Raw genomic sequence first — 230,686 nt, 5'->3', positions numbered from 1 at the left:
TGCAGTACATCTATTATAGATCATGTAATATATTTACTTAATTACATTTTTATTGATTATATTTAAACTTACAATTTGAGTAGAATATTTTCAGCACAAATTGATATGAAGAATCAAATTCAATTAAGTTTAAATTATGTTATATTTTACGTTGAATAGCACAAAAAGTCGGACGTTAATGTGTGACAATGCGAATGACTGTTATTATAATTATTAATTATATAAGATAATTTCTGCATCAGTATTGTAGTTTCTATTTTCATGAATTGATGTAACATAAACTCGGTAAACATATTAATGCTCTTTCTCTAATAGAGATCTTAGAAAAGTTATATATTTAAAAAGTACAAAAATACTAAAAACTCTTTTTTACGGATTATCAGGTAAAAATATTAAAAGAATGCGCGGAATGTAATGATGATTTAGATTTATTAAAAATGTCTAATTTAGGTTATTTATTTTTTAATTGTTAGCAAGAAATTAAAATATTATATTTGTTGAGTTATTTTATATTCCTTTTTGTTAATAGTTAAAAAGACATTCTAAAAAATTCTAAGAATAAACAGTATCTGTATTTTTTGCGGTGAGGAGTAAATCGAGGTTCTTTATTAATAAAATGTAATATCAGATAAAATTCTTTGATAAGAATAATATGTAATTCTCATCTAATCTTACAAAGTTTAAAAATTTTTTAAAAATGATAACAATTTAGCGTAATTTGATTTAAGTTTTTTTGGATTTATTGTTTTTTATCTAATTTTTATTGATTTTTTATTGAAATATTTTTATAAAAAGTTGAGTATATTCATTTTAATTTTAATATCTTCTTTTTCTTATATTTACTAAGATGTACTTTTGTATACTCTACTAATTTATATATCAGTGTTGTACTTTAATGTAGTTCTTATACTATTATAGTATTGATTTTATGTTCCACTGCTAGTGAAAAGTTTTTTATTATCTATTTCTTGATATATAAAATCCTACAAAGACTAAACTACCATAGTTTATTATAAGTAAAATCAAAACGCATTTAACGTGCTGTTTATTTGTTCTGTTTAAAATTGTGACAGTTTAAATTTTTTATAAAATAGCTTTTATTGTGACTTAATTCGTATAATCATTTCTTAGCTAGGTATGTAGTAAGTTAAACGATTTTTCTTTGCATGTTCGCAATGTTGATTATTTTTTTGTCTTTTACATAACAAGCAGGATCGTTATTATAATTGCTACATTTCATTTCTTGATCAATGTGATTATTTTGAAGCACGTGTGTAAAATTATCATTTCGTTTAGATGATTTGTATTGATATATATTATTACATAAATCACATTTTGATATAGTTTTAATTTATTGAATTTATTAGCATTGTAAAGATATTTTTGCTCTTTGAATTATTATGAATCCAAAGTAATTAGTTGTGAGACATTCTATGTTTTATATCACGACTCGTGATGCTCTCTATAAAATACTTTAGTATTAACACTTAGTTATAATAATAGAATAGAGCTTTAAATCTTATTTTTAATAATATAAGATTTTATGTTTTTATTCATTTTATTTGTGGTTGACGCTATCTGATACCATATTATTTTTTTAAATTACTTTACTTGGAATATCATCAATGAGCATTTTGTTTATTTTTATTAGAAATATTAATTAGTTCATTATTCTTATAGTGGGATACGTTCTATTTTTTTTGTTGTTATTTTTAATTAAATTAATAATGAAATAATTTCACTGGATTTATAAAACAAGTTTTAAAGAAACTCACTATTATAAAACTTCAATTATTTTATTTACTTTGTTTTAGTGCATCTGAATATGGTGATGCTAAAACACAAAGAGATTGATAAAGTTCTTGTGTAGTTTTTTTATTTTAGTGTTAGACTATCTAGGTAATCTTATCAGAATTACTGTATTGTAATTAAAATGTACAGAGTTTATTTTAAATCAGTATTCTTTTTTATTTAAAAATAAATACCATAAAACTCATCAATAAAGATATTTTTGAATAAAAAATGATTTTACAATGCAAAATATATATTGTATTACATTTAGGATTGTAAAAACATGCTATACTGTTTCAGTTATATATTTATTAATGTCTAATAATAGAAGAGGTATACCATATTTAGTAATATAAACACCATTTAAGTATTTTGTTAGTTATTAAACAGTTTTAAATAGTAACTATGAAATAAATATGATTGGTGTTTTTAAAAAAATGATATAGTTATGATAATGATGGTAAATAATAACGAAATCTTCGTTGACGTTATTTATTTATAGTAGATGTAAAATCACAAAAAAATCTTAATTAATATATAATATATGTGTATTTTAGTTACTTTTTATTTGAAATCTAGTTTCTAGATGGGATGAATCTATAAATAGATTTACGTCATATCTTAACTTTTAAAACGATAAATTTATAAAATATTCAAAAGACACTTTAGAGGATAAGTGTAGTATTGTAATTTTAATTAACTGTTTAAAATTCAATGTTTTAAAACTATTGAAATTATTCTTGAGGTATTTGAAGTATTATTTAGTTTTATTACTGATCGTATATAAGTCACTCTTTGTAAGATAGTTTTTTCTCAAATAATAAAAACATTATTTATTTGTTGTATTTATATTTTATAATAACACCTTTGAGGTGTAAGTATTGTTATTATCACTTCTTAAAATCTAAATAAATACCTACATAACACCTACCATTGTAATAAAAGTTTATGATCAAGTGGTCTGCATGAAGTACTTATAAATACATTAAGTTAAACAGTATAAAACAAGTTTAGAATCTATTTAGTATTTTTGTGTAAAAAATAATAACGCTAGATCAGTCATTATAAGATAAATATTAAAATTTTTCATTATTCTTTAAAAATTTATTAATTTTTTAATGAAGATAAAGCCTATTTTTAAACTTAATGTATGGGATCAAATTAAAAATTTAAAGTATATTTGTGTATTATGATGGTGATTTTGGTAATATATAATATACAGTATTTATTAATACTTACTTGTATTAGTAATATTTAATAAAAACACCGTTTTAGGATGCAAAGTTTTTATTGAGAATATAAACCATGCAAGTTCTTTTATTATATTATCGTTTGTTATGGTGAATTTTACAAAAGGAGTCTTAATTATTTATAGAAATATATCTTTTATATTAAAAATACTTATTAGTATTACAGTTTTTCATGGTCTTTATTGATATTCTTAATTCTTTCTTTATTAAAATGATAAAAATTATGTGAGTATTTTGATTAGTATTGATATTTAAATTACCAACTAAATATTTTCAATTCCGCTTGAGAAAATTTAGTTTCATTTTGATATTTAAAAAATAAAAAAATATTAATCTGTTAGCGTGTGTGTTTGTGTAAATATTATTGTAACTCAGTTACTAGTAATTAATTATAAGCATATATCAGATAAAAAATCTTATAAAATTAAGTTTTAAGATATTGTAACTTTTTACCAATAAGTATTTTTTTGTAAAAATCTTCTTTGATTTTTTTTACTGCTATATGATTTTTATATTTTATTTAATATATTAAATAATAATATTGCCATCAAGTTTTAAATAGATTTATATATTTTGCGTTGTAGTTATGTCTTGAAAGTTTATTATTGAATTATAAGTAATCACTTTTGAACAAAATCGCTCGTTATGTTGATGAATTTTTAGTGATTATGATTTTATTATAGGTCATTCAATTATTTATAATACTCTGATTATGATCGGAAATCAAAGTATTAGATAATAAAAGATTGAAATCTTATAAAATATAAATTACTAAAAATATAAAATAAAATATGTTATAAAGCAAGATGTGTTAGTGATAAGAAAAATTAGTGAGTTGTTAAATAAAATTCTGGATAAAATAATAAACATTAAAAATGAAGGCGGTAAAGTGTTTTATATTATATAATATATTATACTCACACCGACTCAGAATGAGTGTTGGTATTACTACATAATACTTTTCTTGAAATGATAAAGATTTTCTAGAAGGAGCGATGCAGTTATTAATTTATGGTAGCAATAAGGATTGAATATTAATAACAATATCGTTAAATCGGTATTTTATTTTTTATTTAAGGTAAAATATTTTTTCTTAATTTGATAGTATAGTAAACATGTTTTGATTTTTATAGTTTCTTTATAATTGCTAGTAATATCATATCAATCCTAACTATTCTCATCTGTTTTATTAATTATATTATTATAGTAAAGATCAAGTAATAATTTAAATTATTTTTATTGTATAATAAAAATATAAATTCGATGAAATTAAATGATTAGTTATTGTGTTGTAATTATATATAGAATATGAATAGTTAAATAACTTCATTAATAAATTTCTATATTATATCACTATTTATTAAGTACTCATTAAGTATTTTAAAAAATATAATTTTAAGTTTTGATTTAAGTTTCTGTTGTTAAAGGTATCAATGAAATTATGTATAATTTTTATAAACAATAAAATTTACTATTTTTAAATGAATTTACTACTTAATTATGACTTACATCTCTAAAAAATTTAACATATTTAAAATATTATTATGAAGCATATTATTATATTCAAGGAGAACAATCTTCTCTTGATATAATTGTTATATTAGTGTTATAGATTGTAAGTACTGTAAGAAGTTATGTATTTTATTTGATGATAAATATTTGATTGAATCAGAATTCAATATAATTATTTAGTGCAGTTTTAATATGAAAAATAAAAAAAGCTTTTATATGAAGTGTATAAACAAAATAAATTTTATATCGCCTATTTATTAGATATCAATAAGAAATGTTATTATTTTTATGTTTCTTATTTTTGAGAATAAATATAATTTCTATTTTAGTTTTTACTGAAAAAAGTATATTTTATTGCTGTTTAAGTAGATTTTGTTATTTTTAGTGACTCAAGAACCCTGTTAGTTATTGTGATACAGGATTGTATTGATCATGTATATCCTCTTATCAATGCAATGAAATATTTTTACTTTGATGAATATTGATAGCATATCTTTACGTATTAAATTTTTAAAATATTAAAAATTTTTATATTTATAAATTTATAGAACTGAACCTCCTTATAATATCATGACTTATGATTAAAATTTATATTACACATAATGCTAAAGGTTTTCTTCTCTTTTAAAAATATTCTTTAAAATATGATCATTTTAAAAATTTACACTTTTTACGTAAGATTTAATAGTCAAATGCACTTTCGAGTAACTAAAGTATATTCTTTATGTTATTGTTGTATGTCTTTAAATTAATTTCTATTAAATGTTATTTTAGATTTTTTTCAAAAATTATATATTAATAGTTTATATTTGTATAAAAAGAAACCGTTAGAAATAGAGTTAAAACTATTTTGAGGGTATTAAAATATAGTTTATGAAAAACTACAATAAAAATAAAAATTATTTCACTAAAACATATGATGCTTATAATTAATATTATATTTAATTAAATTATACTCATAAATGGTGACAATACCAATTAAAGCGCATGGATTATTTTTAATGTTTAAAAAAATTTCTTATATTAAATGTTTATCAATAAAATATTTATAATTCAAGAAAAAGATTTTAGATAGTGTTTATCATATACTGAATATATATAAAGTAGTGCACATCAGGCACTCTATGTTTTTTACTATTGTTTATAAGTATATAATATTAAAAGATTTTTATAAAAAAAATAAAAAATAAAATTGTGTTATTCGTTACATTGCTTATTATTACTTTCAGTAATAATTTTATTTTTTCTACAAAAATATTAAAGAATGTAGTTTATTTTTTTAAGAGCATTAATATATTTGTTCAGAACAAAGCGTATAGATTCTGAGATTAAATTTTTAGTTTCGTGAATTTGTTTAGGATTATCTTTAATATCAGTATGAGTAAAATATTAATATTATTTTAATAGAATAAAAGTAGTATAAATAACTTTTGTATAATGTTAATTGTTAATAACATTATTATTAATCATCTTATTATTTTTATTTCGATTATTCTATAGTCTTAAAAATAGCACTATTATTTTTTTACGATATAGGCGAGTAATTTTAAAGAACATTAAAGCATGACATATTACAAATATAAATATCTATTTTATATCAAGACTGTTATTAGATGCTTATATTTTATTAAACTTTATTAGATTAATAATTTTGATCAATATTTAATCTTATAAAAGTGCATTCTCTATAATTCAATTTAAATTTTATTTCTTCGAAATAATTTTTTTTGAACATTAAGATAAGGAATACTTCTATTCTATAATTTGTTTTACTTATTTAACATTCACATTGTCTATCCTATTTTTTTTAAGTTACTTTCTTTTTCATCAACACAGTTAAGTGAAATACTTACTTCTAATTAGATATTTATATTTTACTGGATGATTTATTCATCATCAAAGTTTTTATGTTACTTTTATAATCCCATTTAGGATCTTTAATACCACTATTTTTTTGTAGTACATAATCTTGAAGAACAAAAAGAACATATTTTGAAAGTATTAAAAGCGCTGGTACGTTAAAAACAATTAGCATAGCAGCAGAAAAGTCAACAAGTTCCCAAATCGTTTCGACTGGAATTATTCCACAAATCATAACTAAAGAGCAACAAAGGATACGATAGAAGTAAGTTGCTTTATTATTATTAATAATCCAGTGCAAATTCACTTCGCCATAATAAATATCTGCAATAATAGATTTAAAACCAAAAAGTACCATTGCAACAAAAACGACATGTTTCCCCCAGTCACCTATGCCAAGATTAAATGCAGTCTGAGTAAGTTCAACGCCTGTTTGACCGCTATTTAAAGCTCCTGTAAGAAGAATAGTCAATGCGGTACAGCTACAGATAATCATAGTAGTAAAAAATGTACCAAACATAGCCGAAAAACCTTGTGTGACAGGGTGATTGACTACAGCCGTAGCGTGCATACTTGGTGTTGTGCCGTTTCCAGCATCATTGGAAAATAAGCCACGAGCAACTCCATATCGGAAAGCCATATAAATAGTATAACCAGCAGCGCCTCCTGCTGCAGCATTAAAATTAAAAGCTGATTTTACAATTAGTATTAAAATAATAGGTAGTTCTCTGAAGTTTAGTAATATAATAAACAGTGACAAACTAATATAACTAATAGACAAGAACGGAACGAAAAAAGCAGAAAAATCACTAATACGTTTAACTCCACCAAAAATAATAACTGACACTAAACTTACAAGTATTACACTTATCCATAATGGATTAATGTCTATAACTCCTTTTGTTGCTAATATAACTGAATTACCTTGAACCATAGGATAAAAAAAACCCATACTAATAATCATACTTATTGAAAATGCAATTGCTAATGGTTTGCAGTTAACACCTTTTGATATATAGTAAGCAGGCCCGCCAGAGTATGTGCCATCTTTATTACTTTCTCTAAATAAAATAGCAAGTGTAGCTTCAGCAAAACTAATTCCCATTCCAAGAAGTCCCGTTACCCACATCCAAAAAATAGCACCAGGTCCTCCAGATGCTAAAGCACTTGCAACGCCTACTAAACTACCGGTGCCAACTTGACTACTTAATGCTCCGCAGAGTGCGCCAAAACCAGATATATCTTTTTCATTAACTGATTTTTTTTTATCCGTCAATACGCTAAATAGCTGTCGAAAATAACGTATTTGCGGGAATGACAATCGGACAGCAAAAAAAATACCAGAGCCTAAAAGTAAACCAGCAATAAGCCATCCCCAGAATACATTATTTATTGATTGTAAAAATTCCATGTTTTCCTCTTAGTTTCTTTTATGGAGAGCGGTGCAATCATCTAATTGTTATCTCTATATTTTAAGGGTTATTTTTGAAATCATGCTATGATTTTAAAATTATTAACTTATGTTAGATAAATCCTTTGTTTATAAATATTTAATATAGTTGTTTTTTTAATCTTAATTAATAAAATTTGTAATTTCTATTGATGTCTAGAGTATAGCATAATTTTTTATGTAATTTATTTCCATAAAATTATAAAGAAATCTTAATGTCTTTAGTATTGAATACAGTTGAAACAAATAAGATATTTATTTTGGAATGTGGCACTGGATATTAAGATATACTTATGTTTCAGTAAATTTATTTTCTATAGAAAAAGAAATGTTTGCATAAATAATCACTATAGATTACATAATAATATTTTATATAAATAACTGTTAAATAAAGTACAAAAATATATATAGCACACTAAAACTACATTATGTACTATAATGATTAATCAGATACTATTTATAAGTTTTAATAGTGATAAATATTGAAAAGGTATTTTCTATTTGGTTGTTCAAGTCACTTGTAATTTTCTTAGGAAATAAATAGATTTTAGTTTACAATACAATATTGTGTAAATGTTATTTAGCTGTGAAATAGAATTCATTATTAATGTTATATTTTTATATTGTTTATGAAGCATTGTGTTTCATTTTTCCTCAGTCATCTATTGAAACATGTGTCAATCTTTCTTTTTTATTGATGAATTTTTAATAGATTAAGTATTATCATAATCACAATCCATAAGATTTATAGTGTTAACAATGAGTCAGTGCTAATTTTTTATAAATAGATGTTTGAAGTAAATTTTTTAATATAAAAATAACTTTTATATTTAATAGCTCAAAATATTAAAAAATCATTTTATACTAGAATTAGTGTTAGTGAAAATATAAGATTATTAAATTGTCTAGTTATGTTAAGATAAATTTTTTTTAATTTAAGTAATTTATATTGAAATTAAATTTTTAAATAAAATAAACTATCCACTTTAATAAGTATTAATCTAAAATATTTTAGATAAACTTTTATATTTTTTGAGAAAGTATTAATTTTTTATTTAATAAAGTAAATTTTTTTATTTAAGATAATGAATAATTTTAAAAATTAACATTTAATCCTTAAAATTGATCACTAATGTTTTTATTGAAAATATAAAATTTTTTAATTGTATTTATAAAATGTACTTAATGAATGAATTTAATTTTAAATAATTAATCTTTCGATTTGTTAATAAGTAATAAGTAACAAGTAATAAGCAATAAGTAATAAGTTATAAGCCATACATTGTTATATATTTTATTTGTATTTATATTTATAATTTTCATTATATTTTTATATTTAACTTAATAAAGATAAAAGTATCAATTACATTTTAATAAAAATTTTATTACAAAAGAAATATAAATAACTATATACTATGATATATTCATCATCTTCTAATAATTAAGAATAAATCAACTAATTTATTATAAAATAGTTATTAAAATATTTGAAATGTCAATGATGTTAGTTACTTAATTATTATAATTATTAGTTAAATTTAATAAAATCAACTTGAAATTATTGTAAGTAATTACAATGATTTTAAATCATAAAGTAAGTAAAATATATTTATTATGTAATATAAGATTGTAATGTTATTTATTTTTATAATATAAAAATTTATTATTTTTAATAATTTTATAAACATCAAATATATATAAATATATTACACTAATATTTAGTGAAATTGATATTAGTTAAATTTTATATAACTAATAAGTATATTTTTATGATATATATTCTATATATTTATCGGTTATAATTGAAATGATTTTTTAATTTATACGTAATATAATTGATATTACTTAATTTGTTTACTAATATAAAAATATTAAAAATATTATAATTTTATGTAATTATTTATTTAATATTTTAATATTATATAATCTATATGTTATTCAACTTTACATTTTTATTGATATAATAAATATATTAGTCAGACAATTTTATATTAAAATAAAATTTGTGTAAGTTTCAGATACGGATTTAAATTAACATTTTTGTATAATATGGATAATTTAAAATTTTTATTATAAAAATTTATAAATAGTGAGTAATATATGTTGGAGAGAGAAAATCTAATAAATATTTTAATTATATATTCATAACAATATGAAGAGTTAAATAATGTTCTTAAAACCTTTTTTTATCAAGCTAAAATCTATAATACTAAAAATACATTATAATAGATGTTAAAAATGATATTATATAATTTAAATAATAGAAAAATTATATTATAATAAAATTTTTTCATTATTTTTAGTATACAAGTATGATTTTCTTGACTAAAAATAATCTTAGTAAATAGTTATAAGATGATCAGTTCACTGTTTTTGATAAAACATATTATACACCTTACATAATAGTTAAAAAGTAACATCTTCGTAGGTTTTTAAATTTTACTTCTAAACGTCACGGAATGAAACGTGTATGTAATTATTAAGAAAACATTAAAACATATATACAATTATAAAAAGTATATGAATATATTCTTATAGAATATGTTAATTTTGTAATTTTTTGTATTTCTGTAACACAATACAATATTTAATGCTTGCATAAATCTTTAAATGATTTTTTTTAAATTAATATAATAATTTTAAAATTTGGCGTATTTTATTTTTTGAAAATACGTAAGTTTGTTAATTTTTTTACTAGCACTAATTAAATCTTATGAAATCTAACATTAATAGAAATTCTATTAGATTTTAAAGATCGTAATTTTTATTAAGCAGTTATGTAACGTAATAATAAACCTAGTAATTAAAATAAACTGTAATGAACATCACTTCCTAAAATAAACTTTATTTAAATTAAGAATTTCAGTAACTTACTCAATTCTTAAAAATATTTTTTATTTAGATACATATTTAGGATATAAAGCACTACAGTTCTTTTTGAAAATATTTATTTCTGTAATCCAATGGTAATGATTGCAAATTCTTTCATAATACGTCGATATACTTCTCGTTTGAAAAAAACTACTTGTCTCACAGGATACCAATAACTAACCCACCGCCATCCATCAAATTCTGGAGATGTATTTTGATGAACATTGATATTTGATTCATCGCACTGTAGTTGTAATAAAAACCAACGCTGTTTTTGTCCGATATAAATCGGTTTTTTATCCCAACGTACTAAGCGTTTAGGTAATGTATAATGTACCCAATTACGAGTTGAAGCTAATAACTTGACATCCTGACTTTGTAAACCAACTTCTTCATGTAATTCACGATACATAGCTTGTTCTGGTGACTCCCTCAAGTTGATTCCTCCTTGAGGAAATTGCCATGAATGCTGACCATAGCGGCGGGCCCATAAAATTTGTCCTTGCCGGTTACAAATTACAATTCCTACATTCGGTCGGTAGGCATGATTATCGATCACCAGAGATTACCTCTATATCTAAATTTATAAGATTACTAATTATTTTATACATATATTAATTTGTAAATTTATATAGATAAAATCATTAAATTATCACTAGATCAATTATTCGATGATACAATTAAAATATATACTATGAGTTAGATAGATCAATTATAAATTAATAATCTTATTAAACGAAATAATATGTAGCATTACAGATATATCAATATAGTTTGCATATATTTACAAAAGTACTACAATGAAATGATAATTATTATAATAGATTACTATAATGTATTGCAGGCTAAAATTACTCTCTATTATCTGATTGAGAACATAGTAATATAGTATTTCATTTACTTTTTTACTCTGTTATTTCTTTCATACTCCTCTAAAATTTTTACTATATTAGTCAAGCTGAAAATTATGTAGTCTGTATTATATAATATATTATTTGTTCTGTTATTTAAAATAAAATCATATCTATAATTCTTAGATAGATTTTATTCTTATTTAAATTTACACTTGCATTATTTAAGTGTAATTTTTTTTCTCTTATGTAGGAAAGAATATGCTTAAAAATTCGAGAAATAAAGTGTTTATTATACTTATATATTTTTTATTTACACACTATGTACTTGCAGAAAAAGCTACGTTAACTGTCTACACTTATAATTCGTTTACTTCTGAATGGGGACCTGGCTTGCAAATTAAAAAGAATTTTGAAGCTAAATGTGATTGCAAATTAAAGTTTGTTTCACTTGGTGATGGTGTTGCATTACTTAATCGTCTTCGCATGGAAGGAGAGAAAAGCAAAGCAGATGTTGTTCTAGGACTTGATAATAATTTAATTGATTCAGCTAAAAGCTCAGGGTTATTTGTATCGGCTGATATTAATACTGAAGTCATTAATCTACCTATTGAGTGGAAGGATGTGACCTTTATTCCTTATGATTATGGCTATTTTGCATTTATTTATGATACTAATAAAATTAAAGAACCACCAAAAAGTATGGATGAATTATTAAATAGTAGTGAACCGTGGAAAATTATTTATCAAGACCCTCGCATAAGTAGTCTAGGCTTAGGTTTAATATTATGGGTTGAAAAATTGTATGCTGATAAAGCTTCTGATGCATGGCATAAAATAGCAAGAAAAACACTGACTGTTACCAAAAATTGGAGTGAATCTTATGCTTTACTTTTAAAAGGTGAAGGTGATTTTGTATTGAGCTATACTTCATCGCCAGGTCATCAGATCTTTAATTATCAGAAAAATAATTATGCTGCTGCGTTATTTCATGAAGGGCATTATATGCATATAGAAGTAGCGGCGAGACTTAAAAATAGCTTGCAACCTGAGCTTGCTAAGCAGTTTTTAAAATTTATGTTAACGCCTGAATTTCAAAGCGTATTACCAGTAAGAAACTGGATGTATCCTATTCTTAATATTCCATTACCAGAAGTTTATAATTCGTTGTCATTACCAAAAAAATCTTTGCAATTTAGCTCAACAGAAGTTACCAAAGAACGTAAAAATTGGATTCGTTTATGGCAAAATGTCGTCAGTCGTTAATCAATTGGTCACTCTTACCAGGAGCATTAGCTTCCGGATTATTAATGACAGTAGCATTGCTTGTATTTTTTTCACTTTGGTTTTTTTCGCCAAAATTATCTATTAATGAAATTTTTAGTGATATTTACATTTGGCATGTTATTAATTTTACTTTTTTTCAAGCGTTCTTATCAGCATTTTTTTCTATATTTTCAGCCATCTTTCTTTCAAAAGCGCTTTATCGACGTAGATTTCCTGGAAGAATGTTATTTCTACAAATCTGTGCAATGACCTTTGTGTTACCTGTAATTGTTGTGGTATTTGGGATTTTATCTGTCTATGGACAAACAGGTTGGTTATCGCAATTCTTTCAATTATTTGGTTTGAATTATACTTTTAGTGTTTATGGCCTTCCAGGGATTGTGATGGCTCATGTTTTTTTTAATATGCCGTTTGCAACACGTATATTGCTGCAATCATTAGAAGATATATCAATAAAACAACGTCAAATTTCTTCACAGTTAGGATTAAATGAATGGCAAAAATTTCGCATTTTGGAATGGCCTTATATACGTAAACAGATGTTACCGACTGCTGCTTTGATTTTTATGTTGTGTTTTGTTAGCTTTTCTACAGTACTCGCATTGGGTGGAGGTCCAGCTACAACGACAATTGAATTAGCAATATACCAAGCATTAAATTATGACTTTGACCCTAGTCGCGCCACGCTACTTTCTTTAATTCAATTATTTTTCTGTATTACTTTAATGTTTTTAAGTAAAAAAAATAATACTTCATTTTTGATTAGTTATAGTAAACATAATTATTGGTGCGATCCTGCTGATAATTTATTTACTTGTCTTTACGATTCAACATTAATTATTACAGCCATTTTATTATTAATTCCACCACTTTTAGCTATTGTTATTGATGGGTTAAATAGTCAAGTTATTCAGGTATTCAGTCACGGTAGTTTTTGGCAAGCCACTTTAACATCATTATTTATTGCTATCTGTGCGAGTATTTTGTGCATTTTTCTGACGATGATGTTGTTATGGAGTAGTCGTGAATTATTTTTAAGACGCGCAATCAAACTGAGTCAAGCTATAGAAATAACCGGGTTAGTTATTTTAGCTATGCCTGGAATTGTACTATCAACAGGTTTTTTTATTTTTTTTAATGCAACAATCGGTATACCTCAATCTCCTTATATATTATTAATGCTTACCAATGCCTTACTTGCTATTCCTTATGCGATAAAAGTATTAGAAAATCCAATGAGAGAACTTGCTGAACGTTATAATGTATTGTGTTATTCATTAGCTATTACTGGTTTTAATCGTTTGTTTATGATTGAACTTAAAGTATTAAAAAAACCTATCTCGGAAGCACTCGCGTTTTCTTGTATAATCTCTATTGGTGATTTTGGTGTAGTTTCTTTATTTGGCAATGAAGATTTTTATACTCTACCTTCTTACCTTTATCAACAAATCAACGGTTATCGTATAAATGACGGTGCAGTAACAGCAATGTTTTTGCTTTTATTGTGTTTATGTTTGTTTTATTTTATTCAGAGCATGTTGAGCAAAGATCATGATTAAATTAAATCAACTAAACTACCAGTATGATAATATGAATATGTTTTTTGATTTTTCTATGAACTCTGGGGAGCGTGTGTCTATAATGGGACCTAGTGGCGCAGGAAAAAGCACTTTACTTGACTTAATCAGTGGTTTCAAATTTTCAACAAGTGGCTCGCTTCAACTAAATGGTAAAAATCATACTTGTACTTCTCCAGCTCACCGTCCAATATCTATGCTCTTTCAGGATAATAATTTATTTATGCATTTAACTGTACAGCAAAATATTGGATTAGGATTACACCCTGGTTTACGATTACATCAAGATCAAATAGAACAAGTTAAAAATATAGCTTTACAGTTTGGTCTTTTAAACTTTTGTAATAAATTGCCTAATCAACTATCAGGTGGTCAACGACAGTGCGTGGCACTTGCACGTTGCCTTGTCCGTCAGCAACCGATTTTATTATTAGATGAACCATTTTCTGGACTAGATCCTGCTCTGCGCAGTAAAATATTATTGTTAATTGACAACATTTGTAAATTGAAAGATATTACATTAATCATGGTTTCTCATAATATTAAGGATGCTTTACAAATCTCACCTCGTACATTAGTTATTTCTAATGGTGTTATTGTCTACGATGGTAGCACTCGTGAATTATTCTTAGGAAAAAGTTCAGCCTCTAAATTAATTGGAATTATAAAAAATATTATATAAACTATTAATATCTTAATATAGTAAGTGATTTTCATAATATTTTTATGTATTTCAGTCAGTATTGTTTACTGAAAAAATTATATGTTTAATTATAGCTAGATAGATATTTTAAAAAGCTTCATGCTCTTGGTTAGGCAATGACTAAAATATTTTTCAAAAGGTCTGGATATATTATTAGAATTAGTTAGATGTTATTTTTATGATCGTTAGTTACTGATTAAATATTATTTAGATAAATGAATAATATCACTCTATTCTGTTTTTTAAATTCTTTGAAAATTGATTGGAAATCTTTTCAAGATCATGATTTGGATATATTTTCTCACAATGAAAGACATTAAATACCGCTATGAGTCAAGATATATATTCATAGATTTAGCTTGTATTTCTAAACTGCTAAAATGTACACGCCACCGGGTATATCTTAGTTTATTTTATGTATTTTTTTTGTTTAATCAAAATATTTTTATGCTAAAATTTAATTCGTGCTAATTTTTTAGAAAAATATCGTATATTACTATTTTGAACTTTAAAAGAGGAACATAGTTAAAAAATAAACTTTCAGATCAGTGAGTAAGAACTGTAAATAGGTAACAAGTATTTTGGTTAGTGATAGTTAAAGCATTATGCCTATAAAACTTGTATGTTTATTTAAGGTTCATGAAGTATCTATGACACTTGTATAAGCAATAGATCTATATTTGAATTCTCATGAAATTAATATTAGTATGTGACAACTCTAGAAATAGGATTGTAATTAGAACAATTGTAGCTTGTATAAAAGATTCATTTTATGTTTGATTGCTGTTGTTAAAATACAAAAACGATATAAATTAAATAGTTCAAATAATATTATACTATACGCTATCCGCTAAATAGTTAAAATATAAAAAATTAATTTCTTTCTATTCCTGAAAATCTAATACTTAATTTTTTGTGTGTTATATAGAACTTTATTAATTTTAACAAATATTTTATAATACAATATTACCGTAAGATATGTAATTCGAAAACTAATGTGATTTTGTATACATAAAAATGTCTGCTAGTATTTCATTACTTTTTTTAAAATTATTTATTTGATGAAATGCATTTTTATTTGTAATTATTTTCTACATTTTCATATAGTAATATACGGTATTTTTAATGATGTGTAATGAATTTTCTTAGAAACTCTTATGAAAACTTTTATGAAAATATACAGTAGTGTTATAAAAGATTTTGTATGCATTAATTTTTTAGTGATTGATATACTCTTGATTTTTTAAAAAGATTTAAGTTATTAATTTATTTTTGCAAATAATATGCTTCTTTTAAGATTTGATTATCTTAATAAAATATATATAATAATTACGTTGAAAAATAATTTTTCATAGTATTTAAAATTTACATTAAATTTTTTTCGTTAGTAAGAGATAATTATTAAAAATTAATATTTGTATTAATTTTTATAACTAAGTAAACAAATTAGTTTATTCCTTAATTTTAAAGCCACCTACAATATATTTATGTTTTATGGATTGTTAGTTATATGTCTTTATTATATTAGAAGATATTTTATTTTAAGTAATTCAAAAATATACTCGATTCTATACTACTTCGTTATAGTTGCATCTTTATCAGAATGAATTAAAATATGTATTATTATTGTTAATCAGCTGAGTGAATTGTTGTTATTTTAGCTACAGTATATGAACATCATAACAGCATCTTATAAACTCACTTGTAGTTAAATGTTCTTCATACTACATTAGTTGATTATTGATATACTTTAATTAGTGAAATAATAATGTGAGTTTTATGTAAGAACGTACTTAAGCAGAGATTAAACATCTATTTTATGAAGATTAAATCAAAAATACTATATCTAAATATATTTAGATACATTAAGTTAACAGATAAAGAATTTTTAGAATTGTTATCTAATTTTTATTAAAAAATCAATTAAATAACATATTTTAATATGGAAAATATCTTTAAAAACTGAATATACAACATTGGTATATTAAACTTAGTGTTTTAAATAAAACTATCGATAGTTATAAAATCTGTTTAATTCATTATGAATTTATATTAAAAATATTGATTGTTCTATTTTTGTAGCACTTTATATATATTTGAAAATTTAAAGAGACTATAATATTTTGATAACTTAGTATATAAATTAATGTGTAATAACTGTATATTATTAATTTTCTTAGTTTATAGTATATCAATATAACTTAGGTATACACTAATTTTTATTTTCTACTTATAAAATTACTTTTACAGAAAGATTACTCAGTGTAGTATTTTATATATAAATTGATTAATTCAATATTTCATTACCATATATAACACTAACAGGGTATTTAGAAGTATAAATATTTTAAATTAATAAGTTATTTTTTATCAGTGTTTTTATTTTTAATTATTACAATCATATTTTTAAAATGAGTTAATAATGTGTTTTTCATCAACTGATACCTTTTTCTTAGTTTCTGTTATTTTTAACGTGAATTCTGTTTTCGTATTCAGGTTATCTAGATAATATTGTCTGATTTATGTGCGATGTATTATGTTCATTTTAGTTGATCTATAATCTATAAAATTCTGATTTTTTAAAAATATTCAACAAAGTTTATATTAAATATTATGTAATAACAATATCTTATTTATGTTGTAAATATCCTGAATAAATTACAATTTTACTTGATAATGTTTAGAAACTATTATAATTAAGTATTAACATTCTAAATTACTTAATAATTACAAAGAATGCTTTTTTACATTTTAATGTAAGTTTTTATAAGAAGTTTAGTGACAGTTAAAATAGAAAAGGCTTCAGTGATGTTAAAAATAACTACAGTAATCTAGCTTTATTTTAGTAAAATGTAAAATGGAGAGTAAGGTGATTGACCTTATATGAAGTTTACAATATTAATGTAAGTGTGTTTAATGAAGTATATATATTTGTTGCCCGGTTTAATAAATTAAATATATACATCGGTATTGCTATTCTTTATACTTTTTTAAATTTTTTAAAATTTTATCGTGTGTTAAGAAAAATCTTTGTTCATTTTATTTATTGTTTTTATCAGACAATATGATGTCTAATTGTGTTTTATTCGATGTTAATTAAAGTAAATGAAAAAGATCTTCACACAAACACTTGAGATAACTAAGTTAGTGAGATTAAAAATTATACTCAATCGTGCGCATTCCGTAATTTTTAAAATTCTTAGCAGATAGATTTACATTATTATATTATTATTCTTTTTTTAGTATATAATCAAATGCACATAAGTTTTATATGATGTTGGCGAAATATCATTAAGTAAGTAAAAATTTAGTCATTGACTGGCTTTGCTTAATATTGACGGAACTACATGTTTAATGATGAAAAGAAATTATCCAACAACATTCAATGCTATACTATTGGCGCTTATTTATAGTCAACAAGCATACGCTAATCTCTCAGAACAATGTATGCTTGGTGTTCCTGTTTATACCAAACCAATAATTCAAGGTGAATCTAGACAGTTATCTATAAATATTACAGCTAAAAATGCTCAAGGAGCATATCCTAACATTGTTGAATATAAAGGTGATGTTAATATTCAACAAGGCAATAAAACTTTAACTGCAGATAAAGTCAAACTAACACAAACACATTTAAAACGTGAAAATCCAATCTATAAATTTATTGCTATTGGTAATGTTCATTACGATGATCCACAAATTATTTTACAAGGTCTTTCCGCTTGCTACAATTTACATAATCAGAATATAGATGTAGATAATGGTAGCTACATGATAGTGGGTCGTCAAGGTCGTGGTGATGCTAAAAAAATAAAAATTAGAGAAAAAAATCGTTTTGCTATCATGAAAAATAGTACTTTTACTACTTGTTTACCTGGTAATAAAAACTGGAATATTGTTGGTTCTACAGTTATTGTAGATCGTGAAAAAGAAGTGGTTGAAATTTGGCATGCACGTTTCTATCTTGGTGATATTCCAATGTTCTATAGTCCATATATGCAATTTCCAATCGGAAATACTCGACGTTCAGGTTTTTTAATTCCAACTGTGAACTATTCTAAAAATGATGGATTAGAGATCTCGCTGCCTTATTATTGGGATATAGATTCTAATTATGATCTTACGATTACCCCACAATTTATAACGCACCGTGGTATTAAGTTAAATAATGAGTTTCGATATTTACTGTCTGAATATACAGGAACAATAGCTTTTGATTTTATTAATCGAGATAGAGTATATTTCAAACATAAAGAAAATGGCAGACGTGATTTTCGAAATAGTAATGCTCGATGGTTATTCTCCTGGCGTCACTCGGGTATTTACGATAACCATTGGAATATTAATGTTGATTATACCAAAGTGAGTGATCGCCAATATTTGACTGATTTTAATTCGCAGTACGGTAGCACAACAGCTAGTTATGTGACTCAAAAATTCAGCACTGGCTATACCGCTGAAAATTGGAATGCTACCTTATCGTATAAACAGTTTCAATTTTTTCTAGATGACTTGAACAAACGTGCTTATAAAGCAGCACCACAGTTAGATTTTAATTACTACAAAAATCACTTAGGTTTTTTTGATTTTCGTACTTACGCACAAGCTTCACGCTTTACTAGCATAGGTAAAAATAATCCAGATGCTACTCGTTTACATATTGAATGTGAACTAAGTGCACCATTATCAAATGACTGGGTAAACATCAACAATAGTCTAAAGCTTTTAGCAACTCATTATAATCAAGAGATTCCTAATGAGAAACAAAATGAAAAATTAGCTAAAAATGTAACACGTGTCTTGCCGATGTTTAAAAGTGATCTAAAAGTTGTTTTTGAACGTAATCTTTTTGATAATCGTTATTTTGTTCAGACCTTAGAACCTCGTGTTGAATATCTTTATATTCCGTATAAATGTCAAAATCATATTAATAATTACGATTCTGCTATTTTGCAGTCTGATTACACTGGATTATTTCGTGATAGTATATACAGTGGTCTTGACAGAATTGCTTCTGCAAATCAGTTGACGACCGGTATAACAACACGTATTTATGATAAAACACTCACTGAGCGTTTTAAATTTTCTATTGGGCAAATCTATTATTTAGAGCGATTACGAGCAGGAAATAAAGATTTACACATTGATGATAAAGGTAATACTGGTTTGTTGTTATGTGCAACCGACTCTTCTTGGCGTATTAATGATAACTGGGGTGTTCGTGTAGGTCTGCAATACGATCATCGCTTAGGTAGCGTTACAATGGGTAATGCAGTCACTGAATATCGTGTTGATTCTGATCGTTTATTACAATTAAAATATCGTTTCGTTGACTCTAATTATATTCAAGAAACTTTTTATCAAGACGCAAGTATTGCTTCTTCTAACGTATCACCTGAATATCAACAAGGAATATCACAAATTGGCGCGGTATTAAGTTGGCCCTTGAGTGAACGCTGGGGTTTCATAGGTTCGTATTATTATGATACAAAACAACAGCAATCTTTTAGCCAGATTATTGGATTACAATACAATACTTGTTGTTGGGCGTTCAATATTGGCTATGAACGTAAAATTATTGGTTGGCAAAATAAAAAGTTTAATAGCGAATATGATAATAGATGGACGTTTAATCTTGAACTTAGAGGTTTAAATAATCATCATAGTTTTAGTAGTCAGGAGATGCTTAGTAGAGGTGTGATACCTTATCAGCAAGCGTTTGAACAATAGATATAAGTGAATTTAACTATATTTCAATATTAAAAAAATTATTTCCATAAAAATCCTAGTAAATATAGGTAAGTATATGATTTTGATTAGTTGATTTATGTGATTGATTTACAGTATACATCATAATTTTTGAAATATAAGATATATTGTCTATTTTTGAAATAGACAATAAAACTGCTTTAAGGTAAGAATTTAACTTAATTGATGGGATTATTATGAATTATTGGGAGAATTTTATTCTTGGACTCATATTTGCAAGTATGACTGTATTAGCTGCAGCAGAGCAAGTAGATAAAGTGGTTGCTATAGTTAATAATGAAGTTGTATTGGAAAGTGATATACAGAATATACTAAACAGAGTAAAATTTAATGCACGTCATACTTCTCAAAAAACTTTTAATGATACATTGCTTAGGAAGCAGATCCTTGATCATTTGATTATAGACAGCATAATACTGCAGACAGCCAAGCAAATGCAAATTGATATTCCTGAAAAAATAGTTAATGACACAATTGTTGATATTGCACATCAAAATAATTTAACTCTTGAAAAAATGAAAGCGCACTTAAAAACAGACGGAATTACAATGGAAGAATATCGCCGTGACATTCGTAAAGAAATACTAATTGCAGAGGTACGTAATAACGAAGTGCGTCGTCGAGTATCAATTCTACCTAAAGAAGTTGAACTATTAGCAAAACAGATTAGTGCTCAACCTGCTTATCAAACTAATGTTAATTTAAGTTATATATTAATTCCATTACCAGAATATCCAACTTCAGAAAAATTACAACAATCACATGAAATAGTTAATAAAGTGATGAATGAATTAAAAAAGGGTATTAGTTTAAATCGACTTTCCATTACTTCTTCCGTAGAGTCACAAAGATTAAAAGTGATTAAGATGGGTTGGTCTAACTTACAAGATCTACCTTCTATTCTTTCTAAAGCATTACAAAACTCAAAAAAAAATGACGTTATTGGACCTATTCGATCTAATTTAGGTTATTATGTTCTACATGTTGATGACATTAAAAGTATAAATAATACTACTTCTGTTACTGAAGTTAAAGTTCGTCATATCTTACTTAAGTCATCACCCATACTGAGTGATATCCAAGCGTATCAAAAACTTACACAGATTTGTCAAGATATCTATAGTGGAAGAATTACTTTTGAAAATGCTGCGAAAAAATTTTCTGAAGATCTAGACAGCGCACTAAAAGGTGGTGATTTAGGTTGGAATATGGCTGAGATCTATGATCCAGTATTTCGTGATGCGTTAATTAAACTGAAGAAAGGTGAAATCAGTCGTCCTATTTTATCTAAATTTGGTTGGCATCTAATTCAATTACAAGATACGCGCAATATTGATAAAACTGATTCTGTACAAAAAAATCAAGCTTATCGTTTACTGTTTGATCGTAAATTTAACGAAGAATCAAAAAGTTGGGTTGAAGAACAAAAAGCAGCAGCATACATTAATATTATCGATGCCGATTCATGATCAATCTAATAATGAAAAAAATTAATAAACCCATTGTTATAACTCCAGGTGAACCTGCGGGGATAGGTCCAGAACTTCTAATTCATCTTATTCAAGATTTTTGGCCGGTACAACTTGTTGCTTGCGCTAGTCCTGAATTACTTTTGCAACGAGCTCAGCAACTCAATCTTCCTTTAATACTAAAAACTTACACTTCAAGTTGCATTAACGATGCACATTATCCGGGCGTTCTATCGATTCTTCCTATTCGCTTAAATGCACCAGTTAAGGTGGGTAAATTAAATATTGTTAACAGTAGTTATGTTATCAATACTCTCTCCAGAGCTTGTGATGGTTGCTTGCATGGTGAATTTTCCGCAATTGTAACAGGACCTGTACATAAAGGTATCATTAATGATGCTGGAATTTTATTTAGTGGCCATACTGAGTTTTTTGCTAATAGAAGCCTATGTCGCCGTGTTGTTATGATGTTAGCGACAGTAAAACTGAGAGTAGCATTGGCTACTACTCATATTCCATTAAAAGAAGTTTCTGACGCAATTACACAACAAAGTTTACGAGATGTAATTAGTATATTACATAATGAGTTGCAAACTAAATTTAATATTAAACAACCTAATATTTATATTTGTGGGTTAAATCCTCATGCAGGTGAGGGTGGGCATATTGGAATGGAAGAAATTACAACTATTATACCTGTCATAAAATTTTTACAGGAAAATGGTTTAAATTTAATTGGCCCTTTGCCTGCTGATACTCTATTCCAACCTAAATATTTAAAAAATGCAGATGTAATTCTTGCAATGTATCACGATCAGGCACTTCCTGTGTTAAAATATCAAGGTTACGGTGAAGCAGTAAACATAACGCTAGGTTTACCTTTTATTCGTACCTCTGTCGACCATGGGACAGCGTTAGAACTAGCAGGTACAGGTCATGCTAGTGTAAGTAGTTTTATTGCTGCTTTAAAGTTAGCGATTCAAATGATATCTAATATTCATGAATAATCGAGTGTATCAAAGACACCTTGCCAGAAAACGTTTTGGGCAGCATTTTTTAATTGATCAGTATATTATTAATAGTATTATCAATGCGATACACCCACAACCTGATCAATCTATTATAGAAATCGGTCCAGGACTTGGAGCACTAACTGTACCTGTGATTAGTCGAATAGATAAGATGACAGTTGTTGAGATTGATCATGATCTCGTTTTTCGCTTACAGATGCATCCTAAATTAAAAGAAAAACTAACCATTATACAGCAAGATGCTATGACCGTGGATTTCGATAAATTAGCACAAAAAGCGACTCAGCCTTTACGCATATTTGGTAGCTTACCTTATAATATTGCAACCTCTTTAATTTTTTATTTATTTACTTTTATTAATGTAATTTTTGATATGAATTTTATGTTACAAAAAGAAGTAGTTGATTGTTTAATCTCAGATTCTGATAAAAAAACCTATAGTCGTTTGAGTGTGATCGCACAATATTATTGTCAAATTATTCCTATATTAGACGTTCCACCTACTGCGTTTTCTCCAGTACCAAAAGTTAATTCAACTGTAGTTAAAATGATTCCTTATTCTAAAAAACCATATCCACTTAAAAATATAAAATTTTTAAATATTATTATTAAACATGCTTTTAGCCAGCGTCGTAAAACCATTCGAAATAGTTTGGGTGATTTATTTAGTATTCAACAGTTGGCTGAACTTGGTTTTGATACTAGTATGCGTGCTGAAAATATCTCAGTCAGAGCTTATTGCAAAATGGCAAATTATTTAGAAAATTTATCTAAACGTACTAAAAATATTGAGTTTATATAGATCATGAATTCATTTTTTCTTATTAAGAACAAAAATAGAGTTTGAGTGATTTAGTAACGTTAAAATAATGTAATATTAAACTATAAGGATCTAATTTAATTTAAAAGGAGACGTTATGCTGAACGAACCTAACGTAAGCATTCAAGTTCGAAGTGTCTACATAGAGAGTCAATCGCGAGTAGAAATTAATCGATATCTTTTTGCTTATACTATATCTATTTGTAATTTAGGTCGAGAAGCAATACAACTAATCAGCCGTTATTGGTTAATCACTAATAGTGCCGGACATAAAACAGAGGTACAAGGTGAGGGTGTTGTTGGTGAACAACCGGTTATTCAACCAAATAAAATGTACCGTTATACTAGTGGAGCTATACTTGAAACTCCAATGGGCATAATGGAGGGGTATTATGTTATGTTAAATAGTCAGGGTAAAACTTTTCACATTGATATTCCTGCGTTTCGTCTTGCTATACCTACTTTAATTCATTAATTATGTCGACATATATAATTGGTGATGTGCATGGTTGTTATCGTGAACTACGAGCATTACTAGAACAAGTGAATTTTTCTCCAAAAAAAGATACTTTATGGCTGACTGGGGATTTAGTTTCGCGTGGCCCTGAATCACTTCAAGTACTTCGCTATATTAAAAGTATTCATTCTTCAGTACGATTAGTTTTAGGTAATCATGATCTACATCTTCTTCGTGTTTACTGCAAAATCAGCAAAAATAAACCAAAAGATCATCTTGATGAGTTACTCAATGCCTACGATATAGAAAATTTAATTAATTGGTTGCGGTGTCAACCGCTCTTACAAATTGATGTAAAAAAGAAAATAATTATGGCGCATGCAGGAATTACTCCTCAGTGGGATCTTGATATTGCGTGTGCATGCGCAAGAGAAGTTGAATCTGTTTTATCAAGCGATGCTTACCCGTTTTTTATTAATGCTATACATGGAGATATGCCTAATACTTGGTCAGGAAATTTAACCAGATTATCTCGCTTACTCTTTAGTACTAATGCATTAACTCGTATGCGATATTGCTTTCCTCACGGGGAATTGGATATGGTATGCAAAGAAATCCCTAAAGAAGCTCCGTCACCATTAAAACCATGGTTTTTACTTCCTAATAAATTGCCTGAAGGGTTTTTGATTTTTTTTGGTCATTGGTCTTCATTAGAAAGTGATCAAATCCCAAAATATGTTTATGGATTAGATACAGGTTGCTGTTGGGGTAGGGAATTAACATTGTTTCATTGGGAATGTAAAAAATTTTATCACCAAAAATCACAACAAAAATGTCGAAAACATTAAATTACTGATTACTTTTATAAGGTCTTTATATCTAAAAAATTTAAAATTAAGATAAAAATAAATTGTTCTTGTAAAGGAAATTTAAGATTATATATATTTATATAACATGAGTCACTAAAAAACTGTTTAGAATTTTTTATGAAAATAGTTTTAATGTGCTAATAAATATAGGCTGGTATTTTAATACTTTTACTGTGTTGTTACATTTTTGTATAAGATAACATCCATTAACTATTAAAGAATTTTTATTCTTAATATTTTCTTGATATTATTTTTATCACTATAATTACATGAATAACCCTTTAAGTGTCTACATTCATATATATGATATAATTTTGAAAATTTTACCTGCGTCTTTTGTTGTTTTACTAAATTAAATATTTGATTATTAACGATTTTTTAATTTAAAATTGTAATAATCTTTTTAGTATTTAAACTTATACTAACATAAATGTTGTTACAAGGATTTGTTTATGTTTTTCAGTAAAGCGGGTTTTGATTATACTGGTAAAAGTTGACAATCTTGAAATATGCTATCTTTATTAAAGCATTATTAAATAATTCCGTCTTACTGATAAATATTGTAATTATATTTTAATCAAAATATCTTTCATAAAATTAATTTCCTTAAGTTTGAAAATTGTAGTCGCTAAGTTGTAAAATATAATTTGTTACAATATCTTTTTATTTTTAATGTTATAAATTTTATTTCGATAAAATTTATCAACAATGATTCAATTTAAAAAGGTTGAAATGTTATTATAGACACCATAATACTAAAAATAATATAAATATAAATAGATTATTAAGTTTTTTTAGTTAATATTTTAAAAGAATAACTATAAAAGTGATGTTTATCTTTTTTATGATATTCGTTAAAAATACATTCCCATTCATTAGTGTTATAGATTGGGAAATAAATATTTCCCATTATTTTAGCATTGATATGTGTTAAATAAAGTTTATTTGCTAAAGGCAAAAATTGCTGATAGATTTTTTCACCACCAATAACAATAATTTCTTTCTTATTTTTTCTTGCTTGTGTATTATTTGCTTTTACTAAAGATTCTGCAATCGAAGCAGTCCAAATCACATTTTTATCAGAACTTGTTTTATTGCTTAAAACAATGTTAACCCGCGATGGAAGAGGGTAACCTATTGACTCGTAAGTTAATCGCCCCATGATAATTGGTTTATTTAATGTATTATGTTTGAACCATGCAAGATCTCTAGGTAAATTCCAGGGTATTGTTTTGTTTATACCAATAACCTGATCAGCTGTCATTGCTGCTATTAAACTAATATTCATTAGATTACCAAATATGTTAAATATAAAATAGTACACTCATTATAAATAAAAACATTTTTAATTACTTTAAATTTATTAAAAAATAATAATTGGTTTATACTTAAAAATGTAGTTATTTAATTGAATCTTATAAAAGATTTTGAGTATAGAATAATCACCATATAACTGTCATTCTCATAAAAAGATGATAAATAAATGAAAATGTAATTACTATTAGATTATAGGTGTGTATGATAAAATATCTTATTTTAGTTTATTAAAATGTTGTAAATAATGTTTATGAATATAAATTTAGATAGAATTATTTTCTTTTTAAGAAATAAAAGTGCACTTTAAATTATTTAATATACAGATAAAACATAACAGTTTCATTCTTTTATTTAATTTATTTACTTATTGCAATAATATTAATACATTTTTAACACATGATTATAATTTAATTCTTGTATGCTAATTGTAGATTACTGACCTATACTTTTATTCACTGTTCACAATAATTTTTATCTACATATAAAGTTATTTTTAGTTAGTAATTACCGAATATTTTTATAGTTTCACTTCACTCGATTTCATTTTATATGTTATCTTAGCAAATTATTTAGATTGTTCATTCCTAATTCCTGTAATCTATTAATAAATTAATAAAATTATTAATATGAACAGTAAATATTATTTTTAAAGACGATTAACTATTAAACTATAAATATTGCAGTTAGAAGTGTATTTTTACTGGAAATAAAAAATAACTTTTATTATAAATGATAATATTTATTATGTAAAATTGTTATTGATATTCAGCCAGATATCATTAAAGTATGTCATTAATTTTTCTTATTAGTTAAGTAAATATTAACAGTTTTATTGAATATGAAATAAACGTTGTCTTAATAATTACTAAATATATTTAGATTATATATTTCTCAAAAGTCATCAAGTAAAGGGTGAGATTTTTAGTTTGTGAAAATTAGAAAAGTTTTTGATGTGCATATAATTAAATGATAAACATTCTTTCCACATAGTAACTTATTGTAATAGATTTAACTGTTGTAAAAAAATAATATCTATAACTAACTACGTTTCTTATTCTGTAATCTAAAATTATGATATGATAAAATATAAATTTATTTTCCATAATATCATGACGTATAAAATTGATTGTTATTATTTTACTAAGTTTATTTAGCTAATACATTGTATTTTTTTATGTGTAAATAATAGTTATTGATAATAAATTCTATTTTATGTTTTTTTACAACAATCTTCATTTGACCTAGTTTTATTAATTAACTGCTGTATTCTCTAGCTTAGTTTAACATTTTATAATGTTACGTAATTACTTAATAATAGAGTAATTATATCTTTACAGTTTTTTGATAAGCATCTCTGAACAGAAAATGGTAGGTACAGTAGATTGCAGGGATCAAACATTGATATTACAGGCACTATGAGGTTTTTTGATACCTCCATATTTTATGGTAATGATAAATATATTTCGCATACTTGTGACATATTATATTTCTTAAAGAAATTATTTAACGTCTTATAACATTTCTCTTACATTTATATGGTTGTCTTTAACTTACAAGTTATAAAATAATTTATATTTGAATGTGAATTTACTTGTACATTGAAGAGTGTGAAAAAGAGTTTTAGACTTTGACTGTTTTTAGTTAGAAGTTTTAGATCTGTATGTTATTGAATAAAGCTTTTTACTTTTCTTAGATGCAGTTTTCAGCTAAAGTTATTATTTATTTTTTAATATTATTATATCTGATGTTTAAATATAATTATTTTATTCTACGATTACTATTTTAAGATAAATTTTAAATTACGTATTTTTATTATTCAATATAATCATAAAATATATTATTATTTTATTAATAATTTGACAAGGAATATTATGAAATAATAATTAGTAAATCAATATTACGGATCAGAATTTAATTACCTAATATTGTAATTTTTAAAAATTTATAATGTTTTTAATCAATATACGTTATTATCATATCTGATAGATTTAGTATTTTTTAACAATAAATACTTTGTTTGTAATGAGTCAATGTGCTTTACTCAACTTTTTAGTTTAAGACAGTCGAGCTAGAGGTTATTAGTTTTTTAAAAAATTATATTTTATGATAAAGGCAATTTCAAAAAAATACTCCATACTTCACTGAGTGGCTCTTTACATTAAGAATATTCGAACTAATCACTGAAACGTTATCAAGATATTTTTAATTCTCAGTAAAATATTATTGTGTATATAGAATAACTGTTATTAACTTAAATTATTTTAAGCATTAAAAATATATGTTAAATGTATAGATTTTTAAAATTATATATTTACATTCACAATTATTATAATTTAAATAAGATTAATCATTAAATTAAACATGGTTGGCGTAGCATTAACTAGAAACGATATCACGAAAGACAACATTATTTACTCTACATTAGTTAAAAACTAGAATAATTTCTAATTTATTTTAATATTGCAATGGTTAATTATAATTTTATAGTTTTTAATAATTTTCTATGTGATTAGTATCTTATCTTTACTATTCTTGTAGTATGTTTCCAACGAATCATAAAGCAATAAGAATATGATCGTTTTGAAAGATGTTTAATATCAAAATATATAATGATATTAAATTCACTAACATTGCACTAGGTAATTTGAAAATTATATTTCAACTATATGTAAAAGACTGTCTTTTGTATGATATCCGAATCTTTCGGAATAAAAATATTTAATTAAATTAATTTGTCTTTCTGGAGTGATTAAGAAAGTATGTACAATATTTTGTTAAGATTATAATTATATACATTCTACTTAGAAGTAAAAAGTTTGTAGTGCTAATATTAGATGTTTTATATTTTAATATGTTAAACGACAATGTCTCATGATCCGAAAATATAACTGCTAGAAAAGTAAAATACATAAGATATTTTATGTACTGCTATATATCTGTATAAATCGTTACTGCTATCATAATTTCAATAAAAATTTTTAAGATAAGGCGTAATATAACAATTATTGAAGCTTGAGAGAACAAAGAAAATGACTAAAAAGAAAGCTAAATTTTTATACACAGTATTAAAAATCATTATTAATTCACAAATTTTAAAATATAGGTACAACTTACAAAACTCTGCAATATTTAAAAAATCTTTTTTTGTAGTATATCTTTTAGTAGGTACGTAAATTTTTATGTAATTTAGTAAGCATTAAATAAGATTATGAATCAAAAAAGCATTTTAGTATCCAAGATTATTATGATCTATTGATCATAATAATAAAGATAGAGAGATATCATAACTATAATACTTTTATTGTGTTACTAAGTATTGAGTGAGTCAACTGGGCATTAATTATTTATATTTTACATAAAAGCATTCATATCGGTTCATAAAGTTAGTGAACAATATGAATACTTTAAAAATAGATCTCTAATCTAATTTGGAGATCTATTAAATATCTGAAAATATTATATTATTATATATATCGTTTTATTTATTTTTCATTTTCATCAATTTTTTGTAATTGATAAAATAAATAGTAATTAAATATTAATTAAATAAAATTGTTATCAATATCTTATATTATTATTGGATAATAATTTTAAGAAAGACAATGTGTAGATTATTTATAAACTCAGTGTTGCAATTAGCTAAAATACTATTATAATTCTTTAAAAATAAGAAGACTGTCTAAAATTTTAAATTATAACTCATGTAAAATTTTTTTTAAAAGGTGTTATTAAAAAGATTAGTAGCTCTTAGTTAGAAAATGTTGCTTCTTAGTTATTAGGTATGATTTATGTATTCTAATAATCATAATTGGTTTTTAAAAAAATACTTTCATTTTTCTATATGAGTTAAAAGGAAAATTCTTTTAAAATAGCAATAAAATGAATGTCTTTTGAGTTAGATAAAATTTATTAGGATCATATAATATAGAAAGTTTTTTGTGATTTATTAGATAATAATTTAGATACAAAAAATTTTCATCAAACTGAAATGAATTATAAAAATAATGTAAGAATTTTGTTGAGTTATTTTTATTTTATTAAAATATTTATAGTATAAATATATATAATATAAATAAATTATTTTTATTTAATATTCATTGAATCCATTTTATCCCCTGCAAACAATAAAATTATTGTTATTATTGCCGTTTAGGAAGCATTAATGGAATTAGTTAAAGAACTGTTTTTTGCTCTTTGGTCTCAAGATTACATAACATTGTCGAACCAGTCATTAGTGTGGGCTATTTACTTTATGTTATTTTCGATTTTGTTTCTTGAGAATGGAGTTCTACCTGCTTCATTTTTACCTGGTGACAGTTTATTAATTCTTGTCGGTGTTCTTATTGAAAAAGGAACGCTGAGTTACCCAATCACTATTATTATTTTGACAACTGGAGCTAGCTTAGGTTGCTGGATTAGTTATATACAAGGTCGTTGGCTCGGAAACACTAAGCTTGTTAAAAGTTGGCTCTCCTGTTTACCTGATCATTATTACCAGCGCGCACAGAGCTTGTTTCAACGTCATGGACTTTCTGCATTATTAATAGGTCGATTTTTGGCTTTTATTAGAACATTACTTCCAATTATTGCAGGATTATCTGGATTAACAAATAGTCGTTTTCAGCTATTCAATTGGTTAAGTGGTCTAATTTGGGTTCTAATTCTTACTGCTATTGGTTATGGATTTAGCAAAAGTCTTATATTTCAACAATACGAGCATCGAATCATGAATGTGTTAATGCTAATTCCTGCAGGATTAATTGTTATTAGCCTTGTAGGTAGTGTTGTTGTTGTAATTAAGGAAAAAATTTCACATAAAAAAAACCATTAATTAAATTTTTGAAAAGTTTTTTAGTATCTGTATTAAAATTTTATATATTTTCTTTTAATAATAAAGAGCTGATGTAATAAGATCAGTTGAAAATTACTAGTACTTAATGCATATTAAGATATTACATATATTTTGTATATCTTAAAAATCATTTTAATCGACAACTATTCTTAGTGATTTTTAGTAATGATATATTATATATTAGTATTTTACTATGTGAAAAATACATGAAAATTTATTGAAGTCGGTATGTTAACATGTGTTTTATAATACTTTTCAATCTTAATTGCAATATTCACATTATTTTTATTAAAACTAATCTGATAATCGTTAAAATTATAAATAAAGATTTTAAAAATATAATATAGGTAAAATTTTATTGTGTTAATATATAAATTTATAAGAAATTTCATGTATTTAATTAGTGATAAACTCTGTGCAAGAATGTTATTACTGGATTCGTAGTATTATGTATTTAATAAAACATTAGATGTTAGTATCTTTTTACGTAGTGCTAATAAATCTTATTGATAATGATTTTTATGTAATGATCTTATAGTTAGTAATAGATGTCTAACGTAAAATTTTAATGATATTGAAATATTGTAAATAGAGAATCTAGTTTTTTTATAATCTAGTTTTTTATGAAACAAAATCTTATGTTATATTGTTAAATTATTGCATATTCATTCATACTCTAAAATATTTATGTAGTTTTTTATTGGTTTTTTAGTAGATAAATTGAAAATTAGAGAAATGAGGTGTTATATTAATACACTTTTGATTATTAATTTTATTTTTATATTACTATTTGTATAGTTATTTATATTTTTACTGATTATTTTAAATTTATTAAAAATATATTTTTAGTAGAAATATATTATTTTCTGATATACTATTATTGATATTATACAATTTTGGTTGTATTTTCTATGATTACGACTCAATGTTCAATATAAAAAAACTTTTTAAGTTTCAATAAGTTAAAATATAATTGTTAGAGACGAATTCATGCTTTTCTTTGAAGGATTTTTCTATTATATTATCGTTAATGATATTAATCATAAGGATAATCTAATAGATTTTTTACAACATCAAATAATTAAAAGTAATATTAGATATAATCCTTTCAAGACAATAATTTATTAAATTAATATTTTTATTTTTTCTTACAAAGAAATGATTACATCGACAATAATCAATATTAGTTCTTATATTTTTTATTGAATATCAGTTAATTTAAGCATTTTTCAGAAAATAAAATACTTTAAAAGCACCTTCATAAAATAAAATAAAAAAAGTTTATACAAATGTTCAATTTCAAAAAAAATAAATGCCATACATTTTACTAAAAGTTTTTTAAATTTTTAGTTTAAATATATATTTTAATTTATTTCATTGTAAATATGTATTTTAGATTGTGAATTGAATTAATATAATTAGAAAAATTTAAAAAAATTAATCAACCCAATTAAATATCAAGTAGATATATTATCATGTTTTAAGAATAAAAAAATATTAGAATACAGCATCTCTTTATAAACAAATTTATATTACGGAGTTTAGACATATCAAACTTTTTTGTGTGGTATATTTATTAACGCATGTCAGAAGACGAAGAATAATTTTAAAGTTGTCGCAGAGAAAATAAAATAATGTTTTAGTAAAAGTAAGCATTAAAATTTATAAAACTGAATTGAAATGTTTAATTTATAGAATCAAGTAGTATATAATACGTTTTATATGTGATTATACCATAGCAATGTTCTTCATTATTTATAATTGATAATTAACAACTCAATATAATAAATTTAAGTTGTTGAATTTATTAGTTTTCATATGATTATTATGTTTATTTATTTACTGGTCATCGATATGAAGATTGTGAGATCTGAATATTTATTATGTGAAGTAAAATATTAAAAGTATATCAGTCGATAATGTATTCACCTATGAATGAGGTTCAAGGATAAGGAAGGGTTCGTCGTATACATAAACTAATTTATATTAGAAAACACTAAAATATTAATCAAGAAAACTGAGATTTGAATATCTTAGATTGATTATACTAATAAAAAATTAAATTTAAACTATTGATTTATTATCTAGATAAATCGATATTAAGAAAGTAAAACAATACTTATTATTATAAAATTTCTTTTTAATGTTATATAAAATTGTGTACTTCTGGAGGAATCAATCTATAAATGAGTTGTATATGTATAAGAAATTACTTGATTGAGTATCAATAAATGATACTCCTGAACTTTTTATGTTCACTTTTGGTATGAGATACTGTAATAATAAATAATTTCTTAATTAAATTTAGAATACTCGTATTGTATAATATAGATCTATACGATAAGTTTTGTTATCCATACAGCGAATAAATAACATGAATATTACATAATGATTTACAGAATTTTCTAACTTAAAATAAGGTATAAATTCATCTTTGATGAAGGTTTGATTAGATTACTGAATAATGTTAGATAAGAGTCAAATTTTATTTTTTATTTTGTATCTAATTATACATATAAGCTAATGAATAATCAAATTCCCTATTGCATTTAAATACAATAGGGAATTTTACTTCAGCAGTTAGCCGATAAGCCGGGTTCTGTCGTGGACAACCATTCATCTACACCAGTACTTGCGCACTGGCTTTAGCAACCTACCCGAGTTCAATGCGGGCCACATTATATGAACTTCTATTTGGTCTTGCTCCGGGGTGAAGTTTACCGTGCCGCGAACTGTTGCCAGTCGTGCGGTGCGCTCTTACCGCACCTTTTCACCCTTGCCTGTGCTTGTAACATAAGTCATTGGCGGTTTACTTTCTGTTGCACTCGTCGTAGACTTTCGCCTCCCAGATGTTATCTGGCCCCCTTGCCCTATGGAGCCCGGACTTTCCTCTCCTTACATGATTTTAGTATGAATATAATAAAAGCAGCGGTTGTCTAGCTAACTTCCGTTGGTAATTATAAAGAATGTGCTGAATGTTGTATAGGGTTATAAATCAAATATATTATAAATAAATTATGTACCATTGTAATACATAATAAGTTATGTGAAATATGAAACATTATTATCTGAATGATTTTATTAATTTTTAACTAAAAAATTAATAAAATCAGTACATATCAGCATGCAATAAAAGGATTTTATTTTTAATAAACAATAAAGTAATTTGAAAGATAGTTCTAGTATTATGATTTATACTTTTCTATTTAAGTTTATGTTTATATCATCTATTTTTAAGGTGAAATTTCATTAATTGTCATAAGTACTTCTCAAAAGTAAATTTTGTTATTATAAAACAATGCTCAGGTTTATATTAAGAAGTATTTAATCTTTATTAAGATAGGTCTTATGAATATTGATAATTAATTTATAATATGATTCGTACGTTATTATTTTAACATTTTTTTATAAAAAAAAGAGTTAACTACATTAGTGAAGAAATCTTTTAATAAATTTAATTTTTATTTTTTTAGAAAACAACATGCATATATTCATAAAAATTCATGTATATAAGTTTTTGTATTACTGTATATCTGAAAAGAAGTTGTAAGTAGAAGATGCTTTCTTATGATTCTTTATATTATGAAATCGTGCGATAGTTATAATAGAGCAAGATTACTGAATTAATGTTAAGTAATGTGTAGTGAACAAGCTGTTACTTAAAAATGTCAGTATATTTACACTAGTTATCATGATGATATAATATAAAATGTTAGGTATATGTTTTTATTTGTTAGTATAATAATACTGAATAATAATATTCATACTGATTGTATATCATAATATAAAATAAAAGTGAATGTATGTTAATTATTGTTTAGTTTTATAATTATATGTTAGTTAGTAATTCTTTATTTTTAATGAGATAAAATTATTAACTTTCATTCTAAATCAAGCGCTTGTGTTTTGCTTTAAAAGATAGTTATTTTGTATATGCTCACTTATTTCTTTTGTTTATTATCTTTAATATTTATCTAAACGTGTATGGATGCTGTCTTTAATAACCAGAAGACTAGCATCATGCTTTGTGACATGATGCACCCATTATTGGTGATGATGTATCATGTATTTAATTATAATGATAAGTGCAACTTTATTGATGATCATTCATCTATTGTATTACATATAGCTGTTAGTATATCTCATAGTTGAGCATAGATTGTCTTTTTTGTCGCTTGATAATAGGAAGACGATCCTTTTTTAATACATACTGTATTTAGTTTGATTATTATTCAATTTAAAAAAGAATAGGATTTCATAGCTTAAATTTTTTGAAAATTATGTTAGTGATATATTAGAATAGAATTAAATTAATTACTATGATAATGATAAATGCTTATTTATTATTATCATAGTAATTATAATTAAAAATTATACTATTATCATTTTATTCGGATAATAAAGCTAAAAATCAATATCTACTTTTAGTAAAAAGTTAATTATAATCAATTGAATTATTTTGATCAAAAAACAAAAAATTTTGACAATATTTTAAATTATTTTAAAAAATAAGACATATTATTTAAATTCTTACTCAGAGAAGAAGGTCAACTGAAAAATCTTATTGTAAGGTATTGAAAGTAAATTTTAATGGTATATATTGAATATACTGTACTATGATTGTTTCTATTATTCATTATATTGAATTAATTAGAAAAGATTATGTAACTAAATATTATAAAAACAATAGTATTTTATATCATCATGAGAACAAATATGCTTTTCTTGATTTTAATAGATTAATTTTTATAAGATATTATCACTATACTGAAATTAACAAACACAACACTCTATTATTTTAAATGCCTATGTATCTTTTTAGGTTCATTTATAGACAATACGTGCATTCACTGATTCACTATTTATCAATTAAAATTAATATTCATTAAAGTGTTTTTAATATAAAACTTAGCAGAGGAATACTACTAAATCGATATATACAATAGCAAAATAAAATATTCTTAATTGTGTAAATTATTTTCTATGTAGATCAATAATTACGGGACAAGTGTTAAGCAGAATAGATCAAGCTTTAAAAAATACATCTTATATGTTCAGTGTATTTTAGTGATCATTTTAAAGTGTACATGATGTTTTGTTTACGGTTATAAAAATTTTGAGGTCAGCCATGATATTAATGAATTTTAAAGTAATTATTATAATGATATCATCATGAATTATGATAAGGTAGATGATCATTAACTTAATGTTGATTTTACGGTAATATGATAGTCGTAACATGTACTTTTAAAATTTATTCAAAATAAAGAAGCTCAATTGATGACCAAGAAAACACACAAATAATCTTCGTATTATATAAGAATGCGTATACAGTATTAACTAAACCATTAGATTTTCAATTAAGTTAATTTAGTAAGTATTATGTTAAGAAAAAAATACAGAGTTTCAGTATGTTATTTTAAGTAATAATAACATGATTCAATCTATGTTGATAGATATAATACTGGTATTTAAATAACGTTTATCATTTTCTATATGTAGCACTGTTTTTCGAAAGATGTATGTATATTATATAACTTAATGTTGTGAAGAATAATGATATATAGAATATAAATTTATTCAATTTTCTTAAGACTTGAAAATTAATATATGACACACGCTAACTTTTAATACAGTATTAACATATTTAGGTATTTATATAATTTTTAATCTTGATTAAAATATATTTTTATTTATATAATTATTTATTATTATTATTATACAGATTAAATTTGAATTGTATCTATGATGACGTGTTTTTAATCTTAGCAATCTTTTTTGTTGTTATAATAGAATTTGTTAGGAGCCATCTTTCTAATCTGAAATTCATTTTTTATGATAATAAAAGTCATTCGAGTATTTAAGATTTTTCTGATCAATAGCTTATGAGTTATTTATTATAATTTTAATTGCAGTATACTTAGGTGGATTTATAATAGTTGTTATCTTTTGAATTTTAAAATAATATATCACTGTAAATTCTATTTTAGTTCAGTTATTTTCACTCTATAATAGAGTAATATTGATTTTTTTTAGGTATTTCATTTTGTATAAAAATATTATATAAATCAAATTCTTGATGATTGAATATTTGTTGTTAGAAACAACTTTTTAATTATTGAAATATTTATTAATTCACATATTTACTTTGCTATTATCTTGTTATTATAATATTATATGTGAATAGTCATGACTTTTGTAAAAGAGTTGAAGTAGGTTTTAGTGTATAACATTTAAATGAGTAAAATATTCTCTATAGTATAGAATTCGTATTGGATATAGTTATTGTGAAATAATATGTACTATACTTTATATAAAGTACATGAATAGGAAGAAAGATTGTTGTAAATATAGAAGACTTGTAAAGAATTTTAAAATCGCAACTATAACGCTATATTAGTATAATATTCATTATCTTTTTGTTGAGTAAAAAAATATTAAAGACATTCTCAAATACTTCATATTATCAGTATTGATATTCTATGTATTTGTAGTAATGTTTTTGCATCATTTTAAATCTTTTTATTATCTTTCTGAAAAAGAGAGAATGTATAATATAATAGTGATCTATATAAAATATAATATTTTTTAATCTATATCTTATTTAGTTGTTAGATAAAATAGTACTAAGTTTGTATGTATAAAATAATAATAAGGAAATTATTTTTGATTATGTTAAATATAAAATACAATTCTAAATTCTTAGCAAGTTAACTATCTTATGAACATAATACAGATTTATCATCATAAGTTATTGTGGAGTGAAATACCAAAATAAGCGAAATTAAACAACCTAATAGTATTTAGGAAAATGAATAAGAACTTTGTTAGAGATATACTGTGTTTTAGTTAATATATTTTAGAACTTTCAATATTAATTTTTTACAATGTGTAGCTTAATTGTTTTAATATTCATTAAAATGTTATCAAGTTGCTGTATATAAATCATTATGCACGTGCTAATATGCAATTGACACTACATAAAAATATTTTGATAACTAAAGACACTTTGTGATTTCTAATGTGTTTAGCTGAAAAATATTTCAGGTCTTGTACTGTTAATTAAACAATGAGAGTATGTTATCTCTATTTTTATATTTTATCTGAACGTTGTTATGCAAAGATTATTATATGATTTATGCAAAACTTTTTCTAATCAAAGTCAATGATTAAAATTTTTAATATGTTATAGATTTATTTCTTAACACTATAATTATCAATATACAAAATTAGTATAGACACTTCTTTTTAATTCACATACTATAACATAGTCGATAAAATTTAGTGAGATGATATAATAAGGTATATATTAGCAATATTTTAAAATAATAATTGCTTGAGATGATGATAGTTTTTCAGATCTATCTCAAATAATATTTAACAGATTGATTAGAAGAACGTCATGTTACAACACTATAGAAACTACGTAAAATCTTGGCGCTATTTATCTGAAAACTAATTAAACTGGTAATATTCTCTCCTCTCAGTAATCTAGCGCTGATCATAATTAGATAATGCATCATAAGTAATTATAAAAATCTAAAGAAATAAATATATGAACATATTAAGTGAATAAATATTTATAGAATAAATTATTATCACAAAAATAGATCACAAAACATAACATCAAGAAGCACAACATATAATATTTACAAGCATGGTACAAAGATTGTAGTATTTATCATATATCAATTGTGCACTTCCATAATTATATTTAATAAGTAATCTTTTGAACCAATATTTTGTATAATAATTGATTTATTATACGATATAATTGTAAATTAATAATTAACTTCTTCACAACAGTGCCGAAATATACTCATATACTAAGTATTTATCTACATGATAAATAAGTTAAAATTCATTATTAAGCTATCCACTCTCAACGAAAGTAGAAAAAATCAAAACGTTATATTTTAATGATTTATATGATAAATATTAGAATTAATACGACAATAGACAAAATTCTATAAGATTGAAACACACGATACAAATCTAATCAGAATATCTAAATTAATTTATTTTTTAAGAGCAAAAAAGAACGATAAAATTACTTTTTTAAAAAAAATACAATATGTAATGTTTTGAAAAAATCTTTTTAAAACTTTATTTAATAAAATAGTTAATTTAGTTAAAAATACTACATGTACTTATCATAATATAAATGATAAAGAATTTAATAATATATAGCCAATCGCTATTAATATACATATTTATACTATAATACGAGAAATTTAAAATTTTTATCAGTATTCTCTAATATGACTTATCGAAATATTACTCATATGTTTAGTTGATATGCACGGTATCTCTTTAATAAAATCAAGACCTGTGGTTATGAATAGTTTATTATTCTGAAATAATTATTGTATTTTACGGTTCATTTATTGACAGCCTATGTACTTGCGTGTAAAGCATTAAGAATACAAGATGATCCTGTGTAAGAATTTAGATGAAATAGATTATTCTCACTAAAGTATTTTGTAAGTTTTCTCTCTACGATATGTATATTTTCATGTAAACTTCCATAAACTATGGATAGTGTAAATTAAAATTTTTTTTGAAAAAGGATAGTAAAAACTTTCATTGATTGCGCGTAAAGAATATCTAAACAATTTCATTATGTGATCTTGTATTTTAATGTATTATTCAAACAGTTTAATATTTTTATTTTTATTATTAGTTATAATAACTTCAATATTAAATATTTTCTATATCGATTTTTTAAATAGAATAAAATATTTATTTATATAAATAGTCAGATTTTTAAATTACTTTAAATTTCATAGATGCACTTAACAATTTTAAAATAGTATTATAATTTTTCCACTGATGACAGTGAATCATTTATGTGTGTTGCTTTATTTCTTAGGTTATTATTTTTATAATCAGGAAAAAATTTAATATTAATAAATATTATTAAAGTAAGCTCATTTCTTTTTTAAAATTATGTACAATTTATTTTAAATTAATTTAGAATAACTATTCTTAAGGTTATAATGAACATGTATCACATGATTAAGTTTATATTTTATTTTATTGTATTCTCTCAAAATCTTTTTTGATAATTATGTCGGTTATGATTGTATTCTGAAATATATATAATGTTTATTATTTATTTATATTCAATGCTTGATGATCTAAATCATTAGAGTAATAATATATAAAATATATCAACATTATGTGTTATTTATCAATATATTCATTGAATTCAATTGATATTTTCTTATGAAAATTCTTTATATGAAATGAATAATAGTTATTAATATTATGTTTATAAGTCTATTAGGAATTCTACGAGAAGGTATGATAAATTGATAATTGATTTCTTATTTAAATTTTCATTTTCTTCATATGTATAAATTAAATATCACTTAAAACTATTATTAATAATCTATCTAAGATATTGCCTTAGTAATGTTTAAAGGTATATTCTTGTTTTTTATAATTAGATATTAGAATATAAAATGTATTTAGTGAATATAATTTTTATTTAGTAAGTACTGAGTAATAGCTGTTTTGATTTCCGGTTTTTGATCCGAAAAATATCTTCTCTTGATTTTATAGAACTATCTTTATGTATTTTATCATAGTCATTATAACATTTTAAACATTAATGAACATTCTTCTGAAATATGACATGTTAATTTGAATTTAGGAAATTAATGAAGACATTAATCAGTATATTAATAGATATTATCTGGTGTGTTCTTGATATTTATTATGTATAATACACTAATATTTTTTATATTTTGAAGATTATCTTTTATCTAGTAACATACAGATCATGAATAATGTTAGAGTCAGAAAATAATATAATAAGCGATGGATAGTATAAATAAATAATTAGTACATGAATTTATAATGGAAAAAATCTAGTTTGGATAAATTATGCGTAGATTTTTATTATCTAATTAGTGGCAAGCTAATAAGAAGAAGCGCATTAAAAAGAGTATTATAAAAAATATTTTTATTGTTTTTGAAAGTTCTTTTTGTTTATAATATGATTACAAACTTAGATAAAATGTAATAAATAGTAACTATTTTTATAATAGTATAATCTAGAAAAAAATTGTTTCTGCTAGAATTTTTATATAAATACTGAATAGTAAACGAAATTTTTGCTAAAAAATACAATAAAATACTACAATATAATAAAAATGTTAGTTATTTCTAGATAGAACAATAATCGTTAATTGAATGCTTTTATTATAAAAAGCTTATTTTAAAGCTTTTTATTAATTTTTTATTTAAAAATTGATTGTAGATAACATCAATGATTTATACTACTATCATAGTAAAATTGATAATTTTAATATTCTATTATTACATCATTAAGTGGCTTTTAAAGTTATTAGTGTTATTGTTTTTCGAAATTTACAATAGTTACGTAATTGATTATTATGATTTTATTTATATTCTACTAAATAAAATTTAGATAAACAGTTAATAACCTGCTTAGCTAAAATCTAATGTATTTTATAAAAATATTATTATATAAGATTACGATATTATATAATTATATAAAATATTATGCAATTTTTAATAATTTTATAAATCTCTTTATCTTTTAAAGATATAAGTTTTGTTTGTTCATCAAACTTACAGTAATATTTAGAGTGTAAGTTTGATATGTGAGCTTGTTATAGATTCTTGATAATTGTATGTATAATAATATTTTCTGAATAAATGATGTGAATTCAATATGATATCTAAGAATGTTTTTCAGAGAATGTTTATAAATAATGTATTTATTATCCTTATAGAGATATAAACATAAGTTTCTTTTCTGCTTATTTATTACTTAATTCATTACAATATTATATAACCTTTTCTATTAGTATCTTTATAGTACCATCATTTGTATGTATTTATTTTGATAATTAATCAAAAGTTGTTGTATTTGAGACATGATGCAATTAATTGTTTAAAATTATATATTAGGTGATATAAAAAGTAGTGTAATATTTAGATAAAAATTTTTAAAACTGTACCTTATTGTTAGAGCATTATATAACAAACAATTGTATAATAATTTTAAAACAATTTTATAATTAATACAAGATATGCTATAATTCTTTTTAATACGCATTATAAATATTATATCAGAATATAATATTACCTTAATATTTATCTTGTGAGATATTAAAAAATATTTTATTTGTATTAAATTTTTTAAATTAACTTCTGTTTTTTGAATATTTATATATCAATAATTATAAAATTATATTTTGTCTTAACTGTTTTATACGAATTTCAAAAAAATCTATTTCTTCTATCTTTATATTAAATATACCTAGTAAATTACTAGCGTTTTTATATTAAATATATGAGTATGACGATATTAGTACATAAAATTTTAGAACATGGCTTAAATTGTACATAGATTTTCAGAATACAAAAGCAGTGTATAAAAATATAATAAATATTGATTTTTTTATGGTATATATTTTCTGTCTGAGAAATATACATTTACTTAATGAAACATTATCTTGACTCCTATCGCATTTATTGACTGTTATCATTCCTATAAAATAAATACAATACTTATCTATAAAATTTATTTTAATAGGTTCTCAGACACCAACCATTATAAAATAGTTATAGATTATTCTTATATTAAGGAATATGTTGTTGATATATAAAAATATAATCAACTTTATATTTTGAATATGATTTTAAGCATTGAATATTAAGAGATATATTTTAGTTTTTAAAAAAATTTTAATAATATAGTAAAACTATAAATAAGATATAAGAATATCAACTTGTAGTTTGCAGATTTAAAATTTGATATTTTACTATTTTCTGGAACATACTATATAGAATTTTTAAGCTAATACGTTGGATTGTGTGTTTGATCTTTAATAAAATAATTAATATTTATAATTAGTATGGTTTTTATTAATAAAAGTTATTTAGATGATATATAGTAGTATATTATACTTTTTTAAAATATTAGTATTAAAAATATCATAAATGCATTTTTATAAAGTGACTGAAATTGTTTTATATAATGGCGAATTAAACTTTCAATATTGTTTTTTAGTATTGTAGTTAGTAAATATACAACTCAAAAGATTTTACTTATTCAAGATTACGTTATCACATCTAATACGCTAAAAATATATTTCAATCAGAAAATTATGTAATTGATGAAGTTCGTATATGTTAAATAAATACATTATATTCTTTTCAATATAAAATTCATTGAAGTTATATTATATTAAAACTTACCAGTGAAGTGTCTTTTTTTATACGTAAATTATAATAAGTAAACGTATCTCTTTAATGTTATAGGTAATAATCAATTGTCGTAATAACATTAATAAAAGCTTTATTCTTGAAATGAGTAGATGTGACTTTATTACTTCAGCTAATTATTTTTAATGAAGTTACTCTATATGTTTGTAACTTATTTAGAATGCATTTTTAAATAACTCTGATCATTTTTAATGTGAGGATTATATGTTTCACAGTTTGGGTTCATATGAATACTGTTTTAGTCATATGCGTACTTAAGTAAGTAATATCAATTATTATGCAGTAGTTTTATGTTATTTGATATTTGTTTATAACAAACAGTAAAACACTTATTTTCTAATTTTGTTAAAACAAGCAGTTATAAACCTATAGAAGGTGATAAAAGTGAATGTTATTATCCGACTTATCTAAAAATACTGTAATCAAATACCTAATATATTGGAAATCATTAATACGATTTTATGGTGTTATTATAGATATTTAATGTCATAGTTTACTATTGTAAATAATAAAAAATACGTATTATGATTGGATGATTCAAATCATTTTAAGGCCTACCAACGTATAATCGGTACAGCACTTAATGCATTTTTAGGTGAGCCGTCAATGATTTTATTGGAATAAGTTAAATACACTAATGTATTACGTTTAGAATCATAAAAACGAACGACTTGTAATTTTTTAAATACTAAAGAAGTTCTTTTTTGAAATACAACCTGAGGTTTTTTTTGTGCTCGTTTAATACGATCAGTTAATTTAACAGGACCGGTTTGATGGCAAGAAATTGCTGCTTCTGAAGTCTCTTCAGAGACACCAATACTACTTTTAAGACCCCCTGTTTTTGAACGACTCAAATAACAAATGATATTATCAATTTCAGGATCATTAAACGTTTCAATTATAATTCTATAGTTTGGTCCAAATATTTTAAAAACAGTATCTACGGAGCCAATTTCTTCTGTTAACACTGAAAAAGGTAATAAAGACAGTAGGAATATTAGCAATATTTTTTTCACGCTACATAAACGCATACAGGATTTCCTTTTTAATTAACACGCTATATTCGACCTAGTATAAAATAATATTTTATTTACAATATCAATGACATATACAACCTATTGTTTAGAAATACAAACGATAATGTTGGTATAACATAATAATATTATTTATTGATATTTATTTTTGTAGTTACATTAACTAGCAATACATAATATATTACAAAAAATATTATTTATTGTTTTTACTTTAGATCCGTAATATCTTTTCTTAATTATCGTGATTCGATAATGTCATGCTTAAGGAAGAATTTTCGAAATAACTTTTAAGTAGATATTAATAATATTATAAACCAAGTAATCATAATTTATATTAAAGGAATATGTCTTCATTCTGTCATCTCGCAACTGTTATATTTTTATTTCTAATTTTAATATTGTATTAAAATGTTATGCTCACTAATAAAAATGTAGATACCTATGTAAGAAACGTTTATAATTTTAACACTCTTTATTATTATGATGATAAATTATATGTAACAAGTATTGTGTAATTATTCTAGTTAAACAAAAACATTTAAACTACGAACGCCTCAAAAATGCAAGAAAACGATTAACTCAATTAGAAGTAATTTAGTTGAACACATTATTTACTGTATTATCAAGAAAAATCAATACATGTTTATAAATGAATGAAAGATTCTTTAATTTTTTCTCAGTATTTTAGGCTGTATTTATTTATTTATAACACTTAAGGATAGTAGATTGTGTGTATATAGCAATACTAAAACTTATATATGCATGTTTAATAACATAAATTATATTAATTAGATGAGATTTTTACTTAAGATATATAAAATTTACTTTCTGCAGTAATATTGTATATATTTTCTAAAGATTTTATACTGAGTGGTATGTCGAGGTTCAGATGATGATTTAGAGCATTATAAATGTCAAAATATTAAATAATGCTATACTAACAAAAAATATAATCTTATGTTTTATTAATTATTATTTTTTTCTGTAATATTAATTGTTAACATGCAATGTATCATATGAAAATCTTTAATAGCAACTATATGTTTTAGGTTTTTGTATATTCAAGTAAGTCAAGTAAAGTAACTAATTTCACAAATATTTTAAGAAAGCGTAATAGACAAGAACACTAAAAATACAGTTTTTAGAAACCACTATGTTTACTCTGTTATTTTTTAATAATTAGAGTTCTAGTTGAATATATTAAAGAAATTATTTTATCCATATAATTCTTCTATAATGTTTTTCAAGAAAAATATTTATTTTAGTATTTTTGATAAAATTTTATACTATTTTTTTGATCATATCGTAAGTAAATTAATTTTTTTTGTATTTTCAAGAGTTATTGTATGTGTCGTACTAAGATCAATTTTAATGACTATGTTATCTTTTAATATAAATTAATAATTTATATAGATTTTCATATTCTTATTATCATCATTAATGATGATACGAGAGCAAGATTAAAAGTTAATATTATTTTTTATTATCAACAAAAATACATTACATAATATAGATCTATTTTATTAGTATTTTACCAGTATGTATTTAACAATAACTAAAATATTTAATATATAGACATAAAGATTAATACCGATATAATTAAAATTATGTATTTTATTTTTTTAATGTTCTATTAAATACAAATGAGATTAGATAAAAATACTAACATGAATATCATAAAATAATGTTTAATAGCACTAAAAGTTTTAGTTAATACCGGATACGTAGAAAAATATAAGATTTTATAAAAATACGAGTTATAATGTGGTATTAATGAAACTACATAGACAAAAGTACAAATTAACTTATTTATTCACGAATGATAAGATGTGTAAATATTAACTAATAAAAATTGAAATCATCTTTAGTTTTTATTAAATATAAAAATTATAAAGATCTTGAGAAATAGATGACTTATTAGATACTGACTAAATTGAAGATCGAGCGCTTATTAAATAAATTTATGTTCAAATTATATAATGAGAATTATAAGCAATTTTCATATCAATAACATCATACCTTGCTGAAATAAAATATAAATATTTTAAAATAATCTTTATGGTTTATGTTAATAGATCTAATCATATAGATGTAAGAGTATTTTTTTAATAAAACTTCATTTAATCTTATTTTACATTATCGAAAGGCTTTAACATGACTCGAGAAGAAGATTTTTTTGTTACAATATAAAATAGAGTTCATAATACCTTTCTAAAAGATTAGAAAAGTATGAAGCTGTTAATGTATAGTAATTATTATACCATGATTTAGTGATGTTACTATAAATTTTTGTTAACTATTATTAACATATGTTACAAATTATATTAAGTAGTTAAAAGATGATTCTGATTTTTCAAATATCACTATCTTTATATATCGTTGTACAACAAGAAGAACTTACAGTTGTTATAATATTTTTAATATATTGTAATAAAATGAATTCTTATGTTAGTTAACATTTATAAACTGTAGTTTCTTGCAGTTGATAAGTATAGTATGTATCTGTGTTTTTTATATATTCGAATACTAGTTTCCTGCTAGAACACTTTTTATTTTCTAGTATAATGCTATGTATTGCTATTCTAATATTTGAAAAAACTTATAAATAAAATAAAGTATTATGAGACAGTGTTAAAATATTATTATCTTTATTGATATCTTAATAGTAACTGTAGTAATAAGATATTTGATAATTGTTTTTATGGTAAGTATTTTATAAAAGATAGAACTAATGAAATATACTAGTTATTAAGATTAAAAGATTTCTTCTATTAAATAATAAGAAAAGTTCATGTTAAAAGTTTAGCCATGAAATTTTAATAAAATGATAGATCACATTATAAATAAAAGTAGATTAATAACTTGTAGCCTGAATATACTTAAATGTCAGATAATTGGTGTAAAAGACAATAATGATTCGAGTAAAATATTTTTAAATGGTATGTTTCATGTACTCAGAAAATTATTTACATTAAAAAACATAATAAATTTTATATGTTTAATATAATTTATAAGTGTGATATATTGAATATATATTTTATTAAAGCGAAAATATTTTGAATACAAAAGAACAAAAAGAAATATTTAATATTTTTCTTTAATTCATGAATTTTATATTTTTATTTTTTTGTATAAAAATCATACATAAGATTTTTAGATGTACTAAGATTTAGTTGCTTGACGCAAAGTTATTGCGAATTGTTTATTACTATTATTTTTTTAAAAACTATATGCCTTTTGTTTAAGTCTTTATTTGTTAAAGCAAGTATAATATCATTTGAATAATTGATTTTTATTTATCATAACAATAAATATTACACTTACAATATATAAAAAAGAACTATAATAGTGCGAACTGTTAATTAGTATTAATCTCATAATTTGAGTTTTTAAGGGATAATAAATCTATGTATTCTAAATATTAAATGGTGATAACAATTGATTTGGATGAAATTTAGTTATATAATATAATTAAGTGGGTGTATAAACTATTTAATTATGTGCTTTAGCTTACTAAAGGTAATTTAAAACTTATTTATATAATATTGTTTGTATCATCAGGCTAGTCAGAAAAGATCCATCAGTTTTCATGAAGTATATGAATTGAAAGGCTATCCAAAATAATGAATTCAAGATTATTAATTACTTTTCGAGTTTTCTCTTCAAAACATGAACTATAATTTTACAAAAAATAAGAAACATTCTCTTTAAAGAAGAGACGTATTTATAATATTTATTAATATTAGTAGCAGTTTTTGACTGTAAGATATTTTATATGAAAATTAATTACTCTCTTCTTTTTTAACATGATGCATGATCTATATTCTTATTTTATTATATATAATAATAGTGATAAATGAAAGAAGAATTTTATTTCAAGTTAAAATTAATAATTAACTGGCTGTATTTATTACTTATATAAAATTATATTATGAAAATTTTATTTTAATAATGTTTAATGAATTATTTTATACATAAAAGGAAAAGAAATTTTCATTATGTAAGTAATATGCATGATTAAGATCTTTGTACTAAGTGTATTTTGAATATTTTGTTATTGATTATATATTAATTTTCAACAATGCTTGTATAAATAGCTAGTACGATTTTTTTATCATATTAGCGTTATTAGGTTAAATTTATAGTAAGTTTTTCTAAAATATCAACTATATGAACTACACTATATATTTTAGTAATTATACAATAATTAATAAGTGATTCATAATTTTAAAGATAATCTATTTTAGCATGGAGCGTATATTATTAATATTGTATAACAGAATAATATATCATATTAATAATCATATCCAAATGCACTCATATTTTATTAATGACGAGTGGTAGTTAAATTTAGTTAACCTATGTAATAAAATGAAAATATAAAGTATACAACATAAATTTTATATATATTATAGTTTTTTGCATAAAGCTGTTTTTCATAAAAGTGATTATATTAATATGCTCATATCATTCTTCATGAACTTATAGATCGTACACTATATGCGATACTATTATATATTCAATTTTTTTAAAATACGATGATTAGAAATTGTTACTACATACTATCTATATAAATAGATTATATCTATTTTACTATTTTGACTTAGTTAATGGACTGCTATAAACATGATCGCTATTTTTACTATTATACTATATTTGTAGTAGTAGATATTTATTAAATGAAATTTCTATTTTCTGAAAGAAGGCATTTTGCAATTTTATATGATTTTTTTGTTTGTCGACAGAAGAGCTATTTTCTTAGAAACTCATCAGAGAATTACGGAAATAATCTTCATCAGTAATAAATAAAATATTATTTTATATTTTATGGTAAAATTGTATGTTACGACTCATGCTAACAGTTAAAATAATATTATTAATAGTATTAAGAAAAAAATATTAGAAGTTTTTTGATAAAGGTAAGGTATAATTAAAATCCTATTTATTTTAATGCTATAGAAAATAATAATAAATGATTTTTATCTTTGAAATTGTTTATTTATGTAAACACTATATTAAGAGCGTATTAATAATATAGATTCACACTTTTCGTATATTATTTATTATATATTTATTTGAATTTTTACCATTAGAAATACAATAATTTTATATTTTTATATAATTGTTAAATGATTTTCTTTAATTTATATGAGATTGCTAATAAAATTTTTTTTTGAATGTAAAAAATAAATGTAAAATAGATTGAAATACTTATCTATAGAGAACATTAAAGTAACATTCATTATTTTCTTTATGCGAAAATCAAACCTTCTTTATAAATTTTATTAAAATCTTTTTTTAATAAGATAGTGAAAAACGTTAGCATATTTGAATTAAATTGATTTATATATCTCAAGATTATTAAACAGCATTGAGGGAGTACATGAACAGAATAGAATAACGACAATTAAGAACTTTGAGTACCACTCCAAGACTATTCAAGCTAAAAATATTTTAAAAACTACGACGAGAACTGTAAGTGTTTTATGAAATTAGCATTACGTTTTATTTCAAATATTATGTAATGTATTGATGATGTTTCTAAAGCGGTGTATTTTATTGTTTAAATCATTATAAATTATTTAGTGCTCATTTTGTGATTTTGTTAATAAATACGTTAAAATATACATACTTTCTTAATCAAATTCATTTAATGCTACTTAGGCTAAACATTAGTATCATAGATAATTAATACATGAATTAACATTATTGTGATTATTATCTGGTTGATTCAGGAACAATAGGATAAATAACTTATTAGTCCATGTTTATGAATTATTAATTTTCTGAAAATAAGTTGATTAATAATGATTTTTTATTTTGAATGAATATTATTAACAATTGCGTTAAATAATATTATTTTGTTGATTTAATTATTATATTATGAAAATAAAGTTGTAAGATGATACAAACAATACTAGTAATCAGTTTATATGTGAAATTATTCGTTTATTTCGTTCTTGTATCTTCATGTATTCTTCTAAATAATGCTGATAATTGTGTTTATTAAATAGTTTAAAGACAATACTACTATACAGTAGAAAACCGTCTGATATTATTCTCAATAGAATTGATTATTTTCTTGTGTGTCATAAATAATTTAATTAAAATACGTAACTTAAAAATACTGAAAATAGTATTAAATTAAAATATACAGTTGATGAATCGTCAGTAAATAGTGGAGAGGTAAATTGATGAATACAGTTCTTTTTTAACAATTTCTGAAAGAATCAGTCTGAATTATTGAAGTTATACATTATTTTATGATTAAATGTTCAAGTTAGTTTGGTAATAGTGATCTTTATTAGTATTGAACAAAATTATAACATTATCGAAGATTGTCAGTAAAATTATGATTTTCATATTCGTATTTTAACATAATGATATTAAAGAGTGAAATTTGTATCCTTGTGTTAAATTGAATGAATTCATCTTAAATAAAAAACTGGAGAAAAGTTTTTTAATAATGTATAATATTATGATTTTTTTGCCAAAAAACGTTGTTGAATTAAAAAGAAGTACATTTATTATATTCATGATTTTTTACTATATATTTACATAATTTAGAGACATTATTCAGTTAATATGCTCGATAGAGAAAATTATTTTTTATTTTATCGAATATATTAAAAAATTCATCATGTAATACTATTTACCTGTTAGTATATTCTTTCTAATTTAATTAGAAAATTAATTGTTTTCAAGCTAGCATGTTTATCTTATTTTTGTATATGGTTTTATTATAAAATATTGATAATAATCTATTTTATTTTTCATATTTAATTGATGATTAGATATTTTCTTTTTATTAAAAGTATGTTTTACTTGTGATTTTAAATAGTCAAAGTATTATCTTTTTTATTGAACTATAAGACAGTGTGTTTCCACATTCTTATTGATTCAAAAATATAGAATGATAAAATTTATAGGATACTAGTACTGTTATTAGTGCATTGGTGATATATTTCTAAAGACTTTGTATGAATATTTATTTTATGTTTTTTATTGTTTATTGTCATAAAGTTAAGAACTTAACGTTTAAAAGTTGAAATAAATTATTTATTATCAATAATTTATCTTATAGTTCAAAAAACTGCATCTCTTGAGTTTTTAATGAATTTTCTTTTTGTAAAGTAAATTCTAATATTAGCATTTATCTTTTATAAGTGTTTTAGATGATAAGAATTATAAATTCTTCATTCACTTCTTTAAAAATCGAAATGATATAATGCAATAAACTAAACCAGCTAATGAAAACTCATATTATTATAGTATATAATTATGTTTTTAGCTTTAATTATTAGTGAGTTAAATTTTTATATGACTTTAATTTAATTAATTAATCAATTAATTAACACAAATCATAAAATTTTTTAAAAAAACTTAAAGATATAATCTTATAGAACTTTATTAGAACTTGTTAGTTTTTTTGAAACATTGCGAGTATGTAAAAATGAAATGACGTAAATGTTTTATTATATATCTGTCATTTTTTTAATTATTTACTGGTGTTTTATAGAGGAAAAGTCTTATTATGTAATAGATAATGATTTATATTTTTTAGAATAAATTTTTTAGTTTTTGATATGTCTTGTAATAATGTATATATAAAATATTAATTTACTTATCAGAGTTGATTTTTATATGCGGAAGTTTAACTTATTCTTATCGACTTAGTAAGATTTACAGATAATTCAGGGCGGTTAATATCTTTCAGTAAAAAGTGTAAATGTTTTTAATTATCTTCCTAGTAAAAAGAGTTGTTATTATATTATATAGATATACATTAGATAAAATTACATTAATTATTTTCAACAGTATTTATAAATAGTAATTATTATTGTTTCTTAATGGAGAAAATAACTATCAGATAGTTAATGAGTTTTGGAAATCTTGCACTGCATATTAACTGCATATTAAAATATTATCGGAGAAGTATTTATTCGATATATTGTTTAAAAGAAAGTTTTATGATAATATTTACTAGAGCTATTTCAATAATTGTTGACTCAATAGCTATGAAAATTAAATATGTTAACAAACTTCTAGTTTAGATTATTATAGTAATTTAATTTTTCAAGTGACTAAGAATGTTATTTAAGAAAACTAGATTTCATAGCAAGTTTTAAAGCGTCAGTATATTTATTAAAAGATAAAAATGGTATTTGTTAAAAAACAATGTAGATACTACTATAATATTAGAATTAATATATTGGTATCTAATACTAACTTCTCGTAGTGTTATTGTTTTATAAATGATCTATGTCAACAGCTGAAACTAGTAAAAACTGTTATTAACCAACTTAAAATTAAAAGTGGTAATTTGATAGATTAAATATACAACTAATTATTAATGTAAAATTTAGGACTTCAACATTATTTAACTTAATAAAAAATCTAAAAATTTTTATTAGATTAATTCTAGAAATAACATCACAATCAACATGATATTATGAAATTACATCAAAAAAATTGTAGTGTTAAATCTATAGTTTAATCTCGCACTAATATTTTTTATCTTGTATGCTGTTCTAATAAGATTGAGGTATAATTTAATTATAGCTTCAAAATACGAAGAGCGATAATGCTTTTTTATATTTTATATATGTAATAAAGTATAGAGAGATTCTTTTGGATATGTAATTTATATATTTCTTTATCCTTCTCATAAACATCTTTCTGCCTTAATATAACATAAATTATTTAGAAGAGTAATAATCTAGTGATTCTTGGTCTGATTAAATTATACAAAATAACGCTAACTATCTATAATATCAAGGCAATATAATAATTTTAATATATGTAAGAAGTATTAAAGAAGTAAAGTGCTCTTAAGTTACTTTGTGAATATCATTATTATTTAACAAAATACATAGGAGCTTTAGTCATTTTACCTGAATTAAACTAGATCTTTATGATTATTTTTAAATAATGTCTTTTTGACTATAGGTTTAAAATTTGAGTGAGTTTTTTTGGGGTAAGTTCTATTTAATAATCTTATTCTACTTTATTAAATACTTGATGTAAAATAATAATTTTATTTTTACAATATCTGTTGATTTTATTTAATGCAATTAGATTTTGTGTAGTAGTGAATGATTATTTATATACAGTCGAAAGTTATTTTAATTATCTTACTGATTTTAATAACATTAATTCATACTCTGTCAAAAAATTCTCAAATAAATATATTAAATTATATTACAAGAGCAATGCAAGTTCACGATTATGTATTTTATGTTATGTATATAATTAAATTGAATCTTATTAGTTTAATATAAATTCGTAGTTTTAAAATACTTTGATTCTATTTCGTTAGTTTTCACAATGTTTAAAATTGCGATTACTGTTCTTCTTTACATGGTAAGAGAAAGTATATTATTTATTTTAAGTCCTTTAGGATATGATGATTTAATCATCTATTATATTTCGTAAAGATATAAAATAATTATTAACATTATAATAGTATCAAATATTTTATTTACATAAATTCGTGAAATTTATTTTCAGTAAGAGAAACGATTTTTAAAAAATAAATCATCTATCTAAAATATTATTCACTTTTAATTATATATTTATATTAAATAGATAATTGATGTTAGTTAAGAAAAGAAATTGTCTACTTAAAAATAAAACATTAAAGCTTCTGAAAGTTAATTAAAATATTAAATTTATGTTATTTCTATGTTAGAATCACATAACATAGAATGAGAGTCTTATGCGTATCCATTCACATTAGTGATATCAATTAATATATAGCAATAAATTAAATTCTTATTGTTCCAAAAAAAGAAATAATACATTCTATCAAAATGATTTTTTTATAAATTGTGTTGAATACTGCTTTTTTAATAAAAACAAGTTTTTTAATATTTATACATTTATACAACACTTTTGAAAACAATGCCCATAGATAGCATTTAATCTTGTCAATTCAATGTTAAAATATGCTTAATGAAGGTTATATATAGAATATTTGGAATATTAAGATTACTTTTGATTTATTTAGAAATGCTAACGTATAAATACAACTCGTAAAACTTCTATTATTAAGGGTTGTTAGTTCTATATATTAAGTAATGTATTAAGATAGATCTCACAGCATATTCTGTATAATTTTATAACTGAATAACAATTTTAGGGATCAACAATTCTGTTATAGTTTTTATTCTGCGCAGGAATTATTTGTATGCATAAATGCTAATGTCTGAGTGGGTTATAGTTACATAAATGAAAATATTTAAATAATATGTACGATAAACTCAACTAATTTTTTGAGATCATAAAATTTAATGTATTCTATATTTTTAAAGTTTTTTAGTGTTAATTTTTTAAGGTATATCAAGTGAGATAATGAAATATATTCTAAGAATATAAATATTTTATGCGCTATTTTTATATTTTGAGTGGATAAATATAGCTGTAATAATTTTTTATTTTTTTACAATAATTTTAATCAGTTTTTAAGAATTATATTCGAATTTTTGTATATCTATAGATGATCAAATATCAGATCAACGTATTTTCATTTATATAATGAGTCGTATAAAAATTATAGATATGATTAATCATGCAATATTTGAACTCTTCTAAATATCTCATTCTATTATTATTAATTTTTTTTATTTGATGAAATAAAGCTATAAGAAATTTTTTCTATACTTCATATTTAAAAGATATTGATAAGTTAGAAAAATATTATTTTAGTATGTAATTGTATTACGTGAAAATAAATTTAAATTATCTACTAATATAACAGTTTATGATATTAAGAATTACTCAGATTTGCAAGGTATGATAAATTACATTTGATGCATAAAGGAAATTAAATGGCTGAATTTAGTTATCTTAAAAATCTAATTATACAGGCTGGTTACACATTACAACAAGTCTCTAATGCTTGTAATATAGCTAAAAATTATTGCAGCCAGTTGATTAATAATAAAATTAAAAATCCAAGCGCTCATAGTCTTTCCAGACTGCATCGTTTTTTTAATTTAGAGTGCTTGAATACACCAAGAACAATTGGCATTGTTTTTGGTAAGTTTTATCCATTACATACAGGTCATATTTATTTAATTCAGCGTGCGTGTAGTCAAGTCGATGAGCTACATATTATTCTTTGCTATGATGAATTACGTGATAAAGAAATTTTTATTAACAGCTCTATGTCGCTTCAACCTACAGTTAGTGACCGTTTACGTTGGCTTTTGCAAACTTTTAAGTATCAAAAAAATATTTATATTTATTCTTTTGACGAGAAAGGTATTGAGCCTTATCCACACGGTTGGAAAGTATGGAGTGAAAAAATGAAAGATTTTTTTAAAGAAAACTACATTTATCCAAACTTTATTTATTCTGGTGAAATTAATGATGTGCCTAGGTATAAAAAAAATTTAGGGGTAGAGACGATTCTTATTGATCCTAAACGCACTTTTATGAACATCAGTGGAAGTCAAATTCGTCAAGCACCTTTTCATTATTGGGACTATATTCCAACTGAGGTGAAGCCTTTTTTTGTGCGTAAAGTTGTTCTTATTGGTGGAGAATCTAGTGGAAAATCAACCCTTGTTAATAAGCTTGCTAATATTTTTAATACTACTAGTGCTTGGGAGTTCGGGTGTGATTATGTATTGTCTCATTTAGGTGGTAACGAGATAGCACTACAATATTCTGATTATGATAAAATTGCGTTAGGGCATGCACAATATATTGATTTTGCTGTTAAATATGCAAATAAAGTTACTTTTATTGATACTGATTTTATTACGACTCAAGCTTTTTGTAAGCGATATGAAGGTAAAGAACATCCCTTTGTTCAGGCGTTAATTGATGAGTATCGGTTTGATCTTGTAATTCTTTTAGAAAATAATACACCCTGGGTTGCGGATGGTTTACGTAGATTAGGAAGTGAGAATGATCGTGATGAATTTCAAGCTTTACTAGTTAAAATGTTAAAGAAAAATAATGTTGAATTTGTTCATGTTCACTCTCCAAATTACGAGAGTAGATTTTTAATATGCATTTCCCTTGTTCAAAAATTACTTATGCTTGATGAGCAACCTATAAATACATAAATATATAAATATACATTTTAAATTTTTTCATTATACTTAAAATATTACTTAAGACTATAAAATGATACTTGAGTATAAGTATACTAAGTTTATTAAATATATTTATGATTTCTTAAATATTCTATGACTTTTAAAAAGTCAAAGTAATTATTCTTACTTTTTTAATGAAATAATTTTACTATATTACTTAGTAAGTAATGATAATATTTTACATATTAGGTTGTTTTTATATTTTTGTTGAAATGAGAAAGTCTTTAGCAGTAAACATCAGTTCAGTTAAAAATGTTTTTAAAAAAATTTATTACTAATTTGAAGAAAATAAAAGTATATCATAAACAATTTAAATATAAAATGTTTATGTATTATTTGATTGTCTTTGAAAAAAAAGATTCTAACGTAGAATCTTCTCTTTTAGAGAAGATGTTAAAATATAGTAGTGAAAAATTTTTTATAAGTAGCGCTTGGGGTATTATTACTATAATGTTTATGTTCATTTATAAATAAGTGTGTTAAGCATATAGATACGAATTATTTAAAATTTATAGTATAGAAAAGTTTATTTTTATTAAATAATGTGCAGAATAGATGTTTTAAGATTACTTATTTATAGATAATAATGCTAGATAGCATAATGTGAAAATAATTTGATGAGTTTTAAAATATATAAATTACTTTTATATATGAATAATATGTTTTTTTAGATAATTATTATACAAGTGTAGTAATTAGGGTAGTGTTTTTATTATTCTCTAGGAGAAATGTGTAAGATAGTAAAAGTTATAACCTCTATATTATAAGATTCCATTCTTAAATATTACATCATTTAAGATATGTTAGTTAAAAATATTTTAATATAAAAATTATAAAAATTACTCTATATCTAAATTTAGTTTTTTTAATTTAAAATTTGTTATTTTGTTGTTACACACAGATTTTAAATAGGTTCTAATAACAATTTGCGTAAACAAGATAAATAAAATCTGAAAATAATTACTCGTTATTCCCTTGATATGTATTTAAGAATGCTTTGCCTAATGATGAAGTAATCATTACAATAAATTATTATTAAACTTACCGTTTACTTATAAAATATTTGAGCCTTATTAAAAGTGAAAATTATATTGCTTGTTAATTTTTATACTTATTTATAAGTTACTAAAAAGAATTTTAAAATAGATATGTAATATTTTATAGACATTTAAGTTATAGAAAATTTTCAGTTAATTTAAAATGAATCATAAATAAAATTGCAAAAAAATAGAAATGAATATTAGATTAATTTAAATATATTACTTTTAAGAAAAATACGAAAACGTTACGTTATACATTTTTGTAATAAAAGTAACTTTATTTAATATAAATACAAATTTTTAAATCAGTTTATAATCGATAATGTTTTTCCATTAATCATAGTATTTTATCTTAACAATAATTGATTATAATGAACTTAATAGTTTTTAAGATCATTTACTGTATTTCCGATTATAATAAAAGTGATTATTTATTAAATAAATATTATAATAATACGCGATTATCTATAAATTATTGAAAATGCTAAAGATTTAGTATGAGAAAATATTTGAGACCATTGGACATTATGTTAATATTTATATAATAAATTTAATAAAAATAAACATATTAGTTAATTATATGCTCAAAAATCAGTCTTGAATATAATTAAAGTTCATTGCACTAAAAAGAATAAACACTGAAATATGTTAAAATCTCTAAATTATGCGCTCGATACTTTTCAAGAATAATTATTCATATAATTAATTATTTTATTTAATAAAATCTATACAATATAATCATAAAGACTATATTATAATGTAGCACGATGTTTTTATTTAGTATTATGACATAATCTGAAAAATCTATTTTCTCTTTTTCATCAATAAAACATAAAGACTAATTTCTTAACTGTAATTTATGGAGATTATTAGTCTTCAATAATTCATACGTAAATATAAAGTACCTTTAGTACAGTGATTTCTTAGATAGTAGTATATAACATATGAGAGATATTTCAAAGCTATAGTGAAATATGATATAATAATTATTAGTGAATTTGTTGATAACACAGAAGAGATAGTAAATTTTTAAAACTAAAGATACAGAAAGATGCGCTATATATCAAGATAGTGTTAAGATTTAAATATTTATTTTTTAACCATGTATTTTTTTATAATTTCAGTGATAATATTTTTTTCTGAGATCAACATGATTAATAATACACATTTAATTTTTTTCAATAATTTATATATTATTTATTATCATTTTCTTCAAGGCTATGTCGGTATAGTTGTTATCGGAGATCTGTCTTTATTCTTACTAAGAGTATAATAGATCCACAGTTTATTCGTCGACAAGTTTATGGTAATATATTAGAAGCGCATATTAGTCAAAAGTTTAAGAAAAATATAGATATCAAATATTATAAATAAAGCTTGTGTTATTGGGAACGTGTATAAAGGCAACGTGCTACTCATAGGTTAGACTTATGATTTCTTTAGTTGAATAAGAAAAGAAGTAGCAATAAATATAGAAAAATCTAATACTGTGTATAATGAAGTTCATCAAAAGAACCCTATTAATTTAGGTGCGGTTTTAAAAGATCTTTAGCTAACTACTAAAATTAAGTTACAAACGCTTATGATTAATAGTTTTAAATTCATTAAACTTAAAAATTATTACTGAACATTCTCAAGTATTTTTATTAGGTATTTTAACTTAACAAGAATCTTATATTTTAGAAAAAATGGCTAGGGTAATATCTAGTATTAGTCGTGTCACGACAAATTTTATTTATCTTCATGAATTATAAATAATATAGTAAATAGTTTAGTAATTGATTGGTTTTGATTTTTAAAGTTATTATTTAAGCATGTTGCGTTAAAAATTTTTTATAAATTCAACATGTTTAAATGTATAAAATAATTTTAATTTTATTGATGTAAACTTTATTAGATGCTTGTTGTTATAACAGTGTTTTAAATTATATCTTGTTATGATAACAGAAATAAATATTTAACAATCTATGAAAAAAATCAGTGTAACTATTTTTTATTATCTTTATTTTATTTTAAGTCATAATAACAGTATAATACATGACATTAAGATAAAACTTCAGTAATGAAGAATAATTTTTGTTTTTACTATTACTACAATTAAAAAAATAAGTAAAATCTAACTGAATTTATTTAGCTAAAATATTATATATAAGAAAAACCGAATTGAACTCAGCTATTATTTTATTTTTAGTTATTATAATAAAATATATAACTAGTATGTATATAAAATAACTATCTAAAAAAATTATACATAAATTAATAAAATTAAAATTTTATTGGGGTATCATATGTAAAATATCATTAGACGTTAACTGATTGTGCTTCACGTAATAGTTTATTCAAGTTTTCAAATATAATTATTTGATAGATTTTATTAGCATTAGCAAATCTGTACAGTAGTGAAGTAATCGAGAAATGTTTTAAAATTAAACTTTTCTTTCTTAATACCTGAAAAAGCGTTTTTTGTAAATTTTAGTATATAAAGTACTATATTATTTCTATAGATATGAAATAATTGTATTATTAATGCAATAAGATTCTGAGTGATGTTATAAAAATCTAGATTATATTACTATTTTAATATTTTCACATAGAACAGCTAAGAGAAATATAATCAAAATTTAGTTTATCATATGTTAAAAATATAGTTAGTAATATCTGCATGAACATTAGTCAAAATATATATATAATTTTTGAATCATTTGTGCAGTTAAACGTTAGAAATGTCGTAATATTTTATGAAAATGTATAAATAAATAAAAATTTTTATTATTAACTAAGTATCTTTGTCCATACATTAAAATTACTGTCGTATTATTTTAATAACAACTGATAATATTAGGAATACAAAGTACATTAATTTTAGTATTCACAAAAAAATACTTAGATATCTGAGTGTGTGTGATTAAATTATATTGATACGTATAAAAGATGTTTGGATAACATTTCATGTTAAATTATTAAGCTTAATAAGGGCACCTAAATACATCACTAAATATAAAAGACATTTCAATATGTTCGTACATATTGTAGCATGTTTAGTGTTGAACATTTTTGATGTCATACATTTTCTTTTTTATAAATATCATGATATTCAATAGAATACTAATCTTTTTAAGATATTGAAAATCATGCGAATTCACTTAGTGAAAGTTATATTTTTATCATGATCAATGATTATTTTTTATTTTTTAAATTATAGTGCGCCTTTATATCTTTTAGTTATTAGATTAATTTTATATATCTCAAATGTTTTTTAATTGTCTACAGATTTGTTTTTACATTTACAAATGATTTTAATGTGTTCTTATATTGATCGCCTGCTTTGTTATGCGTCTTATTTTTTTATTTCTATGTAGATAAAAGATTTATTGATAGTTTTTAATTATTGTAGATATACTATAATTAAATTTATTAAATAAGTATAATTTATCTTTTTTATCAGTCTGATGATATCATGCCATCTTCTTTTGAGAGATTAATTATTTTATCTTAATTATTATTGATTAGAAAAATAGTTTAATGCTTCTATAACTATTAAAGATTACGTTATTTATCATTACTCAACTTTATTTTAATAATTATGATTGCGGGTTATTTTTTGAGTATCATAATACTTATTAGTCCTTAAAAATAAAAATATAAAGAGTAATATTTATTTTTTCTGTTATTTATATGATTTTTCTTTTTAATATTAAATTTTATAATGTTAATACTGAAAATAAAAAAATAATAAGTTTTATCAATGAATATTGAACCACTAAAATTCATTTTATTATAGTGTAATTAATATAATTGTATATTAAATCAGGTCGTGCAACTTTACATAAAATAGATAACATTGAGTGCTAAAAATGAATATTATATTTTAGTTCAGTAATTTAAGTATAGTTAAGTGAAAAAGTTTTCTATATAAAGTTAATCAATTCAAAAAATACATTACAATAAGAAGAATCATCAATATTGAGTCTAAAACAATCGCCTGAGTGACACAAGAAATATTGAAAATTTTTTACATTTTTAACACGTTCAGCATAATATTAATGCTATTTTCTTATAATTATTTTAGGTATTAACTAACGAATATTAATTTAGAAATTATCTAAAAAATAAAATTACTTTATAAAAAACGTTATATATTATGAGTATACAGAACTTTAAAAAATCTTATTGTATTTAAATCGTCCAGAATAGTTTTACAAGTGCAAAAGCACATAAAAATTTTAGAATCTTGGTCATTACTGAATATTATTCTATTTTTTTCTTTTTTTAAGTCGAGAGACTACAACGTAGTCAATATTAAAGTAGTCATAGTTTTGAAAACTAAAATAGGTTATTGTGTAGTTAGAGAATTGAATTAGAGTTTATGCAGTGTAAATAAAATATAATTCGATATTAGAGTATCTTTATTCATATAAACAAAATACGGTGCTAGAATTAAATGCACTAGATTAGAATGTAAAAGTTAGTCTTATGTTTTTTTATATTTTCGTGGTTAGTTTGCAACACACTCTGTAGTTATATATAGTGATATATCGCGTTGTGAAAGTGATTTGATCTACTAATTGACAGATTGATTGTCACGATTGTTCATGCATTGATCATCGCTTGGATCGTGATTTTTTTATATTCCTTTTTTAAAGAAAATCGTAGCAATATATTTACATTGGAAATTTATTTAAACTTCATAAATTAGACTAAAAACTAGATCTTTCTGGAAGTTTTTACTAATTACTTCAATGTTAGCAGTGAATCTTACTAATGAATCTTACTAAAAGTGCTTTGGGTATAGTCGATAATTATGTTTTGAACCAATAGTAGAATTAATTACTAATTTCAGTGGTAGTATTTCAGTATCAATAATAATATTACTTTAATATAAATCTTAAGTTGTTTCCTTTACATTTAAACATATAGTATCTAACTTATTTAGATAAGAATTCTGAACACTTATTTTATAATTTTCTAATATATTACTTCAAGAATGATATAAATCTTTATTATTATTGTCTTTATTGAAGCAATTAGTAAATTTAATAAAGAAGCATGGTGTACAGTATTTTATTTCTTGCATAAGTTATTGCATTTGACTAAGTCAGGTATTGAAAAATGATGAAGTATTTGAAATACATTCACATATCTAGATTGTATTTAGAATGATATTTTTATGATTTTATATTCTGTTAAGTTATTTTAAATCTTATCATTGTATGTTTATTTTTTTAGAGTAAGAAAAAGTATAATGGTCATTATAATTGAAAATTTTCAATAAAGCATACGCTTTTTACTCAAAAATAAAGAAATATATGTACTGTAATAAATGTTAATACATTTCTGTTCTGTATCTGCAAAGATGATTACTAATGTAAGATGTTACTTACTAAGATGTATAGTAAGAATACATATTATTGTTCTGATTTTTCTTTAAACAACTATTAAAATAAAGACGTATGTGATACAGTAAAAAGTACATATGTCATCAATAAAATTTACGTTAGCAATATTTAGAATTGTGACACTATTGTTAATTATTTATGTACTGAAATTTTTTAAAAGCTGATAATTCGAATAAAAAGTTTGTGTATATTGATAATGTATTACAGTATAATAAAATCACAGTTTATTCAATATAATTGAAAGAATACTTTAGAAGTCTTACCAACAGAAAAGTATTTTATAGAATTTTAGTTTGAATAATAATTATTTTCATATATGAAAGTGCATATTAAGCAATAGATTACTATACTTTTGAAATGTTTGTAAATAGTATCTATGTTAAATTCTAAATAATTTTTATAAAGAGTACAATATAATATTATGAATATAATATTATTTATTAAGAAATGTAAGTTATTTCATGTATCTTATTCTGGTAAGAAAACTTTTCAAGAATATAAAAGTAATGAGAGATAAATCACGATGTTTTTGTGGTACAACTCTAAAATTTATTACTTTATTTTTTAGAAAAATACTAGATAAGTTTTAAATATTTCATTAAGACAGATTATTTGTCCTGATGTATTTTATAAAATGTATTGAGTGAATATATTTTGGTAAAAGATATTGTATTAAGATTATTGATTAAAGTATTATTTTTGTATAGTTATTATTTTATTTCAATATTTATTAATCTAGGTAATTTTTGTTAGTAATTGTTCATTCAATTTTAAATTTACTATCTTTTGATTTAAGATGAAAGATATTTTATTTACTTTAATATTACTAAAATTATAAAAATATTTATTTAATTTACCTTACTTAAGAACACAAATCTTGCTTTATGTTTGAAATGCATATAGTGTCTTAGTTATGCTTTTATAGTCGTATGATTATTCATAAAAGATTCATGATCTTCAATCGTAAAATTAACTTGAATATTATTTTTATTAAACATATAGTTAATATCAACTTATGGAATTTATGTCTATAAAAATATTGTATTCATTTTAATAAATATCATTGATTTTATATTTGATGTATTTATATAAAAATGGTATTCAATTTTTTTAAGGAAATTTTCAGATTTATTATAAATTTTAATGGAGCCTATAATACAATTGATTATCTTTAATATAAAATTTATATATACTATATTAATAAATATTTATAAAAACCTTAAAACTTTCAACTATAGGTAAATTAGTTAGTTAATAATGTATTTATATTTTAACTAGAGTTAAAATTATTTTACATTACTTTATATTATTTATAGTGTTTATATTTAACTTCTAAATAAATACTTAAGTAAATATATTATAATTATACAAAAGGTGATATTTTATCGACTCTCCTAATTAATATCTATAACTATAAATATGATTTCATTATTTATTTCATAAATACTAATTATTTAATATAAAAAGTAGATTAGGAAATTAATCTACTATGTCATTATTTGTATTTTTAATCTAGAAAATTTATTATGTTTTACATTATATACATTTTTCAATAATATTTTATGATGTTATAGCTATATTAAAATCTAAAATAATTAAATACCAGATAAATTTTTTAGAAATATACAATATTATCATAAAATAATTTAGATACTATTATATCAACATCTTGCATTTTATATCATGTGAAAATTTAATATGAATTCAATCATGTAAGAAATATTGTAACGTATTTATAAAGTTCTTTATAGACATTATAATGAATTATTTATAAATTTTTTTGAATTAAAGTGATTTTTTATTTTTTGAAATATTACTTCTTAGTGTAAATAAACATTACGTTTTCATAACATCACTTATTAAGTTCATAATTAAAATTAATATTAGTAATGCTAGTAAATTTAATATTTAATAATACTTAATGATATGCACTACTCTTAAACATTTCTGAAATTTTTTAAACATCATTACGTCTACATGAATCGTATTATTAAAATTTTAAATATTAAATGTATTATTAGATTGAATTTTTAGACTTGAGAAGTAAAAATGTGAAGATTGGATAATGGATGTTTGTATGTATTTTTTTTGTAAATTATATTGATCTTTAAATAACATATCTTTCAATAAAAAGTGTAAAGATTACTACTTTACACACTTTCATTTTACTTTAAATATTGTTTTTTACACGTTTAACTACACGTAAGAGCTGTTTTTATTGTTTTTTATTAAAATACTGAATTTTACTTAATAATATTTAATAAATTTTAGTTATTATAACTACACTAGAAATTTATTTAATTTTTTTAACTATTGAATAAATTTAGATAATATTATAATCCGATTATTCCACTTTAATTATATAACTTTTAATTTATTAATACGAATAAGTTATGATGAATGATTATTTTCTTAAATATTAGCCCTGGATCTCATGAAACACAATTTAACTTAATAATATTGTTAAGTAATTTATCGAAATTATAGATTATAGTTACTCTAGATAGAGTAAAAATATCTCTTATATTTTATATCTTTTAGAGATTATCTCACATTTCTTTTTTGAAGTTTAATTTCTTTTTTATTTTATCCAAAATTACTAGTTAATGTTGTTTACTTTTTAAGTTATAAAACTTTTGTAAGTTAAAATATACGTTTCGTACGTAAAAGTAACTAAACTATATCTAATATGTTATCGATAAATTATAATAAAACGATTTTTCATTAATTATCATTGTTGTAATATAATTTTAAAATTATGAATCTTTAATAAAGTTAGATGAATAATATATTTTAATTTTTATTGATTAATAATTTTATTTTATGTTTATAATATAAAATTTATTATTTGTATTACAGTGATAAATAAATTTGTCGATGTTTTTACAGGAAATTTTAGAATAGATTTTTTTGAGTTTAATAGGGATTTATTAATGATATTGTATTATTTATTGAAGTAGTTTAATTAATTTATATTCTAAATTTTTACTTTATATATTTTAAGTATTTTTGATCTATTAGTGATCTTTTCTTTTATAAAGATAAGTGTAGGCTTGAGTCAATTTTATCTATTAAATCTATTTTATAAATATATTAGATAAATTATCGAGATCGTTTAATTGAATTAAAATAAGAGATAAAATAAACATGCAATAGTATAATATCTTTACTAAAGAGAGTGCCATTAACTAACGTCAATTTATAAAATAAATATTATCATACTATTATTAATTAATAATTGTATAATAATTATAAATATTTTTAATACAAATACTAGAAAAAAGAAAAACAATTCATCCTAATCAAATTATGAGTTTAACACGATTATTTTTAATATTTTACATAAATTATTGATTTTAATTAATTTCATTTTCGCTGTATTATGCATTAATTAAAATAGATTTAGATAAATCGTATTACACAAAATAATGATATTTATAAATCTCATGGATTTTTAAAAAATCAAATCTGATTTTAACTAAGCATTAATAATATATATTAATTATAATATAATTTTAAATATTATAAATAAAGTTTATATTATCTTTAGAATTCAGATCATTAGTGAAATTAAGATAAATATATAAGAATATAATCTTAGTAAAAATTCTTATTATATTATATTCATATATATGTTATATTTTTTTTAAAAAGAAACAGTGTAAGTATTTATTATATAATATTATTAATTTTTAAAAAAATCAAAATAAAATATAATACGTAATATTTATTATTATTTATGGAATAAATTTAAAATATTAGTTAAGTAATGAAAAATTTATTTTCATAAAAATGAATATTATAGTATCTTAAAATATTAAATTTTATTATAAAGTATTTTTTAATTTTTATTTTTTAATTAAATAAATTATATAACTTATATTATAAAATAATAATTATTATGATTTATCTCATGATAAATAAAACATCTTACTCATTTAAATATGTATTGTATAGGATTTTATCTTTTAATAATTCATAATAATAAACTCATGTTAAATGAAAACATGATCTTTCTATAAAATATTACAATGTTTTTACTAAGTTTTTGTTTTGTGTATGTAACAATAGATAATTATAATAAGGAACACATAAATCAGTAAGCAATATATTCAGCCATTTTTTAAAAATATATGTGATTATTTTTTAATTTTTATTAAAACTAGAATTGCTTATTAAGTATTAAAGACTATAAAATGGAGATAAGTATGTGACGAAATTATAACATAAAGTTAACACGGAGTATATCTAGGATTTTAAGTGATGTAGATCACAGAATTTCTGTTTTCTGTTATAAGATTAAATAGGCGTACAATCTGGCTTTTATTTAATTACACATTTAATATATTAAAACTTAATTTCAAAATTATTATAAAAATTTTTATCATATTTTGCAGCTAAAAGAATAGTGCAAACATGGTATACATGAGATTAATTCGAGATTATAGTGTAAAATTTATTAATTTTTTAATTAATTATCTTGTATGTGATTAAAGAAATTTACTTAGTAAAGTGTACTCTATTTTTGTAAGAGGAATATTTATTAGATTTCAATAGTATTTTAAAATATTTATAAATTTTCTTTTTGGTATCGTTAATTAAAATAGTGTAAATACCTTTTAGGTAGTAAGTTATGTTATTTATATTAGTAAATTTTATCTTTGTTCACTATCATTAGAATTAAAATTTAGGATAAATAAGTATCTAAGTTTTGCAAATTTTAAAAATTTTAAAATTATTACATTTAATACTAATCTGAGTTTTTATTCTGTAATATTAATTAATAAATAAAATAATAATCAGATTTTCCTGATAATTTTAAAAATTTAAAAATATTTTATTTTAGTGTTTTTAAAAAATGATCTTGTTAAGGAAGCAATTAATTCTTTAAATGAAATATACAGTCTTAAAAAAACAATATGTAATTATGTGCTTCGTATATTAATGATAATTAAACTAAAATTTTATTTTCCAAAGTAATAGATTCTGAAATATATCTTTAAAAACACTAAATAATCAGTATTATCTTGGATCTTTTTAATTTAGTAAAATAAAAAATTAAAATGTGTTTAATGTTATAAAACTTAAAGTGTCACGTATAATATTTAAAATATATCGTTGTGACTAGTATTACTTATGAAATTAAATCATTGCGCCTGAAGAGTCGAAGCAGTTATACAATAGAGTGTATAATAGAGTATTATGTCAGTATTAATATTATGCTAATATAATTACCAATAGTTTGTATGGAAGAGGTTTTTTAACCTTTAGCATCAAAATGATGTAGATTAATTTTTTCTTGGTTGTTCATTAGATTTACTCAATCATAGAAATATTAAATTTAGTTTTAGTAGTTTACAAGGGTTCGTAAAATAATTAAGAATATAAAAGTTACTTTCATTTATATGAAATATTGTTGTTTAACGTAATCTATTTTCTGAGAAAGTACATAAAGTGCAAGTGCTAAGTGAAATAAACATATTAGCATTATGTTGGCCTTATTTAAAATCCATGAAAATTATTAATGTTACGCTAAGCTATCTTAACTATTCTTTCTAACTAAGTTCGTGTATATTTTGCAGTAATCATGCTTGGTAACACTTGTGGGCATTAATGTATTAATACCAAGGGGAATGTGACTGCGATATTAATTATATCTAGAAAATAAGCGAAATATTTAAAAATGTATATTGAAATTTATTGTGTTCTAATCAGAACTATTAAAGAAAATAGTGAGCATGTATGTCATTATGCATTATGTTGAAACACATTTTATATTTTTTAAGTAAAAATAGAATATCAAGAAGAAATTTTGTTAACTGTAACTATCAAATATCTCGGTTTTTATGTGATGAAATATGTTCACTGAACTCACACACTGTGTGTCCATTCTAATTAAAATTTCCTATCGTTAAAGTATCAATTATTTTCTAATTAACACATGTGTGAGAACTTCCGGCAATTATAGTAGACTTAGCATTGATAACGATATTAATAACTTTAATATTTCACTCGTCATTCTATATCAAAATAAATATTGTACTAATTGATCGTATATTGATCGCGCATATTATTTTATAGTTGTTTTGATCACTTCTATATAAATATTATCAATACTAAAATTAGTTTTTATTGGTATATATAAACATAAAATTTTGACATCGAATAATGATCTAAATAGTTTGGAAAACAAGATTTAGATGAGATTTGATTTAGTGCGGAAGCGTTGAAAATAAAGTATTTATAATATTGATTGCATCAATACATATCAGCTTGATAATTTTCTTATAAAAACTTTTTTTGTTTTACATTGTTATAATTGAATTTTTTAAATGATAATGTATTTAAAATAAGTTGTATTTATAATTTTATTAGTATAATAATTAAATGCTTGTAATGATTTCAAGAATCATAATATGTAATATCAAATATAAATATTTATTTCTATAAACAATAAATTTATATTTGATATCTGCTATTTTTACTTACAGTCATAATGTTTGATTGTACTAAAATAAATAACCTGATTGCATCTATATAGTACACAATATCTTATTAATGTAAATTAGTAACATAATAATCCGTTAATTTTTCATGTTTTTAAAGTAAATTAAGATGCAAGGTATTAATTTTATATTCACAGAAACAAGAAAAATACAGGACTGAGTATTAATTTTGTCAATAAAATGAATTATTAAAATTATAAAAAGAATTGCTTATAGACTAAATTAGTGTACTAAAATTTTTAGTTATAGATTTAATGATTTTAACGTTAGATGAAATTTTCATATGAATACAATTCACTATAAAAATCAATCATTTTTTAATGATATAAAACCAGTACTTTTAAAGCACTGGTTTTATAGACTAAGAAATTTTATTTTTTCTTGTTATTAAAGCCTGCATTTAACAATTCAGCTAAGTTAGCTGTTGCTTCATCTGCGCTAATCTGTGGAACTTCCGAAAGATTACTCAGTTTGCGATGATGTATACGATCTTGATGGTATGCAAATCCAGTGCCTGCGGGGATTAAACGACCAACAATAACATTTTCTTTTAGACCTCGAAGCTCATCGTATTTACCTGCAACAGCCGCTTCTGTCAAGACGCGTGTTGTTTCTTGAAAGGATGCTGCTGAGATAAAAGATTCTGTTGCTAGAGATGCCTTAGTAATACCTAATAAGTCACGAACATAGCTCGCTGGGTACTTATGTTCTATTTCTAATTTACGATTAGAAACTTTAACACGTGAATATTCTACCTGTTCACCTTTGAGGAATTCTGAGTTTCCTGCATCTACAATGGTTACTTTACGTAACATCTGACGTACTATAACTTCAATGTGTTTATCGTTAATTTTAACACCTTGTAAGCGGTACACTTCTTGCACTTCATTAGTGATGTATCGTGTGACTGCGTGTATGCCACGTAGTCGTAGAATATCGTGTGGAGATTCTGGACCATCAGAAACAACATCACCATGTTCGACAATTTCGCCTTCAAATACGTTTAATTGACGCCATTTAGGTATCATTTCTTCGTAGGGATCAGAACCGTCTAATGGAGTAATAACTAAACGACGTTTTCCTTTAGTTTCTTTACCAAATGATATAATACCGCTGATCTCAGCTAGAATTGCTGGTTCTTTTGGACGACGAGCCTCAAATAAATCAGCTACACGTGGTAAACCACCGGTTATATCTTTAGTACCAACAGATTCTTGTGGAATACGTGCTAAGGTATCACCTGCATTGATAAAAATCCCATCATTTAATTGAACAATTGCCTTACCGGGTAAGAAGTATTGAGTAGGTATATCTGTATTAGGTATAAGTATATCTTGTTTATTTATATCAACAATGCGCAGTGCAGGACGCAAATCTTTAGCACCTGCTGTACGTTCAGAGTTATCCAAAATAACGATTGAAGATAGACCAGTTAACTCATCAGTCTGACGAGTCATTGATTGACCATCAAGCATGTCAGAAAAACAAATAATACCAGATGCTTCACTAACAACAGGCATAGTATGTGGATCCCAATTAGCAACAATTTCACCACCATTAACTGCTGCACCATCACCTTTAGTTAAGTGTGCACCGTAAGGAACTTTATAACTTTCTTTAGTACGACCGAATTCATCAATTAAACGTAATTCAGTATTACGTGAAGTAATAACTAGCTTACCTTCTGTATTAATAACAAATTTAGCATTCAACAGTTTTAAGGTACCGGTATTACGTACTTGAATATTTGATTCTGCCGCTGCGCGAGATGCTGCACCACCTATATGGAATGTACGCATTGTCAGCTGTGTACCTGGCTCACCAATGGATTGTGCTGCGATAACGCCAATAGCTTCACCTTTATTAATTATGTGACCACGAGCAAGATCTCGACCATAACAATGAGCACATACACCAAAGTCAGTTTCACAACTTACAACTGAACGTACTTTGACGCTGTCAACTGAGTTAGTTTCTAACAAATCACATAGCTTTTCATGAATTAATGTGTTACGAGAAATAAGAATGTCAGTGGTACCTGGAATTAATATGTCTTCTGCCGTGACACGTCCTAATACGCGTTCACGTAGCGGTTCTTTAACGTCACCACCTTCGATAACAGGAGTCATTAAAATACCTTCGTGAGTATCACAATTATCTTCAGTAACTACTAAGTCCTGTGCTACATCAACTAAACGACGCGTTAGATAACCGGAGTTTGCTGTTTTTAATGCTGTATCTGCAAGACCTTTACGTGCTCCATGTGTAGAAATAAAATATTGCAGAACATTTAAACCTTCACGAAAGTTAGCTGTGATTGGTGTTTCGATAATAGAGCCATCTGGTTTAGCCATTAGACCACGCATACCAGCAAGCTGACGGATTTGCGCAGCAGAACCACGAGCACCTGAATCAGCCATCATAAAAATACTATTAAAAGAAATCTGCTGTTCTTCTTTTCCATCACGGTTTATAACTGTGTCAGTTGATAAGTTTTCCATCATTGCTTTAGAAACACGTTCGTTCGCTGCAGCCCATATATCTATAACCTTATTATATCGCTCACCTGCTGTAACTAGACCTGATTGAAATTGCGCTTGAATTTCTGCAACTTCTGCTTCGGCTTCTATGATAATCCCTGCTTTTTTTTCAGGAATAACTATATCGTCAATACCAACTGATGCACCAGAACGTGCTGCATAGGCAAATCCAGTATACATAATTTGGTCTGCAAAAATGACTGTTGGCTTCAGACCTAGTACACGATAACAAGTATTCAGCATGTTAGAAATAGCTTTTTTACCCAATACTTGATTCACTAAAGCATAAGGTAAACCTTTCGGTACAATCATCCACAAAATTGCACGACCAATAGTAGTATCAACTAAACTGGTATTAATTCTAACGTGACCTTTATTATCTTTTACTTCTTCAGTAATACGGACTTTAACACGAGCATGCAATGATGCATGACCTGAACGATAAACACGTTCAGCTTCTTTAGGTCCAGTTAAAACCATCCCTGCGTTTTTTGCATTAATACAGTCACGCGTCATATAGTAGAGACCTAATACAACATCTTGTGAAGGAACGATAATAGGTTCTCCACTTGCGGGAGATAAAATATTGTTAGTTGACATCATTAATGCACGCGCTTCTAATTGAGCCTCTAAGGTTAGAGGAACGTGTACCGCCATTTGGTCACCATCAAAGTCGGCATTGTATGCTGCACAAACTAAAGGATGCAACTGGATAGCTTTCCCTTCAATTAAAATCGGTTCAAAAGCCTGAATACCTAAACGGTGCAATGTTGGTGCACGGTTCAGCATAACTGGGTGTTCACGGATAACTTCATCTAATATATCCCATACCACTGCTTCTTCACGTTCAACCATTTTTTTTGCTGCTTTAATGGTTGTTGCTAGACCACGAAGCTCTAATTTACCATAAAGAAATGGTTTAAATAATTCCAAAGCCATTTTTTTAGGTAGACCGCACTGATGTAAACGTAGATATGGACCTACGGTGATAACTGAACGACCGGAGTAATCGACACGCTTACCAAGTAAGTTTTGACGGAAACGACCTTGTTTACCTTTAATCATGTCAGCTAAAGATTTTAGAGGACGTTTGTTAGAACCAGTAATAGCACGACCGCGACGACCGTTGTCTAATAGTGCATCAACAGCCTCTTGTAACATACGTTTTTCGTTACGTACAATGATGTCTGGTGCAGCCAGATCTAAAAGACGTTTGAGACGATTATTACGGTTAATTACACGACGATAAAGATCGTTCAGATCTGATGTTGCAAAACGGCCGCCGTCCAGTGGAACTAAGGGACGTAAATCTGGCGGCAATACTGGTAGAACATTTAGGATCATCCACTCTGGATTATTACCTGATTGAATAAATGCTTCTAACAGTTTAATGCGTTTAGTGAGTTTTTTGCGCTTAGTTTCAGAGTGAGTGTCATTGAATTCTTCACGAAGAGTGTTACATTCATTTTTAAGATCAAGGTTTTTTAATAAACATTGGATTGCTTCTGCACCCATTTTTGCATCAAATTCATCACCGAACTCTTCTAAAGCATCCAGATATTGTTCTTCTGTTAAAATTTGTGTGCGTTCAAGACTAGTCATTCCGCCTTCAACAACAACATATGATTCAAAATATAGAACACGTTCAATGTCACGTAAAGGCATATCAAGCAGCAAACCGATACGAGATGGTAGTGATTTTAAGAACCAGATATGTGCAGTTGGAGCGGCAAGCTCAATATGACCCATTCGTTCACGACGAACCTTGGTTTGTGTAACTTCAACGCCACACTTTTCACAAATTACACCGCGATGTTTTAAACGTTTATATTTACCGCATAAACATTCATAATCTTTTACTGGCCCAAAAATACGCGCGCAGAAAAGGCCGTCACGTTCAGGTTTGAATGTACGGTAGTTGATAGTTTCTGGCTTTTTTACTTCACCGAATGACCACGAACGGATCATATCAGGTGATGCCAGAGCAATTTTGATCGCATCAAACTCTTCGGTCTTGGTTTGCGCTTTCAGAAACTTAATTAAGTCTTTCACAAAATAACTCCTGTCGGAGTTAGACCTGTCAAGTGAGTAGCTTCTGGTGTCATGTGCGCCCCCTTAATTTCAGTATTTATCTGGGTGGAAGACTAGATCTGGACTTCTAGTACAAACAAATTATACCTCTTCTAGTTCGATGTTAATAGCTAGTGATCGGATCTCTTTTAGTAATACGTTAAAAGATTCCGGCATACTTGGTTGCATCTGATGACTACCATCGACAATATTTTTATACATCTTTGTACGACCATTAACGTCATCCGATTTAACAGTAAGCATTTCTTGCAGCGTATAAGCTGCACCATATGCTTCTAGTGCCCAAACTTCCATCTCTCCGAAACGTTGACCACCAAATTGTGCCTTACCACCTAGTGGTTGCTGCGTCACCAAGCTGTAAGAACCAGTAGAACGGGCGTGCATTTTATCGTCTACTAAATGATTTAATTTTAGCATGTACATGTAACCAACAGTTACTTGACGTTCAAACTTCTCACCAGTTCGACCATCGAACAATGTAATTTGACCGGACGTATGTAAACCACCAAGTTTTAATAATTCTTTGATTTCAATTTCTTTTGCACCATCAAATACGGGTGTTGCGATTGGCATGCCGTTTTTGAGATTTTCAGCTAAACGAAAAACTTCATCATCAGAGAAAGCCTTCAAATCAACTTTTTGACGCGTATCATCACCAAGGTTATAGGCTGTTTGGATAAACTCACGTAGTGTAGTAATGCTTTTCTGTTGTTTAAGCATAGCATTAATTTTATCACCAATACCTTTTGCTGCCATACCTAAGTGAGTTTCTAGAATTTGACCAATATTCATACGAGATGGTACACCTAAAGGGTTTAGAACAATATCAACTGGGTTACCATTTTCATCATAAGGCATGTCTTCAATGGGGTTGATTTTTGAGATAACACCTTTATTTCCATGGCGGCCTGCCATTTTATCACCTAGTTGAATTTGACGTTTAACAGCCAGATAAACTTTAACAATTTTTAGTACTCCTGGGGCAAGGTCGTCACCTTGAGTGATTTTATGGCGTTTAACATCAAGTATCTTCTCAAACTTTGATTGTAGTGCATCATATTGTTCAGCTAATTGTTCTAACTGTTTTTGTTTCTCTTGATCAACCAGGTATAGATCTAACCAACGATTACAAGACAGTTTATTCAGTTGGTCAACTTCAATTCCGCCACTAATTAATACAGAGCGAATACGTGCAAATAGACCAGATTCGAAGATACGTAGTTCTTCAGTCAAGTCTTTTTTTGCTTCACGTAACTGAGTTTCTTCGATTTCTAAAGTACGTTTATCTTTTTCTACACCATCACGAATAAAAACCTGCACATCAATAATTGTGCCAGAGACACCATTTGGAACTCGTAAAGAAGAATCTTTAACATCAGATGCTTTTTCACCAAAAATTGCACGTAGTAGTTTTTCTTCTGGTGTTAATTGAGTTTCACCTTTAGGCGTCACTTTACCAACAAGGATATCTCCGCCTTTTACTTCGGCACCAATATACACAATACCGGACTCATCTAATTTAGAAAGAGCTGATTCACCAATGTTTGGGATGTCTGCTGTAATTTCTTCAGGCCCCAATTTAGTATCACGAGATACACAAGCAAGTTCTTGAATATGAATAGTTGTAAAACGGTCTTCTTGAACGACACGTTCAGAAACGAGGATAGAATCTTCGAAGTTATAACCATTCCATGGCATGAATGCAACACGCATGTTTTGGCCAAGAGCCAATTCACCGAGGTCAGTTGAAGGTCCATCAGCTAAAACATCTCCACGTTCAATTGGTTCACCTAAAGATACGCAAGGTATCTGGTTAATACAGGTGTTTTGGTTAGAGCGGGTATATTTAGTCAGATTATAAATATCAATTCCAGCTTCTCCTGAATGCATCTCGTCTTCTTGTACTTTAATAACAATACGTGACGCATCAACATACTGAACTGACCCTCCACGTTTTGAAACTACTGTAACACCAGAATCAACAGCAACTGCACGTTCCATTCCAGTCCCAACTAATGGTTTATCAGCACGTAAAGTAGGAACTGCTTGACGTTGCATGTTTGCACCCATTAGTGCACGGTTAGCATCATCGTGTTCAAGGAATGGAATTAAGGAGGCGCCAACAGAAACCACTTGTTGAGTTGAAACATCCATATATTCAACCTGGTCACGAGTAAATAAACTTGATTCACCACGATTACGGCAAGTAATGAGTTCTTCAACGAACCTACCATTTTCATCTAGGACGGTGTTTGCTTGAGCGATAATAAAATTACCTTCTTCAATAGCAGACAGTTCATGGATTTCGTTAGTGACTAGGCCATGACGTACTAAACGATATGGTGTTTCAAGAAAACCATATTTATTAGCCTGTGCATATACAGAGAGTGAGTTAATCAGACCAATATTTGGGCCTTCTGGTGTTTCAATTGGACATACACGTCCATAGTGGGTTGGATGAACGTCACGTACTTCAAATCCTGCTCTTTCACGGGTTAAACCACCTGGGCCTAATGCTGAAATACGACGTTTATGCGTAATTTCAGACAGTGGGTTATTTTGGTCCATAAATTGAGAAAGCTGGCTGGAGGTAAAAAATTCTTTCACTGCTGCAGAAATTGGTTTCGCGTTAATCATATCTTGCGGCATTAATGTATCAAGATCTCCCAGAGAAAGACGTTCTTTTACTGCTCGTTCAACACGTACTAGACCAATGCGGAACTGGTTTTCTGCCATTTCACCTACAGAGCGAATACGACGGTTTCCTAAGTGATCAATATCATCTACCTCACCTTTACCATTACGAATATTGATAAGTTTTTTCATTACATCTATGATATCTTTCTGACTTAAGATGCCAGGACCTGTAATCTCGTCTCGAGATAATGAACGATTGAACTTCATACGACCAACCGCAGATAAGTCATAACGATCTTCTGAGAAAAAGAGATTATCAAATAGATTTTCTGCAGCTTCGCGTGTTGGTGGTTCACCAGGACGCATCATTCGGTAAATTTCGACTAGTGCACCTAAGCGATCATTTGTTGGATCTATACGAATAGTTTCAGAAATATATGCTCCATGGTCTAAATCATTCGTAAATAGCGTTTCAATGGTTTTATAACCAGCCTGGCTCAGGCGTGCTAAAATATCTAATGAAAGCTCCATATTGGCTGTGCAAATTAGCTCGCCTGTACTTTCATTAATATAATCTCTTGCTGCCACTTTAGAAACGATGTATTCCATAGGAACTTCTATTGTATTAACTTTGTCTTGTTCTAGTAAGCGAATATGACGAGCTGTGATTCGACGTCCTTTTTCAACGTAAATTTTACCATTTGATTCGATATCAAAAGAAGCTGTTTCACCACGTTGACGCTCAGGTATTAGTATCATTATTAATTTGTTATCGTTAATTTGAAAGACAGTTTTATTGAAGAACAAATTAAGAATTTTTTCGGTGTTGTAATTCATTGCCCTTAGGATAATAGTTGCAGGCAATTTACGACGACGGTCAATACGTACAAAGAGATGATCTTTTGGATCAAATTCGAAATCAAGCCACGATCCTCGGTAAGGAATAATGCGTGCGTTATATAGCATTTTACCTGATGAGTGCGTTTTACCTTTGTCACTGTCGAAGAACACACCAGGACTACGGTGTAACTGAGATACGATGACACGTTCTGTCCCATTAATGACAAATGTTCCGTTTTCAGTCATGAGTGGAATTTCACCCATATACACTTCTTGTTCTTTGATATCTTTTACAGTGCCTTCTGGTGCTTCACGCTCATAAATAACAAGGCGTAATTTAACACGCAGAGGTGCAGAATATGTGATACCACGAATTTGACATTCTTTAACATCGAAAACAGGGGCACCTAGACGATAACTAACATATTGCAGTTCAGCATTACCGCTATAACTCTGAATAGGAAATACGGAACGAAAAGCTGCTTCTAGTCCATGTTGACCATTAGGATCTTGCTCGATAAACTTCTGAAACGAGTCAAGTTGAATAGAAAGAAGATAAGGTACGTCTAATACTTGTGGACGTTTACCAAAATCTTTACGAATACGTTTTTTCTCGGTATAAGAGTAAACCATAGGGTTCCTCAGCTCGCTGTTCAGTGACCTAAGTTTATCCGTCCGAAAGGACAGATTCGCTAACGCTATTTTTGCAACATAAAATTTATGCTTTCTGTAATCATAGTTAATATTACTCTTAAATCATTTTATTACAAAACTCCACTAGAGAACTATCCGAGAGGGTCGTAGATGCAGCCGCAGTGTATCAGTTGTCAATAGAAAGAGTATTGGAGGTTTTGTTAACACTAAAATTACGTAAAAAGCTGTTAATATGCATCCTTATTTCATAGAAAAAAGCTGATGAATTAATAATCATCAGCAATCAGCCTTTATGTAAGGTTGTAACTTAAAGGCTGAAATTATTTAAGTTCAACAGAAGCCCCGGCTGCTTCAAGAACTTTTTTCAAGTTTTCAGCTTCCTCTTTGCTAGAGTTTTCTTTAATAATAGTTGGGGCTGATTCTACTATATCTTTAGCCTCTTTTAGTCCAAGACCAGTGGCGCTACGAACTGCCTTAATAACAGACACTTTATTCCCCCCAATTGCAGAGAGGACGACATTAAACTCAGTTTTTTCTTCGATAGTTTCAACTGGACTTGCAGAAACAGTAATGGCTGAAGCAGCAGAAACGCCGAATTTTTCTTCCATCATACCAATAAGTTCAACAACATCCATTACAGACATCTCAGCAACTGCGTTAAGAATTTTGTCTTTAGTGATCGACATAACAAGTGTTCCTAAAATTCAGAAATAATTTATACGTTAATAAAGTAACAAAAGAAATGGCTTATACAGCTCCTTTCTGATCACGTAGAGCAGCTAAAGTTCGCACGAGTTTTCCTGTAGAGGCTGCTTGAATAGTTTCTATCAGGTGTGCGATGGCTTCTTTGTAAGTAGGCAGTTGTGCTAAAATATCTATATTTTTAGCCTCAATTAACTCACCTTTAAATGCTGCAGCCTTAATTTCAAATGCTGGATTCGATTTTGCGAATTCTTTAAACAGTCGAGCAGCAGTGCCTGGATGTTCGTTAGAGAACGCAATTAAAGTAGGACCAATAAATGTGTTTTGTAGAATTTCGTAAGAAGTTCCTTCAACAGCACGACGGATTAGCGTGTTACGCACAACTCGGATATAAACGCTAGATTCGCGACCTGCTTTACGTAGGTTAGTCATTTTTTCTACAGTTACGCCTCTTGAATCAGCAACAACGGCAGACAGTGCGCTTTTAGCTACTTTGTTGAGTTCAGCAACAATCGCTTGTTTTTCTTGAAGATTTAGTGCCATTATATGCTTGCTCCTGGATGAACCGGGAAATTTTTGGATTCACATCGCGCAAACACGATATTATATAATGCGCTAAAATACAGTGTGCAAGAAGCCAAAATAAAAAATTCTTGGTATTTGTGTTATCATCTACACCGGTAAATGAAGTATTATTACTACACCTACGATCTTTGAACAGAGTCTGAATATGACAAGATTCTACACTTAAATATATTTGTTTCTAAAGTCTCAATAAGAAAATTGAAGACGCTCGATTCATTTAACTTTAAAGAAACAGCAAAGTTTTATTGGAAAAATCTAGAGGCTTGACAATTAAACTATTACTGAAAGACCTGATGGATCGATAGTAAGGCCTGCCCCCATAGTAGTAGACAAGGTAATTTTTTTGATAAAAATTCCTTTAGCAGAAGTTGGTTTTTCTTTTTTTAAAGAAATGAGTAAAGCTTCTAAATTTTCTTTTAATTTTTCAGAATCAAAGTCAACTTTACCAATAGCACTGTGGATAATACCATTTTTATCATTACGATAACGAACTTGACCTGTTTTAGTATTTTGAACAGCTTCAGCAATATTGTTTGTTACAGTACCAACTTTTGGGTTTGGCATTAGACCACGAGGGCCTAGAATTTGACCCAATGGGGTAACAATACGCATGGCATCTGGAGACGCAATAATAACGTCAAAAGAAATTTCTCCTAATCGAATTTTATCTGCCAGATCTTCCATTCCAACTAATTCAGCTCCAGCTGCTTTAGCTGTTTTTGCATTGTCACCTTGAGCAAATACAGCAACGCGTACTACACGCCCAGTACCATGTGGTAATACAGTTGCACCACGTACGTTTTGATCGGATTTACGAGCATCGATGCCAAGGTTAATTGCAACATCTATGCTTTCTATAAACTTAGCAGTCGCTAACTCTTTCAGTAAAGAAAGAGCTTCATGTATCTCGTATTGTTGAGATACATTAACCTTTTCACGGATGTTACGCATGCGCTTATTTAGTTTAGACATTGATTAATTCTCAACAACTAGGCCCATAGAACGAGCAGTACCTTCGATTGAACGCATGATTGCATTAATATTAGCACCTGTCATATCTGCAGATTTAGTTTTAGCTATTTCAAGAATCTGAGAATAGGTTACCTTGCCAACTATATCTTTATTTGGTTTACTTGAGCCAGATTTAATATCAACTGCTTTTTTTAGTAAAACCGCGGCAGGTGGAGTTTTAGTAACAAAAGTAAAAGAACGATCTATATACACAGTAATAACAACAGGAATTGGAAGACCTTTTTCTAAGGTATCTGTTTTTACGTTAAATGCTTTACAAAATTCCATAATATTTACACCTTGTTGGCCTAGTGCTGGACCAATTGGTGGACTTGGGTTAGCCATACCAGCTGCAACTTGCAGTTTAACATAGGCTTGTACTTTCTTAGCCATAGATTTTCCTTTAAATGGTAATGACGCTTAATGCTTATAGGTTCCCTATTGTATTATCAAGCTTTGTAAGGCATATTACAGGCATAAAAAATAAAAAAGTACAATATTATATGCATATTTTTTTCATTATGCAAGATAATTTTATAGTTAAAATTACCCTTTTTCAACTTGAGCGAAATCTAATTCAACTGGAGTGGCGCGACCAAAGATTGAAACAGAAACTTTTAAACGACTCTTTTCATAATCTACTTCTTCAACAACACCGTTAAAGTCAGAAAACGGACCATCACTGACACGCACCACTTCACCTGGCTCAAAAAGTATTTTTGGCCGCGGTTTATCACCAATTTTTTGCAAGTGATTCATAATTGCATTGACTTCTTTGTCACTAATGGGTGCTGGGCGATCTGAAGTACCACCAATAAAACTCATAACACGAGGTACACTGCGTACTAAGTGCCAAGACTCATCATTCATAATCATTTGTACTAGCACATAGCCTGGAAAAAACTTGCGTTCACTTTTACGCCGTTGACCACTACGAATTTCAACAACTTCTTCTGTTGGTACCATGATTTCTCCGAAATAGTCTTTCATACCATATAATTTAATGTATTCATGCAGAGATTGTGTCACACGACCTTCAAAACCAGAGAAAGATTGAATAACATACCAGCGCTTTTTAGGTAAATCTGACATTTAGAATAACCTCAAGTTTATAATAAACGAAACTAAACGTACTAAGATACCATCTAACCCCCAAAGTATTAAAGACATAACAGTGGTGACTACAGCAACAATGAAAGTTGTCTGCAATGCTTCTTGACGTGTTGGCCAGATTACTTTTCGTATTTCAATGCGAGCTTCATGCAAAAATACTAAAGTTTTTTTTCCTTTTTTTGTACATGCAGCAATAAAACTAGCAATAGTTAAAAGCGTGACAACAGAAAAAGTGCGCAGTGTAGGATTATATTGACGAAAATAATAATTTCCCACTATAGAAATTAACAAAAAGATAACGATAACTATCCATTTCAAGACGTCTATATTACGTTCACGTCTACTTACTTGAGTGTCGGTATTCGTATTCATAACGCATGCAACCTATTACTATAAAGTATGTATAAAATTATTTTTTAAAAAGACAAGCGAATTAGTCAATAGTATTTATCAGTATATCTCTTATGTATTTTAATAATGAGTTAAGTGAGAAAAGAGTATGATTTATACGTTTACGAAATTAAATAATTTTGTCTCATCCATGGTGTATGATATTTTATTTTAAATTATTTCTCGCGTGTTTAAAAAAAATATTGAATATCATTTTATAAAACATATCATGAGACGTCACTGTAGTAAAATATAGCATATATTTTAATTACAGCTTTAATTAAAGCTTATTTAATAGTGTAAGTATTATAATGCATTATTTATTTTTTTATATTATTATTTTTTTAATAATGATATCAATAAGTATTAAATAGATTAAAAAAGAGCATCCTATAGATGCCCTTTCTACTGAAGGTCATTATTATTTAATGATTTTTGAAACAACACCAGCACCTACAGTACGTCCGCCTTCGCGAATTGCAAAACGCAAACCATCATCCATAGCGATTGGATGAATAAGTGTAACGATCATATTGATATTATCTCCTGGCATAACCATTTCAATTCCTTCTGGTAATTCAACAGTACCAGTTACATCTGTTGTACGGAAGTAAAACTGTGGACGGTAACCTTTGAAGAATGGAGTATGACGACCACCTTCATCTTTCGTTAGGATATATACTTCTGATTCAAATGTTGTATGTGGTTTTATTGACCCTGGTTTTGCTAAAACTTGACCTCTTTCAATTTCCTCACGCCTAGTACCGCGTAGTAAAACACCTACGTTTTCACCAGCACGTCCTTCATCCAAAAGTTTTCTAAACATTTCAACACCAGTACATGTTGTTTTAACCGTTGATTTAATTCCAACAATTTCTACTTCCTCACCCACTTTAATAATACCACGTTCAACACGTCCTGTTACTACAGTACCACGTCCAGAAATTGAAAATACATCTTCAATTGGTAGTAAAAAAGGTCTGTCAATGGCACGTTCTGGTTCTGGAATATAATGGTCTAAATGGTTTGCTAATTCAATAATTTTTTCTTCCCATTCTGAATTACCTTCTAGTGCTTTGAGTGCTGAACCACGAATAAATGGTGTCTCATCACCTGGAAAATCGTATTGAGACAACAATTCACGAACCTCCATTTCAACGAGCTCTAAAAGTTCTTCGTCGTCTACCATATCACATTTATTTAGGAAAACAATTATATAAGGAACGCCAACTTGACGACCTAACAAGATATGCTCACGAGTTTGTGGCATGGGTCCATCTGTAGCAGCCACCACCAGAATTGCACCGTCCATTTGAGCAGCGCCAGTGATCATGTTTTTAACATAATCGGCGTGTCCTGGGCAGTCTACGTGTGCGTAATGACGAGTTAGAGTATCATATTCTACGTGAGATGTAGAAATAGTTATACCGCGTGCTTTTTCTTCTGGTGCGTTATCAATTTGATCAAATGCACGCGCACTACCACCATATTTTTTTGCTAAAACAGTAGTGATTGCTGCTGTTAAAGTGGTTTTACCATGATCTACGTGGCCAATTGTACCAACATTAACGTGCGGTTTTGAGCGTTTAAATTTTTCTTTAGACACAACTTCATTCCTTATAGTAGTTCCTTTTTATTATCTAAAAAGAATTTAATTAAAGCAGTTAGATGAGTGATAACTGATTATTTGGCATTACGAGCTTCAATGACAATTTTTGCAATGTTGTTTGGTGCCTCATTGTACTTCAAAAACTCCATTGAGTATGAAGCACGGCCTTGCGTTTGTGAACGTAGGTCAGTGGCGTAGCCGAACATTTCGGACAATGGTACTTTCGCACGAATGACTTTGCCAGTAGACATATCCTCCATGCCTTCAATGATACCTCGACGACGATTTAGATCACCAATAACATCACCCATGTAGTCTTCTGGTGTTTCAACTTCGACTTTCATGATAGGCTCAAGCAATACTGGTTTGGCTTTTTTAAAAGCATCTTTAAATGCTATTGATGCTGCTAATTTAAATGCCAGTTCAGATGAATCAACATCATGATATGAACCATCATGTAAACGTACACCTAGTTTAACTACTGGATAACCAGCTAATGGTCCTGATTTTAATTGTTCTTGAATACCTTTATCAACAGCTGGTATGTATTCACCCGGGATAACACCACCTTTAATCTCATTGATAAACTCATAGTTTATTTCAGCACCATCTTTATCTTTTTTGTCTAGCGGGTATATGTCAATGATAACATGACCATACTGACCGCGACCACCAGATTGTTTAGCATGTTTTCCTTCAATATTTTTAACATTTATTTGAATAGTTTCACGGTATGCGACCTGAGGTTTACCAACGTTCGCTTCAACTTTAAATTCACGACGCATACGGTCAACCAAAACATCTAAGTGTAATTCTCCCATCCCAGCAATAAGAGTTTGACCTGTTTCCTCATCACTTGATACGCGAAATGATGGATCTTCTTGAGCTAAACGCCCTAAAGCAATACCCATTTTTTCTTGATCTACTTTAGTTTTTGGCTCAATAGCAACTGAGATTACTGGTGCTGGGAATTCCATGCGTTCTAAGATGATTGGCGTATTAATTGCACATAAAGTATCGCCTGTAGTAACGTCTTTCAGACCAATGGCTGCCGCAATGTCACCAGCCCGCACTTCTTTAATCTCTTCACGTTTGTTAGCATGCATCTGAACAATACGACCAAAACGTTCTTTTTTAGATTTCACTGGATTTAATACAGTGTCACCTGAATGTACAAAGCCAGAGTAAACACGAAAAAATGTTAAGTTACCTACGAACGGGTCAGTTGCAATTTTAAATGCTAAAGCTGAGAATGCTTCCTCATCGCTTGCTTGACGCTTTTCTGGAGTATTTTTGCCATCATTTAGAATACCTTTAATTGCAGGTATATCTGTTGGTGCTGGTAAATAATCGATAACTGCATCTAACATTGCTTGAACACCTTTATTCTTAAAAGCAGAACCACATGTGACTAAGATGATTTCGCTTGCAAGAACTCTCTGACGAAGAGCTGCTTTAATTTCATTTTCAGTTAATTCATCTCCGCTTAAATATTTTTCCATCAATTCTTCTGAAGCTTCTGCTGCAGATTCAATGAGTTTATTTCGCCACTTTTCAGATAATTTTTGCATGTTAACAGGAATGTCTTCGTATTTAAACGTCACACCCTGGTCTTCATCGTTCCATTTTATTGCTTTCATTTTAATTAAATCAACAACACCGGTGAATAAGTCTTTTTCGTTAACAGGTAACTGAAGTGGAACTGGATTTGCAGCTAAGCGTACTTTTAATTGCTCAACAACACGTAAGAAGTTAGCGCCCATTCGGTCCATTTTATTAATAAATGCGATGCGTGGCACTTTATATTTATTCGCTTGACGCCATACAGTTTCAGATTGTGGTTGAACCCCACCAACAGCACAATACACCATGACTGCGCCATCAAGAACACGCATGGAACGTTCTACTTCAATTGTAAAGTCAACGTGTCCTGGGGTGTCAATAATATTTATGCGGTGTGGTTCGAATTGTGTTGCCATACCAGACCAGAATGCGGTAGTTGCTGCAGACGTGATAGTAATACCACGTTCTTGTTCTTGCTCCATCCAGTCCATTGTCGCAGAACCTTCGTGCGTTTCACCAATTTTATGATTGACACCTGTGTAGAATAGAATTCGTTCAGAAGTTGTTGTTTTTCCGGCGTCGATGTGTGCACTGATGCCGATGTTACGATAGCGTGATATTGGCGTTTGACGGGCCATATGTTTCTCTCTCTTGGGAGTGCAGTTCATCATATAAAGTTTAGCAGAAGGCTCACCTGAAAAACATCACTAATATGGTAAAATTACCAACGGTAGTGAGCGAATGCCTTATTAGCTTCTGCTATACGGTGAACGTCTTCACGTTTTTTAACAGAGGAACCTTTGTGGGCAGCTGCATCTAATAATTCGTTTGCTAGGCGCACCGACATAGACTTGTCAGAGCGTTTACGAGCAGCATCAACGATCCAACGCATGGCTAGAGCATTACGACGAATTGAGCGAACTTCTACAGGGACTTGGTAAGTTGAACCACCAACACGTCGAGATTTAACTTCTACAGTAGGACGCACGTTATCTAGTGCTAATTCAAATGCATCAAGTTCACTCTTACCAGAACGATAAGCTAAGGTTTCAAGTGCATTATATACAATGGATTCAGCAGTAGATTTTTTCCCGTCTACCATGAGAATATTTATAAATTTAGCTAGTAATTCTGAACCGAATTTAGGATCAGGAAGAATTTTACGTTGACCAATGATGCGACGACGTGGCATAGGTGTTACTCCGTGATTACTTCAGGTTTTGTCCAAAACTCTGTAAGAGTATTTTGAGATTAATATTGAATATTAACGTGTTTGGCCTTACTTAAGGTACTTCTGTTAAGCCTTAGGCTTCTTAGCACCGTATTTAGAACGGGCTTGTTTACGGTTTTTAACACCAGAACAGTCTAGTGCTCCACGAACAGTGTGATAACGTACACCTGGTAAGTCTTTTACACGACCTCCACGAATAAGAATTACAGAATGTTCTTGCAAATTGTGGCCTTCACCACCAATGTAGGAAGAAACTTCGTAACCATTAGTTAAACGAACACGGCATACTTTACGTAAAGCTGAGTTTGGTTTTTTTGGCGTGGTAGTATATACACGAGTACACACGCCACGTTTTTGCGGGCAAGCTTCCAGTGCTGGCACGCTACTTTTAGCTACTTTTGAGTGACGAGATTTGCGCACCAGCTGATTAATCGTTGCCATTATTAAAAAATCTCCTAATTTTTAATTTTTAAACATAGATGTTAATTTATTTATCAACATAGCAATAAACAAGTTTACAAAATTTTATTGCTGACTATCTTATGTGTCAAGAAATATACAACTATTCATCCCTTTATAGAGAAAACTGTTGTTTATGATTAGCAGTGAGCCAAACGAAATCTTCGTATGAGGCTAATATAACTTGTTCTGAAATCATATTTTGTAAGCCTCGAGCGTTGACATCTTCATTTAATACGTAAATTTTGGCGCCTTTTTCATACAGGCTTCTGAAGTGCATTGATTGGCTAATTACTGCAATGACACCATCTTGTATTAATAGAATGGTATCTCTAGGTGTAATTAGTCGAAGAATAAATCTAAAATCACATTGGAAAGGTGAAGTTGAGATAATATAAAGCATAGAAAAATTCCAAAATTAATTAAAATTTAAGTACAATATCACAGTGAGATAATTTATTGATTATTTTTGTATTACTGATTATATCAACATCAACAATCCACTTACTATCTTCAGAAATACCTCGTTCTTTTAAAGAGTGTGCACAAAGATAAATGTTCTTAATATCGTAAAGTGATAAGATTTTAAATGTAGAGATATAGTCTCTAGATAAAATTTTATTAGGATCTTGATTAGCTAATAGTTGGCAAACGCCATCTGAGAGAAAGAAAACGTTAATATTATTCGTAAGGGCTGAAGTGGCGAGTAATGCATCTAACCCCTCTCTACCGCTAGCATTTCCATGCGGTGTAGATAGAAAAACGAAAGCAAATTTTTTCATTTAATTATTTAAAAACAAATAGTTCTATTTGTGGTCATCATCGCTTCTGCAAGACTGCCTACACTGCTCATAATAAAACTATTAGCTAAATTATGTGTAATTAATGACAGAGCATCAGCCTGTTTTTTATCTGTTACTCCACGGCGTAAAGCGGCGGAGATACAAATGTGCATTTCGCATCCAGCTTTTTTACTGAGTTCTTGCCATGCAGTAACTAAATTAAACTCGTCATGAGCTGGTGTAGCTAATACATTAGCATTAAAAACACCTTCTCTGTAAAAAAATAACATTTTCAAGCGATGTCCTGCTTTAAGTAAAGCATTAGTAAATTGGTACGCACTAACTGATTGTTGCGTTCCATATGCAGGTCCAGTAACCAGAACACAGTAAGTAAGGTGTTGATTTCTCATTGATTAGTCTTAAATGTTGTTAATGTAAAAATAAATAGTATAATGAAATAATCTTTCATGTTTTTTAGACTTAATGATAATCAAGCTAATACTAAATCGATCAAATGAACAAAAACATTAATAAGATTTTTCTATTTTTATATTTAGCATCATTTTTATGAATTTAACCCGGTGATGTTGAATAACTAAAATTTTACGGATTATTTTAAAAATATAGATTTTATTATCTATTGGTCTCTTAATAAATTAGCGCAGTATATAATACATATAATCTAAAAATATTTTATTTCTATAATTATTGTGTAAATATACAATATTAAAGTATTTTTAATAATTTTTTATAGATTGCAAAATACTCAAAGTCATTTTTTCATATAGTTGATTATAAGCTATTTGATTGTGTATAATAATTGATTATTTGATGATGAAATTTTTATCTGGATTATAACTTTTTTTAAGAAATGCATTTGTATTTTTCATGCTTGTTGTATTAATAAGCACTACTTGTCGTATTTACTATACAGCTTTTAAATATGAACTATACGGCAATATGTTACGCTTGCTATATACGCTTGAGCTCTGTTTTTTAATATTTTTTTGAGGGTTTTAACTAGTAAAATAATGCCAATGTTTATGAGTAAAAATATTCAACAGAATTTCCTTTTAAAAACTATTAGTTAAAATATACTTTATGTACAAGAATTAATATATATTTTCATTTTCTGCGTCACAGGAATTAAGTTTGTTAAATGTTTTTTCATCTATTATAATATTTATATATATTATGTATTTTTGTAAAATTATCTATAAAATAATTATATTTAAAAATGTGAATAGGTCTGAGGAATGTTCAGTGTATTTTTACTTTATTTATGATATTGTAATAGCTTAAATTTTTTGAGATTAGTAACTCTTAGTTAATATATTTATTTTTCAATATGTTATGATATATCATATTTTATTTTAGAATTTTATCTTGTGTTTTTAAAATTAAATATCATTTATTAAGATAGAAAATTCATGGTTAGAATAATTATTATTTTTAATAAACATTTGTAACAGTTTCTAAAAATAATGCAATGCAATGCATTTTTTTGTATAAAAACTTAATAATGTGTTGCTTGAAATTAAAAATTATAGTGTATAGTTTTATTAATTCTTATTTTAATTTTGTAAAACAGGTTTTGTATTTTATATTCTTCATGATGTATAAAATAATATTCTAAATTTAGTTTAAAAATTGACTGATTTATTTTGTGATTAATTTTTTAAAATTTATTATTTCAACTTTGTTTAAAAAGATGAAAGATAAGTTTAACATGTGTGTTTATACAAACTAGAATTATTGATTCATAGTAGTTTGATCATGTGTTGTTATATTTCTTTTTTTCTTGAATGATCGATTGCTTAATAATTTGATAGTTCTGTGATTATTTGTGATGATTTAGATTATCTAATATTGAAATTCTAGAATTAGAATATGTAAAGTTTCACGGTTGTATGTTAATGATCATCAGTTTTTAAATGTATTATAATGCTGATTAAGTGTTTATAGTGACAAATACTAACGTTAAATTCAGTATAACGAAAACCATAAAATGGTATCATATAACCTTTAATAAAAGAAGAATTTTCGTTTATTGTAACTTTCTTTAACTATAATGATTGCCTATTTATTATTTAATAATGATAATAAATTTATATCAGTGATGTAAATGGAGAAATTATTCAATATATTACAATTTGTTCTTTAATACTGAAAAATGCTTTCGATTATTTGATATTTACAAGGCGTTTTCTTGTATTACTTTTTTAAAAAAAGTTATTCATGAAATGTGAAAGAAAATAATTTTTCAGAAATAACTTCTTATATTATGATTATGTATCACTGAGTGAATCATATTCTTTGAAACAAAATTAGACTAACTGCAACCTACTGAAAAATATAGTTGACGTAGTTTATGTTAGGTATAATTAAATGTACATTTCATTTATTTTAATCAAAATAATATGTGAAACTGTAAAAATGTAAATTTAATTTTTGAAAAAATTATAATGCGCGAAAAGTTTTGTTAGTATTATGTAATAAATTTATTAGAGATTTGAATTTTACCTAATAAAATTGTAGTTACTAGATGTTGAAAATTAAAAATAACAAGCATTTATACATGTAATTTATATAAACAATCATATTATTTTTAAATACTAAATAATATTTGGTTGCTTATACAGATTAAAAAAGTTAGACACAGCGTGTATCCGCATATTAAATAATATATTATTTTACTCTATTTCAAAAGAGTAGGATGGTTAGTGTGCATGGAGTGGTTGTAAATACATTTCGGAATACAGAAAAAATAGAGAACAATATATTTACATATTAGGTTATAGTTTATTAACTTAACATATCGTATTTTCTTCTACTTAGTAGCATATTGAATTCTATCCTAAAGTTTTTAGTACATCTTAAGTGCACTTAATTACAAAACAATTTTATTGTATCATTATCATCTAGTCAATTTTATAATTAAGTTCACTACTATATTATAGTGTAAATTATTTTTGACTAATTTTTATTAATAAATTGCAATAGTTTTCACGCGAATTATTCTTTAGCCTTCAGTTAAAGTATTTATAATTGTTCTAAAATAAGTCGTAGAGAAATTTATATGTATCTAATTTTGATAATAATTTTCAATAAAATATGATAAAATGTCGTAAAAGTATTTACGTTTTTAGTATTTTTAGTCTGAAATATTATTTAAAACAGAAAAGCTAGATTTTAATTGTTGACGATGCAATTCGGACGGTGTCAACTGCCAAATATCTTACATTCTTGATCTGAAAAATCTACAAAGTTTAGTAATATATTTATTATAGAAGTTAAATACAGAGCAATCATATTTGCTAACAACTACTTTAGATGCACCAGTTAATGTTTTCGGCATCAATAATTAATGTAGGTTTTTGTACACGTATCATTCAAGTTATCAGCTAAAACTATAAGATTTTCCGTATGAGTATTTATCACTTCAGTAGATTTATTGTTATGGTACGAATACTATCACCTAATTTACATGTATTACTACTAATCATATGCTCAGAAAGACAGAGAAGTGATTTAATAAGTTTTTCGATTGCGAAGCATGGCTAAAGCTAATGGACAAGCTCGTGTTATTACTTTTTACATTTGTTTCCATGGAGTGTGTTAAAGAAAAAAATTTTTCTTCTATAAACAATTGAATTACATGTATTTTTTTTGATTAAATAAGTAAAATAGAAGTGTGTATATTAGCTGTTAGCTTATATCTATATATTCACAAAATAGGTTCATGTTTTAAACTAAGACCAATTAATACGTAAATTGCTATAATTTTATTTTATTAAATCCTGGATTTTATGATGTTATAAGTCATATAGTACAGATCAATATAATATAGTAGATTAGTTACACATTGTGATAATTCTTTTGAGTCAATCTCTTCTTCTAGCGTATGAATAACATTGCGTATTTAATTAACTTTACGTGTATAGTTTTTAACTATTCACACTGAGTTTGTAGTAAAATTAGTTATTTTATTGTTCTTGTGTGTTTTAGTGCTTGAAACTCTTGTCAGAATTCTCAGCTTGTTTTTAAATTGTAACATCATTTATCAAAAAAAGATATTGGAAGTTTTCTGATTATGTAGTTTATGTTTATCACATTCAATAGCATCTTACGTATTACGGTGTTTAAAATGCACTGTAATTCCTATTTTTACCATAATGGATAAAAGCGTTTTTCTACAACAAGGCTTATAAAGTTGTATGGAAATTATCACTTGCATAATTTATTTTATGAATAATTTTTTAAAATTATATGTTTTATAAAGTTTTATGTGACAAATAATTTAAATGATAGTGTATAAAAATTTGTTTTAAAATGATAGTTAACAATAAATTCTTGATATAGAATTTTTTTATTTATAGTAGTTTATTTTAATACCTAACTTAATTTGTATTTTTATTTAAAATAAAATTAGAAGTTGAAAATATATTGACACGTAACTTATTAATACAAATAAATATTTTAATAGATTAGTGATTGAGTGGATATTAAGAGAGTACAGCTAAAAATAATGAGACTACCTAGTTATTAAACACATAATTTATTTATGTCTCTGTTTTTTGAGAAGATCTTATATTGTAAAATCTTAAACGATATTTGAATAAAATAAAATAATTCTAAGAGATGTAAAATACAATAGAATTTAATTGTACTTATTATGCATAAACTGGATGCCGTAAGATTTATGTTATGAAATATCTATGAATTAACATTTTATTTTTGGTAGAAAACTTAGTTGAAATAAAAGATTTTATTCAGGGAGTTCGTTGTATTTACTTAGATTGTGTAATCATCTTTGAAAGAAATGATAATATAAAGACTACATTGCATGATTAAGTAAAAAAATAATTTTAACATTATGAGTCGTGGTTGTTAAGAAAATTAGTAATATACTAATTAATACCTGTTGTATTGTTTACGTTAATACCGTACATCATGTGAATTTATTTACGAAATATACTTAAATTGTTATTACATAAGTATACGTTATGTATATTTTATAATGTATTGTGATTTTTATTATGCTTTTTTAAAGATTTTTTTGAAAAATGTTATTAATAATGAAAGTACTCTACAAGGCGTTAAGATTTATATTATCTTTGAGTCTTTCTATGGTGTAAATAAGGCACGTAAACGATTAATTACATCATGAATCTGTTTGATTGCATAATCAATTTCTTCTTCGGTTGTAAAGCGGCCAAATGAAAAACGAATGGAACTATGAGCTAGCGCATCATTTATTTCTAGCGCACGCAATACATAAGAAGGTTCATAGTTTGCGGATATACATGCAGAACCAGAAGATACAGCTAAGTCTTTTAAAGATATTATTAATAACTCGCCTTCAACATGATTAAAGCTAATATTCAGAATATGTGGTGCGCTATTTTCTAAATTACCATTGAGATAAATCTCTTCAATATCTTTAATACCATTCCAAAGTCGTAGACGTAGTGTATGTAATTGAGTGGATTCATTAATCATCTCTTTTTTAGCAATACGACACGCTTCTCCCATTCCTACAATTTGGTGAACAGCTAAAGTTCCTGAACGCATACCTCGCTCATGACCTCCGCCATGTAGCTGGGCTTGAATATGAATACGTGGTTTGTGACGCACATAGAGAGCGCCAATTCCCATTGGCCCGTATAGTTTATGAGCAGAGAATGACATTAAATCGACTTTTAGTATTGACAAGTCAATAGGTAACTTACCGACACTCTGTGTTGCATCGACATGAAAAATAATATTTCGTCTGCGGCAAATTTCACCGATTGTCGCAATATCTTGGATGATACCAATTTCATTATTAACATGCATAATAGAAACAATAATAGTATTTTTACGGCATGCAGCGTTAATTTGTTTTAAATCAAATAAACCACTTCGTTGAGGAGTAAGGTAAGTAACCTCAAAGCCTTGATTCTCAAGTTGATAGCAGGTATCTAAAACCGATTTATGTTCAGTTTTAGAAGTAACAATATGTTTACCTTTATTTTTATAAGAATTAGCAGCACCTTTAATTGCTAAATTATTTGATTCTGTTGCACCAGATGTTAATATAATTTCTTGAGGATTAGAATTAACTAATTCTGCAATTTGATCACGTGCAATATCAACAGCTTCTTCTGCTTGCCAACCAAAAACATGTGAACGAGATGCAGGATTACCAAATACTCCATTTATTGTCAAGTATTGTATCATTTTTTCAACAACACGCGAATCAACCGGAGTTGTTGATGCATAATCAAAATAAATTGGTAATTTCATTTTTCATTTACTCCAAAATACAAAGTTATCTCCATCTCTAATAAATATTTATAAGGATCATAATAAAATAATATAACAAATCTTTTCAATTAATATATGAACTTATATTAAGGGAAATGTTATTAATATATTTTATATTTCATCATATTGAAATATCGTATATATTTAGTAATGTGTCGTATGAGTAAGTAAAATAAATAATAATTTATAATTAGTTTTATAAAATAATAAAATTATTTTTAGGATTTTGTATTTGATAATAATCGTTATATTCTAATACTTTATTAATTCAGAGAAATTTATAATCAACACAGCTACTTTAGAATTTTTTAAACATAAGTATTTTCATATATCTTGTCAGAAAACACTATACTATAATTAGTGGTATCAGTTAAAATATTTCAATACATTAAAGCTCTATAATTATTAGTAAAAATTAGATACCTCAAAGAAAATTATTATCTATGAAATATTTTGTTCATTATTATATATTTAAGAATCTGTTTCTCGTAGGATATTTTCGCAGATTTTTTTTGAAAAGGTATACTATATATTAATATTTAAATTTTACACAATTAACAGAAATAGAGATTAGCACGCTAAGGTTGATATGAAGATGTGTTTTTAAAGGTTAATCTCATCACTGGTTAGAGTGATGAGCTATTTTTATAATCATGAATTAGTAAAGCATTAATAATACGGATGTATTTTGTCTAAATATTATGGCTTCTAGAAGAATATTTAGGAGTTTTATAATAGGTTATAATAGACATACATAATTGATTTCCATTGTAATGTCAGTATAAAAGGTAATGTCATTAATATAGTGTATCGTTTCAGTGTATGTCTTTCATAAAATTTTAGTTCATGCATAAAAATTTGTTATCAGATTAGGAAGTAATGCGCGTGAAATATGTTCGGATCCTGTATATAAGATGCTAGTTTTAATTGTAAAAATGATAAAACGTAATCAACTCCATGCTGTCAATTTAAGCTTCAAGATTTAGATAGTTAAATATAATTAGTTTAGCTAATATATCGAAGTATCTAAAAGATACGGTAAGAACTATTTAAATATTTAATTTCGTTTTGTGACGTTAGTATTTATAGGCCATTTTAGTAAGAAAATACTGAAGATACTATTAAATATAGCAATTTCAGAGAGTATGTATATTTAGGTTATTCAAAAAATAAGAATTGAATATATTGACATTTCTTAACTCACGTGGCTACTGTAGATGTTATTATTTTAATAAAATATATAAATAATTACGTTTGAAGTAATTCTAAATATGCTTTTTAAAGAATTAATTATTTTGTTTCTCAGTTTGCTTTGTAAATATTTTACCAATCTATTTCTGTTATCTTAACCTAAGAAATTTTCTTTATTAATTATTAATCTATAGAATTTAAAGATTTTTAAATTACATTCATCACCTGAGAAAGAATAGCTTGATTTATGGTGGTCGTAATTTTATCATTTTTTCAAAATAGAAAACATAGTATAATAATCTTCTTTTATGTAAATGTAATAAAACTTGCTTACAATATAAGAGAGGGGTTATTTGACTCATTTAGTCACATATTATTTACGCATTTACAGAATAGTAATTTATTCTTTTCTTATTTTTATTGATTGTATGTTAGATAAAATATATAGTTTTTTACGTTTTAATGCTTGTGTGAGTAAATGATCGTTTTAATTTATTTATAATTAGCACTAAGTGAACGTTACGAATCCATCATAAATCCTGGAATCTTTTCAAAAGATATATCAAAATGTTGGATATTTTTTAAAATTTTGTATTTCATTCTTTTGCATTCTGAAGTCATATTGTATTTTTAGCTAAAAAATAAGTTCTTTAGATGTATAAATATTCAGCATTGGTTATAATATAATCATTAAATTCCGGATTTTACAATTATTTTATTTTTTATCTGTATTTACTTCATTATTTAACATATTATGATATTTTTATGTAGATCGCTATTTGAGAATGTAGTGAACATTACTATTTTTCAAAGAAATAGAGTTTTTTTTGGATATATACGCAAGTAAATTAAGAATTTTATATCTCTCCTAATGTATTATATAATATATGTATAATAGTAACGTTATTAAATTATAATATTTGTAGCTGTACTTTGAATACAGTAATAACATGTCAATCTAGTTGATAATGACATTCATTAGATGCAAATGAACCATCTTGTTTATGATCACATAAAGACTGTTAATTGCTGTATTGATAGTATATAAGGTATCAATATAGATCATGCAATATTACTATATATATTATAAGTTGTAATAAAAGCGTCGTTATTTTGCACATAAATTGATTATTTCAATAAACTGTTATATATTTATGTATTCAGCATTTTAGTTGTTGAATATTTTAGTGGAAATCTCATGCATCCGATACTTAATATCGCTATACGTGCTGCACGTAAGGCTAGTAATCATATAACTAAAAGTTATGAAATGCCTAATAATGTTCAAATTACGAAGAAAGGTGCGAACGATTTTGTTACGAATATTGATCATGAATGTGAACATCTTATTATTGAAGTCATCCGACAATATTACCCTGAACACACAATCTTTTCTGAAGAAAGCGGCGAGTTATTAGGTAAAAATAATAATATTCAATGGGTCATTGATCCATTAGACGGTACTACTAACTTTACAAAAAATTTTCCTCATTTTGCTATTTCTATTGCTGTACGTATTCATGGACGTACAGAAGTTGCTGTTGTTTATGATCCAATGCGTAATGAATTATTTAGTGCTGTACGTGGTCAAGGTTCACAGTTAAATGGTTATCGTTTGCGCGGTGCAGATGCTCGTGAGTTGAAGGGTGCTATCATTGCTACAGGTTTTCCTTTTAAGTATAAACAACACGCAGTTGTTTATATGAATATTATGAGAAAAATTTTTGAAAGATGTGCAGACTTCCGTCGTACAGGTTCTTCTGCATTAGATTTATGTTATATAGCTGCTGGTCGTGTTGATGCTTATTTTGAGATTGGTTTAAAACCTTGGGACTTTATGGGAGGCGAACTTATTATGCGTGAATCTGGAGGCATTATAACAGATTTTATTGGTAATCATAACTATTTAATATCTGGTAATTTAGTTGCAGGTAGCCCACGAATTGTTCAGCACATGTTATTTATTATGCGTAACGAACTATCTGAAGTGTTAAAATGTTAATTTTAAATTAAATTTATTTAATACTGTAGCGTTCAGCGTTCTATAGTATCTATTTATATAAAAGTATTTTGATCACATTTTTAATCTAATTATCATTCACGAAATAATAAAATAAACAATAAAACTGCACTATAGTTATATAATATAAATTTTTATATATAAACATTTATGGTAATATACTGACACGATAATTTTAAATTTTTCTTAAGTTTTATTTCAGTGAAAGGTATATTACTTAGAGTGATGAACATGTAAATAATAATCTAAATAATCTAGTGATCTTAATATAAAATATATTAACATGAAATGATATTATAAATGAGCAATTAATAATATATATATTACATTAGTAAATAAAAAATTTATAAATTTATTTATTTAAATTTTTTGTTTATAAAATATTATTTTAATTTTAATATGACTAAATCATGAGCGTGATTGAAGAAAATATTTAATATTTCTCATCTTAAAAAAGATGAATTGTTTTAATTCAGACATACAATAATAAGAAGAATGGATTTTATGCTATACTTAGCATAAAATCTTTATCTATATTACCTATTTCAATATATCATTCTGTTATCTTTTAGTCGTATTATGGCACCAGACTTAGAATAAACAAACACAACTTATACTAATTTTTTTTAAATGTTAGTCTATTGACATGAGCTGCGCTATATAAAATTAAAAGTACTGAAACTTTAATGTTCTAATAAATTTAATCACACTGTGAAGTACAGATACAAAAGAAAAACGATTTTTTTAAAAACACTAAAACAGTATAATGGTTTAATTAAGCATGTTCTAGTTATCACACTACCTTTGTATCATAGGATTTTTACTGCTTGGAATGTGTGTGTTTTTACTGATCAGTGATACTTCTTTAATTTATTAATTTACTGATGTTATTTTTTTAGGTATGTACTATTCTGATAATATGTATCAAACAGTTATCATTGAAAAGATTTTAAATAAGATTTTAAAAAAACTAATTTTTTTAAAATTATCGTAATTGTAAAACGTAGATAGATACTCTAGGCAATATGATTAATAATTTTATTATATATGCTATCAATAAAACGATAAATAATGAATATATAACTTTTATTAATTCTAATTAATACGTATTTAAAACAATCTTATTGAGACTAAGAATGAGTTAAGATTATTTATGAACGTGCATTACTCAGTGATGAATGCAGTTAGTATTATTGTCACACTGAGAACATGAAAGGATAAAAGATATTAATCAGAGTAAGCGTTATGAATGCTAAATAATAAATATTTTTCGAGTTTTTATTGTGCAAAATTATTATATTTTTATATAATTTTTTTCGTAAGATATATTTCAGTTTTACTAAGCATCTGGGGCTTGAATTTTATGAGTAAAAAATATATCGTAACGTGGGATATGTTACAAATGTATGCCCGTGAACTCGCAAAAAGGTTATTACCTGTCAATCAATGGTCTGGAATCATTGCAGTTAGCCGCGGTGGTTTAATACCAGGCGCGCTTCTTGCACGCGAGTTGGGTATTCGCTATGTTGATACTTTATGTATTTCAAGTTATGATCATGATAATCTGCGAGAACTTAACGTTATTAAACGTGTTGAAAGTGATGGGAAGGGTTTTATTATTATTGATGATTTAGTAGATACAGGAGGCACTGCAAAAGTAATTCGTAATATGTACCCCAAAGCATATTTTGTTACTCTATTTACAAAGCCTAAAGGTCGTCATTTAGTAGACGACTATATTATAAATATTACTCAAGATACATGGATTGAACAGCCATGGGACATGGGAGTTAGTTTTGTTAAGCCTTTATGTGAACAGGAAAGAAAAAATGTTTCTATGAGTTATGTTGGTCATACATCTCAATTCCGTTGCTTGCATACACTCAATAAAATTGATATATAACTTGCTATTATTATGCAAATGTAAAATATTATTTTGTCTTATAGACCATTTTATATTGCACATATTTATTTAAAAGTCTGTCATTTGAGTTATAGGGTAATATATTACTTAAACTTGATTTTTTTTGATTAGAGTAAGTTTATCGCCTATATAAATAAAATTATTTCAGTGTATTAACAATAATAAATTAGTTATCGTTATGACTCAAGATAGTTTTCTAAAAATATTAAAGTTGAGCATTTATAAAATTTAACATCAAAAGAATCACACACGTTTAGCATTTTATGAATTTAAAAATAATAAAATATTAGCTTAAAAATTCTAAAGTATGTATGTTGATATTGATCATTCTTTACTAGAGATATTAATAATATTTTAGACAAACAATTAATATAAATCGCCATCACCTAATATTTAGTGATGATCTACAAAACATAAATTTTATTATTTTTTTTGTTATCTTAATAATATCTTTGAGTATACAGCGTGCATCATCTGCAAATATGTTATCTTTGTAATAGATATGTATAACACATGTTGATGTATAAAAATGATTTTCACTTAGTATACAATTGTTGAGATTTTTTTTAGTATTTATTCGTATAACTGTAATTCCATTCAATGAAAATATAGTGTCTACTATAATGTGTGTTTTTATTCTTTAAACTTTTTTACTTGCATTATGATTGTGAGACGGTTTTCCTTTTTTAGTGATTTTTATTCATGATTATGATAACGAATAAAAATTGTTAAAAGTAAAGACATTTCCTGAAAAGTCATCATGCAAAATCAAAAGGTTTTAGTTATAAATAACACATTGCAGTAGACAGTCAAATTTTACTTAATGAAAATTCTGTAAGAATAAAGAAATTATAAAGAAAAAAAGATTTTGATAGCTTTACTATCAAAAAATTACTAACATAAAAAATATCTTTTATAACCTGTCAGATGATACGGACGCAATTTTTTTTGGATGGAAATGCATAATATCTACTTCCCACTCGTAATAGAAAAAATATTTATGAATTTTATATTTTGAATCTATTTTTATCTTTATCTTTTGAAAAAATTATTTAAATTACCTGAATATATGTTGAGAATATCTAGAAAAACTAAAAAAGGTATGTAAAGATTTTTTTTGTTAATGAATGAAGTATTATTTTTTTCTATTTTATAAAAATTAAACAAGTTCTTAAAAATTGCATATTACAGTATTAATTTTATTTTTTATTTTTAATTACAATCTTATAATGATCATATGTTAATAGATGATTATAAAAAGTAGCTGGACTATCATTAATATTAGAAAAGATAAATAGTACTAGTGTATTGTAGAGTGTTAAGTTTTATAAATATTTACTAAGTTTTATTTAGTCTGATTTAGTTTTTACTAAAAATGCAGTTATTTTCTAAATTAAAAAAATGATTATATAATTTTATATTCAAATGTTGTCTTCCTTTTGATTGATAAGTGAAGATTAATTAAATTATACATTCAATGAATAAGTAGTTTTTAACTGTAAGTTTAATATTTTTATTAATTCTATAAATTTATAACAATAAGGGTTAAGAATTTATTGATATATTTACGTCTGGTAGATCTTTAATTAAAAATCAGAAAAATCACGTTACTCACTTGGAGTTGCAACAGATTAATTTTTGATCTGTAATTTTAAGAAATATAATACTAAATAGTATAAATAAACAGTATGATTGTGATGTGTATATTATTAGCCGAACTATATTCATTTTATTTATAAATTAAATACTACTAAGTAGTAAATATTTAAAATATAGATAAATAAAAAAGTTAATTATCAACATAAGCAAAATCTAATTATTTTTTTAAATATTAAAATATACAACCATAGTATTACAGATCACATGATTAGATCTTTAAATCTAAATGTATTGATATTAATAATATCAAGAATAATCAATAGTTTTTCATTAATTTATTAAAATAAAATAGATTTTAGCATCATTTTAGTGGATGATTTGTACGTCAAGGAAAAAAATAATATTATTATATAATGTAGATAAGAATAACAAATATTTTTTCATAATTACTTTACAAGTATCTATATGATACTGATTGTATTATAATTCTTATTATAATAATAGTGTGATTGTAAGTTTATACACACTATAGTAATATAATTTTTAGTTTTTAATTCATTTATGTAGTTATTTATTTCTGTTTATGATTATATTGCTTTTTTACTAAAAGAATTATTATACAATGAAGACTTATATTTGATATTTTTAAAATAAGACAAATGAGATGGTTTAGTTGTATGTTAGTTATGTGCATAGAAAGAATATTATAAATTAGTTAATTCTGTCACTGATAATAATATTTTAAAAACTATAAAGAATTTTAGAGAGCATTTGCGTAACTTTCACAATTATCCTTGTTTTTAGAAAGGATATTTATAATGATAAGTTATTTTTTAAAAGTGTCAATTTATTTTTTAAATGAAAATTAAAAAAAAGACCATATTAATGGTGTTTATTATAACTATCATCAATTAAAAAATAGTTTAAATAGTATAATAGTATGAAAATATTAAGAATTAATAGTGAACTTTATTGTTAAAATTACAAGTATAATGGTTAATTTTTCTCTAGACTTGTAATTTAAAGGCTTTGTCAGTAAAAGTGTTATTATATTAATATCATAAATATAAAAAATGATAAATTATTTTATAAATTATTAAAATATAAAATAATATTTTTTATTTATTTATTTATTTATTTATTTATTTATTTATTTATTTATTTATTTATTTATTTATTTATTTATTAATTAATTAATTAATTAATAATATATTAAAATAGAGATGTGATATATATATGGACAAGATTGTGATGTTGAAAATGAATATTCACTTGAGCTGTATAACTATATTTTAGTACAATTAAGTATTGTATATAAAGTAAATAAATCTAGAAAATTTTCTATTTAACGTCTGTACATATATAGTTTAAATTCATCGTTCGAATACATCTTATATAACTATTTTGATTATAAAATTTTATAAATAAATTCGAAGAAATATTAGACGAGTAAAATTTTGTTTGAAATAATTTATGTATTATTAGTGTGAAAACTCTGTTGTTACACTGTTGCTTTGATTTTTTATTTTATCTATTAACACATAGATAGATTAAGTTTAGTTTTTATACGGTAAAGTATGTACGTACATTTTTATCACAAAGTAGAAAGTATTGTAGAGTAAATAAAACCATGAATTTCGAAAGCTTTTTCTTTTAATTCATTCATATTACATATATAAAATATTGAAGGAATAGGGTATCACGCTAAGAGTTAGTCATATTTTCAGTATATGAAAATATGTGAGTTTAAAGCGGGTTCTGTTGTTATGTCTCATTACTCACTAAGCTGAGTCATTCATTTGTTTATTAATATTCAGATAATTCTTATAAGGATGTACTGACCTATATTTATGATTCGGGGTTATGTTAACTAAGATCTGTCACATAATCGAGGTATGAGCGTATCAACATTAAAAATTTATTATAACCTAATAAGTTTTAAAATAGAGTATACTACAAAGTAGAAGCTACATTAAAATAGTATGACATTAAATACGAAATCCAAAATTTCAATGCAAAAGTTTGCTTTTCATTATAAACAATAAAAATTTTAGATATTTTGTCATAATTTATATCAAGCGATATTTGAAAGTAAGCAATAAGTCTTACTAAATTTTCTTTATTAAATTTATGAATTATTTATTAATTTATTTAAAAATTAGTAATTTATATCATCTCACTTAGTGATGTTATTAACAATAATATTTTTAAAAAAAGCGATTTAACGTTGATTTAAAAAATCTTACTAAAAGTTAAAAATGAGATATTTTTCTATTTAACTAGTAAGTTTGAGTAAAATTTCTATAGTTTTGTGATTACGTATCCGATAAGTAAGGTTAATGAATATTATTAATTTTATCTTATTAGCACATTTTATTATTAAGTCTAATACAGCATTGAGGGTATGAGAAGTCTATATAATTACGTAACATTTTACTGAATAATAAAGATTAATTGCATATCATTATAGTTATAATCAATTGAGAGTTCTAATTAAATTCATCTTAAATGTATTTTATTTAGATAAATATATTATCGTACATTTTTTATTAGTTCACATTAATGGTTATTCATAATTAAAATATGGCAATACTATATATATTTTAAGGATTAATTTGTTAAACAGCTTTTTACTGACTCAATATAGAGATATTGCATATATATTTCTTTAGTTAATTGTTGATAATATCGAGGTTTTTAAGTACAAAGAATTTACTTCATTAGTTTGAAATTAATATATTAAAAAAATTTTTTAATTGTGACTATATTATCTTAACTGCTTTTATTGATTCAAGAACATATTTTACCTTTTATTATAGGTTGAATGATTTTCTTTAATGAATAGATTATTGTTCTTAGTATTGTACATTTTACTTTTTAAGTTTTCTGGAATCTACTATAATTAACTAGTATCATAATATTTTAGATATTAAATAATTCTTATTAATAAAATGAGAATATTATAAAGTTAACTTCTTAACCCGCATCCTTGCTTAATTAAGTACCAATTTAATAAGTAAAAAACAATTAACAAAATTATTAATACTCCTAATGTTCCTAGGATTGATATGTCAGAAATGCCTAAAAAACCATATCTAAAACCATTTATCATATATACAAGTGGATTTAACTTTGATATTGATTGCCAAAATTCTGGCAATAATGATATTGTGTAAAATACACCGCCAAAATAAGTTAATGGTGTCAAAAAAAAAGTTGGAATAATACTAATATCATCAAAAGTTTTAGCAAAAATTGCATTTAATAATCCGGCTAGAGAAAAAACAACTGCTGTTAAGAATAGGGTAATAATAACAATCGTCCATGAATAAACTTGCAAGGGAATAAAACATAGCGATACAATAGTAACTAATAAGCCAACTAAAATCCCACGTACTACACCACCACCAACAAAACCAATAATAATAACATGTGTAGGTACAGGTGCAATAAGTAGTTCTTCAATATTTTTTTGAAATTTAGAACAAAAAAATGAAGAGCATACATTGGAATAAGAGTTTGTTATTAACGACATCATAATGAGACCGGGCACAATAAAGTGCATATAATCCACTCCTCCCATGTTACCAATTCTTGAGCCCATTAAATTACCAAAAATGATAAAATAAAGAGACATTGTAATAATAGGTGGTAGTAAAGTTTGCATCCAAATACGGCTAAAACGCTTAATTTCTTTAATCCAAATCGTTTTTAACGAGATCCAATATAGAAACATCATAACGTTTCCTCCGCATAGTTTATGTCATTATCTTTTTTAATGAAGTTTATAAATAATTCCTCTAATCGGTTTACTTTGTTACGCATGCTTAAAATTTGAATGTGTTGCTCATTTAGTTGACGAAATACTCCATTCAAGCCTTGTTTTCTTTTTACATCCACTTCTAACGTTGAGGTATCAATTAAGCGTGTTTCATATCCTTGTAGTTGAGGAATTACGTTTTTTGTACCGAGATCAAAAATAAAAGTTTCAGATTCTAATTGACTTAATAGTTTTTTCATACTGGTATTTTTAACTAGTTTACCATTTTGAATAAATCCAATATTACGACATAACATTTCCGCTTCTTCAAGATAATGTGTGGTTAACAGGACGGTCGTGCCCTGTGCATTTAATTTTTTTAAAAATATTTGCATCGAGCGACGTAATTCAATATCCACACCTGCTGTTGGCTCATCAAGAATAAGTAATTTAGGTTTGTGTATTAAGGCACGTGCGAGCATTAATCGTCGTTTCATTCCTCCAGATAGATTACGAGCGTGTTGATCTCGTTTTTCCCATAAATCTAATTGAGAGAGATAGATTTTTGCACGTTGATGAGCTATTGTACGCGACACGCCATAATAACCCGCTTGATTAATTAGAATTTGTAATACTGTTTTAAATGGATTAAAGTTAAATTCTTGTGGAACTAATCCTATGTTTTGTTTAACTAAATCAACATGTTGATCTAAGTCATAATTAAATACTTTCACTGAACCACTGGTTTTGTTTATTAATGAAGTGATTATTCCTATTGTAGTTGATTTACCGGAACCATTGGGTCCAAGTAATGCATAAAAATCACCATTTTCAATACTTAGCGTGATTCCCTTTAGCGCTACTATGCCATCTGAATAGGTTTTAGTTAGTTTTGATAGCTCAAGTGCATAATGCATATATAAAAACACCTTTATGCTGAAAATTATTTAGATGTAATATAACAGTATAGTCATATTTTCTATTATGCAGAAAAGAGATAATAAATATATTATGAATACTTTGTTAATTAGAAAGATTAATATTACCTATTTTAAATAGTAAATCGTAAATTACAACAGCGTGAAAAAAATAAGAAAATCAAAAGTAAACATATATTATAAATATTTTATATAAAATAATATAAGCAGGTTATACGTAATTATTAAAGAATTAAATAGCTCCTTATTAATAAAAAATTTGATTAGATTCTTAGAAAGACAAGTACTCTAAAAGTTTTAAAAATGATTTTAAATACAAAAAATTAAAATATGTATGAAGATAGAGATTAGATAGAGCCTATTTAACCAAAAAATTTATTAACTTAGGTGTTTAAAAATATTTTATCATAAGATATTTAATGTTATTCTCCTCATAGTTACTATAATGATCACTAGTCACTCAAGATGTTATTGATATTTTTAGCAAAGCTTATATCTATCATTATGACGCATGTAATAATATTTAATTTCAGGTGGAAAGTATTGAACTAAATCTAATGAATAAGAAGTGGTCATATATTTTTAATATTGAGTAAAAGATTATGTTATGTTTAGAGAACTGAAACTTTGTTAAAGTTAAGATAGTTTACATGAATGAAATTTTATTGAATTAATTTATTACCTTAGTTCGTCAAGAATTTTTCAATTTATATGGATATTAGGTAAAAATAATGATTGATAGTTCAGTTAATAAGATAAATAAAACAGCTGATATGAGTAAAAATTTATATTCTGCTAAAGTGAATTTATTTATTACTTAATAACAATATTAATGTTTGCATGATTTAATTGAAACTTTTAATAAAAAAGTGTTGTGCAATATACTAGATATTTTAATATAATTTTAAAGATTGTTTTATTGTTTAATCGATTTTGAATTAGGTTTAATACAGGCAATATAAGGAAGATAACGGTATTTTTGTGCATAATCAATACCATAACCAACAACAAATTTATCTTCGATGGAATAACCGATCCATTTAATAGGAACATCTACTTCACGACGTGAAGGCTTATCAAGCAATGTACAAATAGCGATTGATTTAGGTCCACGTAGTTTAAAGATTTCACGCACTTGGTTTAAAGTATTTCCTGAATCAATAATATCTTCAATAATTAAGACATGTCTATCATAAATATCAATTTGTAAATCTGTAACAATTTTAACATCACGACTTGAATAAATTTTATCACGATAGCTTGAAACAGTCATGAAATCAATTTTATGTGGTATTTGAATTTTTCGACACAAATCTGCCATAAAAATAAAAGATCCTTTTAAAAGACCTACTATGATCTGTTCACCAGAAACATGTTTATAATGTATACTAATTTCTTCAGCTAATTGACTTACACGCTGATTAAGATTTTCTGCAGAAATCATCATTTCAAGAGTAAATTTCAATTATTTCACACCTATTTGTTTTAATAAATTAAACTTACGTAATCTTTAGTATTTAATAAGAATTAGTGATAATTGGTCAAAAAAATTATAGTAGAAAAAATAATGATCATAATAAATGTAAATAGAACTGAAGAGAAGTATGGCAGAATTTATATCTTTTTAAAAGAGAATTAGATACTTTATTTACAGTATCACTAATTCTGTAATCAGTCTAAATCAGTTCATAATACATCTTTTAACCACGAAAGCTTATAGAGTAATACTGCTCTGTTTTTATTTTCGTGAATTATTTTTATTATTTTCTTGTTTTAGTTAAAGTAATAAATCCATTCTATTGTGATGGTAATAAAAAGTATAAATAAAAATTAAATCTTAATTTTTATTTTTGTCTAAAGATTTTTACTGACAAGTAATGTGATACAGTTTCTGTAGTGTTGTTTTTGTTTAAAACGTGTTCTTGAGAGTATGTTCAGTGTACGATAATTTTGTTTTTTATTTTTATATAATTTTTATTATGAATAGTGATATAAAACAAGTAATTATATAGTTATATTGTACTATATAAATATTATATTACGATTAATTACTATTTTATAGTATGAATAATAAGTGATAATTTTATAAAATATTGAATATAATTGTTTAACAAATTTTTTTAAGTGTGTTGAGATTTGAAACACATGCAATAATAGCATTCTATTTTAAAATAGTAGAAAAGATTTTTTTTAATAAGATATGTTTCACGAATGTCAGTTATTAATGTCAAGAACATTTATAGAGTCTAACTAATTAGTTATAATATTTTTATCTTAAAAAGATTATCATAGTTTTTTTAAAACCTGAATATCAACGTTATAAAAATTAATTTTTAAATTATTTCGTTTCAGGTGTTAGTGGACAAGTTAAAACTTTCCTAATTATAATATAATTAAATATAGTAAACGTTACTATCTAAAAAATAACATCATGATAACGTAGTTTTTAGTATTCTAATACTGTAGAAGTTACATAAAACGTAGTTAATTAAATAATAAATAAGTATTTTCTTGTTATTGATACATAGTTCTTATTTCAGATTGGAGTACCATTTATTTCGATAATTTTATGTATCAAAATTATCATATTTAGCATGTTTATAATAATCACTCTATGTTTCAAAGATACATTTGATTGTTTAAAATATTATATATACCTTCTTTAAGGTTTTATATCTCATTATGTCAATTGTTTATATTTTAAGCAGTGCATTTATTAGTGTGAATTATTCGGGTGACTTTATGTGTTTTTGTAAAATGTAATATTTATATACAATATAAAAACTCTGCACTTGTACAACTTTAATATCAGAATACATTGAGAGTAATATTATTAAGAATTAATTCAGAATGTTGCTTAAACGTCATTATTATATATTAAGTATTTTAGATAAAAAAATACAGTAAATTTTCGTTAAAAATATTTTAACAAATTAAAGTTTTTCTTATTAAAACAATTGTATTCTGACTCAGTTATTTAATATGTATATAATTTGTGTGTATGTCTAATATATTCTTGTAAATCCTTGCTAGAGGGAAATCAATTTCGATGATTGTCTTTACAATACAGCTCTTGACTATTATCATAAACCGTTATCAACAAATACGATTAGTAGAAAAATTGTAATGTTAAAACTAGGTGTGAAATAATGCAAGAAGTACATATCAGTAGTAGTTGAGAATATGAAATGATTTTATGAAATAGGTATGAAAATAATCTAATATATAGAGACGGTCCATAAAAAGGTTGTTATACAGATCAAGATTTTAATATATAAACTCTATGTTCTAGTAGAGACTAACATTTTATCTCACGAAATTTTTTTGAAAACTGAAATTTTTATGCGCTTTAATCGACAGATAGGTAAGAACTTTTTATGATTTTATTTTTCGTATCAAAATTATGTGAGTATATTCAGAGTATTAACATGTTATAATTATATGAATGAAACATTTTGAGGGATGCTGTGTTGTAAACTAGTTAAAATTATTAAGATAGTGAAATTTTATAAATATTATACTTTTAATATAGTCTTTTGTTTTAAGTTTGAAACTTAATATATGTTCAGTGTAAAATATGTTACTTAATTTAAAAAAGTAGAAATAAGCATTTGAATATCTAGGTTTTATTTAGTATATATTATTTCTGTGGTATAAAAGACACTGTATAAATTTTTAATTTAACGCTTCAAAGTAGAAAATTGTTTATATTTTATATTAAAGTGAATCAAAAAAATTGATATCTAGAATTCATTGATGCGAGTGCTAAATTTAATAATCATATTGATGATATTATATTTACTTTCTTTGTCTATAAAGAATGAGTTGATTGTACTGTAAGTTCTATCACATTATTCTTAAATTTTAAATTAGACATGAAAGTTATTTAATCATAGAATCAGTATAGTATATTGTAATATAAATATTTTTGATTCAAAATAGAAAGACTGATACGTAACTATTATAAAATAAAAGTCGAAAATGCTTAGAAAGCATAGCTTGTGTTTTTCTGTATAGTTTCAATTATTGTCTGAGACTGGATATTAATTTTCTTCTATATTAAAACTAAAACAGTATTAAGTATCGTATGAGACTATGCATTGTATTAGATTTATATATGATAGCAAATATTACGTGATTGATATATGTATTGAAGATCAAGATTCGATGATTGAATACTGTAATAGAACGTAAATAAATTTAGAACTAACAACCCTAGTAAAATTCAACCAAGAATAACTTAGAGTAGTTATATGTCACTATAAAGTCAAGGGTAATAAATAAAACATGACTGTAATCATTAGCGGCGGTGGAATGGTGGGTGCTACTTTAGCGCTTGCAATTTCTTCATTAAGTCAAGGAAAATTATCAGTTACATTAATAGAAGCCTCTTTACCTTTTATACAGCGTTCAGAATTTTGTTCTCGAGCTATTGCTTTAGCATACGGTACATATCAGCGATTATCAAAAATTAATATTTGGAAATCTTTAGCGGATTGTGTCATTCCTATTACTCATGTTCATGTTTCAGAACGGGGATCTGTTGGGTTTGTGAATATTAATGCACAAGATTATTGCATATCTGCATTGGGGTATGTTATTGAACTACAGGATGCAATAATACGTTTGTTTGCTTTATTACGTCAAGCCCCCGGAGTTACACTGTATTGTCCTGCTAAAGTCGAAAAAATTCATCGCACTATTGATGGTGTGATAGTTATGTTAGATAACAGTGAAGTAATAAAAGGCAAGCTTCTAGTTGCAGCGGATGGTACTTATTCAGCAGTTAGAAAAAATTGCCATATGCAATATCAGCAAGATAACTATGGTCAAGTTGCTATTATTGCTAATATTAACACCGCAATAGATCCAAAAGGGAAAGCTTTTGAACATTTTACAGAATACGGTCCATTAGCCTTATTACCTCTGTCTCAAGGCCGAAGTTTTTTAGTGTGGTGTTACAAACAAGAACAAGTGGACGTTATTAAATCTTGGGATGATGAGATATTTATTTACAAACTTCAGGAAATTTTTGGCTGGCGTCTTGGTAAAATTATTCAAACAGGAACACGTTGTTATTACCCATTATCACTTAGAATAGCGTCGAATGCTATTAGTCATCGTATTGTACTTGTTGGTGATGCAGCTCAAACATTACATCCTATTGCAGGTCAAGGATTTAATCTTGCGATGCGTGATGTCATGCAACTTGCAGAGTCTATTGTGCTTGCTAATCAAAAAGGATTAGATGTTGGTGCTTATTCACTTTTATATGCTTATCAGAAAGCTAGAGCTTTAGATAGAGAGAAAACTATAATGATAACAGATTATTTAGTTCGTTTATTTTCTAATCGTTTTTTGCCTTTAGTAGTTGGACGTAATTTAGGATTAATGATTATGGAAATGTTACCATTAGTTCGTAATGTATTAGCTTATCAAACACTAGGTTGGGTAGAACATAAATAATAATATAATTAAGAAAATAAAAGATTTAATTATTTGATGTAGTGATTGTTAATATTATATCATTTAACTAGTTTTATTTTTCCTACAAAAGAATGTAAAAATAGATATTTATATATTGAAACTTATTGATTTAGAAAAAATATTTTGAATGTGATTATTTTATTTATTTTATTAAAATAAAAAGATCGTATTAGTGGTAAGGTAAGTTGAGTACGATTGAAATAATTTAAATTTTTATTGTTTAGAATTTGAACAATAGATATACATTTAGAAAATTAATTTACATTATGCATTTTGTGCATTAATGTATGCCTAAAAGGAATCTCGTATTCAGTAGTGCCTTCATGGTAATTATACAGTAAGAAAATTATATAATGATTATCTTAATTGTGCAAGTAGTAACTTTGCGAAAAGAGTAATCTTGTTAGATAATTTTTTACAATATAGTTATGCACGTTTGTTTGGAACAGTAGTTAGAACATAAATAGCGCAGTTATCTTAATATCTTTTGGCATGAAGACAAATATTTTCTGCTTCAAACAGCGTTTTAAATCATAATATAATATTCTTCATGTATTTATAGATGTTTTTATTTTCTACGAGAGAGATTTCTGAGAATACGATTCTAGAATAAACGATATATGTTGTATTTAATTTCTAAACTTATGTTGTTAAACATGTCTTAGAATGCTGGGACAATATTTCTAATATCTAACGGAACTTTGAAAATATTCAAGTATCGTATATTTTTTACGATTAGAAGATACCAGATATATTGTTAATTGATACACAAGGAAGCAAAATAACGGAGAATTAATAAATATTATATTAAAAAAAGAACCTGCTGTTACTATTTATATGTGTTTAGGATTATATTAATTAGAAAAAGATAAAGTATTTACTATTTTATTGTGTGATTGGATTATATGTGGAATTTTAGTACAGTTTTCACCTTAAGTCTGCGTATACTAAACATCACTTTTGTTTTGTTAAATAATAATTAGTCAGTATAAGTTTTATAAATGTTACAAGACTACTTTTAGGTAATAAATCTCTTAAATCAGAAAGATAATGTTTTAATAACGTTATTATGTTAACGTAATTACAAAATTATTGATGTATTTTATATTGACGGAAATATCAAAGTGTTCTTAGCTATTTAATGAAAAAAACTTACAATCTAATAGCAATTACGACAAATCATTTATTTGTTTTACATTATCAATATTCAACCATGCTGTAAAAGTTTGATTTTATCTGAAGATAATATAGATAAAATAATTTTCTTTTTTTTATGATTATTTTTGATTACACTTTTAGTACAATTAGTATGATTATTATTACTTTTTAATGTATTTTATTTATTGTTAAAGAATTTTAATAACGAATAATTCGGTAATATTCTTTTGTTATCGTAATATATACCAAAATATACATTTAATCTTGAATAAAGCGGAATACAGTTATCATGATAAAATTTTTAATAAATGTATTGTATAATGTTCATGAAAAACTTTCATAATTAGTACATGTAATCTTTATTTTGTAAATGAGAGCTGTAAGTATGAGTATTTTAAATTTCACTTTTATTAAGTAAAAGCATGATAGAAAGTGTAATAATTTATGTTAAAAAATTAGAATTTTATCTAAATGATACAATGTCGTGTTCGCGATAATATATTAGTTGAGATTTATTGAGTGAAATATTTTATATATTATTATTAGCAGCTGTATTATGCAGTTTTATTAACGTAATATACTACATGATTATACTCAAACATAAAAACAGGCATTTATATACAACATAGTTTTATTTTATAATGAACAGATAGTTTGTAATCTCATATATCATATTTTATAATTGAATAACATTCATGATTCTATGTTTTAGAAATGAAAGAGCGTTACTTGAAAAAAATGAAGCGATTTTTAATGACGCAGTCTACTGTGATCGTGTAAATTCCTCCTATCTTTCATTGTATTTAAAATAATAAATACAATACAGTATAGTAAATTATTATGTTTATTATTTAGAACGATTAAAATTGAAGAGTTTATTATCTATGATGTTCAATACGTAGATATGATAAGGTTTATTGCGTAAATTAAAAAATCTTAAAATTTTATTTGTTTTTTATGCACATCATACTTTGATTATCTTATTTTTTGATTTAATGGAGCCATCATGATCTATTATTTATTCATTGACGGATGGTTTATTTTTTTTCTAAAATAATAGTCTCTTCGATGTTAAAGAGTACATAGTTCTTTATTTTTATAACTGTTTACAAGAACAATAATCTATGAAATTTCATTATATTAAACTCAAATAATTAATATTTTATAGTTTAGTTGTATACGTGAGTGGAATAATGTTGGCGTGATTTTTTATGTTGTAAATTTTTATAAATCTTTATAAATAAACTATTCATGATATTATTTTACCTGGTGTGATTCACGTAAGGTAGAATATATTTTAAAATTTATAAAGCTCGAATATTATTAGGGATAGGTAATGAACATATTAATTCATTCAGGCGTTAAGAAATTATTCAGCATTCTTTACATGAAAAGTCTACTCCGTTCTAGGAAAATCGTATTTTTAGTTTATTAAGTCAGTTGAATGCAGTATAATTATAATGATATTTTCTATTATATTTTAGTTATTTGAGTTATTTTGTTAATAAAAAATAGAATAAAATAATTTTTTAAGATATCTAATTTTAAAATGTTTATTAGAGATGTAAAACCTAGTTTTTATATAATAGAAAAGTTTTTATTTCATTTTTGTTGATTCATATATATTAAAATTTTTATAATAAAAGTGATGTTAATGATTAAGAACGTTCCCAATTATTTAGATGATACATATAAAACTCAATAGGTTTAATTTTAAAAATAGTAAGTGAATACAGTCGTTTGAGTAATAAAATATGAGTAAAAGGCGTTAGGTGATATCATATTTTCTGATTTGTAGAGTTAGATAATAGTATTGATATTGATAGCAAGCGTACGTTTATTGAATTAGTGATAGCAGTTTTTAATATTTATATTATGTAATAGGCAATAATCATTTTTAATAAAAACTTAAAAGACTCTTTGGAAATTATTAATAAGAAACCTTATCAAAAAGTTGAATTTTTCGAATGAAGATTTTGTAAGAATCAGAAATACATTTATTACTTAATAAAAATTTTACTTAGTGTTGATTTCTGATGAAGAATAAAAGTTGTAAATGTTTTTAGCTGTTTCAATATTATTGTGTTGTAACTTCAGTGTTTTATTGTATTTATACAATGTATCAAGGATGTAATAATGTAGATACAATAATGTTATGAAATTAATTAGGTCAACACTTAAAATATATTGAAAGAACAATATGTTATTAAAACAATAAATAAAATTCTATGTAGAAAAATAGTCTTTAGATTTTGACTCACGAAAATTTAGTGTAAAAAAGCAAGGAACATTTTTTTATTAAGATAAAAATATTCTTTATTAAATAACAGTTACAAAAACTCTACTAACATGTAGTATGCGTTAGTTATTTTTTGATTCTTTACGAAATTTATTAGAAAATTTAGGAAAGTCGATTTATCTAACTTATAGGTTTTATCAGCTTTAAAGCTTATAAAGTCCTTTAGAATATATATTATTTTTGAAAAATTTATAATGCATTTAAAAAATTGAGATTTACTTTCCGTATGATTTTCATATAAAATAATAGTAGAAACGATCCTAATAAAAACTGTAGTAATTAAAAGAATATTGATGTGAGTGACTTTTACCTTTAAATATTAGATAGTACTCTACTTCAATGGAAATATTAGTTTTGAGAATGATGAAAAATAAAACATAAAACATTTTGATCACGAAGCTATATATTTTCTTTTATAGAAATGCAAAATAACCAATAACTTTCATCATTCAGGAATGTATTTTACATTGCACGATCACTAAATAATTAGCAAAAATATTGGTTTGTATTTTGTGATTAACATAAATATTTTATTTTATTTCTAATATGTAGTAAGTAATAGCGTGTATTATACGTATGGTAGTGTAAGTCGTAAATAATAATTCGTTGTCAAAATGGACTCGAATATCTGTATTATACAGATAGTATAAGCAATCTTTTAGGAATGTATTAAATATATTTGAATTTTCTATCTCTTTTGAAGTCTTTTGAATAGAGAAGGTATGATCTTATGATAAGAGTGTATTGATTATTTTAATAATTAATATAATAGATAAATATTTATATAAGAAAAGGTCAAAAACATAACCTATATGTCAATATTCATTAATTTATAGATGTTATATTAAAAATGATATGATGGCCAAAAAAGATATTAATAATTTATTTTTAGTTATTAGAAATATTATCAAGAACTTGATTTTAAAAATTTAGATAACAAGTATTTATACAGATGTATGGTATTGTTTATGAAATTCAAATGTAGTGATAATATTTTCACTCAGATTGAATGTCTTTCTATATTAAAATAGATATGAAGTTTATATAGTTTAAATAGAAATATTGAGTCATAAATTAGACGAGGATCTTAGTAAATAAAAATAAATATTGCTGAAGTTTTGTTAATCTATCTTTATTATGACTCCTCTTGGAGGAGTATTATATATTAATTTAATAATCAGTTTTTACATATGGTAGTTATTTCATTATTTAATGGTAATTAATGCAACTAAATTTAAGAATATATGAAAATTTTTTTAAATATAATTATATTAATGTTTTTATTAAAATATGAAAAGTTATCTAATAATATTAACTGGATTTTTTAATAAATTGCATTCTTTCTTATAAGACGCTGCAATCTTTAGAAATTCAATGTTAATGGAGTATTTTATGCTATTCTATATATCCAAAAAGATTACTATTAGAATATATTTTACTACTTTATTAAAGCATAGTATTGCATATTACTATTTTAAGATTGAAAACAGTTATGTTTATAATCATAATGTCGTTTAACCGATATTAGATTATTGAAAATATTGTTGAATATAAAAATATTACAAGAAGTATTTTAATACTAACTTTCATTTTTTTAATTGAATATTAATTATATAACTACTTTATAGAAAAATACTGAAAAGATTTTATTTTTATTTTAAGTAGTAAATAATTTAGAATATAATGCAGTCTTGGTTTTGATCAGCTATAATCCTCAATATTTTGTTGCATAATATTGTTATTAAGACTCTGTTGATCATTACTAGGAATAGTTAATGTGGCTTAAATATTAGTTACATACATAAATTAATAATCTTTCTAAGATATTTTGAGTAATATTCACGGTATGATTGAAATATAGGTATTAATATATACTTCAAAGTAGTAAAAATGTTAATTTCTATAATCTTTCTTGTTATTTTTAAATTTAAATACTGATTTTCTCGCTTGTATTTTATAATATCCATAGATAACTCAAAGATGATTTTGAGTACCTCATATTTTTGAATCATTTTATTCAGCTTTAATAAACGTTTATCATGTATGGTCCAATTATTTTTAATTACCTAATGATAATTAAGGCATCAAAAATCTTGATAGTATCGCGATAACTAATTTAGTAATTTTGATAATTTAATAAAAATCATAGATAACATAACCTGTTCAGTTAAATTTCTCATAATCAATTTATAATATCATGAACTTGCAACGTATCATTACATACATTTATATATAAGAGTTTCTTTTATATTTTTATTAAACAATTTATACCATTGTTTTCTTTTGAGTTAAGAACTGCGATTAGTAAATGATACTGTATTTTTTTATGATAATCTCGATACTTTATTACAATATATTTATTAGTTAAATATACTATTATTGCAATATTTCTAGATTCTTATTACGGGAATTTAGCGACATGAGAAAAATTTTATTTATATTTTAAGTAACGATGATTGAAAACTCATAGTTAAATGAATGTAAGGCATGCGTTTAAATGTTACGATTTAATAATTCAAGCAATTACCTGTAAATTTTTATTACGTTGGGTTGGAAGTAAATGTATATTTTTTATTGTATAGCTTTTATAAATTCTTTAATTTATTAATATAAAGTAATTTAGCTAAAAGTTAATATTGATTTTTATTACTAATATTTCTTGTATGTAAAGATCAAGAGGTCTATGTGAAGAAATTATTTTTATAAGGTTAAAATATTATTGTCTGCAGTGTTTTAATTTTATTAAAAATATATTTTATTTTTCTCGTAATATTGTTATTATAGTACGATAAGTCATGATCATGATAAGTTAAACATAGAGATCAGTATCTATTATGATTTTTGGAGTATGAAATGATTATTTAGTGTGTGTTTAGAATAGCAAGAAAATCAATCCTGTCTTTTAAAATTTAAGTTGAATTTTTCTAATATATGTCAGTATTTTGCGTCTCATATAAATATATTTCAAAGTGATTAAATTACCGATTGATGATCTAAATATGAATGCTAATATTACAAATATGAATTTTATTATTTTGGCTATTTTAGTGTTTTCATTTAGTATATACATACATATTATCGGAACATGATTAACTTGAATAGTTGTTATTCATAAATACATTCTTCACGTATGCAAGCGGTTGTTATATTAATTGATATTAATACAACTGTATCTTCTATTATGATTCTTTTTTTAACTTCATCACTATTATATTATATAATACTTTAGAGATTTTCTTTCAATTAAAATTAATAACAGTAACATTAACGCTCTATTGACTACTGAAATAATTGCATAAACTTCATTTTTTAAGTTAGGATTTATTTATAATACTTTCTTTTTGCAAATTTTCAAATAATTACATGTACTATACTCTTTCTTAAAAAAGATTGTAGAGTACACTCCTAGTGTAAAATTTTTTAACAGATCTATAACAATGCACAAAACATCTTATAGATATATATTTCTAATGGTATTTATGTTCTTATTGATTAAGTAATCAATATTTAATTATACAATATTTCTCGTTTAGCATTGTTATTGTAGTTTATTTTTTTCGATAAAAAATGTTAAAGAAAGTGATTTTTCAATCAAAATAATTTTTAAGTATTGTCCATTGAATATCATTTCATTTTTATTAAATAAAATAATAATAATTTAGATATTAGAGATATTAATTCCTATTAAATGACCAAAAAAAAGTAGATTATGGAGAATGTGTAGTCAATATTTATTTAATTATTATTATATACGCATAATTATTCCTGTTTATTACAGTATCTTATTTCAGTAATTTATATGTAATTATTTTTTAAATCCGAGTTTGTGAATTAGTTACTTTTTTATTTATAAGGACATACTATAAATTACAAACTTATTAAATTGTGCAAAATTTTATTATTTGAAATCAGATTATCATAGATAATAAATACATCCTGTATTAAATGATGTATCTTGAGAAATTAATAAATTTTATTAGTCAATACTGAGAATGATATCAAATCAATAATGACTCACTTATAATCATAGCAAGTTATTGATTAAAATAAAATTTTATATTTAAATATATAAATATTATCAAGATGAACCGAAAATACCTTATATATAAAAATATTAGGTCTTAGTGAAGCGTTGTCTTAACTAGAACCTAGGAAAAATTTCAATGATTGATTGTTATCCACACCTAACACTACGCCAACTTTTAAGGTGAAATTTTTCTTATCTGAATGATGCTAATGTTAGTATTATATTCAAAAAAATATGGAAAATCTTTAATAATGTATTATATACATTGCTTGTAGTGCATGAAAAATCTCAATTTAATATGCTTAACACTTTCTGTACTCTTAAAGAGTTTTGTGATTATGATATTGTATTGTACTGATGATAACTTAGAAGACATTTGGAAAATTTATGAATTAATTAAAAATTATATAAAACAATAGGCTTTATTTTGAGTTTTATTTTATTCTACAATATTACTTGATCGTTATAGAAGTTGTATATAGTTGAGTAAGATTGAATTTTCATGCTGTATAACCACTATATTGACAATATTCGTGAAAATTTTTAATTTTTATATACCTATAAAAATATAAATACCTTAGTGAGAAATATCGTGCTGAATTTTTTTTGGTTATTCGTCACTAAATGTTTATTAAAGAGTTATTGTTGATATAACTCGCAAAAAAAATTTTAAACATTCTTTCAGAAAGTTATAATAATATCTTGAGTTCAATTAGTTGTATAAATTATTAACTATTTCATTTGTAATACTTTCAGTATTCTCTTTAAGATTTATCTCGTAAAAGGCAGAGGGGCTTATTTTCTTTATATTTTTGGGATGGATAGAGAAAAGATAGGCTTTATATAAATATAACAATATATAATAAATAAGGAATACACCATGTCAGATATATTAAAAAATGATGTGGATCCGATTGAAACGCGTGATTGGATACAAGCGATTAAATCGGTTATCCGTGAAGAAGGTCTTGATCGCGCTACGTTTATTATTGAACAACTATTAAGCGAAGCGTGTAAAAGCGGTATTAATATTAAAGCTATTGAATCTGATGATATTGATTATATTAATACTATTTCTCTTGAAGATGAGCCAGTATACCCTGGTAATATAGATGTAGAGTATCGTATTTGTTCAGCAATTCGCTGGAATGCACTAATGATTGTGTTGCGTGCTTCTAGGAAGAAACTAGAATTAGGTGGTCATATAGCATCGTTTCAATCTTCTGCAACTTTATATGAAGTTTGCTTTAATAATTTTTTTCGTGCTGATCATAACGGTGGTGATATTGTATTTTTTCAGGGTCATATTTCTCCTGGTATCTATGCTCGTGCTTTTCTTGAAGGGCGCTTAACTGAAGAACAATTAAATAATTTTCGTCAAGAAGTGGGTGGGAATGGTTTATCTGCTTACCCGCATCCTAAATTAATGCCTGATTTTTGGCAGTTTCCTACAGTATCTATGGGGTTAAGTCCAATTAATTCAATTTATCAAGCTAAATTTTTAAAATATCTTGAAAATCGTGGCTTAAAAGATACTTCAGCGCAACGTGTTTATGCTTTTCTAGGTGATGGTGAAATGGATGAGCCTGAATCTAAAGGCGCTATTACTATTGCAGCACGTGATCAGTTAGACAATCTTATATTTGTTATTAACTGTAATTTACAGAGATTGGATGGTCCTGTGACAGGTAATGGTAAAATTGTTAATGAGCTTGAAAGCATATTTAACGGCGCAGGCTGGCAAGTCATTAAAGTTATGTGGGGTTCTAATTGGGACAAGTTGCTGAGCAAAGATACTAGTGGTAAACTTGTTCAGTTAATGAATGAGACTCTTGATGGCGACTATCAGACATTTACAGCACGTGATGGTGCATATTTTCGTGAGCATTTTTTTAATCGTTTTCCAGAGACTGCTGAGTTAGTTAAGTTAATGAGTGATGATGAAATTTCTATTTTAAATCATGGTGGGCATGATTTTAAAAAAGTTTATGCGGCCTTTAAGAAAGCTCAAGAAACTAAAGGAAAACCAACTGTAATCTTAGCTCAAACAATTAAAGGTTATGGTATGGGGAAAATAGCTGAAGGTAAAAATATTGCTCATCAGGTAAAAAATATGAATATAGATAGTCTACGTCATTTTCGTGATCAATTTAATATACCTATTACAAATGATCAAATTGAGAATCTGCCTTATATTTGTTTTGAAAAAGATTCTGAAGAGCTTAAATATCTGCAGAAACGTCGTAAAGCTTTGGGAGGATATTTACCTGCTCGTCGAGCGAAATTTGAAGAGAAATTACAAATTCCAGCATTATCCGATTTTAGTCAGTTATTTGAAGAGCAACCTAAAGAAATTTCAACAACTATCGCATTTGTTCGTATATTAAACATATTGTTAAAAAATCACTTTATTAAAGAGCGTTTAGTTCCAATTATTGCTGATGAAGCTCGTACTTTTGGGATGGAAGGTTTGTTTCGTCAAATTGGTATCTATAATTCTAGAGGTCAGCAATATACTCCACAAGATAGGAATCAAGTGGCTTATTATAAAGAAGATTATAAAGGACAGATTTTGCAAGAAGGTATTAACGAATTGGGGGCAGGCGCATCATGGTTGGCTGCTGCTACATCATACAGCACTAATAATCTACCAATGATCCCATTTTATATTTATTATTCAATATTTGGTTTTCAACGTATTGGTGACTTAATGTGGGCAGCAGGAGATCAGCATGCACGTGGTTTTTTAATTGGCGGTACTTCAGGTCGTACTACGTTAAATGGTGAAGGTTTACAACACGAAGATGGTCATAGTCATATTCAATCTTTAACTATCCCCAATTGTATTTCTTATGATCCAGCTTATGCTTATGAAGTCGCTGTTATTATACAGAATGGTTTAGATCGTATGTATGGAGAAAAACAAGAAAATATTTATTATTACATTACGACTTTAAATGAAAACTATCACATGCATGCAATGCCTAAGGGTGTTGAATCAGGAATTCTGAAAGGTATCTATAAATTAGCTTCAACAAAGGGTAATAAAATTAAGATTCAGTTATTAAGTTCTGGATCTATGATGCGTCATGTTTTTGATGCAGCAGAGATTTTATCTAGTCAATACGAAGTAAGTGCTGATGTTTACAGTGTGACGTCATTTACTGAATTGGCTCGTGATGGTCAAGATTGTGAACGTTGGAACATGTTACATCCATCTGAAACTCCACGTGTACCATATGTTACTCAAATCATGAATGACGCACCTGCAATTGCATCCACTGATTACATGAAATTATTTGCAGAACAAATTCGTGCTTTTGTACCATCAAAAAATTATCGTGTATTAGGTACTGATGGTTTTGGTCGTTCTGATAGCCGTGAAAAACTACGCGATTATTTCGAAGTAGATAGATCGTATGTCATTCTTGCGGTTCTAAGTACATTAGCTAAATGTGGTGAGGTTGATGTTAAAGTTGTTGAAGATGCAATTAAAAAACATAATATTAACCCAGAAAAAATTAATCCACGTTTAGCATAAGAGGTAATAATCAATGTTTATTGAAATTAAAGTGCCTGATATCGGTGATAACATAGTGGAAGTAACAGAAGTGATGGTTCAAGTTGGTGATCTAGTAAAAGTGGATCAGTCTCTAATTATGATGAAAGGTAATGAAACATCTATAGAGATTCCATCTCCAGAATCAGGTGTGGTAAAAGAAATTAAAATTATGGTAGGAGATATAGTTGTTACTGGAAAATTGATTATGCTTGTTGAATCAAGAGAGAGTATTGAACCACCATTAGCATTAAAACCTCTAGCTTCTCCAGTCTCCATGAATACATCGGTAGTATTGAAAGAAATTCATTTGCCAGATATTGGTGAGCAAGTAGTTGAAGTTACTGCAATTATGGTGAAAATTGGTGATAAAGTATCTGCGGATCAATCTATTATTACTGTTGAGGGTGATAAAGTTTCAATGGAAATTCCCGCACCATTTTCAGGAAGTATTAAAGAAATTATTATCTCGATAGGTGATCAGGTCCAAACCGGTTCACTTATTATGATCTTTGAAGTAACTTCTACTCTCCTGTCAGTCACGACTTCAATACCTAGAGACCATTCTTTATCTTCAGTAACGTTATTAGACACAGTAGTTAATAACGATTGTAAATCTCTTGAAAATAGCGCTTCTGTTCATGCCACACCTGTCATCCGTCGCTTAGCATATGAATTTGGTATTGATCTTTCAAAAGTAACAGGGACTGGGCGTAAAGGTCGTATTTTACGCGAGGATTTACAAAATTATATTAAAGATGTAGTTAAATGTGTAGAATCTTCATCAGATACAAGTTTTGTTTTACCAAGAATATCTCCATGGCCTCAAGTAGATTATAGTAAGTTTGGTGAAATTGAAGAAGTTTCACTAAGCCATATTCAAAAAGTTTCCGGTGCTAACTTAAGCCGTAACTGGGCGACGATTCCACATGTTACATTACTAGAAGATATTGATATTACTGATGTTGAAGAGTTCCGAAAACAACAGAATAAAGAGGCTGCAAAAAAACAACTAAACGTTAAAATTACTCCAGTAGTTTTTATTATGAAATCAGTTGCTCGTGCACTTGAAGTAATGCCTCGTTTTAATACTTCTATAGCTGAAGATGGCAAACGCTTATTCATGAAAAAATATATTAATATTGGTATAGCAGTTGACACGCCTAATGGTCTTGTCGTTCCAGTGTTTAAAAATGTAAATAAGAAGGGTATTATCGATCTTTCTTTTGAACTTATAAAAATTTCTAATAAAGCACGTGAGGGTAAGTTAACTGCATCTGATATACAAGGTGGATGTCTTACTATTTCTAATCTTGGTTCTATTGGAACTACTAGTTTTTCACCAATCATAAATGCACCAGAAGTCGCAATTATAGGGTTATCTCGTTCTTCTATAAAACCTGTATGGGATGGTAGTCAGTTTATACCTCGTGTGATGTTACCCATCTCTCTCTCGTTCGACCATCGTGTGATTGACGGTGCTGATAGTGCTCGTTTTATTACTTTAGTTGCTAAATTGATGAATGATATTCGTCGACTCGTAATGTAATGCAGCAAACCAGAAGAACACTTGTGTTATTTATTATAACGAACGCTATATCATGTGATGAGCATTTTTAATGTGTTAAAATATTATAAATAATTCACAGAATATTTTTAGTATAACAATTCATTTTTGTATTTGCTCTTCAGTATAAAATAAAAGAGGCTATTATGAGTAGTAAAATTCAAACTCAAGTTGTTGTTCTTGGTGCAGGCCCAGCAGGGTATTCTGCAGCTTTTCGTTGTGCTGACTTAGGTTTGAAAACGGTATTAGTTGAACGTTATTCAAATTTAGGTGGTGTTTGTTTGAATGTCGGCTGTATCCCTTCGAAAGCATTATTGCATATTGCAATAGTAGTTGAGGAAGCTAAATCTTTAGGAAAATCTGGTATCATTTTTAATGAACCAAAAATTAATATTTCTAAAGTTCGTTTATGGAAAGATAAAATTATCAGTCAAATAACGAATAGTCTCACTACTATGGCAAAATCTCGAAAGGTAGATATTATTAATGGTTTTGGTATATTTACGGATAGGAATACATTAGTTGTTGAAAGTAAAAGTGATAGCATTACAATTAACTTTGATAATGCAATCATTGCAGCAGGTTCACGTCCTATTAGTTTACCATATATTCCTCATGAAGATCCCCGTATTTGGGATTCTACAGATGCATTAAAACTGAAAGAAGTTCCAAAGCGTATACTGGTTATAGGAGGAGGAATTATTGGCTTAGAGATGGGAACTGTATATCATGCATTAGGTTCTCAAGTTGATGTTGTCGAAATGTTTGACCAAATTCTTCCTTCAGCTGATAAGGATGTAGTTAAAGTTTTTACTCAACAAATTCAAAATAAATTCAACTTACTGTTAGAAACTACAATAACCTCTATTGCAACAAAAGAAGATGGAATATATATATCTATGGAAGGTAAAAAATCATCAACTAGGCCACAACGTTATGATGCAGTGTTAGTAGCGGTTGGTCGTATACCAAATAGTAAGAACTTAGGTATGTGTGATATTGGTGTGAAGCTTGATGATCGTGGTTTTATTCTTGTCGATAAGCAAATGCGTACTAATATATCTCATATTTTTGCTGTTGGTGATATTGTTGGTCAGCCTATGTTAGCACATAAAGGCATTCATGAAGGTCATGTTGCAGCAGAGGTTATCTCTGGCTTGAAACATTATTTCAGTCCGAAAGTAATTCCATCTATTGCTTATACTAATCCTGAAGTTGCTTGGGTGGGTCTTACAGAAAAAGAAGCAAAAGAGAAAAATATCAGTTATGCAATCGCAACGTTCCCATGGGTAGCTTCTGGTCGTGCAATTTCTTCTAATTATTCTAAAGGTATAACTAAGCTTATTTTTGATAAGCGATCTCATTGTGTTATTGGTGGTGCGGTTGTTGGTGTTAATGGCGGTGAGTTATTGGGTGAAATTAGCCTGGCAATTGAAATGGGTTGTGATGCAGAAGATATCGCACTAACTATTCATGCACATCCAACACTATACGAATCAATTGGTATGGCAGCCAAGATCTATGAAGGAAGTAATACTGATTTACCACAGGTAAAGGTAGAAAAATAAGTTGTTTATAATTACAATAAATGGTCTCTGCATGAGGTAATGTTTAGTAAAATACATAAATTTATTTTTATTAATTTTACTTTTAAAATAATGTATTATACTTGTTTGATCTGATAATAAAAACAATTTAAATATAACTATATTATAGCATACATTACAACAATTGAGTTAATGATATTTTATCATAATAAAAATTATTTGAAATTAATAATAAACTCATTATTATCTGTTAGATTTTTTTACATAAGGCAATATTTTTGTTTTTTTAAAAAAATCATACTAGAGTTTTATTTAATTAAAATTATTTAAGTGTCTTTTCAAGATAAACAGTATATAAACAACAATAAATAGAAAAATATTATATGAAAGAATGCTGTGCTAAAAGCTTAGAGATTAATATATTATTCGTCATTTATTGAAATACAAAATAATTAGCTATACTGAAAATATGATTAAAACACATTATTTAAAATATGTGATAGGCATCGTTAAAACAAATAATTAATCTTATGTTTCCTAATAATATTAATTTGAAAATTATATTAATTCCATCTTTGGTTATGCTAAAATAAGCACAATTATTTCTTTAATATTTAGTTGAATAGCTTTTTACTCGCTAAGCAGTAGTATATTTTAAAAATGAATGTAATAACTAAAATTTTTCGTAATATTAAACTTGTCTTGATTGTTCTCTGGAATGATTTTAAGATTTTTATTTAAATTTTAGTAAAATTATGTTTGAGAAATAAATAACACATTAACTAAGAAAGTTATTCTATTATTAACTGATAGTAAACTATTTTTTTAGATTATCTAGTTTTACTAAAACGACTACATAGTAAAGGTTGAATTTTTCATTAAATTCCATTGCAAAGCTCAATGCTGATCATGGTATGAAGTTTAATTATATAAGAAATATTTTTAAGTCAAATAACAGTATTGAATAAATAGACATCACTTGAAGCGTATATCGGTATTGTTTTAGTATCAATTCATTTTTTAAGTTAAAAACTAATTCTATACTTTAGTTTATAAATAAAAATTTTTCATGTGATGTTGTTAAAGGTTAGTTGAGAATTTTTAACATAATCATTTTGTGTTCTTTTGAAAATAGACTGTAGTAGTGTATTTGTGAAAAATGTTTTAATAAATTTAATTTTATGGCTTAATAATTAAAATATATACGATTTCAGGTAAATAATTTATATGAGGTATTATATCTTAAAAAATCGGTTGGTAAAGTGATATTTTTAGTGATGTTTTTAACAAAATTATTTTATATTACTATTTTAAATTTTAGAAAATACATTTATTAAAATAGATGTGAATATCTTATTAAAACAGTAGTCAAAAATCAGTTTGATAAATCGATACTGGCAGTATTTAGAATTTAAAAATAACTGTCATGATTATTTATGTCTCAATGTTAATATATATATGAATTATAATAAATTATATTATTGGAAATATTTTCAAAATATACAATGTATTAATTTTAACAGTGAAAATTTATTAATATAATAGCAATTTAGAGTAGCGATATTATAGACAGAAAATTACTTAAATATTTTTAGCTTGTATAAAGTTTCTTATATGTTTAAAGCATATCTTATCGTATAATAGTTGTGCAATTAAAACATATGTGAATAATAAAATATTATGTATTAAGTAAAACTATTAAGATAGTACGATTTTCAAAATTTTATATTTTAATATAATTTTTACATATGATATCGTTAAAGCAATATTAGTTACTGAAGAAAGTATAAAGAAATGTACAAGACAGATAATTAGTATTAATCTCAACTCTTTCAGGTTGATAATATTATTTGATTATTTTGTCGTATAAAATTATAGCGAATAGACTATTAGATGTTTGTGTTTGTGTTTGTGTTTGTGTTTGTGTTTGTGTTTGTGTTAATTTTTATACATTTTTTAGTAAAAATAATGATTTTTCTTCATTTTTAGCGTTTTAGATTAAAATATAATCTTATTGTATTTAGTTTTTCTATAATATATATTTTAAATATAAAAACACTGCTCACTATTGTAAGAAATGTATTTATTTTAAAATACAGACTGATACATCAAGTGTGATGTTGTTTAATTGGTTAAATTAATTTTCTCATGTTCTTATCTTATGTATAAGTGACTTTACCTGAAAATAAAATATGTTTTATAATCGTTTAGTGTGTATCATTCTCAATGATGATACGTACGCTAGATAACCTTAAAGACTAAGATAAGTATTATCTATTAGTAAAATCAGTATATTATATAATCTAGGGAGAAGACAATATATAGTTAAATGTTTTGACTGCATCTGCTGATTAAATTAGTCTTGATATAATGTGCAGTAATTATCATTTGCACGATTTTATGACGTTTAAATGCACTGAGTTGTTTTTTCTATCTTAAACTTAAATATATAAGTTTAATAGAAAATTTATTTAAAATAATATTGAAATTAGTCAATAATAACTATGAAATTCATATATTAGTGTGTACTATAAAAGAAATTTATTATTATTTATCGAGTAGTGATTTCCACTATGATGCTATATATCTTTCAATAATTTTATTGAATAAAGTATTGCTAATAGTTTTTATCTCTTTGTTGGTCCTTATGATGTAATTTTTCATATGAATGGCAGAAGACTTCAAAAAATTTCTAGCTAGTGTGTATGTTATGGTATAGCAGAATAGGCAATATATATAGTTATTGCGATGCTAGTTATAATTTTTATTTATGAATAATAATATCTAGTTTTAAAATGCCAAGAAAGTAAATTTCTTTATGAAAATTTTATTGTTTTAATATCGTGAAATAAGAAATTGTATTATTATAATTATCACTAAGATGTTAGTTAGATAATCATATCTATAAAATATGAAAAATAATGTAATAGATAAATCTACACTTATAAAATATTTATTTATATACTACTTGTTATTAAATTTCTTGAACTTTTTTTAACAATAGTAAAAGGCATTAATATGACTTATGATATATTAAAAAAATCAGTGGCTTTGGCTGCATTGGATTATATAAAATCAAGTACAATTATTGGTATTGGTACGGGTTCTACAGTTTCTTATTTTATTGATGAATTAGTAACAATGAAAGAACAAATTGAAGGAGTGGTTTCTAGTTCTAAAATATCAACAGCGAAATTAAGATTATTAGGTTTTACTGTTTTTGATTGCAATGAAGTTGATATGCTAGATGTTTACGTAGATGGTGCAGATGAAATCGATCGTCATATGAATATGATTAAAGGTGGTGGAGCAGCATTAACATGTGAAAAAATTATTGCGGCTATATCTAAGACGTTTGTGTGTATTATCGATCAAACAAAACAAGTAGATGTTTTGGGTAAGTTTCCATTGCCAGTTGAAGTAATTCCAATGGCGCGTAGTTATGTTGCTCGAGAATTAATAAAACTAGGAGGGATTCCTGAGTATCGTCAGAATGTTATAACAGATAATAACAATATTATTTTAGATGTACATAACTTAACTATTATTAATCCTATGGCATTTGAAAATAAAATTAATAACATTGCTGGTGTTGTAACTGTTGGTCTTTTTGCTAATCGTAGCGCAGATATTATTTTAATGGGTACTACTGAGGGTATAAAAGTTTTTAAATCATAAGATAGATATTGCAATCACATAAGTTTCTTGTAAGTATGTAGAAAGACACGCCAAGGAAATCAAGATTGTCTATGTTTTTTAATAGTTTAGTACAACATAATAGATAGTTAATTTTTAGTATGATGGCGAGAGCTATATCAGTTATATATTGAAATATTATGAATTAAAATAACTACTGATTATTTATAATAGATGTTCTTAAATATTGACCAAGAATTATTTAGTGTCTTACTGACCAAAGGCTAAAAAGTAAGTTTTTATATATCTTGAAAGATAAAATTTATTTGACAATTATCGATATTTACTAGAAGTTACAAATTAAAAGTTACAAGTTATATAAGACTATTATATAAATAAGAAAGAGTGTTATTTATTAAAATTATACTTTCACATTTTATCTTGTATGTGATTAAGAGTGCGAAATGTTATTAAAATTATAAGAGAAGGAGTACTGTTGCATATTAACTCAAGAGAAATTATTGAAATTTTATCTAGAGTAAAAATGATAGCTTTAGTATTTTATGTACTAGTACTATATACAAGATAGCACCTATGATGTTTAGATGAAGAAGAAAACAATTGCTTTGACATGATCTGATCCAGTGCATTGTATCTATTTTAGATATAATTTATCCAAATTTTTTATTGTTATTATAGTGGTATTTATTTAGATATTTATACTGTATATTTTTATATATATTCATAAAAATACTAGGTCATGCATTATATGAATAATTCGCTTGTTTTTTATGTATATATTACAGGAGTACAGTGTACTAGTTATAAATCTGAATTATGATAAAATAGAGAAATAATTAAGGTATACTGAGAAAATAACAATTAAATTTTTATTATTACAAAGTAATCTAGTAGATTACTGTTTAACATTTACAAGCAGTAAATTGTACTCATATTAACTATTATCAAATTATATTTTTACAAAATTAAAACAAGTACTATTACTTATTGATTATGCTAAGACTTGATGAATAAGTTTTAATATCATATTAAGGGTATGGACATTATTTAAAGTATTATACGATATTCGCTTAAGTAGTTTTTAAATAAAGATAGAAATAGTAATATAGTGAATATAATTTTGTTGATTTAGGTGAAAATTGATTAGTAAAACTGTATAATATTTCTACTTAAGATAATTGTTTAACTTATAAGATAAAATTAAATATTTTAGATTGTTACTAAAATAAAATGTTTATCAGTAATATGTTATAATACATTATACATTATACATTATACTTAAAGTAATATTTCATCAGTGTATCCAAGATACTTATGTATAGCATTAATAGCTGAGTTTTGATTAATTATCAATGTAGATTTTGAGTGTATTTAATATTTTATTTTTATTAATTATTATTAACCTTCTGTATTTTGAATTTGAAAATTTTATTTAATATCACAGCATATCCTAATATCACTTTAAAAGTAGATAACTTTTCGATATGCATTTACTAAAATTCGAGTAGTATTAATAACAAATCATTATAATGCTTGCATTGAAGCGATAAATAAAACCATGCATTCTAGATTAGAAAATAACTGTAAATGATGACAATAATGAGCGGTAAACTTACCTCTGGAATCAATCTCAGAATATAATATTTTATGTCTGCTATTTATCACGCTATGTTACTATAATTTTAAGCATCATGCACGAAGATAAGGGTTCTAAAAGAGTAAAAGATCTTTGATTTTTGTCGGTATAATCTCTAATTTATTATTCTATTATAAACATTCGTTGATTTACAATATCGCAGCTAAATGCAAGATTTTTTTATGCTATTTTATATTAAATTAGTTATAAAGAGAAGCGCTGTATCCAGGTATTTGATAATAATTATACCCCTGTTTTACAGGAAACTCAACTTTTTTGATGTTGTACTTAGTAGTCCAGAAACTTTGATTATTTCACTCTGAAGGTCTATATGTTGATGTTGACGATATACATCTATTAATAATAGATGACACAAGTTTTTTTGGAATACTTTTATATTTTTTTAGAGAATTTTTATTTTATAGTAATGTATTGTATAATTTTAACAATTATATTATAATGTATTTAAAGATACTTAAGATTGTAAGTGTAATCGCATAATAGAAAACGTTCAGGTTTTATCTAGTTCTGTGTTTAAAAATTTAGAAAAATTATATTTTTATTCAATATCATTAACGATACTTTTATAAATTGTTTACTGTCGAAACAATATTTTTATTTAAGAAGATACATGTTTAGTTAGAAAATAAAATGATTTTTGTTATTATATTTTATGTATAAGTAAAAGTGTATTGTAATATTTCTTTCTTTGAAAGAATCATTGAAGCGTTATTTTTACTCATTTGAAACGTTTAACAATAAATAGTGCTTAGTATTAATATTACTTCTGCCTGTATAATAAAATTCTGTGTAAATGAAACGTACATAGCAGTATTTATTTTTATGATTTGAATATTTTAAAAGTTAATTTTATTCTTGTCTCTCAGCTTGAATTCTTATAAAAAAATATGACCTGAATATAGTTATATAAATAGCTTAATGATTAGTAAATTTAGGGAAGGTAAGAAATTATAACCGTCATGTATTTACTATAAAATAGTAAATACAAAATACTATTAGTATTTAAATAGATAATTGTAATTTTATTTCGAAACTAATTTAGGAAAAAACTTAGCAGATATTGCATATATGTATCTTAGTAATCTATAAGATAGTTATAGGAAATTTATCAATAGGTTTAGAATTATAATACACCTCAAGAGTTTAATTTTTAAAATTAACGTCAATATAAATGTGTATTAGTATTTTAGTTTATTTTCTAAAAATATACAGGAAATTAAAATAGAGAAACTCTAGTATAACGTCCATGTAATAATTTAATTGTATACACACTAAGGTTTTTAAAAACTACATAAGGCGTTTATTCCATAACTAATTAATATATTATTTTTAATTTCAAATGGATCATACAATATTGTTATTGAGATGATTTCCAACTATTCTGTAAATATGAATTTGTATTTGATCTTATAATACTTAAGAAGTAGAAAATGATATTTAGAATAAAGTTTTATTAGTCAATGAATTAATTAAGTACGTACTTTTATATTGAAAATTAGTATTTTAATCAGGAAATATAATATATTAAATACTATTTATACAATCCTCAGACATTAAGATTATAGAGTGTAATATATTTTGCATTTTAGGTAAGCGCTCAATATAAAAAGTTATACAAAGTATTATAATTTAGTTAATAGCTTGTAGTTTTTGAATGTAAGATATGTTATTTTTCTATTTTGTAGAAATAATTAGACGATTCTTTGAAAATTCTGTAAATATTTTATAAATAAATACAATTTAGTTGCTGATATTTATTAGCTTAACTAATTTAATTAAATAGTCGTAATATCTTGAGTAATATTGCATTATCTATATAGCTCACATTTTTAAGAGCAGTACTTGCATTATATAAATTTTTATAGATCAATGCTTTGTGGATAATGTTCTTATTAACAACATTCTTAAAAAAAGAAGTATAATAACCTACAAGGTTATAACTATTAAATATATTATTTTGTAAAAATTTTTATCTTGACTAGAGATATTGAAGTACTAAATGATTAATAAAGAAATCCAATATAAACTACCTGAGAGTAGAATAGAAAGAGGAAGTGTTAAAATCCATACTAATATAATGTTTTTAATGGTTTTGTTTTGTATACCCCCGCCCTCAACAACTATAGTTCCTGCAATAGCAGAAGACAATACTTGCGTTGTAGAAACCGGCATGCCAGTATAACTTGCTATACAAATAAATATAGCAGTAGTAACTTGCGCTGAGACTCCTTGAGAATACATCATGTCTTTTTTACCAATTTTTTTGCTGATAGTAATAGCAACACGTCTCCAACCAAAAATAGTTCCAATAGATAATGCTAAAGCGACAGATATAATGATCCAAAGTGGTGCATATTCAATGGTAGATAGTAGGTCATTAGTTATTTTTTTCAGTATTAATGTATCTTTTGAGCTTGTTTCAGATGATTTTGCAACTGCGTTAGCGGTATCAGAAATACATAATAACAAACAGCGAATATAGCTACGTTTTTCAGTCGTTAACTCATTATAACTTTTAATTCCGCGTAGTAAAGTTTGAGCTTGATGCAAAATAATTATAGAATTTGAGTTGTCACAATAAAACTCTTTATTTACTACATTTACATGATCTCTAGTAAGTTTATTTTTAATCGTGTAATTTAACTCTGGTTTGTGTACTTCATAATATTGCTGTAAATAAACAAGAGCATCGTGAGTTTTTGCGATCTCATAATCACTTGAATTCATATTTACAACAAAACCTGCAGGTGCCACGCCGATTAAGACTAACATAATAAGACCGATACCTTTTTGACCATCATTCGCTCCATGGAAAAAACTAACACCGACGGCTGAAATGATCAATGCAGTACGCGTCCAAAATGGAGGTTTACGCTTACCATCTTTTTTTTCACGTTCAATTGGTGTAAAGTGAATACGTCGACGTTTTTTTGTTCCGCTCCAGTAATGACGTAGTATAAAAAATATTAATCCAGAAAATAAAAAACCGATAGCAGGAGAAAGTATAAGGGATATAAAAATATTTATTATTTTTTCTATATTTAAAGCATTTACAATAGATGAATTCGTCACTATGGCGTGAGTGAAAGCAATACCAATAATTGCACCAATCAAAGTATGAGAACTTGATGCAGGGATACCAAAAAACCACGTGCTAAGGTTCCAGATAATCGCAGCTAATAGTAATGAAAAAACCATCATAAGAGCGTGACTATGAGTAGAATTTACGTTAAGCAAAATATCCGTTGGTAAAAGATGAACAATTGTATATGCAACATTTAACCCTCCAAGTAACACGCCGAAAAAGTTAAATACACCCGACATAACAACGGCAAATTTTGCTTGCATTGCATGAGTAGAAATAATTGTAGCAACCGAATTTGCTGTATCATGAAAACCGTTTATAGCTTCATAAAGTAGTACAAATAACAATGCTAAGACTAGTAATAAGCCGGTGTAAAATTCTAATCCTGTAAAAAGATATAGCATAGATGTTAAGCCATTTATGTTGATTATTCACGCGGATCATTATCAGTTACAAACACTAGATAAGGAAGAAAAATCTAATATTTTGTTGATTTAATATCTATCAAAAGTGTAATATAAAATTTACTTTATAAGTATCAAAATATTAAATGAATTAAATTTATGCTGATTTTGAGTTCTTTAAGATTATTTAAGTATTATTTTACCTAATCATGTTTTATTGATGATTTTAGTTAATGCCTCCAAAATACTATTTGATGTATTTTACTGAATAGATAAGGTAAGAAATATCAGTATAATATATACAAATGTACGTATTGAAATATTTCTCATATTTTTCAGTATTCGAAAAATTTTTCAGAGAATTGAAGATATAAAATGCATCATGTTACATGTTCTTGATTATGTTAATCTATATTATATATCAGCTATCTGAAAATTCACATTTATCACTATTATCTTTTAAACTATTCTTTTTCTATACAGGCCCTGTTATTTAAAATAAAATTTATCTATGCATTTTTATGTTCTTAATATTATTTGTTATTACTTGAATGTTATTAAGTGCACTATAAATTTAATATGAAGAACGTATTATTCTTATGAGAATAACTGTTACTTGTATTAGAATTTTTTATATTTTCTCTGCGTATTCTAATGAATGATATTTATACACATCAAGTAAATCTTAGAGAGTTAATTGTTGATAACAGAAATTTTACTAAATATTTTTAACATTCTTCTAAAAGAGATTATCGTTATTTCTAATGATTCTTATTTTCAACAGTTTCAATAGTAATGTGTATGATTTTTTTTGTAAAAATTATTATAGTGCATACTAGATGTTAAGTATTTTTGAAGAAACAGAACACTAAAATACTTTACACGAATTGACTGTGTGGAATATATAGCTTTTAGCTTTCTCAACTATAACAACTGCATTTGTGAAAATATTTATATAATAATTTTATTTTATAAAAATTTATCTATTTTAAATAGGATACATGAAATTATTATATGTCAAAAATTTGAATAAATTCTATGTGTGACAACACGTCGTATGAATATTTCAGTTGATTTCTTTAATTTTAATATAGATTCTACTATTTATAAAGAATGATTAAAACAAATATAACGTATTAATAAATAGGTGTTTCCCAAAGAAAACACCTTCTTTACAATTTACTAGATAAAATAATTATTTTTTTTTACAGAAAAACGTTTTTCCGCTTCATCCCAATTTACAACTGACCAAAAAGCTTTAATGTAGTCATGACGACGGTTTTGATATTTTAGGTAATAAGCATGTTCCCACATATCTAATCCAATTATTGGATAACCTGATACACCAGAAATAATTTCACCCATCATAGGGTTATCTTGGTTTTTAGTAGATAAGATAGAAAGTGTACTAACATTCTTCATAACCAGCCATATCCAACCAGAACCAAACAATGTTGTAGCTGCTTTTTCAAATAGATCTTTGAAAGTATCGAAGTTACTAAAATTATGCTCAATGGCAGTCTTGAGTGCACCGTTTAAAACTGTATTTTTTTTTAGTCCTTTCCAAAATAAATTGTGGTTTAAATGGCCTCCGGCGTTATTACGAACGAAAGTGTGTAAGTCAGCTGGGATCTTATGTAACTGTTGAACTAATGTATTAATGTTAAAACTAGCAAATTCAGGTAATTGTTTGAATGCTGTATTGATGTTATTAATATAGGTTTGATGATGCTTAGTATAATGAATTTCCATAGTTTTTTTGTCAAAATAAGGCTCAAATTCATCATAAGTATAAGGTAAATTAGGTAATATATAGCTCATTGTGTTATTTCCAATATGTATTATTTTCGGTATTGTAGACTATACTACAAGTTATAAAAATTATATTATATATTTTAGTACATGAAGATAAAATATCTATCAGAATTTTTTTAAAGATTAAGATAATTAAAACTAGCATTACAAACTGCAAGTTTATCTTCAAATACTTCTAATGCTTTTTTAAGTTTTGCAATACTTTGTAATTCAGTGTAAGTCGATTTAATAATCTTAATATTGTTTATTTCGTCTACACCATCAAATTTTTTAGTATCTCTTGCATATTACTTTGATTAATTGAATATTAAAATATTCATTTTGAGCTTTGATCAGAGTACTTCTGTAATTTCGTAAATCTTTTTTACTTCTCTCATATAATTTTTATGAGAGATCTTTGTGTTTTTCATGCTGGACGAATGCATGATTAGGATCATCTAATACATTGCTTCGATAGCTTTGTTGATATTTCTAATACTGTATACTAGAAAGGTTGAAATAGTAATATATGATATTCTATTTGTAACCATCACTAAGGAAAAATTTTATTGATCACTAATTTTGTGAGTATAATGAAAGGATATAAATCACTTTATAAATATTCTTTTTTTAGAAAAACTAGCCTAGTTGTTTGACCCGTATGATAAATTAAATGTATTAAAATATTGATTGATTGATATTAATATTTTACATTTTTTATTTGAATAAATACTGTTAAATACTGATATTTTAAAAAAATTTAAAATACAATCTTAGTCTGATGAGACTAAGATTATGACTAAATCTCATATTGATTGCGTGATACTATCTTTTAATAACTCAGGATTATCCAAGATAATTTTTATTATTTTTTATTGATATTGTCATTACTGTTTCATCAGTAAGAATGTTAAGTTAAAAATATAGATTATTATTCTTGGTTTGTATGTTTTAAAATTGTTTCAGGGTTAATAAGTGTATTGAGGCTTAATATTTAGTATTAACAATCATTAATGAAAGAAAGATTTTATCATATAAATATCTTAACTTTAATTGATTTAAAATTATTAAACTATTTCTTCAATTTAAGATTTCAGAAAATACCTATCAATATCTAAAAGAAAATATTGTTTATTTTTAGCTGATTTTGAGGATAAAACAGGAGTTATGTAATTTATGAAATTTAATTATATAAATATACTTACTAAAAGTTATGAATAAATTTAAATGTATCAGAATGACTAAACACAAGATAATGATTGAGTTTAGTATTCACAGAAAAGAACTTTAGGTATTGGTAAAGTATTAGTTGAAAATTTACAGGAAACTATAGTGGATTTTCTAAAAAATTCATGTTATTTAACAACTGTATATTCTAAAAATGAATTGTTATATTTGTAAAATATAACAATTTTCTACAGTTTATTGCATACAGCCAAACCTGTTACTAAAATTTTATAAGTTACTGAGTGCTACACTGAGATTGTACAACATAATTTTAAAATAGCTAATGTTAGTTTGCTGTATTAATGTTTCGAAAATAGGCGATAAATATTATTTTTATTACAAATAATTATTTAATCCTGTCTTGTGTTGAATGACTAGCTATTTAATAGTGACCACAACACAGATAATTAACGCTTAAAACGCGGAAACTTCTTAAAGACATTGAACTTCCATTTTTTCAAGTTGTATACTATATAATTATGAAATTTAACTGTTTAATACATAAGTCATTCCTGAGTTAATTATTGCCGATAATTTTGAGAGTCTGTATATTATTTTAGCAGAATCGGTATGCTCTGGAATTTTAATAGTGGACTCACAAAGGTATGTCCTGATTAGGTGGTTTTTATCATTCTCTTAATGACAATCTGTAATAATTATCAGGTCTACTCTTTTTATATCTTATGACATTATAATACATTTATGTTCAAGTTAAGGGCTCATTTATCCGGAATAATATTTACGTATTACAGGTAATCTATTCTGATGGATTTAGTTATTAAAAGAGTATAGATGATGATATAGGATTTTATCCTTTACGATATATTTGTCCTGTTCTAGAATCTCTAATTTCTGAAGGGTTTAGATGGCCATTAACTAGTCCATCAAAGACTAAAAGATTTCCTTTTAATTTTTCAATGACCTCAAGTGTTGTTCTACAAGGAATTTGTCCACTTAGATTCGCACTTGTCGACACGATTGGTTTGCCATATTTACGACATAATAACCTTGCTAATGTATGGTTTGTGACTCTTACTGCTAAAGTATTAAAATGACCTGTCAGCCACTTTGGTGTTAATGTATTTGCAGGAATAATCCATGTAACAGGCCCTGGCCAACTTGAAAATATTGCTTGTTTTTGTTTGTTATTTAGTTGATTGTCATCAATATAGTTCTCGAACTTTTCATAGTTATCAGCAATAAGTATGAGTCCTTTTTTCCAAGAACGCTGTTTTAATTCCAGTAGTTTATTTACTGCCTTTTCATTATCAGGGTCACAACCTATTCCAAAGATAGATTCAGTTGGATAAGCAATAACATTGCCTTTATTAAAAGAAATAATAACATCTTCAATTTTAGATATTAATTTATTTTGCATAGTTTAATTTATTGTGTTTTGTATGATTGAGTAACATTTTTTTGAAAAACAATCGTTTTTCTAAAATAATGTATTTCTATAGATAATGTAGAGTAATAATAATTTGTATTGTTATATGATCAGATTTGTTATTAAAAAACTAATAGAAAGAGATGATTATTATCATAGGTATGAAATATTTTTAAAATATGATTTACGTTGTACATAGATTTTTGATTTAGTATTTTTGAGACAATGATTGTATTTTGTCTATTTTTATCTAATCAATTGATATACTTATAAAAACAATAATTACAGGTATTACATATATTTAATAATTTTACTGCAAAATAAAATTATTTTTATCTTTCATCATATTTTTTAATATGTTAACTAAAATATTTTTAAAAGAAAGCTGTGTTAGTTTGAAATCATAGATTTCAGGATAAAAAGCATTTTTTCTATTTTACACCTGATCTGATTATGCATAATTTTCTTATTAAAAACTATTTAGATTTTTTGAAAGAAAATATTATGTATTTTATTAAAATGACAATACTACTATCGTAGCAAGATTAGTCGAGAATATTTTAATAAATTTAATTTATGTGTTTAATCTTTGTATGTCAGATGCTGTTAGAAAGTTAATGGTCGTAATATTTTTTGTATTACTGTATATTTTAAAAAATTCATATCAGGAGACTAGTATATGTTTACTAAATGTTTTTCAAAAACATTTTATAATAGAGTATTATTGCAAGCTTTGTAAATAAAAAATTATTAAATTCAAGGAATTTTTGAAGAAAACATTTTACAATGTGATGAGTGTGTTCTGTCTTAGAAATAATAAATAACTGATACGGTTATTGTAGTTATTGAAGCGTAAAGTATTTATAAATTTAATGTGGTTCTTGAAAAATGTTGTGGTACTGGTAAAAGTTTCTAGTATCAAATATTACCTGGTAATAGACACATCAGTTTATTATATTTAATTGCAGTAAAGAAATATTATATCAAGAATAGACAAATGCTTTCATAAATTTTTTGACATATAACATTATTTTAATATGCTCAATGTTTATTAGTACATTTTATATAGCTTAAAGATTTTGAATAGTATCTATTTATATCTTGCATACTATCTGCTATTATGATAATAAAAAACTTCATAAATTCTATATTTTCAATATATAATTAATAAATATTAGGTTTTTAAAATTCTGTTTTGTTAAAAACAATACCGCTAAATATAAAAGAATTGTGAAAAAATTAAAAATATTATTCTCAGTTCATTAATTCAGTATTGATTTTCTAATTCTTATCAATGATAACATATACTTCAAGAAACGTCGGAGTTGATAGTAAAATATCTAAAAACTATATATGTTTTGATTCACTTCATTGGTATTTTCGTACTATACACTAACTAATGTAGTTGATATTACACACAGTTATAGCATTTTATACGTGAATAGATCATTGCTTACTGAAGTGAGTATATTTTAAAATAAATTGTTAAATATTGATGTCGTATTTTAGTTTTTTATTTCAATAGTTCATCTGTAAATAAAGCACAAGTATTACTATTAATATCATAGATGAATACTTTAGAACAGACATGAATGTTTATTTATATTTTTTGTGACAGCGGTTAAAAATTTATGGCAATATTAAATATATTACATTATCCAGACGAACGCTTACGTACTTTTGCTAAGTGTGTAAAAAAAATTGATTCTAAAATTCAGCATATTATTGATGATATGTTCGAAACTATGTATAAAGAAGAAGGCATTGGCCTTTCTGCGACTCAAGTGAATATTCATCAGAAGATCATTGTTATTGATGTATCTGAAACCCGTGACAATAAACTTGTCCTTATTAATTCTCAATTATTAGAGCAATCAGGCAACACTGTTATTGAAGAAGGGTGTCTGTCTATACCTGAACAACGTGGATTTATTCCAAGAATTGAAAAAATTAAAGTGCGTGCTTTTGATTATAACGGCAATGCTTTTGAGCTTGAAGCGAAAGGAATTCTTTCTATTTGTATTCAACATGAAATGGATCATCTGATTGGTAAGTTATTTGTTGATTACCTTTCTCCATTGAAGCGTCAACGTATTTTACAGAAAATTAAAAAACTTAATAGAATGCGAGAAAAAGCAAAATAGTTAATTAGAAATTTTTATACAGAGACAATAAAAGTGTCGGAACAATTAAATATTATCTTTGCAGGTACTCCTTCTTTTGCTGCTAATCATTTAGCTGCTCTTCTTAAAACTCAACACCAGGTTGTTGGGGTTCTTACCCCACCAGATCAACCTGCAGGAAGAGGAAAGAAATTAACAATGAGTCCAGTTAAACTTTTAGCACAAAAACATCAGATCTCTATTTTTCAACCTAGTTCACTGAATAGTAAAAAAAGCTATCAATGGATTAAAGAACGAAACGCTGACTTACTAATTGTTGTAGCTTATAGATTTTTGTTACCTAAAGCTATATTAGACATTCCTCGTTTAGGTTGTTTAAATGTTCATGGCTCTTTGTTACCACGTTGGCGTGGAGCTGCTCCTATACAACGCGCTATTTTAGCTGGAGACGTAGAAACTGGCGTAACTATTACACAAATGGATGAAGGCCTTGATACTGGTGATATCTTGCATAAAGTTAAGTGTTCTATTACAATAGAAGATACAAGCACGACGCTTTATAAAAAATTAATATACTTAGGTTCTGAAGCATTAATACATACGTTAGGCTTAATATCTAAACAACAGCATAGTGTTGAAAAACAAAATAATGATTTATCAAATTATGCAGAGAAAATATCTAAAAATGAAGCGCGAATTAACTGGCAACTACCAGCAGAGAAAATTGCTCGATATATTCGAGCATTGCAATCTGGTCCCATGAGTTACTTCATGGTGCAAGAGCAATCGATTAAAGTTTGGCAAGCCACTGCTATCTTAGAAACACATACTGAGCAACCAGGAAGAATTATCAGTGTAGATAAAAACGGAGTGCGTATTGCTACGAGTGATGGGGTAATTAATATTCTTCAGCTACAGTTACCCGGTAAAAAAGCTGTTGGAGTACAAGATCTTTTAAACTCTCCACGAGAATGGCTTTTTCCTGGGCAGAAGATTGATTAAAATACTCATTAAATTGTATAATAATAAATTTAGTCAAGATTATTTTCATAGATCTAATACATGACTATATTTTATAATATATATATAATTTTTATTATAATACAATCATGATTCATTTATTTTCAATCATAATTATCTTCAGCATAATATTACTAATATTACCTAACATAAATAACAAAATGCGTTTTTATTCAAAAAGCGCTTGCAATGTTTATGTTATTTGTGTAAAATAAATAATCTATTTTAAATCAATTCAAATATTAACTCGTAAAAAAAATAGATATTGCAATATTTAATTATATTCTAGACTAAGTAGATGTTATTGATCTTAATTTATTCTGATGCAGAATTTATTAATATTGTTAATCATGCGATGATATTGAAAAATCTTTAATTACAATCTTTTTCAAAAAAGATATGATATCAATTCTAGTGTCAATAAGTATTAGTCTAATACTCTATTAAAATAATAGACATAAATATATTTTATTTCATTTAATAATTCATTATTCCTGAAAATATATATCTTAATAGTAAAGTTCGATGACGGTAAATAATTAACATTTTTAATATATAATGAAGATTAAACTTATAATATATTTATATTTTGAAAATGTATTCATAGATTATATAATACTTTTCTATTACATAGAAAAGTAAACCCACGAATAGTCATTATGATGTTTTTATTTAAATTTTTTTACTTTTTTTTATAATCAATAATGTTTTTTCTCTTTAACTAATCTAAATTTACTGACTTCAAGGTTTAAAAAATACATTGATCATATAAAGTTTGTTGAATTTAATTTTCTTAAAGATTAAACATGTTCCATCATATATAGTATCTGAAAATGCGTGATGTATATAACTACAATCTTTTAATAGTGTATTTATATTTTTTGAAGTTTATTATCTTTCTATGCATCTTATTAAAGTTAGTATAATATACCGTATTGATTGTAAATTCAAAATCTTGCAATTAATTAAATATTTTTATTTGAAATTAAAATTAGATATGTGATAAGAAGTATCTCCGTATAAGAAATTTAGGTGTTTTATGCATTTAAAAAATCAATTCGCAATTTGTATTAGTAAATACTCAGAGGTAGTTTTAGAAAAAGCATACCTTATTTAAACTTTAAAAATAAAAGACGCGAGAAATAAAACCATATTTCCTTAAATCTTTTAAATATCTTGTCGAGGTTTTTTTATTAATGATAATAGAAATTTAAATACTATTATGTTGTTATTATTTATTGCATAATTAATTAACATGAATACAGCTTCTAAAAAAAGTTGTGCTATGAATATTAATATTTCATATTCAATTATATATTATAGTTTATCATAATCAATGCTATATAATTATTTATGAGTATATATTAGTTATTAAGAATAAAAATATATTTTAAATAATATATATGACATGCTTGGCACAATTCTTGAGAGTATGAAATTTAATACATTGCATACTTGTAATTTAATTTTTACGCATTAGGTCAATGTATGTAAAAAATACTGAGAAGTATAAATGTGTCAATATCTATTTTTAGGTTTTAAACCTGATATTTATTATTTTATGTTGCGTAAACAAGTGAAGAGGTTTTAAGTGTTCTAATCTTTCGTTTCACTACTGCTAAGCTACTAGTTTATCAATATCATAAAATATAATAAACAGTGATGATTGATATATGTTTGATAAAACTAACATACTAACTCTATAAAATTTATTTTAGGTAGGAAGAATCTGTGAAGATTATTATCTTAGGTGCTGGGCAGGTTGGTGGTACACTTGCTAAAAATTTAGTTTATGAAAACAATGATATTACTATAGTGGATACCAATACAGATCGTTTAAGACAATTACAAGATCAATTTGATTTACGTGTTGTTAATGGATATGCTTCATATCCTTGTGTCTTAAGAGATGCTGGAGCTGAAAATGCTGATATGCTGGTTGCAGTGACTAACTCTGACGAAACTAACATGATTGCATGTCAAATAGCGTACAGTCTTTTCAATACACCAAATAAAATTGCACGTATTAGGGCAACAGAATATCTGCGTGAAACAGAAAAATTATTTTTTCCGGAACAAATTTCAATAGACTATTTGATATCACCAGAACAACTCGTTATTGATTATATTTATAAATTAATTCAATACCCTGGAGCATTGCAAGTTGTTAATTTTTCAGAAGGAAAAGTAAGCATCGTTTCTGTCATAGCGTACTACGGTGGGTCTTTAGTAGGTCATGCATTATCTAATTTATGTAAAGATATGCCACATATCAATGCAAGAGTAATAGCAATATTTCGACAAGATAAACCTATTCGTCCTAAGGATTCTACTATTATTGAAGCGGGAGATGAAGTTTTTTTTATTGTTTTAACTCAGTATATTCGTGTGGTTATAAGTGAATTACAGCAACTTGAAACACCATATAAGCGTATTATGATTGTTGGTGGAGGTAATGTTGGAGCGGGTTTATCAAAAGCAATAGAAAAAGATTATAATATTAAGCTGATCGAGAGAAATCAAAAACGTGCAGCAGAATTAGCTGAATTTCTATATGATACTATTGTTTTTTATGGGGATGCGTCAGATCAAGATTTGCTTAAAGAAGAACATATTGAACAGATGGATGTATTTATCGCTCTCACAAATGATGATGAAGCTAATATTATGTCTTCTATGCTTGCTAAAAAAATGGGCGCTAAAAAAGTTATGGTACTAATTCAACGTTCTGCTTATATTGAATTAGTACAAAATGGAGTTATTGATATTATTATTTCTCCACAACAAGCAACCATCTCAGCTTTATTAAGTCATGTTAGAAAAGCAGATATTGTTAGCGTATTTTTATTAAGAAGAGGAGGTTCTGAAGCAATTGAAGTTATTGCTCATGGAGATAAATATACATCTAAAGTTGTGAATAAGAAGATTTCAGAAATTAAACTTCCACCAGGCACGGTGATTGGTTCAATCATACGGGACGAAAAAATATTTATTGCTGGTGATCATCATGTTATTGAACAAGGTGATCATGTAATTATATTTATTACAGATAAAAAGTATGTGCCAGATGTAGAAAAGTTATTTCAACCAAGTTTGTTTTTTACAAAAAAATAAATAACAGGAATGTATTTTTTATTGTTAGTTATTCTAGACAATTTAACTGATAATTTCATGTGTATATATTTTTCATAAAACTTCTCTTTCTAAAAGATTTATATGTTGTTAAAAAACAACACTATACAGTTTTTATAAAAACGTTTTAAATATGGATGCGGATTTTATTATCAGCTTTGTATTTAGTAAAGAGAGTTTCGTAGTTAGTGTCTAATATTAGCATATTTCTGATTAAAGTGTTAATTATTAAGTGAATCTTAAATAATTTACTTTTATTTTAATGGTCTAATTTTTAATTTTTTAAAAGTAATTATTTTATTAACATTTTTGAAATGAAATATCCTATAATAATCACATTTATTAAAAGTGTTTTTATATTTTAAACTATTGTTTTTAAAAATTGAAGATTGCATTTACCTCTAAGTAAATATGTAAGAGTGCTATATTTACTGTTGAAGTTTTTTATAAAGAGGCTGTTAGTAATAATTTATCTAATTTTTTCTAAAAAACTATTGTATATTTTATATGAACTTTTAGAAAAGTAGCCGTTGATTTTTATAAATTTTTTAAAAAAATTACAAACAAATAGTTATAGAAATATCTTTAAAACACCTATGTAGCTCATACAAAATACTGTTATTATAGTAATATCTTTCAAATTATTTATGTTTATTTTATACTATAGCATTAAGTTTGAAAATAATAAACCTCATTATGTTCATAATGATCTATCAAGATCAGTGGTTAAATATACCTCTAGATGATTAAAAATCTTATTAAATTTGATAGCATGTTAAAAACTATTATATACTAGCTTTCAGTTTGTTAATTTTACATTTATTATTTTTTCGTAGAAAAAACTGAATAGTTTTTAAGATTTATGTTTTTTGTTTAAGTTTTTTATTTAGAATAACTACACTATGATTTGATGTTTTCATGATAGAAAATTTTTCTAGTTAATGATGTTTTATGTACTATACTATATTTTTTCTGTGTTGTTTCATTTATTACTTCTCATCATTAAATAACTGTTCTAATTATAATATTTTATATTTTATATTTTATATTTTATATTATTGCTTTAATTGATAAAAAATAGGGACTTAGATGTATTAAGATAATATAATTGAAAAATTTTTAGTTAGTTGAAAATTGTTAAGGATTATGCTTAATTTTTAGTGGTGTGAGCATTGTCTTTGAAACTTTTTGTGGACTACGATAATAATAAATATACTTTAATATTCATGATTAATTCCATTAATTGTTAAGAGACATTTTCAGCTATTTTGATTTTGCCTAACTATATTAAGATAGTTTAATTACTGTATCTGTCATAGTAGAGTTATACTCAAGATACGAGTATGAAAGTATTTTTGATTGTGTTGGGGCTGTAAAATTTCCTTTAGGAATTTCATAATTTTTTATGAAAAAAGTACTTAACTTTATGTAAATATACTTACTTAATTAAAATTTAATATTGTTTTTTAGTATTAAGATATTTCCAGTTTAAGAGTTTATCATTTAATTTGATAGAATATTTGATAATATATTCGTCATTGCAGACTTTTCAGATATGTAGAATGATAAAATGAATCTTTCATTAATTTTCTTTCTTGTTCAGATTACACTAAAAGTGTATCAGTGTAAAATATTGTCATACTTTAAAAATGATAAGTTAATATCAAGCATAATATTTTTATTTTTTTAAGGTTTTATTATTGTATTTATGTTTAACATTTTATCTTAATGAGAGCTAATAAATTTGAAATTTAGCAGAATCAATCGTTTTATTAAATAATGTAAATTGTTTTTTTTAGTCTCTATAATAGAGTTAAATCTATTAATATCTAAAAAATAAACTGGAAATATAATAAATCTTCTTATATAAAATGCACAAGTATTTATAAGCAAATTCATTATAAATACATTTAAGAGAATGTGTAAAATATTATTAATGAATTTGCATATATTAATATAAAATATAAATGAAATAAATAGTGGTTGTATCTATCCATATAAGAGATATGCAATTAATTTAGTATATTATTGAAATTTTTCAGATTATTGAATATACCTGCTAAATGTACTTTAATATAAATATAATCACTTAAGAATATAATTCATTACTATTATTATGTGATATTAATATAATTATTTTTTGTAGTAATTTATATTGGTATTTTACTAATAGCAGATATTATCAAGAGAATATAAATATAAATGTAAAAATTTCTAAAATTAATTAAATTATTAGTTTTTGTACAATCATATGCGTTTAGTATGATATTTTTGAAATATATATTTTTTTCGAGAGCAAGAAAGATTATTAATTGTACGAAAAAACTATAATAAAATGAAGTTCATCAAGTAGTTGCGTTGTATATAATAATTTTCCTCATAATTATATTTAGTTATTTATTGATAATGGCAATAGTGACAATTTATGTCAGATAATAAGCTTGACTAAAAATAGCTGAAATTACGTAGGGAAATTTCAGAGTGATGCTAGAACATAGGGATATTAATTGATATATCTGTATTTTTAACTAAAAACTATTTTGGTATGTTTATGAATTATTTTTAATGAAGTAGTTGAAATGATTTATTTTTAATAGAAAAATTCCCTAGAATTAATAAGAATTTTATTAAATAGAATATTTTATTGTTTATTACATATTAATAATTTGTTATTATCTAAATGTTTTAGTATGGTAATTAAGAGCACTAATACTGATGATTTAATAATGTTTTTGTGAAAATTATATTAATTCCTATTATAATTTTTATTATTTATCTAGTAAATGATTTAAAAGAATATTACACTATATCCTAAATGAGTTTCTTTGCAGTTCTGCATTAATTAATTTGAATAAATTTAGCTGAAAGATTATTTTTTTTGACCTTATTAGTTCAAACAGTATAGAATACAACTTAAATATTTATTATAATATATTTTTATATTGGAAATCTTTTATTTTCAAGAAAAGTTTTTTATAAACTGTATTTTATATTAGAAATTTTTTGTGAATTTATTATTATATTTTCTTAGTAGCTTGAATGATTGATGATAAGAGTGTTGTCATTATATCTTTAACTTCTATTCTAGAAAATTGAGCTTTATTTTGACGGTTTTAATTTTAAAATACATGATGATTTTTCTAAGAAAAATTAGTAGACAGTACATGTCATTGGTAAAGATTTTGGGGATATCAAAGAAGTAGATAAAAGAACTTATATATACTTATTCTACCTGTATTATATATGTTAAATTATCAAGTGTAATAGCTTAATACGTTTTCAATATTTCTTATTGTATATAATTCGTTTAAATGTTCTTATATAGATAAGAGCAATGACAATTATTGTAGTTAATAAAGATAATCAATAACTCTAAAAATATAATTAGAGTAATCAACTCTTTTCTATTTTAAACTTAACAATACGATAAGAGTAAACTGTAACATCTTAGCAGTTATTTACACTTATAAAAAAATAAAATTAAACATATCTATATTAGTAGTTAATTCAACATGCAGTAGAAGATGTCAAAGATACAGTTTTTTATTTTTTAATAGAATTAGTATTTAGAATATCTCTTTTTATATCTTTTTATTCCAATAATAGTAAAGAAAATATCTATAATTGTTTACTTCACTAGTAAAAAAATTTTACAGTGTCTTTAGATATCCGATATGTATTAAAAGTGCAATATCATTATTTAAAATGTCATGAAGTGATTTATACAAGCGTTATTCTACCAAAAAATTACATATGTATAACTTAGCAAGTAATTATTTATAATAAAATTATGTCAAGAGTTTTCTTTGATCAATGTCTTTCTATAATAAGCTAGTTCAGAAATAGATTCTTGAATATCATTTAATGCTTGATGAGTATTTTTTTTTGTATAACCTGCTAAAATTTCTGGTTTCCAGAGACGCGCCAGTTCTTTTAGCGTACTCACATCTAAATAACGATAGTGGAAATAACTTTCTAGCTCAGGCATATAACGAAATAGAAAACGACGATCTTGAGCAATACTATTACCACACATAGGTGAAGTGCCTTGTATTACCCATTTTCTTAAAAATTTAATTGTTTCCAGTTCAGCATCTCGAACACTAAACGTGCTGTTTTGGATGCGCTTAACGAGGCCGCTAGATATATGAGTGTTAATATTCCAAGCGTTCATTAATTCTAATTGTTTTGTTGTTGTATGAATAGCAATTACGGGTCCTTGCGCTAAAATATTTAGTTGACTGTTTGTGACTATTGTTGCAATTTCAATGATACGGTCAAGATCAGGATCAAGGCCTGTCATTTCTAAATCAATCCATATTAAATGATTTTTATTTTTTTTCATTATATATCTTAATTTCATCTAGTAGAGTTTATGTATAATAAAGAATTTAAATTATTTACGCGATCGAATAAAGTTAGAAAAATTAATTTAACAAGCAATGTAAAGAGATATCAAGTTTCTAAGAAGAAAGTCTTCGCAAGCTAATATTTTCGTATTTAAGATAATTAAAAGAAACGCCTAGAAAAAGACGTCACTAATGTGAATAATAGGGCTGTCAGATGAAGTGAATTAAGATGTAGCAATTCTCAGTTCGTTAGTATGCTGTTAATATCAAAACTCATGATGAAACTTTATAACATTTTGGTCTACATAGGTCACTTTCTTTATTGTTATGGGAGCTAATTTTGTTTAGATCCAAATAATAAAAATCTACACTAGTCTTAAGATCAAGAGTCATTGTGAAGATTATTAATGAATACTATCACATGCTCATGTGTTCTGATTATTACAGTAGATCAACACCTATTATTTTTAATGTAGATCAGATAGTGAGTGTTTCTGCTGTTGTATTTACACTTTCAGTTAATATTATTGATTGTTATTTAGTGACTTGTGAAAATTTAGATGTGAGATTAATTATTATACGAGATCACATGAATTTATTAGATGCAGAAAACGATAATGAGGTTAGTAAATTACTAATTATTTACAGGAATTTTGTTTAAAAACTTTTAAAGTATTTAGTTATATTTATTAAGACATGAAAATATTTACTAATATTGTCATCGAGAAAATATCAATTTTTATAGGTTCACGAAGGTGTTCTTAAATCTCGTTTATTAACTGTATTATTATTTAATAGCGAATAAACTATTTTCATTAATAAGATCTCTATCTATTTTGTTCTTGGTTGATACATTACAACGATCATAAGGTTATATTATCTTTCTTTTTATAGAGATAATCTGATTAACATCCTTAGTTTTTTGTGAGTGCGGTTTATGGCATATTTTTGTAAAGGAAGTAATAAAAGTTTTGTTGAATTTAAAAAATACTTAGGCGTCTCTCTATTTCGAAATCAGAAATATTTAAATATTCTAGACTATTTTTATGTAAAGCTATTAATGAAAAATAATTGTTAAATTATGATTTGAAAAATCTCATCGTGTTTTAAGCAGAATGGCAGAAGTTAAGTCATGTAGTAATTTAGTAAAAAAGATATTAATCTGATTAAGAAGAACTTGTCAATATAGTAGCACTTACGTTTGTTTATATTATTTCAAAAGATAAAATTTTAATACTATTAAAACAAAATACTCTATTTTAAATAGCACATATATAAAGTTTTCGTTAATTGATCTGGATCAATTTGAGGTTCATATGCTAGAAAAAATTAAAATACGTTTACAATGTCTTCTACCTAAGCAAAGCGTGACTATACTAGCTGGTTGGTTTTCTGATAAAAATGCAGGGTTTATCACTTTATGGATAATAAGGCTTTTTGTAAAAGTTTACAAAGTGAATATGAATGAAGCTAAAAAAAATAAATTCACTGATTATCAAACATTTAATGATTTTTTTGTTCGTTCGTTACAAGATGACGCACGACCAGTTGTGACAGAAAGACATCAATTAGCTCAACCTGCTGATGGAATAGTTAGCCAACTTGGCTCTATTCAAAATAATCAGATTTTTCAAGCAAAAAATTATTATTACACGCTTGAAGCTTTGTTAGCCGGTAACTATTTATTAGCAGATAAATTCCGATATGGTAAATTTATTACAACTTATTTATCACCACGTGATTATCATCGTGTTCATATGCCATATGATGGTTTGTTAAATGAAATGATTTATGTTCCAGGTGATTTGTTTTCTGTAAGCTCAAGGATGGTGGCTACTATTCCTAACTTATTTGCACGTAACGAGCGCTTGATCTGTGTGTTTAAAACTGGGATTGGATTAATAATACAAATTTTAGTTGGTGCTACAATTGTAGGTAGTATTGAAACTGTTTGGAGTGGAACTATCAATGTTCAACGTAAAGGGGTATTTAAATGTTGGTTATATTCAGATAAAGCGACAGAAAAAGCTATCTTTTTAAAAAAAGGCGAAGAGATGGGACGTTTTAAATTAGGATCAACTGTTATTAATTTATTTGAATATAACACTATTCGTTTTAATTCGCTGTTGCTTCCTGGTTGCGCTACCCGTATGGGTGCGTTACTAGCCGAAACTTTAGAAAATAACTAACTTGTTAATATTGTTAGTTAATAATCTATTATTTCAATTAATATTAGTGTTATTTAGTTTAAACGATAAAGCGATTTAGATAATGTTTTGCATGATTTGACACAAGCCTTGCATGTATTTATATGATTACTCATCATGCAGCTGTAGGTATTATAGGATATAAATTTTAATTAATTAGTTGAAGGAGTTTTTGACTGTGCATTTGATTATCAGTGTTTTTTTTATTGTGTTACTTTCCTGTCCAGTTATTGCAGCACCGAATATCATACAGCATGATACAAAGATTAAACAGGAATTCACTCAACTGGATTTTAGTAAGCATTCAAAACATATTGAAATCATGAAAACGCTACAAGGTGCAATAAATTGGATCAATGAGGCAAATCAATCTGATTCTAAAGCAAAATCATATCAGGATTTAATTGATAAATTTCCAAATACTATTAAAGAGCTTAGACAGATTTTATTCATTGAAAATATTAAGCCTATTAATATCTCAAAAAATATCAGTTTAGCAGAGCTTGAACAAAAAATTATTGAACTGAGTTATCAACTACTTGAACAAGGTCGAAAAATACAAAAAGAACAAAATACGTTGCGTGATATTGGTGAGTTGGTACATGCTTTACCAAAACAATTATCTGAAGCACGTCGGCTTCTTGCAGAAGCCACTTTTCGTTATCAATCATTAAAACTTTTACCAACTCCTTTATCAGAAGCCCAGGCAACATTAGCACAATCCGAAATTAGTGCTCGAAAATCTAGTGTTAATGAGTTTGAATTAGCGCAGTTATCCGCACATCATCGTCAAGAAATTTCTCGTATTATGTTAGAAATTTATAAAAAACGCTATAGCTATTTTGAGCTTTCATTACAGAAGTTACATAAGATTCAAAATACTTTCAGACAAAAAAAATCAGCATTAGAATTAGCAAATACAGAAATTATAGCTGAGGAAGCGGAGTTAACACCGTTTCTCAAAGAGCAAATTAACATTAACCATAAACTTTCACAGGCACTGACGGATCAAACAATACGAATCAGTATGATTAGTGCACGCCAGACTGAAATTTCTGAAAACATACAAAATGCTCGACAAGCTCTCACCACAATTCATGATCAAGCTCAATGGTTAGTTGGTTCAAGCACGTTAAGAGAGGCATTACGCACGCAATTATCACATTTACCAGAAATACAAAAAAAACAAGAATTTATAATTAGCATGTCAGATTTACGTGTCCAACGACTTAATTATGAAGATATGTTGGAACGGGTATCTAAAATAAATATGACTACTGAAGGGATTAAAAATAATTTAAACTTAACACAAGCTCAGCTGTATGCTTCATTAATTAAAACACGTAAAGATCTTCTTGCATCATTAATTTTAGGACTTGATACAGCAATGCTGGAGCTAATGAAACTTAATGTCGCAGTAAGCCAACTTATTGATGTTTTAAAAGATGTTAAAGATGCTTCACATCGATATTTATTTTGGGTAGCTGATGTCCCGCCATTTAGCATGGATTATCCTGTTAAATTAATTTCTGATATTATTAAGTTACTTTCTTTGGATACCTTATCACAACTAACAGATGCGCTCGAAGTGATGGTAAATACCCAAAATACTTTATTATTTTTACTAGGGTCTATCATATTAGTCATCTTTAGCATTAGTACACGAAAAAATTATCAAGATTTTCTTGATCGCGCTAGTGTACGTATAGGTAAAGTGACAAAAGATCATTTTTATCTTACTGTGCGTACAATTTTTTGGTCAAGTATGATTGCATTACCATTACCTATGATGTGGTCTGCTATTGGTTATGGTTTACAAAATGCATGGAAATTTCCAATGGCTACAGCAATTGGTTATGGGGTAACTGCGACGACCCCTGTATTGTGGATGTTAATGATCAGTGAAGCGTTCTCACGACCAACAGGATTATTTATTGTGCATTTTGGTTGGAATAAAGAGTCTATTGATAGAGCAATGCGTTACTATCGTCTTGCTATTTTTGTTATCATGCCACTAATGATATCACTTATTACGTTTGAATATTACAGTGACAGGGAGTTTGCCGAAACAATAGGTCGGTTTTGTTTCCTCTTGCTTTGTTTGTCTCTTAGTGTAATGACTAATAACTTAAGATTAACTGGTCTTCAAATTTATTTAGATAGATATGGTTCTGGAGATAATATAATTAATAAAGCTTTATGGTGGATGTTGATTATTGCCCCTATTATTGCTTCATTTTTTTCTTTATGTGGTTACTTCACAACATCACAGGTATTACTAGCACGTTTAGAAATTTCAGTTGCAATCTGGTTTTTATTGTTAATTATATATCATATCATCCGGCGTTGGATGTCTATGCAACGCCGTAAACTTGCTTTTGAGCGAGCTAAACAACGCCGTGCTGATATATTAGCACAAAGGGCAAAAGGAGAGGATGATTTTCAGTCCACTATTTCTAGTGGAGAAGGTTTAATTGATATTGAAGAGCAAGTAATTGACCTTGATACTATCAGTGAACAATCCATAGGACTCGTCCGTTCTATTCTTACAATGATTGCATTAGTCTCATTAATTTGGGTATGGTCTGAACTACACACTGCTTTTTCATTCTTAGAAAATATTTGTTTATGGAATGTTACTTCAACGATCAATGGTGTTAATACTGTTCAGTCGATTACTATTGGCTCTATTTTTATTGCTGTATTAATTATTATCATTACTACACAACTCGTTCGTAATTTTCCTGCATTACTTGAATTAGCCGTATTACAACATTTGGAGTTAACACCAGGTACAGGTTATGCAATTAGCACGCTCACTAAGTATTCGATTACTATTATTGGTATTATTGTTGGTTTTTCTATGCTTGGTATCGATTGGTTTAAATTACAATGGTTAATTGCCGCCATGGGCGTTGGATTAGGTTTTGGTTTACAAGAAATATTTGCTAATATTATCTCAGGTTTAATGATTTTATTTGAAAAACCAATTCGTATTGGAGATACTGTTACTATACGAAATTTGACAGGTAGTATTACCAAAATTAATACGCGTGCAACAACGTTAACAGATTGGGATAGAAAAGAAATTATTGTTCCAAATAAAGCTTTTATCACTGAACAATTTATTAACTGGTCTTTGTCAGATACTATTACACGTATTGTCATAACCATTCCTGTTTCAGTAGATGCGGATAGTCACTTAGTTTCTTCAATTATTTTAACAGCAGCTCAGAGTTCAATAATGATAGTGGCTAGTCCAAACCCAGAAGTTTATTTAGTTGATTTACAACAAGGTATTCAAATCTTTGAGTTACGAGTTTTCGTTTCTGAAATGGGGCATCGATTACCAGCACGTCATGAAATTCACCAAAATATACTTTCTGCTTTTGCAGAAAACAATATTCAGTTGCCATTCCCACCATTTCAAGCACGTGTAAATATATGTAGTGATGCTTTAGAAAATATGATTAATAATTCATTAAACTCTAATTCTAGTCGTAAATCAGGAGAGATTTAACTGTTAACATCAGTGATAAAATGTTTTTTATTTATTATGTTATTATAATATTTATCGTGGTGTAACACATTTTTTCTAATAATTAAAAAATTATATCATTGCATGATATGTAGATAAACTAGAAAGAATTCATTTGATTTTTTTGATCTCAATAGTAATTTATTGTGATAATTATTTTATTACTTATACTTTATGAGTATTTATTATATTATAAATGTATTTTTATCTTTTATTTTTCTATTCGTTATAATAACAGCATTTCAATTAAATTTATGTTAAAATAAGAATATAATTGTTTCTGTGATGTATTTTATGTTTGTTATGTTTTTTTTAATTTGATAGCATATAAATTTATTACTTCTGATTTATTTAGTTGTTTTATAATTTAATCTGTAATTTTGTTTAGTAGTAGTGTTATGATTTTTTAATCATTATTTCTTGATATAATTACGAAGATAAAATTCAATGGATCGTGGAATTTTATCTTGATAATTTTAGATAGTTTATCACATGATAATACGGTTTTTTTATGATTTGAACTCATATGAAAATTAATAGAATATATTTGGTTAATATTGCACTTAGTAATCATGTTATTGCTTGTGATACGGTTCTAAAATAATATCTAGATTTTGTGACATTTTGTAAGGTTATGCAGTATAATTATATGGATAATCATATTCAGTCATGCATAATAATCAAATTATTTTTTAGCTTATGTGTAGTAGAGTATTACTTGATCTTACAAGTCAGGTTATACTAGATTTATTGATATATATTTATAGCACTTAATTAGAAGTAAACTTTTATGTTATTTTGATCTCAATATTAACAAAACACTTTCAGTCGGTGTAGAATTTTATAGAAATCTGTTGTATTTAAAGTAGTTTTATCTAAAATTATTTGGTTTTATTTTTTTGTAGGGAAATAACGTAACTGGATTAATGCTTAGTTCATATAAAATGGATATTTTTTAGTATATTCAATAATATTAAAAAATATAATAAAACAAACAAAATTTAACAATAACGGTAAATGCATTTTTTATTCTAAAAAACCTACACACTAAAACATAAAGATTGAGAGGTTATGTATAATTTTTATTATTTATATATTTATAGGAATTAAAATAGCTTAAAGTTATGATATTAGTTGAGAAAGATTTTACATACATTGCAAAATTTGTCTTAAAATAATCATATATAAATTATTTAACGATTATCAAGAAGATATTTTTAGCGTTATACTAATTTATTACAATGCAAATAGTTGTATTTAATTAATACTGATATTACTTAAAATATTATAAACATAATTTAATTTGCTATTTTATTATCAAGAATATAGTATTTCCTATTATTCTCGCATAAAATAGACAATTAAAATATTTTTGTATAGCTTTTATTCTATATAACTGTTTATTTAGTTAAATTATACTTCTTCAGTAAAATACGATTGTATGATTTTTATTATTAATTAATATGTTCTATGTGAGGTGATATTTTATTAATAATTTTATTTCATTTTAGAATAACATAATTTTATCTAAAATTTTAAGAATATTTTTGTTTTATTCTTTTATTTAATAATGATATAATTTATAAATTTTTATTTTTTAATATTTTTTAACTTTCTATAATGCTTGACTTATTTATATTATATTTATTATTATTTTAAGACAGTTTACTAAAAGATAGTCATATATATAGAATTGTTACTATCATTTACGAATACACTTTATATATACATTAGTATCTCGTTATTTTTAAAAGTAAATGAACTGTAAGAGAGATATAGAATATTTTTTATAATTAAATAAAGGTTTTAGAAATAACTAGTTAAAACTTTTCTAGAATTGTTTAATTAGTGAAATAGCACCAAGCTTCTATAATTTCTTTTTCTGAGTGTTATGTATTGTAATTATGCCTGCACCAGTTAATGTGTGTATTGTTCATAAAAAAGTTATATAATAATTATTAAATAGATTATGTTATTCCAATAAGAATCAAAACAAAATATTGCATCTATATTGTTTAGTTAATACTGTTCAAAAAAATCACAGATAGCATTAAGAGCTATTTCTCTTAATGCATTTACTTCAAACATATCTTTCATGATGAGCTCCTTCAATAAGGATGCATAATTCTCTTTCTATTTTTGATTTCTGTCTATTATGACAAAAAGCTTTCAGTTTTCGATTACTAATAACTTTTTCCTTACCTGCTTCTAATAGTAGGAGAGGTATATCAATTTCTCCCGCTTTTTCAATTAATTCATTACCGATTGCAAAACTTTCTCGAAGCCAATGATACGTGCGTCCACCAAGACGTAATTCAGGATAATCTATATAATAGCCGTAGATAATGCCGATAACGTTTTTGACTATGTGTGAGTCCATTAATGAGATAAGGTAATGGTTGCCATTTTCCCGTTGAAGCAGCATAATTATTTCGTATGCTTTTTCGTAATTCAGCTCTTTCAATAATAAAGCTTGCAAGCCAACGTGGCATAGGTAAATTAATTCCAATCATTGGTGCAGAAAGTACTGCTGCGTCAAAAGTTACTTTATCACGTAGTAAATACCCTCTTAGGATTGAACATCCCATTGAGTGTGCTAATGCATAGAATTTAAAATAATATCGACATTGCATACTAAGTTCAAGAAATTGTGTAAAGTCATCAATATAATCGGTATATTTTCAATATGCCTTTTTTTGAGGATCACTTAACACACGTCCTGATCGTCCTTGTCCTCTATGATCAATAACAACAACGTCGAAATTAAGATGATAAAAATCATAAGCGACTTCAAGATATTTTACATAACTTTCACTACGTCCAGGAGAAATAACAATTACTTTCTCATGTTGAGAGTTGAGAAATTGTACATAACGGATAGGTATATTATCAATTCCTAAAAATTTAGTTTCTTCTCGTTGTTTCCAAAAGTATGAAAGCGGTCCGTTGGCAAACGTAGAAAATTGTATTTCACGATTGAGCCAACTTTTTTTTAGCCTTTTAGGAGTCATTAGATTTATTCTCTTGTCATAACGTAAGCGTCATAATCATTCTCAGATTAATGTGATAAAGTCATTATGACAACCTTCGAGATTTACGCTATTTCAGATTTTGATAACAATGTTTTCCTAAAAATTTAGTAATCTGTAGTTATCTTAATAATTGTATTACATCTTCAAGATATGAAATACAAAAGCGTTGTCTATACCTATCATATACTTCCGTAATGTTCATTATTTTAAAAATACTGTCTTTGCATAATCGTATAATATATTTTATGTCATTACTTAGGTTTGCATCATTAAACTACAAAGAATAGTGATTTTAGTGCAGCTGTTTCTCTTTTAAAAGTACAATAGAGCATTCCTGATATGAAACTCTGTATAAAGATGAAATTTTTTACTGATTTTTCTAAACTTAATGAGTGTAATAGAAGTCTTTTCTTCATTTTTATTCATTTATGCGTTATAATCTCATATATTAATTGTTTTTTAATTGAATTCATATATTAGTCAATTATTTATTCTCTAAAATTTTTAGAATATAACTGATATAATACATTGATTTACTAAATATATATAAAATAATTTTTTTCGATTATGAACTTATTATTTCTTCATTTACATTTCAGAAGATTTTATAATGACTAAAAACATTTATTGCTTTTTATTAAAATTATTAAATAATATAAACGTTAGTTAATTTCATCTTAAGAAAAGTTAAAAACTCATTTTGTTTTATAAAATTCAATATCCTGATGTGTTCTGATTGGAAGAATCAACCTGTACAGGTACGTGACTATAATGTCATCACTATAAATAATATAATTATTTTACTTTTAAAATATATTAAGAATATACAGGTTTGATTTTGAAGTTATTTTTGAATAAAAAAATTCTGCTATTATTGTTAGCGTGATACTATAAAATATTTTTATTTATTTCCTTTCTTATTAGCTTAAACTTATGTAATTTAGAGTTATATTCAAATTAAATTTTATAAATGTCAAATTATTTCTTAAATATTACTACTACTATTGTTATAGTAGTAGTACTAGTAGTAGTATTTTATTTATTTTCAATTTTCATAAGAAAGATAAACTGCTTATTTTACTATGTATTACAGTTACGTATAACGAATGTGAAGTTTAGTACAGTAACTGATTTGCATGATTCAAATGAGGTCAATAAAGTAAGTGAACAATATCTTTATATATAATTTATTAGTGAATATATGTAATACTACAACTAGAATATTAGGCTATATAATATATTTTATCCATTGATAGAAAATTTAATTTTAATTGTTCGTTGCGTAATGCTATTCAGGTAGATGTTTTACTATTGATTTAAAAAGAAGAAAATGAGTTATTAATATTACATTTACTTAACTAAGTTTTCAAATATTCTCCAAAAAAAATATTTATTCAATTTATCGGTAATAAAAAGAATAGTCATTTTTTATTAACATTAACGTAATTTTTGTTAAATATACCAAATGCAACTTGCTAGTAATAGAAGTAGTTTTTTTGTATTTTTTATATTATTTAATATCTATATTTATTATATTTTGTAGAATTTTTGAATGTTTCTAACTAAGTATTTTTCTTGTTTATAAATATGAGCAAGCGTAAAGTAAACTAAACTATAAACAAATGAGAAATAATCATCAATTTTTATTAAAAGTTTGCTACATTTAAAAATAATTCTTAAGAGAAATCGGTCTCTTTTGATAGTTAAATTTTAAATTTATCTTTTCTGGAATTTATCTTTTTAATAGCTTCATGTATTATAACATATTACTAAAGCACAATATTAATGTTATCATAACGATGATTACTAAGAAATTTCTTTAGTGTCAATGCAATATGTATTATGTTATTATTGAATTAGCGCTAAATTTTTTAGTGCATGAAAGTATCTTGAGCATGAATAAAATATAGATTTGACTAACTTAATGTATAATAATTTATACTGATCAATTTGTAAAATTAATAGTAATATCTTTTTATTAATTAGGTCATTAGTTTAATGATTTATCTGATGATAAAATATTACATGAAATAATTTATAAGCATTGTCAAATGATATTTTAATCTATGTTCTGTATTGTATTGAAATATAGTTTGACATTACAATGAATATGATCGTCTAGTTGATAACTAGTTTACTACAATTTAGTTGTTAATTCTTTAAGATATATATGTATATATATTTTAAAGAATACTAATATGTATTTTAAAAATAGCATTTACTAGTACGACATGTTAAAATATGTAAATGATTTATCTTATTTGATATTACATACTAAATATGAGAAAAATAGAAGATTTTTTACTGTAGTGTGATGAATAATTTTTGAAAAGTGTAAGATTTGTTATTTTTTATTTACAAATTATAATAATTCAGGTCATTATTCACCATATGATTTTTATTATTCTTAGTTAAAATATTAAAACAGTTTAGTCATTTTTCGTTTCTCAAGCATGAACTGATTGGTTAATGTATTTTATTCTAAGCCAGAGTAGTCTTAAATTTATTAACCTTTTTATAAAGTATGTAATACATATATCATAAAATCAAAAATTTAATTTTGAAAAACTAGATCTAAAATAAACTGCATTTATAATAGAATTTTATTAGGCCCCTTAGCTCAGTTGGTTAGAGTAGTCGACTCATAATCGAGTGGTCGCTGGTTCAAGTCCAGCAGGGGCCACCAAATTTATTAAAGTCTTAAAATAAAGTTTTAAAATAATATTTACTTAACATTGAGTAAATAATAGTGCAGATAAGATATCACACTGGTATTAGTTAGCTTATTTTAATTCAAAATAAGCTACCTTAATGTTGTAGTAGATAAATACGATGTTCATTTTTGTATTGTTTAAAATTTATTAATTTTACTATCAACTACCTAGTAGTTTTTATAAATTTTATATTGTATTCAAGGTTTGTAGTAACAGAATCACTGATCATGAGTACGATATAGAAATTTAACTTATGTAATAAGCGACATTAATGACGCGATATATAAAGACATGATCTTTATTTGAAAACAGGAGTAAAGTAGAATTTTAACATTTTATTTTATAAGAGAGATTTTTTTAGGTATCTTTTGTATATAATTAGATGTGTACGATATAGTTTATCTGTTAATTTAATTAGACTTTATGTGATAAAGTTATGATGAAAAATTGAAATGTAAAAGGTAGTTTTTTATTGAAAAAATGGTTTAAAAACAGTAAAATTATTTCTTATTGCATTACGTATTGTAAAGATACATCTAGCAATATAGTTTAACTCTTAATGCTATATCTTATTTATTACTTAATATTTTACTGTAAATAATCTGTACTAAAATAATTAAATATTTATATATAGAATATTTTAAATATACACTTAAAGCCAAATATTTTTACTGTAAAAATTATTCATGATGAATATTATGATTAACTTACGTATTAATTTAATTTGAATCATTCGATTGTATTTTAATATAAACACTCTGAATGTAGTTATATGATAACATATTGAAATTATTCTAAATATTAATTTAGAATAAATTATCTAAATTATATCTTAATATAAAGATATATTTTAATAATGAAGTTTACAATAATAACTTTAGGAGTATTATAATATAATGTCAATAAAGTTGATTTTTAATACTGTAATGAGAAAAATTATACTTTTAAAGCATGATTAGATTTTGTAATTAATTTTAAGGCAATTAATTTTAGTTTAATATATTGCAGATAGGTATTTTAGTATTGTTCCGTTGTTCTTTTTGTATTCGGTTGTATTGTTTTTATATAAATTAATGTGTGTTGAACAACTAAACGTGTAAATCATTATGTTTTTTAGTATCTAATTTTATAATATTTATTATTTTTGTAGAAAAACTCATGATATAATATAATATATTTTTTCTAAAATACTTTGTCTCTTATAAAGACAATCTGTTAATAGATATTGTATGCATGTAAGCTGTTTGTATGCAGATGGTAAGTTATTAATGTGCTTTTAGTTTATAACACTTTTATCGTGACTATAATTTTATAGAATAAATGCGATATTTATTTTAATATATTGTTTAATGATATAGAATTTGTTATTAGGTTTATGTCTGGTTATTATAATATGCATTTGTATTCTTAAGGTTTTTGTGCATTAAATTTTATGAAGAATCTATAAGTTTTGAATTGTTATAAATACGGATCTCGTGCATTATTTTATTTAATATTTTCCAGCATACTTGTATTTCTGTTTGTGACAATTAATGTTTGAACTTTCAAATGATTATATATAAAGACTATTTATAGTAAAGTAACTATGTCCATATCTCACTGAAAATATTTTTTTTGACTATTCGAACGACGGTACATTTTTATTTTTTTGAAAGAACATTAACAAAATAATAATTTTAAAAAAAGTTTTGAATAAAGTTAAAAAATTGTTGCAAAGTGAATAAGTTTTAAAAAATTTAATACAAAAAATAATAAAATAATTGATTTAAAATTTTTAATTTAGCACAAAGAAAAATATTTCTACTATGTTAGTAATGTTTTGTAATTCTTAAGTGTAAATTTATATCAAACACATTGCACTGTAATATTTTCTCATAATTAGATGAATATTCACATGGTATCTCTAAGATAATTCACATAATCTTATAAAAAATCAGTATAAAATATGCATGTAATCATGATTAGTGTGTAGAGAGCAATAACATAATCTTCAAAATAATTAGTTTTTAAATTTACTTAAACGTATTATCTCTCTAAAAATGTACTCTCATTACATAAAATATATAGATTTATTATAGAATTATCGTTTAGTTAAATATACTATTAAATAGTAGTAATTTTAGCATTGAGTTTTAGTTTATTATCTAACTCATATGTATCGAAACATCGTATAGTAAAGATGATTGTTGACAGAAAGTAACCAGTTACTCATGATAAGAATTAAAGATCTTTGATGATAGATTTAGTATAGAAATTCTAATGAACGAAAGAAAATGTTAAAAGTTTATCATGTGTCTACATAAAATTAGTAATAAATTTACAGTTTTTTAATGAATTAAGAAGAGCGTGATAGCAACCAATTTTATATAATTATAAAAGTAAGTTATTATCTAGATCGCTGTGTAGTAAGATGTATAATATTTTAGAGATTGCGTGTATGTATTTCTATTTCAGAAACTATTCATTATAACAAGTGTCATTGTAGTAAAAAATAGAACAATACTAAGTGATATGAGTTAATTATATAATATCAAGAAATGTAAAGCCGAAACGTAAATTAAAACATTAATTATTATTATGATATAATTTAAGTTACTACTTCTTAAGCTGCATTCACCGTGATGAAAATTCTGAATCGTTAGTATTACGCACAGTAATAATATTAAATCTGTAAATGATTTTTATAATGTATGGTTGAAAATAGATTCATACGTGTGATAGTCGGTTAAGTGTCGATACAAAGATCGTTAAATAAAATCTTCCCTCTTTTAAAATACGATTTTCAATTTATCAGATGGTATTTTTTGGATCTGAAATCTTCATAGTGTAGTGATGACGGTTTTATTCGCATGACATTTTTGAGTTCAATGTGATCTTAGATATGGTTAATTAAGGTATTATTATATAATAATTATCTTAGAATATTATATTATTCGTCCAGAAAGCTACGTAAAACTTCTGAGCGGCTTGGGTGACGTAATTTACGTAATGCTTTTGCTTCAATTTGACGAATACGTTCACGAGTAACATCAAATTGCTTACCTACTTCTTCCAACGTATGGTCGGTATTCATATCAATACCAAAACGCATACGCAATACTTTAGCCTCACGTGCAGTTAGACCCGCTAACACCTCATGAGTTGCCGCACGAAGACTCTCTGAAGTTGCTGAATCTAAAGGTAGTTCTAAATTAGAATCTTCAATAAAATCACCAAGATGTGAGTCTTCATCATCACCAATTGGTGTCTCCATTGAAATAGGTTCTTTAGCTATTTTTAATACATTACGTATTTTATCTTCTGGGATTAACATGCGTTCTGCTAATTCTTCTGGTAAAGGTTCACGACCCATTGATTGTAGCATTTGACGAGAAATGCGGTTTAGTTTATTGATAGTTTCAATCATATGTACTGGTATACGGATAGTGCGAGCCTGATCTGCAATGGAGCGCGTAATAGCTTGACGTATCCACCAAGTTGCATAAGTGGAGAACTTATAACCACGACGATATTCAAATTTATCGACGGCTTTCATTAAACCAATATTACCTTCTTGGATAAGGTCAAGAAATTGCAATCCACGATTAGTGTATTTTTTAGCAATAGAAATAACTAAACGTAAGTTTGCTTCAACCATTTCTTTCTTTGCGCGACGAGCTTTGGCTTCACCGATAGACATGCGACGATTAATATCTTTAACCTGTGCAATGATCAAGCCTGTTTCTTCTTCAATGTGACGTAATTTTTTCAAACAACGAAGAATGTCTTCTTCAACTTCTAGCAGTTTATTAGAATAAAGTTTATTCATTTCTTTAACTGTAGTTAACCATGTGTCATTAGTTTCATTTCCGCTGAATAATGTGATAAAATTTTTCTTTGGTATTTTATACTGTTCAATACAGTATTTCATAATAGTACGTTCTTGTAGACGTACGCGATCCATCATTTCACGCATTTTATTAACTAGATAATCAAATTGTTTGGGTACCAAACGGAACTGTTTAAAAACTGCAGAGAGTTCTGCGATTGCCATAATTGTTTTAGTATCACTTCGACCAAAGCGTTTAATGTGCTGACGAGTTTTTTCATATCGTTCACGTAATTCACTAAATTTTTGACGGGCTAAGTCAGGATCGATGCTGTTATCGTCGTCGTTATTATTATCATCATCATCTTCATTTTCATCATCATCTTTATCTAGCTCTTCTTTTGGAAGCTCTGAACCTATGTGTGTTGCAGTAGGAGCTAACTCCTCTTGAGCATTAGGGTCGACGAAGCCAGTGATTAGGTCAGATAAACGGCTTTCTCCTGCTTCAACTCGCTCATACTGTTCGAGAAGATAAGTAATAGCTTCAGGATACTCCGCAACAGAGCATTGCACTTGGTTAATACCATCCTCAATACGTTTTGCTATATCGATTTCACCTTCACGAGTTAACAGTTCGACTGTTCCCATTTCGCGCATATACATACGTATAGGATCAGTTGTACGACCAATTTCATTTTCAACGGTAGAAAGAACTTGTGCCGCGGCTTCAGCAGCATCTTCGTCTGTATTAGACGTGTTTTCAGCTAGTATTAAATCATCGGAATCAGGTGCTTCTTCCATGACTTGTATGCCCATGTCATTAATCATTTGAATTATATCTGCAATCTGCTCTGAATCAACCATATCTTCTGGCAGATGGTCGTTGACCTCAGTATAAGTTAAGTAACCTTGCTCTTTACCTTTGGTTATGAGTAGCTTAAGCTGAGACTGCGGGTTTTGCTCCATAAGACGGTATCCACACTTTTGAGTATTAGGATTAGTATTGGTTGGTACACAAAAACGACCAACAAAAATATATAAAAGGGATTTCTATGATTATGCTACGCACCTTAAATTTCGTAGTAATTTAAAAGTATTTATCTATATTTAATATACTCTTAAATGTTAAATATTTCGTTATATATCCAAAATAATGTAAGTTATTTTTAGGTATTGAGTAAAGTAGCTTTTAAATATATAATAAATTTCATGATTCATACAGCTTAGCTTATATAAGATTTATCCATGCATACAACTTTCTGTATGAGTGATATAATTATTTTTCATATATGATAGTGTGATCATGCGGACTTCATTGCGTTCTTCAAGGGTCAAACCTTCACTTCTTTCTTTTGCCATTAAATAGTCGAAACGTTTGTCAAGTGCACTATTAAATAAATGGTGTAACGCATCTTTAAAGGTATTTTCTGCGATTTCTTCTATTTCTATATCGTTCCAAATTGCTAGTTTTTCAAGTTGATTCGTAAATTTATGATCACGATATAGCTCAAGTAAATGACCAGTTGTGATATTAGACGTAGACTTGCAAACCATCACTAATTTTTGAAATAGTGAAAGGCCTGGGATTTGGATATGAGAAATACCCTCTAATGAGGGAACTAATTTTGAAAAATTCGGATTTTGTACTAACAAGGAAATTAATATTCGCATTGTAGTAGGTTTTAATTTTGGGGCTTGATAGGTTTCTAATTTAATTGTTTCTCTATTCATCATGGCTAATACATGAGCAAGATCAGGGATACCAATAAAATTTCCTAGCTTTTGAGCCATAGATAAGCGTAGTGTTTCACTGGGTATTTGTTTTATTAAAGGGATAGTGAGTTTACTAAATTTTGCACGCCCTTCTTGTATTTTTAAATCCACTTGAGAAACTAACGAATCAAAAAAAAATTTAGATAAAGTTTGAGCATTATTTATTCGTTTTTCAAATATATCTTTACCTTCTTTACGTACTAAAGTGTCAGGATCTTCGCCATCAGGCAAAAATATAAAACGCACTTGACGACCATCAGTCAAATAAGGAAGGGTAGTTTTCAGCGCTCGCCATGCAGCTTGTTTCCCTGCAAGATCACCGTCATAACAATAAATGATAGTATCTGTTGAACGATAGAGTAATTGAATATGCTGAGAAGTTGTTGAGGTACCTAGTGATGCAACTGTATAAGGGATGCCATATTGAGTAAGTGCTATAACATCTGTATAACCTTCGACGACAAGTAATTTTGCAAGTTTATTATTATTTTTTGTTGCTTCATATAGCCCAAATAACTGGTGACCTTTATGAAAGATATCTGTGTCTGGTGAGTTAAGATATTTAGGTAATACATTCCCTAATGCTCGTCCACCAAATCCGATAACACGGCCACGACGGTCTCGTATAGGGAACATAATACGTTCCCTAAATCGGTCATATACCAGTCCTGCCTTATTAGAAACAAGCATGCCTGCGTTATTTAATTGTTTATAAATGTCGATGTTTATCGAAAACTTTTTCAGCAAATTATCCCACCCTGCAGGAGCAAAACCAATAGAAAAATGTTCAATAATATCTGTAGTTAATTGACGTTGTCTTAAATATTCTTTAGCGTTATTAGCGCTAGGATGACTTAAAGATGTATGGTAATAGCAGTTTATTTTATTCATCAACTGATACAGATTTTGACGTTGATATAGTTGAATTTGTGTTTTAGATTTTTTATGTTCATAAGGAATGTCAAGATTGTAGAAAGAAGATAGTTCTTCAATAGCTTCAATAAAATTAAGTGTATCGTAATTCATTAAGAAATCGATAGCATTACCATGAGCACCACAGCCAAAGCAATAATAAAATTGCCTTTTTTTATTTACCGTAAAAGAAGGAGTTTTTTCGTTATGGAACGGACAGCATGCGTGATAATTTTTACCCTGTTTTTTTAACGGGACTTTTATATCTACTAAATCGACAATGTTAGTTATTGCTAACAAATTATTGATAAATGAACCAGGAATTCGTCCAGCCATAAAGTTTTCGCCTGTTAATAAACTATAGCAGGCCGTACATTCTTTAAGAACGCACGGTTGTAACTACAAAATACTACTTACTCATACCTTAGTTTCGGTAGTTACCGTTTATAATTAATATAAACGAGTATGACGGGCGTTTTGACGAGCTAGTTTTTTAGTATGACGTTTCACAGCAGACGCTTTAGCACGTTTACGTTCAGTTGTTGGTTTTTCATAAAATTCACGACGACGAACTTCAGCTAAGACTCCTGCTTTTTCACAGGACCGCTTAAAACGACGAAGTGCAACATCAAATGGCTCGTTATCACGTACTTTAATTACCGGCATTTGCTTTTCACCTCAATAGAAATCGTGTTGTTATTAGATTTATTTTCATTGAATTTAATTTAAAATAAAAACTAATGATACTTCAATTAGTAGGGGTTTGTAAAGTACTGGATAAACTTGCAACACAAAAATTGTTTATTCATTAATATAATAAATAAAAACAAAGAATATTACGTACTTATGAAACGATTTACACAAAACTCATTATCTTGCAGTAAGAATACACTTTATAACCAGGCGGGTAAGATTTATAGTATTATAAATTATATCATAAGCAAGTTAATTATAATTTTTTATTAGTGTAATAAATAAGGATAATGTTAATGCATGTTTTAGGTATTGAAACATCATGTGATGATACTGGTATTGCAATTTATAATGATAAACTTGGTCTATTAGCTAATCAGGTATATAATCAAATAACAGTTCACAATGACTATGGGGGTATTGTTCCTGAGTTAGCTTCTCGAGAACATATTCAAAAAACTGTTCCTTTAATGCAGGCAGCACTAAAGGAGGCTCATCTAACCAGTTCAGATATTGATGCTGTCGCGTATACGGCTGGACCTGGTTTAGTTGGTTCGCTTATGGTAGGAGCAACATTTGGTTGTTCATTAGCTTTTGCATGGGGGGTGCCAGCTATAGCAGTTAATCATATGGAAGGGCATTTACTTTCTTCGATGCTAGAAGATAAAATACCTGATTTTCCTTTTTTAGCATTATTAGTTTCTGGCGGGCATACTCAATTAATCAGTGTAAAGGGAATTGGTGAATATAAATTATTAGGTGAATCACTTGATGATGCAGTTGGTGAAGCATTTGATAAAATAGCAAAAATGCTTGGATTGTGCTATCCAGGAGGTTCTGCATTGTCACGCATGGCACAGAAAGGAAGAAGAGCTCGTTTTATTTTTCCTCGTCCAATGATAGATCGCCCAGGGTTAGATTTTAGCTTCTCTGGTCTTAAAACTTTTACAGCAAATATAATACGTCAAAATAAAAAGGACGATCAAACTCGATCTGATATTGCGCGTGCATTTGAAGATGCAGTTGTTGATACTTTGATTATTAAATCTCAACGTGCAGTTGAACAAACAGGATTTAAACGCTTAGTGATGGCAGGGGGTGTAAGTGCTAACCGAGCATTGCGTGCTAAGATGGAACAAGTTATGAACAAACTTGGTGGTGAGGTGTTTTATGCACGTCCTGAGTTTTGTGCTGATAATGGTGCAATGATTGCGCTAACAGGGTTAATTCGTTTGAAAAGCGATGTAAACATAGGACTTGGTGTGACAGTGCGGCCACGATGGCCATTGGTAGAGTTGCCTCCGTTAATGGAAGTAAACTCATTTGAAAAAGTTGTTGCTAATATTGCTCAAAAAAATAAATTATAATTTCGCATTAATAAGTTAGTATAAATTTATAATGATCTTGTTATATAGCTCGTAATATTTTAAAACTTATACTAATTCATTATACTGTTTTATAAGAGTGATGTTTAGAGTTATTAACTGTTGTAAAAAGATTGCTGGAGTTATTTTTTATTAATCTCGTGACTTCTGATAACGTTGAGTTATGAATATTTCTATTTTATTGTATGATATTAATAGTGATGTACGATATCTTATGAAAGTCTTCTTTCATGCATCAGTAAGTGTTTTGCGTGTATTATATTTGAAATTATTAATAAATGAGGAGTGTGATTTATTCTGATTGTAAAAAAAAATCTAAAAGTCTATGTATTTTTTGCTAAATAATGCAAAGATATGTCTTTGGATCGTCAAGAACAAGCGTTTTATATTAAAAAGTGTAAAATAAATATATTGATTTGAAAGATTATTTCATAATCTCAGTAATAATATTGATTGTCTAGTTTTATATATGATTGTATGTTGCAGTTTTAAACTTAAAACATTCGTAGTTTAAAGTGTGTGAAGGACAGTACTATAAATTTTATACTTAAACGAACGTTTAGTTTTATTGTTTAGCATTGATTTATTTAAATGACTAAATTTAATTTATTTTCTCTATAAATTAGTAGTATATCATTAATAATGTATTTGTGTATATTCTTTTAGCGTAGTTATATTAAAAAATTTTCTTTTTATAAATATATTAGCAGTGTATGTAAATACATTATAGATCAGTCAATGATAGATAATTCTTTATTGTTTAATAGAAAATAATGCACTGAATTACACGGTTAATGCTATGACATTAAAATTTTTCATGTTTAGTATTCAGTTAAGAATATTTTAATTAGTTTCTGATAATGTGCTTAAAATAAAATTGTTTTTGAATATAAGTTCAAATGTAAGAATGATCATGGCAGAAATATTTAACATAATTAATAAAAATTTTTCTCAGTAAAATACCTTTATAGTAAATGCATTAAATATAAATTATTTTGTGTATTTATCAAATTAGCGCTTTAAATTGACTCAATTTTATGAAGTTTTTATTGAATTAATGAGTAAATAATTAATATGAACTTTGATATACTGCAGTTTTTTATATGAAATTTTTTAGTATAAAGATATGTTCAGTGTATGTACTTTGTTATAATGAAAGATATATAAGCATGCAATGAATAATTTTTATAACTTAAAATCGTTTTTTAACAATTCTTGTTAATGCTTTTCCACTTGTTAAAATACTTTATATGTCTAAAAAAATCATTTGTAGTATATTAGCATAACGGTATCGTTATACAGCTTATCGAATAAGCTTATATAAAGAATAACAATGCATACAAAATACCAGATGATTAGTACAAATATGATCATCTTAAGTTTTAGTAGTTATTAATATAAATCTATTTTTAATAGATATGTGTTTTGTCTAGTCAAGCTAGATTTAAGCATAATAATTATAGAATTTTGCAATGATGCATTGTGACTGATTTTAATTTTTTAAAGATTTTGTATGACACAAGATCTTATTGATAATTTTTTCAAAGGTAATTATTTAACATATTATGTTAAAGTAAAAATTTATAATATTTAAATAAAGTAAAGAATATTTTAATGTATGGAATTGTTATTTCTAGAGTTGAAAAAAATTCTTTTCAGAATCTTAAATATATGTTTTTAGTACAGATTTATATATCAAAAAATTGGTTACTAGTGCAAAATTTTCCTTATGAATGCGTTGAGAGAAAATCTATTACTTATATGAACCTTTTAAACTTTAAAAAATTATTAGAAATATAATCCTGATTTTGTGAGAAGGTATTATAAAATATAATTCTTGCTATCTATATCATTTCATTATTTGAACATAAACGATTACTTTTATAATTTACAGATACAGTTGTTAAAAATGAGGATAGAGTAAAAATTATAGAATTGAGAGAAATACTGTATGAGCTGTTTACCTTAAATTTTTATAAAATTGTAATAATGACAGGAATGTTACGGATAAAAAGTAATTTGATATCTTATTTTTCTGAATCAAAAGTCATGTGTTTTGTCTACAAGTTACATTTTTTTTGATTATTTTCGATGCGAATAATAATGTTTTGGGATGCTGCATTGTTATTGAGAAAAATCGTTAAGATGCAAATGCAAGATATTTTATATTGTTCATGCAATCTTAAATATTGAGTTATTGTATTTTAAAAAGTTAGTGAAATCTCACAAAATATTAAAGAATAATGAGAAGTTTAAATACTTTTTTTAATGTGATGTATCTAGTGTATCTATTCTTTTTATGGTGTAAAAAATGCCAAACAGGATTTAAGGATTTAAAAGTTGTTGACATTGTAATTATTTTATAATATTTATTGATTCAATAAAATAACACAAATAATATAAAGAAAGTTTTATTTAACTTAGAAAACAATAATAAAAAAAATAAATTTTAATTGTGGTTAAAGTGATGATTTATTCATTTTAATTTTGAATGAACTTTCTTCATGACATATCAAAAGAACTTAAAATCAAAATAGATTACCTAATATTGGATAATTAAAATCTATTTCATGTTATAGTAGAAAATATATTATCATAAGTATAATAATATATTTAAAACAAATTAAACAACATGATATTTAATGTCTTTATTTTACTTATTAATATTAAATAAGTGTAAAGAATGTAATGTTTATCGTGAATTATAAGAATTTATTATTTATATATTGACACTAGTAAAAAGATATAAATATTTCATAGTGAATATTTAATATATTTGTAAAAATTAAATTTTTCTCAATTAGTGATCATTTACTTAAACTAAAATAAACTAAAAAATTTAGTATAACATTTAAGATAATAACGTAGAAATATCTAAAGCATATAAAAAGTTTTCTTATATGGATATGAGAAAATTAAATATTACGATAATATTGATCTTTGATAGAAGATATCTTATTAATATTACATGAAACGCTAAAAATTAACAATTGAAAATACATTAACGAAATTGAATAAAAACTAATAAGTTCAGAAGAAAAACCTCGATAGTTGCGATTGGGAAAGAATTTATTGTAGTTTATGTATAAATAATAGCACTTCTAGTACTGGTCTTATATTTAATTTAATAACGCCTTATATTATCCTTGATTACAAAAAACGTAATGGTTTTTGTATAATCTAAGGGATTTATTATGAAAATATATCTTGTTGGTGGTGCCGTACGTGATAAACTTCTTGGCTTACCTGTATCTGATAGAGATTATGTTGTTGTAGGTGTCACACCAAAAATTATTTTAGATCAAGGTTATCAACAAGTAGGAAAAGATTTTCCTGTTTTTCTTCACCCTAAAACTCATGAAGAGTATGCTTTAGCAAGAACAGAGCGAAAAATAGGCACAGGATATACTGGTTTTAGTTGTTACTGTGCACCAGATGTCACCATTGAGGATGACTTGCTGCGTCGAGATCTTACCATCAATGCTATCGCTGAAAATTCACAAGGGCAGATTATAGATCCATATCATGGTGTCGATGATTTGAATAATCGTATTCTCCGACATGTTTCTAATGCATTTTCTGAAGATCCTTTGCGCATTTTACGGGTAGCACGTTTTGCTGCTCGTTTTGCTTCAAAAGGTTTTAAAATTTCAAATGAAACGTTGTATTTGATGGAGTCAATGGTAGCAGCTGGAGAGCTAAAACACTTAACTGCTGAGCGAGTTTGGTCAGAAACAGAAAAAGCTTTAATATCAGATGCTCCACAAGTATATTTAGAAGTGTTACGTCAATGTGGTGCACTCGTAGCACTTTTTCCTGAGATTGATAATTTATTTGGTATACCAGCTCCTGAAAAATGGCACCCAGAAATTGATACTGGAATTCACACTTTAATGGCATTGAAAATTGCCTCTATATTATCATCTGATATTAAGATTCGCTTTTCTGTGTTATGTCACGACGTTGGAAAGGCATTAACACCAAAAAAATTTTTGCCTAGCCATCCTAATCATGGTGAAGCAGGTGTTGCGCTTATTAATAACTTATGTGACCGTTTAAAAGTTCCTAATCATATACGAGAATTATCTCGACTTACTGCTCGGTTTCATGATAAGATACATGTTATTAATCACTTCACTGCAAGAGAGATTGTTAAATTATTTGATGAATTAGATAGTTGGAGAAAACCTGAACGTATTGAACAACTTAGTATCATCAGCGAATCTGATGCGCGAGGCAGAACTGGTTTTGAAGAAAGAGATTATCCACAAGCGCAATTTTTACGTCAAGCTTTTGCTAGCGTGAAATCTATTAGTGTAAAACCTATTATTTCTCGGGGATTTAAAGGCCAAAAAATACGTGCAGAGCTAACTCGTCAGTTAGTGGAAAATGTAACTCAGTGGCGTCAGAAGCAAGTTATTTTACCTGTTACTGAATAATATAAGTATATTTTATTAGTTTAATTTTTATTACAATAAATAAATGTAAAACTTTTTAATTTTTTTATACTTGTTCTTAGATTAAAAGCCATAGTAAACACATTTGTCTAAGCAACTTTTTTCTTAAAAAAATAAGAAATAAATTATTTAATATGATTTTAATCAGTTGTTTAGAAGCATAGTTAACTGAGAAAATTTATTTAGTTTGAAAATTTAATAAGCGATTGGAATTATGTATATGTACTAAAGATAATTCTGCATATTATTGTATCATTAAGATGTATTGAATCTCTCATGCTATTGAGATATTGAATATTTAGCATTATGTAAATGTTTATTTTTGGTTATATACACTTATGTTTGTATTAATTGATGATAATTTAATGAATATAATATATATTGCTTATTTTTTATGCATAATTTGACATTATGTTATTGCAAGATAAATATGCAGATTAACTAATAGTTGGTGAAGAATAAAAATGTCTTTAAAATAGTTCGAATTTAATCTCAAAATAAATTCAGTTGTTTTAATAAAAAATTGCTAAATATCATAAATAGCTACACTCTGTAGTTTACAGGTTTATTCTCTATTTTAGCATTAATAATAGACAAAATATAACTATATATTGTCTTAACTATTGTTTTACTTTCTTGATGAGATAATTCTTAAAACACTTATGCGTTTTGTATTTATAAATCAGTCTTAACTATAATATTAATTTATTAAATAGTAAACTTCATGAATCATATAATATTGCTTTAGTAATTTAGCTACAATAAATTTACGTATAAATAGTCAATTAACATCCGCGGTATTATTTATTTTAACGCACCAAAAAGAATAAACTTTGTTTTGGTTAGATTACTACTTAAAAACTTTGCCTTGCTATTTGTAATATCTAGTAATTTCCGGTTATCTTTAGTAATATTTATTTTGTTTTTTTATTTGAAAGGTGGATAAGATCTGGTACATGCAGTTAGTTTTATTTTTCTATCGGATGGGGTGTTTTGAATGGTTTTTTATACTTGGTTGTTTTCTATTTTTACTAAGTATTTATTTTGCATTTTTGACTATTGTTTTTCACTATTTTCATTTTACGTGTGATGGTTTAAACTTACATTCTATTTTCCGGTCGTGATCTGATAATATTTAATCTTTACGCGGAATCACATGAATATTTAATATTTATGGAAGATTCGTGTGATTTCTATTTGACATTAATTTAAAAACAAAAATATAACAAAGTTACTCAAAAAGTACTCAAAAATTTCAAAAAAAACAGAATGAAGAAAAGAATGAAAACAATAGTGATAATAAGGATGGTTTATAGTTTTGTATTTCTTTGCAGAATTAATATTTTATGAAACAGTAATTGTTGAGTATGTGAAAATATTTTTTATACTTAACATATTATTAGTATATCTCAAAATTTATTCAAAAATTTTTTCAGTATTATTATTTTATGTGTTTCTAAAAATATAAAATCTTTAAAACATTTAGATTAATTAAAAATATTTTAATAAATCAAATCTTTAATACTTAGCAATAAAGGTGCATATAACTACAGACATATACATATACGTGCTTTATTGGTTTATAGTATTTTTTATCTAAAAAGCAGATGTAAGTAAAACATGTTCTTAATGATTTGAATAAAATGACCTGATATTATTTGTTGAAATTTTGAACATAGATAAATACATAGAGAAAGTTTTCTAGACATAGCGTAAAAAATATAATTAATAAAGTCTTGATAATGATGTTAAAAGATTAATATTAATTTATAATTATCCATATAAACAACATTCAGAAGATAGATAAAACGTGCAACTATTATTATATGGTTAAGATATAGCGACATCACACGATTCATCATCGCAGACACTCGATATGTATTGATGTAAATAATTGCACAGAATTTTAATAAATTCTAGGGTAAATAATAATTTTTTATATAAAACATATTGTTAGATAACAATTATAGAAATGTATTTTTTAAATAGTATGCATGATATACTATAGGGAATTGCTTAAAGCGAAAATATAATAAATGTTACGTTTCAATTTTATTAGTTAACGTTAGTTCATAAAATATCTATTAAGTTGATGTGTATTTTATGTACATGAAAATAGTAAAACTATTTAAATATCTGTATTTAGTTTTTAAATCTAGCTTTAATTATTTTTGTGTAGAAAAATATTGTAGTAGATCTACAATAATATGAATTTTCTGTATCCTTATCAAGAGTCAAAAGATTTTAAAATATTGATTATAATAGTATTATATAATTAATGAGATATTTTTTTTAGTATGACAGCACTAATTAATGTTGTGTTTTTAAGTTAAAGTGTAAAATAAAATTAATTTTTTCATTAAAAATAAAAAATGTTTTGTTTTTAAGAATGTCATAGTTAAACTACTATTAGTATGGACATCAAAGAATATTTCTTAATAAAACTTAGGACTTTGATGGTACAAATAATATAGAATTCAGTATGTCTCAATGGAGAATCTAGCCATTCATTTCGTGTTATTTGGAATAAATCAAGCTTGAAAAGTCTTGTTAGTATTTATAAGATTGTTGACTTTTAAATTAAAATGTTAAATTTAGTAAAAGTCATCTTTAATTTTTTTGGTGTTCTCATCTCATTTCATGATTATTAAAATAATGTATTTTGTTAGAAAATTAAAAATTAACCTTCTCTTATTTTGAGATAAATATTTCAAAATATTAATTTGATTTTATACTAGATAAATTAAATAAACCTTATCTTATATTAGTGTATTATTTTGAATATATTATACTAAATAAGTATTATTTTAAATACAAAATAGTATTAATTATTAAGAAAGTGAACTTTGTATCAATTAATAAATTGATCTGAAATAAAAATTTTAAAGAATAACAGTGTTATTATTTTATTGATGTTAAACATGATTAGGTTGAAGAAAAATGATTATTTTAGATGATGGTAATAGGTTAAAAGATATAAAAATTATTACTATTATTTGATCTAAATATATTTTTAATAATTTATGAGAATAAAGTATACGTATGCTCTAAGGTTATAACATATTATATCCATATCAATACAAGGATAAAAAGTCTGTAATATTTTTGTTATGAAAGGCATTGTTATAAAAACATTAAAATCATCAATTATGTGCTATCAAAACTAGTAGATGAAGTGAATTTTATTAATGAATACAAATTTATAAAATAATAGTGAGTAAATTAAATATTGTAATATTTTTACGTATTAAGTGAAAATATTGAATCTATTATCATTTTAAAATGATAATAGATTCAATATTGCGTTATAATTAATTTTTATAAATTAGATTACTTTGAATACGTTGTGTGTAGAGCATGGTGATGATCTATATTATGCAACGTAAGCTGAGTAATAGACTTACTGATTATTGCAATAAATCTCAATCAATTAACACTTGGTAAAAAAATTATATTGATTAGTATATGATGGTGTTTAGTAGACATCATCTATTCATGAGGGTTTATATTTTTAAGAGTGTGCTATTTTAAAGAACTAAATGAGTACAGTTCCACTTACTATGTTAATAAAAGATGTATATTATTATCTTTAATAAATGACTGATACTAAGGCAATCAAGTCAGAATATAGAAAAAGTTATAATGCTTAATTTAAAAGTGACACTTCAATAACTAACGTTATTAAGTTTATCATAAAATGAGTAAATTACTTCTCTTATTCCACAGTTCTGTACAATTTTCTATTATTTTAAATTATGTTTTATATGGTTTAATTCATTTATTGAGCTAATAATTGTTATCTTGTTTATCTGCGATAGATTTGTATTAAATACAAAGTTTTTCTAATTCTTTTATCCGTTTTTCCATCTGCAACAATTCTGCGTGAGTACGTAAAAAAATTGTCTCTGAATAGCAAATTCTTCTTTGCTAACTAAATTGAGATGACTAATTTGATATCGTAATAGTGAACGTAATTTTTTATCGAAATCTTCACGTAAATCACGAACATTTTTCGGTCAAGTACTTTGGATTTGGTGAGCTATTTGTTCAATTTTTTGGATGGAGCATTAGAAGGTCCTTAAAGTTTTAAGAATACTTATGATCTATTAGTTTCATACCAAGCGCTTTCTAATAAACCTCATTAAAGCCTATTTAGAATATTTGTAATATAATTATTTATCAGAGGTTAATAAGCTCGAGCAAGCTATACGCATCTGAATTTTAAAGCTTACTCAGATATTTTAAGATTTCTTATTTTATATCTCTCTGCACTTTATTTAAAAGTTAAAGTATGTGATTTTTTTTTATGCATCTCTATAAAGTCCTTAAAATTATTTTTTAGAAAGAAATAAGTTACAATAATGTTATGAGTCAGAATAGTATATATTACTGTATTAAACTTTAGAAAGAAAAGTGTTACAGTAGGATACAATTTGCTGGATTCTTCAATAAAAATATAGTAAACGCAATTTGCGTTAGGTGCATTTTGTGAAATGTGAAATTTTCTTTTATGTTATTGATACTTAAAGCGTGAGTATTATATATATAAATTACAAAAATACGCTGTATTTCAATATTTCTGATATCAAACGATATCTTGTGGCGGAATATTAACAAGTAAATCTTATCCGATGTAATTATGGTATAGAATTCATGTCACAAATAGGAAAATGTATTCACATCTTTAATTTATAGAAATTATTTATTCATTTCAACGATGTTTATACTATAATATCGCTTATTAAGCGAAAGTATTATAAATATTGTATATTATAGTTATTTCTTAATTATTAAGATACTAAAGTAGAATTCAATTTATACTGTTAACATAATGCCTAGGAGTAAGGTATGCGAATATGTCTTGAGTGATCTAAATTTTTTAAATATAAAGTACTATAGAAGATAATGTAATGCTATACTATATTTTATAAAAGTAGTATTTATTATTTTAATTATGTGTAAAATACTCAATAATTCTAAAATGTACTTTATGGTAAGTTAGCAGGTTTTAGTATTTTATTATGATTTAATATATTCAGATAAGAATACCTTCTAAGAAAAAGTACTTTCTTTTTTTATTTTTAGTGCAGTACATAGTACTTCTTTAATATCTTGTAAGTAAGTTTAACATTATTACGTCGTATTATTTTGATTTTGAAGTAAGATCGTGTCGTATTTGTATACAAATATTTTTAACGGAATGGTTTTTTAAATTTGTAGTAAATTAGATTTTTATAGGGAGCTAATGCAGTAATGTGGGTAAATAAGAATTTTTGTAAAGTTTTGTATGTTCATTTTCATAAAAGATATATTTAGTACTCATATAATCTATCACACTTAATTGGTATTGATTATTTTAGATTGTATATAATATTAATAGAGTTTATTACTGAAATAGTTATAATGAGATATACATAATGTGTAAGTATGTTTTTGAACTTTAAGTTTTGGTGCGTTATGATATTACAGATATTATAATAGTGGTTAAAACATGTTAAAAAATTGTTATTAATCATACTTTTAATTTTTTGTTAGTTGTTTTTTCATGGAAATAATTAAATTTATTAATATTCAATTGCTTAACTAAAAATTAAAATTGTTTTTAATAAAATTAGCTATTATTTTTTAAGAGTTACATGCTCATTTAATACATTATTTTGATAGGATTGCAATAAAATCCCTTTAATTTCTTTAAGTTTTTTAAGAAAATATATCATTATCTATTTTTTTACTAACACTATATCATAATATAATGTACAAATAATCATATAACCTAAAAGTGAGATTTAGTATTTACATTTTCAAGGTTATGATATTTCAAATATTAATAAATATATTTATTATATGATCATTGAAAATAATAATTAATTATAATATAATAATTATTATATGAGAAATTTATATTTATTATTCTAAATTACAAGCATTCATTATTAAAGTTTTTATAATATAAATATTTTGTAAATATGATTAATTCTTAATATTAATATTATATTTTATATTCATTGATTAATTTAACATTATTAATTAGTCTTAATTTTAATTATGTATAATGATATAGTATCATCTATTGTTAAGTATATTTCACTTGTTAAAAATATAGATGATGAATTTTTAAAAACCTTATAGTTTTATATTATAAGTGTTGTTTTTAATTTTTAAAGATAATAATACCTATAAAATATATTACTGTTTATATATAAGATAAATAATGTTAATACATTTAGATTTTTAAATAATAAATAAAACAATAGTAGAAAATACTTTAATAATATAATTTAGAACAATTAATGAAAGTAATAACATTTATAAAAATATAATATTTATTTCTTGTATAATCAAGACACCAATATTAAAAAATCTTAATTATATAGTATTTTAGTTTATTAAAAAATAAAAGTGAGTTAATAAAAATAATTTTGTTGTGAATATGTATTCAATTATATCAATATATAAGTATTTGAATATTTCAATAAAGTTTTATGCAACTAACGTGAATACCTTATGTAAAGCAGGACATTGTTGCAATCATTAATGTTCTGAAGAGATAAAAAGAAATATTAAATATTTATGTTATTTTAGTATATAATTACTAAACGATAAATATTAGTTTTTGTATTGGGCATTTGAGAAAAATTGCAATATTGAATTTTTTGATATCCAAAAAAAACGAATTTCACTATATAAATTATTTTAAAGAATTTTATACCTTTGTAAGGAATTTTTAGTAATACACAAAAATGTGGTATTTAGTATTAATGTATCAAAAAAAATAATTCTCAAGAATGTTCATTATGATTATTATGGATTTTTCCGAATTGGAATTCTTGCTTGATTGTTTAATATTTTACAATTTAATAGTAAGATTTATAATTTTTTAAGCTATATTTTTTATTTTTTAGAAACCAGGAGTCGTAGTTTTAAAAAATTGATGTATATCTGCTGTCAATCTCTCTTTCGTAATGAAATGTTAGGATATTGTAATTCTCGTATATGATCGATAAATAATCATTGTGATAATTATGTAAAAATACATAGAGAGTATGATTAAATACTTTAGTGAATAAATATAAATAACCAGAGAATAAACTGTAAATTTAATACTGTGAGATTTTATACGTAATCATAACTATTATATGCTTTATCGTATTAATTAATTATTCATACTATAAGTCTTTTTTATTTCATGATGTTTTCTCTGCTAGTGTAATGGCATTTTATTTTCTTTATAATGTGTGATTATTCTTTTATTTTTTTCAGGTTAACGCATTAGTTAGTTAAGGTATTTTTTTGGGTGTTAATATTAATAGGCGTGCAGATTTTACTGAAGGATAATAGAGTAAAACAATCTTAATATATTTTACGCTAAAGTATAATGAATAGTAAAAAGCTTCTGATTAATTTAAATTTTTTACAGTGACATGGAACTACGTAGGTATTATTAAAATTGTTGTTATAAAATTTTATAAACTTAAGTAATCATAAGAAGATTTTATATATTTATAACTTATTATATTAATTTATTTTAGGAATAGTTTGTAGTATTTATAACATGCATATGATCTTAATGTATTTATAAACGAAATAAATATAATAGATTATATTTAATTTTACATTTTTAAACGTTAAATTCAATAGTATCAGTATAAAGTTTAGATTTTGTGTTGTATTGAATTACAAGAACTTTGAGTAAGTAAGATTATTTTATCTTAGTTGAATGTATCTTTTGGATTAGTTGAATTTATGTAAAAAAATATTTAGATTAATTGAAATAAAATTACTTACTAAAAGTTATGATTGATTTTTTAAGATTATTATCTTATCGTTAAATATGATAATTTTAGAAAATGTAATTATAAAATGCTATTTTTTTTGATCACTCCTGATAATGGGTGATAGTTTTTAAAAATTATTAGAAGAAGTGTTATTATTTCATATTTTTATAAATATTATTGTGATTGTATACCACTTGAAATATTAAGTAAGTGAAAGTGTAGATTCATTTTAAGGATATCCAAGATAAGTAACTGAAAATTTTCAAAAGTGATGTAAGATTTAGCTTTTGAGATAAATATAAAGATCGCATTTCTATAGTTTTTTTTATTTATCCTAGTGATAAATGTTCATTTAACTAAACAGATACTTTAAATAATAAACTGTACGTAACAATGAATTACAATAGAAGCGAAAAAAATATTTTTTATAATAGGATGATAAATGATTTAAAATAATATACAGTTTTTTACTTATATTGTTAATCGTAAAAATTAATGATGCTTATATATTTTTAATGTAAAAATATTTTTATTAACTCATTGTATTAGTTTTATACAAGAGTATGTGTGTAATATTTATGTTCATCAAAAGTATTCTACCTCTTAGGTATTATTGTACTTCAGAGTAATAACAGTATTTTAAATTTACAGTCGTGTTTGATAATTAGGCTAAGTGAATTTAGTAATGAAGTTGCATTGTAAAATTTAATATTAAATTAACACGAAACAATAATAAACTTCATGAAGAAAAACATCGAAAAAATTTTTATTATTTTATATTCGGCATAATGCTTTTCAGGTAACATACTGAATATTTAATAAATCAATTATTAGCGATAATAACTACAATGTTTATTATATGATGAGTGCATAGTTATCTACACATATTCTTAAATTGTATAATGAATATTTTTAATATATTTCATACATACAATTGAATATTGTTTTAACTACAAGCCAGGTAAAGCTAGGCAAGTATTTTATCAATAATTCTACTTATTGTTACTAAAATTTTATTAGTGAGCTATTAATCTTTTATCGTGAACTAATATGAAATGTAGAAAACGTTTTACTCAGATCATAGATTTTTATGATCTATATTTATATTTATAATGTTTTTTACAGAAATAATGATAAAATTAATATAATCGTATCTATTTATTATGATAAAGATCATATCAGTTATATTTCTTTCACTCTAGATTCATTAGGCTAGGCTTAATTTTTTTGCAAATTTTAAAAATAGTTATATATTTACTTTTTCTTAAAAAATGACTAATTAGTATATGTTATTAAAACTGTTTTTGAAAATTTATAACAATATATAATGTTTTTTCATATACATTGGTATCTGGAGTATTTTATAGATGAGAAGTGAAAGAGTGTAATTTGTTAAAATACTTTTATTATTAATGTTTATTTCTGTAAATTCTTATAATTTTCATAGGATATATGAACATAATAACAGTTCAAAAAGCACGAATGGTAATGGGGACTTATTTCTCGTTATATATTTGACTAGAATTATAAATATTTATGTGTTCTAATAACTGCATCTAATAGAGAATTTAATAAGAAAATGAGTGTAATATAAAACTATTTCATATTATAAAAGCTTAATTTTTTAAAGAAAATAGTTTAAACAGGATTGTTTTATTTTTTGACAATAATTTTGTTAGAAATAAAGTGTGTCTTATTTTTTTGAAGAATTTTCTTAAAATAGTTTCAAAAATGTTCTGATTCTATAAAAATGTATTTTGTTATCAAATTAAACGAATTTGCAATCTTAATATTTAATAAAATAAAATATTAAAAATAACTGTGTGTGCATGAAGATAGCATGAATATATTGTAATATTAATCTAAAATTAATATAAAAAATTTAAGCAACATGTTTTTAATAAAGTATCACATGACCTGTGTCGACATTCAAAATAATAATATTAAATATTTATTTTTATATCTTCACTACACATGAATAAATTAACTGATTTAAATGAATTAGTGAACAATCTATTTTAATAACACAAACCACTAAAGAAATTTTAGTGAATCATCAAGTTCTTTAAATGAAAATATGTGATTATTTTATAAATGTAATTCTCATTGCAAATGAAATCTAATACATGTAAGCGAAATAATAATAAAAAGCTTTGTTGGTAGAGATAGTGTGATCATATCAATTATAATAAAATTTCTGTTGATGTTTTAAAATGAAAAAATAAATATAAAATATTAAAATAATATTTTATAGCGCATACTTTAAAATATATATAGAAATGTATTTTTAAGGTAAAATATATATTTTGAATATAAAAAATTTTCTATAATACTTGATGTTATTGTGATAAAAATTTAATTTATTAAAATCTTATTAGAGACTATAAATATTGTGAGTTTTTTTGTGATAAATCAGATAAAACATAAGTTTTAAATTTTTTGAATATATTGCACTTCTTTCTTTTTTCTGTGTTAGTTGTTGCTAATATAGAAGATGATCTTTTCAGAAATTAACAATCAATATAAAATCTAAAGTATTAAATATAAAAACTTATACATTGATTTATTTTTGAAAAGTTAAAGGGGAAAATATTATATAATTAGTGAGAATTTTCAAAAATTAAGAGTGCAATAAATGCATACTACATATATAGCTATGTTTTCATCTGAATTATAGATGAATGAAGAATTGATAATAGTTTATTAACTATGTTATTTTGTCAATAAAAAAGTCATGCTTTTAGCTTTATAAAAGTATTTACTACGTAATAAAAAGATTAATTATAAATTAAAATTGCATAGCTGACAGTACACTGAGATAGACCAAAATATGTAATTTCAATTTGAAATATAGACTTGTAACCTAAGAATAATATTTATAATGCATGTACGTTGTATAGACATGCATACGTTATGAGTAGTAATAAAATAAACATCTATAATAAATCTGTTTTTTAAATAAAAACTGCAACTTTAAGTTCGAAAGCGTAAAAAGAAATGCAAATAAATACTTCCTTAGTTTAGAACTAAAAAATTTTTTACTTAAAGAGATAGCACTTTTCAACTTAGACACTATAGTGTACACTATAAATTAGCTCTTGAGAAGAGAATGATTAAAAAGTAAAAACTCATATAACTTCATAAAAGCTAAAAACAATAAAATATGTTATTTACTGAGATGGTATGAAAAAACTAATACACTTTTAATATTTAAAAAATTTCGTAAAAGATTCAGTGAAATCAACGTTCTCAATGTAAAGTTTTGTTACAGTGGTAACAGATTTCATCTATGACATATGTAATTAATTGTATTTTCAAATAAACAAAACTGTTGTTTTTAAATCTCAGTCATTTAAGAAAATACTAATACTCTTAGTGATAAAATACAATTATGTTCAGTTATTATAAATTTTTATAATTAATACTAGATTCGTGATATAATGAAATGTTAAAGTTAATTATTATACATATTATATTAAATTTTATAAAGTATTGTGTAGTAAAAAAATTAAAGTGAGCTACTCTCTTTATTACTAGAGTTAATATTATGAGTCATTTTAGATAAGGTTGTGAAAGTAATAAAATTTAAAACTTGCATATATTTCTGTGAAACTATACTATTATATTAAATTATAAAAAGAAATAATGGTTTATTTTTAAAATAAGCATTTATCATTTTATAATCAATAGCTAAAGTCGTATAATTATACGAGTCATATAAGATAGTCTGTAGTTTACTTTATTTCTTATTATGAAAGTTTTTTCACTACTGACTTAGAAAATTTCTTTAATAAATATCGTTAGACAGTATTAACAGGCTTGTAGCTCAGGTGGTTAGAGCGCACCCCTGATAAGGGTGAGGTCAGTGGTTCAAGTCCACTCAGGCCTACCAAATTTTATTTATATGTTGTTTTACTAATATATGTTTATTAATGAGATACTGTATTTATCTTTGCATAATTTTATTATACTGAAGTAATGTGATTAGTATTTCGTAAGCTATATTTTACTGTAATTTGCTTTAGTTATCTGTATTTTTATTAAAAAATAATAAATATCTTGTTAATTTTTTATGGGGCTATAGCTCAGCTGGGAGAGCGCCTGCCTTGCACGCAGGAGGTCAGCGGTTCGATCCCGCTTAGCTCCACCATTATTCTTAAAAAAAATTTAAATTTAAAATATATTATTATAAGGTTACGTATTTTTATAATATAAAATTTCTTAATTTTTAATTTAATTTTTTTAAAAACTGTGTTGTAATTAATAGAAAATTATTCAATTAGAAATTAAAGATAAGCGGTGTTACAATATCTGAATATAGATTGATTCATAAGTATTATTATGAAATATCTCAATAAAAAATGCCTAACATAAAATAAACTCTTCTTATTTAATTAAGTGATAAATTAATTAATTTAGTACACATGGGTTGTATGTTTTTCATAGAAGAACACGTTAGTAATATGTTAATTACTTAATTAGCATAAGTATCACCAATAGAATAAAAACGATTAGTTAGTAAAAATAATAATAGATTCTGATCTTAAATATTTGCGTCATGAATGTAAAAGGTTCAGTATAGTCATTCATAATTTTTACTATATAACAATTATCTTTTAAGACTAAGATTTTAGGTGTTTGATAATTTTATAGATTGTATTGACGCTATTATAGAAAACTATTATAAAAAATTGAGTAAAATAAAAGTTAAAAGCATTTACATATCAGTAATAGAAATTTTATATTCTCAAAATGATGATATATAATGATTACATCAGGAATTAATAAAATTATATGCTGTCACAATATTACTTATAAAAAAGTGCTGAAAGTTTCGAAAAAATAAAAAAGAGACTATTTATTTCGGTCTTTACTTGCTCAGTAGATTAAAAGTGAAATAATATTACCTTTAATACTGTATTAACTAATTGCGAAACAATACCGGATTATATATAGATAAGAGTACAATCAATTAAATTAAGTAGTATTTACTATTTTGAAATCTATTTTAGAAATGTTTATAAAATTTAGTTTAATATATGTAACTCATTATTTTTAAAACTGTAATATTCATTTTTAATGATTACCTGCATATAATTTAAAAAATTAAAAATGTTACTATGACAATAACATATGCATTACTGCATGTTATGAAAAGAAAAGTAAACTATACATATAAGATGTTAATTTAGAAAAGTAGTGATTGTTTTTTAAAAATGAGTAACTACTCATTAGTTAAGTTAACTTATGCGGAAGTTGCGGAACACATTTATTAATTTAAATAATTGTCTAAAATTGAAGCAGAAATATCTAAGTGTTTTTTGGTTAGAGATATGTTTTGTGCTAAAATTTTTAGAAGTATCAAGACTGAGATAAATTAGTGTTATGCTGTCATATATCAAACTTTTAGAAGACAGAAAGTTTCTTAGAATAAAAATAAAATAACCTAAATCGACTAAAATTATGTAAAATTTTTAGTATATAAGTAATAAATAAATATTTTATATGAGTTGTAATCTCGGTAGAGAAAAAATAAAAAAGATTAGTGTCAGCTTCCTGTTTGAAGAAAAGCATTTTAGTCTTGAATCATTGTTAATTGTATCTTGAACTTAAAATGGTTAAGTGTAAGTGTTAAGAAAAAATCAGATAAAACTAGGTATGCTACAATAATCAAAGTATTTATTTTATAAAATGGAAATAATTACACATATCAATGAGTAAAAATTGCTGATTAAAATATAGTAATATATACATATGTAATTAAATTTGTATGCTATTTTTGTTGCCCAGGCATTGTAATATGAATAAATAAGATAATTTTGTAAAAACTTTTCATTGTAGGTGTAGTAGATGGTATTACTACAATCATAATATTCTTTTCTCATTGTGGTGTTATGTAAGTAAGTTTCCATTTTACACGTATAGTTTGATAATATTTAGAATACTTTTCAATATAAATATTTATTAAAGTGTCGTTTAGTGTAAATGTTACAGTAATAAACTAGGTAAGAGTTTGTGTGTCTTTATTATATTTTTAGATTTAATCTAAAACATTGATTTACAAGATAGATAAAAAATTTAAAAGTGAGCATACGAATCTATGTAAAATAAATATAGGAATTCTACTCATTAATCTTGTATTCTCTAAGATTTTATTGAATTTTTTCTGTATAATAGAAAGAGAATAATTTATAAAAATTAAAGTTTATATTTTAAAATATGTTGTATTATTTTTTATATTGATTTATATTGTTTTAGAAAATTTTGTTTTATGTCTGATGATGTCTTTTTTAAAATTTCAAATAGTAATATAAAACATGCTTACTGGAAAATCTTCTAAAGGGAATTCTAGAATAAATATTTTTTAGCGTATAAAAATATATACAATATTTAGTATATATAAATTTCTCAGGGTATATATATTTATTGATTAAGTCACAAGAACTTACTTTATTGAAATATTTATTTATTTGTGTTATTATTATACTTATTTCTAATACGATTAATATACAATCATAATATTATAAATAATTTCTAAGGTTTTTTTACTATTGAAAATAAAAAAGTATTTAGTAAAAATATGTACTATCTTAATTTTAAGAGCTCTATCTTAATTAGATGAATTAGCTAAATTTCTTAATCTATTATTTTTATTTAACTAAAGTTGTCATTTTAACGTATAAAATTTAATTTTGAGCAGTAGATTAATATTATTCGCGTATACCAACATTGGTAGTGACTTGTTTAATATTAGAACTTTATGTTCCATAGATAAAATATATATTTTAAGAGTTTTTTATTCAAGATTTAAAGAAGTTCGATAAAAAGATGAATATCAACTTCTGTGAGTATAAAATACAGTGAACAGATTATTGTTAGTGAAGTTGTCATATCACACCACTACACTAAAAATATTTAGTGTAGTGGTGTGTAGAATAAATTACTTCTGAAAATATTTAGTCACTAAATTTGTTTTGAGAAAAAATTTTCTAATTATTTAAAAGGTTCTAAAAAAATTTGCGATGAAAATATAGATAGATATTCAGTATTTAACTGAATTGATATCTTTACTTAACTAGTATCAATAAATTTCAAGGTTTATCTAATAAGAGTAGATACATTGTAGAAAAATAAATTATTTTAAAATTAAAGATATTGATCTTATATTAAAGGTATGAGTTTATGCAATGCGCAACTCAAGAAAGATATATAGCGCTTACTTACTGGCAATAATAGTGCATTATCTAAGGTCATCTCCAGGAGAATCGTATGTTACTCAATAGTAGATGTTTCTTGCTTATAAAATACTAGAAATGCTCAATATGAAATTTAAAATTTGATAATAAAATAATAAATAAAAAAAATACAAATACAAAGAATAAATTAAAATAGCACTTTCAGTAATCAATACACTTGTCTATGAGTAAGAAATCTCACGTTTGAGTTTGTATGTTAAAGATATAGGGGCGTAGTTCAATTGGTAGAGCACCGGTCTCCAAAACCGGGTGTTGGGAGTTCGACTCTCTCCGCCCCTGCCAGTTACTTATCAAGCATATAATAGTCTCTTATGATCTTATGATTCTATTGTGTTTCGTTAAATTATTTTAAGTGGTGTTTATTTATATTTTTAATACTATCTACTCTTAATGACAATATTATTGTCTACTTTTTTATTGTTTTGTACATCTTTTTTAGATGTATTAATAATATTAGTAATTTTTCTTAAAAATACAATCTAGATGGAAATACATGGTATTTTGATTAAATCATCAATTAATTTTCAATGTTTGTTAATTTATTTATATCATATAAATAAATTAAAATTAATAAGAAATAAAGAAGAAATATTTTCTTAGAGATTAAAAATTTATATGAAATTCATCTTATCGATAGTTTTTGTTTAATATGAGAAGATATTCAGTATTTTTTTATGAAAACATTCTTCAAAATTTATTAATATTTTAATTAATAATTAATTGTAAAATATATTTAATAATTTAACATTTAAGACGTTGTTAACGTATGCAGGTAATTTTATAAAACTGAAAAACTATGACAATTCCATTCTTTCTTGTACATAGTCTTTTATCATGGTAATTGTATGGGGTAGTTTTGAATATTTGTTGTAATTTATTATTTTAATTATGAAAAATTTTTACTTTTATTATATGTATTTTATGTTTATTCTGGATGCTTGTAGAATTAGTAATTAAGAAAAATAATATTAGAGTTTTTAGCATATTTTTAGATATAGTTAGTTAGTTTATGAAATAAATTTGAAATGAGACTTATCTCTTTCTCTAACAAGGACTTTTCAAATTTTTAAAGAATCAAATACAGCATTCTTTCTTAGATATTACTATATAGCTTTGAGTCTATTCATGGCTTGTGAACAAATGCAGTAGTAAAAATATTTTATAATATTTAAAATTTTTATAGGTTGTTAGAAGTTTAGTACAGTGGCATGCTGAGTTTTAACTTTCTCCTCTCATAATTTTATAGTTACTAAATAAACTGTATGGGTTATTATATCTATTGTTTTAAGTTATATTATATTGATTTAATTAAGTATTCACTGTGTGATTTATGATTTTTGAGAATTTATTAAAAAAAGCGACATTAGATAGTTTTGAGTGATAAAATAGAATTTAAACACAACATATAACAATAATGATAGTAATAAAAATCTCAGTATTGACTTAATGAGTTGTATTATGATGACTTAACATTATATAGTTAGTCATTATCAAAAGTGATTAAAGTGTAATTGTTTATTATACTCTTTCTTTATAATTCAGTTAGTGAATGAGTTGAGTAACGTTGACCTGAGCATCTATAATAATGGTACTAAATGAAGCATGTTCTTTTATTTTATATTTTAAATGAGATATTTATATTAGGTAAAAAAAGTAATTAAAAGTATAAATTTATAGAGTGTAGTGATAATTCATTGCATAAATTATATTAATTTATATTATTTCTTTGACGCTCTATCTATTGAGTAAATATATATTCATACGAGTACTGAATTATTGACCCTGCCATTTTTTCTCTTGGAAAGCCTAGGCACTGATTTATTCAGCGAATTTATTACGTTAATTGTATCTGTAGAAAACAGTTTTTCTGATAGTAAAATTGTAAATTAATTGAAATTAATAGCATGTATTCTATAAATCGTGAAGATAGAAACATATAATGAACTCTATATTTTCATTAACGCTATACGCAAACATTATATTGTGTAGCGTGTACTATTTTTGTTAAAAAATAGATTTTGAAATATTGGGTAATATTAAAAGTATTTTAATATCTCTATTAGTTTATAGATTTAGCATATCTTGTTTTGTTATTTTGTAGGAAATATTAAATGGATTAAAAGTATATTAAAGATATATTTGCTGGGTAGCATAAATGCTTAACTGATTTGTCTTAATATATACGCATATAGAATCCAGCTTATTTATTTTTGTTGTGTCGTCACAAATTTTCAGAAAAATTATTGATATTTCACATGCGAGAAGAAAGATACTAATTATTTTGTTTATTTATCTTATTATTATGAATATCAGTATTGTGCTATATTATAATGCTTCGTTTTCACTGTACTTTCTATATTGCATTGAACGTAAATTTATTATCTTCTTTAGAATAAATAATTATAAATTAGTTATTTTTTAGCTAGTGACTTTTAATTATTGAGTCGACTCTTATTACATGTAATAATCTTAATAAGTGTTTAAATAAAATGATATATATTGAGTTAGTGGAGATCTGTTTTATTTAAAACTTACTTGTAAACACTTTGATGCAATTATCTTCAATAATATTTTGCAAGATTTTATGGATCGATACTAGAACGATACGAAGAACTTTTATTAGTTTGATTGATTCTAAAATACATATAAACTATTAAATATAAATATGCAATAGTTTATTTTATGAGAATAAAGTTTTCTATATATTTTATATCAGTTTTGTTTCTAGAATTATTGTGTGATTAAAGTGAATGCATAACCTTTTCTATTATAAATAACATAATAGTCCCAATAAAATTCTTGATAAATTTTCTATCTAGTAATAATTTTTGATTAAATAAGTGTAAATATTGATTTAAGTTGAATTTTTATATATTTCTTGGTGTATAGACGTTGGATATTTTTGCGTTGGTTTGACATATGATAAATTATTTACAGCATGATTCGTAGTTGTTTGTGTGAAATGTTTAATGGTGGGTTGATGCTGTTCTCCATCTCGGCATGCTGCGTACAAGCGACTCCATAATCCGTTTCCTAACGTTTTAGTTATAATCAAACGTTGTGTTTCAAATGAATCAACTACCCAATGAGGTAATGCAGCAACACCCATTTTTGCAGTAACCATCTGGATTAATAATAATGTATTATCAACCGTTTTAACATTAGGCGATACCCCCGCTGGATTAAGAAAATGACGCCATACATCAAAACGCTGACGGTGTACTGGATAAATTAATAATGTTTCATTAGAAAGATCATCTGGTTTGATAATCAAGTTTTTTGCGAGTGGATGATCATAGGCGACAATCAATTTCACTTCATAATCAAATAAGGGCGCATAATGAATTTTTTGATCTACTAAGATATCTGATGTTATTACAATATCAAGTTCACGCGAAAGTAATTCAGGTTGTGGTTCAAAAATCACTCCTGATTTAAAATCAAAAGATACTTTTGGCCACTGTTCTTTAAATTTTTTTAAGGCTGGTGTCAGCCACTGAATACAGCTATGGCATTCAATAGCAATACGTAGTGCTGATACACTTGGTTCGTTGCAGATTCGAATTGCATCTTTGACTATTGGTAGGATTTGTTTGGCTAGATGTAATAAAATTTCTCCTTGTTCTGTAAATCGTAGTGGTTGACTATTACGTACAAAAAGCTTAAAACCTAAACGATGTTCTAAGTCACTAAACTGATGAGATAAGGCTGATTGAGTCTGGTACAAGTGTGGCGCTGCCGCTGCTAATGAACCATGTTGGCTAAGTGCATTCAATGTTTTTAAATGTTTTAATTCAATCATGAAAAACCTGCGCAGTGATAATGACTAATTTGAGCTTATACTTTATACAGTACCTGTTGAGTATAGATGTGTAAATGTCTAGGCGACTAAATATTTTAATCAGTCAATATTTATTATATAAATTATAGACTGATTTTTTTAGAAATCATTGTGAAAATAGAATGTAAAGTAGGTAATAATATTGTAAAAATGTGATATTGATGATGACGTTTTTTTAGGGACAAAATGTGATTTGTTTTCTTTTTACTGAGGTGATAAAAAGATAATGGTGTTAAATTGTTCTTTCTAAGAAGTTTTTATATAACTAAATACTGATAGGCGTTTATTGTTAGGTCAATATAACATTGATCTTAATAATTAAAGATATCTGAATTAATTGCAATACTTTATTAATAATAGAGAATGTTTACTAAAGTAATAAGATAATTTTGCATTAGAAACAGAAACAACAAAGTGATTTAACACTAACTATAATAATGCTCTTTCTTGTATGTTAAGAAAAATTAATTTCACTCTTATGAAGAGTGTGGTTATTACATTTGTAATATTTAGCTGTTAACAACAGTGTGAAGTTATATTTATAAATTCAATTAGTGTTTTTTACAAAAATGAAACGAGAGTAAAATCATTATGTAATTTCTTGTTATTAAATTACTTAAGAATCTTCAAGTGCAAGATATAATACATTGATCTTTTTGTAAGATTATCATGATATTAAAAAAATAAAATATATCTTTAAGATTGAATATTGTTATTTTAAATTATGAATACATATGAAATTATATATAATGAATGGAGGTGAAAATTTAATTTTAAAATTATTAGTTGTATTCAGTTTTTTTGATAAGCACTTTCATTTATGTTTTTTAAAAACCTAATGAATCTATAAAATTTAGTTTTTAAAGTTTATTAAAAATTTTTTAAATTTTATGATTGTTATATATTTTTGCAAAAAATTATAACTCCGCAGTAGTGATATGAGTTAAAAATATTTTATTAAAATTGAAGTGGTATTTTTTATAGATAAGATATATGCGTTACAAAAAAACTTATGTATATTCAGTTGTGCACTAATATATCCTCTCAATATCAGTTGTATATAAAACTTTCTTCCGAGTCATTTTCTAATCAAAACACTCTATATTAATATTTTAAAATTTAAAAAGCAATATAGAGTGCTTTAGTATTTAGAAAAGGTTTAATTAATTAAATTAAATGCTATATTTCAAAATAGAAGCTTCCTGAGAATATCATTTTGTATTCGTTTTAATAGTTTTTTTGAACACATGATAATAGATTTTATAATCTGGATTGATATTGTTTGTGTAGAAAATGATCATTCATTTGTAAAGATTTCTTTGTTGTAGTTTTTATAACTGTATAGGAAATGGTCGAATTTTTTTAATTTATGGTGTAAATGATAAACATTACTACATGATCATATCATTATGAATACTGAGTCAGTAATTATCACTGATATCAGTTAATTTCTAACAGTCTTTAAGAAATAGTGAATAGTTTTACCTAAAAATTTTTTATTAATGTTAACGGTTTTATTTTAATTACCTATTGATTTAGATTATTAAGTAATATCTGGGGTTTTATTTTATTAATTGTTATTGATTTTTTACATAGTCATTTTAGATTGCTTATCTAACACGATAAAACGTTTGATATAATTTAGGAATTTTCATGCGATTAATTTTTAATGTAGTTTTTAGGTTTTAATAAGTGCCTCATCTATATATGAATATTATTTTATTTGCGCAATCGATATCAAAAGTATAGTAATTGGTATAGATATTAACAATTCTATCACTGTAGAAGTTACCTAAAAATTTTTTGATTTAAGGATTTATACGACAGTTCTTTCAGTTAGTGAGTGTGGGTAATAATAGGATGAATTTTAAGTATATCCTATGATATTATCTACTGAGATATAAACTTACTTTCCTGTTGTCTTCAGTTTATTTAGTACTAATATCTTGTATTTTGTATTTGTCAATAAAGATTTTTGATAGTATATCTTATGTAATTACCCTTTATGATAATGCTTATTTTAATTTATCTTTACGGTATCAATATTAATTAATTTTTTAAAAATAAGTAAAATATTACTATAATTTAATATTTAGTTAAACACTACAGAAACTACGTATCTACACATTTTTTTTGTTTATTGTATATGCAAACTTTTTTATTTAGTTTTTTAGCTATTCACACTTAGTAGTTGCGGGTAACTTAAAAATTATATTTTAGAGCTCCTTATGATCAGTTAGACAAGTCATGTTTATATGGTTCATAATGCATTACACTTATTATCTGTAAGATAGTAGTCTATTTAGGATAAAGTTCTACATACTATATGTGTATTTTAGTATTATAAAAGTCGCAGACAGATGTATTTATATTGCGTATTTTTTAAGTTTAGGTTATGCGTTAATTGTATGATTTTTATACTAAATTAAAAGTTCATCTAGAGGTTATGTTGAATGTGTTGTTTCTAAAACTTATTTATTTTCTCTGCAAAATTTATTTTATTATAATAAAATTACTTCACTAAAAATTAATATTGATTTTTTAGCGCTATTATTTTTTAAATATTAATTTTAAAAACCTTACTGTATAAATTATTTTCTTTGTAATTTTAAAATAAAACGGTTTATGTGGTTTGACATTACTAGAAAATTTATCATTATCTATTTTCTTATAAATACTATTATAACCAGTACACATGTAAAATTTTAAACTTCAAAGTATACTGCAGTAGTAAGCATGAAATTTTTTATTTTATTAATAACTGTAAGAGAAGTTTGATATTTATAAATAATAAATAGAAAGATTTTCTAGTAGCTTAAGGGTACTGAAACGATCTTTTTTAGTTAACAACTCTTAACTTCAAACGTTTAGTGATCTGAGGAGGGGTTGTGATTTTTTGATAAGACAGATTTTAGAATATGCAGTAGTTTATCTAGTGCGATCTATTTCAATAATATTTGAAATAATTAACAAAAATTTATTCATAGATTTCTTTAAATAGATTTTACTAGACAAGAAATAAATTGTTAAATTTTATGTAACTACTTAAAGGTGAAAAAAGTGAACTATTTTGTTGTAAAATAACATCAATGATTTTCTGAGTATTATGATGTGCCTTATTTTTATTTTTAAATAGTACAAAATGATTAATTGTAGTATTATTTTAATTACATAAAACATTACTAATGGAATATTATATATCATAACTACTCTAAGTAAAAATCACTATATTTAAAATAGAACATAGTTAGTAGTTAAAGTAATATTTTTTGATTACTGATAATATGGTGCATTTTTTATATGGTTTCTAGTATTAAAAAATTATTTTATTATAGATAAAATTATAAATAACTCAAAATAATTTAAGACGATATCTTACGTTTGTATTATATCTTTCAATCTGATTTAATAGTATTTATTATTAATTTATATACACCTGCTTTATCCTACTATGAGCTTTTCACTGTAAAATATTTTAAGAAGATTAGTAAGTATGTTCAGTAAAAAAGTACTTATTACATATAATCATTTCTCTGAAATAAAGTTTAACCTACTAAACTTGCAAATATTTATCGATTGTGTTATGACCGTTATTTATATGCAATATGAAGAGTATTAATTATTTAGTGAGATTTTTTATAATCAAATAACTTGTTAATTTCCAAAAAGTTAATATTTGATAAATTCAATAGATGATTGAAATTATTTAATATTTTTTAATTAATAAAAGAGAGTTATTTTTATTCTTAGATAGAATAACTAATAAAAATAAAATACTATTTTAATAAATTATGATGAATTCGCTAGTATGTTACTCAATACTACAGTACATAGCATTTTTTTCTGTGAAAGCTAGTAAAATTTTATCAATGTAGACAAAGTTTTATTATAATTTTTATTATGCACTTTTTCTATAATGCTTTATTGTATATTCATTGACAGTAAACGTATGTGAACTTATGAGTTTAAAATGAGTATATTATAAATAGAACCGTTTAAATTTATTTAAACATTTACTATTACAATTAGATGAATGATTATCCAATTTATTAATCATATACTGAAGTGAAAAGAATTAACTAAATTAATAGAATAGTTATTTATTATATTTAAATTAGTCGTTAACAATACCTTCAAACTACTGAAAAATGAAAATTCAAATATATTAATGTTAATTCAGATAACTACATAGATAAACTATTATTAGTTCATTGTAATTTATTAAATAAAAAGTTAAGAGGTTAGACATTAAAATAGTGAAATTTTTATAATTGGGTGTTTTTTGGATTAATAACTTTGAATCAGCACGATTAATTTAGAAATTCAGCTTTAAAAATTGCATTTTAGATGTAATTAAAAATTGTACAATCTTGGTATTTACTAAGTAAATTTTTGATTTTTAAAAGAAAATTGTTAAATTAATAATCTTCATTATCATTATATTGCTAAAATTACTATTGGAGTGTGCTAAAAGGTTTACATATCCTTTCTGTCTTTAGTTACTATTTCGTCTGAAATAGTAAAGAATTTTTAACACACTTATAGCTTTTCGTAATTTTAAAAAGTTTATAAAAAACTAAAAATTATTATTAATATAATACATTGAAGTATGAGGACTTTAAATCTATCTTATGCCGCTGTCAAAACACAAGCTACTTTTATACGTTTCTACTGATTGTTAGAATCATTTTAATATATTACAAAAAATACATATAATAACAAATTGCACGTTAAGAGAATATAGCAGCGTGATTTTGTCAATTTTGTATATGCAAAAGCACTTTTACTTTAAATTAAATTGTTATGATAGTATTAATCAGAGTATTATAATAGCATACTTTACTTTTAAACTGTGTTGGTTTATATAAATCTATACTTTTTTTGAATAATGCAGGATGAGTTTGTTTATAATATTTTCGTATTAAGAAAAAGTCATTTAGATTATTAATAGTTAATATTAAATTATCAATAAATAACTGTAAGATACTTAGGAAGACCTACTATGATGTTTAGTGTGTTTAGTAGAATTTTAAGTAACTGCGTACAAGAGAAAAAATTACTATAACATGGCATTTAGTGTAACCTTAAAAAGATGTTAATCCTTACGAAAAGCTGACTTTGGAAAATTATTTTTCTCTAGATAATACTGGGTTTATTTATTATAAAAAATGTTTTAATATGTAACATTACTTAAATTCTCTTGAAAATATTTTATAATATAGTAATGCACAACATTTGTTAATATAGAATAAACGTCACTAGTTGATGAGTGCTATTGTATACATATAGTGTGACTAGTAATTTAGCGACATAGGAAAAGGCTAAGTATTTTCACAGTATAGTAATAATAACTCTAATAAAGTATTAGTAATTTTATAACTGTCTATGTACTTAGTTATTACGAAGAGAACTGTTTATTTAGAATAAACAAATAAAACGAAAGAAAAAAATGATATCATAATCTAGATGATGATTAATTAAGTTAATTCTTTAAATTATGATCAATATAATCTTATGTTTATGCAATAAACGATGCGTAAATTTTCGCATGATGAACACTTATTTTTCTAAACTGACATAATCATTGCAGAAATTTAGGTGCATTTTATCAACTAAATAAAAGGCAAGATTATCGAAGATCTTTAAGATATATATATTCTTTTATAAAGGTTGTAACTTTTAGTGGGTTACCTTTTATTAGCTTTTTATTTTTACTTTTTAGTGTTTATTAAAATTCTTGTTGTAGAGCTAATGATTCTTTATATTATTATTGCAATGATAAATTCTTACAGAAATAATATTAATTAAAAACATTTTAATAAATCAAACTTTTATTTGAGTAGTAAATAACACAGAATTTTTTCTAAAATTGATATGTATAATTTTTTGTATACTATTTTCTTATTTCAAGAGAAATTTTTAGTAGAAAACGTTCTTAGTGATGTGTGTGTTAAGATTAGTGTATATGCTAATACAAATTTTATCAGAAGAAATGATTAGTAACAGAGTTACTTTTATTAATATTAGTATTACAATGGTTTTAATTATGTGATTAGAGTTAATAATAATCATGATCCCTTAATATTGCATTTATTATTAATCAGTAAAGTGTTACAAATAAGAATATAATTTTTAATAAGGCGATAATATGGGTAAAAAGATTTTTAGAATTATATGATGCATCGTAGTACCAATTAAAGGTTGACTATTTGCAATAGTAGTTGATACTAAATAATGTCATAAATAAAATTACTGTATAATGGTTGTGGAGTATATAAAAATTACTTTCCTTTATAACATATATTATGTATATATTAAAGTTATAAAGTTCAAAAATTTAGTATGTTATATAGCATGTATATTTATTTTAATTTTTGAAATTAAAAACGTAGGAAAGTAAAAAAATAATAAAAATATTTTCCAGTATTTAACTTGGTATATTATTTTTTTACTATTAAAAAAACAATTAATAAATTTTTAAAAAATTAAAAATATCAGAATTGATAGTAATCTACACGTCTTATTTTGACGATTTTTCTTAAAAACATTCTCATTATAACATTAAAGCCAAGATAGATAATGATGAATTATGTCTAATAATAAAAAAATATTGACAAACGTTATTTTCACGTCATTAAAAGTAGAGTTTTAAAGCGGACTATTACAACGTTAACAAAATAGATAATACCACTAATAATTTATATAAACGATGAATTACAACAACCAAGTTGGTAATAATAAATTTTTCCTTACAACAAAAAACTTCGTAAGACATGTCTAACAAGTAAAATCAATAGTTTATTTAAAAGTTATTCTTGCATAATAAAAAATCACTGTGATATATTATTAATAGATAATATGCATTTATTGATGATTGTAAGGATAACATGTTTTACAAAAAAATCCTTACTTCACTTTAATGAAGTAGAATAGTCTTTAGAAATTTAGAAAATCTTTAAAATCTTGTGCATTTTGTAAAAGTGTATTTTTATATATATGCTATTAATCGTCCAATGAATATAAATACCTGTGAAATGAACTTAGCTTCGATTCAGTAGGGAAGCTAGTTAGCATATCAAAATAATAAATACGAATAATCATAGAGAAACAGCGTGTTATTGATTAATGTAAGTTTTATTCGCAAAAAATATAGTATAAGCATTGAATTACTAGAGAAATAACAAAAGTAGTTCATATTCAGTAGTCAGTGTAATAGTAATCTTATTATTAATATGGGTATTCATTAAGCTGATTAGATCATTAAATTTACCGCATATCATGCATATTAAGGTTATGAACTTTTTATTTACGATTTTAATGAGTATATTTTATATTTATAACGTAAGTAGTATTTAGATATGTTTCTTTTAGAAGATTATTAGAATATTATTAAACTCAAATAATCTTAGCTAAATCAAAAGATAGGGTCTACAGAAAAATACTGATTATATTAAATATTTTAGTATGCAGCAGGCATACTACAAGTTAAACAAGGACAGTAAATATATTTCAGTAATAAAAACTGTATAAAGTATTCTATAAGTTGTATTCATGATTACACAAAATAAATTCTTTAGTATTATCGCAGAATTTTAGATGAAACTATAAACTATTGAGAATAAATATATAAATGCATGATTTGTATTAGTAATAATTCATGGGTATCAATACTAATATCGTCCAACACGATTCTTTATATCTGTACTAAAAATATAAAAATAATTTTTTAATTATTTGAATGTTAACAAGCTACTAAGAACATTGATTTTTAAAATTTATTTATGAGCTTCCGCATATATAATATTAAGTTTAATTATGATCTCTTTTTTATTTCTAATATTAGAAAAGAAAAAATTCAACAGTCATTTTATATAATTTTTTCTTTACAATCTAGTGGTTAGATTTTGTTAAGTTAGTCTTTATTAAATAATCCAGCATGAGGTTAAAAAAATATACATTAATAATGGTTGTTAAAAAATATAATTTTATATTTGTGTTAATAGATATTTTCATTATATTATTAATTTCAATTCTAAAATGTGTTTAAGTTTGTGTATAGATTACTTACATGTTAATTCGCTTTTATGATATTAACAATTAATAGATTTTAGTAAAATAAAATTTTACATCTTTTTAATTATAATAGTATATAGTGAAACTAACTTGTATTAAGTTTAAGAAATCAGTGCATACGTTTTATGAAAAATATTAGAGTAACTTCAGTCACTAACACTAAAAAATGTTATATACAATATTACTTAAGAAGTTAAATAAACTAAAATAAAAATTTGCTAAATCGTGAGCAATATGACATGATTTTTTATTATTCTGAGCTCATATTTAATATATAAATATTTAGAAATCTTTTCAAATAACTTAAAACGCCTTTTTTTGCGTATAATAGTTCAGTTGTAATTCAAAATATTAATTAACTATAATTTTTGATATTGTTCGCTTTACGAAAAAAGTATGTTGAGATATTTATATCTTACGCTTAATTTGAGAACAAGGCGTGAACATTGACTCGTGTCTTTAGGAGAAACTGAGGACTCATTGAACACAGTATTTAAATCAGTGTGTGAAAAATAAGAAATTGTTTTACTTCTGATGTGTTAGATAAAGTAATTTTAGATTTCGTGAGTATGTGAGATATTTCTGTAAATTCTTGTTTTATTGATATACTTATTGCTTAATAAGCGTACAAAAGAAAATACCTAATTTAATTGTGTATCTATTTTGTTGTGGCATGGATACTTATAGAAAACAAATACGGATAAAGAGAATAGCAAGTATAGTTTTTGGTATAAAGACTTTCCTGCAGCATTAAAACAAGTGTATTTCTATCACTTTGCATTGATTGATGTACTATATACATATCAGATAAAGTGTGTATTAATAGTACTTTTAAATGTCTGCGATGCTATGGGTAGATAAGTTATAACTACTCCTCATGCTAATGTAATCTAACTTCAGTGAAAGGCAGTTTTGTTAATTTTGTATTGAATGGAAGATGAAGTAATTAATATTTTACACTATTATGCTCTATAAAATAGTGCTTGCTAGAATATTGAGTGGTATTTCGTTCACAAAATTAATACTTAAGATTAAACTAGGTGGCTATTTAATAGTTGAAGCTACTGTATTATTAATAGAAGTTAAAGTCTTAAAAGACATGACGCGATGTCATTATACACTAGAAGATAGTTTTTAATAATTTTATTTGTCCTATGATGTATAATAGTAATTATCATATTTCGATATAATTTTTAGGTAGTCGTTTAATAAATAATTTTAGAAAAACAGTATTTTTCTGGATTTTTTATGTGAGTTAAATTCTGTGTTTACATAGAGAATAGTTGGTATAATTTCAGCTCGTTTATTATTTGATCTACTTGTAGGTGATTATTTTATGCATCATGTGATACATGTGTATATAGTGATTTAACATCATCGAATTATAAGAGTGTTTTATTCTTTTAAAAAGTCATATGAATTAATGGTATGACCGAGACATACGTGTTATCGTCAAACTATTGAAGAGTTATGAGAGTTAGATTTATCGCATATATATTACAGGTTTTATTGGTTTTGAATAATGAACTCTGAAATTTATTCAGAATTTTTAAATATAATTATTGTATGTATTATATCAGTAATAATATGATGATTATCAATACTAGTCTAAAATATTTTAACATATTGTACTATGATGAACTTATCATCTTTAATATGCTTCTCATGATTACTCACTAATAGTACTGTATATTAGTATTTTAAACTATACGACAGAATTTTTTAGAAATTTATTTTAATTCACTGAAGAAAAAAATTTAAACTTAATTGCCTAAAAGGCTCTGTATTAGTTCCTGATCAGAGCGTTAAGACAATTATACTGATTCATAAATATGTTTGGAATGAATCAAAAATACCCGACTTGTAAAAATAATGATACAAAGAACATATTTGATATAAAATAAAACATTAAGGTAAAGTAGATATTTAGAATTTATCTATACAATATTAATAATATGAAATTACATATTATTCTTTTGTGAAAAACATTAGTAGATAATTTTTATATAAGTGAAATATCTACAAAGTGAATGTATATCATATTCTGGGTAAAATATTAAGATATGGAAATACATTATATTTAATCTTTATAATATAATTTAAAAAAATTAAGTCATCGACTATATATGTAATTACAGGAAAATATTTCTGAAGGAAAATATTTCTGAATATGAAAGAAATGTGAGATGTATTTAAATGTATATTCTTAGTTTATTAATCTGATATTGATTCTCTTCTTGTTGAAGATACTATTTTAGCTTGTAATAGGTTGTCTGTATGACTTAAAATATGTTGTTAATATCTATTTTTTTAAATTTTATAAAATTATATTTACTGATACGATAAAAGTTCAGTGGTTATGTATAGTAACATTATCCATTTCTACAAACACATAAATAGTAATATGAAAATTATTGTAAATTTATATAATATTACTTCATCATTACTAATGATAGTTATGTTATTTTTATGAAAAATAATAGTTCTTTTAATGTTATATTGATCATTTATATACTAAAATATATTTAATAAATTAATTTTAATATAAGTCTATAATTTACTAAAAATTTAATATTGAATATTTTTAGAAATATAAAATAATTTATCGAGTAATATTACGATAATTTATTTATATAATGAATATGTGATTCAAATAAAAATTTTAATAGTATTTATTAGTATGTTTTTACTGTAGTAAAAATTAATCTCATCATTTTATATAAAATCGTTATTATAAAATTTATAATATTTTATAAATTTTTTTAATTTTTATTAGATTAAAATTTTAATTTTATTTTTTTCTTATTTATACTGAAAATATTATTTTATATTATATTAATTGTTTGTGTTCTTATTTTTAGATATAATTTTAATATTTGAATTTTCATAAATACGATGTTTAATAGTGATGGTTTATAGTTATAAGTACTGCAGGCTTTATTGACATTTTACTTAACTAGTTTTTCTTATATTAGCATTCGTCTTTCTAGAACGTGATGTTAGATCTGAGTAGAATATCAGTAAATGATTACGTATTTTCGGTTGAGACTAAAATAATCATCTATTCTCTGGATAGTCAGTTTGACCGCTATGTTATAATAAGATACTGAGGTTATTGTCACCCCGTTTATTAAATGTTCATCGATGATAACAACAGAGTAATTATCTTGCATAGAGGATTGTTTATATTAGTCCTTATCTTATTTAATTCTAGTGACTATTATCAGGTAGTGCTATTTTAAAACAGTATATTTTAATTAAGTTTTTGTCTTTATTTTAAAAAAATCTATTTTACTGAAAGTTTTATTTTTTGGTTATCTACAGGTGTTATTCAGTTAATATTATAGTGATTACTACTTTTTATTATTTATTTCATTATTATTACGTACTGATATGCATGAATGCTCTGCGTAATATTAACTAACACTATATAAAATAGCTTGTATACTGATTAAAATATAACTTTTGTATTGTTGCATTACAGGTGAAATCTCATTTATCTGTTATATTTTCTCTATTTCAATAAAGATGTTATATGAAATACTATTCATGAGATATGTATGACTTTATAGACCATTATTTATTAATAAATTTTAAGTTTAGTAATAATTTAATTGGGTTTAAGTAAAAAAAATCATAAGTCACTAGCGCTAAGATTTAATCACCCTATAATGTTAGTTATAAATAATGTATATTCATTCGAATACTCTAAATAGGAATTTAAGCTATGGTTATAACTAAGTTAGTCTTGGTAAGACACGGTGAAAGTGTATGGAATAAAGAAAATCGTTTTACTGGTTGGACTGATGTTGCATTGTCAAGGAAGGGACGTAAAGAGGCAATAAGTGCAGGAAAACTTTTGAAGGCAGAAGATTTTATCTTCGATTTTGCATATACTTCAGTTTTGAAACGTGCTATTCATACTTTATGGCATATACTTGATCAAGTAGATCAACAATGGTTATCTGTTGAAAAACATTGGAAGTTCAACGAACGTCACTATGGTGCCTTGCAAGGTCTTAATAAATCCGAAACAGCAAAAAAATATGGTGAGGAACAAGTAAAATTATGGCGTCGCAGTTTTGCAATTACACCACCAGAACTGACAAAAGAAGATAAACGTTTTCCAGGTCACGATCTTCGTTATGCAAAATTATTAACTAACGAGTTGCCTGTTTCTGAAAGTTTAGAAACGACTATTGATCGTGTAATCCCTTACTTTGAACAAAAAATTAAACCGCGTCTTACGTTGGGTGAAACAATTATTATTGTTGCCCATGGTAATTCTTTGCGTGCATTGGTAAAATATTTAGATAATATGAGTGAAATAGAAATTGTAAATCTAAATATCCCAACAGCAGTACCATTGATTTATGAATTCGATGAAATTCTAAGGCCAGTCAAGAATTATTACCTTGGTAATCAAGATCGAATTATAGCACAAAAAGAAGCAGTGGAAAATCAAGGTAAATCTAAGTAATTAATTTATAAATATTTAATATAATAAAGCGTTTTTTAATTTTCTATTGTTGTTATAGTATGAATGCAGTAGATAATAACGAGTTGTATATATGCTTAACATTTAATATAATTTTTCGTGACTGTAGAAATGAGTTTTTGTTCTAATTTAAAAAAAATAGATTGGTACATAATTTATAGTACTGATGATATTCTCTAAATCTAAAAAGGATAATATAGATTGAAATCTCGTTTCGAAATTGACTAATAGTTACTCCCTGCACTAATTAAGCAAGCTTAGTTGATATTTTTTACTATTATGATGTCGAGAACCATTCTCTTACTAAACAGGAATTTTTCTTTTGTAATATTAGTATCAGATAGCATTTTGTATTAAATTTTTTAATAAAATTTATAATAGTGATAAGTATTCAAGGTTGTAGTTTAGTACTATAATCATTGAAATTTGTAAAAGAGTAGAATTATATTGTATTTTATTAAAATTGTAATTAATATTAGTAGTGATTTATTACTATATTTTATCCTCTAAAATTAAAGAATGATAGTAATTGTCTTTATTATTATCGGAAATAAAGTGATGAACATTAAACAGAATTCTAGTATTGATATTTTTATTTTACTATATATTAGTATTTTTTTTAATACTATACTTAATTATTTGTTATGTAATATTTTCCTATATAAAAATAATAGAAATATAAGTAATATTGATTGTAATATATACATCAATCATTTTATTGTATTATATAGATATAAAACATTTTTTATATAATTATTAACACAATATATCTGATAATATCATTTTAATTTTTAATTAATAAATTATTGATTTAAAATAATTTAATATAAACTATACTATTTTTATATTAATAACTTTTATTTATTTTTATTATAATTTATATATTATTTTTTATTAAAGCAGTACTTAAAATAAAATAATAGGATTTTTGTTAATAAATTTAATATTCATATAAATCTCTTTAATATGATTTTAATGGCACAAAAGATATAGTTAATTATTATATTTATATAATTATTATTACCTTTTAAAATATAACTTTAAATTAAATAGTATTTACTTCAATATAAGTTTTGATATTTATATAAAATAAAACATAATCTTGTGATTTATGATAAAATTTTTTAAATAAAAATACATTCAGTAAATTTCAATAAATCACTAATAAATACATGTAACTTAATAGTAATATTATAAATTTTTGTTTATATTAGTATTATTACATTAATTCATAAAACTTGATATAATAATATTATTAAAAATAAAATGTTAGTTAATTTTAAATGTAATAGTATTTATATAGATTTAATTAAATAAATAATAAATTAAGTAAGTGTGATATTTTCATTTTCATTAATGATTTTTATTTTATTTAATTTCTTAATAATTTAGACATTTTTTAAAATATTTTAAAGTGTTTGAAAATTATTTAAATTAATAATGAAAACTTTAGTTCTTGGAAAGTTTTTGACTATATAATTAAAATATAAAAATACTTTTTCAATGATTGAAAGAGCGTAGTTGTATCTATGATAAAATATTATTAGTTTTATATTTTAAATATACTTTAAATAATCTTTCTTAAAATATTAATAATTTTTTTAGATGTCTTAAATTACTGAATTTTAAAATTTTATGAAATGCATTATGCATTAATTTTAAAAAATTAATAGACTGTACTATAGAGTTTTTAATGTAGTAGAAGAATGCTATAATTGTTATCTTTGTTTTACCATTAATAATACAAAGTATACGAAAGTCATGTTATCGTATAATAAGTAGCCACTATGTATTCTTACAGGAAACGATATTATGTTCTATATTAAATAACTTTTGTAATAAGATTAATATTGAGCGTGATATATTAAAAATTTATTTTAATGAACTTTGAATTAATATCATAATATTACATATTATTAAAATTTTTTGAATATAATTCTTTTTATATCTCTCAATCGGATTGAGACATGCTATATTATTGGGTTTAGGCTTAGAAATATTTTAATATATTTAAGACTTACTATTTGATAAAAATCAGTGTGTTCAAAAAATGTTGTTGTATATAAGGGATGACGAATAATCCTATTTTAGTTTAAAATATTAATCAATATAAAGCAGTACTGTTTAGTAATGTTTTTTAGAAAAAAGTATTTTATTGTATTATTTATTACTTTGTAAGAACTTTATAAAATGTTAGTTCTTTAGAGCATGCATATTAAATATATCATTAGTAGTATTTTAGATATATATAAAATATTTTAGGGATGAAATAATATATTTTAATAGATATTTGAAGTTTATAGATAAAAATTTTAGTCATAATAAAAATATTACGAACATAAAGTATCAGAAAATTTCTTTGAATATGAAGATTGAATAGATTCATTCGTAAAAATATATAATAAGATTATTATGATAGGAATGAAAGTTTATGAATAATTGGTATTATATGATTAAAAAATTATTTAGATATTAACAATACGATGAATATCATATTTCCCATATATTCTCTAATATTTTTATTAGAAAATATTTTTAAGTTTATCGGTAATAATGGAAATGTTTAGATATCTGAATTTACTTTATTAATTTATTAATTATTATTTTTTATTAAATCAAAATATTTAATAAATTTAAATAGTCAATATTAGATAATTAAAAATTTAGTTTGATAGTTAATGTAATTATCATAGTTAATTAAAAAATAAATAAATAATTTATATAATAAGTATAATTTAATATAAAATGATAGAAAAATAAAAAAATTATAGAAAATTTTTATTTAAGTAATATTTAATGTTTTAATTAATTTTTAAAATTTTTAATAATTTACATTCTTTAAATTATGAAATTAATTATATATTTATTGATTTTGTTAAAAATATAATTAATATATAAATTTTGATTTTTTTGTCTACGAAATTAGTAATGTGATTACATTATTATATTTTATATAAATATAATGAAACACATTAATGGAATACTTTCTATTTTTATATTGATTTTTTATGTTTTAAAATTATTATATAATTATTGCATTAAAATGATATTAATCTTAACCTAAATTTTAACTTATAAGTTAGGTATTAAAAATATGGATAATGATATATAATATAATAATGACATCTTTTACATAATTTTTATATTACTATAATGAATAAAATAATCTATTTTGTATTATTTTGAGTAAAAAAGATATATACTGTATTTTATGGACTTTGTAAAGTAAGAAAAAATAAATAAGTAATTCTCAAAATACGTTTTCTACATCTTACGTTTCCTACATCTTAAATGTTAAAAACTTTTAAAGTATTTTTATATTTTTCATGATATTATCAATTATTATCTATATTGGTATCTAGTGGATGCTATTTTCTTATGACAAGTAGAAACATTATAGTGGTAGGAGTAAGTTAATTTACTTATGCATATGTTATGTTTTTAGATTATTTAATTAGCGCTGCTATTAATAAATTTTTTCTTTCATGGATTCAGCCATGAAAGTGAATGCTTTTGAATGGATTAAAATGATATCAGTACAAAAATTCAGTAAAAATATCTATATTTCCTATCAATATGATTGATCAATATTTATCTTTTTTATGAACTGAATTTTAGGGTTTTACTTTAGTGGTATTTTTGTTTAAAGTTATTTGTTATTAAAGAGAATTTATATTATAGTGATTTATAATAAAATAGAGTAAATTCTATATTTTTATATGCATTCATAGATATTTTAAAATGTAAAAAATAATAAATATTTTAATATAATAAATACTTCAATAATTTTGTTATATAAACATGGAAGAAGATCACGAGTTGTGAGTGGCTACTTATGTTAGTTAGGTATAAGTGATTCTATTTATTGTATACTGCTTGATCCTAAAAACTTATCTGTGTTTTACATAGACGGAAATATGACAATTTAAACATAAGACGTTATACTTTATGTAAATATTTAATTAATTTCAGCATTAAAAATCACATAACTTTATATGTAAATAATTTTTATTATTATAGCGATTTTTTAATAAAAACCTAAGATTGCACAAGATCTCCAGAGAGTATGATGCAATACAGGAAATATATAACATATAATTTCATTTCACTAATTACAAAAATCTTTAAAAGTAATCCAACTAGTTTGGTATTGTAATTTAAAATTTTATTATGAATTTAGTTTAGTTTTTTTAGATTTAAAATGTAGATTTACGTATAATGCCATCAAGAAAAATAATTTTATGGTTTAAATATTTGATATTTAAATTATAAACATAAAATTACAATAATTATTTAATTTTAAATTTAATTTAGATTTACTTTTAGTCAGCATCAGTGATCATTTATTTTACACATTAATTACTTTCTTAATAGCTTCTGTTAGTTTACTAAGATGTTCTGAAGAAATAATATAAGGTGGCATTACATAGATTAACCTCCCAAAAGGGCGCACCCAAACACCTTGTTTGATAAATTTTTTCTGAAGTTCTACGGCATTAACTGGCGCTCGCATTTCAACCACCCCAATGGCTCCTAGAATACGTACATCTTTTACGTCTGGATGAGAAACTAGTGGAGCAAGTTCTTTTATAAGTTGTTGTTCAATTTTGGTGACGGTTTTTTGCCAAGGATTTTCTAGTAATAATTTTACACTTGCATTTGCAACTGCACATGCAAGTGGGTTTCCCATAAACGTCGGGCCATGCATAAAACATCCTGCTATGCCATCACTGATAGTATCTGCAATATGGCGTGTTGTAATTGTAGCCGATAGAGTCATATAACCACCGGTAAGTGCTTTTCCTAAACACATAATGTCTGGGAAAATATTAGCGTGATCACAGGCAAATAATTGACCGGTGCGGCCAAATCCAGTAGCAATTTCATCGGCAATCAGTAATATGCCATAGTGATTACATAAAGATCTTATACCTTTTAGGTAGTTAGGGTGATAAAAACGCATTCCTCCAGCACCTTGTACTATGGGTTCAAGAATGATAGCGGCTATTTTTTTATTGTAAACTGAAAGCGTTCTTTCAATAGGAGACAAATAATGATGATTCCACTGATTGTAAAATCCACACTGTGGCGCATCAACAAAAATATGTTTCGGTAAACAACCTTTATAGAGGCTATGCATAGAGTTCTCAGGACAGCAAACTGCCATAGCGCCAAAAGTATCACCATGATAGCCATGACGTAAAGTTAAAATTTGTTGACGTTTTTCTCCTTTTGCTTGCCAGTATTGTAGAGCCATTTTGAGTGCTACTTCAACAGCAACAGAACCGGAGTCTGCCAAAAAAACACATTCAAGCGGTTTTGGTGTAATCTCAACAAGTTGTCTACATACACTGATTGCCGCGGGATGAGTGAGCCCTCCAAACATGACATGGGACATTTTTTGTAGTTGCTCAATAACAGCTTGATTCAAGACGTGATGATTATATCCATGGATGGCTGCCCACCAAGAAGACATTCCATCAACTAATTTTTTTCCATCTGCCATAATGAGTTCTGAGCCTTGAGCTTTAACTATGGGATAAGTTGGAATAGGTTGGCTCATTGAAGTATAAGGATGCCAAATATGCTTGGCATCAAAAACGATATCAGAATTGTTCATTTGATTTTATATTAACTTATTCGTTATTACATCATTAATTTGTTGACATGATAACTACAATATTTAAACTGGCAACTCATTTCTCAGATGGAGACTTACTCGTGATCAAATTTAAAAAATGGTCAATTAAAGAAGCTAATAAGTTGTTTTCAATGCCTTTCTTTGAACTTTTATTTCAGGCTCAACAAATTCATCGTCAACATTTTAACCCTCAAAAAATTCAAGTTAGCACTTTACTTTCAATTAAAACAGGCGCTTGTCCTGAAGATTGTAAATACTGCGCACAAAGTGCTCGTTATAAAACAGGATTAGCAACAGAACGTCTCATGGAAGTTCAGCAAGTGTTAGAATCAGCAAAAAAAGCAAAAAAAGCAGGTTCAACTCGTTTTTGTATGGGAGCAGCATGGCGTAACCCGCATGATCGAGATATACCGTATCTTGAAACAATAGTTAAAGAGGTAAAATCTCTTGGAATGGATACTTGTATGACGTTAGGGATGATTAATTATAAACAAGCACAGCGTCTTGCTGAGGCGGGTCTTGATTATTACAACCATAATCTCGATACCTCGCCAGAATATTATGGAAACATAATCACAACTCGCACCTATCAAGATCGCTTAGATACTTTAGAAAATGTGCGAAAAGCAGGTATTAATATCTGTTCTGGTGGTATTTTAGGTCTTGGTGAAAAAATTAGTGACAGAGCTTCTTTATTGGTTCAGCTTGCTAATCTTTCTAAGCCGCCAGAAAGTGTGCCAATTAATATGTTAATGAAAGTTGAAGGCACGCCTATGGCAAAAAATAAAGATCTTGATGCTTTTGATTTTATTCGTACTATTGCCGTTGCTAGAATTATGATGCCAACTTCTTATGTTAGATTATCAGCAGGCCGTGAATATATGAATGAGCAAACTCAAGCATTTTGCTTTATGGCTGGTGCTAATTCAGTGTTTTATGGTTGTAAACTTTTAACTACAGCTAACCCAGATGAAAATAAAGATTTAGCACTATTTAGAAAACTTAACATTCATCCTGAATCCATTGAGATGACTAATGATAAAAATCTGAAAACGGTAGAATTAACTGAAAAAATACAAACCGAAGGTGATCAGCAGTTTTATAATGCAGCTATATAATGAGTGAGACGTTATTCATCTAGTTACAATTATCTTACCGTCAGTAGAGTATATAATGTTATTAAAATACTCATATTAATTTAAGGAACGGTCATGTTACGAATTAAGAGTTGCACTTACTGAAATTTTTAAGGAAATGATTGTTGAAGTTTAAATCAAGATTTAAAATTTATTGAATGATTATTCATACAGTGGAAGATATCTTCTTAAATAGGAAGTAGCAGTATAAAAGTATTACTGGTTTTTCTTAGCTTAAAAACTTTAAAGTAGATGGCTTCATTACTTAAATTGTCCATAAACATTGTTATGAAGTTTAGATTTATTATTAACTAATAAACATGGGTAGATATTACCCAAGTTTTACATTTTGTCTGATAAACTTCTTCTTTGTTTTTAATTTTAAAGCATGAATATTTTATTTCATGATAATATATTTTCTTTACTTATAACACTGTTGTTTATGATAAAAGAAAATATTATGATGAATGTAAAAAGTTATTGATTCATAAGAGACTGTGAGTATGAATCGTGATGATGTATTTCAGATTCTTTGACAAGCAGATTGATGTATAATAGATGATAAAATAATGAAGATTTACAGCTTTGATATAAAGACTGTAATTTCAGGGAAAGAGAATGTGTAGTTATTGTCAGATCTTTGTGAAGAAAGTATACATCATTTATAGTTATATTCAGTAAATAGTTTTTTTGAATTAGTATGATGATTACTGTTTATAGACACGTATTTTATGACCTAATTTAAGTATATATTCTCTATTCTATACTATAATTAATGCTATTTTAGGTGAGCGCTTGATGTATATGCCATGTATGTAAATAAAAAAATAAATTCAGTTCTACAGAATTGAATAATAATGTCAATCTATTGTAGTAAAATATAGAACGTAGTGCGATGCAGATAGAAGCGTTTTCAACTGCAATATAACCATGATTATATTCAGTAATAATAAACTTCTAAAGATTTTTTATTTTTACCTTAAATGGTGATAAATATAGATTATGTTATTATCTGTTTCTCTTATATAATGTTCATTTCTAAGTATTAGGTTAGATTCTGTTGATCATTAATAAAAATCAATAAATTACCAGAATTTCTATATGATTTTAATTATATAGTGATTAAAAATAAAAAATAGTAGTGTTTACAATAACACATTAAACATTATAGGTATGTAGTCTTTGATTAAGAACAGTAAATAATTATTACTTTATATATTCATTAGAATTTAGAACAATATAAAATTATAGACTAAAAATAATAATACTGCTTGTAGCATTAGTTTTTGAAATTATTTAATAACGGAAAAGCGATCAATTGTATTATTTGTAACTTTGGTTTATGATTTTATCATAATTTTCATAAAAGTTTTCTCTAAACTATATATCGTAGTTAATAATACTAGTGGTAGAATTATATTTATTACGTTATAGAATAAATCTATTGCAAAAACTATTGTACATTTAGATAGTTCTGGATAGACAATTATATGTAGATAATGTTTTTACTGATAAAATAATAAAGGTTAGTGATGAAATATTCCCTTATTAGTTAATATATAACTCGATATACTATGTCTTTCTAATTTGTAATGTGAGTTGTTTTTTAAAAGTATCTGTGCAACACGTTAAACGATTAGTTAAAAGAAAGAATGAATGAAAAAACTAAAATGGTCTTTTGTATTTATCTTATTTTTTTTAGATATCGTATTTGTATCAACTATTTTAATATTATTGGGGTAATTTATCATGACTAAAACTTATTTTGTGACAGGTACAGATACTGAAATTGGTAAAACAGTAGCGACCTGTGCTTTATTGCAAGCTGCTAATCAGTGTAGTTTTAGTACTGCAGGTTATAAGCCAATTGCATCAGGTGGTCAGATGACAAAATATGGGTTACGTAATAATGATGCGTGTTTATTACAAAAAAATAGTAGTGTCTCATTGAGATATAATGAAGTGAACCCTATTTTGTTTGAAGCATCTACATGTCCGCACATTATTAGTGAAAAAACAGGGAAGCCTATTGAGTTTTCTGTCATGAGTGAAGGACTAAGAAATTTACAATTAAAGGCAGAATGGGTATTTATTGAAGGTGCTGGTGGTTGGTATACACCATTATCTGTAGAGAAAAAATATGCAGATTGGGTTATTTTACAGGAATTGCCTGTGATTATAGTCATTGGTCTTAAACTCGGTTGTATAAATCATGCTTTATTAACAGTTGAATCGATTAAATATTCAGGATTAGATTTAGTAGGTTGGGTGGGAAATGAGATTGCGTCTATCATGTATTATCAAGTAGAGTATTTAAAAAATTTACATCGGTTAATTTCCGCTCCTTGTCTTGGTCTGATTCCATATCATAATCCTGAATTTATAATAAAACTTGGGAAGTTTATCGATCTCTCTTTACTTTAAGAAGAAAAGTATTTAGTATTTTTTCATAAAATAAAGACAAGAAATATTAAAGTGTGCAATTAACAAAATATCTTTAAAGATTTTTATTTCTTTTGTATATTTTACGATATTTTTAGTGAATCAAAATATATTTAATTAATTTCATTCTTTGGGTTATATATTGCAAATATGGAGTGTATTATTTTTTAGTTTAAATATCACATATAGTATATAATATAAAGTAGAACATGTTTCAACTCAATAGTTATTATTATTTAGAAAACTCTGTACTTATATTGATAATCTTTTCATACATTTAACAATCTTTAGATATTGTATTTGTGATACGTGGATCTTATGACTATACGGTTGTAAAAAACTTTAACATGCTTAATGATGTAGTTTTTTGATATTAAATAGCTATTTTACCTAAATTATCATGTTTATTAAATTTATGCGTAGTCTTAATGATGTGTGTGTTAATGATTATTAAAATGATCACATCGTTCTTATTGTATTTTTTCATCATCCTTGATACTTATTGCTTTTAATAATTATTCCTGCAAGCTTTAATTTTGTTTTCATGGTTGATGTTTTTACAGTTTAAGATAGTAATTCATGGCATTTGGATGGAAAATTATTAAGAATAATTTAGTTGATAGACCATTGATTTTAAAAATATACAACAGTATAGAAAAATTTCATGGATATTAAAGCTAAGAATATATAATTTTATTTACTAAAAAATAAAATCGATATAATAATTTTTTTCTAAAAATATCAAGAATATAAGCATTTATTCTCATAAAATACATAAAATTTTCATATTGATAAAAGATTCTGAAAATTTTTAAGATATTTATTCTGTCAGTCGGTTACTTAAAAAAACTTACGCTTAAGTTTATGATTGAAAATCAAAGTTTATATTAGTAATATAATCTTTATTTTTATGATAATTATTCTTTAGTTACTTAGCTGTATTTAAAAATTGTTCATATACTATAGAGAAGTTCATTACCATTTACATGCGACGTGTTAATTGAATGATGGATTAGCAGTTTATTTATATATTTATAATGCTCATCTTCTAAAAAAGATCTTTTTATTCTAAAGTTTTATAGAATGATATTGAATTAACTTTCTGTTATAAGAATTGTATTAAGACGTTATGTATGCTTGCAAAAAATTAGAAAAGCGATATCTTTTATGCTTGTAACATATTATATCACTCTCTGTGAGATGACATTAAACTTTATTGAGATTATCATGTTAGATTTGATATCATTGATAACTGAAAATAGTTATAATAAAAATGCGTTCACAATTTGTGTTTGGATTTTTTTTAATTTTTTTATGACGTCAGAGAAGCTATTGACGGTTTTTAGTACGTTGTATTTAGAAAACTTAGACAATGAATTTTGTTGCTTTAATTTGTGAAACATGTTCTTTGAACTTGTTTTCGTTTTCGTAGAAAATACTTAAATGTATTCACATATAGTTGCTTAGCTAAAAAATAATATTTAATTTAGCGCTATCATTTTTTATATGTATTTTAAAATTAACTGTACTGAATAAACGATTTCTTGATAAAATTGTAATAATATTTCTTGAATACATTTTATTGGATCAAAAATAATCTATTATTATCACTTTCTGATATTAATATAAATCCTGTAAGTTCATTAGAAAAAGTTTATTCAAATTAAAAGATTAGATTTTCTTACTTTGTATGTTTTACCAATCTGGTCGGTCTTTTGTTGTTAAACATTAATTGTTCATACTGTCTAATAGATCTTAAATTAGTGGTATAAATAATATTATTTTTAGTTAGTGTAGGCGATTTCAACAGTTTTTTAGATTATGATAGTCTATTTGAAACTCGTTTTTTATTAAAAAAATTTAATTTTTTATTTTATTCAATTTAACAAATTAGGTAATCAATACGTTAATATTATAATAAAAGCAAATTAAACAGTTTTAGTAGCTGGGAAAAGCAGATAGATCCAGGAAACTAAATATACAACTTAAAAAATTAGTTTAATTACACAGCTAAATTATATAAATTTTTATTATATTTTTTTCTGAAATATAGCAAAATATATTCTCTGATTAATTTTATATTATTGAAGGTTTTGTCTAGTGTTAGAAATTACTAACTATACAAGTATTTTAAGGAAGTAAAAATACAACTATTTCGCATCTATTTATTAATATTATTAAAAATATGAGTTAAGTGTGAACATTTTCTATTTCTTTCAATGAGAGTGTGGAATATAATTATGATTATAATTAGCTTGATAACCAATTAGATGAATTTTCGTTTGCTTTTATCTATTGTATTATTTTCATTTTCTCTCATTCTGAGAGCATGAAAGTAAGAAGTATATTTAGAAAATTTTAAATAAGTGTTTAAATAAAAAATAATAAAGAATTTGTAGAATTTCATATTATTTATAGGTAAGATTCTTCTTTTATCAAAAAGTTATCACACCTTAAAGCAGTCTTATTCGTTATCTGAGATAATATTAAATTAAAATAGATGTGATGTATTTTAAAAAAGAGTGGAAAATTTATCTTAAGAATAAAATATATAAATAATCTAGTTCACGTGAAGATTTAAACATAACTTAATTATTAATAACAATGAAATAGATTATAGAGCATTGTGCAATGAAGCAAGTACAGTTTGTTTTTAGTTAGTATTGTAAGGAATAATGATATTAACGGGCGAGATAATGAGTAAAATATTTAAATTATATTCTGACTTTCAGCCTAGTGGAGATCAATCTGAAGCCATTCATCTTCTTTCTGAGGGTTTACAAAAGGGTCTGTCTCATCAAACTTTGTTAGGTGCAACAGGCTCAGGTAAAACATTTACTATTGCAAATGTGATCGAAAAAGAAGATCGTCCAACCATAGTGATGGTTCATAACAAAATTTTAGCAGCACAACTCTATAGTGAGATGAAAGCTTTTTTTCCAGAAAATTCAGTTGAATATTTTGTTTCTTATTATAATTATTATCAACCAGAAGCGTATGTACCCAGTTCTAATACTTTTATTGAAAAAGACTCATCTATCAATGAGCATATAGAACAGATGCGTCTATCTGCAACTAAAGCACTTCTTGAACGGCGTGATGTTATTGTTATAGCTTCTGTCTCTGCAATTTATGGTTTAGGGGATCCCAATAGCTACATGCAAATGCTCTTGCATTTGACTGAGCGTATGATAATTGATCAACGCTCAATTTTACGTCGTTTAGCCGAACTGCATTATATACGCAATGATCAAGTCTTTACACGAGGGACTTTTCGAGTGCGTGGCGAAGTGATTGATATCTTCCCAGCTGAATCTGATGAGCATGCGTTAAGGATTGAACTATTTGATGAAGAAGTTGAGCGTCTCTCTTTATTTAATCCATTAACTGGTAATATTCAATATCGTATTTCACGTTTTACTCTTTACCCTAAAACACATTATGTGGCGCCAAGAGACCGTATTTTAGAAGCGATATCAAATATTAAAGTAGAATTGCTTGATAGGCGGAGAGAATTCCTAAAAAATAATAAATTAGTTGAAGAACAGCGCATTACTCAGCGCACACAATTCGATCTTGAAATGATGAATGAAATTGGTTATTGTTCAGGTGTTGAAAATTACTCGCGATATCTATCGGGTCGTGCGCCAGGTGAAGCACCGCCTACTTTATTTAATTATCTTCCTGTCAATGGTTTGCTAGTAATAGATGAGTCACACGTTACTATTCCACAAATATGCGCGATGTATAAAGGTGATCGTTCTCGTAAAGAAACATTGGTTAAATATGGTTTTCGCTTGCCTTCTGCATTAGATAATAGACCAATGTGTTTTGAAGAATTTGAAGCATTGTCACTTCAAACTATTTATGTGTCTGCAACGCCTGGTGACTATGAAATACAAAAATCGGGTGAAAAAGTTATTGAGCAAGTGATTAGGCCTACAGGATTGCTTGATCCTATTATTGAAATACGTCCAGTAGTAACACAAATAGATGATTTACTTTCTGAAATTCATGTTCTAGCAAAAAAAAATGAACGTGTTCTTGTGACTACGCTTACAAAACGTATGGCAGAAAACTTGACTCAGTATCTTTCAGAACACGGTGAAAAAGTGCGTTACCTACACTCGGATATTGATACAATAGATCGAATTGAAATTATTCGAGATTTTCGTTTGGGTCAATTTCATGCGCTTGTAGGGATAAACTTACTTCGAGAAGGTTTGGATATACCGGAGGTCTCTTTAGTGGCTATTCTAGATGCCGATCAAGAAGGTTTTTTACGTTCTGAACGTTCATTAATACAGACTATTGGACGTGCAGCACGTAACCTTAATGGTAAAGCAATTTTATATGGTGATCGAGTAACTAAGTCGATGCAAAATGCGATTCGAGAGACTGAGCGCCGCCGAGTTAAACAACTTGAGTTCAATCAGAAGCATGGTATTGTTCCAAAAGGTTTGAATAAAAAAGTATCGGATATTCAATATTTTAATTATAAATCATCTGTTATAACCAAAAATTGTAGTAAAAATGATAAGAAGGAAAATCAAGACAATGATACTCAAGTGATTTCTAAAAAAGAGCTTGAACAGCGTATTGCTCAGTTAGAAGTAAAAATGCATCAACATGCGCAATGTTTAGAGTTTAAAGCGGCAGAAAAGGTGAGAGATGAGTTACAAGAACTTAGCAAGCGTTTATTATGAACTTTAAGAGAATAGTCAAGTGAAATATTTATTTTATAGGGAATTGATTTTTTATTTATATTATGCACAACTTTAAGTTGTGGATAATAATGTATATCAAAACAATTTTTAACTATAAGTCAATGGTTAGTCTTAGATCCGTATAAGTAACTTTCTTTATGCTAATTAAATTTTATCTTGAGTTTTTTAAAATCGATATTACTGTACTATTGTACATATTCAATGATTTGCAATGTTTTGAATTAGTACAATACAATTATTAGTAATTAATTATTGTATTAACGTTAAACTATTTTATAGAATAATGTATTGTTATTGTTATTGTTATTGTTATTGTTATTGTTATTGTATATTTATCAGTATCGAGATTAATCTTTGTAGTCAATTGATATTGAAGATTTTTAGAAAAAGAGTTGTGATTCTTACATGACGATTTACAATAAAATTCATTAATTAATTGATAATTATGTATATTTTCAGTATTTAATACCAATCATATATATTATTAGCATATAATGTATTGCGGTATTTGGTGTAATTTACTAATATTATTAAATTTTAACATACGATGTATAAATAGATGATGAATATAAATATTTATCAGTGATGACTTTTAGGTAAGTCTTAAGTTATTTAGTATTTTTACAGAAAAATAATGAATCTTAGACTGATAAATGTAAAGCTGTATTTAAAACTTTTTATAGTTTTTCAGTATTTAGCAATATTGTCCAATAAACTCAATATATGTTTGACAAATCTAGAGATTTGAAATTGCATTGAACATATAATGTTATTTTACTATAACAATGATTTCATCAAATATATGATAGACACTATTGTCAATATTAAACTAATATAACTATTATGTCTGTATATGTTTGATGTATACTATTAATTTTTCTAAAAATTAAAGTTATTCAGTGACTGCGTCTGTGAGTGATATTCTCTATTATTCTTATAATTGTTCAGATTAGACTGTGAATATATACTATAAATACTCGTTTAATATCGAAAGTTTTTATTTACCTCATGCTTCTCACTCATTATATCTAAATTTTTAAGATTGCTTAAATTAATGATCACGAAAGTTGTGTTAACGTTACTATTTTAGTGACACAAAATCTAATAAATTATATTTTAAATACTCTTTTTAATAAGTTTAGTTTTGTTTTTTTATATTTTATTTTCTATAGTTTAAAAATCAAGGTAATATATATTTTTTAAAAAAAATCACTAGCAAGTACCCATTATTGATACCTTATGTTTCGAATAGAAATCGTCGTTAAATATACCTTTTCTCTACTTATTAAATGCTTTCTTAGTATAGTTATTTTTACTGTAAGTTAATGCAGGGTGACTAATATATCTAGTCATGCTGCATTAACATGGATGTTATTTGTCTATACTAAGTTAACAGTAACGTATCTAGATTATAATGCGATATATTCTAAAATAATTATCTGGATCAATAACAGAATGAATAATAATAATTAATATTACATGCGCTAAAACTAATCACTAATCTTTCAAGATGAAAACTTTTGAATGACTTAAAAATAAATTAGCAAGAATCTTAAAAAGATTGCTTAAATTCTCTGCAAATAAGCTAACGTTTGATTTCAGCATGTAATTATTGATATTTCGTCGAATATCATTCATATAGATCAATATTTTTTTCAACTTATTAAGAAAATTTTGATAATTTTAAAGAAAGTACTATTAGTAATATAATTTTTATTTATAAGTAAAAATAAATATGGTGTATTCAGTGATGCTAGTAATTTTTAGTAAGTACATTATGATTATGACTGAAACAATACTTAATTCAATTAAATAAGTTTTTATTGGTTATAATAAATTATAATAGAATCATATAATAGATTATTCTTAAATATATTAAGAAAATATAATTATATTATCAGTATAGCTGAAATTATGTTACAATTGTTAAGACACTGGGTTTTATAGTAAAAGCTCAGTGTTATATATATGTGAATAGTAATAGTGAAACTGATAAGACAATACTCTTTGTTATTTACGGTCTAATAACGTAACACGAAGCTTGTTAGATCCACATATTTTAGTGAATGTTCATGATGAATTACTTTATTTACAGCTATCGAACTTACAATATTTTGATTCTTATTAAATGTTAAGGATATTGTTCATGTTTATGTAAAACTTTTACTTAATTTTAATAAACTTCATTGAAAATATTAGTTTTTACTACAAATTTAACTATATTAGAATTCGTGCAGTATTAAAAAACATTCTCGAATATATATAAACAAGATCTATAAAGATGGCTATAAGAAAATCTTAGTCGTTATTTGATGTACTGTATTAATAAATATTTTATATTGAGTCGCCAGTATTACCGAAAAGTTCTTGATGTAAATTTATTAACTATTTTTATTAACTAATATTTTAACTTACTAAGTTTATTATTAATAGTTATTTTAGTATTAATAAGCATATATTGAATGCAATTCATGCCTCTTTAGTGCAAGTTTTAAATAAGGTTTTTTAATTTATTTAAAAGAGATATTAGAGATTATAAGTGTAAATCTTGATCATTTAGTAATAAACTGTTACTTCAATCATTATTAAATTGTACTATTATTTTTGATCTGTGTGTAGAGAATTAGTAAAGTAAAAATCGCATAATGATCTAAATGATTTGAATGATTTAATATGATAAATACAAGATACAATATGCTTAAGTAAGAGATAATTAGATAATTTCATTCTGACCGTGATTTTTTTTAGCAGAAAAAATTAATAACTAAAATATGTTTTAAACTAAGACAGTTATTATGTATGTGTGTTTCATGCAAGGGTTTGTATTAAATATAATAATACTTTCAAATAAAAACATAATAATCTAAACTCGATTTAAGATAGATAGATTTAATCCACATACTTAAAAATACTTGTGATATTTTAAGTATATTGTGGAGTGTTTTAGCTTTCCTGTTTTAAAGGCATTTAGCGTGATGAGTCTGGCATGTTGATGATTAACTATTGGTGTTGGATAGTTCAATGCAATGCGGTTTTTTGTAGCCCACTCATGAGGAGTATGAATATATTTGTCTGGAACTACACGTAGTTCTGGTAACCAAGCACGAACAAATTTACCTTGAGGATCAAATTTTTTACCTTGTGTAGTTGGATTAAAAATCCGAAACCAAGGTGAAGCGTCGACGCCAGTTGAAGCGGCCCATTGCCAGCCTCCATTATTGGCAGCAAGTGTTCCATCAATTAATTGCTGCATAAAATATTTCTCACCAAGACGCCAATTAATTAATAAATCTTTAGTTAAAAAACTAGCACTAATCATCCTTACTCTGTTATGCATCCAACCTATTGCATTTAATTGACGCATGCCAGCATCAACAATAGGATAACCTGTGAGTCCTTTTTTCCATATTTCAAAATAAATCTTAGAGGTGCTCCATGGAATGCATTGAGTCCATGGAATAAAGGGTTGATGACAACATAGACCTGGAAAAGTAACTAATAAGTGATGGTAAAATTCACGCCAAATAAGTTCATTAAGCCAAGTAAATGAACCACTGTTGATAGTATTAAACACTTGAGGGTTTTTAGCGATTAATTGGTTTAGACATTGACGTGGTGATAATACTCCAATAGCTAAATAAGGGGATAATTGGCTAGTTCCATCTAATGCAGGAATGTCTCGGTGTTCTTGGTAGTGCTGAACTATGTCATGGCAAAATTTTTCAAGTTTTTTTAATGCAGCGAATTCTCCTGCTGGGAAATTTGGAGCTATATTGATCACGGTATATTCAAATAAAGATGTTATTTTTTCGATAGTAATATTTTGTGTTCGTGGTTTAGGTTTTGGTAAGGACTGAAAATCAGTTAGAGCAAGTCGTGATAGGAATGCATGTCTAAATGGGGTATAGATTTTATACATTTTTCCGTTTTGGTTTTTCACTGATTTTGGAGGTAAAAGCAGAGCGTCATCAAAAGCATAAATATGAAATAAATGTGGTTGCATCATAATCCATTCATCCCGATTGCGTTCATTTAATTCATATTGATAATTAAAAAATAATGCATCAATGTTTTTTTTTTAGAAAATTCAAGTACATATTCTCTAGATTGTAAAAAATTAGACAACGTTTGGCAAATTAATGGAATGCCTAATTGAGCAAGCGCATTACGTAATGCCATTAGATTTTGATGTATAAAAGTAATTTGTCGGAGGGATATATCATGTTTTTTCCATTGTTCCGGTGTAGCGATAAATAAAGCAATGACTTTTGCTTGAGGGTCAGTGCAAGCAAATGACAGTGCTTTATTATCAGTTATCCTAAGGTCGTTACGGAACCAAACTAGATGCAGTGATTGTTTTTTACGCATAATATATTAAATGGTCTTATTTTATTTGTACTTTCAATAACTATTTTCTAGATTATTTAAAGTATAGACAGCATGAACAACTTAATTATAAATTATGATGCTGAATTAATCATTGATTTACATATTTTCTTAGATGTAGCAATTTTAGTTCTTGTATTTTATTTTTTATTCAAGATTTTATACTATTTACTTAGAATCTATTTCGTTATTTTTTATCTAGTCAGAGACTGCTGAGATTCTGCCTCTAAGTTGATGAGTAGCTGTTTTTAGGATTATAATACTCAGTATATAAAAAACATACATATTATTACGATTAAATAGAATATTGGTATATTAATAGATTATTAAGTTAATTTTATCCATTTAAGATACTATTGGTAATATAAAGTCTTCTATCAAAATCTAAATATTACAAGTGATAGCTAATCCATTGTAATGAATATATAGTGGGAAAATAAAATTTAATAAATGTTATAAAAGCTAGAGATAGTTAAACAAACCTCAAGAATTAGAAAACTACTAAAAACCCTTTTTACTGATCTATTATTAATACAAGAAAGATAAAACAGAGTAAAAGTATTGAGTTCAAACTTTACATGATGATCAACAAAAAGCATATTGTTGTACTACTGTTCACTTTGATTATTAACTAAACTTACCCTACATTAATCATAATTTTACTGATGATAGATATTCTATGATCTGGTAAATTATTGAATATATATGATAAATCACTTAAATACATGTGATTTCTGTACATTAAATTATATTTATAATAATGATTCATTGAATACAGGTCATTAAAATTTTTTAATATTTTAAAATGACTTAACGAAAATACATTTTTAGCATATTATAAATATTAGTTTTATTTCGTTATGAAATTATTTATTCAATAAGAGCATATCTCAGATAAAAGCCAATAATATTGAGAAGTAATCCTAAATAATACAAGAACTTTCCAATTGATTCGTAAAAGATGTTTTATATAATATAAAAAATTAAGATTCTTATTGTCATGCTAGACAATCGTAATTTTCAATCGGGTTAAGACTTGTCTATGAAGAAAACGTACTTAAGTAAATCTGTAAATAGAGAAACTTTATTCTAGTGTTAAATGATCAGAGAAAAACAATAATTAAAATATCCATGCCATCATGAGAAAAATTAGTTCGGTGCATCGTACATTGATAAAGGTAATGATAGTAATTATAAAGATTTTCGTTTTTATATTTGCTGTGAAAGAGTATAAAATCACATCTTCACAATGAAGGCACTGAAAGAAAAGAAAAAATGTTATGAACATTACTATTGTTTGATAGATTAGTAATATTTCGGCAAGATTAGACATTGCATATAAAATAACTCAGATACTATAGTTCTCAGCAATCTATCTTATCACTTAGCACATTTATATTAATTTTTTTAATTTATATAATGAATGGTTATGATAGTATTAATATTTTAAGGTTTTTATTTTTTTATAAAGTTTATAGAAGTATCTTCTTGCTTTAATTATAAAAATAAACCGTATTTTGAATTGACTAATATCTACATTTGGAGTTAGCTGGATAGAAACAAAGACTAGTCTATTAGTATAGATGTTCTTTTTTATATGTAGTATATGTTAAATTATTATCAAAAAAATTGGAATAATATACATTATAATAACTGATACATGTTACTTTAAAGCTTAAAATTTATTATAAATAACTGCGTATATGAGTATATAATAAAAAACAGATCTCTTGTTGCTTAAAAAATAAAATCGATACTTATAAAAACTTAATAATGAAATATAAAATATTAGCTTATATATATTATTAGTGTATTTTAGCGTTTTAAAACTCTATATATTACTTTTTAACTATTTGATTTTTTGTTATATTACTCCATTAAAAATCATCATGTATCTATATTTTTATCTGATAGTGTAGATTGAATTTACTACTTGTAACAGTGAAAACGTGAAAGATATAGACATTTTTAATGCATGAATTATATGTAATTTATCTCAAATTTTGAGTTTTTTAAAAATTAACATATTATGATCTTTATTCTAAAAATTTATTTTTCTAATAGGTAAAAATGAAAATTTAAAGCGTGATTTGTATAAATAAATGAAGAATTTATGAAAATTTCTTCAATATAATAATTGTATGTTTATAATAATACACAATATCTATATTACTAAATATTAGTTGAACAATATTTAAATAAATTAGATTTTGTTTATCATTTACCTTAAGTGTACTCTCTTTAAGAGTAATACTGTTATATAATGTGTTTTTTTGTGTATTCTAACTATTTATTTTCAGTATTATTATATTACTGAATGCTTTCTCTAGAAAGAACATCTCATATGTCATTTTGTAAATTTTAAAAAAGAAATTTTTAAATAGATTTCATCTGTTCTGGAGTATATGTGAAAATATAAAGTTAATAAAGTCTTTATCAGCTCTGTAGAGTATGTTAAAACTACTTTTATAATAATATTCATCAAGATATTAATACCACCAATATAGATTGAATATAGATATTGAAGAAAATAAAAATTATTTTTTAGATAATTATCTAGAGAAATCTAATATTTACTTCATGTACTTGGAGTAATAATAAATAATCTCTGCACATACATAGATTTTAGATAACTGATAGTTTATAAAAATAAAATCATATATTACGACTATGTTAGTAGATACTAGATATTATTTACATGAGTGACATACTTTGATATAGTGTGTATATCATATTATGAGTATAATTGTTAATTATAGTAATTACGTAAAAAGTCTATACTAGTAAATTTTAAAAAATGTTTAATTGTTGAGCATAACTTTTGTAGACTTGACAATATTACTCAATGTAGAAAATAAAAAAATAAAGATTCACATTGAATAACTGTTTTTAATTTTTGAACTACTATCTATTCTCTTTTTGCTGAATTGAAAGAGCATGAACTGATTTTAGAAATAATATAGAGTTGCTCTATATATGTTTTAAGTAGTTTTTAAAGAGACTATTTATTGAACATTTTTATTGTTTGAATTATTATTATTGAAATAAAAATTTAAGAACAGAAAGAAAATAAAAAAGTTGCAAAAACTTTTTATTTTCTTTATAATATGATGATTTATTTTCTCATGATCATTTAATGTAAAAACATTAAAAATTAGCAGACACAAGATGAAAATATATTTCAGAGAATCTAAAAAGATTAGCGAAAAAAAAGCTTGACTCTTGATGAGAAAAAACATACAGTAGGTTATTCGTCGACGGTAACCTCAGTGGTTAGAATTAAAAAATAAGTTGTAACGCTCTTTAAAAATTTATCTAACAATCTGTGTAATCACTGAAGATGCTATCAGACAATATTAATGTATACTTTTAAAAGTGTGTTTAAAAGTGACTTTTAATTAATTTATTATCATAAAAAATTTAAACTATGATAATCAATAATGTTTTAAAAAATGAAAAAACTTTTAATTAACAAACTTAATTAAAGTGTGTTGTGACTCTGACATGTCAATTAAAAATACAAGTTGAGAAATAACTAAAATTTCCTTGTTATTGACAAAAAACAGATAGATAAGTATTATATAATATATAGAAAGCTACTATAATAAAAAAATTATTAAAAATCTTCATTACAGTACTACTTAGTTTTTCCAGTAAAAACAGTATTGTATTTATTATAACAATCAATACAAATTTGATTAAATAATATCATATTTTTAGAATTTTAATCAATGACATATTGACGTTAGTGTTATCAACAACTGATTATAATAATTCAAAGTATCATTAACCTCATATCAAATGTGATTTCATATAAGTTTCTTAATTAAGCAACACGTTTCATAAACGATCTGTTAATTCGTATTTTAAAATTATGACGCATAGTGCAAATTAAAATAATTTAAAAAAATATTAAAAAACTTTAAAAGTATGAAAATTTATAATTTGTATTAATGTGTTATATTAGTGAACCGTTCATAATATATTAACAATAAACTAAATAAAGTAAAAATAAAAAACAGGTTACTTTAAGAAAGTATAATCTTGATAATGATCTTTACATAACTGCTGAAATAGTATATATGAAAATAGTATTTTAAAAATATATACAATGAAAATCTTTAATTTTGTTCTGTATTCTATGACCTTAGAATTTTGATCATTTTATATAAAAATTTATAATTGAATGTGTTTAAATGATATGTATCAATATTTATTGAATAGAATTAATAAAATAAATATTTAATTAATATAAAATTGTTATCAAGTCATTATAAAATTTTTATTAAGTTATTTGATGATTATAAAATATTCATTAACAGTGTTCACGTAGATTGTATGATAACAAATAAGCAATATATAAACTTGTGGGAGGCAAACATAACATAAACTACTTTGTGCTTTATTTTTTTTAGTGAGAAATGTTGCCTATACACAAAAATAGCAAAATAATATTTTGTAATATATTTTTGTGTCCCCTTCGTCTAGAGGTCTAGGACATCGCCCTTTCACGGCGGTAACAGGGGTTCGAACCCCCTAGGGGACGCTAATTGCATTTTTATTAAGTAAAAGGCGATACCTCAATAGTGATTAATTAACTGTTTTAGTGAATATAATCATTATGATCTTTAATAATTTAGAAAAGCTGAAAATTAAAACAACACACATTGTTGTATGTCTAAACAATATAACAATCTCTTAAAACTCGAATTTAAAGTTTTTAGGTTAATTTTTAGTAATATGAAAAGCAAATAAAATTTAAATCTGATAAATGAAGCTAGTGATGCAATTTCTACATCAATACATCAGTAGACAAGCATAACAAGGTGCTTTGTTAAATATATATATTATATATGCTTGATTATATAGTACTAAAATTTTCTGATATAAACATCTTCGGGTTGTTAGGTTAAGTGAATAAGCGTACACGGTGGATGCCTAGGCAATCAAAGGCGATGAAGGACGTGCTAATCTGCGAAAAGCGTCGGTAAGGTGATATGAACCATTATAATTGACGATATCCGAATGGGGAAACCCAGTGCAATGCGTTGCACTATCGTTTGATCAATACATAGTCAAACGAAGCAAACCGAGGGAACTGAAACATCTTAGTACCTCGAGGAAAAGAAATCAACCGAGATTCCCTCAGTAGTGGCGAGCGAACAGGGAACAGCCCAGAGCATTAATCTGCGTAAGTATTAGGAGAACAGTTTGGAAAAACTGGCAGTAAAGGGTGACAGCCCCGTATCTAAAAATGCTTATGTTGTGAGCTCGAAGAGTAAGGCGGGACACGTGTTATCTTGTCTGAAAATAGGGGGACCATCCTCTAAGGCTAAATACTCTTGATTGACCGATAGTGAACTAGTACCGTGAGGGAAAGGCGAAAAGAACCCCGAAAGGGGAGTGAAATAGAACCTGAAACCGTGTACGTACAAGCAGTAGGAGCCTTAAATTATCAAGGTGACTGCGTACCTTTTGTATAATGGGTCAGCGACTTATATTCTGTAGCAAGGTTAACCATATAGGGGAGCCGTAGGGAAACCGAGTCTTAACTGGGCGAATAAGTTGCAGGGTATAGACCCGAAACCCGGTGATCTAGCCATGGGCAGGTTGAAAGTTAGGTAACACTAATTGGAGGACCGAACCGACTAATGTTGAAAAATTAGCGGATGACTTGTGGCTGGGGGTGAAAGGCCAATCAAACCGGGAGATAGCTGGTTCTCCCCGAAAGCTATTTAGGTAGCGCCTCGTGAATTCATCTTTAGGGGTAGAGCACTGTTTCGACTAGGGGGTCATCCCGACTTACCAACTCGATGCAAACTACGAATACTAAAGAATGTTATCACGGGAGACACACGGCGGGTGCTAACGTTCGTCGTGAAGAGGGAAACAACCCAGACCGCCAGCTAAGGTCCCAAAGTCATAGTTAAGTGGGAAACGAAGTGGGAAGGCTTAGACAGCCAAGATGTTGGCTTAGAAGCAGCCATCATTTAAAGAAAGCGTAATAGCTCACTGGTCGAGTCGGCCTGCGCGGAAGATGTAACGGGGCTAAATTATGCACCGAAGCTGCGGCAGCAATATCTAATATTGTTGGGTAGGGGAGCGTTCTGTAAGCCTGTGAAGGTTTGCTGTGAGGCATGCTGGAGGTATCAGAAGTGCGAATGCTGACATAAGTAACGATAATGCAGGTGAAAAACCTGCACGCCGAAAGACCAAGGTTTCCTGTCCAACGTTAATCGGGGCAGGGTAAGTCGACCCCTAAGGTGAGGCAGAAATGCGTAATCGATGGACAACAAGTTAATATTCTTGTACTGGTAATAATTGCGATGGGGGGACGAAGACAGCTAAGCTAGCCAGGCGACGGTTGTCCTGGTTTAAAGATGTAGGTGAGTATGCTAGGAAAATCCGGTTTACTGTACACTAAGATCTGATGACGAGTCATCAAGGTGACGAAGTAACTGATGCTTTGCTTCCAAGAAAAGCCTCTAAGCTCTAAATTATTATTAATCGTACCCCAAACCGACACAGGTGGTCAGGTAGAGAATACTCAGGCGCTTGAGAGAACTCGGGTGAAGGAACTAGGCAAAATAGTGCCGTAACTTCGGGAGAAGGCACGCTGTTAGTAGGTAAAATCCCTTGCGGATCCAGCCGAAACCAGTCGCAGATACCAGCTGGCTGCAACTGTTTATTAAAAACACAGCACTGTGCAAACACGTAAGTGGACGTATACGGTGTGACGCCTGCCCGGTGCTGGAAGGTTAATTGATGGGGTTATCCGAAAGGAAAAGCTCTTAATCGAAGCCCCAGTAAACGGCGGCCGTAACTATAACGGTCCTAAGGTAGCGAAATTCCTTGTCGGGTAAGTTCCGACCTGCACGAATG

60 protein-coding genes, 5 tRNA genes, 1 other RNA gene, 3 pseudogenes and 1 other annotated feature (1 of these 70 cut by a window edge) are annotated in these 230,686 nt (G+C 25.3%); of the genes and pseudogenes, 34 read left to right on the top strand and 35 right to left on the bottom strand.

Annotation, left to right across the window (positions count from 1 at the left end; all coding sequences use genetic code 11):
• Window positions 1–6,420 precede the first annotated feature (6,420 nt).
• Together GFV14_RS03585 and rppH are read right to left on the bottom strand one after the other, a co-directional pair.
• Window positions 6,421–7,824, bottom strand: a complete 1,404-nt coding sequence (locus tag GFV14_RS03585) for an alanine/glycine:cation symporter family protein (protein WP_457914292.1) — start codon at window positions 7,822–7,824, stop codon at window positions 6,421–6,423.
• Window positions 7,825–10,810: 2,986 nt separating this feature from the next.
• A complete protein-coding gene (gene rppH / locus GFV14_RS03580) occupies window positions 10,811–11,293 on the bottom strand; it encodes an RNA pyrophosphohydrolase (RefSeq protein WP_457914291.1) in 483 nt (160 codons plus the stop codon).
• Between the two features lie 553 nt (window positions 11,294–11,846).
• Here rppH and thiB point away from each other — a divergent pair.
• From thiB to apaH, 9 genes are all read left to right on the top strand, one after another.
• The gene (gene thiB, locus GFV14_RS03575) at window positions 11,847–12,851 is read left to right on the top strand and encodes a thiamine ABC transporter substrate binding subunit (protein WP_457914290.1); all 1,005 of its coding nucleotides are present in this window, start codon (window positions 11,847–11,849) and stop codon (window positions 12,849–12,851) included.
• On the top strand, window positions 12,827–14,431 hold the full coding sequence (gene thiP / locus GFV14_RS03570) for a thiamine/thiamine pyrophosphate ABC transporter permease ThiP (RefSeq protein ID WP_457914289.1): 1,605 nt from the start codon (window positions 12,827–12,829) through the stop codon (window positions 14,429–14,431). Before thiB ends, thiP begins: the two co-directional genes overlap by 25 nt.
• Entirely contained in the window at window positions 14,424–15,131 is a 708-nt protein-coding gene (gene thiQ / locus GFV14_RS03565) for a thiamine ABC transporter ATP-binding protein ThiQ (RefSeq protein WP_457914288.1), read from the top strand. Before thiP ends, thiQ begins: the two co-directional genes overlap by 8 nt.
• Window positions 15,132–18,509: 3,378 nt before the next feature.
• Window positions 18,510–20,882, top strand: coding sequence for an LPS assembly protein LptD (gene lptD / locus GFV14_RS03560; RefSeq protein ID WP_457914694.1), 2,373 nt, complete (start codon window positions 18,510–18,512; stop codon window positions 20,880–20,882).
• A 215-nt stretch (window positions 20,883–21,097) separates the two neighbouring features.
• Window positions 21,098–22,390 carry a peptidylprolyl isomerase SurA gene (surA, locus tag GFV14_RS03555; protein WP_457914287.1) on the top strand — a complete coding sequence of 431 codons (1,293 nt, stop codon included), beginning with the start codon at window positions 21,098–21,100 and terminating at the stop codon, window positions 22,388–22,390.
• Window positions 22,391–22,398: 8 nt separating this feature from the next.
• Window positions 22,399–23,397, top strand: a complete 999-nt coding sequence (gene pdxA, locus GFV14_RS03550) for a 4-hydroxythreonine-4-phosphate dehydrogenase PdxA (RefSeq protein WP_457914693.1) — start codon at window positions 22,399–22,401, stop codon at window positions 23,395–23,397.
• Window positions 23,390–24,223: a 16S rRNA (adenine(1518)-N(6)/adenine(1519)-N(6))-dimethyltransferase RsmA gene (gene rsmA, locus GFV14_RS03545; protein ID WP_457914286.1), complete on the top strand. Its 834-nt coding sequence runs from the start codon at window positions 23,390–23,392 to the stop codon at window positions 24,221–24,223. The genes pdxA and rsmA overlap by 8 nt, the downstream gene beginning before the upstream one ends.
• 115 nt (window positions 24,224–24,338) lie before the next feature.
• A complete protein-coding gene (gene apaG, locus GFV14_RS03540; RefSeq protein WP_457914285.1) occupies window positions 24,339–24,716 on the top strand; it encodes a Co2+/Mg2+ efflux protein ApaG in 378 nt (125 codons plus the stop codon).
• Between the two features lie 2 nt (window positions 24,717–24,718).
• The gene (apaH, locus tag GFV14_RS03535; RefSeq protein WP_457914284.1) at window positions 24,719–25,546 is read left to right on the top strand and encodes a bis(5'-nucleosyl)-tetraphosphatase (symmetrical) ApaH; all 828 of its coding nucleotides are present in this window, start codon (window positions 24,719–24,721) and stop codon (window positions 25,544–25,546) included.
• Between the two features lie 805 nt (window positions 25,547–26,351).
• Here apaH and folA read toward each other — a convergent pair.
• Window positions 26,352–26,855 carry a type 3 dihydrofolate reductase gene (folA, locus tag GFV14_RS03530; RefSeq protein ID WP_457914283.1) on the bottom strand — a complete coding sequence of 168 codons (504 nt, stop codon included), beginning with the start codon at window positions 26,853–26,855 and terminating at the stop codon, window positions 26,352–26,354.
• A 4,191-nt stretch (window positions 26,856–31,046) separates the two neighbouring features.
• On the opposite strand from folA, the gene GFV14_RS03525 reads away from it, so the two are divergent.
• On the top strand, window positions 31,047–31,715 hold the full coding sequence (locus GFV14_RS03525) for a DedA family protein (RefSeq protein WP_457914282.1): 669 nt from the start codon (window positions 31,047–31,049) through the stop codon (window positions 31,713–31,715).
• A gap of 2,593 nt (window positions 31,716–34,308) precedes the next feature.
• Here GFV14_RS03525 and rnpB read toward each other — a convergent pair.
• An RNA gene (gene rnpB / locus GFV14_RS03520) (RNase P RNA component class A) lies at window positions 34,309–34,684 on the bottom strand.
• Window positions 34,685–44,554: 9,870 nt separating this feature from the next.
• Entirely contained in the window at window positions 44,555–45,031 is a 477-nt protein-coding gene (locus GFV14_RS03515; protein ID WP_457914281.1) for a CreA family protein, read from the bottom strand.
• A 10,832-nt stretch (window positions 45,032–55,863) separates the two neighbouring features.
• Here GFV14_RS03515 and nadR point away from each other — a divergent pair.
• Window positions 55,864–57,111: a multifunctional transcriptional regulator/nicotinamide-nucleotide adenylyltransferase/ribosylnicotinamide kinase NadR gene (gene nadR, locus GFV14_RS03510; RefSeq protein WP_457914280.1), complete on the top strand. Its 1,248-nt coding sequence runs from the start codon at window positions 55,864–55,866 to the stop codon at window positions 57,109–57,111.
• Window positions 57,112–70,454: 13,343 nt separating this feature from the next.
• On the opposite strand, the gene rpoC is transcribed toward nadR, so the two are convergent.
• The 16 genes from rpoC to GFV14_RS03430 form a co-directional block, all read right to left on the bottom strand.
• Window positions 70,455–74,675, bottom strand: a complete 4,221-nt coding sequence (rpoC, locus tag GFV14_RS03505; protein ID WP_457914279.1) for a DNA-directed RNA polymerase subunit beta' — start codon at window positions 74,673–74,675, stop codon at window positions 70,455–70,457.
• Between the two features lie 120 nt (window positions 74,676–74,795).
• Entirely contained in the window at window positions 74,796–78,824 is a 4,029-nt protein-coding gene (gene rpoB / locus GFV14_RS03500; protein WP_457914278.1) for a DNA-directed RNA polymerase subunit beta, read from the bottom strand.
• 341 nt (window positions 78,825–79,165) lie between these two features.
• Window positions 79,166–79,531: a 50S ribosomal protein L7/L12 gene (rplL, locus tag GFV14_RS03495; protein ID WP_457914277.1), complete on the bottom strand. Its 366-nt coding sequence runs from the start codon at window positions 79,529–79,531 to the stop codon at window positions 79,166–79,168.
• Window positions 79,532–79,592: 61 nt separating this feature from the next.
• A complete protein-coding gene (gene rplJ, locus GFV14_RS03490) occupies window positions 79,593–80,090 on the bottom strand; it encodes a 50S ribosomal protein L10 (protein ID WP_457914276.1) in 498 nt (165 codons plus the stop codon).
• Between the two features lie 312 nt (window positions 80,091–80,402).
• Complete coding sequence (gene rplA / locus GFV14_RS03485) at window positions 80,403–81,104, bottom strand: 50S ribosomal protein L1 (protein WP_457914275.1); 702 nt, start codon at window positions 81,102–81,104, stop codon at window positions 80,403–80,405.
• Between the two features lie 3 nt (window positions 81,105–81,107).
• On the bottom strand, window positions 81,108–81,536 hold the full coding sequence (gene rplK / locus GFV14_RS03480; RefSeq protein ID WP_457914274.1) for a 50S ribosomal protein L11: 429 nt from the start codon (window positions 81,534–81,536) through the stop codon (window positions 81,108–81,110).
• A gap of 153 nt (window positions 81,537–81,689) precedes the next feature.
• On the bottom strand, window positions 81,690–82,235 hold the full coding sequence (gene nusG / locus GFV14_RS03475; RefSeq protein ID WP_457914273.1) for a transcription termination/antitermination protein NusG: 546 nt from the start codon (window positions 82,233–82,235) through the stop codon (window positions 81,690–81,692).
• Window positions 82,236–82,628, bottom strand: a complete 393-nt coding sequence (secE, locus tag GFV14_RS03470; protein ID WP_457914272.1) for a preprotein translocase subunit SecE — start codon at window positions 82,626–82,628, stop codon at window positions 82,236–82,238.
• Between the two features lie 439 nt (window positions 82,629–83,067).
• Window positions 83,068–84,252 (bottom strand): elongation factor Tu, encoded by a 1,185-nt coding sequence (gene tuf / locus GFV14_RS03465; protein WP_457914271.1) that lies wholly within the window; start codon window positions 84,250–84,252, stop codon window positions 83,068–83,070.
• Between the two features lie 77 nt (window positions 84,253–84,329).
• Entirely contained in the window at window positions 84,330–86,456 is a 2,127-nt protein-coding gene (gene fusA, locus GFV14_RS03460) for an elongation factor G (protein ID WP_457914270.1), read from the bottom strand.
• A gap of 83 nt (window positions 86,457–86,539) precedes the next feature.
• Window positions 86,540–87,010, bottom strand: a complete 471-nt coding sequence (rpsG, locus tag GFV14_RS03455; RefSeq protein ID WP_457914269.1) for a 30S ribosomal protein S7 — start codon at window positions 87,008–87,010, stop codon at window positions 86,540–86,542.
• Window positions 87,011–87,115: 105 nt separating this feature from the next.
• Window positions 87,116–87,490 (bottom strand): 30S ribosomal protein S12, encoded by a 375-nt coding sequence (gene rpsL, locus GFV14_RS03450; RefSeq protein WP_457914268.1) that lies wholly within the window; start codon window positions 87,488–87,490, stop codon window positions 87,116–87,118.
• 133 nt (window positions 87,491–87,623) lie between these two features.
• Window positions 87,624–87,911, bottom strand: a complete 288-nt coding sequence (tusB, locus tag GFV14_RS03445) for a sulfurtransferase complex subunit TusB (protein WP_457914267.1) — start codon at window positions 87,909–87,911, stop codon at window positions 87,624–87,626.
• A 19-nt stretch (window positions 87,912–87,930) separates the two neighbouring features.
• Window positions 87,931–88,290, bottom strand: a complete 360-nt coding sequence (tusC, locus tag GFV14_RS03440) for a sulfurtransferase complex subunit TusC (protein ID WP_457914266.1) — start codon at window positions 88,288–88,290, stop codon at window positions 87,931–87,933.
• An 8-nt stretch (window positions 88,291–88,298) separates the two neighbouring features.
• Window positions 88,299–88,700: a sulfurtransferase complex subunit TusD gene (gene tusD / locus GFV14_RS03435; protein ID WP_457914265.1), complete on the bottom strand. Its 402-nt coding sequence runs from the start codon at window positions 88,698–88,700 to the stop codon at window positions 88,299–88,301.
• A 4,717-nt stretch (window positions 88,701–93,417) separates the two neighbouring features.
• The gene (locus tag GFV14_RS03430; protein WP_457914264.1) at window positions 93,418–94,578 is read right to left on the bottom strand and encodes an IscS subfamily cysteine desulfurase; all 1,161 of its coding nucleotides are present in this window, start codon (window positions 94,576–94,578) and stop codon (window positions 93,418–93,420) included.
• A 2,410-nt stretch (window positions 94,579–96,988) separates the two neighbouring features.
• Between GFV14_RS03430 and suhB the strand changes: the two genes are divergently transcribed.
• Window positions 96,989–97,792: an inositol-1-monophosphatase gene (gene suhB / locus GFV14_RS03425; protein ID WP_457914263.1), complete on the top strand. Its 804-nt coding sequence runs from the start codon at window positions 96,989–96,991 to the stop codon at window positions 97,790–97,792.
• Between the two features lie 1,381 nt (window positions 97,793–99,173).
• Window positions 99,174–99,635, top strand: a pseudogene (gene gpt, locus GFV14_RS03420) (xanthine phosphoribosyltransferase); the annotation flags it as partial.
• A 4,666-nt stretch (window positions 99,636–104,301) separates the two neighbouring features.
• Here the strand turns inward: gpt and GFV14_RS03415 are convergent.
• The 3 genes from GFV14_RS03415 to hpt form a co-directional block, all read right to left on the bottom strand.
• Entirely contained in the window at window positions 104,302–105,072 is a 771-nt protein-coding gene (locus GFV14_RS03415) for an ABC transporter permease (RefSeq protein WP_457914262.1), read from the bottom strand.
• The gene (locus tag GFV14_RS03410; protein WP_457914261.1) at window positions 105,069–106,010 is read right to left on the bottom strand and encodes an ABC transporter ATP-binding protein; all 942 of its coding nucleotides are present in this window, start codon (window positions 106,008–106,010) and stop codon (window positions 105,069–105,071) included. Before GFV14_RS03410 ends, GFV14_RS03415 begins: the two co-directional genes overlap by 4 nt.
• A gap of 937 nt (window positions 106,011–106,947) precedes the next feature.
• Window positions 106,948–107,496: a hypoxanthine phosphoribosyltransferase gene (hpt, locus tag GFV14_RS03405; RefSeq protein ID WP_457914260.1), complete on the bottom strand. Its 549-nt coding sequence runs from the start codon at window positions 107,494–107,496 to the stop codon at window positions 106,948–106,950.
• 2,822 nt (window positions 107,497–110,318) lie between these two features.
• Here hpt and ubiH point away from each other — a divergent pair.
• From ubiH to rpiA, 5 genes are all read left to right on the top strand, one after another.
• Window positions 110,319–111,497, top strand: a complete 1,179-nt coding sequence (gene ubiH, locus GFV14_RS03400) for a 2-octaprenyl-6-methoxyphenyl hydroxylase (protein WP_457914259.1) — start codon at window positions 110,319–110,321, stop codon at window positions 111,495–111,497.
• Between the two features lie 8,385 nt (window positions 111,498–119,882).
• Window positions 119,883–122,543, top strand: coding sequence for a pyruvate dehydrogenase (acetyl-transferring), homodimeric type (aceE, locus tag GFV14_RS03395; protein ID WP_457914258.1), 2,661 nt, complete (start codon window positions 119,883–119,885; stop codon window positions 122,541–122,543).
• Window positions 122,544–122,556: 13 nt separating this feature from the next.
• The gene (gene aceF, locus GFV14_RS03390; RefSeq protein ID WP_457914257.1) at window positions 122,557–124,110 is read left to right on the top strand and encodes a dihydrolipoyllysine-residue acetyltransferase; all 1,554 of its coding nucleotides are present in this window, start codon (window positions 122,557–122,559) and stop codon (window positions 124,108–124,110) included.
• Between the two features lie 164 nt (window positions 124,111–124,274).
• On the top strand, window positions 124,275–125,696 hold the full coding sequence (gene lpdA / locus GFV14_RS03385) for a dihydrolipoyl dehydrogenase (RefSeq protein WP_457914256.1): 1,422 nt from the start codon (window positions 124,275–124,277) through the stop codon (window positions 125,694–125,696).
• A 2,997-nt stretch (window positions 125,697–128,693) separates the two neighbouring features.
• On the top strand, window positions 128,694–129,353 hold the full coding sequence (gene rpiA / locus GFV14_RS03380) for a ribose-5-phosphate isomerase RpiA (protein WP_457914255.1): 660 nt from the start codon (window positions 128,694–128,696) through the stop codon (window positions 129,351–129,353).
• Between the two features lie 3,631 nt (window positions 129,354–132,984).
• Here rpiA and pitA read toward each other — a convergent pair.
• From pitA to GFV14_RS03365, 3 genes are all read right to left on the bottom strand, one after another.
• On the bottom strand, window positions 132,985–134,478 hold the full coding sequence (gene pitA / locus GFV14_RS03375; protein WP_457914254.1) for an inorganic phosphate transporter PitA: 1,494 nt from the start codon (window positions 134,476–134,478) through the stop codon (window positions 132,985–132,987).
• A 1,182-nt stretch (window positions 134,479–135,660) separates the two neighbouring features.
• Window positions 135,661–136,299 carry a Fe-Mn family superoxide dismutase gene (locus tag GFV14_RS03370; RefSeq protein ID WP_457914253.1) on the bottom strand — a complete coding sequence of 213 codons (639 nt, stop codon included), beginning with the start codon at window positions 136,297–136,299 and terminating at the stop codon, window positions 135,661–135,663.
• A 2,008-nt stretch (window positions 136,300–138,307) separates the two neighbouring features.
• On the bottom strand, window positions 138,308–138,877 hold the full coding sequence (locus tag GFV14_RS03365; protein WP_457914252.1) for a Sua5/YciO/YrdC/YwlC family protein: 570 nt from the start codon (window positions 138,875–138,877) through the stop codon (window positions 138,308–138,310).
• 1,640 nt (window positions 138,878–140,517) lie between these two features.
• Between GFV14_RS03365 and def the strand changes: the two genes are divergently transcribed.
• From def to trkA, 3 genes are all read left to right on the top strand, one after another.
• The gene (gene def, locus GFV14_RS03360; protein ID WP_457914251.1) at window positions 140,518–141,030 is read left to right on the top strand and encodes a peptide deformylase; all 513 of its coding nucleotides are present in this window, start codon (window positions 140,518–140,520) and stop codon (window positions 141,028–141,030) included.
• A gap of 33 nt (window positions 141,031–141,063) precedes the next feature.
• Window positions 141,064–142,011, top strand: coding sequence for a methionyl-tRNA formyltransferase (gene fmt, locus GFV14_RS03355; RefSeq protein WP_457914250.1), 948 nt, complete (start codon window positions 141,064–141,066; stop codon window positions 142,009–142,011).
• A 1,749-nt stretch (window positions 142,012–143,760) separates the two neighbouring features.
• Window positions 143,761–145,143: a Trk system potassium transporter TrkA gene (gene trkA / locus GFV14_RS03350; RefSeq protein ID WP_457914249.1), complete on the top strand. Its 1,383-nt coding sequence runs from the start codon at window positions 143,761–143,763 to the stop codon at window positions 145,141–145,143.
• 3,811 nt (window positions 145,144–148,954) lie between these two features.
• On the opposite strand, the gene orn is transcribed toward trkA, so the two are convergent.
• Window positions 148,955–149,506 carry an oligoribonuclease gene (orn, locus tag GFV14_RS03345; RefSeq protein ID WP_457914248.1) on the bottom strand — a complete coding sequence of 184 codons (552 nt, stop codon included), beginning with the start codon at window positions 149,504–149,506 and terminating at the stop codon, window positions 148,955–148,957.
• Between the two features lie 1,320 nt (window positions 149,507–150,826).
• Here orn and asd point away from each other — a divergent pair.
• Window positions 150,827–151,699 carry an archaetidylserine decarboxylase gene (asd, locus tag GFV14_RS03340; RefSeq protein WP_457914247.1) on the top strand — a complete coding sequence of 291 codons (873 nt, stop codon included), beginning with the start codon at window positions 150,827–150,829 and terminating at the stop codon, window positions 151,697–151,699.
• Between the two features lie 196 nt (window positions 151,700–151,895).
• On the top strand, window positions 151,896–155,237 hold the full coding sequence (mscM, locus tag GFV14_RS03335) for a miniconductance mechanosensitive channel MscM (protein WP_457914246.1): 3,342 nt from the start codon (window positions 151,896–151,898) through the stop codon (window positions 155,235–155,237).
• Window positions 155,238–157,274: 2,037 nt separating this feature from the next.
• Here mscM and pldB read toward each other — a convergent pair.
• A pseudogene (pldB, locus tag GFV14_RS03330) lies at window positions 157,275–158,266 on the bottom strand (lysophospholipase L2).
• A gap of 2,630 nt (window positions 158,267–160,896) precedes the next feature.
• Between pldB and GFV14_RS03325 the strand changes: the two are divergent.
• A tRNA-Ile gene (locus GFV14_RS03325) sits at window positions 160,897–160,973 on the top strand.
• 2,957 nt (window positions 160,974–163,930) lie between these two features.
• On the opposite strand, the gene rpoD is transcribed toward GFV14_RS03325, so the two are convergent.
• The 3 genes from rpoD to rpsU form a co-directional block, all read right to left on the bottom strand.
• The gene (gene rpoD / locus GFV14_RS03320) at window positions 163,931–165,844 is read right to left on the bottom strand and encodes an RNA polymerase sigma factor RpoD (RefSeq protein ID WP_457914692.1); all 1,914 of its coding nucleotides are present in this window, start codon (window positions 165,842–165,844) and stop codon (window positions 163,931–163,933) included.
• 204 nt (window positions 165,845–166,048) lie between these two features.
• A complete protein-coding gene (gene dnaG, locus GFV14_RS03315) occupies window positions 166,049–167,830 on the bottom strand; it encodes a DNA primase (RefSeq protein ID WP_457914245.1) in 1,782 nt (593 codons plus the stop codon).
• A gap of 114 nt (window positions 167,831–167,944) precedes the next feature.
• Window positions 167,945–168,160: a 30S ribosomal protein S21 gene (rpsU, locus tag GFV14_RS03310; protein WP_457914244.1), complete on the bottom strand. Its 216-nt coding sequence runs from the start codon at window positions 168,158–168,160 to the stop codon at window positions 167,945–167,947.
• A 323-nt stretch (window positions 168,161–168,483) separates the two neighbouring features.
• Here rpsU and tsaD point away from each other — a divergent pair, with 323 nt between their 5' ends.
• The 5 genes from tsaD (at window position 168,484) to GFV14_RS03285 (ending at window position 189,342) form a co-directional block, all read left to right on the top strand.
• A complete protein-coding gene (gene tsaD / locus GFV14_RS03305) occupies window positions 168,484–169,554 on the top strand; it encodes a tRNA (adenosine(37)-N6)-threonylcarbamoyltransferase complex transferase subunit TsaD (protein ID WP_457914243.1) in 1,071 nt (356 codons plus the stop codon).
• Window positions 169,555–172,766: 3,212 nt separating this feature from the next.
• On the top strand, window positions 172,767–174,011 hold the full coding sequence (locus GFV14_RS03300) for a multifunctional CCA addition/repair protein (protein WP_457914242.1): 1,245 nt from the start codon (window positions 172,767–172,769) through the stop codon (window positions 174,009–174,011).
• Window positions 174,012–185,619: 11,608 nt separating this feature from the next.
• Window positions 185,620–185,696, top strand: a tRNA-Ile gene (locus GFV14_RS03295).
• A 182-nt stretch (window positions 185,697–185,878) separates the two neighbouring features.
• Window positions 185,879–185,954, top strand: a tRNA-Ala gene (locus GFV14_RS03290).
• Window positions 185,955–189,266: 3,312 nt separating this feature from the next.
• Window positions 189,267–189,342 (top strand) — tRNA-Trp (locus tag GFV14_RS03285).
• Window positions 189,343–191,914: 2,572 nt separating this feature from the next.
• Here the strand turns inward: GFV14_RS03285 and metR are convergent.
• Entirely contained in the window at window positions 191,915–192,862 is a 948-nt protein-coding gene (metR, locus tag GFV14_RS03280) for an HTH-type transcriptional regulator MetR (protein ID WP_457914241.1), read from the bottom strand.
• Between the two features lie 11,839 nt (window positions 192,863–204,701).
• Between metR and gpmA the strand changes: the two genes are divergently transcribed.
• On the top strand, window positions 204,702–205,454 hold the full coding sequence (gene gpmA / locus GFV14_RS03275) for a 2,3-diphosphoglycerate-dependent phosphoglycerate mutase (protein WP_457914240.1): 753 nt from the start codon (window positions 204,702–204,704) through the stop codon (window positions 205,452–205,454).
• A gap of 4,366 nt (window positions 205,455–209,820) precedes the next feature.
• On the opposite strand, the gene bioA is transcribed toward gpmA, so the two are convergent.
• Window positions 209,821–211,092: an adenosylmethionine--8-amino-7-oxononanoate transaminase gene (bioA, locus tag GFV14_RS03270; RefSeq protein WP_457914239.1), complete on the bottom strand. Its 1,272-nt coding sequence runs from the start codon at window positions 211,090–211,092 to the stop codon at window positions 209,821–209,823.
• A 101-nt stretch (window positions 211,093–211,193) separates the two neighbouring features.
• Here bioA and bioB point away from each other — a divergent pair, with 101 nt between their 5' ends.
• The 3 genes from bioB (at window position 211,194) to uvrB (ending at window position 219,397) form a co-directional block, all read left to right on the top strand.
• Window positions 211,194–212,231 carry a biotin synthase BioB gene (bioB, locus tag GFV14_RS03265; RefSeq protein WP_457914238.1) on the top strand — a complete coding sequence of 346 codons (1,038 nt, stop codon included), beginning with the start codon at window positions 211,194–211,196 and terminating at the stop codon, window positions 212,229–212,231.
• Window positions 212,232–213,998: 1,767 nt separating this feature from the next.
• A complete protein-coding gene (bioD, locus tag GFV14_RS03260) occupies window positions 213,999–214,673 on the top strand; it encodes a dethiobiotin synthase (RefSeq protein ID WP_457914237.1) in 675 nt (224 codons plus the stop codon).
• A gap of 2,714 nt (window positions 214,674–217,387) precedes the next feature.
• Window positions 217,388–219,397: an excinuclease ABC subunit UvrB gene (uvrB, locus tag GFV14_RS03255; RefSeq protein ID WP_457914236.1), complete on the top strand. Its 2,010-nt coding sequence runs from the start codon at window positions 217,388–217,390 to the stop codon at window positions 219,395–219,397.
• 2,923 nt (window positions 219,398–222,320) lie between these two features.
• Here uvrB and phrB read toward each other — a convergent pair.
• A pseudogene (gene phrB, locus GFV14_RS03250) lies at window positions 222,321–223,786 on the bottom strand (deoxyribodipyrimidine photo-lyase).
• A gap of 4,491 nt (window positions 223,787–228,277) precedes the next feature.
• Between phrB and GFV14_RS03245 the strand changes: the two are divergent.
• Window positions 228,278–228,350, top strand: a tRNA-Glu gene (locus GFV14_RS03245).
• A 361-nt stretch (window positions 228,351–228,711) separates the two neighbouring features.
• Window positions 228,712–230,686, top strand: a sequence feature (mutual gap in cmsearch alignment for this rRNA model is longer than 100) (it continues 681 nt past the right edge of the window).

This window comes from Candidatus Hartigia pinicola (assembly GCA_020541205.1).
In the GTDB taxonomy this organism is placed as follows: domain Bacteria; phylum Pseudomonadota; class Gammaproteobacteria; order Enterobacterales; family Enterobacteriaceae; genus Hartigia; species Hartigia pinicola.
The sequence above is the reverse complement of the archived record's forward strand: the minus strand, read 5'-3'. Positions and strand labels throughout refer to the sequence as shown.

Bases quoted from the DNA above. Each gene is read 5' to 3' on its own strand.
- GFV14_RS03585 (WP_457914292.1), bottom strand. From the start codon at position 7,824: ATGGAATTTTTACAATCAATAAATAATGTATTCTGGGGATGGCTTATT.
- thiB (WP_457914290.1), top strand. From the start codon at position 11,847: ATGCTTAAAAATTCGAGAAATAAAGTGTTTATTATACTTATATATTTT.
- thiP (WP_457914289.1), top strand. From the start codon at position 12,827: ATGGCAAAATGTCGTCAGTCGTTAATCAATTGGTCACTCTTACCAGGA.
- thiQ (WP_457914288.1), top strand. From the start codon at position 14,424: ATGATTAAATTAAATCAACTAAACTACCAGTATGATAATATGAATATG.
- lptD (WP_457914694.1), top strand. From the start codon at position 18,510: ATGAAAAGAAATTATCCAACAACATTCAATGCTATACTATTGGCGCTT.
- surA (WP_457914287.1), top strand. From the start codon at position 21,098: ATGAATTATTGGGAGAATTTTATTCTTGGACTCATATTTGCAAGTATG.
- rsmA (WP_457914286.1), top strand. From the start codon at position 23,390: ATGAATAATCGAGTGTATCAAAGACACCTTGCCAGAAAACGTTTTGGG.
- apaG (WP_457914285.1), top strand. From the start codon at position 24,339: ATGCTGAACGAACCTAACGTAAGCATTCAAGTTCGAAGTGTCTACATA.
- apaH (WP_457914284.1), top strand. From the start codon at position 24,719: ATGTCGACATATATAATTGGTGATGTGCATGGTTGTTATCGTGAACTA.
- folA (WP_457914283.1), bottom strand. From the start codon at position 26,855: ATGAATATTAGTTTAATAGCAGCAATGACAGCTGATCAGGTTATTGGT.
- GFV14_RS03525 (WP_457914282.1), top strand. From the start codon at position 31,047: ATGGAATTAGTTAAAGAACTGTTTTTTGCTCTTTGGTCTCAAGATTAC.
- GFV14_RS03515 (WP_457914281.1), bottom strand. From the start codon at position 45,031: ATGCGTTTATGTAGCGTGAAAAAAATATTGCTAATATTCCTACTGTCT.
- nadR (WP_457914280.1), top strand. From the start codon at position 55,864: ATGGCTGAATTTAGTTATCTTAAAAATCTAATTATACAGGCTGGTTAC.
- rpoB (WP_457914278.1), bottom strand. From the start codon at position 78,824: ATGGTTTACTCTTATACCGAGAAAAAACGTATTCGTAAAGATTTTGGT.
- rplL (WP_457914277.1), bottom strand. From the start codon at position 79,531: ATGTCGATCACTAAAGACAAAATTCTTAACGCAGTTGCTGAGATGTCT.
- rplJ (WP_457914276.1), bottom strand. From the start codon at position 80,090: ATGGCACTAAATCTTCAAGAAAAACAAGCGATTGTTGCTGAACTCAAC.
- rplA (WP_457914275.1), bottom strand. From the start codon at position 81,104: ATGTCTAAACTAAATAAGCGCATGCGTAACATCCGTGAAAAGGTTAAT.
- rplK (WP_457914274.1), bottom strand. From the start codon at position 81,536: ATGGCTAAGAAAGTACAAGCCTATGTTAAACTGCAAGTTGCAGCTGGT.
- nusG (WP_457914273.1), bottom strand. From the start codon at position 82,235: ATGTCAGATTTACCTAAAAAGCGCTGGTATGTTATTCAATCTTTCTCT.
- secE (WP_457914272.1), bottom strand. From the start codon at position 82,628: ATGAATACGAATACCGACACTCAAGTAAGTAGACGTGAACGTAATATA.
- fusA (WP_457914270.1), bottom strand. From the start codon at position 86,456: ATGGCCCGTCAAACGCCAATATCACGCTATCGTAACATCGGCATCAGT.
- rpsG (WP_457914269.1), bottom strand. From the start codon at position 87,010: ATGCCACGTCGTCGCATCATTGGTCAACGTAAAATTCTTCCTGATCCT.
- rpsL (WP_457914268.1), bottom strand. From the start codon at position 87,490: ATGGCAACGATTAATCAGCTGGTGCGCAAATCTCGTCACTCAAAAGTA.
- tusB (WP_457914267.1), bottom strand. From the start codon at position 87,911: ATGCTTTATATTATCTCAACTTCACCTTTCCAATGTGATTTTAGATTT.
- tusC (WP_457914266.1), bottom strand. From the start codon at position 88,290: ATGAAAAAATTTGCTTTCGTTTTTCTATCTACACCGCATGGAAATGCT.
- tusD (WP_457914265.1), bottom strand. From the start codon at position 88,700: ATGAGAAATCAACACCTTACTTACTGTGTTCTGGTTACTGGACCTGCA.
- GFV14_RS03430 (WP_457914264.1), bottom strand. From the start codon at position 94,578: ATGAAATTACCAATTTATTTTGATTATGCATCAACAACTCCGGTTGAT.
- suhB (WP_457914263.1), top strand. From the start codon at position 96,989: ATGCATCCGATACTTAATATCGCTATACGTGCTGCACGTAAGGCTAGT.
- GFV14_RS03415 (WP_457914262.1), bottom strand. From the start codon at position 105,072: ATGATGTTTCTATATTGGATCTCGTTAAAAACGATTTGGATTAAAGAA.
- GFV14_RS03410 (WP_457914261.1), bottom strand. From the start codon at position 106,010: ATGCATTATGCACTTGAGCTATCAAAACTAACTAAAACCTATTCAGAT.
- ubiH (WP_457914259.1), top strand. From the start codon at position 110,319: ATGACTGTAATCATTAGCGGCGGTGGAATGGTGGGTGCTACTTTAGCG.
- aceE (WP_457914258.1), top strand. From the start codon at position 119,883: ATGTCAGATATATTAAAAAATGATGTGGATCCGATTGAAACGCGTGAT.
- aceF (WP_457914257.1), top strand. From the start codon at position 122,557: ATGTTTATTGAAATTAAAGTGCCTGATATCGGTGATAACATAGTGGAA.
- lpdA (WP_457914256.1), top strand. From the start codon at position 124,275: ATGAGTAGTAAAATTCAAACTCAAGTTGTTGTTCTTGGTGCAGGCCCA.
- rpiA (WP_457914255.1), top strand. From the start codon at position 128,694: ATGACTTATGATATATTAAAAAAATCAGTGGCTTTGGCTGCATTGGAT.
- pitA (WP_457914254.1), bottom strand. From the start codon at position 134,478: ATGCTATATCTTTTTACAGGATTAGAATTTTACACCGGCTTATTACTA.
- GFV14_RS03370 (WP_457914253.1), bottom strand. From the start codon at position 136,299: ATGAGCTATATATTACCTAATTTACCTTATACTTATGATGAATTTGAG.
- GFV14_RS03365 (WP_457914252.1), bottom strand. From the start codon at position 138,877: ATGCAAAATAAATTAATATCTAAAATTGAAGATGTTATTATTTCTTTT.
- def (WP_457914251.1), top strand. From the start codon at position 140,518: ATGGCAATATTAAATATATTACATTATCCAGACGAACGCTTACGTACT.
- orn (WP_457914248.1), bottom strand. From the start codon at position 149,506: ATGAAAAAAAATAAAAATCATTTAATATGGATTGATTTAGAAATGACA.
- asd (WP_457914247.1), top strand. From the start codon at position 150,827: ATGCTAGAAAAAATTAAAATACGTTTACAATGTCTTCTACCTAAGCAA.
- dnaG (WP_457914245.1), bottom strand. From the start codon at position 167,830: ATGGCTGGACGAATTCCTGGTTCATTTATCAATAATTTGTTAGCAATA.
- rpsU (WP_457914244.1), bottom strand. From the start codon at position 168,160: ATGCCGGTAATTAAAGTACGTGATAACGAGCCATTTGATGTTGCACTT.
- tsaD (WP_457914243.1), top strand. From the start codon at position 168,484: ATGCATGTTTTAGGTATTGAAACATCATGTGATGATACTGGTATTGCA.
- GFV14_RS03300 (WP_457914242.1), top strand. From the start codon at position 172,767: ATGAAAATATATCTTGTTGGTGGTGCCGTACGTGATAAACTTCTTGGC.
- metR (WP_457914241.1), bottom strand. From the start codon at position 192,862: ATGATTGAATTAAAACATTTAAAAACATTGAATGCACTTAGCCAACAT.
- gpmA (WP_457914240.1), top strand. From the start codon at position 204,702: ATGGTTATAACTAAGTTAGTCTTGGTAAGACACGGTGAAAGTGTATGG.
- bioA (WP_457914239.1), bottom strand. From the start codon at position 211,092: ATGAACAATTCTGATATCGTTTTTGATGCCAAGCATATTTGGCATCCT.
- bioD (WP_457914237.1), top strand. From the start codon at position 213,999: ATGACTAAAACTTATTTTGTGACAGGTACAGATACTGAAATTGGTAAA.
- uvrB (WP_457914236.1), top strand. From the start codon at position 217,388: ATGAGTAAAATATTTAAATTATATTCTGACTTTCAGCCTAGTGGAGAT.